The sequence below is a fragment of the Mycobacterium triplex genome (assembly GCF_000689255.1).
Lineage (GTDB): Bacteria > Actinomycetota > Actinomycetes > Mycobacteriales > Mycobacteriaceae > Mycobacterium > Mycobacterium triplex.
In genome coordinates this window covers 4,978,002-5,208,687 of record NZ_HG964446.1, presented here as the reverse complement: position 1 = coordinate 5,208,687, position 230,686 = coordinate 4,978,002, and the positions used below count along the sequence as shown (strand labels likewise).

The 230,686-nt window shown below is 64.9% G+C and carries 214 protein-coding genes, 3 pseudogenes and 1 riboswitch (2 of these 218 only partly in view); of the genes and pseudogenes, 136 read left to right on the top strand and 81 right to left on the bottom strand.

Annotated elements, in window-relative coordinates:
* Positions 1–365 carry the final stretch of a Bax inhibitor-1/YccA family protein gene (locus BN973_RS24040; RefSeq protein ID WP_036471213.1) on the top strand. 481 nt of this gene lie to the left of the window's left edge, so only the last 365 of its 846 coding nucleotides appear in the window; its start codon lies beyond the left edge, outside the window; its stop codon occupies positions 363–365.
* 243 nt (positions 366–608) lie between these two features.
* Here the strand turns inward: BN973_RS24040 and BN973_RS24035 are convergent, their stop codons facing one another.
* Together BN973_RS24035 and BN973_RS24030 are read right to left on the bottom strand one after the other, a co-directional pair.
* The gene (locus tag BN973_RS24035) at positions 609–1,826 is read right to left on the bottom strand and encodes an acetyl-CoA C-acetyltransferase (RefSeq protein WP_036472987.1); all 1,218 of its coding nucleotides are present in this window, start codon (positions 1,824–1,826) and stop codon (positions 609–611) included.
* A 90-nt stretch (positions 1,827–1,916) separates the two neighbouring features.
* The gene (locus BN973_RS24030) at positions 1,917–2,864 is read right to left on the bottom strand and encodes an SGNH/GDSL hydrolase family protein (protein ID WP_139830013.1); all 948 of its coding nucleotides are present in this window, start codon (positions 2,862–2,864) and stop codon (positions 1,917–1,919) included.
* 242 nt (positions 2,865–3,106) lie between these two features.
* Here BN973_RS24030 and BN973_RS24025 point away from each other — a divergent pair, with 242 nt between their 5' ends.
* From BN973_RS24025 to BN973_RS24010, 4 genes are all read left to right on the top strand, one after another.
* Entirely contained in the window at positions 3,107–4,174 is a 1,068-nt protein-coding gene (locus BN973_RS24025; protein ID WP_036471211.1) for an alpha/beta hydrolase, read from the top strand.
* 76 nt (positions 4,175–4,250) lie between these two features.
* On the top strand, positions 4,251–5,657 hold the full coding sequence (locus BN973_RS24020) for a cystathionine beta-synthase (RefSeq protein ID WP_036471210.1): 1,407 nt from the start codon (positions 4,251–4,253) through the stop codon (positions 5,655–5,657).
* A gap of 88 nt (positions 5,658–5,745) precedes the next feature.
* Entirely contained in the window at positions 5,746–6,426 is a 681-nt protein-coding gene (locus tag BN973_RS24015) for an RDD family protein (RefSeq protein WP_036471208.1), read from the top strand.
* 52 nt (positions 6,427–6,478) lie between these two features.
* Entirely contained in the window at positions 6,479–7,645 is a 1,167-nt protein-coding gene (locus BN973_RS24010; protein WP_036471206.1) for a cystathionine gamma-synthase, read from the top strand.
* A 12-nt stretch (positions 7,646–7,657) separates the two neighbouring features.
* On the opposite strand, the gene greA is transcribed toward BN973_RS24010, so the two are convergent.
* Together greA and BN973_RS24000 are read right to left on the bottom strand one after the other, a co-directional pair.
* Complete coding sequence (gene greA, locus BN973_RS24005) at positions 7,658–8,152, bottom strand: transcription elongation factor GreA (protein WP_036471205.1); 495 nt, start codon at positions 8,150–8,152, stop codon at positions 7,658–7,660.
* A 214-nt stretch (positions 8,153–8,366) separates the two neighbouring features.
* Complete coding sequence (locus BN973_RS24000) at positions 8,367–8,801, bottom strand: DUF4307 domain-containing protein (RefSeq protein ID WP_036471203.1); 435 nt, start codon at positions 8,799–8,801, stop codon at positions 8,367–8,369.
* A 123-nt stretch (positions 8,802–8,924) separates the two neighbouring features.
* On the opposite strand from BN973_RS24000, the gene mca reads away from it, so the two are divergent.
* From mca to BN973_RS23985, 3 genes are read left to right on the top strand one after another with little or no spacing between them, the layout of a single operon-like run.
* On the top strand, positions 8,925–9,797 hold the full coding sequence (mca, locus tag BN973_RS23995) for a mycothiol conjugate amidase Mca (RefSeq protein ID WP_036471202.1): 873 nt from the start codon (positions 8,925–8,927) through the stop codon (positions 9,795–9,797).
* A complete protein-coding gene (locus tag BN973_RS23990; protein ID WP_036471201.1) occupies positions 9,794–10,090 on the top strand; it encodes a hypothetical protein in 297 nt (98 codons plus the stop codon). Before mca ends, BN973_RS23990 begins: the two co-directional genes overlap by 4 nt.
* Positions 10,077–12,098: a thioredoxin domain-containing protein gene (locus BN973_RS23985; RefSeq protein WP_036471200.1), complete on the top strand. Its 2,022-nt coding sequence runs from the start codon at positions 10,077–10,079 to the stop codon at positions 12,096–12,098. Before BN973_RS23990 ends, BN973_RS23985 begins: the two co-directional genes overlap by 14 nt.
* Positions 12,099–12,174: 76 nt before the next feature.
* Here the strand turns inward: BN973_RS23985 and trhA are convergent, their stop codons facing one another.
* Positions 12,175–12,912 carry a PAQR family membrane homeostasis protein TrhA gene (gene trhA / locus BN973_RS23980; protein WP_036471198.1) on the bottom strand — a complete coding sequence of 246 codons (738 nt, stop codon included), beginning with the start codon at positions 12,910–12,912 and terminating at the stop codon, positions 12,175–12,177.
* A 152-nt stretch (positions 12,913–13,064) separates the two neighbouring features.
* On the opposite strand from trhA, the gene BN973_RS23975 reads away from it, so the two are divergent.
* The 5 genes from BN973_RS23975 (at position 13,065) to BN973_RS23955 (ending at position 18,218) form a co-directional block, all read left to right on the top strand.
* The gene (locus BN973_RS23975; protein WP_036472986.1) at positions 13,065–13,853 is read left to right on the top strand and encodes a (2Z,6E)-farnesyl diphosphate synthase; all 789 of its coding nucleotides are present in this window, start codon (positions 13,065–13,067) and stop codon (positions 13,851–13,853) included.
* A gap of 41 nt (positions 13,854–13,894) precedes the next feature.
* The gene (locus BN973_RS23970) at positions 13,895–15,265 is read left to right on the top strand and encodes a hypothetical protein (RefSeq protein WP_036471197.1); all 1,371 of its coding nucleotides are present in this window, start codon (positions 13,895–13,897) and stop codon (positions 15,263–15,265) included.
* A 164-nt stretch (positions 15,266–15,429) separates the two neighbouring features.
* Positions 15,430–16,518: a methyltransferase gene (locus BN973_RS23965; RefSeq protein WP_036471196.1), complete on the top strand. Its 1,089-nt coding sequence runs from the start codon at positions 15,430–15,432 to the stop codon at positions 16,516–16,518.
* 39 nt (positions 16,519–16,557) lie between these two features.
* Complete coding sequence (locus BN973_RS23960) at positions 16,558–17,646, top strand: methyltransferase (protein WP_036471195.1); 1,089 nt, start codon at positions 16,558–16,560, stop codon at positions 17,644–17,646.
* Positions 17,647–17,804: 158 nt separating this feature from the next.
* Entirely contained in the window at positions 17,805–18,218 is a 414-nt protein-coding gene (locus BN973_RS23955) for a hypothetical protein (protein WP_036471194.1), read from the top strand.
* Between the two features lie 83 nt (positions 18,219–18,301).
* On the opposite strand, the gene coaA is transcribed toward BN973_RS23955, so the two are convergent.
* Positions 18,302–19,240: a type I pantothenate kinase gene (gene coaA / locus BN973_RS23950; protein ID WP_036471193.1), complete on the bottom strand. Its 939-nt coding sequence runs from the start codon at positions 19,238–19,240 to the stop codon at positions 18,302–18,304.
* Positions 19,241–19,356: 116 nt separating this feature from the next.
* Here coaA and glyA point away from each other — a divergent pair, with 116 nt between their 5' ends.
* The 5 genes from glyA (at position 19,357) to BN973_RS23925 (ending at position 25,616) form a co-directional block, all read left to right on the top strand.
* Positions 19,357–20,637, top strand: coding sequence for a serine hydroxymethyltransferase (glyA, locus tag BN973_RS23945; RefSeq protein ID WP_036472985.1), 1,281 nt, complete (start codon positions 19,357–19,359; stop codon positions 20,635–20,637).
* A gap of 69 nt (positions 20,638–20,706) precedes the next feature.
* The gene (locus BN973_RS23940) at positions 20,707–21,534 is read left to right on the top strand and encodes an acyl-ACP desaturase (RefSeq protein WP_036471192.1); all 828 of its coding nucleotides are present in this window, start codon (positions 20,707–20,709) and stop codon (positions 21,532–21,534) included.
* A 222-nt stretch (positions 21,535–21,756) separates the two neighbouring features.
* Positions 21,757–23,058, top strand: a complete 1,302-nt coding sequence (locus BN973_RS23935; RefSeq protein ID WP_036471191.1) for a PhoH family protein — start codon at positions 21,757–21,759, stop codon at positions 23,056–23,058.
* An 89-nt stretch (positions 23,059–23,147) separates the two neighbouring features.
* A complete protein-coding gene (locus BN973_RS23930; protein ID WP_036471190.1) occupies positions 23,148–24,032 on the top strand; it encodes a polysaccharide deacetylase family protein in 885 nt (294 codons plus the stop codon).
* Between the two features lie 120 nt (positions 24,033–24,152).
* Complete coding sequence (locus tag BN973_RS23925; protein WP_051641635.1) at positions 24,153–25,616, top strand: adenylate/guanylate cyclase domain-containing protein; 1,464 nt, start codon at positions 24,153–24,155, stop codon at positions 25,614–25,616.
* Between the two features lie 5 nt (positions 25,617–25,621).
* Here BN973_RS23925 and BN973_RS23920 read toward each other — a convergent pair whose 3' ends face one another.
* Genes BN973_RS23920 through glpX form a run of 3 tightly spaced genes read right to left on the bottom strand, consistent with a single transcriptional unit; the run spans position 25,622 to position 29,190 of the window.
* Positions 25,622–26,647 carry a hypothetical protein gene (locus BN973_RS23920; protein ID WP_036471188.1) on the bottom strand — a complete coding sequence of 342 codons (1,026 nt, stop codon included), beginning with the start codon at positions 26,645–26,647 and terminating at the stop codon, positions 25,622–25,624.
* Positions 26,648–26,664: 17 nt separating this feature from the next.
* A complete protein-coding gene (locus BN973_RS23915) occupies positions 26,665–28,068 on the bottom strand; it encodes a class II fumarate hydratase (RefSeq protein WP_036471187.1) in 1,404 nt (467 codons plus the stop codon).
* Positions 28,069–28,104: 36 nt separating this feature from the next.
* The gene (gene glpX, locus BN973_RS23910; protein WP_139830010.1) at positions 28,105–29,190 is read right to left on the bottom strand and encodes a class II fructose-bisphosphatase; all 1,086 of its coding nucleotides are present in this window, start codon (positions 29,188–29,190) and stop codon (positions 28,105–28,107) included.
* Between the two features lie 79 nt (positions 29,191–29,269).
* Here glpX and BN973_RS23905 point away from each other — a divergent pair, with 79 nt between their 5' ends.
* Both BN973_RS23905 and BN973_RS23900 read left to right on the top strand, forming a co-directional pair.
* Positions 29,270–29,941, top strand: coding sequence for a DUF4245 domain-containing protein (locus tag BN973_RS23905; protein WP_036471186.1), 672 nt, complete (start codon positions 29,270–29,272; stop codon positions 29,939–29,941).
* Between the two features lie 10 nt (positions 29,942–29,951).
* Positions 29,952–30,749, top strand: a complete 798-nt coding sequence (locus tag BN973_RS23900; protein WP_036471184.1) for a dienelactone hydrolase family protein — start codon at positions 29,952–29,954, stop codon at positions 30,747–30,749.
* Here BN973_RS23900 and BN973_RS23895 read toward each other — a convergent pair.
* From BN973_RS23895 to BN973_RS23870, 6 genes are all read right to left on the bottom strand, one after another.
* Positions 30,730–31,869, bottom strand: a complete 1,140-nt coding sequence (locus tag BN973_RS23895; protein ID WP_036471183.1) for an AI-2E family transporter — start codon at positions 31,867–31,869, stop codon at positions 30,730–30,732. The genes BN973_RS23900 and BN973_RS23895 overlap by 20 nt on opposite strands.
* 225 nt (positions 31,870–32,094) lie before the next feature.
* Positions 32,095–33,333, bottom strand: a complete 1,239-nt coding sequence (locus BN973_RS23890; protein WP_036471181.1) for an HNH endonuclease signature motif containing protein — start codon at positions 33,331–33,333, stop codon at positions 32,095–32,097.
* A gap of 149 nt (positions 33,334–33,482) precedes the next feature.
* The gene (locus BN973_RS23885; RefSeq protein WP_036472980.1) at positions 33,483–34,589 is read right to left on the bottom strand and encodes a 3-beta-hydroxysteroid dehydrogenase; all 1,107 of its coding nucleotides are present in this window, start codon (positions 34,587–34,589) and stop codon (positions 33,483–33,485) included.
* A 61-nt stretch (positions 34,590–34,650) separates the two neighbouring features.
* A complete protein-coding gene (locus BN973_RS23880; RefSeq protein WP_036471180.1) occupies positions 34,651–34,896 on the bottom strand; it encodes an exodeoxyribonuclease VII small subunit in 246 nt (81 codons plus the stop codon).
* The gene (gene xseA / locus BN973_RS23875) at positions 34,886–36,136 is read right to left on the bottom strand and encodes an exodeoxyribonuclease VII large subunit (RefSeq protein WP_036471179.1); all 1,251 of its coding nucleotides are present in this window, start codon (positions 36,134–36,136) and stop codon (positions 34,886–34,888) included. The genes BN973_RS23880 and xseA overlap by 11 nt, the downstream gene beginning before the upstream one ends.
* Positions 36,133–36,732: a lipid droplet-associated protein gene (locus tag BN973_RS23870; protein WP_036471178.1), complete on the bottom strand. Its 600-nt coding sequence runs from the start codon at positions 36,730–36,732 to the stop codon at positions 36,133–36,135. The genes xseA and BN973_RS23870 overlap by 4 nt, the downstream gene beginning before the upstream one ends.
* An 89-nt stretch (positions 36,733–36,821) precedes the next feature.
* Here BN973_RS23870 and BN973_RS23865 point away from each other — a divergent pair, with 89 nt between their 5' ends.
* A complete protein-coding gene (locus tag BN973_RS23865; protein WP_036471177.1) occupies positions 36,822–37,820 on the top strand; it encodes a 4-hydroxy-3-methylbut-2-enyl diphosphate reductase in 999 nt (332 codons plus the stop codon).
* 22 nt (positions 37,821–37,842) lie between these two features.
* On the opposite strand, the gene BN973_RS32215 is transcribed toward BN973_RS23865, so the two are convergent.
* Complete coding sequence (locus tag BN973_RS32215) at positions 37,843–42,660, bottom strand: PPE domain-containing protein (RefSeq protein WP_036471176.1); 4,818 nt, start codon at positions 42,658–42,660, stop codon at positions 37,843–37,845.
* Between the two features lie 307 nt (positions 42,661–42,967).
* Complete coding sequence (locus BN973_RS23855) at positions 42,968–44,149, bottom strand: DUF6542 domain-containing protein (protein WP_036471175.1); 1,182 nt, start codon at positions 44,147–44,149, stop codon at positions 42,968–42,970.
* 134 nt (positions 44,150–44,283) lie between these two features.
* Between BN973_RS23855 and ychF the strand changes: the two genes are divergently transcribed.
* From ychF to BN973_RS23825, 7 genes are all read left to right on the top strand, one after another.
* The gene (gene ychF, locus BN973_RS23850; RefSeq protein ID WP_036471174.1) at positions 44,284–45,357 is read left to right on the top strand and encodes a redox-regulated ATPase YchF; all 1,074 of its coding nucleotides are present in this window, start codon (positions 44,284–44,286) and stop codon (positions 45,355–45,357) included.
* An 83-nt stretch (positions 45,358–45,440) separates the two neighbouring features.
* The gene (locus tag BN973_RS23845) at positions 45,441–45,839 is read left to right on the top strand and encodes a VOC family protein (protein WP_036471173.1); all 399 of its coding nucleotides are present in this window, start codon (positions 45,441–45,443) and stop codon (positions 45,837–45,839) included.
* A 221-nt stretch (positions 45,840–46,060) separates the two neighbouring features.
* Positions 46,061–46,417: a hypothetical protein gene (locus tag BN973_RS30750; protein ID WP_198048956.1), complete on the top strand. Its 357-nt coding sequence runs from the start codon at positions 46,061–46,063 to the stop codon at positions 46,415–46,417.
* Positions 46,417–46,968, top strand: a complete 552-nt coding sequence (locus tag BN973_RS23840; RefSeq protein WP_036472979.1) for a VOC family protein — start codon at positions 46,417–46,419, stop codon at positions 46,966–46,968. The genes BN973_RS30750 and BN973_RS23840 overlap by 1 nt, the downstream gene beginning before the upstream one ends.
* A 13-nt stretch (positions 46,969–46,981) precedes the next feature.
* The gene (locus tag BN973_RS23835; protein ID WP_036471172.1) at positions 46,982–47,491 is read left to right on the top strand and encodes a nitroreductase/quinone reductase family protein; all 510 of its coding nucleotides are present in this window, start codon (positions 46,982–46,984) and stop codon (positions 47,489–47,491) included.
* A 99-nt stretch (positions 47,492–47,590) separates the two neighbouring features.
* A complete protein-coding gene (locus BN973_RS23830; RefSeq protein ID WP_407067595.1) occupies positions 47,591–48,244 on the top strand; it encodes a peptidoglycan endopeptidase in 654 nt (217 codons plus the stop codon).
* A 346-nt stretch (positions 48,245–48,590) separates the two neighbouring features.
* Positions 48,591–48,914 (top strand): putative quinol monooxygenase, encoded by a 324-nt coding sequence (locus BN973_RS23825; protein WP_036471170.1) that lies wholly within the window; start codon positions 48,591–48,593, stop codon positions 48,912–48,914.
* Here the strand turns inward: BN973_RS23825 and BN973_RS23820 are convergent.
* Genes BN973_RS23820 through BN973_RS23810 form a run of 3 tightly spaced genes read right to left on the bottom strand, consistent with a single transcriptional unit; the run spans position 48,911 to position 50,771 of the window.
* A complete protein-coding gene (locus BN973_RS23820) occupies positions 48,911–49,591 on the bottom strand; it encodes a hypothetical protein (protein WP_036471169.1) in 681 nt (226 codons plus the stop codon). The two genes, BN973_RS23825 and BN973_RS23820, sit on opposite strands and share 4 nt — an antisense overlap.
* Before the next feature lie 3 nt (positions 49,592–49,594).
* Entirely contained in the window at positions 49,595–49,966 is a 372-nt protein-coding gene (locus tag BN973_RS23815) for a carboxymuconolactone decarboxylase family protein (RefSeq protein WP_036471168.1), read from the bottom strand.
* Entirely contained in the window at positions 49,959–50,771 is an 813-nt protein-coding gene (locus tag BN973_RS23810; RefSeq protein ID WP_036471167.1) for an SDR family oxidoreductase, read from the bottom strand. Before BN973_RS23810 ends, BN973_RS23815 begins: the two co-directional genes overlap by 8 nt.
* Before the next feature lie 21 nt (positions 50,772–50,792).
* Between BN973_RS23810 and BN973_RS31455 the strand changes: the two genes are divergently transcribed.
* Positions 50,793–50,951 carry a hypothetical protein gene (locus BN973_RS31455; RefSeq protein ID WP_169718238.1) on the top strand — a complete coding sequence of 53 codons (159 nt, stop codon included), beginning with the start codon at positions 50,793–50,795 and terminating at the stop codon, positions 50,949–50,951.
* A 66-nt stretch (positions 50,952–51,017) separates the two neighbouring features.
* Here BN973_RS31455 and BN973_RS23805 read toward each other — a convergent pair whose 3' ends face one another.
* On the bottom strand, positions 51,018–51,854 hold the full coding sequence (locus BN973_RS23805) for an adenylate/guanylate cyclase domain-containing protein (RefSeq protein WP_036471166.1): 837 nt from the start codon (positions 51,852–51,854) through the stop codon (positions 51,018–51,020).
* Between the two features lie 124 nt (positions 51,855–51,978).
* Here BN973_RS23805 and BN973_RS23800 point away from each other — a divergent pair, with 124 nt between their 5' ends.
* A complete protein-coding gene (locus BN973_RS23800) occupies positions 51,979–53,388 on the top strand; it encodes a glucose-6-phosphate dehydrogenase (protein WP_036471165.1) in 1,410 nt (469 codons plus the stop codon).
* A gap of 11 nt (positions 53,389–53,399) precedes the next feature.
* Positions 53,400–54,428: a phosphogluconate dehydrogenase (NAD(+)-dependent, decarboxylating) gene (gene gnd, locus BN973_RS23795; protein ID WP_036471164.1), complete on the top strand. Its 1,029-nt coding sequence runs from the start codon at positions 53,400–53,402 to the stop codon at positions 54,426–54,428.
* Here the strand turns inward: gnd and BN973_RS23790 are convergent.
* Positions 54,425–55,294, bottom strand: coding sequence for an alpha/beta fold hydrolase (locus tag BN973_RS23790; RefSeq protein WP_036471163.1), 870 nt, complete (start codon positions 55,292–55,294; stop codon positions 54,425–54,427). The two genes, gnd and BN973_RS23790, sit on opposite strands and share 4 nt — an antisense overlap.
* Positions 55,295–55,376: 82 nt before the next feature.
* Between BN973_RS23790 and BN973_RS23785 the strand changes: the two genes are divergently transcribed.
* The 3 genes from BN973_RS23785 (at position 55,377) to BN973_RS23775 (ending at position 58,090) form a co-directional block, all read left to right on the top strand.
* Positions 55,377–55,865 (top strand): VOC family protein, encoded by a 489-nt coding sequence (locus tag BN973_RS23785; protein WP_036471162.1) that lies wholly within the window; start codon positions 55,377–55,379, stop codon positions 55,863–55,865.
* A gap of 91 nt (positions 55,866–55,956) precedes the next feature.
* Positions 55,957–56,859 carry an alpha/beta fold hydrolase gene (locus tag BN973_RS23780; protein ID WP_036471161.1) on the top strand — a complete coding sequence of 301 codons (903 nt, stop codon included), beginning with the start codon at positions 55,957–55,959 and terminating at the stop codon, positions 56,857–56,859.
* Positions 56,860–56,863: 4 nt separating this feature from the next.
* The gene (locus BN973_RS23775; protein WP_036471160.1) at positions 56,864–58,090 is read left to right on the top strand and encodes a wax ester/triacylglycerol synthase domain-containing protein; all 1,227 of its coding nucleotides are present in this window, start codon (positions 56,864–56,866) and stop codon (positions 58,088–58,090) included.
* Between the two features lie 3 nt (positions 58,091–58,093).
* Here BN973_RS23775 and BN973_RS23770 read toward each other — a convergent pair.
* Positions 58,094–58,375, bottom strand: a pseudogene (locus BN973_RS23770) (MarR family transcriptional regulator); the annotation flags it as partial.
* Positions 58,376–58,629: 254 nt separating this feature from the next.
* Here BN973_RS23770 and BN973_RS23765 point away from each other — a divergent pair.
* Positions 58,630–59,142: a DoxX family protein gene (locus tag BN973_RS23765; protein WP_036471159.1), complete on the top strand. Its 513-nt coding sequence runs from the start codon at positions 58,630–58,632 to the stop codon at positions 59,140–59,142.
* On the opposite strand, the gene BN973_RS23760 is transcribed toward BN973_RS23765, so the two are convergent.
* The 3 genes from BN973_RS23760 to BN973_RS23750 all read right to left on the bottom strand — a co-directional run bounded on the left by BN973_RS23760 (position 59,139) and on the right by BN973_RS23750 (position 63,158).
* On the bottom strand, positions 59,139–60,164 hold the full coding sequence (locus BN973_RS23760; protein ID WP_051641465.1) for a GGDEF domain-containing protein: 1,026 nt from the start codon (positions 60,162–60,164) through the stop codon (positions 59,139–59,141). The two genes, BN973_RS23765 and BN973_RS23760, sit on opposite strands and share 4 nt — an antisense overlap.
* A 105-nt stretch (positions 60,165–60,269) precedes the next feature.
* On the bottom strand, positions 60,270–61,634 hold the full coding sequence (locus BN973_RS23755) for a flavin monoamine oxidase family protein (RefSeq protein ID WP_036471157.1): 1,365 nt from the start codon (positions 61,632–61,634) through the stop codon (positions 60,270–60,272).
* Positions 61,635–61,733: 99 nt separating this feature from the next.
* On the bottom strand, positions 61,734–63,158 hold the full coding sequence (locus BN973_RS23750; protein ID WP_139830330.1) for a short-chain fatty acyl-CoA regulator family protein: 1,425 nt from the start codon (positions 63,156–63,158) through the stop codon (positions 61,734–61,736).
* Between the two features lie 110 nt (positions 63,159–63,268).
* On the opposite strand from BN973_RS23750, the gene prpD reads away from it, so the two are divergent.
* Genes prpD through BN973_RS23735 form a run of 3 tightly spaced genes read left to right on the top strand, consistent with a single transcriptional unit; the run spans position 63,269 to position 66,793 of the window.
* Positions 63,269–64,774: a 2-methylcitrate dehydratase PrpD gene (gene prpD, locus BN973_RS23745; protein ID WP_036471154.1), complete on the top strand. Its 1,506-nt coding sequence runs from the start codon at positions 63,269–63,271 to the stop codon at positions 64,772–64,774.
* Positions 64,771–65,694, top strand: a complete 924-nt coding sequence (gene prpB, locus BN973_RS23740) for a methylisocitrate lyase (RefSeq protein WP_036471153.1) — start codon at positions 64,771–64,773, stop codon at positions 65,692–65,694. The genes prpD and prpB overlap by 4 nt, the downstream gene beginning before the upstream one ends.
* The gene (locus tag BN973_RS23735) at positions 65,675–66,793 is read left to right on the top strand and encodes a bifunctional 2-methylcitrate synthase/citrate synthase (RefSeq protein ID WP_036471152.1); all 1,119 of its coding nucleotides are present in this window, start codon (positions 65,675–65,677) and stop codon (positions 66,791–66,793) included. Before prpB ends, BN973_RS23735 begins: the two co-directional genes overlap by 20 nt.
* A 5-nt stretch (positions 66,794–66,798) precedes the next feature.
* Here BN973_RS23735 and BN973_RS23730 read toward each other — a convergent pair whose 3' ends face one another.
* The gene (locus tag BN973_RS23730; protein WP_036472976.1) at positions 66,799–67,020 is read right to left on the bottom strand and encodes a hypothetical protein; all 222 of its coding nucleotides are present in this window, start codon (positions 67,018–67,020) and stop codon (positions 66,799–66,801) included.
* A gap of 121 nt (positions 67,021–67,141) precedes the next feature.
* Here BN973_RS23730 and BN973_RS23725 point away from each other — a divergent pair, with 121 nt between their 5' ends.
* Positions 67,142–68,914 carry a DUF3556 domain-containing protein gene (locus tag BN973_RS23725; protein WP_051641464.1) on the top strand — a complete coding sequence of 591 codons (1,773 nt, stop codon included), beginning with the start codon at positions 67,142–67,144 and terminating at the stop codon, positions 68,912–68,914.
* A gap of 64 nt (positions 68,915–68,978) precedes the next feature.
* On the opposite strand, the gene metE is transcribed toward BN973_RS23725, so the two are convergent.
* From metE to BN973_RS23685, 8 genes are all read right to left on the bottom strand, one after another.
* A complete protein-coding gene (metE, locus tag BN973_RS23720) occupies positions 68,979–71,249 on the bottom strand; it encodes a 5-methyltetrahydropteroyltriglutamate--homocysteine S-methyltransferase (protein WP_036471151.1) in 2,271 nt (756 codons plus the stop codon).
* Positions 71,250–71,388: 139 nt separating this feature from the next.
* Positions 71,389–71,611, bottom strand: a riboswitch (cobalamin riboswitch).
* 30 nt (positions 71,612–71,641) lie between these two features.
* Positions 71,642–72,283, bottom strand: coding sequence for an SDR family oxidoreductase (locus tag BN973_RS23715; protein ID WP_036471150.1), 642 nt, complete (start codon positions 72,281–72,283; stop codon positions 71,642–71,644).
* A 93-nt stretch (positions 72,284–72,376) separates the two neighbouring features.
* Entirely contained in the window at positions 72,377–73,219 is an 843-nt protein-coding gene (locus BN973_RS23710) for an SDR family oxidoreductase (protein WP_036471149.1), read from the bottom strand.
* A gap of 96 nt (positions 73,220–73,315) precedes the next feature.
* A complete protein-coding gene (locus BN973_RS23705; protein ID WP_036471148.1) occupies positions 73,316–74,620 on the bottom strand; it encodes a TetR/AcrR family transcriptional regulator in 1,305 nt (434 codons plus the stop codon).
* A 154-nt stretch (positions 74,621–74,774) separates the two neighbouring features.
* Complete coding sequence (locus tag BN973_RS23700; protein ID WP_036471147.1) at positions 74,775–75,422, bottom strand: nitroreductase family protein; 648 nt, start codon at positions 75,420–75,422, stop codon at positions 74,775–74,777.
* Positions 75,422–76,516 carry an acyl-CoA dehydrogenase family protein gene (locus BN973_RS23695; RefSeq protein WP_036471146.1) on the bottom strand — a complete coding sequence of 365 codons (1,095 nt, stop codon included), beginning with the start codon at positions 76,514–76,516 and terminating at the stop codon, positions 75,422–75,424. Before BN973_RS23695 ends, BN973_RS23700 begins: the two co-directional genes overlap by 1 nt.
* Positions 76,513–77,667 (bottom strand): acyl-CoA dehydrogenase family protein, encoded by a 1,155-nt coding sequence (locus BN973_RS23690; RefSeq protein WP_036471145.1) that lies wholly within the window; start codon positions 77,665–77,667, stop codon positions 76,513–76,515. The genes BN973_RS23695 and BN973_RS23690 overlap by 4 nt, the downstream gene beginning before the upstream one ends.
* 38 nt (positions 77,668–77,705) lie before the next feature.
* The gene (locus tag BN973_RS23685; RefSeq protein WP_036472974.1) at positions 77,706–78,701 is read right to left on the bottom strand and encodes an SDR family NAD(P)-dependent oxidoreductase; all 996 of its coding nucleotides are present in this window, start codon (positions 78,699–78,701) and stop codon (positions 77,706–77,708) included.
* A gap of 117 nt (positions 78,702–78,818) precedes the next feature.
* On the opposite strand from BN973_RS23685, the gene BN973_RS23680 reads away from it, so the two are divergent.
* From BN973_RS23680 to BN973_RS23630, 11 genes are all read left to right on the top strand, one after another.
* Positions 78,819–80,465 (top strand): nitric oxide reductase activation protein NorD, encoded by a 1,647-nt coding sequence (locus tag BN973_RS23680; RefSeq protein WP_084163653.1) that lies wholly within the window; start codon positions 78,819–78,821, stop codon positions 80,463–80,465.
* A gap of 136 nt (positions 80,466–80,601) precedes the next feature.
* Positions 80,602–81,438, top strand: coding sequence for a CbbQ/NirQ/NorQ/GpvN family protein (locus BN973_RS23675; protein ID WP_036471143.1), 837 nt, complete (start codon positions 80,602–80,604; stop codon positions 81,436–81,438).
* A 94-nt stretch (positions 81,439–81,532) separates the two neighbouring features.
* Positions 81,533–82,651 (top strand): ABC transporter substrate-binding protein, encoded by a 1,119-nt coding sequence (locus BN973_RS23670; protein WP_036471142.1) that lies wholly within the window; start codon positions 81,533–81,535, stop codon positions 82,649–82,651.
* Positions 82,651–83,790, top strand: a complete 1,140-nt coding sequence (locus tag BN973_RS23665) for a spirocyclase AveC family protein (RefSeq protein ID WP_036471141.1) — start codon at positions 82,651–82,653, stop codon at positions 83,788–83,790. Before BN973_RS23670 ends, BN973_RS23665 begins: the two co-directional genes overlap by 1 nt.
* Positions 83,783–84,781 (top strand): SDR family oxidoreductase, encoded by a 999-nt coding sequence (locus BN973_RS23660; protein WP_036471140.1) that lies wholly within the window; start codon positions 83,783–83,785, stop codon positions 84,779–84,781. Before BN973_RS23665 ends, BN973_RS23660 begins: the two co-directional genes overlap by 8 nt.
* Before the next feature lie 2 nt (positions 84,782–84,783).
* A complete protein-coding gene (locus BN973_RS23655; protein WP_036471138.1) occupies positions 84,784–86,004 on the top strand; it encodes a cytochrome P450 in 1,221 nt (406 codons plus the stop codon).
* A 145-nt stretch (positions 86,005–86,149) separates the two neighbouring features.
* Positions 86,150–87,634: an aldehyde dehydrogenase family protein gene (locus tag BN973_RS23650; RefSeq protein ID WP_036471136.1), complete on the top strand. Its 1,485-nt coding sequence runs from the start codon at positions 86,150–86,152 to the stop codon at positions 87,632–87,634.
* Positions 87,635–87,648: 14 nt separating this feature from the next.
* A complete protein-coding gene (locus BN973_RS23645) occupies positions 87,649–87,951 on the top strand; it encodes a hypothetical protein (protein ID WP_036471134.1) in 303 nt (100 codons plus the stop codon).
* The gene (locus tag BN973_RS23640) at positions 87,951–88,607 is read left to right on the top strand and encodes a maleylpyruvate isomerase family mycothiol-dependent enzyme (RefSeq protein ID WP_036471132.1); all 657 of its coding nucleotides are present in this window, start codon (positions 87,951–87,953) and stop codon (positions 88,605–88,607) included. The genes BN973_RS23645 and BN973_RS23640 overlap by 1 nt, the downstream gene beginning before the upstream one ends.
* 58 nt (positions 88,608–88,665) lie before the next feature.
* Complete coding sequence (locus BN973_RS23635; protein WP_036471130.1) at positions 88,666–89,280, top strand: TetR/AcrR family transcriptional regulator; 615 nt, start codon at positions 88,666–88,668, stop codon at positions 89,278–89,280.
* Between the two features lie 201 nt (positions 89,281–89,481).
* The gene (locus BN973_RS23630; RefSeq protein ID WP_036471128.1) at positions 89,482–90,261 is read left to right on the top strand and encodes a hypothetical protein; all 780 of its coding nucleotides are present in this window, start codon (positions 89,482–89,484) and stop codon (positions 90,259–90,261) included.
* Between the two features lie 21 nt (positions 90,262–90,282).
* Here BN973_RS23630 and BN973_RS23625 read toward each other — a convergent pair whose 3' ends face one another.
* On the bottom strand, positions 90,283–90,924 hold the full coding sequence (locus tag BN973_RS23625) for a TetR/AcrR family transcriptional regulator (RefSeq protein ID WP_036471126.1): 642 nt from the start codon (positions 90,922–90,924) through the stop codon (positions 90,283–90,285).
* 140 nt (positions 90,925–91,064) lie between these two features.
* On the opposite strand from BN973_RS23625, the gene BN973_RS23620 reads away from it, so the two are divergent.
* The 4 genes from BN973_RS23620 to BN973_RS30110 all read left to right on the top strand — a co-directional run bounded on the left by BN973_RS23620 (position 91,065) and on the right by BN973_RS30110 (position 94,601).
* Complete coding sequence (locus tag BN973_RS23620) at positions 91,065–92,147, top strand: spirocyclase AveC family protein (protein WP_084163528.1); 1,083 nt, start codon at positions 91,065–91,067, stop codon at positions 92,145–92,147.
* Between the two features lie 83 nt (positions 92,148–92,230).
* Positions 92,231–92,995, top strand: a complete 765-nt coding sequence (locus BN973_RS23615) for a hypothetical protein (RefSeq protein WP_139830306.1) — start codon at positions 92,231–92,233, stop codon at positions 92,993–92,995.
* A gap of 25 nt (positions 92,996–93,020) precedes the next feature.
* Positions 93,021–93,788, top strand: coding sequence for a hypothetical protein (locus tag BN973_RS30115; RefSeq protein ID WP_051641462.1), 768 nt, complete (start codon positions 93,021–93,023; stop codon positions 93,786–93,788).
* 147 nt (positions 93,789–93,935) lie between these two features.
* Positions 93,936–94,601 carry a TetR/AcrR family transcriptional regulator gene (locus BN973_RS30110; protein WP_051641461.1) on the top strand — a complete coding sequence of 222 codons (666 nt, stop codon included), beginning with the start codon at positions 93,936–93,938 and terminating at the stop codon, positions 94,599–94,601.
* Positions 94,602–94,704: 103 nt separating this feature from the next.
* Here the strand turns inward: BN973_RS30110 and BN973_RS23600 are convergent, their stop codons facing one another.
* From BN973_RS23600 to BN973_RS23580, 5 genes are all read right to left on the bottom strand, one after another.
* Positions 94,705–95,820: a TIGR03857 family LLM class F420-dependent oxidoreductase gene (locus tag BN973_RS23600; protein WP_036471123.1), complete on the bottom strand. Its 1,116-nt coding sequence runs from the start codon at positions 95,818–95,820 to the stop codon at positions 94,705–94,707.
* On the bottom strand, positions 95,810–96,970 hold the full coding sequence (locus BN973_RS23595) for an LLM class flavin-dependent oxidoreductase (RefSeq protein WP_036471121.1): 1,161 nt from the start codon (positions 96,968–96,970) through the stop codon (positions 95,810–95,812). The genes BN973_RS23600 and BN973_RS23595 overlap by 11 nt, the downstream gene beginning before the upstream one ends.
* Positions 96,967–97,848 (bottom strand): phosphotransferase family protein, encoded by an 882-nt coding sequence (locus BN973_RS23590; protein ID WP_232232138.1) that lies wholly within the window; start codon positions 97,846–97,848, stop codon positions 96,967–96,969. Before BN973_RS23590 ends, BN973_RS23595 begins: the two co-directional genes overlap by 4 nt.
* Positions 97,849–98,170: 322 nt before the next feature.
* Positions 98,171–98,812 carry a TetR/AcrR family transcriptional regulator gene (locus BN973_RS23585; protein ID WP_036471120.1) on the bottom strand — a complete coding sequence of 214 codons (642 nt, stop codon included), beginning with the start codon at positions 98,810–98,812 and terminating at the stop codon, positions 98,171–98,173.
* Positions 98,813–99,009: 197 nt separating this feature from the next.
* The gene (locus tag BN973_RS23580; RefSeq protein WP_051641460.1) at positions 99,010–99,705 is read right to left on the bottom strand and encodes a DUF305 domain-containing protein; all 696 of its coding nucleotides are present in this window, start codon (positions 99,703–99,705) and stop codon (positions 99,010–99,012) included.
* A gap of 830 nt (positions 99,706–100,535) precedes the next feature.
* Between BN973_RS23580 and BN973_RS23575 the strand changes: the two genes are divergently transcribed.
* The 10 genes from BN973_RS23575 to BN973_RS23530 all read left to right on the top strand — a co-directional run bounded on the left by BN973_RS23575 (position 100,536) and on the right by BN973_RS23530 (position 111,851).
* A complete protein-coding gene (locus BN973_RS23575) occupies positions 100,536–101,333 on the top strand; it encodes an MlaE family ABC transporter permease (RefSeq protein ID WP_232232137.1) in 798 nt (265 codons plus the stop codon).
* The gene (locus tag BN973_RS23570; RefSeq protein WP_036471119.1) at positions 101,330–102,193 is read left to right on the top strand and encodes an ABC transporter permease; all 864 of its coding nucleotides are present in this window, start codon (positions 101,330–101,332) and stop codon (positions 102,191–102,193) included. The genes BN973_RS23575 and BN973_RS23570 overlap by 4 nt, the downstream gene beginning before the upstream one ends.
* A 5-nt stretch (positions 102,194–102,198) precedes the next feature.
* Positions 102,199–103,611: an MCE family protein gene (locus BN973_RS23565; protein WP_036471118.1), complete on the top strand. Its 1,413-nt coding sequence runs from the start codon at positions 102,199–102,201 to the stop codon at positions 103,609–103,611.
* A 33-nt stretch (positions 103,612–103,644) separates the two neighbouring features.
* Positions 103,645–104,673, top strand: coding sequence for an MCE family protein (locus BN973_RS23560; protein WP_051641459.1), 1,029 nt, complete (start codon positions 103,645–103,647; stop codon positions 104,671–104,673).
* A 26-nt stretch (positions 104,674–104,699) separates the two neighbouring features.
* Complete coding sequence (locus BN973_RS23555) at positions 104,700–106,097, top strand: MCE family protein (RefSeq protein ID WP_036472967.1); 1,398 nt, start codon at positions 104,700–104,702, stop codon at positions 106,095–106,097.
* Positions 106,094–107,488, top strand: coding sequence for an MCE family protein (locus BN973_RS23550; RefSeq protein WP_051641458.1), 1,395 nt, complete (start codon positions 106,094–106,096; stop codon positions 107,486–107,488). The genes BN973_RS23555 and BN973_RS23550 overlap by 4 nt, the downstream gene beginning before the upstream one ends.
* A gap of 50 nt (positions 107,489–107,538) precedes the next feature.
* Positions 107,539–108,645 carry an MCE family protein gene (locus BN973_RS23545; RefSeq protein ID WP_036472965.1) on the top strand — a complete coding sequence of 369 codons (1,107 nt, stop codon included), beginning with the start codon at positions 107,539–107,541 and terminating at the stop codon, positions 108,643–108,645.
* Between the two features lies 1 nt (position 108,646).
* The gene (locus tag BN973_RS23540; RefSeq protein ID WP_036471116.1) at positions 108,647–110,158 is read left to right on the top strand and encodes an MCE family protein; all 1,512 of its coding nucleotides are present in this window, start codon (positions 108,647–108,649) and stop codon (positions 110,156–110,158) included.
* A gap of 86 nt (positions 110,159–110,244) precedes the next feature.
* The gene (locus BN973_RS23535) at positions 110,245–110,856 is read left to right on the top strand and encodes a mammalian cell entry protein (RefSeq protein WP_330981746.1); all 612 of its coding nucleotides are present in this window, start codon (positions 110,245–110,247) and stop codon (positions 110,854–110,856) included.
* Between the two features lie 446 nt (positions 110,857–111,302).
* Positions 111,303–111,851 (top strand): hypothetical protein, encoded by a 549-nt coding sequence (locus tag BN973_RS23530; RefSeq protein ID WP_232232227.1) that lies wholly within the window; start codon positions 111,303–111,305, stop codon positions 111,849–111,851.
* 2 nt (positions 111,852–111,853) lie between these two features.
* Here the strand turns inward: BN973_RS23530 and BN973_RS23525 are convergent, their stop codons facing one another.
* A complete protein-coding gene (locus tag BN973_RS23525; protein ID WP_051641457.1) occupies positions 111,854–112,165 on the bottom strand; it encodes a hypothetical protein in 312 nt (103 codons plus the stop codon).
* A 238-nt stretch (positions 112,166–112,403) separates the two neighbouring features.
* On the bottom strand, positions 112,404–112,916 hold the full coding sequence (locus BN973_RS23520) for a CAP domain-containing protein (RefSeq protein WP_036471114.1): 513 nt from the start codon (positions 112,914–112,916) through the stop codon (positions 112,404–112,406).
* A 277-nt stretch (positions 112,917–113,193) separates the two neighbouring features.
* On the opposite strand from BN973_RS23520, the gene BN973_RS23515 reads away from it, so the two are divergent.
* Positions 113,194–113,619 carry a lipoprotein LpqH gene (locus BN973_RS23515; protein ID WP_051641456.1) on the top strand — a complete coding sequence of 142 codons (426 nt, stop codon included), beginning with the start codon at positions 113,194–113,196 and terminating at the stop codon, positions 113,617–113,619.
* 31 nt (positions 113,620–113,650) lie between these two features.
* On the opposite strand, the gene BN973_RS23510 is transcribed toward BN973_RS23515, so the two are convergent.
* Entirely contained in the window at positions 113,651–114,538 is an 888-nt protein-coding gene (locus BN973_RS23510; RefSeq protein ID WP_084163651.1) for an alpha/beta hydrolase-fold protein, read from the bottom strand.
* Positions 114,539–115,007: 469 nt separating this feature from the next.
* On the opposite strand from BN973_RS23510, the pseudogene BN973_RS31815 reads away from it, so the two are divergent.
* The 3 genes and pseudogenes from BN973_RS31815 to BN973_RS23500 all read left to right on the top strand — a co-directional run.
* Positions 115,008–115,139 (top strand): annotated as a pseudogene (locus BN973_RS31815) (hypothetical protein); the annotation flags it as partial.
* A 533-nt stretch (positions 115,140–115,672) separates the two neighbouring features.
* A complete protein-coding gene (locus BN973_RS23505) occupies positions 115,673–116,722 on the top strand; it encodes an LLM class flavin-dependent oxidoreductase (protein ID WP_036471112.1) in 1,050 nt (349 codons plus the stop codon).
* Positions 116,723–116,909: 187 nt separating this feature from the next.
* A complete protein-coding gene (locus tag BN973_RS23500; RefSeq protein ID WP_036471104.1) occupies positions 116,910–118,076 on the top strand; it encodes an LLM class flavin-dependent oxidoreductase in 1,167 nt (388 codons plus the stop codon).
* A gap of 7 nt (positions 118,077–118,083) precedes the next feature.
* Here BN973_RS23500 and BN973_RS23495 read toward each other — a convergent pair whose 3' ends face one another.
* Positions 118,084–118,839: an enoyl-CoA hydratase gene (locus BN973_RS23495; RefSeq protein ID WP_036471103.1), complete on the bottom strand. Its 756-nt coding sequence runs from the start codon at positions 118,837–118,839 to the stop codon at positions 118,084–118,086.
* A gap of 264 nt (positions 118,840–119,103) precedes the next feature.
* Between BN973_RS23495 and BN973_RS23490 the strand changes: the two genes are divergently transcribed.
* The 5 genes from BN973_RS23490 to BN973_RS23470 all read left to right on the top strand — a co-directional run bounded on the left by BN973_RS23490 (position 119,104) and on the right by BN973_RS23470 (position 124,206).
* Positions 119,104–119,727, top strand: coding sequence for a cytochrome c oxidase subunit 3 family protein (locus BN973_RS23490; protein WP_036471102.1), 624 nt, complete (start codon positions 119,104–119,106; stop codon positions 119,725–119,727).
* A gap of 2 nt (positions 119,728–119,729) precedes the next feature.
* On the top strand, positions 119,730–120,005 hold the full coding sequence (locus BN973_RS23485) for a cytochrome C oxidase subunit IV family protein (RefSeq protein ID WP_051641455.1): 276 nt from the start codon (positions 119,730–119,732) through the stop codon (positions 120,003–120,005).
* Between the two features lie 162 nt (positions 120,006–120,167).
* Complete coding sequence (locus tag BN973_RS23480; RefSeq protein ID WP_232232136.1) at positions 120,168–120,746, top strand: TetR/AcrR family transcriptional regulator; 579 nt, start codon at positions 120,168–120,170, stop codon at positions 120,744–120,746.
* A 300-nt stretch (positions 120,747–121,046) separates the two neighbouring features.
* On the top strand, positions 121,047–123,002 hold the full coding sequence (locus tag BN973_RS23475; protein WP_036471100.1) for a flavin-containing monooxygenase: 1,956 nt from the start codon (positions 121,047–121,049) through the stop codon (positions 123,000–123,002).
* A gap of 31 nt (positions 123,003–123,033) precedes the next feature.
* Entirely contained in the window at positions 123,034–124,206 is a 1,173-nt protein-coding gene (locus BN973_RS23470) for an acyl-CoA dehydrogenase family protein (RefSeq protein WP_051641453.1), read from the top strand.
* Here the strand turns inward: BN973_RS23470 and BN973_RS23465 are convergent.
* From BN973_RS23465 to BN973_RS23445, 5 genes are all read right to left on the bottom strand, one after another.
* Positions 124,200–125,342 carry a CaiB/BaiF CoA transferase family protein gene (locus tag BN973_RS23465; protein ID WP_036471097.1) on the bottom strand — a complete coding sequence of 381 codons (1,143 nt, stop codon included), beginning with the start codon at positions 125,340–125,342 and terminating at the stop codon, positions 124,200–124,202. The two genes, BN973_RS23470 and BN973_RS23465, sit on opposite strands and share 7 nt — an antisense overlap.
* On the bottom strand, positions 125,339–126,904 hold the full coding sequence (locus BN973_RS23460) for an aldehyde dehydrogenase family protein (RefSeq protein WP_051641452.1): 1,566 nt from the start codon (positions 126,902–126,904) through the stop codon (positions 125,339–125,341). The genes BN973_RS23465 and BN973_RS23460 overlap by 4 nt, the downstream gene beginning before the upstream one ends.
* Position 126,905: 1 nt before the next feature.
* A complete protein-coding gene (locus BN973_RS23455; RefSeq protein ID WP_036471096.1) occupies positions 126,906–127,100 on the bottom strand; it encodes a ferredoxin in 195 nt (64 codons plus the stop codon).
* Positions 127,101–127,119: 19 nt separating this feature from the next.
* Entirely contained in the window at positions 127,120–128,358 is a 1,239-nt protein-coding gene (locus BN973_RS23450; RefSeq protein ID WP_036471095.1) for a cytochrome P450, read from the bottom strand.
* Between the two features lie 164 nt (positions 128,359–128,522).
* Positions 128,523–129,686 carry an acyl-CoA dehydrogenase family protein gene (locus BN973_RS23445; protein WP_036471094.1) on the bottom strand — a complete coding sequence of 388 codons (1,164 nt, stop codon included), beginning with the start codon at positions 129,684–129,686 and terminating at the stop codon, positions 128,523–128,525.
* A gap of 273 nt (positions 129,687–129,959) precedes the next feature.
* On the opposite strand from BN973_RS23445, the gene BN973_RS23440 reads away from it, so the two are divergent.
* From BN973_RS23440 to BN973_RS23430, 3 genes are read left to right on the top strand one after another with little or no spacing between them, the layout of a single operon-like run.
* Positions 129,960–131,453, top strand: coding sequence for a carotenoid oxygenase family protein (locus tag BN973_RS23440; protein ID WP_036471093.1), 1,494 nt, complete (start codon positions 129,960–129,962; stop codon positions 131,451–131,453).
* On the top strand, positions 131,454–132,593 hold the full coding sequence (locus tag BN973_RS23435; protein WP_036471092.1) for an acyl-CoA dehydrogenase family protein: 1,140 nt from the start codon (positions 131,454–131,456) through the stop codon (positions 132,591–132,593).
* Between the two features lie 12 nt (positions 132,594–132,605).
* Positions 132,606–133,175, top strand: a complete 570-nt coding sequence (locus BN973_RS23430) for a TetR/AcrR family transcriptional regulator (protein ID WP_036471090.1) — start codon at positions 132,606–132,608, stop codon at positions 133,173–133,175.
* Here the strand turns inward: BN973_RS23430 and BN973_RS23425 are convergent.
* Positions 133,165–133,968, bottom strand: coding sequence for an alpha/beta fold hydrolase (locus BN973_RS23425; protein WP_036471089.1), 804 nt, complete (start codon positions 133,966–133,968; stop codon positions 133,165–133,167). The two genes, BN973_RS23430 and BN973_RS23425, sit on opposite strands and share 11 nt — an antisense overlap.
* An 80-nt stretch (positions 133,969–134,048) precedes the next feature.
* On the opposite strand from BN973_RS23425, the gene BN973_RS23420 reads away from it, so the two are divergent.
* Positions 134,049–134,846 (top strand): enoyl-CoA hydratase/isomerase family protein, encoded by a 798-nt coding sequence (locus BN973_RS23420; RefSeq protein ID WP_036471088.1) that lies wholly within the window; start codon positions 134,049–134,051, stop codon positions 134,844–134,846.
* A gap of 223 nt (positions 134,847–135,069) precedes the next feature.
* On the top strand, positions 135,070–135,468 hold the full coding sequence (locus BN973_RS23415; protein WP_051641451.1) for a DUF732 domain-containing protein: 399 nt from the start codon (positions 135,070–135,072) through the stop codon (positions 135,466–135,468).
* 17 nt (positions 135,469–135,485) lie between these two features.
* On the opposite strand, the gene BN973_RS23410 is transcribed toward BN973_RS23415, so the two are convergent.
* The gene (locus BN973_RS23410) at positions 135,486–136,283 is read right to left on the bottom strand and encodes an SDR family NAD(P)-dependent oxidoreductase (protein ID WP_036471087.1); all 798 of its coding nucleotides are present in this window, start codon (positions 136,281–136,283) and stop codon (positions 135,486–135,488) included.
* 98 nt (positions 136,284–136,381) lie between these two features.
* On the opposite strand from BN973_RS23410, the gene fabG reads away from it, so the two are divergent.
* The 11 genes from fabG to BN973_RS23355 are packed head-to-tail and all read left to right on the top strand — an operon-like array spanning position 136,382 to position 146,922.
* Positions 136,382–137,116, top strand: a complete 735-nt coding sequence (gene fabG, locus BN973_RS23405) for a 3-oxoacyl-ACP reductase FabG (RefSeq protein ID WP_036471086.1) — start codon at positions 136,382–136,384, stop codon at positions 137,114–137,116.
* A complete protein-coding gene (locus BN973_RS23400) occupies positions 137,113–137,880 on the top strand; it encodes an enoyl-CoA hydratase/isomerase family protein (protein WP_036471085.1) in 768 nt (255 codons plus the stop codon). The genes fabG and BN973_RS23400 overlap by 4 nt, the downstream gene beginning before the upstream one ends.
* Complete coding sequence (locus BN973_RS23395) at positions 137,880–138,683, top strand: enoyl-CoA hydratase/isomerase family protein (RefSeq protein ID WP_036471082.1); 804 nt, start codon at positions 137,880–137,882, stop codon at positions 138,681–138,683. Before BN973_RS23400 ends, BN973_RS23395 begins: the two co-directional genes overlap by 1 nt.
* Complete coding sequence (locus BN973_RS23390) at positions 138,680–139,465, top strand: enoyl-CoA hydratase/isomerase family protein (RefSeq protein ID WP_036471081.1); 786 nt, start codon at positions 138,680–138,682, stop codon at positions 139,463–139,465. The genes BN973_RS23395 and BN973_RS23390 overlap by 4 nt, the downstream gene beginning before the upstream one ends.
* Positions 139,462–141,111 carry a class I adenylate-forming enzyme family protein gene (locus BN973_RS23385; RefSeq protein ID WP_036471080.1) on the top strand — a complete coding sequence of 550 codons (1,650 nt, stop codon included), beginning with the start codon at positions 139,462–139,464 and terminating at the stop codon, positions 141,109–141,111. Before BN973_RS23390 ends, BN973_RS23385 begins: the two co-directional genes overlap by 4 nt.
* Entirely contained in the window at positions 141,108–142,379 is a 1,272-nt protein-coding gene (locus tag BN973_RS23380) for an aromatic ring-hydroxylating oxygenase subunit alpha (RefSeq protein ID WP_036471079.1), read from the top strand. The genes BN973_RS23385 and BN973_RS23380 overlap by 4 nt, the downstream gene beginning before the upstream one ends.
* Positions 142,376–142,909: an aromatic-ring-hydroxylating dioxygenase subunit beta gene (locus BN973_RS23375; protein ID WP_036471078.1), complete on the top strand. Its 534-nt coding sequence runs from the start codon at positions 142,376–142,378 to the stop codon at positions 142,907–142,909. The genes BN973_RS23380 and BN973_RS23375 overlap by 4 nt, the downstream gene beginning before the upstream one ends.
* Positions 142,910–142,915: 6 nt before the next feature.
* Positions 142,916–143,170 carry a hypothetical protein gene (locus BN973_RS23370; RefSeq protein ID WP_036471077.1) on the top strand — a complete coding sequence of 85 codons (255 nt, stop codon included), beginning with the start codon at positions 142,916–142,918 and terminating at the stop codon, positions 143,168–143,170.
* Positions 143,167–144,375, top strand: a complete 1,209-nt coding sequence (locus BN973_RS23365) for an acetyl-CoA C-acetyltransferase (RefSeq protein ID WP_036471074.1) — start codon at positions 143,167–143,169, stop codon at positions 144,373–144,375. Before BN973_RS23370 ends, BN973_RS23365 begins: the two co-directional genes overlap by 4 nt.
* Positions 144,375–145,736 (top strand): OB-fold domain-containing protein, encoded by a 1,362-nt coding sequence (locus BN973_RS23360; protein WP_036471073.1) that lies wholly within the window; start codon positions 144,375–144,377, stop codon positions 145,734–145,736. Before BN973_RS23365 ends, BN973_RS23360 begins: the two co-directional genes overlap by 1 nt.
* Positions 145,726–146,922 (top strand): acetyl-CoA acetyltransferase, encoded by a 1,197-nt coding sequence (locus BN973_RS23355; protein ID WP_036471072.1) that lies wholly within the window; start codon positions 145,726–145,728, stop codon positions 146,920–146,922. The genes BN973_RS23360 and BN973_RS23355 overlap by 11 nt, the downstream gene beginning before the upstream one ends.
* A 78-nt stretch (positions 146,923–147,000) precedes the next feature.
* Here the strand turns inward: BN973_RS23355 and BN973_RS23350 are convergent, their stop codons facing one another.
* Positions 147,001–147,564, bottom strand: coding sequence for a TetR/AcrR family transcriptional regulator (locus BN973_RS23350; RefSeq protein ID WP_036471071.1), 564 nt, complete (start codon positions 147,562–147,564; stop codon positions 147,001–147,003).
* Between the two features lie 259 nt (positions 147,565–147,823).
* On the opposite strand from BN973_RS23350, the gene BN973_RS23345 reads away from it, so the two are divergent.
* From BN973_RS23345 to BN973_RS23300, 10 genes are read left to right on the top strand one after another with little or no spacing between them, the layout of a single operon-like run.
* Complete coding sequence (locus tag BN973_RS23345) at positions 147,824–148,687, top strand: SDR family oxidoreductase (protein ID WP_036471070.1); 864 nt, start codon at positions 147,824–147,826, stop codon at positions 148,685–148,687.
* A 30-nt stretch (positions 148,688–148,717) separates the two neighbouring features.
* The gene (locus tag BN973_RS23340; protein WP_036471069.1) at positions 148,718–150,397 is read left to right on the top strand and encodes a class I adenylate-forming enzyme family protein; all 1,680 of its coding nucleotides are present in this window, start codon (positions 148,718–148,720) and stop codon (positions 150,395–150,397) included.
* Positions 150,398–150,455: 58 nt separating this feature from the next.
* Positions 150,456–151,082: a TetR/AcrR family transcriptional regulator gene (locus tag BN973_RS30105; RefSeq protein ID WP_084163524.1), complete on the top strand. Its 627-nt coding sequence runs from the start codon at positions 150,456–150,458 to the stop codon at positions 151,080–151,082.
* Between the two features lie 44 nt (positions 151,083–151,126).
* The gene (locus BN973_RS23330) at positions 151,127–152,284 is read left to right on the top strand and encodes an LLM class flavin-dependent oxidoreductase (protein WP_169718239.1); all 1,158 of its coding nucleotides are present in this window, start codon (positions 151,127–151,129) and stop codon (positions 152,282–152,284) included.
* A 1-nt stretch (position 152,285) separates the two neighbouring features.
* Positions 152,286–152,672 carry a DUF4286 family protein gene (locus BN973_RS30100; protein ID WP_051641449.1) on the top strand — a complete coding sequence of 129 codons (387 nt, stop codon included), beginning with the start codon at positions 152,286–152,288 and terminating at the stop codon, positions 152,670–152,672.
* The gene (locus BN973_RS23320; protein WP_036471067.1) at positions 152,669–153,829 is read left to right on the top strand and encodes a sulfotransferase family protein; all 1,161 of its coding nucleotides are present in this window, start codon (positions 152,669–152,671) and stop codon (positions 153,827–153,829) included. The genes BN973_RS30100 and BN973_RS23320 overlap by 4 nt, the downstream gene beginning before the upstream one ends.
* A 14-nt stretch (positions 153,830–153,843) precedes the next feature.
* Positions 153,844–155,028 carry a DUF1214 domain-containing protein gene (locus tag BN973_RS23315; RefSeq protein WP_036471066.1) on the top strand — a complete coding sequence of 395 codons (1,185 nt, stop codon included), beginning with the start codon at positions 153,844–153,846 and terminating at the stop codon, positions 155,026–155,028.
* Positions 155,025–156,626, top strand: coding sequence for a PEP-utilizing enzyme (locus BN973_RS23310; RefSeq protein ID WP_051641448.1), 1,602 nt, complete (start codon positions 155,025–155,027; stop codon positions 156,624–156,626). The genes BN973_RS23315 and BN973_RS23310 overlap by 4 nt, the downstream gene beginning before the upstream one ends.
* A 20-nt stretch (positions 156,627–156,646) precedes the next feature.
* A complete protein-coding gene (locus BN973_RS30095) occupies positions 156,647–157,528 on the top strand; it encodes an SDR family NAD(P)-dependent oxidoreductase (RefSeq protein ID WP_169718240.1) in 882 nt (293 codons plus the stop codon).
* Positions 157,529–157,555: 27 nt separating this feature from the next.
* Entirely contained in the window at positions 157,556–158,587 is a 1,032-nt protein-coding gene (locus BN973_RS23300; protein ID WP_036471065.1) for a hypothetical protein, read from the top strand.
* A 6-nt stretch (positions 158,588–158,593) separates the two neighbouring features.
* Here BN973_RS23300 and BN973_RS30090 read toward each other — a convergent pair whose 3' ends face one another.
* A complete protein-coding gene (locus tag BN973_RS30090; RefSeq protein ID WP_169718241.1) occupies positions 158,594–159,610 on the bottom strand; it encodes an NAD(P)H-binding protein in 1,017 nt (338 codons plus the stop codon).
* A gap of 91 nt (positions 159,611–159,701) precedes the next feature.
* The gene (locus tag BN973_RS23290) at positions 159,702–160,463 is read right to left on the bottom strand and encodes a hypothetical protein (RefSeq protein WP_036471064.1); all 762 of its coding nucleotides are present in this window, start codon (positions 160,461–160,463) and stop codon (positions 159,702–159,704) included.
* 122 nt (positions 160,464–160,585) lie between these two features.
* On the opposite strand from BN973_RS23290, the gene BN973_RS23285 reads away from it, so the two are divergent.
* Genes BN973_RS23285 through BN973_RS23260 form a run of 6 tightly spaced genes read left to right on the top strand, consistent with a single transcriptional unit; the run spans position 160,586 to position 166,188 of the window.
* Complete coding sequence (locus tag BN973_RS23285) at positions 160,586–160,990, top strand: SCP2 sterol-binding domain-containing protein (protein ID WP_036471063.1); 405 nt, start codon at positions 160,586–160,588, stop codon at positions 160,988–160,990.
* Positions 160,991–160,994: 4 nt separating this feature from the next.
* Entirely contained in the window at positions 160,995–162,533 is a 1,539-nt protein-coding gene (locus tag BN973_RS23280; RefSeq protein WP_084163520.1) for an acyl-CoA synthetase, read from the top strand.
* Entirely contained in the window at positions 162,530–163,795 is a 1,266-nt protein-coding gene (locus BN973_RS23275; protein ID WP_036471062.1) for a cytochrome P450, read from the top strand. Before BN973_RS23280 ends, BN973_RS23275 begins: the two co-directional genes overlap by 4 nt.
* 7 nt (positions 163,796–163,802) lie before the next feature.
* Entirely contained in the window at positions 163,803–164,594 is a 792-nt protein-coding gene (locus tag BN973_RS23270; RefSeq protein ID WP_036471061.1) for a coniferyl-alcohol dehydrogenase, read from the top strand.
* Positions 164,595–164,611: 17 nt separating this feature from the next.
* Complete coding sequence (locus tag BN973_RS23265; RefSeq protein ID WP_036471060.1) at positions 164,612–165,997, top strand: aldehyde dehydrogenase family protein; 1,386 nt, start codon at positions 164,612–164,614, stop codon at positions 165,995–165,997.
* On the top strand, positions 165,997–166,188 hold the full coding sequence (locus BN973_RS23260) for a ferredoxin (protein WP_036471059.1): 192 nt from the start codon (positions 165,997–165,999) through the stop codon (positions 166,186–166,188). Before BN973_RS23265 ends, BN973_RS23260 begins: the two co-directional genes overlap by 1 nt.
* Positions 166,189–166,210: 22 nt before the next feature.
* Here the strand turns inward: BN973_RS23260 and BN973_RS23255 are convergent, their stop codons facing one another.
* Complete coding sequence (locus BN973_RS23255) at positions 166,211–167,923, bottom strand: phytoene desaturase family protein (protein ID WP_036471058.1); 1,713 nt, start codon at positions 167,921–167,923, stop codon at positions 166,211–166,213.
* Positions 167,924–168,243: 320 nt separating this feature from the next.
* Between BN973_RS23255 and BN973_RS23250 the strand changes: the two genes are divergently transcribed.
* From BN973_RS23250 to BN973_RS23220, 7 genes are all read left to right on the top strand, one after another.
* Positions 168,244–169,383: an epoxide hydrolase family protein gene (locus tag BN973_RS23250; RefSeq protein WP_036471057.1), complete on the top strand. Its 1,140-nt coding sequence runs from the start codon at positions 168,244–168,246 to the stop codon at positions 169,381–169,383.
* Between the two features lie 146 nt (positions 169,384–169,529).
* A complete protein-coding gene (locus BN973_RS23245) occupies positions 169,530–171,158 on the top strand; it encodes a pyruvate, phosphate dikinase (protein WP_036471056.1) in 1,629 nt (542 codons plus the stop codon).
* Positions 171,151–171,756, top strand: a complete 606-nt coding sequence (locus tag BN973_RS23240) for a hypothetical protein (RefSeq protein WP_036471055.1) — start codon at positions 171,151–171,153, stop codon at positions 171,754–171,756. Before BN973_RS23245 ends, BN973_RS23240 begins: the two co-directional genes overlap by 8 nt.
* A gap of 71 nt (positions 171,757–171,827) precedes the next feature.
* Positions 171,828–172,982, top strand: coding sequence for an acyl-CoA dehydrogenase family protein (locus BN973_RS23235; protein WP_414098257.1), 1,155 nt, complete (start codon positions 171,828–171,830; stop codon positions 172,980–172,982).
* A 485-nt stretch (positions 172,983–173,467) separates the two neighbouring features.
* Positions 173,468–174,358 carry a hypothetical protein gene (locus BN973_RS23230; protein WP_036471053.1) on the top strand — a complete coding sequence of 297 codons (891 nt, stop codon included), beginning with the start codon at positions 173,468–173,470 and terminating at the stop codon, positions 174,356–174,358.
* Positions 174,359–174,369: 11 nt separating this feature from the next.
* Positions 174,370–176,001 carry a PEP-utilizing enzyme gene (locus tag BN973_RS23225; RefSeq protein WP_232232135.1) on the top strand — a complete coding sequence of 544 codons (1,632 nt, stop codon included), beginning with the start codon at positions 174,370–174,372 and terminating at the stop codon, positions 175,999–176,001.
* Positions 176,002–176,207: 206 nt separating this feature from the next.
* The gene (locus BN973_RS23220) at positions 176,208–179,078 is read left to right on the top strand and encodes an MMPL/RND family transporter (RefSeq protein WP_036471052.1); all 2,871 of its coding nucleotides are present in this window, start codon (positions 176,208–176,210) and stop codon (positions 179,076–179,078) included.
* A 67-nt stretch (positions 179,079–179,145) separates the two neighbouring features.
* Here the strand turns inward: BN973_RS23220 and BN973_RS30085 are convergent, their stop codons facing one another.
* Positions 179,146–179,694 carry a TetR/AcrR family transcriptional regulator gene (locus tag BN973_RS30085; protein ID WP_051641445.1) on the bottom strand — a complete coding sequence of 183 codons (549 nt, stop codon included), beginning with the start codon at positions 179,692–179,694 and terminating at the stop codon, positions 179,146–179,148.
* Between the two features lie 168 nt (positions 179,695–179,862).
* On the opposite strand from BN973_RS30085, the gene BN973_RS23210 reads away from it, so the two are divergent.
* Genes BN973_RS23210 through BN973_RS23185 form a run of 6 tightly spaced genes read left to right on the top strand, consistent with a single transcriptional unit; the run spans position 179,863 to position 186,329 of the window.
* On the top strand, positions 179,863–180,966 hold the full coding sequence (locus BN973_RS23210) for a TIGR03857 family LLM class F420-dependent oxidoreductase (protein WP_036471051.1): 1,104 nt from the start codon (positions 179,863–179,865) through the stop codon (positions 180,964–180,966).
* Positions 180,963–182,207, top strand: a complete 1,245-nt coding sequence (locus BN973_RS23205) for a cytochrome P450 (protein ID WP_036471050.1) — start codon at positions 180,963–180,965, stop codon at positions 182,205–182,207. The genes BN973_RS23210 and BN973_RS23205 overlap by 4 nt, the downstream gene beginning before the upstream one ends.
* Positions 182,204–183,178: a hypothetical protein gene (locus BN973_RS23200; protein WP_139830309.1), complete on the top strand. Its 975-nt coding sequence runs from the start codon at positions 182,204–182,206 to the stop codon at positions 183,176–183,178. Before BN973_RS23205 ends, BN973_RS23200 begins: the two co-directional genes overlap by 4 nt.
* A gap of 7 nt (positions 183,179–183,185) precedes the next feature.
* A complete protein-coding gene (locus BN973_RS23195; RefSeq protein ID WP_051641444.1) occupies positions 183,186–184,793 on the top strand; it encodes a PEP-utilizing enzyme in 1,608 nt (535 codons plus the stop codon).
* 25 nt (positions 184,794–184,818) lie between these two features.
* Positions 184,819–185,613, top strand: a complete 795-nt coding sequence (locus BN973_RS30080; RefSeq protein WP_051641443.1) for a hypothetical protein — start codon at positions 184,819–184,821, stop codon at positions 185,611–185,613.
* On the top strand, positions 185,610–186,329 hold the full coding sequence (locus BN973_RS23185; protein WP_139830310.1) for a hypothetical protein: 720 nt from the start codon (positions 185,610–185,612) through the stop codon (positions 186,327–186,329). The genes BN973_RS30080 and BN973_RS23185 overlap by 4 nt, the downstream gene beginning before the upstream one ends.
* A gap of 72 nt (positions 186,330–186,401) precedes the next feature.
* Here BN973_RS23185 and BN973_RS23180 read toward each other — a convergent pair whose 3' ends face one another.
* Positions 186,402–187,040 (bottom strand): TetR/AcrR family transcriptional regulator, encoded by a 639-nt coding sequence (locus BN973_RS23180; protein ID WP_036471048.1) that lies wholly within the window; start codon positions 187,038–187,040, stop codon positions 186,402–186,404.
* 219 nt (positions 187,041–187,259) lie between these two features.
* On the opposite strand from BN973_RS23180, the gene BN973_RS23175 reads away from it, so the two are divergent.
* The 5 genes from BN973_RS23175 to BN973_RS23155 all read left to right on the top strand — a co-directional run bounded on the left by BN973_RS23175 (position 187,260) and on the right by BN973_RS23155 (position 191,039).
* Positions 187,260–188,294 (top strand): hypothetical protein, encoded by a 1,035-nt coding sequence (locus tag BN973_RS23175; protein ID WP_407067597.1) that lies wholly within the window; start codon positions 187,260–187,262, stop codon positions 188,292–188,294.
* Between the two features lie 102 nt (positions 188,295–188,396).
* A complete protein-coding gene (locus BN973_RS23170; RefSeq protein WP_036471046.1) occupies positions 188,397–189,125 on the top strand; it encodes a hypothetical protein in 729 nt (242 codons plus the stop codon).
* Positions 189,122–189,721 (top strand): cytochrome c oxidase subunit 3, encoded by a 600-nt coding sequence (locus BN973_RS23165; protein WP_051641441.1) that lies wholly within the window; start codon positions 189,122–189,124, stop codon positions 189,719–189,721. Before BN973_RS23170 ends, BN973_RS23165 begins: the two co-directional genes overlap by 4 nt.
* 4 nt (positions 189,722–189,725) lie before the next feature.
* Positions 189,726–190,004: a cytochrome C oxidase subunit IV family protein gene (locus tag BN973_RS23160; protein ID WP_036471045.1), complete on the top strand. Its 279-nt coding sequence runs from the start codon at positions 189,726–189,728 to the stop codon at positions 190,002–190,004.
* A gap of 48 nt (positions 190,005–190,052) precedes the next feature.
* On the top strand, positions 190,053–191,039 hold the full coding sequence (locus BN973_RS23155; protein WP_085200762.1) for a DUF7065 domain-containing protein: 987 nt from the start codon (positions 190,053–190,055) through the stop codon (positions 191,037–191,039).
* Here BN973_RS23155 and BN973_RS23150 read toward each other — a convergent pair.
* A complete protein-coding gene (locus BN973_RS23150; protein ID WP_051641440.1) occupies positions 191,033–191,623 on the bottom strand; it encodes a TetR/AcrR family transcriptional regulator in 591 nt (196 codons plus the stop codon). The two genes, BN973_RS23155 and BN973_RS23150, sit on opposite strands and share 7 nt — an antisense overlap.
* Positions 191,624–191,736: 113 nt before the next feature.
* On the opposite strand from BN973_RS23150, the gene BN973_RS23145 reads away from it, so the two are divergent.
* Both BN973_RS23145 and BN973_RS23140 read left to right on the top strand, forming a co-directional pair.
* Positions 191,737–192,891 (top strand): LLM class flavin-dependent oxidoreductase, encoded by a 1,155-nt coding sequence (locus BN973_RS23145; protein WP_036471043.1) that lies wholly within the window; start codon positions 191,737–191,739, stop codon positions 192,889–192,891.
* Positions 192,892–193,042: 151 nt separating this feature from the next.
* Positions 193,043–194,710: a PEP-utilizing enzyme gene (locus BN973_RS23140; protein WP_036471042.1), complete on the top strand. Its 1,668-nt coding sequence runs from the start codon at positions 193,043–193,045 to the stop codon at positions 194,708–194,710.
* Between the two features lie 5 nt (positions 194,711–194,715).
* Here BN973_RS23140 and BN973_RS30075 read toward each other — a convergent pair whose 3' ends face one another.
* On the bottom strand, positions 194,716–195,321 hold the full coding sequence (locus tag BN973_RS30075) for an acyl-CoA-like ligand-binding transcription factor (RefSeq protein WP_169718242.1): 606 nt from the start codon (positions 195,319–195,321) through the stop codon (positions 194,716–194,718).
* A gap of 62 nt (positions 195,322–195,383) precedes the next feature.
* On the opposite strand from BN973_RS30075, the gene BN973_RS23130 reads away from it, so the two are divergent.
* Positions 195,384–196,709 (top strand): DUF1214 domain-containing protein, encoded by a 1,326-nt coding sequence (locus tag BN973_RS23130; RefSeq protein ID WP_036471041.1) that lies wholly within the window; start codon positions 195,384–195,386, stop codon positions 196,707–196,709.
* 32 nt (positions 196,710–196,741) lie between these two features.
* On the top strand, positions 196,742–198,022 hold the full coding sequence (locus tag BN973_RS23125; protein WP_036471040.1) for a sulfotransferase family protein: 1,281 nt from the start codon (positions 196,742–196,744) through the stop codon (positions 198,020–198,022).
* A 71-nt stretch (positions 198,023–198,093) separates the two neighbouring features.
* Here BN973_RS23125 and BN973_RS23120 read toward each other — a convergent pair whose 3' ends face one another.
* The 6 genes and pseudogenes from BN973_RS23120 to BN973_RS23095 all read right to left on the bottom strand — a co-directional run bounded on the left by BN973_RS23120 (position 198,094) and on the right by BN973_RS23095 (position 203,005).
* Entirely contained in the window at positions 198,094–198,960 is an 867-nt protein-coding gene (locus tag BN973_RS23120) for an LLM class F420-dependent oxidoreductase (protein WP_051641438.1), read from the bottom strand.
* Positions 198,961–198,998: 38 nt separating this feature from the next.
* Positions 198,999–200,027 (bottom strand): acyl-CoA dehydrogenase family protein, encoded by a 1,029-nt coding sequence (locus tag BN973_RS23115; RefSeq protein WP_414098598.1) that lies wholly within the window; start codon positions 200,025–200,027, stop codon positions 198,999–199,001.
* Positions 200,028–200,089: 62 nt separating this feature from the next.
* A pseudogene (locus tag BN973_RS23110) lies at positions 200,090–200,821 on the bottom strand (SDR family NAD(P)-dependent oxidoreductase); the annotation flags it as partial.
* 24 nt (positions 200,822–200,845) lie between these two features.
* The gene (locus BN973_RS23105) at positions 200,846–202,039 is read right to left on the bottom strand and encodes a thiolase family protein (protein ID WP_036471037.1); all 1,194 of its coding nucleotides are present in this window, start codon (positions 202,037–202,039) and stop codon (positions 200,846–200,848) included.
* A gap of 26 nt (positions 202,040–202,065) precedes the next feature.
* Positions 202,066–202,479, bottom strand: a complete 414-nt coding sequence (locus tag BN973_RS23100) for a nuclear transport factor 2 family protein (protein WP_036471036.1) — start codon at positions 202,477–202,479, stop codon at positions 202,066–202,068.
* A 52-nt stretch (positions 202,480–202,531) separates the two neighbouring features.
* Positions 202,532–203,005: a PaaI family thioesterase gene (locus tag BN973_RS23095; RefSeq protein ID WP_085200765.1), complete on the bottom strand. Its 474-nt coding sequence runs from the start codon at positions 203,003–203,005 to the stop codon at positions 202,532–202,534.
* Positions 203,006–203,198: 193 nt separating this feature from the next.
* On the opposite strand from BN973_RS23095, the gene BN973_RS23090 reads away from it, so the two are divergent.
* The 4 genes from BN973_RS23090 to BN973_RS23075 all read left to right on the top strand — a co-directional run bounded on the left by BN973_RS23090 (position 203,199) and on the right by BN973_RS23075 (position 207,849).
* Positions 203,199–204,029, top strand: coding sequence for a mycofactocin-coupled SDR family oxidoreductase (locus tag BN973_RS23090; RefSeq protein ID WP_036471034.1), 831 nt, complete (start codon positions 203,199–203,201; stop codon positions 204,027–204,029).
* 89 nt (positions 204,030–204,118) lie between these two features.
* Positions 204,119–205,246 (top strand): spirocyclase AveC family protein, encoded by a 1,128-nt coding sequence (locus BN973_RS23085; RefSeq protein WP_169718243.1) that lies wholly within the window; start codon positions 204,119–204,121, stop codon positions 205,244–205,246.
* Positions 205,247–205,368: 122 nt separating this feature from the next.
* A complete protein-coding gene (locus BN973_RS23080) occupies positions 205,369–207,009 on the top strand; it encodes a nitric oxide reductase activation protein NorD (RefSeq protein ID WP_139830311.1) in 1,641 nt (546 codons plus the stop codon).
* Positions 207,010–207,057: 48 nt separating this feature from the next.
* Entirely contained in the window at positions 207,058–207,849 is a 792-nt protein-coding gene (locus BN973_RS23075; RefSeq protein WP_036471032.1) for a CbbQ/NirQ/NorQ/GpvN family protein, read from the top strand.
* 13 nt (positions 207,850–207,862) lie between these two features.
* Here the strand turns inward: BN973_RS23075 and BN973_RS23070 are convergent, their stop codons facing one another.
* The 4 genes from BN973_RS23070 to BN973_RS30070 all read right to left on the bottom strand — a co-directional run bounded on the left by BN973_RS23070 (position 207,863) and on the right by BN973_RS30070 (position 210,952).
* Positions 207,863–208,606, bottom strand: coding sequence for a hypothetical protein (locus tag BN973_RS23070; protein ID WP_036471031.1), 744 nt, complete (start codon positions 208,604–208,606; stop codon positions 207,863–207,865).
* Positions 208,607–208,681: 75 nt separating this feature from the next.
* A complete protein-coding gene (locus BN973_RS23065; protein WP_036471030.1) occupies positions 208,682–209,407 on the bottom strand; it encodes a hypothetical protein in 726 nt (241 codons plus the stop codon).
* Positions 209,404–210,150 carry a hypothetical protein gene (locus BN973_RS23060; RefSeq protein ID WP_051641436.1) on the bottom strand — a complete coding sequence of 249 codons (747 nt, stop codon included), beginning with the start codon at positions 210,148–210,150 and terminating at the stop codon, positions 209,404–209,406. The genes BN973_RS23065 and BN973_RS23060 overlap by 4 nt, the downstream gene beginning before the upstream one ends.
* A gap of 190 nt (positions 210,151–210,340) precedes the next feature.
* The gene (locus BN973_RS30070; RefSeq protein ID WP_051641435.1) at positions 210,341–210,952 is read right to left on the bottom strand and encodes a TetR/AcrR family transcriptional regulator; all 612 of its coding nucleotides are present in this window, start codon (positions 210,950–210,952) and stop codon (positions 210,341–210,343) included.
* A 201-nt stretch (positions 210,953–211,153) separates the two neighbouring features.
* On the opposite strand from BN973_RS30070, the gene BN973_RS23050 reads away from it, so the two are divergent.
* A complete protein-coding gene (locus tag BN973_RS23050) occupies positions 211,154–212,467 on the top strand; it encodes a protoporphyrinogen/coproporphyrinogen oxidase (RefSeq protein WP_169718244.1) in 1,314 nt (437 codons plus the stop codon).
* 83 nt (positions 212,468–212,550) lie between these two features.
* Complete coding sequence (locus BN973_RS23045; protein ID WP_051641434.1) at positions 212,551–214,194, top strand: PEP-utilizing enzyme; 1,644 nt, start codon at positions 212,551–212,553, stop codon at positions 214,192–214,194.
* On the opposite strand, the gene BN973_RS23040 is transcribed toward BN973_RS23045, so the two are convergent.
* Positions 214,185–214,805, bottom strand: coding sequence for a TetR/AcrR family transcriptional regulator (locus BN973_RS23040; protein WP_051641433.1), 621 nt, complete (start codon positions 214,803–214,805; stop codon positions 214,185–214,187). The two genes, BN973_RS23045 and BN973_RS23040, sit on opposite strands and share 10 nt — an antisense overlap.
* On the opposite strand from BN973_RS23040, the gene BN973_RS23035 reads away from it, so the two are divergent.
* A complete protein-coding gene (locus BN973_RS23035; protein WP_139830312.1) occupies positions 214,760–216,241 on the top strand; it encodes an NAD(P)/FAD-dependent oxidoreductase in 1,482 nt (493 codons plus the stop codon). The two genes, BN973_RS23040 and BN973_RS23035, sit on opposite strands and share 46 nt — an antisense overlap.
* Entirely contained in the window at positions 216,238–217,353 is a 1,116-nt protein-coding gene (locus BN973_RS23030; RefSeq protein WP_051641432.1) for a spirocyclase AveC family protein, read from the top strand. The genes BN973_RS23035 and BN973_RS23030 overlap by 4 nt, the downstream gene beginning before the upstream one ends.
* A 64-nt stretch (positions 217,354–217,417) precedes the next feature.
* Here BN973_RS23030 and BN973_RS23025 read toward each other — a convergent pair whose 3' ends face one another.
* The 3 genes from BN973_RS23025 to BN973_RS23015 are packed head-to-tail and all read right to left on the bottom strand — an operon-like array spanning position 217,418 to position 221,292.
* Positions 217,418–218,557 (bottom strand): acyl-CoA dehydrogenase family protein, encoded by a 1,140-nt coding sequence (locus BN973_RS23025; protein WP_036471027.1) that lies wholly within the window; start codon positions 218,555–218,557, stop codon positions 217,418–217,420.
* Entirely contained in the window at positions 218,554–219,717 is a 1,164-nt protein-coding gene (locus BN973_RS23020; RefSeq protein ID WP_036471026.1) for an acyl-CoA dehydrogenase family protein, read from the bottom strand. Before BN973_RS23020 ends, BN973_RS23025 begins: the two co-directional genes overlap by 4 nt.
* The gene (locus BN973_RS23015) at positions 219,718–221,292 is read right to left on the bottom strand and encodes an AMP-binding protein (protein WP_036471025.1); all 1,575 of its coding nucleotides are present in this window, start codon (positions 221,290–221,292) and stop codon (positions 219,718–219,720) included. It lies immediately after the preceding gene.
* Between the two features lie 390 nt (positions 221,293–221,682).
* Here BN973_RS23015 and BN973_RS23010 point away from each other — a divergent pair, with 390 nt between their 5' ends.
* Positions 221,683–222,846 carry a cytochrome P450 gene (locus BN973_RS23010; RefSeq protein WP_036471024.1) on the top strand — a complete coding sequence of 388 codons (1,164 nt, stop codon included), beginning with the start codon at positions 221,683–221,685 and terminating at the stop codon, positions 222,844–222,846.
* Here the strand turns inward: BN973_RS23010 and BN973_RS23005 are convergent, their stop codons facing one another.
* The 7 genes from BN973_RS23005 to BN973_RS22975 form a co-directional block, all read right to left on the bottom strand.
* Positions 222,847–224,223 carry a protoporphyrinogen/coproporphyrinogen oxidase gene (locus BN973_RS23005; protein ID WP_169718245.1) on the bottom strand — a complete coding sequence of 459 codons (1,377 nt, stop codon included), beginning with the start codon at positions 224,221–224,223 and terminating at the stop codon, positions 222,847–222,849.
* A 38-nt stretch (positions 224,224–224,261) separates the two neighbouring features.
* Entirely contained in the window at positions 224,262–225,032 is a 771-nt protein-coding gene (locus BN973_RS23000) for a hypothetical protein (RefSeq protein WP_139830313.1), read from the bottom strand.
* A gap of 40 nt (positions 225,033–225,072) precedes the next feature.
* Entirely contained in the window at positions 225,073–226,644 is a 1,572-nt protein-coding gene (locus BN973_RS22995; RefSeq protein ID WP_036471021.1) for a phytoene desaturase family protein, read from the bottom strand.
* Between the two features lie 104 nt (positions 226,645–226,748).
* Positions 226,749–227,573 (bottom strand): hypothetical protein, encoded by an 825-nt coding sequence (locus BN973_RS22990; RefSeq protein WP_139830314.1) that lies wholly within the window; start codon positions 227,571–227,573, stop codon positions 226,749–226,751.
* Between the two features lie 24 nt (positions 227,574–227,597).
* Positions 227,598–228,440, bottom strand: coding sequence for a hypothetical protein (locus BN973_RS22985; RefSeq protein WP_139830315.1), 843 nt, complete (start codon positions 228,438–228,440; stop codon positions 227,598–227,600).
* 7 nt (positions 228,441–228,447) lie between these two features.
* Positions 228,448–229,830: a protoporphyrinogen/coproporphyrinogen oxidase gene (locus BN973_RS22980; protein WP_036471018.1), complete on the bottom strand. Its 1,383-nt coding sequence runs from the start codon at positions 229,828–229,830 to the stop codon at positions 228,448–228,450.
* A protein-coding gene (locus BN973_RS22975; protein ID WP_036471017.1) for a spirocyclase AveC family protein crosses the window boundary here: on the bottom strand, positions 229,827–230,686 show its 3' portion. Its footprint extends 250 nt past the window's final position; the window shows 860 of its 1,110 coding nt (coding positions 251–1,110); its start codon lies beyond the right edge, outside the window; its stop codon occupies positions 229,827–229,829. Before BN973_RS22975 ends, BN973_RS22980 begins: the two co-directional genes overlap by 4 nt.

Genomic DNA, 230,686 nt, shown 5'->3' with positions numbered 1-230,686 from the left:
GCATGCTCGTCGTCTACAAGACCGGCGCCATCCGGGTCACTCCCAAGTTCACCCGCTGGGTGGTCGGCGCGATGTTCGGTGCGCTGGCCCTGATGATCGGCAACCTGGTGCTCGGCATGTTCGGTGTCGGCGGCGGAGCGGGTCTGGGCCTGCGCAGCGGCGGACCGCTGGCGATCCTGTTTTCGCTGGTCGTGATCGGTATCGCCGCGTTCAGCTTCCTGATCGACTTCGACGCGGCCGACCAGATGATTCGCGCGGGAGCGCCCGAGAAGGCGGCGTGGGGCATTGCGCTCGGCCTGACCGTGACGCTGGTCTGGCTGTACCTCGAGATCCTGCGTCTGCTCAGTTATCTGCAGAACGATTAGTTTTCACGGGAAGAGCCGGCACACCCATGGGCGTGCCGGCTCTTGTCTGCGCTGGAGCGGTCTCGGCCGGTGCGAGTGTGCAGCTGCGACGCCCTGGCCGCACATTCGCAGCCCCGCGCCCCGGCCACGTCGAGCGTGCGTCTGCGGTTTTGCGTGTGCGGCTGCGGCGGCCCCGCCCGGCGTGTCGCCGCCCGGGGCGCACACGCGAAGCCCGGGGCGCACACGCAACGCTGACTCAAACAGCTAGCTGAGCCGCTCGATCACCATCGCCATGCCCTGGCCACCGCCGACGCACATGGTTTCCAGGCCGAACGTCTTGTCGTGGGTCTGCAGGTTGTTGATCAGCGTGGCCGCGATGCGGGCGCCGGTCATGCCGAACGGGTGGCCCAGCGCGATCGCGCCGCCGGAGACGTTCAGCTTGTCCTCGTCCATGCCCAGCTCGCGGGCCGAGCCCAGCACCTGGACCGCGAAGGCCTCGTTGATCTCGTAGAGGTCGATGTCGTTGATCGACATGCCGGCCCGAGCCAGCGCCTGCTTGGACGCCTCGATCGGGCCCAGCCCCATGATCTCCGGCGAGAGTCCGCTGACGCCGGTGGACACGATGCGGGCCAGCGGCGTCAGACCCAGCTCCTTGGCCTTGGTGTCGCTCATGATCACCAACGCCGCCGCGCCGTCGTTCAGCGGGCAGGCGTTGCCCGCGGTCACCGTGCCGTTGGGCCGGAACACCGGCTTGAGCTCGCTGATCTTCTCGTACGTGGTGCCGGGGCGCGGGCCGTCGTCGGTGCTTACCGTGGTGCCGTCGGGCAGCGTCACCGGCGAGATCTCACGCTCGAAGAACCCGCTCTTGATCGCTTCCTCGGCGCGGTTCTGGCTGCGCACGCCCCAGTGGTCCTGGTCTTCGCGGCTGATGCCGGTCAACAGTGCGACGTTCTCGGCCGTCTGCCCCATCGCGATGTAGACGTCGGGCATCGTGTCGTCCGAGCGCGGGTCGTGCCATTCGTCGGCGCCACCGGCCGCGGCAGCCGAACGCTCCTGCGCCTCGCCGAACAGCGGGTTCTTGGTGTCCGGCCATGAGTCGGCGCTGCCCTTGGCGAAGCGGGACACGGTTTCCACACCCGCCGAGATGAACACGTCGCCCTCGCCGGCCTTGATCGCGTGGAAGGCCATCCGGGACGTCTGCAGCGACGACGAGCAGTACCGGTTGACGGTGGTGCCGGGCAGGAAGTCGTAGCCCAGTTCGACGGCGACGACGCGCGCCAGGTTGAACCCGGACTCACCGCCGGGCTGGCCGCAGCCCAGGATCAGGTCATCGATCTGATGCGGGTTGAGGGCGGGGACCTTGTCGAGTGCGGCGCGCACCATCTGGGCGGCCAGGTCGTCGGGCCGCATGTTGACCAGCGACCCCTTCATGGCGCGCCCGATCGGCGAGCGGGCGGCAGAGACGATGACGGCTTCGGGCATGACGGTTCCCTCCAAGATGTTCGCTCGCGTGAAGTACGGGTGGCACATCCACCCCGACGGGCTAAGGCAAATCTAGACGGGGCCGATTGGTCAGTTCGACGACGGGGCGGCCTCGCTGTGCGCTGGGCGCCGCCACAGCCGCGACATGGCGCTGAGCGGGGTGTGGCCGCCGCTGACCATGGGTGTCTCGGCGCGCGCGGCCAGGTTCAGCACCGGGCCCTCGATCTCTTCGCCCAGCGCATCGCAGAGCGCCACCAGTAGCTGCGCGGCGGCCAAGGCGTACGCGGTCGGCGAGGGGTGGAAGCCGTCGGCGGAGAACATCAGCTCGGGAGTGGCGCGGAATTGGGGAGCCAGCAGGTTCGCCAGCGGTACCGGCACGCCGCCGGCGGACCGCACCGCCGCGGACTGCGCGCGGGCGAGCTGTCGGGTCCGCGCGTGTGCCAGCGACCGCAGCGGCTGGGGGATCGCGGAGATCACGCCCAGATCCGGGCAGGTACCGACCACCACCACCGCGCCCCGCGAACGCAGCTTGCGCACCGTGCGGCCCAGCCGTCGCGCGGACTGGCTGATCCCGTTCAGGGCGGTCACGTCGTTGGCGCCGATCATCATCACGGCCGCGTCCGGCGGTGACCCGGCCACGAACATCGCGTCGACCTGCCCGCAGACGCCCTTCGAGGTGGCGCCGACAATTGCCTTGGTGCTCAACCGAATACGCTTGCCGGTCTGCTCGGCGAGGCCGCGCGCGATCAACACACCCGGCACTTCTTCGGCGCTCGCGCAGCCGTATCCGGTGGCGGTCGAGTCGCCGAAGATCATCAGGTGCAGATCCGCGGACATGCCGCGCTGCCAGCGTTCCACCGGGCCGCCGCCGGGTGAGTACACGCCGTCGGCGCGGGGCGGGATGTCCCAGGCCCTGGGGATGACGGTGCGCGCGTGCGTCGCCTGGCCGACGAGCAAGTTCCGCGCCCCCAGATAGGCAGTACCTGTCGAGGCGACTGCGCCCGCCGTGGCCAGGGCGATTGTCGAAAGACGTGGCACCCTAACGGTCACGGGATCAGTTTAGATCGACTGTCGTGTTTGCGCGGACGCCCGGCAAACAATGCGGTCACGTTGTGAATCAGATGTGGTATCAAATCAGACTCTTCAAACGTTCCTTTAAGAAATGCCTGCGAAGCTAAGTTTAACGGGTTGGCTGAACGACTCGGCGCACGAATTGAACTGGGCGCTCGGCCTGCTCGTCACATGCTGTATCGCACTACAAAGGCGTAGGAGTGTCGAGCATGACCGCACCTAGCACGGTTTCCGGTGCACCACGGAATGCCGCCCACCTTCGTGACCTGCTGAAGTCACGCAGGGCCGCGGCGCGTAAATTCGCGATCAGCGACGGCGCACCGGTCGAGGTCCTCGAATCCGGCCCCAGTGTCCAGGGACGAGTAGCCACACTGGCTTCTCGTGTCACCATCCGGCCCATTTTGGCGGCCGGCAGCTACGCGCCCACCCTGCCCTGGCCCTGGGGCCTGATCGACCTCGCGGCCAAAGCGTTGCTGCCGGTGTCGGCCACCGTGCGAAACACCGTGAAGTTGCCGAATGCGTCGGCGCAGTTGGTCCGCGCACCGGGCGTGTTGCCCGCCGACGGCACCCGGCGAGTGGTGCTCTACTTCCACGGCGGTGCCTTCTTGACCTGCGGAGCAAACTCTCATGGCCGGGTGGTCGAAGCCATCTCGAAATTTGCTGACTCACCCGTGCTGGTGGTCAATTACCGGCTGTTGCCCAAGCACTCGGTCGGCATGGCGGTGCAGGACTGTCACGACGCCTACCGGTGGTTGCGGCGGCGCGGGTACGAACCGGAGCAGATCGTGCTCGCCGGCGACTCCGCGGGCGGGTATCTCGCGCTGACGCTCGCGCAACGACTGCAGGAGGAGGGCGAGGAGCCGGCGGCGCTGGTGGCGATCTCGCCACTGCTGCAGCTAGCAAAGGAATACAAGCAAACGCACCCCAACATCAAGACCGATGCGATGTTCGGCGCAAAGGCGTTCGATGCGCTCGTCGAATTGGTTGCTAGCGCGGCGCAGAAGAACGTCGTCGACGGCAAGGCCGAGGAGATCTACGAACCCCTCGAGCACATCAAGCCCGGCCTGCCACGCACGCTGATCCACGTCTCCGGATCCGAGGTGTTGCTGCACGACGCGCGGTTAGCGGCGAGCAGGCTGGCCGCCGTCGGGGTGCCGGCCGAAGTCCGGGTCTGGCCGGGCCAAGTTCACGACTTCCAGCTGGCGGCGCCGCTGGTGCCCGAGGCGGTCCGTTCGCTGCGCCAAATCGGGGAGTACATCCGCGAAGCCACCGGCTAGCCGCCCGGCCGGCCTGTGACCCGTCCGCACCGAGAGTGGATGTGCGCGGCCAGAAATCGCCTGAGACGATGAACGCATGCGAATTGCGCAGCACATCAGTGACATCATCGGCGGCACGCCACTGGTTCGCCTGAACTCCGTCATCCCCGCCGGTGCTGGCACGGTCGCGGCAAAGGTCGAATACCTCAACCCGGGCGGTAGCTCCAAGGACCGCATCGCGGTGAAGATGATCGACGCCGCCGAGGCCGCCGGGCTGCTCAAGCCGGGCGGCACGATCGTCGAACCCACTTCGGGCAACACCGGCGTCGGCTTGGCGCTGGTTGCCCAGCACCGCGGCTACAAGTGCGTGTTCGTCTGCCCCGACAAGGTCAGCGAGGACAAGCGCAACGTGCTGATCGCCTACGGCGCGGAGGTGGTGGTGTGCCCGACGGCGGTGCCGCCGGAACACCCGGACAGCTACTACAGCGTCTCCGACCGGCTGGTCGACGAGATCGACGGTGCCTGGAAGCCCGATCAGTACGCCAACCCGCAGGGCCCGGCCAGCCACTACGCGACCACCGGTCCCGAGATCTGGGCCGACACCGACGGCAAGGTCACCCACTTCGTCGCCGGCATCGGCACCGGCGGGACGATCACCGGCGCGGGCCGCTACCTCAAGGAGGTATCGGGCGGTCGACCGGAAGGACCCGTGCGCATCGTCGGTGCGGACCCCGAAGGGTCGGTGTACTCGGGGGGCACCGGCCGGCCCTATCTGGTCGAAGGGGTCGGTGAGGATTTCTGGCCCGCGGCCTACGACCCGACGGTGCCCGACCAGATCATCGCGGTCTCCGACTCCGACTCGTTCGACATGACTCGCCGGCTGGCCCGTGAAGAAGCCATGCTGGTCGGCGGCTCGTGCGGGATGGCCGTGGTGGCCGCGGCGAAGGTGGCCGAGGAAGCCGGGCCGGACGCACTGGTCGTCGTGTTGCTTCCCGACGGCGGCCGCGGCTACATGTCGAAGATCTTCAACGACGCGTGGATGTCGTCGTACGGCTTCCTGCGCACCCGCCTCGACGGCTCGACGGAGCAGCCCACGGTCGGTGACGTGCTGCGCGGCAAGTCGGGCGCGCTGCCCGACCTGGTCCACACCCACCCGACCGAGACGGTGCGCGACGCCATCGGCATCCTGCGCGAGTACGGGGTGTCCCAGATGCCCGTGGTCGGCGCCGAACCGCCGGTGATGGCCGGTGAGGTCGCCGGCAGTGTCTCCGAGCGCGAACTGCTGTCGGCGGTTTTCGAGGGCCGCGCCAAATTGGCCGACGCCGTCTCGGAGCACATGAGCCCGCCGCTGCCGATCATCGGTGCCGGCGAGCTGGTCGGTTCGGCCGGTAAGGCGCTGCGCGACTGGGACGCGCTGATGGTCGTCGAGGAAGGCAAACCCGTCGGCGTGATCACCCGATACGACCTGTTGGGCTTTCTGTCGGACGGGCCTCGCCGGCGTTGACGACGCGTGTCTGGCGCCTCCGCGACGCGCGGCTTCTCAGGTACTGTAATGCGGCTAGTTCAGCTAACCCGCAGTGGAAGGTTGCACCATGACCGATCAGCCGCCGCCCTCCTCGCCGCCTGAACAACCCGGCGGCTTCGGACCGGCCTCCGGCGGGTATGAACCCGCTCCTTCCGCGGCCGGCGGCTCGGTCCCGCCCCCGCCTCCGCCACCCGGCGGAAGTTACCCGCCGCCCCCTCCGCCGTCGGCCGGTGGATACGCGCCGCCGCCGCCCGGACCAGCGGTCCGTGCGCTGCCGACCGACTCCTACACGCCGTGGATCACCCGGGTGCTGGCGCTGATCATCGACTACCTGCCGTACGCGATCGTGCAGGGCATCGGCACCGGGATCATGTACGCCACCCAACAGTCGTCCTGCGTCACCGACATCACGCAGTACGACGTCAGCCAGTACTGCGTGAGCCAGCCCTCGATGATCGGCCAGCTGGCGCAATGGCTGGCGACGCTGGCGGGCTTGGCGTACTGGCTCTGGAACCGGGGCTACCGCCAGGGCACCACCGGCTCGAGCGTGGGCAAGACGGTGATGAAAATCAAGGTGGTCAGCGAGACCACCGGCCAGCCGATCGGCTTCGGGTTGTCCGTCGTGCGCGACCTCGCCCACTTCGTCGACGCGGTCATCTGCTTCATCGGTTTCCTGTTTCCGCTGTGGGACGCCAAACGGCAGACGATCGCTGACAAGATCCTGACGACGGTGGTACTGCCGATCTGACGGCCTGAGTGCGCCCGACGTGATCGCGCGCCGCTGGATAGGCTGATGGGCGATGAGCGAAAACCGCGGCGGACACGACGGAATCGACGGGCTGGCCACCAAGGCCATCCATGCCGGCTACCACCCGGATCCCGCGACCGGGGCGGTCAACGCACCGATCTACGCGAGCAGCACGTTCGCCCAGGACGGCGTCGGCGGTCTGCGCGGCGGATTCGAATACGCCCGCACCGGCAACCCGACCCGGGCCGCGCTGGAGGCCGCACTGGCGGCCGTCGAGGGCGGCGCTTATGGGCGGGCGTTCAGCTCCGGGATGGCCGCAACCGACTGTGCCCTGCGCGCCATGCTGCGGCCCGGCGACCATCTGGTCATCCCAAACGACGCCTACGGCGGCACATTCCGGTTGATCGACAAGGTCTTCACGCACTGGAACGTCGGGTATACGCCGGCGGCGCTTTCCGACCTCGACGCCGTGAAGGCCGCGATCACGCCGCAGACCCGGCTGATCTGGGTGGAAACACCGACCAATCCGCTGCTTTCGGTCGCCGACATCGCGGCCATTGCCGAGCTCGGCCAGCAGCATTCGGCAAAAGTGTTGGTGGATAGCACTTTTGCCTCGCCGGCGCTGCAGCAGGCGTTGACGTTGGGCGCCGACGTCGTGCTGCACTCGACGACCAAGTACATCGGCGGCCACTCCGACGTGGTGGGCGGCGTATTGGTCACCAACGACAAAGCGCTCGACGACGCCTTCGCGTTTCTGCAGAACGGCGCGGGCGCGGTGCCGGGCCCGTTCGACGCCTACCTGACCATGCGCGGCCTGAAGACGTTGGTGCTGCGGATGCAGCGGCACAGCGAAAACGCTTTGGCGGTCGCGGAATTCCTCGCCCGGCAGCCGTCGGTGAGCACGGTGCTCTATCCGGGTCTGCCGACCCATCCCGGCCACCAGGTCGCCGCGCGACAGATGTCAGGTTTCGGCGGCATGGTGTCGGTGCGCATGCGCGGGGGCCGAGCAGCCGCCGAAAAGCTGTGTGCGGGAACCAAAGTGTTCATCCTGGCCGAATCGCTGGGTGGGGTGGAGTCCCTGATCGAGCACCCCAGCGCGATGACGCACGCCTCAACGGCCGGTTCTCAATTGGAAGTCCCCGACGACCTGGTTCGGCTGTCGGTGGGCATCGAGGACGTCGGCGACCTGCTGGCCGACCTCGAACAAGCCCTGGGCTAGTTCGCGGCGGAACTAGTCGTGGTACGGCTCCGCACTGACCAGCGTGACCTCGACGGTGTTGCCGTTGGGCACGGTGTAGGTGCGCGTCTCGCCGACCTTCGCGTCGATCAGGGCGCCACCCAGCGGTGAGTTCGGCGAATACACCTCGAGCTTGCCGTCCTTGACGCCCTCCTGGCGGGTGGCGATCAGGAACGTCTCGGTGTCGGACTTGTCGCCGTCGTAGTAGACCTTGACCACCGAACCGGGCAGCGCGATGCCGGACTGCTTGGGCGCCTCGCCGACCTTGGCGTTGTTGAGCAGGTCCTGCAGCTGGCGGATGCGCGCCTCCTGCTGGCCCTGCTCTTCACGGGCGGCGTGGTAGCCGCCGTTCTCCCGGAGGTCGCCTTCCTCGCGGCGATCGTTGATTTCCGCGGCGATGACGGGACGATTCGCGATGAGCTGATCGAGCTCAGCCTTCAGCCGGTCATGTGATTCCTGGGTCAGCCAGGTCACCTGAGTGTCGGTCATCTCGTCGTGCTCCTCGTCGTGTTTCTCCGCGTAACCGCGTGAGTGTGTGAAATGCGTTGCAGGGAGTGTCTGGGTCCCGCCCCTTGCTGCCGTGCCGTCGTGCTCACGGCCGCTAATGCAGCAATACACGGTCCCAGGAGGAACCGTGCATTCATCCATGTTACCACTGTGGAAACAGCCGATGACGTCATTTGAGCTTCACCTTTGTCACCCGTCAGGCCGTGCGCAGGTAGCCGGGCACGTCGGTGCCGCACCCGTAAATGTCTGCCATCGCCGGCGGCGCCGACGACTTCACGGTGGTCGTGACCTGCACCGTTGCCTGGGTCGACGGCGCGACCAGTAGCTCGCGCCGACCCGTCTCGCTGCCGTCCTTGGCGCGGACCCGCACGATGCAGTCCACCGGCCGCGACGGATCGGATCGCGTCACGCTGATCGTGACCGTCGCGGTCTCGTTGTCGACCACCTGATAGCCGGCCAGCGAACCCGAGACGGCACTGGTGCCCAGCCTCTGGTAGCCGACGATCGCGACGCCGATACCCGCCGCGAGGACCAGCACACCCAGCGCGAGGGCCACCCGGCGTCGCGAGACGCCGGACAGCCGCGAGCGCCCGTAACGGGCCTCGGGGCGAGGAATGGAAGTCTGGGTCATCGCTGTTTCACGTGTGGGCCTAGGTGCTGCCGGAGGACGGCCGACAGCATGCAACATGGGGAAACTGGAATTATAGGGTCCTTATAGGCTCGAGGGGAGACCAGCGGACCGACAAGGGGACACGTGAGCGAACTGCGGTTGATGGCGGTGCACGCCCACCCCGACGACGAATCCAGCAAGGGTGCGGCCACACTCGCCCGGTATGCCGACGAGGGTCACCGCGTGCTGGTCGTGACGTTGACCGGCGGCGAGCGCGGCGACATCCTCAACCCGGCGATGGACCTGCCCGACGTGCAAGAGCACATCACCGAGATTCGCCGTGACGAGATGGCCAAGGCGGCCGAAATCCTGGGCGTCGAGCACACCTGGCTCGGTTTCGTCGATTCCGGTCTGCCCAAAGGCGATCCGCCGCCGCCGCTGCCCGAGGGCTGCTTCGCGCTGGTGCCGCTGGAGGAGTCCGTCGAGGCGCTGGTGCGCGTAATCCGCGAGTTCCGCCCGCACGTGATCACCACATACGACGAGAACGGCGGCTACCCGCATCCGGATCACATTGCCTGCCACCGGGTTTCGGTGGGCGCCTACGAAGCGGCCGGCGACTACGCCCGCTTCCCGGATGCCGGTGAGCCCTGGACGGTGTCCAAGCTGTACTACGTCCACGGCTTCCTGCGGCAGCGAATGCAGCTGCTGCACGACGAAGCCGTCAAGCACGGTCACGAGCCACCGTTCCAAAAGTGGCTTGAGCACTGGAAACCCGAACACGATCCGTTCGAATCGCGGGTAACCACGCGGGTGGAGTGTTCGGAATATTTCAGCCAGCGCGACGACGCGCTGCGCGCACACGCCACGCAGATCGACCCCAAGGCCGAATTCTTCGCCGCCCCGATCGCCTGGCAGCAGCGGCTATGGCCGACTGAGGAGTTCGAGTTGGCGCGCTCCCGCGTCCCGGTCAGCCTGCCCGAGGACGACCTGTTCACCGGAATCGAGAACCACGCGTGAGCCGCCTTTTACTCACGGTGATCGCCGACGGGCCTCCGCACAACACCGGGCCCGATTTCGGCAAGGCCAGTCCGATCGGGCTGCTGGTCGTCGTGTTGCTGTTGATCGCCACCCTGTTTCTGCTGCGGTCGATGAACCGGCAACTGAAGAAGGTGCCCGAGTCGTTCGACCCCAAGCACCCCGAACCCGATCAGGCCGCCGACGAGGGCACAGATGCGGTCGGCCCGCCCCACGACGAGGCGCCCGGTCCGGGAGGCGGATCGGTGTCAGGACCCGGCGATGAGCCCGGCTGAATCGTCGTCCACCAACACCCTCGGGCTGGCCACCAGCCCTTATTTGCGTCAACACGCCGACAACCCGGTGCACTGGCAGCAGTGGACACCGGAGGCGATCCAGGACGCGGCCGAACGCGATGTGCCGATCCTGCTTTCGATCGGCTACGCCGCCTGTCACTGGTGTCATGTGATGGCCCATGAATCGTTCTCCGACGACGAGGTGGCGGCCGCGATGAACGCGAACTTCGTCTGCGTCAAGGTCGACCGCGAGGAACGGCCGGACATCGACGCGGTCTACATGAACGCCACCATCGCGCTGACCGGTCACGGCGGCTGGCCGATGACGTGTTTTCTGACTCCGGACGGTCGTCCCTTCTTCTGCGGCACCTACTACCCGAAAGACGGATTCCTGCAGCTCCTTTCGGCTGTCACCGAAACCTGGCGACAACGCCGTGCCGAGGTCGAGGAGGCGTCGGATCACATCGCCGGCGAGCTGCGCAAGATGGCCTGGTCTTTCGGGGGACTGCCGGATGGTGGCTTCGACATCGACCCGGCACTGTGTGACCACGCGGTGGCCGACGTGCTCGGCGACCAGGACTTGACGCATGGCGGGTTCGGCGGCGCGCCCAAGTTCCCGCCGTCGGCGGTGCTCGAAGCGCTGCTGCGCAACTACGAGCGCACCGGGTCGCCGGCGGCGCTGGAGGCCGTCGAGCGCACTGGCGCCGCGATGGCCCGCGGTGGCATCTACGACCAACTCGCCGGCGGATTTGCCCGTTACAGCGTCGACAAGGCTTGGGTGGTACCGCATTTCGAGAAGATGCTGTACGACAATGCGCTGCTGCTGCGTGCCTACGCGCACTGGACTAGGCGCACGGGAGACCCGCTGGCCCGCCGGGTCACCGCGCAGACAGCACAATTCATGCTCGACGAGCTGGCCGACGGCGACATGTTCGCTTCGTCGCTGGATGCCGACGCCGACGGCCGCGAGGGCTCGACCTACGTCTGGACACGTGAGCAGTTGACCGAGGTACTCGGCCCCGACGACGGCCCTTGGGCCGCTGAGGTTTTCGCTGTCAGCCGGGACGGGACCTTCGAACACGGGACGTCGGTGTTGCAGTTGCCCGCCGACCCCGAAGACCCGCCACGGCTGGCGCGCGTGCGGACCGCGCTGTTGGCCGCCCGGCGCACCCGCACCCAGCCGGGACGCGACGACAAGGTGATCACGTCGTGGAACGGGCTGTCGATCACCGCGCTGGCCGAGGCCAGCGTGGCGCTGGACGAACCCGAATTGGCCCGCGCGGCGCGGCGCTGCGCGTCGGCGCTGCTGGACACCCACGTCGTCGGCGGCCGGCTGCGGCGGGCCAGCCTGGGTGGGGTCGTCGGCGAGAGCGCCGCCATTCTGGAGGACCACGCGGCGCTGGCCACCGGGCTGCTGGCGCTCTACCAGCTGACCGTCGAAGACGTCTGGCTGACGGCGGCGTGCGAGCTGCTCGACACCGCGCTGGCGCATTTCGCCGACCCGCAGCGCCCCGGCCGTTGGTATGACACGGCCGACGATGCCGAGCAGCTGATGTTGCGCCCGTCCGACCCGCTGGACGGGGCCACCCCGTCGGGCGCGTCGACGATCACCGAAGCGCTGCTGACCGCGGCGCATCTGGTCGGCAGCGTCAGGGCGCCGCGCTATTTGCAAGCGGCGACGCAGGCGCTGGCCGCGCATTCGGTGCTGCTGGCCAAGGCCCCGCGGTCGGCCGGGCATTGGATTTCGGTGGCCGAGGCCGCGATCCGCGGCCCGCTGCAGATCGCGATCGCCTGTCACTCGCCGCGCTCATCGCTGCTGGCCGACGCCCGCCGGCTCGCGCCGGGCGGGGCGATCGTGATCGGCGGCAAGATGGATTCCTCGGCACTGCTGGTCGGCCGGGATCGGGTGCGGGGCGACGACGCCGCCTACGTGTGCCGCGGACGGTTGTGCGATCTGCCGGTGACTCGGTCGAACGATCTGGCCGCAGCCCTGGGCGTGCCGTCATAACGCCGCGAAACTGTATTCCACTACCGGTTTCGCGAGTAGTCCCGTCGCTGGTGGCAGTCTCGAGGGCCTGGTCTGGTCAGAACACCACGAACCACATCGCGATGTAGTGGCAGATCGCCGCCACCGCGGTGCAGGCGTGGAAGAACTCGTGATAGCCGAACGTCGACGGCCACGGGTCGGGCCAGCGCAGCGCGTACAGAATGCCGCCGATGCTGTACAACGCGCCGCCGACGAACAGCAGCACCATCGCGGCCACCCCGGCGTTGTGCAGGATCTCGCCGGTGTACCAGACCGCAACCCACCCCAGCAGAATGTAGAGCGGCACGCCGACCCAGCGGGGCGCGGACGGCCACAGCATCTTCAGCAGGATCCCCGCCGCCGCGCCGCCCCAGACGATCGCGAGCACCACGTGGCCGTCCGCCGGTGACAAAGCCAGCAGGGCGAACGGCGTGTAGCTGCCGGCGATGAACACGAAGATCATCGAGTGGTCGGCCCGCTTCATCCACTTCACGGCGGCCGCCGACTTCCAGTGCACGCGGTGATAGGTGGCGCTGACGGTGAACATGATGATGGTGGCGAAGGTGTAGAGCAGGGTGGCCAGCCCGGCCCGGGTGGAGCCCACCGCCCACGACACCGCGACCAGCGAGGCGCCCGCGAAGACGGCGGTGCCCGCGGAATAGACGTGGATCCAGCCGCGGAACCGCGGCTTGGTCAGTACCCGGGTGACGCCGTCGACGAGATGTTGCGCTGCGTTGGCCGCGATTCCCGGCGATTCGGGTTCCGGGTCGGCGGCGGTGGTGGTCGGCCCGCTCATGTCTCCTGCTGCCTTGGTCGGTGGCGGTCAAAGTGCCAGTGCCTGACACCAAACACTAGCTCGCAGCGGCCGGGTGCCGTGGTTTCGGCGCTGGTGAAATCCGGCGAAATCCATCCCGGAATTGGTTGCCGCCCACAGTAGTGTGGATCTTCGTGGAGATTATCCCGCCGCGGCTCAAAGACCCGTTGTACCGCGTCTACGAGCTGCGGCTGAGGCAGGGCCTGGCCGCCTCGAAATCCCAACTTCCGCGGCACATCGCCGTGCTGTGCGACGGGAACCGGCGGTGGGCCCGCGACGCGGGTTACGACGACGTCAGCTACGGCTACCGGATGGGCGCGGCCAAGATCGCCGAGATGCTGCGGTGGTGCCAGGAAGCCGGCGTCGAAATGACCACCGTCTACCTGCTGTCCACCGAAAACCTGCAACGCGACCCCGACGAGCTGGCCGGGCTGATCGAGATCATCACCGATGTCGTCGAGGAGATCTGCGCACCCGCCAATCGATGGAGCGTGCGCACGGTCGGGGACCTGGAACTGCTGGGCGACGAGCCGGCCCGCCGGCTGCGTGGCGCGGTCGAGTCCACACCCAGCGTCGCGCCGTTTCACGTCAACGTCGCCGTCGGCTACGGCGGCCGCCAGGAGATCGTCGGCGCGGTGCGCGCGCTGTTGAGCAAGGAACTCGCCAACGGCGTCACCGGCGAGGAACTCGTCGAAGCGGTGACCGTCGACGCCATCTCCGAGAACCTCTACACCTCCGGGCAGCCCGACCCGGACCTGGTGATCCGCACCTCGGGCGAGCAGCGGCTGTCGGGGTTTTTGCTGTGGCAGAGCGCCTACTCGGAGATGTGGTTCTGCGAAACGCACTGGCCCGCATTCCGCCACGTCGACTTCCTGCGCGCGCTGCGCGACTACACCCGGCGGGATCGCCGCCACGGCAAATAGCGGTCCGAAGCGTCAGGTCGCCGCCATGCCACACTGGGTAGATGGCTGCGCTGTCGGCGGTGGTGTTCACGCTGAGCGCCTGGCTGGGCCTGTATCTGGCGGCCCGCGATCCGCGCAAACCCGTCCTCGCACTGGCGGCGATCGGGCTGTGCGGCTTTGCGCTGGTCGTCGGGCTGGATGCGATTCGGACCGCCGATCCCTCCCACGCCCAGTTGCTGAGCCGAGTCGAGATCTACCTGACGGCCATCCCCGGCGTGGCGTGGTTCGCGGTGCTCGTCGAGCTGTCCCGGCCCAGCGACGGCTGGCGGTCGCGCAGCCGTGAACTGCTGCTGATCGCCGGAGTCGCCGCGCTGACCCTGTTCGGGGCGATGCTGGCCGGCAGCGTCGGCGGGCCGCTGCGGGCAGGCCACTGGCTGATGTTCGCGGTGATCTCGGTGTCCACCTTGGGCGCGATGGCGGTCGCGTTGCGCCGCCCCCGGCGCCCGCGGCCGGCCGTGGGACTCGCCATCACCGCGACCCTGTTCTTCGCGCTGGGCAATGCCATCCTGATCATTCCGCTGGGCCTGGTGCCCAGCTGGCTTGCGTTGGCGTCGACGAGTTGCGATGTCCTCGGGCTCGGGCTCGCCGTCGCCCTGTGGGACGCGTTCGACGAGGGGCAGGCGCTGCGCGCCGACATGCTCCGCTCGTTCGCCGGTTCGGTGGCGGTGGCGGTGCTGTTCGGCGGCCAGGCGCTGATCGGTCTGGCGCTGACCCGCGACGACCCCGGCGCGCAGACCACCCTGACCGTGCTGCTGTTCACCAGCCTGGCGATCGCGATCACCGTGCAGGTGCTCGCCGATCCGCTGGCCGGAGTGCTCGACCGGCTGGCGTTCTCGAAATCTCCCGCGCTGCGGGCAGATCGGGCCGCGCTGCGGCACACCGGAGCGGCGCTGCCGCTGCGGCAAGAGCACCCGCTCGCCGACGTCGACGACGTCACCTTCGTCAGGCTCACCCGGCGCGCCCTGGGCCACTACGGCGACCTGAGCAAGCTGGTCGCGAGTCCGCTGACGGCGTTGCCGGTGATCGACGAGCGGCTGGCCGCCCGGGGCGCACCCGATCATCCCGTCGAGCGAGCTAACGAGCTCAAAGCCGTTCTTGCCGATGGGATTTCACGGTTGAAACCGCGTGACGGCGGCGATTTCGGAACCACCGAAGAGTGGCGCTACTACAACTCGCTGTACTTCCCGTACGTGGTCGGGGTACGCGCCTACGCGCAGAACGCCACCGCCGCGGGCCTGGATCCGATCGCGCGGCAGGCCTGGCAGTGGTTCGTCACGGAGGCCCCCCAGCGTTCGCTGCACAACTGGCAAAACGCCGCGGCCCGGCTGATCGCCGCCGATCTGCGCGGGCGCGTCGCGGTCCCCAGCGATTAGCCGGCGCCGCAGCGTCCTGCCATATCTGTACAGCCTTCGGCGTAATTCGGCTGACAACGCCGGTTGTAATGGCGACGTCACCCATCTTCGGGTGGACTGGCAACGAATACGGTATGTGCGGCCGACCGGTCCGCACACATGATCCGAGTCTGCCAGGGGGACTTATGTTTTCGCCGACCCATCCGCCCGCCCAATTCGCTCGCGCTCTCGAGTTCGTGCGACACCACCTCGGCCAGGTGCACCAGCGCATGGTTCCCCCGCAAGCCGCGATGATGGAAATGATCACGAATGCTTGGGCTGCGCAGGCGATTACGGCTGCCGCCGATCTCGGCATTGCCGATGCGTTGGCCAAGCAGCCGATGAACGCGGACGAGTTGGCCGAAGCCCTCGACGCGGATGCCGACACCGTCAGTCGTCTGCTGCGGGCGTTGATCTCGCGAGGGATCTTCCGTCGTCGCCGCGACGGCCGCTACGACCTGACCCCGCTGGCGGACACGCTGCGCAGTGACAGCAACGGGTCGCTGCGCGCGTTCGCCCGGTTCGTGGGATCTCCCCAGGATCGGGAGCATTGGAGCCACGTCACGGACTCGATCCGCACCGGCCGGGCCGTGGTCCCCGAACTGCGCGGCAAGCCTTGCTTCGAATACCTGGCCGAAGTGCCGGAACTCGACGCGATTTTCAACGACGCCATGACCGACCTCTCCGAACTCGAAATCCCGCCCGTCATCGCGAGCTACGACTTCAGCCGGTTCGGAACGATCGTCGACATCGCGGGTGGACACGGCCGGCTGCTGGCCGCCGTGTTGAATGCGACGCCGCAAGCCCGGGGGATCCTGTTCGACCAACCCCACGTGGTTTCGGGCGCCTCGGCATTACTCGAGGAACAGGGCGTGGCGGACCGGGTCAAGCTGGTCGAAGGCTCTTTCTTCGAGTCCGTGGCCGACGGCGGTGACGCCTACCTTCTCAAACACATCATCCACGACTGGCCCGATGACGAGGCCGTGCAGATTCTGCGCAACATCCGCAACGCCGCCGGGGTCGGAAAGCACGTGTTGATCGTGGAATTCGTCATTCCCCGGCACGACCGCGAATTCCCGGGCCACTGGATGGATTTGGAGATGCACGTCGCTGCCGGCGCCCGCGAGCGCACCGCCGGCCAATACGGCCGGTTACTGAGCCGCGCGGGCTTCCGGCTGACCCGGGTGGTCGAAACGGCCTCGCCCATCAGCGTGGTCGAAGCGGTCGCTGTTTAGGTGCGCGGCGACACTAACCTCAATTTACAAGGAGCAGTTATGTTTTCACCAAAAATTCCGGATAACCAAATCTCTCGGGTCATCGGGATCGTTCGGCATCACCTCGGTCAGCTGCATCAGCGTATGGTTCCGCCGTCCATCGCGATGTTCGAATTGATCTCGAATGCTTGGTCGGCGCAAGCGATTACCGCCGCCGCCGATCTCGGCATCGCCGACGCGCTGGCCAAGAAACCGTTGTCCGCCACGGAGTTGGCCGAGGCCGTCGACGCGGAGGCCGACGCCGTCGGCCGCCTGATGCGGGCCTTGGTCGGCTGCGGCGTGTTCCGTCAACTGCGTGACGGGCGCTACGCCCTCAACCCGATCGGGGCGACGCTGCGCACCGATAGCGAGGTCTCATTGCGCAGCGCGGCTCGATTTGTCGGTGCACCGCAGCATCGGGAGCACTGGAGCCACCTCACCACCGCTATCCGCACCGATCGGGCGGTGGTTGCGGAACTGCGTGGGAAACCGATTTTCGAGTACCTGGCCGAAGAAAAGGACTACGACGAGGTTTTCAACGAAGCCATGACGAGTGCGTCGACGCTGGCAATCGGGCCGGTCGTCGCGGGCTACGATTTCAGTCGTTTCGCCACGATCGTCGACGTCGCCGGCGGGCATGGTCGATTGTTGGCCGCGATCCTGAAGGCCACGCCGCAGGCCCGCGGGATTCTGTTCGACCAGCCCCACGTCGTCGCGGACGCACCGACCCTGCTCAAGCAGCATCGGGTGGCCGACCGGGTCCGGGTGGCCGAGGGGTCGTTCTTCGAGGAAATCACCTCAGGCGGCGACGCTTACGTCCTCAAACACATCGTGCACGACTGGTCCGACGACAAGGCGCTGCAGATCCTGCGCAACGTGCGCAAGGCGGCCGGAGCCGGAAAGCATGTGCTGCTCGTCGAACAAGTGCTTCCCGAGCACGATCGCGATTTCGTGGGCAACCTGCTCGACCTGGAAGTGCTCGTCGAATTCGACGGCCGCGAGCGCACCGCCGCGGGATACGCCGAATTGCTGGACCGCGCCGGATTCCGGATGACGCGGGTGGTGGATACGGCATCGCCGTACAGCGTCGTCGAGGCGGTCGCCGTGTGAGGATTCGACATCGGCCGCCGGTTGCGGGAATACGTGAACGAAATCCCTGGTCATTAATGCCGTGGCAGGACTTGGCAGCGCCACGCGTCGAGATGGCAGTGCTCCGGCGGCACGCTGAAACCAGTTCGACACAAACCGCCGTCACGAGGAGAAATGACATGTCCGCTGTTACCGGCTTGCCGACCAGGCCCCTGTACGACGCGACCGACTCGTTATTGCGTTTCGCCATGCGTGCAGATGCGACACTGACGGGGCTGTGCGGCCTGGCCGTCGCCTTCGTCGCCGACCCGCTCGCGTCGCTGACCGGGCTGAGTTCCGACCTGCAATACGCCCTGGGCGCCTTTTTCGTGCTCTACGGGTTGGCGGTCTACAGCCTGACGGGGCTGCCGGACTTGCGCAGTGTCGGCATCGGTGTCGTCGTGGCCAACATCGTCTTGACGCTGTGCGCCCTGGTGGCCGTCGAGGCGGTGTCGATGACCGCGATCGGAGTGGCCGTGACGCTGGCCACCGGCGTCCTCACCGCCGCCTTTGCCTGGCTGCAATACCTGGGAGTGCGTCGATTGCCCGCGTAGCACTCCCTTCCGCCGATGCGGGGCGCCGCGGGGCCACCTCAGTGCTCCGGCGAGCGCCCCGCCTCGGCCTTATTGCGGGTGCGTCACAGCTTGCGCAGCCGCAACCGGTTGATGGAGTGGTCGGCGTCCTTGCGCAGCACCAGGGTGGCGCGGGGACGGGTAGGCAGAATGTTCTCCACCAGATTCGGCCGGTTGATCGAGCGCCAGATCTCGCGCGCGGCGGCGACCGCCTTGGTGTCGTTGAGGGCCGAGTAGTGGTGGAAGTGCGATGCCGGATCGGCGAAGGCGGTGCTGCGCATCGCCAGGAACCGTGACACGTACCACTGCTCGATGTCTTCGATCCGGGCGTCCACATACAGCGAGAAGTCGAACAGGTCCGACACCATCAGGGTCGGACCGGTTTGCAAGACGTTGAGCCCCTCCAGGATCAGGATGTCCGGATGGCGGACCACGTGTTTGGCCCCGGCGATGATGTCGTAGCGCAGGTGTGAGTACACCGGCGCACACGCGTAGTCGGACCCCGATTTGACCGACGTGACGAACCGCATCAGCGCCCGGCGGTTGTAGCTCTCCGGAAAGCCTTTCCGGTGCATCAGGTTTCGCCGGTCCAGCTCGGCGTTGGGATAGAGGAAGCCGTCGGTGGTTACCAGGTCCACCCGTGGGTGGTGATCCCAGCGCGCCAGCAACGCCTGCAGCACACGGGCCGTGGTCGACTTTCCCACCGCCACGCTGCCGGCCACACCGATGATGAACGGCACCGGCCGGTCCGGATTCTGCTGCGGTTCACCGAGGAATTCCGCAGTGGCAGCGAACAATCGCTGCCGTGCCGCGACCTGAAGGTGGATGAGCCGGGCCAGCGGCAGGTACACCTCTTCGACCTCGAGTAGGTCGATCTGCTCGCCGAGACCACGCAGACCGACAAGCTCCTCTTCAGTGAGGGCCAGCGGCGTCGACATGCGCAACGCGCGCCACTGCTTTCGGTCGAACTCCACATAAGGGCTCGGCTCGCTCAGCCGGGGCATAGTGCCAGTGTGGCAGGGACGATCGCACGCCAGACGGCTGGGCTGGGTAAAGGCACCGCTGGAATAGACTGGCGGCCGTGACTGCCGCACCTGATGCCCGCGTGACCGCCTCCGTGATGTCTGCCCCGCTCGCCGAAGTCGACCCGGATATCGCCGAGCTGCTCGGCAAGGAGCTCGGCCGCCAGCGCGACACGCTCGAGATGATCGCGTCGGAGAACTTCGTGCCCCGCTCGGTGCTGCAGGCCCAGGGCAGCGTGCTCACCAACAAGTACGCCGAGGGGCTGCCCGGCCGGCGCTATTACGGCGGTTGCGAGCACGTCGACGTCGTGGAGAACATCGCCCGTGATCGCGCCAAGGCGCTGTTCGGCGCCGACTTCGCCAACGTGCAACCGCACTCCGGCGCCCAGGCCAACGCCGCGGTGCTGCACGCCCTGATGTCACCGGGGGAGCGGCTGCTGGGTCTGGACCTGGCCAACGGCGGGCATTTGACGCACGGCATGAAGCTGAACTTCTCCGGCAAGCTCTACGAGAACGGCTTCTACGGCGTCGACCCGGTGACGCATCTGGTCGACATGGACGCGGTGCGCGCCCAGGCACTCGAATTCCGGCCGAAGGTGATCATCGCCGGCTGGTCGGCCTACCCGCGCATTCTGGACTTCGCGGCGTTCGCGTCGATCGCCGACGAAATCGACGCCAAGCTCTGGGTCGACATGGCCCACTTCGCGGGCCTGGTCGCGGTGGGTCTGCACCCGTCTCCGGTGCCGCACGCCGACGTCGTGTCGACCACCATTCACAAGACGCTCGGTGGTGGCCGCTCCGGAATGATCATCGGTAAGCAGGAGTACGCGAAAGCCATCAACTCGGCGGTGTTCCCCGGTCAGCAGGGCGGCCCGCTGATGCACGTGATCGCGGGCAAGGCCGTCGCGCTGAAGATCGCCGGCACCCCCGAATTCGCCGAGCGCCAGCAGCGCACGCTGTCCGGTGCCCGGATCCTCGCCGACCGGCTGCTGGCCGCCGACGTCGCCAAGGCCGGCGTTTCGGTGGTCAGCGGCGGCACCGACGTCCACCTGGTGCTGGTCGACCTGCGCAACTCCCCGCTCGACGGCCAGGCCGCCGAGGACCTACTGCACGAGGTCGGCATCACGGTCAACCGCAACGCCGTGCCCAACGACCCGCGGCCGCCGATGGTCACGTCGGGTCTGCGAATCGGGACGCCCGCGCTGGCGACCCGGGGCTTCGGCGACGCCGAGTTCACCGAGGTTGCCGACGTCATCGCCACGGCGCTGGCGGCCGGTACCTCCGCCGACGTTGCCGCCCTGCGTGACCGGGTCACCCGGCTGGCCAGGGAATTCCCGCTGTACGACGGGCTCGAGGACTGGGCACTGGTCGGCCGTTAGGTCACGTAATGGCCGCGACACCCGCGATTGATTTCATAACACCTGTGTCTGCGGGTTACAGTTACTTTCATGGCAACGAAACCTGTCGCTAATGCGCTGACCCTGGAACTCGAGCCGGTCGTTGAGGCGGAGATGGACCGTCACCTGTCCACCGATGACATTTGGTTTGCTCACGACTACGTGCCGTTCGACCGGGGCGAGAACTTCGCCTTCCTCGGTGGACGCGACTGGGACCCGTCCAGCATGACGCTGCCGCGGGCTTTCACGGACGCCTGCGAGATCCTGCTGCTGCTCAAGGACGACCTGGCCGCTCATCACCGCGAGCTCGTCGAACACTTCATTCTCGAGGACTGGTGGGGCCGCTGGCTGGGCCGCTGGACCGCCGAGGAGCACCTGCACGCCATCGCGTTGCGCGAATACCTGGTGGTGACCCGCGAGGTCGACCCCACCGCCAACGAAGAGGCCCGCATCGAGTACCTGATGCAGGGCTACCGCGCCGACCACTACACCCAGGTGGAAACCCTGGTGTACATGGCGTTGACCGAGCGCACCCATGCCGTGTTCTGCCGCAACCTGGCCGCCCAGCTCGAGGAGCCGATCTTGGCTGGGCTCATCGACCGGATCGCCCGCGACGAGGTGCGCCACGAACTGTTGTTCTCCAATCTCGTCGCGCACTGCCTGAAGGTCACCCGCGAGGAGACCATCGGCGCGATCGCCAAGCGCGCGGCCGAACTGCAGGTCGTCGGCGCCGACATTCGCGCGTACCAGGACAAGGTGCAAAACGTCGCCGCCGCCGGGATTTTCGGACCCGCCGAGCTCCGACAGGCCATCGCCGACCGCATCACCGCCTGGGGCGTCGCCGACGAGCCCGAACTGCGACAGTTCGTCAGCGGCTAGACATCTGCTCGGTCAGCGTCACACCCCGGCGTCGGCGCGTCTGCGCTGCTGCGAAGCGGCGACGAGAGTAGCGTCGTTCTCGATGGTCAGCGTCTTGCTCAGCTGCCAGGGCGGCACCTCCCGTCAGATCAACGGAAGGACCGGCCCCGGTCCTGGTGTCGCAGTTCCCGCCGACATGCCTGTGCGGGTCCGCGCGGGCTCATCCCGCTCGAGGAGCGCTACGTGACCGAAATCCGGACCTACGTGATCGACACTTCCGTGCTGCTGTCCGACCCGTGGGCATGTAGTCGGTTCGCCGAACACGAGGTGGTGGTTCCGCTGGTGGTGATCAGCGAACTGGAGGCTAAACGCCACCACCACGAGCTGGGATGGTTCGCCCGACAGTCGTTGCGCTTGTTCGACGATCTGCGGCTGGAGCACGGGCGCCTGGATCAGCCCATTCCCGTTGGGACACAAGGCGGTACGCTGCACGTCGAGCTCAATCACACCGACCCGGCGGTGCTGCCGGCCGGCTTCCGAACCGACAGCAACGATTCCCGGATCCTGAGCTGCGCGGCCAACCTCGCCGCCGAAGGCAAGCGGGTTACGTTGGTCAGCAAGGACATTCCGCTGCGCGTCAAGGCCGCCGCGGTAGGCCTGGCCGCCGACGAGTACCACGCGCAGGACGTCGTCGCCTCCGGCTGGTCGGGGATGCAGGAGATCGAGACCGCTTCCGAGGACATCGACGCGCTGTTCGCCGACGGCGAGATAGATCTGGTCGAGGCGCGAGATTTGCCGTGCCACACCGGAATTCGGCTGCTGGGCGGAAGCTCGCACGCGCTGGGCCGGGTCAACGCGGACAAGCGCGTGCAACTGGTTCGCGGCGACCGCGAGGTGTTCGGGCTGCGGGGGCGCTCCGCCGAGCAGCGCGTGGCGCTCGACCTGCTGCTCGACGAGTCGGTGGGCATCGTGTCGCTGGGCGGCAAGGCCGGCACCGGCAAGTCGGCGCTGGCGCTGTGCGCCGGTCTCGAGGCGGTGCTGGAACGGCGGACCCAGCGCAAAGTCGTGGTGTTCCGCCCGCTGTACGCCGTCGGCGGCCAGGAGCTGGGCTATCTGCCCGGCAGCGAGAGCGAGAAGATGGGCCCCTGGGCGCAGGCGGTCTTCGACACCTTGGAAGGGCTGGCCAGCCCGGCCGTGCTGGAGGAAGTGCTGTCGCGCGGCATGCTCGAAGTGCTGCCGCTGACCCACATCCGCGGGCGCTCGCTGCACGACTCGTTCGTGATCGTCGACGAGGCGCAATCGCTGGAGCGCAACGTGCTGCTGACCGTGCTGTCCCGGCTGGGCACCGGGTCCCGGGTGGTGCTCACTCACGACATCGCTCAGCGCGACAACCTGCGGGTGGGCCGCCATGACGGCGTCGCGGCCGTGATCGAGAAGCTCAAGGGTCACCCGCTGTTCGCCCACATCACGCTGCTGCGCAGCGAGCGGTCGCCGATCGCCGCGCTGGTCACCGAGATGCTCGAGGAAATCGCCGGCCCGCACTGATTGCCTTTGGCCGCGAAACTGTATTCCACGACGCGTGCACTCACGAAATGCGTCGCTAGCTGCAGTCTCGCGGTGGGTAGGCTTTTACAGTGCGCAAACGACCCGACACCCAGGCCTGGCGCTACTGGCGGACCGTGTTCGGTGTCGTGGCCGCCGGTGCGGTGCTGGTGATCGGCGGCCTGACCGGTCACGTGACGCGCGCCGACAGCATGAGCTGCTCGGTGGTCAAATGTGTCGCGCTGACGTTCGACGACGGGCCGAGCCCGTTCGACGAGCGGCTGCTGCAAATCTTGAAGGACTGTGGCATCCCAGACGCCAAGGTCACCTTCTTCCTGATCGGCAACAAGGTGGCCGCCAACCCGGCCGGGGCCAGGCGGATCGCCGACGCCGGTATGGAAATCGGCAGTCACACCTGGGAACACCCCAACATGACGACGCTGCCGCCCGAGGACGTCGCCGGACAATTCACCAAGGCCAACGACGCGATCAATGCCGCGACCGGGCGGACCCCGACGCTGTACCGTCCCGCCGGCGGGCTGTCCACCCCCGACGTGCGCCAGACGGCCGCCCACTATGGACTGGCCGAAATCCTCTGGGATGTAATACCTTTCGATTGGGCGAACGACTCGAACACCGCGGCGACGCGGTACATGCTGATGACGTATATCAAGCCCGGCTCGGTGGTGTTGTTCCACGACACCTACTCGAGCACGGTTGACCTGGTGTACCAGTTCATACCGGTGCTCAAGGCCAACGGCTACCGCCTGGTGACGGTCAGCGAACTGCTGGGCCCGCGGGCACCGGGCAGCAGCTACGGTAGCCGCGAAAACGGGCCACCGGCCAACCAACTCCATGACATCCCGCCCGCGGACATTCCGACGCTGCCCAATACGCCCTCGCCCAAGCCGATGCCGAACTTTCCGATCACCGACATCCCGGGCCAGAACTCGGGTGGGCCAAATAACGGTGCCTAGCGCCCGCGCGGCTACCTTTAGAGGGTGATCAACGCGGACTGGCTGCGAGGTCGGGGTGCGCGAGAATCGCGTGACCCGGCGGCGACATCCGAGCCGCCGCAGCGCAAGTCAGCGCGGCGGCTGTCCATCGAGTACGCGGTCGACCTTGCCCTGTCCTACATCATCGCCGTCGTCGACGCCGCCGCCATCCTGATCCCGCTGCGGGGTCACACGTTCCTGAACACCGACGTCGATTTCGCGGAGAAGAACACACCGACGATCGTGGTGCTGGTCGTGCTGGGGATCATCGGTGTGGCGGTGGCAGGCATGGTCAGCCTCGCCCCCACGCTGCGCTGGTACGCCGCCGGCGCAGAACCCACCGCGGCCCAGCGGGAAACCGCGATGAAACTCGCCGGTCGCCAAACGGCGATCCTGATGGTCGCCTGGGGGCTGGCCGGCACGATCTTGCTGCTGGTCAATCTCGGCGGCGGCGCCGCGCTGCTGTTGCCGATGGTGCTCGGCGTGGTGCTGGGCGGACCGGCCGCCGCGGGCACGGGAATGCTGCTCGCGCAACGCACCCTGCGCCCCATCATGGGTGCGGCGACCCGGGGGCTCGAGCCCCGGTTGGCGGTGCCCGGGGTGTTCGCGCGCCTGGTCATGCTCTGGTTTCTGGTCAGCGCGCTGCCGATCGGCGTGGTCGCGACGTTGGTGGTGCTGCGCTCAAATGACTGGCTGATTCAGAAGTCCGCCGACGTCGACGTGCCCATCCTGGTGGTGTCGCTGGCCGCGCTGCTGCTCGGGCTGCCCACGATGATCCTGACGTCGCGCTCGATTTCGGACCCGATCGGCGAAGTTGTCGACGCGATGGCTCAGGTCCAACGCGGCAACATCGACACCACTGTCGGCGCCTACGAGCGATCCCAAATCGGGCGTCTGCAAACGGGATTCAACCGCATGGTGGCCGGCCTCGCCGAGCGCGACCGGCTGCGCGACCTGTTCGGGCGTTACGTCGGCGCCGACGTCGCGCAGCGCGCGATCGAAGAGGGCGCGTCGCTGTCGGGAGATGTGGTCGAGGCGGCGGTCTTGTTCATCGATCTGGTGGGTTCGACTCAGCTGGCGGAAAGCCGTCCGCCGCAAGAGGTCGCCGACGTGCTCAACGACTTCTTCCGCATCGTCGTCGACGCCGTCGACGAACACCACGGCCTGATCAACAAGTTCGCGGGCGATGCTGCGCTGGCGATCTTCGGAGCTCCGTTGCGCACGGGCGAGCCGTCCTCGGCGGCGCTGGCGACGGCGCGCACGCTGGGCACCCAACTGCGCCGACTCCCCGTCGATTTCGGTATCGGGGTGTCGGCGGGCCGGGTCTTCGCCGGCAACATCGGCGCCGAAAACCGCTATGAATACACGGTAATCGGTGATGCGGTCAACGAAGCCGCCCGCCTGGCGGATCTCGCCAAGACTGCGGATCGGCGCATCCTATGCTCGGCGGCGGCCATCGACCGGGCCGACGAGACCGAACGCGGTCATTGGGCGGAGTGCTATTCCACCGTGTTGCGCGGCCGCTCGGAGGCCACCCATGTGTCGGCGCCCGCGGGCCCGGCCTGACCGGATTACTTCGAAACCTTCAGCGATCCGATCACCTGGTTGAGCAGTCCCGCCGAGGCCGCATCGCCGATGGGCGTGGCGCCCAGGAAGATGGTGACCGGCTTGGTGTCGACCGCGATGATGACCACGGCGTCGCCCTTGACGTTGCGGGCGGGGTCGGCGATCGTGACGTCGGCGTCCACCCGCGCGGCCTTGATGCCCTCGACCGTGATCGACGACTTCTTGATCGGGCCCAGCGTCGGTGAGGCGTTCGAGTAGCCGGGGCCTTCGGCCACGCAATTCATCAGCTTCGCTGCCTGCGCGCTGACGTCCATGCTGGGGACGAAGTTGGTGACGGCGACCTCGGCCTGCATCACCCATTGACTGGCGCCCGGCACCTCCTGCGCTAGCCCCACTGCGCCAATGAGATTCGGAGTTTGGTCATCGGAGAACGGCACCCATCCGGGTGCCGCGTTGGCCGGAAACGACAGCTTGCCCGCCTTGATCGGGGCGCCGCCCGCGGGTTTGTCGCCACCGGACACGTTGGGTGTGCAATCGGTTGCGGTCTGTCCGGAACCACCCGGCTGCGACGTCGGCGCGGCTGTCGAAGACGACGGACCAGAGGGGTTGGCCCTGGGGGACTTGGGTTCGTTGTTCAGGCTGACGATCAGGATCACCACCAGCGCGATGACACCCAGCACCGCGATGCCCGCGACGATCAGCCACGGCATGTTCGACCGCGGCCCGTTCGGCGGCGGTCCCGGCGGGTAGGAGCCGGGCGGCCAGCCGGGGGCATACGGCGGCCCGGCCTGACCGAACGGCTGACCGGGGTACGAAGGATCCATCCCGCCCTGAGGATTGGTGAACGGACCGGTCGGCGGGTAGGGGTACGCACCACTTTGGGGCCCCGAGTAGGGGCCGCCCGGCGGGTACGGGGGCGGGCCGCCCTGCTGCGGGCCGGTCGGTGGTGGTCCACCCCAATAGGGGCCCTGCCCATACGGATTCGCACCGTACGGATCCTGACCGTAGGGACCGCCCGGAGGAACCGTCATTGCAGAACCACCCCCACCTAATTCGCCGGTTTGACCTTCGCCATCGCCAGCACGTCGAGCCGGCGGTCCAGTTCCTCGATCGACAACTTGTCCCCGATCAGGCCGCGGTCGATCACGGTCTGACGGATCGTCTTGCGCTCCTTCAGTGCTTGCTTGGCCACCGCGGCGGCTTCCTCGTAGCCGATGGCCGAGTTCAAGGGTGTCACGATCGACGGCGACGACTCGGCCAGCTCGCGCAGATGCTCTTCGTTGGCCTTGAGGCCGACGATGCAGCGCTCGGCGAACAGCTTCGAGACGTTGGTCAGCAGCTTGAACGACTCCAAGATGTTGCGGGCCATCATCGGGATGTAGACGTTGAGTTCGAAGGCGCCCGACAAGCCACCGACCGCGACGGCGGCATCGTTGCCGATCACCTGCGCGGCGACCTGCGTAACCGCTTCGGGCAGAACAGGATTGACCTTGCCCGGCATGATCGAGCTACCCGGCTGCAGGTCCGGCAGCGCGATCTCGGCCAAACCGGTCAGCGGCCCGGATCCCATCCAGCGGATATCGTTGGCGATCTTGGTCAACGACACGGCGATGGTGCGCAGCGCACCGGACGCCTCCACCAAGCCGTCGCGCGCGGCCTGAGCCTCGAAAGAGTTTGCCGCGGTGCGTAATTCGGACAGCCCCGTCGAAGCTACCAGCGCCTCGACCACCTTGGCGCCGAAGTCGTCGGGAGCGTTGAGCCCGGTGCCCACCGCGGTTCCGCCGATGGCCAGCTCGCCCAGCCGCGGCAGCGTGGCCCGCACCCGCTCGATGCCGGCCTCGATCTGGCGGGCGTATCCGCTGAATTCCTGGCCGAGGGTGACCGGAACCGCGTCCATCAGGTGGGTACGGCCCGACTTGACCACGGTGTGCCACTCGCCGGCCTTGGCCGCCAGCGCGTCGTGCAGGATCTCGAGCGCCGGGATCAGATGGCGCACTGCGGCTTCGGTGGCCGCGATGTGGGTCGCGGTCGGGAAGGTGTCGTTGGACGACTGTGACATGTTGACGTCGTCGTTGGGGTGCACCGTGACACCGCCCTTGGCCGCGATGGAGGCGATCACCTCGTTGGTGTTCATGTTGGAGCTGGTGCCCGAGCCGGTCTGGAAGACGTCGATCGGGAACTGGTCGTCGTGTTTGCCGTCGGCGATCTCGGCCGCGGCCGCGATGATCGCGTCGGCCTTCTCCGGTGCCAGCAGTCCGAGGTCGCGGTTTACCTGGGCGCAGGCGCCCTTCAGCAATCCCAACGCGCGGATCTGGGTGCGCTCGAGGCCCCGGCCAGAAATCGGAAAGTTCTCCACCGCGCGCTGGGTTTGCGCTCGCCACAACGCTTTTGCGGGCACACGTACCTCGCCCATGGTGTCGTGCTCGATGCGATATTCAGCGCTTTCGGCCATCAATCAGTTCCTCTTCGTCGGGGTGTGCTGTCGCGGTTACGGCAGGGGATAGGCAGCGGTGCTGTCGCCGGTGAAGTCGATCGCGGAGTATTCGTTGAGCTTGGAAAGCCGGTGGTAGGCCTCGATCATGCGGACGGTGCCCGACTTCGAGCGCATCACGATCGACTGGGTGGTGCACCCGCCGGGGTAGTAGCGGACGCCCTTGAGCAGATCGCCGTCGGTGACGCCGGTGGCGCAGAAGAAGACGTTCTCGCCGGACACCAGGTCTTCGGTGGTCAGGATCTGGTCCAGGTCGTAGCCGGCGTCGAGCGCCTTGCGGCGTTCGGCGTCGTCGCGCGGCGCCAGCTGCGCCTGGATGGCCCCGCCCATGCAGCGGATCGCCGCCGCGGCGATGATCCCCTCCGGGGTGCCGCCGATGCCGGCCAGCATGTCGGTGCCCGACTGGGGCCGGCAGGCCGAGATCGCGCCGGCGACGTCGCCGTCGGTGATCAGCCGGATGCGGGCACCGGTGGCGCGGGCGTCCTCGATGAGCTGACTGTGCCGCGGCCGGTCCAAGATGCACACCGTCATGTCCCGCACCGACAGGTCCTTGACCTTGGCGACGGCGCGGATGTTGTCGGCGATCGGCGCGGTGATGTCCAGCACGTGCGCGGCTTCGGGACCGACGGCGATCTTGTTCATGTAGAACACCGCCGACGGGTCGAACATCGCGCCGCGGTCGGCCACCGCCAGCACCGAGATGGCATTCGGCATGCCCTTGCTCATCAGGGTGGTGCCATCCACCGGGTCGACGGCGAAGTCGCAGTCCGGGCCGTCGCCGTTGCCGACCTCCTCGCCGTTGTAGAGCATCGGCGCCTCATCTTTTTCGCCCTCGCCGATGACGACGACCCCGCGCATGGAGACCGAGCTGACCAGTTCACGTATCGCGTCGACGGCCGCGCCGTCACCGCCCTCCTTGTCGCCGCGGCCCACCCAGCGGCCGGCGGCCATCGCGCCGGCCTCGGTCACCCGGACCAGTTCCAAGGCCAGGTTGCGGTCGGGCGCCTCGCGGCGTGCCCGTACCTGCGGGTCGGAGCCCGCAGTCGCGGTCGAAGACGAACCGGATCCGCCCGATGCTGTCATGTTGGTGATTCTCCCAGAAGCAGATCGGTCCGCTGGAGCTGGGCTGCGGCTGGTGACGGCAAACTGGGATACTCGTGGGGTGACCGAGGAGCAGCCCAGCGCCGACCAGGCCGGTGAACCGGTGCCCGCGGCCAGGCCGGCCAAACCGCGGTTGCTGCAGGACGGTCGCGACATGTTCTGGTCGCTGGTGCCGCTGGTGGTCGGATGCATCCTGCTGGCCGGCATGGTCGGGATGTGTTCGTTTGAGCCGACCGGGGCGAACAAGGGCGCGATTCCGTCCTACGACGCGGCGACGGCCCTGCGCGCGGATGCGCAGACGCTGGGCTTTCCGATCCGGTTGCCGCAGTTGCCCGAGGGCTGGCAGCCCAACTCCGGCAGTCGTGGCGGTATCGAGAACGGGCGGATGTCCGACGGTCAGCGGCTGCGCGCGGCCACGTCGACGGTCGGGTACATCGGCCCCACGGGGATGTATCTGAGCCTGACGCAGACCAACGCCGACGAGGACAAACTGGTCGCCTCGATCCACCCGTCGGCGTATCCGACCGGAACGGTCGACGTCGCGGGAACGAGCTGGATCGTCTATCGCGGGTCCGGTGACCGCGGCGCCGATGCCGAGCCGGTCTGGACCACCAAGCTGGCCAGCCCGGGCGGGGCCACCCAGATCGCGATCACGGGTGCCGGAACCACCGATCAGTTCCGTACGCTGGCAGCCGCGACGCAGTCACAGGCGCCGCTGCCGACCAGCCGATAGGAGCGATCGCGTGACAGCACCCCAAGCCGACCTCTCCGGATGGGTGGCGGCACCGTTCAGCGGTGGCGGCTACACCCACGACGTCTACCGCAAGGGCACCGGTCCCGGGGTCATGGTGATTCCCGAGATTCCGGGAGCCCATCCCGGTGTGCTGGGCCTGGGTAATCACCTGGTGGACAACGGTTTCACGGTCGCCATCCCGTCGCTGTTCGGGGCGCCGGGCAAGGCCAAGACGGTCGGTTACACGACGGCGGTCACCGCACGGGCTTGTGTGGCAAAGGAATTCGCGGCCTTTGCGACGAACAAGCAGCGGCCGGTGTCGTTGTTCTTGCGGGCGTTGGCCCGTGACCTCAAGGCGTCGACGGGAGCCAAGGGCGTCGGCGTGATCGGTCAATGTTTCACCGGCGGTTTCGCGCTGGCCGCCGCGGTCGACGACAGCGTGCTGGCGCCGGTGCTCAGCCAGCCGTCGGTGCCGTTGCCGCTCGGCGTGACTCGTCGCAGGGACACCGGGCTCAGCGAATCCGAACTGGCCACCATCGCCGAGCGTGCCGCCAACGACGGCTTGTGCGCCATGGGCTTGCGATTCAGCGAGGACTGGATGTCCCCGCGCGACCGCTTCACCGCGCTCAAGCAGCGCCTCGGCGACGCGTTCGAGGTGATCGAGATCGATTCGCGCCCGGGCAACCAACACGGCTTCGGCAAGGCGGCGCACTCGGTGCTCACCGACGAGGTCCGGGAAGTCGACGGCCAGCCCGCCTACGAGGCCCGCAAGCGAGTCGTCGAATTCCTCACGCAGCGCCTGACTTAGCCGTCTTCCGCCACGGCAGCCAGTTGCGGCGCGCGGGCCTGTCGTCGTCCGGTATCACCAGCTCGACGCCCCGGTAGACCGCCAGGTAGACGTCGATCGTCGTGACGATCAGGATCATCAGCACCGGCCCGATGACGATGCCCCACGGGCCGAACATGGCGATACCGGCGAACACCGCCAGCAGCATCAGCGCTGAATTCAGCCGGGCGTCGCGCGGCACCAGGATCGGCCGCAAGAAGTTGTCGATGTTGGTGACCACCAGCAGATGCCACAAGATTACGAACGCACCACCGAAGATGTTGCCGTAGAAGATCATTCCGATGCCGAACGGAATCGTCACGATGCCTCCGCCCAGCGGGATGATGGACAGCGCGGTGAGCACGATCGCGAAAATGAAGAAGCCGTGGTGGAATCCGGCGATGTAGATAGACCCCGCACCCGCGACCCCTTGGCAGAGCGCGATGACGAACTGGCCAAACACGGTGCCGCGCACCATCGCAGCGGTCTTCTTCAGGTACAGATCCGTGACTTCCTCGCCCAGCGGGTTGAGCTGCCCGATCAACGTCCGCAGCCTCTCACGGTGCACCAGCAACGCGAGAAAGACATAGAGAAAGATGATCCCGTAGGTGATGGCACCGAAGACGCCTCCCGCCGCGCCCTGAAGGGCTTGCAGCAGCCACTGACCGGCGTGCTGTCCTCCACTGACCGCCGCCTTGCGCAGCTGCTCGGCGCTGATTGTCATGTGCAGGAAGGGAACTCGGCCCAACAGGTCGTTGACGAGGTGCAGCGCCTTGTTGCCGAGCTCACTGGGGTCGGTGGTCTTGACCCACCCGGAGACGCTGCTGACCATGCGGGAGATCTGGACGACGGCCAAGACGATGAACAAGCCGACCGGCACGATGACCATCGTCAGTGCCGACAACAGGGTGAAGGTCGCCGAGAGGCCGGTGCCGAAACGCTTGTTGAACCAATTGAACAGTGGCGTGAACATATACGCACCGACCGCGGCGACCACGATCAGCACGAAGTAGTCGCGCAGGAAGTAAGCGCCAAACGCCAGCGCAATCAGCGTGAGTACCGCGAGGGCACGTTTCTGGGTGAGCGTGAATTCGGTGTTCATAACGCCCTCCGGGTCGCCGTTGAGCTGAACCTTAGCCCAGCCGGCGATTTTGGTGCAGAGTGCGCGCTATCGCGGATTGGTTGGCTGCCCGCTTGGCGGCGGCTGTGGCCACCGGCGCCGGGCTTGCATCTGCGGGTAGATCTCCCGACTTGGCTCGGCGGCGGTGTGGGTTGTGAACGTCGCAGGCGAAATCGTCTATGCCCCAATAGGTTTGAGCACTGCGGCTCAGTTGGTTGGTGGTGGTTGTGGTTGGAAGGGTTGGTACCACCACCAGTGGGCGCGTTCGCCGGTGGGTCCGGGGCAGGGTGGCACATCGGGTGGGGGACGTTTTGGTGGGCGGGCGAGTGATCCCGGGCGCAGCTGTTCGCCGGTGCTGTCGGTGATGGTGAGGTGGTCGGCGGGTCCGGTGATGGTGATGCCGCCGCGGTGGTGCAGGCGGTGATGATACGGGCAGAGCAGGACCAGGTTGGCCAGTTCGGTGGGGCCGCCGTCTTCCCAGTGCACGATGTGGTGGGCGTGTAGGCCGCGGGTGGCCCCGCAGCCGGGCACCGCGCAGGTGCGGTCGCGGTGTTGCAGGGCGCGGCGCAGCCGCCGGCTGATCAGCCGGGTGGTGCGCCCGGCGCCGATAGGCTCACCGGCGCGTTCGAACCACACCTCACCGGTGGCATCACAGGTCAGGTAGTGGCGTTCGGCGTCGGACAGCAGCGGGCCCAGATGCAGCGCCGCGGCCCGCTGGGCCACATCCAGGTGCACCACCACGGTGGTGTGCTGGCCGTGCGGGCGGCGGGTGGCCTCGGCATCCCACCCGGTCTGCACCAGGCGCAGAAACGCCTCCACGGTCCCCGGGAATGGGGGCACCAAATCACCGGCGCTGGTGGCGTGGTCCTGTTTGTATTCGGTGATCAGGGCGTCGCGGTGCGAGGCCAGCGCCGCCTCGAACTTCGCCGCATCGGGGTGGGGCAGGGTGATCCGCCAGCAGGTGGACTCCTCGGTGGCGGTTTTGCTGATCGAGGCGGGCGGGGCCGGCCGGGCCGGCTCGGGGTGGGGTCGTGGTTCGAGTTTGACCGCGGTGCGCAGCTGGCTGACGGTGGCCACCGAGGCCAGTGCCGCGTAGTGCTCATCGGATCCCTGCCCCGCCCCGCCCGCGATCACCCCGATCTGATCCAGCGACAGCCGACCCTCGGCCATCCCCGCAGCGCAGCGCGGAAACTCGTCGAGCCGGTGGGCCACGGTGGCGATGGTGTGGGCGTGGGCCGGCGACGACCCGGTCTTCCAGGCCACCAACGCCGCCACCGACCGCGCACCGGTCATCCCCCACAACCCGTCGTGGTCGATCTCCGCGGTGATCTGCACAATGCGGGCATCAATCGCGTTGCGTTGACCGGTCAACTCCGCCAACTCGCCAAACAACACCTCCAGCCGCTCCTTAGGGCTCACCACCACGCAAGACGACCCGATCGACATAACCCGATCCTCACAGCCGGCTACGACAAACCACAGCCCACAACCCCGCCGTAGGCGGCGCCCGGCGTCGTTATCCACAGTCACGAGTTTGTCCACAGACGCTGCCGACCATCGGACCGGATCGCCGGTGACTCGTCGGTTCCGGAGCGCTACCGCTTGGCGGCGCTTTTGGCCGCCTCGGCCTGCCGCTTCATCTGGGCGAACATGTCCACGTAGTAGGGCAGGCACTCGGTCAGCGCCTTCTCGGTGGTAAACAGCGGCTGGTAGCCGAGGTCGCGCGACGCCTTGGCGACCGAGAAGAAGTTGTCCAAATACAACCGCTCGACGGCCAGAGGCTCCAGTAGCGGCCCGGGAATCCCGAACCGGAAGTGCATGCGCTGCCAGCCGGTCATGGCCGCCCGGACGATGGGGCCGTTCACCCGAATTCGCGGCCAGGGCTGCCCGCATGCCTCCACCACCGGCCGGGCGAACTCGAACATGTTGATCGGCTCGTCGTCGTTGATGAAGTACGCCTGACCGGGCGCGGTGCCGCCGGGCACCAGATGCTGGGCGGCCAGGATGAAGCCGTGAATCAGGTTGTGCACGTAGGAGTTATCCAGCCGGGCCGACTTGCGACCGATCAGCACCTTGACGTGACCGGCGATCACGCTCTCGAACAGTTTGCGGAACATCGTCTGGTCGCCGCGGCCCCAAATGCCGCTGGGGCGAATCGCGCACGTCAGCATGCCGTCAACGTCGTTCTGGGACAACACGAATCGCTCGGCGACGACCTTGGTCTCCGTGTAGAGATCGTTGAATCGGGTGGTGTAGGGCAGGGTTTCGTCGCCGCCGGCGATATTCTGGCCACCCATCACCACGCTGTTGGATGACGTGTAGACGAATCGCTGCACGCCCGCCGCGCGGCCGGCTTCTACCAGGTTCTCGGTCCCGCCGACATTGATCCCAAAGCTGCGCTGACGGTATTCGTCGGTGACCGACGCGCCGCCCATCAGTTCGATGATCGCCGCGGTGTGGAAAACCGTGTCGATCCCGTCCACCGCCTGCGCGCAGATCGCCTTGTCGGTGATGTCGCCCTGCAACACCTCCAGCTGCGAGTGCGGGGCCAGCGGCGACGGGGCGCGGTCGAAGGAACGCACCGAGTATCCGCGGTCGAGCAAGGTGGTCACCAGGTTGGCGCCGACAAATCCGGAGCCGCCGGTGACCAGGACGCGGCCGAGTTCGGTCGTCAGTGCTGCATCACCCATGCCGGACAGAATAACTGAAACACGTTCCAGTTTTGTGCAAACTGCGGAATTCGTTTTGCATAGAAGGTTCGATTCAAGCCTCGTCGCCCTGCCCGGTGGCCAACGCATCCTCCACTCGCTTGCGGGCGCCAGCTAAGTGCTCTTCGCATCGTTTTGCCAGCTGCTCGCCTCTTTCCCAAAGTTTCAGCGATGCATCGAGATCCAGTCCGCCCTGCTCCAACAGGCGCACGACTTCGATCAGCTCGTCCCGGCAGGATTCATAGCCAAGTTGACTAATGGGCGTAGCCGATTCGCCTCCGCAGTCGTTTTCAGTGACCATCGGTCAGCCCTTCACTCACCGCCGCTACGGCGCCGTCGGAAACCCGCACCCGCAGCCGGGTGCCGGCCGGTGCCTCGTCCACCGAACGCAGGACGTGAGGCGCTCCGGCGGCGGGAACCGTTTGTACCACCGCGTACCCGCGGGCCAACGTCGCCGCGGGGCCCAGCGTAGCCAGCCGTGCGGACAGGTGACCGACACGTTCGGATTCCGCGGCCACCAGCCGGGTGATGTCGCGGCGCACCGCCGAGCGGGCGCGGTGGATCTCCTCGCCGCGTGCCGTCAGCGCGGTCAGCGGCTCGGCCAGCACCGGGCGGCTGCGCAACTGCGTCAGTGCGCGCTGTTCGCGAGATACCCAGTTGCGCAATGCCTGCGCGCTGCGCCGGCGCAGGTCGGCGATTCCGCGCTGCTCGGCGGCGGTGTCGGGAACAACCCGCTTGGCCGCATCGGTCGGGGTGGCCGCCCGCAGATCGGCGACCAGATCGCACAGCGGGTTGTCGGGTTCATGGCCGATCGCGCTGATCACCGGTGTGCGACAGGCCGCGATTGCGCGGCACAGCGTCTCGTCGGAAAACGGCAACAGGTCCTCGACGCTGCCGCCGCCGCGGGCCAGCACGATCACGTCGACGGCCTGGTCTCGATCGAGTTCACGCAGCGCCTCGACGATTTGGGCGACCGCGTTGGGTCCCTGCACGGCGGTGTTGCGAACGGCGAACCGCACCGCGGGCCACCGGGTGCCGGCGACCGTCGTCACATCGCGCTCGGCTGCACTGGCCCGGCCGGTGATCAGCCCAATCATGTTCGGCAGGAAGGGAATTGGCCGTTTCAGACGCGGGTCGAACAGGCCTTCGGCGTCCAGCAGTCGGCGCAGCCGGTCGATCCGGGCCAGTAGTTCGCCCACACCGACAGCGCGAATCTCGGACAGCCGCAACGAGAATGTGCCGCGCCCGGTGTAGAACGACGGCTTGCCGCAGACCACCACCTGCGTGCCCTCGGCCAATTTCACCGGTGCGTTGAGCACGAGGTCGCGCGGACACGTAACGGTCAGCGACATGTCGGCGGCCGGGTCGCGCAACACCATGAACACGGTCTTGGAGTCGGCCCGGATGTTGATCTGGGCCAATTGCCCTTCGACCCATACGGTTCCGAGCTTGTCGATCCAGCCCGCCACCCGGATCGCGACGGCGCGAACCGGGAAGGGGTTCTCGGCCGAGTTCGCCTCCGAATTCGCCGCTCGGGTCACTTCGCGGACGCGCGGGTGATCCTGTTGGCCAGCAACGTCTGAAACGGCGCCCGGGCCTTGGTGGCCTGCTCGTAGGCCAGCAGGGCTTCGAGCTCGTCGACGTTCAGCGACTGGACCCGGGAGCGCAGCTGAGCCAGTGTCAGTGTCGGGTAGTCGAGTTCGGCCGCCACGGACGGCTCCGGAACGGTCGATCCGGTCGCCGACTTCTTCGATTGCCCGGCGGGCTTGACCAGCGCGCTGGCATCCTCGTGCGCGTCGGCCACGGAGTACAGCGCGAAGCGGCCCTCGGCCCGGCGATCGCCCCCCGCGCCGTCCGGCAATTCGGCGAAACCCCCGTCGATCGCGACTTCGGTGTCCTCGTCGAACGTTGCCCATTCCGGCTTTTCGTCTTTGGGCGGAAAGATGGATTCCAGGGTGGAATCGCCCTTGATCACCAGCTCCGCGAGATTCTGCTGGAACCGCATCACGATGTGAGCGACCTCACTGGCCAACGTCATTGGGTACATCAGGATGGTCTTCGGCAGTCTGATGGTCTCTTCGACGGCGACTGTCGCCGCGCCGACCAATAGCCGAACTCCGTACGGTGCAGAAGCCATGCGTCCAAGATTGCCCTAAGCAACGGCTAACTCCAAGCCCGGCGCCGCGAGCTGGCGAGCCCGTGTCGGCGGAACGTACCCTGGAGCCCATGCCGCCGACCATCGACATGGGGATTCCCGGCGCATCCAGCTCGGTAGCCAGCGATCCGGCCCGTAAGCGGGTGCTGCTGGCCGAGCCTCGTGGCTACTGCGCGGGCGTGGATCGGGCCGTCGAAACGGTCGAGCGCGCGCTGCAAAAGCACGGCGCCCCGGTGTACGTGCGCCACGAGATCGTGCACAACCGGCACGTCGTCGACACCCTGGAAAAGGCCGGCGCGGTGTTCGTCGAGGAGACCGATCAGGTCCCCGAGGGCGCCATCGTGGTGTTCTCCGCGCACGGCGTCGCGCCGACGGTGCACGCCGCGGCCGCCGAACGCAACCTGCACACCATCGACGCCACCTGCCCGTTGGTCACCAAGGTGCACAACGAGGCCCGGCGCTTCGCGCGCAACGATTACGACATTCTGCTGATCGGTCACGAGGGGCACGAGGAGGTCATCGGTACCGCCGGGGAGGCACCCGACCATGTGCAGCTGGTCGACGGCGTCGCTTCGGTGGACGACGTGACGGTCCGCGACGAGGACAAGGTGGTGTGGCTTTCGCAGACCACACTGTCGGTCGACGAGACGATGGAGATCGTCGAGCGGCTGCGCCAGCGCTTCCCGAAGCTGCAGGATCCGCCCAGCGACGACATTTGCTACGCGACCCAGAACCGCCAGGTCGCCGTCAAGGCCATGGCACCGGAGTGTGAGCTGGTGATCGTCGTCGGGTCGCGCAACTCGTCGAACTCGGTGCGGCTGGTCGAGGTGGCGAAGGGCGGCGGCGCCGCGGCGGCGTACCTGGTCGACTGGGCCGACGACATCGACCCGGCGTGGTTGGACGGCGTCACGACCGTCGGCGTCACCTCCGGCGCGTCGGTTCCCGAGGTGCTGGTGCGCGGGGTGCTGGAGCGGCTGGCCGAATGCGGTTTCGACGTGGTGCAACCGGTGACGACGGCGCAGGAGACGCTGGTGTTCGCGCTGCCCCGGGAGATCCGTTCGGCGCCGTGATCGTCGGTCGTGTGCGGCGCGGTTAGTCGACGCTGGACAGCAGTGCGTCTGCGGGGGAGAACAGGGCGTTGTTGAGGGCGTCAAAGTCGAATTGCGGTTGGATTCCGGCGTTTCCGGCCAGGCCCGGTGAGCCCACCAGGCCGCCCGTTGCCGACAGTGCGGGTGTCGTCCCTGGACCCGGGGTGCCGCCGATCGGGGAGCTCAGGGTCACGGTGGCGGGACCGAAGATGCCGTTGGCGTTGGCGGCGCCGCCCGGGTAGACGATGACGGTGTCGCCAGGGCCGATGATCAACGAGCCGGGGTCCTCGATCAGGACCGAGGCCTCGGCTTCGACGATGAGGGTGCCGCCGGTATCGACGGTCAGGGTGCCGCCGGCGCCGCCGGTGTTGAGGGTGACGAGGCCGTCGGCGTCGATCGTTAAGGCGCCGCCGGTGTTCACGGTCAGGCTGCCACCGGTGTCGACGGTGACGGTGGTGTTGGCGCCGAACTCGACGGTGCTGCCGGCGTCGACGGTCAGGGTGCTGCCGGTGTCGATGGTCGCCGTGCCGCCGGGGGCGACGGTGAGCGTACCGCCACCCGTGACGTCGACGGTGCCTCCGAGGTTGACGCCGAGGCTGGACGCGGTGAGGGTGCCGCTGTTGGTCAGAGTGCCGCCGTCGACCGTCAGGCTGCCGGCGGGGTCGATGGCGATCGCGGCGCCGGTGTGCACCGTGAGGGTGCCGCCGTCGACGGTGACGATGCTGGCGTGATCGGCGGCGATTGCGGCGCCGGTGTGCACGGTGACGGTGCCGCCGTGCACGGTCAGGGTGCTGGCGTCCAGGCCGATACTGCCGTGGATGGCCAGGGTGCCGCTGTCGAGGGTGAGGGTGGAGGTGCTGTTGACGGTCAGACCGCCGCCTGACTCGATCGTGATGGTGCCGCCGTGCAGGGTCAGCGCGCTGGCGTGCCCGGCCGCGATGACGGCATTGGTGTGCACGGTCAGGGTGCCGCCGTCGACGGTGAGGCTGCTGGCGTCGAGCCCGATAATGCCGCCGCTGTCCAGGGTGATCGAGCCGCCGGAGTGCACGGTCAGGGTGCCGCCGTCCAACAGGCTGACCGAGCCGTGGCTGCCGACGGTCACCGACCCGGAGTCGATCGTCAGGACGCCCCCGTTACTGACGTTGAGGGTGCCGCCGAGTTGGACGACGGATCCGTTGTCGAGGGTGAGGGCGCCGCTGTTGATGGTCAGAGTGCCGCCGCTGTGGACGCTGAGGGTGCCGGTATTGACGTCGAGGGTGCCGGTGACGGTGAGCGTGCCGCCGTCGTCGACGGTCAGGGTGCCGCCGGTGTCGACGGTGAGAGCGCCGCCGACATCGACGGTGCCGCCGACGTCGAGGGTGCCGCCGGTGTCGACGGTGAGGCTACCGCCGAGGTCGATGGTCAGGGTGCCGCCGTTGTCGATGGTGAGGCTACCGCCGCTGACATCGAAAGTGCCGCCGGTGTCGACGGTGAGGTTACCGCCGAGGTCGATGGCCACGGTGCCGCCGGCATTGACGTCGACGGTGCCGTTGACGGACAGGCCGCCGTGGACGTCGACCTGTCCGGCGTTGGTGACGGTGAGGCTGCCCTCGACGTTGAGCGTGCCGTCGGGGTTGACGATCAGGGAGCCGCCGTCGAAAAGTTGACCGTCGGCCCCGACGGTGAGGTTGCTGCCGGTGCCGTCGATGCTCAGGGTGCCGCCGGTTTGGACGGACAGGGTGCCGTTGACGTCGACCGAGCCGTCGGTGCTGATGCTCAGGGTGCCGCCGGCATTGACGGTGAGGGTGTTGTCGCCGGTATCGACGGTGACGGTGCCGTCGCTGACGGTGAGCAAGCCACCGTTGTTGACGTTCACCGCGCCGTTGGCGACGCCATTGTCGACGGTGAGGGTGCCGCCGGTATCGATGGTGAGGGTGCCGCCGGCATTGACGTCGACCGTGCCGCCGTTGACGGAGACGGTGCCGCCGTCGACCCAGACTGTGCCGGCGTCGATCGACATGCCGCCGTCGAGGTTGAGGGTGCCGCCGGTGTCGACGGTGAGCAAGCCGTTGGTGTTGACGTCGAGGGTGCCCCCGGTGTTGACGGCGAAGGTGCCGCCGGCGACGTCGACCTGACCGGTGTTGTCGATGGTGAGGCTGCCGTCCGCGTCGATGGTCAGGAAGCCGCCGTCGAGGATGTCGAGGTCGCCGCCGGTGACGGTGGCGCTGCCGTCGGTGCCGATGTTGATCTGGCCGTAGACGTCGAGGTTGCCGTCGACAATCAGCGTGCTGCCGCTGTCGACGATGTCGACCGTGCCGCCATTGCTGTAGACGGTCATGGTGCCGTGGACGGTGACGGTGCCGCCATTGCCGACATCGATCCCGTTGTAGGCGTTGAGGACGCCGCCGGGGTCGACGGTGAGGGACCCCGCCTGGATGTTGATGTTGCCGCCGGGATCGAGGGCGCCGGCGGCTTCGAGGTCGACGGTGCCGCCGCTGTGGACGGTGAGGCCGCCGCCGTTGGCGACATTGATCTGGCCGTCCACGTGGAGGTTGGCGTCGATAATCAGCGTGCTGCCGCTGTGGATGATGTCGACCGTGCCGCCCTGGCTGTAGATGGTCATGTCGCCGTCGACGGTGAGCGTGCCGTCAAGGATGCTGAGACCGCCGCGGACACCGAGAGTGCCGCCCGGGTGAACGGTGAGGGATCCGCCCTTGATGTACAGGATGCCGTCGTCCAAGACTTCGAGCTGGCCGTCGACGGTGAGGATGCCGCCGTCGAAGACTTGCACCCCGCCATTGGTTTCGATGTTGAGGACGCCGCCGTGTTCGATGATGACGGTGCCGTGGATGTCGATTTCGGAGCTGGGGTTGACGAAGACGGTGCCGCCGTCGGCGATGTGGAGGTCGCCGTTGACGGTGAGGGTGGTGTTGAAGTCAGCGACGGTCAGGGTGCCGCTGACATCGAGGCGGCCGGCGGTGTCGATGGTGACGGAGACGCCGTTGGTCACGTCGAAGATGCCGCTGACGCTGACGGTGCCGCTGTCGATGTGGAGGGAGCCGCTACTGACGTCGAGGGTGCCGCCAACGGTGACGGTGCCGCCATCGACGGTCAGGGTGCCGCCGTCGACATTGAGGGTGCCGTCGACGGTGACGATGCTGCTGTCGAGGGTGACGGTGCCGCCGTTGACGTCGAGGGTGCCGTCGACGCTGACGAGGCTGCTGTCGAAGGTGACGGTGCCGCCGTCGACGCTGAGGGTGCCGTCGACGGTGACGGCGCTGCTGTCGACGGTGAGGCTACCGCCGGTATTGACCTCGACGGTGCCGCCGGCGTCGACGGTCAGGGTCGCGCTGCCGACGTTCATGTTGCCGTCGACGGTGAGGGTGCCACCGTCGACGGTGACGCTGCCGTTGACCACGTTGACGGTGCCGTCGATGGTGAAGGTGCCGCCGTTGGCAGCCAGCGTCGAGTTGTTGACGCTCATGCTGCCGTCGACGGTCAGGGTGCCACCGTTGAGGGTGAGTGTGGCGTTGTCGACCGTGACGGTGCCGTCGATGGTGACGGTGCCGCTGTCGACGGTCAGGGTCGCGCTGCCGACGTTCATGCTGCCGTCGACGGTGAGGGTGCCACCGTCGACGGTGACGATGCCGCCATTGAGGACGTTGGCGGTGGCGGAGGAGTTGACGGTGAGGGTGCCGCCGTCCAAGACGTTGACGCTGCCACCGTCGAAGACCCAAGCGGTGGCGGAGGAGTTGATGGTGAGGTCGCCGCCGCTTAAGACGTCAATGATGCCGCCATTGGCGGTGAGGCTGCCGCCATTCACCGAGACGGTGCCGCCGTTGATGACGAGGCCGCCGCCGTTGGCGAGATAGACCCCACCGCTGGGGCTGATGGTGAGAACGCCGCCGCTGTTGATGGTGATGAGACCGCTGTTGAAGGCATAAACGGTGCCGCCGTTGACGGTGACGGTGCCACCGCTGTTGATGGTGAGGGTGCCGTAAACGGTGACGGTGCCGGAGTTGACAGTGAACTCGCCGTTGACGATCAGGCTGCCGTTGACGGTGACGGTGCCGCCGTCGACGATCAGGCTGCCGCCGTTGTCGACGACGACGGAGCCGCCGAGGTCGACGCTGAGGGTTTGGCCGGGGCCGATGGTGAGGGTTTCGCCGGCGCCGATGGGCAGGGACTGGCCGGGGCCGACGGTGATGTCGGCGTCGAGGAGGTTGGCGTTGAGTTGGGTCAGGGAGTCCGCTTGGGCGCCGGTGGTCTCGGCGGTGGCTTGGGCGACGGCGTCGGCTTGGGCGAGTTCACCGGTGTCGTTGGTGGTGGGTGGGGGCTCGTCGAAGGTGGTCAGGGTGGCCGCGGCCTCCGAGTCGGTGGCGTAGGCGTACATGGCGGTGGCGTCTTGAATCCACATCTCCATGTATTCGGCTTCGGTGGCCGCGATCGCTGCGGTGTTTTGGCCGAAGAAGTTGGTCGCGGTCAGCACCATGAACTCGGCGCGGTTGGCGGCGATCAGTTCGGGGGGCACGGTCATGGTGTAGGCCGCTTCGTAGGCGGTGGCCGCGGCGGCGGCCTGGGCGGCAGTCTCTTCGGCTTGCGTGGCGCTGGCCTGCAGCCATTCCACGTAGCCTCCGGCGGCGGCGGCCATGTTCATCGAGGAGGGGCCCAGCCACGCCTGTCCGGTGAGACCCGCGATTTGGGCCGAGTAGTTGCTGGCGGCGGATTCCAGTTCGATGGCCAGTGCTTCCCAGGTCGCCGCGTTGGCCAGCATGGGGCCCGGTCCGGGGCCGGCGTATATCAGGCCGGAGTTGATTTCCGGGGGCAGCAACCCAAAGTCCATGGCGCCACTCGTATTCGCTCGACGGTAACGATTTGCGACGAGATTCTATTCAATATCTGACGCGCGTCTAATGGGACCGTGTGAATGGTGCGTAACTGCGGAATTAACGCCAGGACTCTGCAGTGACCACCACGTTGTTTTCTATGAAATTTGTTTGCGTTTAACGTGAATCCCAAGGGCTGCTTGACGCCTCTTCGGGGTGGCCTTTGCGGCGCAAGCTGGCACGCTGAACTACTACAGGCAAGAAATTTCTAAGCGCACAATGCAATTGGCGAACTTCGGCGTCGGCAAATTGCTCGCGCAAGCCCTAGGCGTCGTACTCCCAGGAGTCGGCCGGGGGCCTCTCCGGGGGCCGGCCGTTCGCCCGTGGCCGGCCGCGGCGCTGCTCGTCTGACGGGCCCGATCCCCGATAGCGGACCTGCGAGATCGGATGGTGCGTCGAGTCATTGCCTTTCGACCCGTTGGCCCGACGTCGCCGAGGCTCCGCGGACGGCTGATAGGACTCGTACGGCTCGTAGGGCTGGTACCGGTCGAATTGCCGCGCCGCCCCGGGCCGCTCGTACCTGTCGTAGTCGTCGAAGCGGCCGGCGCGCGGCGCCGAGCGCTCGTAGGGATCGGGGCGGCTGCGCGGGTCTCGACGCCCTTCCCGTTGCGGCTGGCTCCGCCGGTCCGGGTCGGTCTGCGGCCTCGGGCGGCGCGACCGGCGCGGCGGGTCGGCGGGGTCGTAGTCGCGCGGCGGGGATTGGCGCCGCCGGCGTGGCCGCTCCGCAGCGGGGTCGTACTGCTCCTCCGGCGACGGGCGGGCGTGCCGGGACCGGCTTCGGCCGGAACTCGTCGCGGGCCGGCTGCCGCGCGACGTTCGGCTGCTTCTGGCCGAGGCCCTCGAGGGGCTGCGCTGTGAATCGGTGGACTCTTGTTCGTCGGCGTCGTGGTCGTCGGACGATGCGACGCCGAGCAGCGCGTTCAGTTTCGCGCTGACGGCGCGCAGGAACGGCGACTTCTCCGCAACGCCGGGGCTGGCGGTCGCGGTGTCCTCGGTGGCCGGCTCCGGTCGGTGCGGTGCCCCGAAATACCACCTGACCAGGCCGATCATCAGCACACCGCCGGCGGCGCCCAGCATCAGCGGGAAACGCTCGATGAGCGGATAGCCGCAGTTGATCAGCAGGTCTTTGAGGCTGGCGATCTTGCCGCCGTGGAACAGCCAATAGGCGCCCGGTACCGCGCAGAAAAGGATCAGCGGCGGCTGGATGACGGCGGTGAACAGCCCTTCCTGACGGACGGCCAGCACCGCCGCCACGCAGCCCGCTATATAAAGGCCGGCGAAGATGCCGGTCAGCTCCTTATGGCCGAGTCCGGAGTCGATGCCGTACCCGATTGCGGTCGCGGTCACGGCGAGAAGCAGGGCTATCCACGACGGCACACCCGGAATGCCGGGGTGAATCGAGCGATGGGCAGCTCCTACTGCCGAGGTTCCCCGCTGCGTTGACACATGTAGACCGTACCGGCAATGGGCCAAAACCCCCGTAAATACCTTGTTAGGGATGCCGGGCGTGCCACCGGTTCACCGCGGAGACGGTCCGCGACGCCCTGGGTCCCGGCGCGGAGCCCTAGACTTGGTTCCCCGTGAGCCTGAGCTTGGGAATCGTGGGCCTGCCGAACGTGGGCAAATCGACCCTGTTTAATGCGCTGACCCGGAACAACGTGGTCGCGGCCAACTATCCGTTCGCGACGATCGAACCGAACGAGGGCGTCGTCGCGCTGCCCGATCCGCGCCTGGACAAGCTGGCCGAGATGTTCGATTCCGAGAAGATCGCGCCGGCGCCTGTGACATTCGTCGACATCGCCGGAATCGTGAAGGGCGCCTCCGAGGGAGCCGGGCTCGGCAACAAATTCCTGGCCAACATCCGCGAGTGCGACGCGATCTGCCAGGTGGTGCGGGTGTTCGCCGACGACGACGTCGTGCACGTCGACGGCAAGGTCGACCCGGGCTCCGACATCGAGGTGATCGAGACCGAGCTGATCCTCGCCGACCTGCAGACACTGGAGAAGGCCGTCCCGCGGCTGGAAAAGGAAGCCCGCAACAACAAGGAGCGCAAGCCCGTGCACGAGGCGGCCGTCGCCGCCGAGGCGATACTGAACTCGGGCAAGACACTATTCGCGGCCGGTGTCGACCCATCACCGCTGCGCGAGCTGAACCTGATGACCACCAAGCCGTTTCTGTATGTGTTCAACTCCGACGAGTCCGTGCTCACCGACGAGGCCCGCAAGGCCGAACTGCGCGCGATGGTCGCGCCCGCCGACGCGGTGTTCCTCGACGCGAAAATCGAATCCGAACTAACCGAACTCGACGACGAGTCGGCCGCCGAGTTGCTCGAGTCCATCGGGCAGACCGAACGTGGCCTAGATGCGTTGGCGCGGGCGGGTTTTCATACTCTGAAGTTGCAGACCTATCTGACGGCGGGCCCAAAAGAGGCGCGCGCGTGGGTGATTCGACAGGGTGACACTGCGCCCAAGGCCGCCGGGGTGATCCACACCGATTTCGAGAAGGGTTTCATCAAGGCCGAAATCGTGTCCTACGACGACTTGATCGACGCCGGGTCGATGGTGGCGGCCAAGGCGGCCGGCAAGGTCCGGATGGAAGGTAAGGACTACGTGATGGCCGACGGCGACGTGGTCGAGTTCCGGTTCAACGTCTAGATCGAGTTGTCGGTGGGACTGTCTAGTATTCGCGGACGAAGGCGCTGTGGGCACAGCGCGATACGGCCGCGAATGGAGACCCTGTGAAATTTGTATCGACTCGCCTCATCACCGCAGATGTCGGCCGTTTGGTCGCCTTCTATGAAACGGTCACCGAAGTCGCCGCCGTCTGGAGCAACGAACTGTTCGCGGAGATCCCAACGCCGGTTGGCGTGCTTGCCATTGGCAGCGACAAGACCGTCCCGTTGTTCGGAGAAGGATCCGCGGAGCCGGCAGCCAACCGAAGCGCGATCATCGAGTTCCTCGTCGGCGATGTGGACGCCGAATACGAACGTCTCCGCGGCAGCGTCGGCGACGTGGTCACCACACCGACGACCATGCCATGGGGTAATCGCGCGCTGCTGTTTCGCGACCCGGACGGCAACTTGGTAAACCTGTTCACCCCTGTCACCGACCAGGCGCGCGCCAAATTCAGGTTATGAAGATTTCACACCGAGACGGCAGACGTAGAGTTTCGAGGCACCCGGCCGACGTCCAAATAGCTTACAACATCGAAACTTTCGTGCTGGGGCGACGGCGGGGATCTGCAGATCACGGGCTTGTACCCGATGGTCGAATCGGTCGACTCCGTCGGCGACCCCGACGCTCGTCGCCTCGAGAATCGGAAGTAGACGTAGTCGGCCCCGCCGACCATTCTTAAGGGATGGCGACGGTAAAGCACGAGTGGGCTCGGCTGTTCGTTGGTAGCGGACTGGCGCTGTCCGCGTTGGTTCTGGCCGGAGGTGTCGCCCGGGCGACCCCGGCGCCCGCGCCCACCAACCACTGGTGCCCTGGTCAGCAATGGGATCCGGCGTGGGGCACCGACTACCACTGGGACTGGAATCAGTGCCACGACTGGCAAGGTCCGGCTCCGGCGGGTTGGGGGCCCTGGGGGCCGCCCCCGCCGTGGGCGCCGCCGCAGCCACCTCCGCCGTCATGGGCCCCGCAGGCTCACCTGATGTGGAACCCGACTAGGGGTGCATGGGGATTCTTCAACAACGGGATCTGGACGCCGGTCTGATGCGGTGGCGTGGTGTCAGTCACGTCGAGTTCGCGGTTCTGGACTATGACGAGTCCATCGCGTTCTACGACGCGTTGTTCGGCTGGCTCGGCTACAGCAGCTTTTCGTCGCTGAACATGGAGTATCAGTCGATCTACTACATGACGCGTAACGCCAACCCGCACAGCTACATCGGCATTCAGCCGGCTCGTTCTGGAGACAAGCTCACGCACGGCGATCAGGCGGTCGGTATCAACCACATCGCGCTGTGGGCTCGCAACCGAAGGGAGGTCGATCGCTTCCATAACGATTTCTTGATCGGGCACGACGTCCCAGTCACCGACGAACCGAAGGAGTACCCGCAGTATTGGCCCGGCTATTACGCGGTGTTCTTCGACGACCCGATCAATGGTATTCATTGGGAGCTGGCGTGGATACCGAAAGTACCTACACCCCACCAAATTTGGTCTTTTTCACGCGCTGTGAGTGTCTTCGGCAAAAGTAGGTCGGATCTGGCGAACACGGTGCCAGGGGTCATGCGGCAGGCGAGGCGAACCCTCCCGCGCCGGTAAGTAGGGTCGTAGCATGCCGCTGCACTACGTCGACCCGACCGAGGAGTACGGACGCTGGTATCGGGCCCTGGAACGCTTCGGGCGCTCGCGTGCGGCTGGCTTCATGGCGCGACATCTCTTCTGGCACATCGACCCCTGGCTGCACCGCGCCACGGGCGGGCGCTACCCGTCCATCCTCGGCGGGCTGTCGTCGGCCCCGTTGATCAGCACGGGCGCAAAGTCGGGCCTGCCGCGAGAGCATCAGCTCGCCTACGTCCACGATGGGCCCGACGCGATCCTGGTCGCCTCTTATCTGGGCCAGCCCAAGAATCCGCAGTGGTACCACAACCTGAAGGCGCATCCGCAGTGCCGGTTCGGCGACGAGGATTTCGTAGCCGTGGAGGTCACCGATCCCGACGACTACGAGCGCCTGTACGCGCTGGCCGAGCATGTCTGCGTCAACTACCGCGACTATCGCGTCAAGGCGGCCGCGATCGGCCGGCGGATCCCGGTGTTTCGCCTCAGACCCGCTTCGGCGGGATAACGCCAGGCCAAAACGGATTCAGCCCTTTCGTTTCGGGGAATATGCAATGTCGTGACTTATTTGCTGTAGGTGCGGTCCAGGCCATTAATTAATTGACACGTGACGCGCGCCACAAATTTTGGATTGCTAACTACCTTGTTGCTAGTGTCCCTCCGCATGATTGTTCTTGCATCGTTGATATCGCTGATCAATCAGGTATCCGGGACGCCCTATATTGCGGGTGGAGATTCTCCCGCGGGTACCGATTGCTCGGGACTCGTCTCGTGGGTTGTAAATGCTGCAACCGACAGGCCGGTTTATGGAAACCGCTTTAATACCGGGAATGAAGAAGCCGCGCTATTGGCGCGGGGCTTTCAGTATGGAACGGCCCCCAACGCGTTGGTTGTCGGCTGGAACGGTGGCCACACGGCAGTGACCCTGCCCGACGGCACCCCGGTGTCCAGCGGGGAACGCGGCGGCGTGCACATCGGTGGCGCCGGCGCTTACCAGCCCGGATTCACCCACCACATGTTCTTGCCGATGCCTGCGGACGGGGACGGCGCTCCAACGGGGCTGCCGGGCCTACCGCCTCCGCCTCCAGACGCACCGCCCCCGCCGCCCGTTTTGGTGGGAGCCGTCGCGCCCGAAATGCCGGCGCCACCGGCGCCGGAAATGCCGCCGGCGCCCGAAATGCCCGCACCCCCGGCGCCCGAAATGCCGGCCCCGCCGGCGCCGGAATTGCCGCCGCCCGGCGATCCCGGAATTCCGAATTGATAAATAATCGGGTGGCGCGCGTGTCATCTAATTCCGCGAAAGAACTGCGGGGTGGATCACACTGATCGCGTTGCGTGCTTGGCATCAGTGAAGTAGTCGATAAAACCACATCGTTGTGGGCCACGTCACAACTTCCTGAGTGTCGGCGTGAATTCGGTTAGCGCTGGACAAAAGCAAAGTCCGCCTAGACGTCAATCACGACATCTAGGCGGACTTTGCTGTTGGAGCAAAACCGACCCGAAATGCCACATCGGTCACACCCCACACCCCGCGGCCCGTATATCCTGGCGCTGCCCATCGGAGGATGGGCAGCCAAGCGCATCGGGAGCTGCGAGCGGGGACCGCAATGATCTTCATCGTCGTCAAGTTCGAAACCAAGCCCGACTGGGCCGACCGCTGGCCGGACCTGGTTGCCCCGTTTACCGCGGCGACTCGCGCCGAAGCGGGCAACTTGTGGTTCGAGTGGTCGCGCAGCCTGGAGAACCCGGCGGAGTACGTCTTGGTGGAGGCGTTTCGCGACGGTGACGCCGGCGGGGTCCACGTCAACAGCGACCACTTCAAGCGCGCCATGCAGGAATTTCCGCAGGCACTGAAGTCGACGCCCAAGATCATCAGTCAGACGATCGACGCGACCGGCTGGTCGGAGATGGGGGAGATGTCGGTCGACTAGCCGACAGCGACCTCGATTTCGTTGCCCAGCCGATATCCCGGCGCCAGCGGCAGCGTGTCGCCACTCCAAAATGACCCCGGGTCAAAGTAGTTCGAGTACTTCTCGGTGCTGAGCAATCCCATCTCCTCGTACGTGATTGCCACCGTCTCCGCGCAGTACGCCGTTTCCAGTCCGACCCGCTGCCGCTGTTTGCGTCGTTGCGTCGACTCTCGAATCTTCTTATCTACGAAGGGAATTCCCTTCGTCCAGTCGTAGACCGTCGGGATCCGGCCACGAAACCATCGGGCGGTCAACCGGGCGGTAGTGGGAAACGCGGTGCCATCCATCCGCGCGATCACCCGCAGCAGCTGGTCCTCTTGTTCGCGGGTGGGATGCGGCGTCAGCTGACGCAGCCAGCAGCGCTGGTGGTAGCGCTCGCTCCACTGCAGCACGGCCTGGTGCATATCGTTGAGCTGCACACCGCGATGGTTGGTGCCGGTCCATAGGTCGATGAGCTTGTCGCCGAGTTCGGCATGCCAGATCAGCGGTGGCAGGTCGTCGATGGCCACGGTCATGCCGACATGGTTCACCGGACTGTTGGTCAAGGTCTGGATGGCACGGTCGGGTCCCGAGCCGCCGCGGAACAACCACAGGTCGCCGGTCCGGGTCTCGTTCAGCGCTTCCTGCAGGCTGAGCATGGCTTAGGAGTTCGCCAGCACTTCGCGCGCGACGGCGCGTGCACTGGCGGCCGCCGGAAAACCCGCGTAGCCGGTCATGTGGTAGATCACCTCGGAAATCTCCTCGATGGTCAGCCCGTTGCGCAGCGCGATGGGGAAATGCGCCTTCAGTTCGTCCGAAGCCCGCAGCGCGATCAGCGCACCCAGGGTGACCAGGCTGCGTGAGCGGCGGTCCAATCCGGGCCGCGTCCAAAGCGATCCGAAGACATGATCGAGGCCCAACTCGAGGAGTTCACCGGCTACGCCGTCGTCGCGCAGGCTGGTGGCGCCGTCCGGGATCAGGCCGGGCAGCATGTCCCTGAACACTTCCAGTCCCTGAGCGCGCACATCAGTCATCGGTATCCGCCTTTCCTAAGGGTTTTCGGGAGATCTGGTAGTCGATATAGCCATCCCAGTCCTCGAGGCGACGGCGCAACTCGTCGACCACTTGAGGATGAGTGGGCACGAAGAATCGGTTGTGCAGGATCGCATCGGCGACCAGTTCCCCGACGGTCGCCGGGTCCAGCAACTCGAATTGCTCGCCGGGAATCCGCAGGGGCGCGCCGTCGCCGAACGTCGGTACGTCGGCCGCGATATTCGTCAGCACCGGCCCGGGGCATAGCAAGGTGACGCCAATGTTCTTGGGTCGCAGGTAAATCGCCAAGGCCTCGCTCATTTGCACGATAGCGGCTTTACTCGCCGCATACGGCATCCGATCGTAGGAGTAGGTGAAGAGCCCGGCAAAGGACGCGGTGTTGACCAGATGCCCGCTGCCCTGATCGAGCAGCAGCGGCAGGAATGCAGCGTTGCTGCGGACCACCGACATCAGGTTGATGTCGAGAATGCGTTGCCACTCCGCGACGGGAATGTCTTGTGGCAGGCCGTTTGTCAGGACGCCGACGTTGTTGACCACGATGTCGGCTCGGCCGAATCGCTGTAGTGCCACGTCCCGAATGCCTTCGAACGCTTGGGGATCCGAGACGTCTGCGCGATGCGGCAGCACCGCCGCACCCGCCTCGTGGGCGAGAACCTGGATACCGTCGTCGTCGAGGTCGACCGCCACGATGCGGGCGCCCCGGTCCGCCAAGGTGCGGGCGATGGCGCGGCCGATGCCGCTGGCCGCCCCGGTGATGACGGCGACCTTGTCGCGAAGGGTGTCCATGGCGGTAATAGCGTGTCAAGTATGCGCAGCATTTGGAAGTGGATCGGCCTGGCCGGCGTCGCCGGTGTCGTGGCCGGGGGTGCGCTGGTCGTGCGTGATCAACGCAAACGCCGCGCCTACACCGCCGACGAGATCCGCGCCCGGCTGCACCAGCGGCTCGCCGAGTCCGATGCGCCATGACGCGCTGTCGTCGATCCCGCGACACTTAACCGGTTGCGACGACACGCCGCGGCGGGTCGCCATGGGTTAAGTCTCGAGAACGCCGGCGACACCCGCCGACACCGAGAACAAGCGATAACTGCCCGAGAAGCCCTTCAGCTCCACGTCGCGGCCTTCGTCGAACCGGATGTCGTCACAGTCGCGCAGCGCGTCGCGCACCGGCTCGCTCACCAGGATCTGCCCACCGACGGCCTGGGCCGCTACCCGCGCCGCCATCGCGACATTGCGCCCGAACAGATCGTCGCCGCGACGCACCGAGCGGCCCATGTGAATGCCGATCCGGACCCGAATCTCCTCGTGCCGCTTGCGTTTTGCGTCCCGGCGCAGTTCGGACTGAAGATCGATGCCGCACCGCACCGCCTGCTCGGCGCGGGCGAAGGCGATCATGAAGCCGTCGCCCTGGCTCTTGACCACGTGGCCGGACCGGCGCTTCACCAGCCCGGACACCAGCTTGTCGTGCGAGCTGATCAGCCGGACCCAGGCGCGGTCGCCGATCCGCTCGTTCAGCGCGGTGGACTCCTCGATGTCGGAGAACAGGATCACCACCCGGCCGTCCGGCGTGACCCGCGCGAGATCGGGCCGCTCGACCTCGGCCCAGTCGGCGAGGTCTTCGATGCTGCTGCGCACCGCCGCGCCGAAGCCCTCCTTGCGCATCACGTTGGCGGTGTTCCACGCCGTCTTGAGGGCCTCCCGGCCGCCGGAAATCAGCCAATTGCGGGTGTCGGCACGTTGCCTTAACTCCTCGGCCTCCTCGCGGCTACGAACCAGCAACCTGCCCATCACGCCGAGTGCGCAGGCTTCGATCACGGCAACGCCGGCCAGGACGTAGACCGCGATATGCAGTGCATCACCCACGTCTCGCATCCTTGCAAAGCGCGCGACGGCTTCCGGTTGTCGGCCCTATCAGCAGTGTCTAGGGTTGAGTGCGATCGCCCCCGGGTAGTGCAGCTCGAGTGAACCGGTCCGGTGACTTTTGGGAGGTTCGGTCTTGGCCGACGACGGTGGTGATTCGTCCAACCTGCTGGTGATCTTCGGAATTACCGGTGATCTGGCCCGCAAGATGACGTTTCGCGCGCTGTATCGGCTCGAGCGCCGCAATCTGCTGGACTGCCCGATCCTGGGCGTGGCGAGCGACGAAATCAGCGTCAAGAAGTTGATCGAGCGGGCGCGTACCGCCATCAACGATGCCGGGGAGAAGATCGACGACGAGGTGTTCGATCGGCTGGCCAATCGGTTGGACTACATCCACGGCGACGTCACCGACCGCGATCTCTATCACCGGCTCGCCGAGCTGATCGGTTCGGACTACCGCCCGCTGTACTACCTCGAGATGCCGCCCGCGCTGTTCGCGCCGATCGTCGAGGGCCTCGCGCGCGAGGGCCTGGTGGAGCGGGCTCGCGTCGCGGTGGAAAAGCCGTTCGGCCATGACCTGAAGTCCGCCTGCGAACTCAACGATCGGCTGCACGCGGTGCTGGACGAAGACCAGATCCTGCGGGTGGACCACTTCCTGGGCAAGCAGCCCGTGGTGGAACTCGAATGCCTGCGCTTCGCGAACCAGGCGCTGGCCGCAGTGTGGGACCGCCAGAGTGTGTCGGAGATTCACATCACGATGGCCGAGAACTTCGGCGTCGAGGACCGGGGCAGGTTCTACGACAAGGTCGGCACCCTGCGCGACGTGGTGCAGAACCATCTGCTGCAGGTGCTTGCCATGGTCGCGATGGAACCGCCGGTCGGCGGCAGCGCCGACGACCTCAACGACAAGAAATCCGAGGTGTTCCGCGCGATGCCGGCGCTGGACCCCGAGCATTGTGTGCGCGGTCAGTACCACGGCTACACCGACGTCGACGGGGTGGCGAAGGATTCGCAGACCGAAACGTTCATCGCGCTGCGCACCGAGATCGACAACTGGCGCTGGTCTGGAGTGCCCATCTTCTTGCGGGCCGGTAAGGAACTGCCTGAGAAGGTCACCGAGGTGCGGCTGTTTCTGCGCCGCGTTCCTCAGCTGGCCTTCCTGCCGCACCGCAAGACGGCCGAGCCCAACCAGATCGTGCTGCGCATCGACCCCGAGCCGGGCATGCGAATTCAGTTGTCCGCCCAAGTCGATGACGAATGGCACGACGTCCACCTGGACTCGCTGTTCGCCACGGACCTGGGCGAAGCGGAGGGCCCGTATGAGCTGCTGCTGCACGCCGCGCTGACCGGCGATCGCCAGCTTTTCGCGCGGGAAGACAGCATCGAGCAGACGTGGCGCATCGTCCAGCCGCTGCTGGACAAGCCGAGCGAGATTCACCCCTACGAGCCCGGGTCTTGGGGGCCCGAGGCCGCGCAGTCGCTCGTCCGCGGTCACCGCCATTGGCAAGACCCGTGGTTCCCTCCGAAAACGAAGTCGGGACAGTAAGGAGACCGGAAGTGCAGCTGGGAATGATCGGCCTGGGCCGAATGGGTGCCAACATCATCCGTCGAGTCGTCGACGGCGGACACGAGGGCGTGGTGTACGACCACGACAAGGAAGTCGTCAAGACCCTGGCCAGTGAGAAGGGAATGACCGGGGCGTTCTCGGTTGCGGAGCTGGCCGAGAAGATGACCGCGCCGCGGATCGTCTGGGTGATGGTGCCCGCGGGTGACATCACCACCTCGGTGATCGAGGAGCTGGCGAACACCCTCGAGTCCGGCGATATCGTGATCGACGGCGGCAACTCCTACTACCGCGACGACCTCAAGCACTCAAAGCTGCTGTCCGAGAAGGGGATTCACCTCATAGACTGCGGCACCAGCGGTGGGGTCTGGGGCCGGGAGCGTGGTTACTGCCTGATGATCGGTGGCGACGACTACGCCTTCGAGCACGCGGAGCCGCTGTTCAAGGTCATCGCGCCCGGGGTCGACGCCGCTCCGCGCACCCCCGGCCGCGACGGCGAGGTCGCCCAACCCGAGAAGGGCTACCTGCACTGCGGCCCGTCCGGGGCGGGTCACTTCGTCAAGATGGTGCACAACGGCATCGAGTACGGAATGATGGCCTCCCTCGCCGAGGGGCTCAACATTCTGCGCAATGCCGACATCGGCACCCGCGTCGAAAAGGGCGATGCCGAAACCGCGCCGCTGTCGAATCCCGAGTGCTACCAATACAACTTCGACATCGCCGATGTCGCGGAGGTGTGGCGCCGGGGCAGTGTCGTCGGCTCCTGGCTGCTGGACCTGACCGCGATCGCGCTGCACGAATCGCCCACCCTGTCCGAATTCTCCGGCCGGGTCTCCGACTCGGGGGAGGGCCGCTGGACTGCGATCGCGGCGATCGACGAAGGCGTGCCGGCACCGGTGCTCACGACCGCGTTGCAGTCCCGCTTCGCTTCGCGCAGCCTCGACGACTTCGCCAACAAGGCGCTCTCGGCGATGCGCAAGCAATTCGGCGGGCACGCGGAGAAGCCGGGAGTGGGCGGCTAACCGGTCAGCCGCTTGACGAATTGGACAACGACGTCGCTGAAGGCGTCGTTGTCGTCGCCGGCGGCGGTGTGTCCGGCGTCGGACAGCTCGACGAACTCCGCACGCGGGACCGTCGCCAGGAAGTGCTTGACGCCTTCGGGGCTGACGACGTCGGAGAGTTTGCCGCGGATCAACAGGACCGGGATCGTCAGATCCGCCGCGGCACGCTCGAAGTTGTCGGTGCGCAACTCCGGGTCATCGCCGGGGGCGGTCATGAACGCCGGATCCCAGTGCCAGTACCAGCGTCCGTCGCGCAGCCGGAGGTTCTTCTTCAGTCCGTCGGGGCTGCGCGGCTTTTCCCGATACGGCAAATAGGCGGAGACGGCGTCGGCGGCTTCTTCCAGCGAAGCGAAGCCGTGCAGGTTGGTCAGCATGAAATCCCGGATGCGGGCGCTGCCGGTCTTCTCGTACCGTGGCACCACGTCGACCAGCACCAAGCCGGTCACCTTCTCCGGGCCCGCTTTGTCGGCGACCAGGATGCCGGTCAACCCGCCCATGCTGGCCCCGATCAGCACGACGGGCCGGCCGATCGCGTCGAGGACATGCAAAACGTCGCCCATCAGCGTCTCGATCGCGTAGTCCGCGCCCGGCGCCCGGTCGCTGTCGCCGTGCCCGCGGCTGTCCAGCGCCACGACGTGGAAGCCCTCGTCGGCCAGGACCTGGCCGGTGTTCTTCCAGGAGAATCGGTTTTGGCCGCCGCCGTGCAACATCAGGATCGACGGTCGGCCCGCGATCGCGGCGTCACGGTTCCATTCGTCGGCGACCAGGCCGATACCGCCGACACCAGCGAATTTGACCGTCTGGGGGCTGCTGCTCACGGTGCTCATCGATCTGACGTTACATAGTCGCTCGATGAGTTCTCGCGGTCGCCGGGGTCTATCGGTGAAACCCGACAGATAGGAGACGCTCGTGCCATCGATCACGCCCTCGCTGTGGTTCGACCACAACATGGAAGAGGCGGTGACGTTCTACGCCTCGGTGTTCCCCAACTCGCGGATCGAGGACCTCAACCGGGCCACCGACGCGGGCCCCGGCGAGCCCGGCTCGGTGTTGTCGGGCACGTTCGTGTTGGACGGCAACCGGTTCATCGGCATCAACGGCGGTCCGCATTTCACGTTCAGCGAGGCGGTGTCCTTCACGATCGACTGCAAGGACCAGGACGAGGTGGACTACTACTGGGACCGGCTGACCGACGGCGGCGAGGAAGCGCCGTGCGGCTGGTGCAAGGACCGCTTCGGGCTGAGTTGGCAGGTGATCCCGCAGCGGCTCTACGAGCTGGTCAGCCATCCCGATCCGGCCTGCGCGACGGCCGCGACCCAGGCGATGTACGGCATGCGCAAAATCATCCTGGCCGACCTCGAGCGGGCGGCGGCGCAGGCGGCGAGTGAAAACCCTTGATGCAGTAAGGGTTCAGGGTTTCTTTCACTCCGGTGTTAGGTTGGTCCGTGCGGACGCGCCGAACAGGAGTGAACATGGCGGACTACCCGAGATGACCGAGCCGCGGTGGATCGACGTGCCGGGCCCTCCCGCCGACCTCAAGGCGCTGACCTGGGGCCCCGCAAGTGCCCCGATCGCCTTGTGTCTGCACGGCTTCCCCGACACGGCCTACGGCTGGCGCAAGCTGGCCCCGCTGCTCGCCGGGGCCGGCTGGCGTGTCGTCGCACCGTTCATGCGGGGATATGCGCCGTCGTCCATTCCGGACGACGGCAGCTATCACGTCGGCGCGATCATGGATGACGCGCTGCGGGTGCGCGAGGCCGCCGGGGGCACCGATCGCGACGTGCTGATCGGACACGACTGGGGCGCACTGGCGGGCACCGGCCTGGCCGCGATGCCCAACAGCCCGTTCACCAAGGCCGTGATCATGTCGGTGCCCGTCTCGGCTGCGTTCCGCGGTCAGGTGAGCGAGCGCGGACGGCTGGCGCGTCAGATTCCTCGTCAGCTGCTGCGCAGCTGGTACATGTTCTATTTCCAATTGCCTTTCCTGCCTGAGCGTTCCGCGTCGTGGGTGCTGCCGCGGTTGTGGCGGCGGTGGTCTCCGGGTTACCACGGTGCCGAGGAGGACCTGCGCCACGTCGACGCCGCGATCGGAACGCCGGAAAGCTGGCGGGCGGCGCTGGGGACCTACCGCGCCACGCTTCGCAACACCCGCCCGCCGCAGCGGTATGCCGAGCTGAACCAGCTGTGGACCGAGGCGCCGATCCTGCCGACGCTGTATCTGCACGGCCGCGACGACGGTTGCATGACTCCGGCTTTCGCCCACTGGACCGAAAAGGTGCTGCCCGCCGGCAGCGACGTGGCGATCATCGATCATGCCGGGCATTTCCTGCAGCTGGAACAACCCGAGAAAATCGCCGAGCGGGTGCTGGCGTTCATCGGCTCACCCGGCTGACGTCATGGCTGCGCGCCGCATGGCGGCCGTCGATGCGCAGTTCTACTGGATGTCGGCCAAAGTCCCCAACGACGAGTTCCTGCTGTACGCATTCGACGGCGAACCCGGCAATCCGGATCGCGCCATCGACGAGATCCTTCGCCGGGCTCGGGCGTGCCCCGAGTTGATGCTGCGGGTCGAGGATGGCTGCTCGCTGACCTATCCGCGCTGGGTCCCCTCGCCGGTGGCGCCCGGGCAGGTCGTCCGCCACGACGTGGCCGACCACGGCTGGCAGGCCTGCCTGGCGGCGGTGGCGGGCTTGGCCGACAGCCAGCTGGACCTTCGCCGCGTGCCCTGGCGGCTGCACGTGTTCACGCCGGTGCTCGGCATTCCCGGCGTCGACGGCCCGGGCGTCGTGGCGGTCTTGCAGGCACCGCACGCGCTGGCCGACGGCGCTCGCGGGGCGGCGCTGGCGGGCTGGCTGTTCGGGCGGGCCGCTCCGGTGCCCGCGGTGCGACGGGCGTCGCCGGGCTGCTTCGCGTGGCGGGCCGCCGAGGCCGCCTGGAAGCATCGCCAGTTGCTTCGCGACACCGCGCCGGGGGCCGGCACTCGGCCGCCGCTTTTGACCAATGCCCGCCCCGACGGTACGCGTTCGATCCGCACGCTGGTGCGACATCGCGCACAGCTACGCGGACCCAGCGTCACCGTCGCGGTGCTCGCCGCCGTGTCGACCGCGCTGTCCCGGCTGCTTGCCGACGGGACCGATGCGCTGGGTGCGGAAGTTCCGATGGTCAAACCCGGTGTGCCCCAAGCCAATAACCATTTCGGCAATATCGTGGTCGGGCTCTACCCGCGGCTCGAGCTGGACGCGCGGCTGGATCGGATCGCCGCCGACCTGGCCAACGGCCGGCGCCGATTCGAACATCCCGCGACACGTGCGGGGGACCGCGCGTTCGCCGCGGTGCCTGCCCCGCTACTACGTTGGGGCATCTCACAATTCGACTCCGAGGTGCGGTCCGCGCAGGTGCTGGGCAACACCGTGGTGTCCAGTGTCAACCGCGGGCCCGCCGATCTGCGGTTCGGGGAGGCGCCGGTGGTGCTGACGGCCGGCTATCCCGGGCTGTCGCCGTCGATGGGCCTGACGCACGGAGTGCACGGCATCGGCGAGACCATCGCGATCAGCGTCCATACGGCGGAGTCCGTGATCGCCGACGTCGACACCTACCTGGAGCTGCTCGATGCCGCGCTGTAGGACCTATTGCGCGTCACCGGATCTCGCCGCTTCCTCGCGGGTCAGCCCCGCGGCACCGATCAGCTCCTCGTGCCATTCGAACCACACGGTCTGATACGAGTCGATCGGCGGCCGGGTCAGCCAGGTGAAGTCCCCGGCCTTGACTTTGCCAAGTGCCGCAACAAGTTTCACTGAATAGGCGGTCAACCGCGGCACCTGGGCCGCGCCTCGAAGATCGGCAACTACCCGGGCGTGCACGTCGTCGAGGCGGACCAACACCGCTGCGTCGTAGTCGGCGTCGTCGTGCGCGCGCAGCGGGCTGACCCTCGCGCGAGGTCTGAGCCCACGCTGACCAACAGCGGTCGTACCGCAGGCCCACCACGGTGGTGATGCGGAAGCGAGTGGCGCCGGCAGGCCTGGTCGTCGCGTCACTTCGATGGCGTGGCCGTTGTTGCCCGGGATCTCCCGCGGATGAACCGCGTGGCCGTTAAGCAACACCACGGTGTGGTCCGCTCACCGTTGCTGTTACCCGATCAGCCCGATGATCTAGGTTTGCACGTATGACTCCCTACGACGTCGGATTACTGATCCTGCGGCTGGTGCTGGGCGTGACATTGGCCGCGCATGGCTACAACAAGTTCTTTGGCGGCGGCCGCATACCGGGTACCGCGCGCTGGTTCGAGAGCATCGGTATGAAGCCGGGCAAGTTCCACGCGACGGTGGCCGCCACCACCGAGATCGCCGCCGGGCTGGGGCTGGCGGCCGGGCTGCTCACGCCGATCCCGGCCGCGGGCTTTGTCGCGCTGATGCTGGTTGCGGCCTGGACCGTGCACCGCGCCAACGGCTTCTTCATCGTCAAGGAGGGCTGGGAGTACAACCTGGTCCTGGCGGTCAGCGCGGTCGCGGTGGCGGCCCTGGGCCCCGGCCGGCTCAGCCTGGACTGGGTGATTTTCGGGGTCAACAACCCGCTGATGGGCTGGAACGGACTGCTGATCGCGGTGGGACTCGGGCTCGCCGGCGGGCTTGGCCTGCTGCTGATCTTCTATCGTCCGCCGGCCAAGCAAGCCGGCTAGATGCCGAGGGCGCCCGGAATCTTCTTGCGCTTGGCGTCGTAGAGTTCGGCGTCGGCGGCGGCGTACAGCGCGGCGATGTCGGCGCTCGCACCGCTATGTGACGCGGTGCCGAGGCTGGTGTTCGGGGTGTAAAGGCGGACGTCGTCGACAAACCGCTGCGCACGGGCCGGCGTCGGGTGCGCGTCGTCGGCGATACACACCGCGAACTCGTCACCGCCCAGCCTGGCCAGAACGGCATTGGCGGGCGCTAGCTTTCGCCAGCACTCCGCGCGGCTGACCAGGTGTCGGTCGCCGGCGAGATGCCCCTGGGTGTCGTTGATCGTCTTGAAGTTGTCGATGTCGAGCACGATGACGGTGACCGTTGCCGAACGCGATCGGGCCAACAGGTCGGCGGTGGCGATCTCCCAGCCCGCGCGGTTGAGTAGGCGGGTCAGCGGGTCGGTGCACGCCGCATTGACCAGGGCCCGCATCAGCAGCCCGAACGACTCGGCGGCCCCGACGATCGCGACCGCGAAGATGAGGTAGTCGATGTACAACCTGGCCGTGTGCGAGATCGCAAGGGCGACGACCGACGCCAGGGTCAGGATCGCGACCAGGCTCGCACCACGGCGCGGCGGGTAGAACGCGCGCAGGTACATCGCCAGAAACATCGGCGCGATCAGGCACGCGAACTCGGCGGTGATCGCCACGTGGTAGGCCATCACGATGGGTGTGGCCACGATCGCCACGGCGGTGGCCGGTGCGGGTTTGTCGGGTCGCACGGCCAGCCAGACCAGGGCGGCGAGGCCAAGGACGATCGCCGCGATCCCGCCGCTGGGCTTGCCTGGCGTCAGCCCGCGGTGGATCGGGATCAAGCTGAACACCACGCCGTAGGTGAACAGGAAAGTGGTGGCGCCCAAATAGATTCGGAGCAACCGGACCTGTTGGCTGCCGTAGAAACCGCTGCCGGAATCGGCACTGAGCCGAAGCCGATACCGCCGCAGGGCTCGACGACGGAAAGGGCGTGCGACGCTAACACCCATTCCGTCAACTTTCCTGGTCAGGCCCCCGTGATGGCGACATTCGGCCCATTGTGGCACTGCCGTTTTGGCAGTGCACGTCCGGGATGACCAGGTGGGTGCGCGTGTCTAGGCGACGGTGGCGGTTTCGGCGGTGGCCACTTCGGCCGCGGCGCGCTCGCCGGACCGAATCGCTCCGTCGATCCACCCGCACATGATCGCCGAACTCTCGGTGCCGGCCCAATGGATGCGACCGCAGGGTTCACGCAAGGTGTAGCCGAATTCGGTCAGCACACCGGTGGGGGCGTGGCTGATCATGCCGCCGCCGGAGTAGCGCTCCGTACTCCAGTTCTGCAGGTGGAATTCGCGGTGTGCTTTGGCCTTATCGCCGAACCGATCGACGAGTTCGCCGATCAGAATCTCTTTCTGATCGGCGAACTCGAGCCCGGTCAATCGACGGGCCGCCGGTCCCTCGGTGATGATGCACATGATGCCCGTGTCCGCGGTGTCGGTGCAGGCGTCGATGGTCAGCGTCGCCGGGGATCCCGGCGAGGACGACTGGCCGGACAGTCCGTCGGCACGCCAAAACGGCTCGTCGTAGAAGACCGAGGTCTTGATCACCGCGCCACTGGGCATGCGCTGGTGCAGGAATGCGCGATCCACCGGCAGCGCCGGCTCGTACGCGATCGAGGTCGCGATCGCCAGTGGGATCGCGACAATGACCCGCCGCGCCCGCACCGTGAGATCGGCCGCGGTGATCGTCACGCCGTCGGCGTCTTGGGCGATCTGCCGCACCGGCTGCGAAAGATGAAGCGCGTCAGCGAGTTCGGCGACGATCGGACGGTAGATGGCGCCCATCCCGCCGACCGGGCGGGCATCCTGGGCTCCGCCCTTGCCGGAGATGACGAAGGTGGGCCCGCCGCCGGAGCCCATCTGCAGCAGCATCCACAGCAACGACGTCTCCGACCCCGCCGAGGTGTACGTGCCGCCCAACGCCATGTCCAGCATCTCCTGGGCCTGCTTGGATTTGGTGTTCTTGTGGATCCACTCACCGACGCTGATGCGGTCCCACTCCTGCGCCTTCTTGGCTTCCCACGGGGCTTCGAGCGGAATCCCCTTGCACATCTCTCCGGCGACGGTCAGGCCGTAACCCAGGTTTGCCACCGCCCAAGGGCTCATCGCCCACGGGATGGTGCCGCCGTAACGGTGTTTCTTGCCGTCGGCGATCATGATCGCGTCGCCGTCGTTGTGCTGCTTGTATTCCGGCACGCCGAACTCGTCCATCAACGCGTAGATGCGGTCCTGCCCCGGTCCGATCCACGCGCCGCCGCGGTCGACCCACGTTCCGTCCGGGTGAGTTTCGGTGAAGGTGCGACCGCCTACCCGGTCACGGGCTTCCAGCAAGGCCACCGAGTGCCCGGCCTGCTTTAGCCGCAAGGCCGCGGTCAAACCGGCGAAACCCGCCCCGACCACGCAATAATCGACGTCCGCCATGACCGGCTCCTCGGTTGCAGTTGGCTGCTGAGCAGCAAACTACACCGATCGCGAGATGCCAGCAGTCCGTTCGTGCGGAATTCATGTGCCACCGACCATTTAGGACGTGATTGCCGGCGGATAGGGCAGATCGGTGCTGGAGTGGGGGTCGACGCGCACCGGGCGGCCGAGATAGGGGAAGGCGCGTTGCGGACAGGCGGGCCGGTCACAGATCTTGCATCCGGCACCGATCGGCACTATCACCTCGGTGTCGGTCAGATCGATGCCGGCCGAGTAGATCAGCTTCTCGGCGTGTGCGACATCGCAGCCGAGCCCGATCGCGAAGCTCTTGTCCGGGCCGAGATAGCGGCTGGGCTCGCTCGTCGTGGTCCTGGCGAGCCAGAAATAGGTTCGCCCGTCGGGCATTTGAGCGATCTGAGTCAAGAACTGTCCGGGACGGGAGAAGGCATGGTGGACCACCCATAGGGGGCAGTTGCCGCCCACGCGTGAGAAGTGAAAAGCGGTGGCGGACTGGCGTTTAGAGATGTTTCCCGCGCTGTCGGTCCGGACGAAGATGAACGGGACGCCGCGCGCACTGGGGCGTTGCAGCGTCGACAACCGGTGGCAGACGGTTTCGAAGCCCACCTCGAAACGCCTTGCCAGCTGGTCGATGTCGTAGCGCATGTGCTCCGCGGCTGCGAGGAATCGCCGGTAGGGCAACAACAGCGCGCCGGCGAAGTAGTTGGCCAGCCCGATGCGCGCCACGCCTCGCGCGTCTTCGCTGAGCTGGTCGTCGCCGGCGATGAGGCCGTTGATCAACTCGGCCTGGGTGAGCAACGCGATCTGGGTCGCCAACTGAAAGGCGCGCTGCCCCGGATGAAGCCACCGAGCCAGATACAAGGTTTTCGACTCGGCGCGAAACAGGCGTTTGGAGTTGGGATTCAAGACGTCGCCATTGTCGATGACCACCGTGACACCGAGCTTTTCACGAACGAACTCGGCCAGTTGATTGTCGAGTCCGCCTGTCTGCAAACGGTTCTCGTCGAACAGCTGCTCGGCCGCGACGTCCAGATCCCCGATGTAGTTTTTGCGGTCGTAGAAGAAGTCCCGGACCTCCTCGAACGGCATCGGCTGCGGGGGACCCGCGGATATTTCGGCGCTGGCACGACTGTGCAGCGCTTCCAGGTCGGCCGTGGCGTCGTGCAGCCGGCGGTGCAGGCTGACCAGCGTCTGGCCGACCTCCGGCATGCGGGCGACGAGCTCCTCGATTTGCCCGGCCGTCGCGGGTCCTTCGGCGAAGATTTCGCGCAGGTCCGCCACTAGCCGGGCATCGGACTCGGGTGCGAAGTACTGGGTCGGTAAATCGAATCGCTCGGTGAGGGTCAGCAGCACCGGGACGGTGATCGGGCGCTGGTCATTTTCCAGCTGGTTGACGTAACTGGTCGAAAGGCCCAGGGCGCGCGCCAGCGCTACCTGAGTGAGCCCGTGCTCCTCACGTAGCCGCCTTAGCCGCGCACCGGCGAACGTCTTCGCCACCTGCAACAGGGTACGCCCACTGTCTTTCGCAAAATTCGCAAAATTGCCGCGATGAGGACACAAAATTACGCTTGTTTAGGGGATTTACCATGTTCCTTCGCCTGCGTACTGTGCGGTTTATGCGCATCCATGACGTTCGAGCCCGGCGCAGCGCCGACGACTTTCCCCGCAGCGAGCAGCTGGCCTGGGCGATTGCCGAGGTGGCCGCGGATCCGGTCGCCGTCGCTCCGCAGACCGCGGAGATGGTGTGCAACCGGATCATCGACAACGCGGCCGTCAGTGCCGCCTCGGTGATCAGGCGGCCGGTCACGGTAGCGCGGGAGCAGGCGCTGGCGCATCCGGTGCAGCGGGGGGCACGGGTCTTCGGCGTGCAGGGCAGCTATTCGACCGAGTGGGCGGCCTGGGCCAACGGTGTCGCGGTGCGTGAACTCGATTTCCACGACACGTTCTTGGCCGCGGACTACTCCCACCCCGGCGACAACATCCCGCCGCTCGTCGCCGTCGCCCAGCAGCTCGATGTGCGTGGCGCCGACCTGATCCGCGGTCTGGCCACCGCGTATGAGATCCAGATTGATCTGGTCAAGGGAATCTGCCTGCACGAGCACAAGATCGACCACGTCGCGCATCTGGGCCCGTCGGTGGCCGCGGGCATCGGAACGATGCTGCGACTGGACGTCGAGACGATCTACCACGCGGTCGGACAGGCGCTGCACCTCACGACGGCAACCCGTCAATCACGAAAAGGTCTGATCTCGAGCTGGAAGGCGTTCGCGCCCGCGTTCGCCGGCAAGATCGCCATCGAGGCGGTCGACCGCGCGATGCGCGGCGAGGGATCGCCGGCGCCGATCTGGGAGGGCGAGGACGGTGTCATCGCCTGGCTGCTGGGCGGTCCCGAACACACCTATCAGGTGCCGCTGCCCGAGCCCGGCGAACCCAAGCGCGCGATCTTGGACAGCTACACCAAGGAACACTCCGCGGAGTACCAGAGCCAGGCGCCGATCGACCTGGCGCGCCGGCTGCGCGAGCGTATCGGCGATCTCGAGCAGATCGCGACGATCGTGCTGCACACCAGCCACCACACCCATTACGTGATCGGCACCGGCTCGGGGGACCCGCAGAAGTTCGACCCGGACGCCTCACGCGAGACGCTGGATCACTCGCTGCCCTACATCTTCGCGGTCGCGCTGCAAGACGGCAGCTGGCACCACGAGCGCTCCTATGCTCCCGATCGGGCACACCGCCCCGACACCGTGGACCTATGGCACAAGATCTCCACCGTCGAGGATCCGGAGTGGACTCGCCGCTACCACTCGAACGACCCGGCCGAGAAGGCTTTTGGGGCGCGTGCGGAGGTGACGCTGAAGAACGGCGAGGTGATCTCCGACGAATTGGCGGTGGCCGACGCCCATCCGCTGGGCGCTCGGCCGTTCGCGCGCGAGCAGTACGTGGGCAAGTTCACCGCGCTCGCCGACGACGTCGTGGATCCCGCTGAACAGCAACGCTTCTTGTCCGCCGTCGACTCCCTGGCCGATCTGAAGGGCGGTGCGCTGGGGGCGCTGAATGTGCTGGTCGATCCGCGGGTGCTGGACAAGGCGCCGGGGATACCGTCGGGGATCTTCCGGTGATCGGCTCCTCGTCCAGCGCCGCCGACAAGCGGGTCGCATTCCGGTCCGGGCTGGATTCCGGTCGGCTGCAACGGTTTCCGGGCGCCTTCTCGCCGCTGGTGGCCAAGGCGGTGGCCGAGGCGGGCTTCGAGGGCGTCTATGTGTCGGGTGCGGCACTGGCCGCCGATCTCGGATTACCGGATATCGGGCTGACGACGCTGACCGAGGTCGCGGGCCGGGGCGCGCAGATCGCCGGCGTGACCGACCTGCCGACGCTGATCGACGCGGATACCGGCTTTGGCGAACCGATGAGTGCCGCGCGCACGGTGACCGTCCTCGAAGACGCCGGGCTGGCGGGCTGCCACCTCGAGGATCAGGTCAACCCCAAGCGCTGCGGTCACCTGGACGGCAAGGCCGTCGTGCCGGCCGCCGACATGGTAAAGCGGTTGCGCGCAGCGGTATCCGCACGGCGCGATCCCAACTTTGTCGTCTGCGCACGCACGGATGCCGCAGGCATCGAAGGTCTGCCCGCCGCGATCGAGCGCGCCCGTGCCTACGCCGACGCCGGAGCCGACATGATCTTCACCGAAGCGCTGACCGAAGCGGCGGAGTTCGACGCGTTCCGCGCCGCCGTCGACGTTCCACTTCTGGCCAACATGACCGAATTCGGCAAGTCGCCGCTGCTGAGCGCGGGTCAGCTGGCCGACATCGGCTACAACGTCGTCATCTACCCGGTCACCACGCTGCGGCTGGCGATGTTCGCGGTCGAAGCGGGCCTGCGCGAAATCGAGTCATCGGGAACGCAATTCGGTCTTCTGGATCGGATGCAGCATCGCAGCCGTCTCTACGAGCTGCTGCGCTATGAGGACTACAACGAATTCGACAACAACACTTACAATTTCACGCTTGAAGGGAACAGCCATGACCGCGCCGACCGCTGACATCAAGAAGGGCCTCGCCGGCGTCGTGGTGGACACCACCGCCATTTCGAAGGTGGTGCCGGAGACCAATTCGCTGACCTACCGCGGATATCCGGTCCAGGATCTGGCCGCCCACTGCAGTTTCGAGCAGGTCGCATTCCTGCTGTGGCGCGGTGAGCTGCCCACCGACGCGGAGCTGGCGCTGTTCAGCCAGCGCGAACGCGCCAGCCGCCGAGTCGACCGGTCGATGCTGTCGCTGTTGACAAAGCTTCCGGACAACTGCCATCCGATGGACGTAGTACGTACGGCGATCAGCTTTTTGGGCGCCGAGGACCCCGAGGAGGACGACGACTCGGCGAACCGGGCCAAGGCGCTGCGCATGCTCGCGGTGCTGCCGACCATCGTCGCGGTGGACATGCGCCGCCGTCGCGGGCTGGCGCCGATCCCACCACACAGTGGGCTGGGATACACCGAGAACTTTCTGCAGATGTGCTTCGGCGAGGTGCCCGAACCCGCAGTCGTGCAGGCATTCGACCAATCGATGATCCTTTACGCCGAGCACGGTTTCAACGCCTCCACGTTCGCGGCGCGGGTGGTGACCTCGACGCAGTCGGACATCTACAGCGCGGTCACCGGTGCCATCGGTGCGCTCAAGGGTGCGCTGCACGGCGGTGCCAACGAGGCCGTCATGCGCGACATGATCGAGATCGGCGACCCGGGCAATGCCCGGGAGTGGTTGCGCGGCAAGCTCGCCCGCAAAGAGAAGGTCATGGGATTCGGGCACCGGGTCTACAAAAACGGTGACTCCCGGGTGCCGACGATGAAGCAAGCGCTGAGCCGCGTCGCGGCGGCGCGCGACGGGCAGCGCTGGCTGGAGATGTACAGCATCCTGGAAGCCGAGATGTTCGACGCCACTGCAATTAAGCCCAATCTCGACTTCCCGACCGGCCCGGCCTACTACCTGATGGGATTCGACATCGCCTGCTTCACGCCGATCTTCGTGATGAGCAGGATCACGGGATGGACCGCTCACATCATGGAGCAGGCCGCGTCGAACTCTTTGATCCGCCCGCTGAGTGCGTACTCCGGTCGCGAGCAGCGGGCACTGGCCTTTAGGTAGGCCGGTTAGTCCGTCGGACCGCCGTATTGCCAAACCAGGCTGTGGTTGCCGGTCATGGTCGGGTTGCACCACATGGTGCGGCCGTTGGCGTCCTGGGTGGTGGAGTGCAACACCGTGCACGAATCACCCGGTGCCGGCGCCTGGCCGTAGGCGGTGCCGGCACCGACTGCGGCGGCAGTCACGCCCGCCATTGCCGTGGCCGATATCAGGAACCGAAGTCTGCTCATGATGGACATCTCCTCAGCGGGTGCCAAGAGATCACGCTAACCGGTGGAGAACTCGCGGGCAAAGGATGTCATCCGCGATCCACAACACGCTTCGCTAGCACAGGTTCTAGGGTGTGGAACCATGGGATTTCTCCAACCGGAACTGCCGCAGGTCGACATCGACGAGTGGAGCAAGCTGTCCCGCAGCGAGAAGATTCGCCCGATGGCCCGACATTGGGCCGAGGTCGGTTTCGGAACCCCGGTCGTTCTGCATCTGTTCTATGTCGGCAAGGTCCTGCTTTACATCCTGTTCGCTTGGCTGTTGGCGGTGCCGACCACTCGCGGGTTGGCGGTCACCAACGTGCTGTCGTGGTACGCCGAGCCGATCGTGTTCGAGAAGGTAGTGCTCTACACGATGCTCTTCGAGGTGGTCGGGCTGGGCTGCGGCTTCGGGCCGCTGAACAACCGGTTCAATCCGCCGATGGGGTCGATCCTGTACTGGCTACGCCCCGACACGATCCGCCTGCCCCCGTGGCCGCGCTTCGTCCCGGGCACCAAGGGCACCGCCCGAACCCTGGTGGACAACGCGCTGTACGGGCTGTTCTTGCTGGTGACCTTCCTGACGCTGTTCGCCGACGGCACCGGCCCGATGCCGGAGCTGGGCACGCAGGTCGGGTTGATTCGTCCGTGGCGGATCGTGCTGATCCTGGTGCTGCTCGGCGTACTGGGCTTGCGCGACAAGGTGATCTTTTTGGCCGCCCGCGGCGAGGTCTACGCGACGCTGGCGGCGACCTTCATGTTCGGCGGTGTCGACATGATCATCGCCGACAAGCTGGTCTTTCTAGTGATCTGGATAGGCGCCGCGACATCCAAACTGAACAAGCACTTTCCGTTCGTGATGTCGACCATGATGTCGAACAACCCAGTGTTCCGGCCCCGGTTCATCAAGCGGTTGTTCTTCGAGAAGTTCCCGGACGATCTGCGGCCCGGGCGATTGTCGCGGGTCTTCGCCCACGTGAGCACCTTCGTCGAAATGTGTGTGCCCATCGTGCTATTCGTCGCGCACGGCGGCTGGTGGACCGCGGTTCCGGCGGCGATCATGGTGATCTTCCACTTCGGCATCCTGTCGGCGATCCCGATGGGGGTTCCCTTGGAATGGAATGTGTTCATGATCTTCGGCGTGTTCGCGCTGTTCGTCGGCCACGCACATACCGGCCTGCCCGACCTGAAAAACCCTGTCCTGCTGGGGATTTTCATCGCGTTCATCGCCGGAATCGTGATCGCGGGCAACCTGTTTCCGCGCAAGATCTCGTTTCTGCCCGCCATGCGCTATTACGCCGGCAACTGGGATACCACGCTGTGGTGTATCAAGGCCTCGGCCGACAAGAAGATCAACCACAACATCGTCTCGATCGCCAGCATGCCGGCGGCCCAGCTGGAGAAGGTGTATGGCAAGGAGCGCGCGCAGATCCCGATGTATCTGGGATATGCGTTCCGCGCCATGAACACTCACGGCCGGGCGTTGTTCACGCTGGCGCATCGGGCGATGGCCGGTCAGAACGAAGACGACTACGTCATCACCGACGGCGAGCGGATCTGCAGCACCGCCGTCGGCTGGAATTTCGGCGACGGCCACATGCACAACGAGCAGCTGATCGCCGCGATGCAGCAGCGCTGCGGCTTCCTGCCCGGTGAAGTGCGCGTGGTGCTACTCGACGCCCAGCCGATCCACAAGCAGACCCAGTCCTACCGGCTGGTGGACGCCGCGACGGGCGAATTCGAGCGCGGCACAGTCAAAGTCGCGGACATGGTCACCCGGCAGCCCTGGGACGACCAGGTGCCGGTCCAGGTGCTGTCGGGTGCTGCCGCTTCCGAATCCGAAGAGCCCGCCGAGGAGCCGGAGCCGCGAGCGTGACGCCACGCCGGAATTTCGCGCGGAAAACCAGCGTGGCGTTACGCTCGCGAGCGAAACGCGAAGGCTAGACCCCCGCGCGGACTTCCCGCGCGGCAGCGACCATGTTCTGCAGCGACGCCGTCACCTCGTCGGTGTTGCGTGTCTTCAGCCCGCAGTCGGGGTTGACCCACAGCCGCTCCGCCGGCAGCGCCTGCAGCGCGGCCCGCAGCGATTCGGCCATCTCGCCGGTGCTGGGCACCCGCGGCGAGTGGATGTCGTACACGCCGGGGCCCACGCTGTTGGCGAAGCCGACCGCGTTGAGGTCGTCCAGCACCTCCATGTGTGAGCGGGCCGCCTCGATGGACGTGACGTCGGCGTCCAGGTCGGCGATCGCGCCGATCACCTCACCGAACTCCGAGTAGCACAGGTGCGTGTGGATCTGCGTCGAGTCGGCGACGCCGGAGGTGGCCAACCGGAAAGACCCGACCGCCCAACGCAAATAGTCGTCCTGATCGGCCCGACGCAGCGGCAGCAGCTCGCGCAGCGCGGGCTCGTCGACCTGGATGACCGCGATGCCGGCTTCCTGCAGATCCACCGTCTCGTCGCGGATCGCCAGCGCCACCTGGTTGGCGGTGTCGGCCAGCGGCTGGTCGTCGCGGACGAATGACCATGCCAGGATCGTCACCGGCCCGGTCAGCATGCCCTTGACGGGCTTGTCGGTCAGCGATTGCGCGTATTTCGCCCACTCCACCGTCATCGGCTGCCGGCGGATCACGTCACCGTAGAGCACCGGCGGCCGCACGCAGCGGCTGCCGTAGGACTGCACCCAGCCGTTCTTGGTCGCGAAGAAGCCGTCCAACTGCTCGGCAAAGTACTGCACCATGTCGTTGCGCTCGGGCTCGCCGTGCACCAGCACATCGAGGCCGAGCTGCTCCTGCAGCTTGATGACGTCGGCGATCTCCTGCTTCATCCGCTTCTCGTACTCGGCCTCGTCGATCTCACCGGCGACCAGCGCGGCGCGCGCCTTGCGGATCTCGACGGTCTGCGGGAACGAGCCGATCGTCGTCGTCGGCAGCGGCGGCAGGTGCAGCCGCTCGTCCTGGCTGGTCCGCCGTTGCGCGGCGGCACCGCGGTGCGAACCGGAGGCGACGATCGAGGCGATCCGCTCGCGCACCGCGTCATTGTGCAGCCGCGGGTCCTTCTTGCGCGACGCCACGGCGGCGTTGGAGGCCTCGATCTCGGCGGCGACCGCGTCACGGCCCTCGTGCAGGGCCCGCGACAGCGCCACCACCTCGGCGACCTTCTCCTGCCCGAACGCCAGCCAGCTGCGCAGCGCGTCATCGAGGCCGGTCTCCGGCTCCAGCGAGTACGGCACGTGCAGGGTGGAGCACGACGTCGAGACCGCGACGTTGGCGGCCAAACCCAGCAGCGTTGCCAGCTTGGCCAGCGCCGCCTGCAGGTCGGTGCGCCAGATGTTGCGCCCGTCCACGACTCCGGCCACCAGCGTCTTGGTGACCAGCTCGGGGACCGCGGCGATCGCGGTGTCGGCACCGTAGACCAGGTCGACGCCGATCGCCTCGACGGGCGTGCGGGCCAGCGCGCCCAACGATTCGCCGGGGTCACCGAAGTAGGTGGCGACGTAGATGGCGGGGCGGTTGCTCGCCTTGCCCAGTGCGTTGTAGACCGCCTCAGCCAGGGCGGGGGCGTCGGGGGAGATGTCGGTGACCAGCGCCGGCTCGTCGATCTGCACCCACTGCGCGCCGTTGTCGGCCAGCAGGCTCAGCAGCTCGGAGTAGATTCCCACGAGCTCCTGCAGGCGCTCGATCGGCGCGCCGGCGCCGTTGACGCCCTTGCTCAGCAACAGAAAAGTGATGGGCCCGACGACGACTGGGCGTGCCGGAATTCCTTGTCCGAGAGCCTCTTTCAGCTCGGAGAGCACCTTGTCGGGGTTCAGCGTGAACTTCGTCGCGGGCTCGATCTCGGGAACGATGTAGTGGTAGTTGGTGTCGAACCACTTGGTCATCTCCAGCGGCGCGACGTCCTTGTTGCCGCGGGCAGCGGCGAAGTAGCGGTCCAGGTCGTCGGGGATTTGCGCGGCCCGGGCCGGCAACGCGCCCAGCATGACCGCGGTGTCGAGCACCTGGTCGTAGTAGGAGAAGGTGTTCACCGGAACCGAGTCCAAACCGGCGTCGAGCAGGCCCTTCCACGTGTCGCGGCGCAAAGTGGCGGCGACACTTTCGAGTTCGGATCGGCTGGTACGGCCTTTCCAGTAGCTCTCGGTCGCGCGCTTGAGTTCGCGTTTCGGGCCGATGCGCGGGGAGCCGACGACAGTTGCGGTGAATGCTTGAGAGGTCACGATATTCGTCCTTCAATCGGCGTGGTGGTCACCGCCGGCGGACGTGCAGCCCATCCAACAGCGGTTAGTACCCAGGCACTAACCACTAACGGCTGCAGCCTAACGCCCATTCCACGAGGCGATGAGCCGCCGGACGCGGGTGCGCCCGGCACAGCCGGCAGGTCTCCGGACTCGCAGGCACGCACGGGGTGGTGCTCCTAGTGGCCGTCGCTTCCCAGTCGTGCTGACCAGTGCTTGCCAAAAACTCTGACGGCGGTCGTTCCTGCATACCGTTGCGGGACAGTCCCGGATTCTCACCGGGTTCCCTCTTACGAAGCGTTACTAACTTTGCCTCGCTCGATGCCGGCGCCGCGGGTGCGGCGCAAGCAGACCAGCTGCGACAAGCAGTTTAATCAGCCCGCCAGTGCTTCGGCGATCGGGATGTCTCCATTGTTGAATTCGATGGTCCGGCGGATCGTGGAATCGTCGGCCAGCGCGGCGGCCACGACCAGCGCGACGTCGGAGCGGGAGACGGAGCCCTTGCCCTCGTCCAGCACGATTTTGCCGGTCGCCTCGTCCAGGGTGAGCCGCCCGGGTCCCAACACCGTCCAGTCGAGTGCGCCGGCCCGCAGGTGGGCGTCCGTGGCGGCCTTGGCCTCCGCGTAGGCGAAGAACGGATCATCTTGCGGCACACCATGATCCGGACCGGCGCCGAAGTAGGACACCATTACGAACCGTTGGACACCCGCCTGGGCGGCGGCATCGATCACCCGGATCGCGGCGTCACGGTCGACGGCGTAGGTGCGCGCCGGGTTCCCGCCGCCCGCGCCGGCCGAGAACACGACCGCGTCGTGACCGGTCACCAGATCGGCCAGCGCGTTGGTGTCCAGCTGCTCGATGTCGCCCACCACCGGTTCGGCACCGGTGGCAGCGACCTCGTCGGAATGGTCGGGATTGCGGAAGACGGAGCTCACCCCGTCGCCACGCTCGGTCAGGATGCGGGCCAGCTGCAGTGCGACCTTGCCGTGCCCGCCGAAGATGACAATGCGTGCCATGCCACCGACGTTACTTAACCGCGAGACTGCAGCTGCCGACGCGACCGCCGAGTAGACCCGTCGGTGGTTGCAGTCTCGCGGAACGACAAACGGTTAGAGCTTGACCTTGCCCATGATGATGTCGATGATCGGCTTGCCCGGGGCGTAGGCGCCGGTCATCGACGCCATCGTGTGGCCCGAGTCCACCAGCATGGTGATCCCGCTGACGCCGCAGGCCGCCTCGCTGTTGAGGAACGCCATCACGTCGCCCATCTGCTCCGGGGTGTGCACCTTGGAGCCGGTCTCGTCGCGGTAGTCCTGGGCAAACGACAGCCACAGGTCCGCATTGGCCTGGGCCAGCGGGGTGTCGGTCGGGCCCGGGCAGATCGCGTTGATGCGAATCCCCTTTTTCGCCAGCGGATATCCCTGGGTGGCCACGTAGGTGTTGATCACCTTCTTGCTGGTGCCGTAGTGGTTGATGCCGTCGGCCTCGTGCGCCTGGCACCACGCCTCGGCCGCCGCGAAGTCCGGCGTGGCCAGGAACTCCAGCATCAGGTCCAGGTCGTTCTCCCAGCCCATGCCGGCCACCGAGGAGATGAAGCAGATCGCCGAGCCGTTGGGGAGCTGGTTCTTTTCCAGCAGGCGGTCGATCAAGTGGCGGTGGCCGATGAAGTTGATCTTCATCAGGTCGATCGTTCCGTCGGCGACGCCGGCGGCGGAGAACACGGCGTGGATGGGGCCCTTCACCTGCTCGAGCGCGGCGTCGATCGAGGCGGGGTCACGCAGGTCGACCTGCACGGACTGGGCGACCTTGTAGTCCACCGGCGCGTAGTCCATCACGATGACTTCGGCACCCAACTCGGCCGCTGACTTGGCCGCCGCGGCGCCCATGCCAGTCGCGCCACCAACAACGAGAGCGCGCTTGCCGTCGTAGCGCAACCGATCGACAATGGTCATGGAAATCCCCTTCTCGGATAATGCCAACGCGGTTCTAACTGCTCAACTGTATGGGTAACAGTTATTTGGTTCAATACCGGGGCGGTTAATTCGGACTTACTTGCCGCGCACGGCGGCGCCGCGCAACACGGTGTCACGGGTGTGCACCAGCGCGGGTCGCTTGCCGATTTCGCGCAGAATGTTCTCCGGTATCCACTGCAGGCCGATGACGCAGCGCGCCAGCATCGCGACCGAGGGAGCGTCGATGCGAATCTCGCCGGAGCGGATGCCTTCGGAGAGCAGCGATTTCATCTGCCGTAGCCGAGTGGGGTACGACCAGCCCGGGTTGGCAGTCGGTGGCGATTGCCGCATCCACGCCAGCTGAATCCGGAATTCGTCGGAGAAGCGGTCCAGCGCGTTGACGTTGACCCAGCTCAGTGCGTCCAGCTTCTCGATGGGCGTGGACTCCGAGCGCAGCACGGCGACCCACCCGGCCTCGACCTTCTGCCCGAACGACACCATGATCGAGTCGAGAAGTTCGTCCTTGGAGCCGATGACCCGATAGACGGTTCCGGTGCCCAGACCCGCCGCCGACGCGATGTCGCGGATGGTGGTGGCCTCGTAGCCTTTGCGGCCGAATTCGGTCCGGGCCACCGCACGGACATGGGCCGCCTTGTCGCTGGGATCGGCGTCGCTGTCGTCGGCCCACGATTCTATGACCGCGCTGGCGGCGGCAATGGCGTTGGACCGGTCCAATGCCGCGTCGGTGGGCGGCCGGGCCGCCAAGCCCTGCAAGATGATTCGGCACAACAGCTCGGCCACCTGGTTGGGTGCGGAGTTGTGCCGCATCACGTCGAGCCCGACCTGCAGCATGGTCTGCGAGATGCGGTCGGCCAGCGTGGGCAGATCGATGTCCGGCTTGATGTAGCCGCTCCACCTGCCGGCGCGCAGCGTCTGCACCATCGCCTCTTGCACCGCGACGGACTGCTGTCGGGTCAGGTTCATCAATTCGGGGTCCGCGCTCGGCCCCTCGTAGAAGGACATCTGCAGGGCGGCCCGATGGTGCACGGCGCAGTTGGCGACCGCCGATCCCAGCTCGATGATTCTCTCGTCAGCCGGTCGCGAATCGGCATCGTCCAGTCTTGCCTGCGCGTTTTCCCCGATCCGGTGCAGATCGTCCTGATAGCGGCGGATCAGCTCGATGAGGATCGCTTCTTTGGATTCGAAATGGTGATACAGGCTTCCGGGCAGAATTCCCGCGGCGTCCGCGATCTCCTGCAACGAGGTTCGCAATCCCGACGACGCGATCAAAGACGCGGCGGTCTGCAGGATCTCGGTGCGGCGTGTCCCGGAATCGTCGGCCTGGTCCAGACGATCGGTCGTCGCCCGCTTGGCCTTAGCCAAGGTTTCGGCCCTGGCCATGGCTAACCGTTCGCATGTCGACAGGACTGCGACCCGGCAAACCTACGCATTCGTCCTCCTGCCGAACCAAATCTTTGTTAAAGGCTATCAGATCGCCCGATCGGAAACCGGCCCAAATGCGCTGCTAACAGCGGTGACAACACATTCTAAGGCCCTAGAGCCCGGGACCGTCCCAACTGTCCACCGCGACCACGTCGTCGAGGGGGCGCCGCGGGGCGGGGGAGAAGGTGTGCCCGGACCGCAGCCGACCCACCGGCAGCAGGGCGCTCTGGACGAAGGTCGACGGGATCCCGAGCAGTTCGCACACCTCCTCTTCGTGGTGTAGGTGCAATGTCGTCACACAGGTGCCGTAGCCGCGGGTGTGCAAGGCCAGCTGAAAGTTCCATACCGCGGGGAAGATCGACCCGTACAGGGTGGCCAGGTGAAACGACTCGTCGCCGTCGATGCGCGGCAAGTAGGGCTCATAGCAAGGGATTACCAGCAGCGGCACCTTCGCCAGGTTCTCGACCAGCCACTCCGTCGACGACATCAGCCTGCTCTCCGGTGTGCCGCCCGGCAGCAGGTCGGCGAGCAGTTGACCGCCGACCCGCTTCAGATACGCGTCGCGGTAGAGCTCGGCGATCTTTTCCCGCTTGGCCGCATCGGCCACCACCAGCCAGCGCCACGCCTGTGCGTTCGAGCCGTTCGCGGCCTGCAGTCCGATGCGCAGGCATTCGCGAATGTCCTCGAGGTCCACCGGCATGTCCAAGTCGAGGGCCTTGCGCGCGGAACGGGTAGCGGTCAGCAGGTATTCGATGTCCATCAGTGACCCCTCGCGGCAAGGCGTGCGCCGAGTTGCGTGAGATACCGGTCAGGTCCGCCGAGCAGTGCACTCCAGCTCAGCAAACGCTTGAGGTAAAGATGCGCGTCGTGCTCCCAGGTGTAGCCGATCCCGCCGAACACCTGGATGGCCGTGTCGCCCACGGTGGCCAGTCGTCCGGCGAACGCCTTGGCCCGCAGCGCGGCGAGGTGCCGTTCGTCGGGCCCCGCCGCGTCGGCGGCCCACAGCGCGTGAATCACACCGCTGCGGGCCAGTTCGACCGTCTCGTACATATCGACGCACAGATGCTGGACTGCCTGAAACGATCCGATGACCTGACCGAATTGCTTTCTGACTTTTGCGTATTCGACGGCGAGGTCCATCACCGCCCGGGCGGCACCGAGTGCGTCGGCGGCAGTGGCGATCAGCAGGTCGTCGATCACCGCCGCAACATCGGCCGGTGCGGCCGTGGCCAGCCGCTGTGCGGGCGTGCCGTCGAGCTTGACGCGAAACTGTTTGCGGGTCTGGTCGATACCACGCTCGGGCACCGCGGTGAACCCCGGAGAGTCGGTTCGTATTGCGAAAAGTGCGGTGCCGTTTGACTCTTCGGCCAACACCAGCAGCACGCCGGCCGCCGCGGCATCCGACACGTCGCCGAGCTCGCCCCGCAGGACGTCGCCGTCGTCGACCGCGACATTCTCGAAATCCAGCAAGCCGACGGCGGCGATCGTCGTCCCGTCGGCGATTCCCGTCAAAATCGTCGCGGCACTATCGTTGTCGCAGAGCCGAGTCAACGCGCGCGGCGCGGCCACCGCGGTGGACAACCACGGTCCCGGATACAGGGCGGCGCCGAGCTCTTCGGCCACCACGCCGGCCTCGACCATCGTCATCCCGGCGCCACCGTGCTCCTCCGGGACCAGCAGTCCGGTGGCGCCGAGGTCGGCCAGGCCACGCCAGACCGCGTCGGCGTGGCCGTCCATGCCGGACGGATCGTCGAGTAGTTCGCGCACGTGACCCGAAATCGGTGCCTTGTCAGCAAGAAAACGCCGGGTGATGTCGCGCAACGCGACCTGCTCGTCGGTGAGTTCGAGGTTCATTTGCGCGGCAATCCGAGTACGCGTTGCGCGGTGATGTTCTTGTTGATCTGTGTTGTGCCGCCGGCGATGGTCAACGAGCGTGAGGTGAGGCGGTAATTCGCCCACCCGGCGTTGTCGCCACGGGTACCGAGTACGTCGAAGGCCAGCGCGGCCATGTCCTGTCCGATCTCACCCCACACGGTCTTGGCGAGGCTGGCCGATCCGAACGCGGTCATCTCCGATCCGCCGTGCAGCGTCGCGGAGATCGACCGTTGGCACAGCACCTCGAGATACTTGATGCGGACCGCGATCTCGCCGAGGCGCCGCAGTGTCACCGGGTCGTCGAGCGCGTCGCTGTGTGCGGCGATGTCGTCGACCAGTTCAACGAGTCGCACCTGCATTTCGGCGTACAGCCGTGCGGCTCCGGCCCGTTCGTGGCTGAGCGTGGTGGTGGCCACCTGCCAGCCGCCGTCGAGTGGTCCGAGCAACGCCTCGGCCGGCACGCGCACGTCGTGAAAGAACACCTCGGCGAAATCGGTGTCGCCGTTGAGCGTGACGAGCGGACGAACCTCGATGCCGGGCAGCTTCATGTCGACGATCAGGCACGAGATCCCCTGGTGCTTGGGGGCGTCGGGGTCGGTGCGCACATACAGCTGGCACCAGTGCGCCCGATGGCCGAGCGAGGTCCAGATCTTCTGGCCGTTGACGACGAAAGCGTCCCCGTCCCGTACCGCGCGGGTGCGCAGCGAGGCGAGATCGGATCCGGCTTCGGGCTCCGACATTCCCTGACACCAGATGTCGTCGGCGCGCATCATCCGGGGCAGCAGTGTCTTCTTCTGCTCTTCGGTGCCGTACTGCATGATCGCCGGCGCGATGTTGTTCATCCCAATCACGTTGAGCGGCATCGGAGCCCGCGCGCGGGTGGTCTCCTCGGTGTAGACCAGCTGCTCGAGCACCGTCGCTCCGCGGCCACCGTACTCGCGGGGCCAGGACACGGCGGCCCATCCCGCGTCGGACATCGTCGCGCTCCACGCGCGCAGCAATTCGAACGAAGCATCGTCGCGACCCGAGGGTCGCCGGGCGGCCACCAGCTCGTCGGTGAGGTTCGCGGACAGCCAGTCGCGCAGTTCGACGCGGAACTGTTCCACTTCCGCCGGATAGGAGAAGTCCACTGTCTCTTTACTCTGGTCCCTGGTCGTTTAGCCGGACTCTACGGTTGGGCAGATTCTTGGTCAACGATGCGCGGTTCGGGGAACTCGATTTCGGCGTTGCCCGGCATCGCGCTGACGCCGCGTCGCGCGCAGACTTCCAATACCTCGTCGACGATCGAGCCGGGCACCAGGAAACGCTCGGTGGCCGAGATCTGCTCGAGGTGTGCCTCGATGTCTTCGGCCGTGGGTTCGCTGTCGGTGTCGGCCAGCCAGCCTTCGCTCAGCCCGACGAACACCCGCGCATAGCGTCCGGCGGCGGCCGAATAGTTGCGGTGGGTGAACGTGCAGGCCCGGCTGGCGAGGAACGTCACCAACGGCACCACCAGCTCGGGCCGGATGGCCTGCATGAACCCGGACTCGGCGAGGAACTTCTCGTCGCCGACGGTCTCGGTGACCATGCGCGAGAAGCCGGTCGGCATAACGGAATTCGCGAGGATGCCGTGCGCTTCGCCTTCGATCGCGATCACGTTCGTCAACCCGACCAGGCCCGCCTTCGCCGCGGCGTAGTGCGCCTCCATCGGTTGACCGAAGATACCGGCCGACGACGAGATGAACACGAACCGGCCGCCGCCATTGCGCTTCATCACGCGATAGGCCGGTTGTGAAAGATAGAACGCGCCGTCGAGATGAACCCGCAGCATTCGGGTCCAGCCGTCGACCGAGAGATCCTCGAATGCCACGCTGCCGAAGATTCCGGCGTTGCTGACGACCGCGTCGACGCGCCCGAACGCACTCACCGCCGCATCGATGATCGCCCGGCCGCCTGCCGGGCTGTCCACCGAGTCGTGGGACGCGACCGCCCGGCCGCCCGCCGTCGTGATCTCGGCGACGACGTCGTCGGCGACGCCTCTGTCCGCGCCCTCGCCGCCCATCGAGGCGCCAAGGTCGTTGACCACCACCGCGGCACCGCGGCGGGCCAGGTCCAGTGCGTACAGCCGGCCGAGCCCCCGACCGGCGCCGGTGACCACAGCCACCTGGCCGGTGAAGTCAATCATGATGTGCTCCCGATTCATTGACTGCCGTGACGCCGGACTTTACGGTGGAACAGATATTTGGTCAACAAAGTCGGAGGTGGCGTGGGGGACGGTGTCGAGCGGTTGCAGGCCCTGGGCATGCTCGCCTCCGCGCTGGCGGGCCGGGCCGTTGCGGTCGCCGGGCTGTCACCCGGCGAGCCGGCATGGACCGACGGCCAGACGATCTTCGTCGACGCCGCCGCACCCGCCCGCGCGCAACTCGAGGCCATTGCCGTCCAGGCGTCGATGATCGCCGCCGGCAGCCTGGACCCCGAGGTCCTGCGGTCGCTGGTTCGGCGCCCCCGGCCGGCCAAGCGCTACCTCGCGGTCGAGGGGCACCGCGCACTGGTTGCCAATGCGCATTTGCTCCCAACGGTTTTGGCGTCGTTGGGCGATCGCGACATCGCCGGTCGCAGTGATTCGCCCGCCGCGTCGCTGAGCATTGCCGCGGGCCGCGCGCCGCTCGACGACCCGGCTCCCGGGTTCGGGGTGATCCGTGCGGCCAAGGTATTGGCCGCGTGCGCCCGCGTCACAAAACAAGACGACGGCGCCGGCCATGTCCCGCGCAGCCGTGGCCCACAGGAGCTGGAGGAGCTCGACGATGGCGAGGTCGACGACTCCGATGATCCGGACCTGTTCACCAGCCCGGTCGGTGGGGGCGGCTTCATCGGCAAGTGGCTGAAGAAGATGCTGTCCTCGGCGCGTAAGACCGGTGATGGCGGTGGACCGCCGGGGGCGGACGCCCCTACGCATCGCACCAACTCCGCCAAACGCGGTTTGCACGCCGTGTCGTCGCTGGCCTCGGCCGCGAGCGAGGAGGTCGACGACTCCGAAGCCACCGCGGACGGCGTGCGGTACCCGGAATGGGACGTCGCCCGAAAGAGCTACCGGCCGGCCTGGTGCACCGTGCGGGAGGTGGAGGCGGACATCAAGGCGTCTGCCACGCAGGCGATCGACGACGCGATCGGGGTGCGACGGCCGCTGTCGCGACTCGGCATGGGCCTGCACCGTCGACACCGCCAATCGCAGGGCGACGACATCGACATCGACGCCGCGGTCGAGGCCCGCGTCGAGGTGCGGGCCGGATCGGTGCCCGACGAGTCGGTCTACCTGGACAGCTTGCGACGCCGGCGCGACCTGTCGGTCTTGCTGCTTCTCGACGTGTCTGGGTCGGCGGCCGAGCCCGGCACGGTGGGGCGCACGGTGCACGAACAACAGCGCGCCGCGGTGGCCAATCTGACCGTCGCACTGAACGACCTCGGTGACCGGGTCTGTCTGTACGCCTATTACTCGCAGGGGCGCTCGGCGGTCACCATGGTGCCCGTCAAGCGGTTCGACGACCACCTCGACGCCCACGTCATCCGGCGGCTGAACAGCCTGGAACCCGGTGCTTACTCGCGCCTCGGCGCGGCCATCCGGCACGGCTCGGCGGTGCTGGAGGCGCGCGGCGGAACCTCACGGCGACTCCTTGTGGTGCTGTCCGACGGCCTTGCCTACGACCACGGGTACGAGCGGGCCTACGGCGCCGCGGATGCGCGGCGCGCGCTGACCGAGGCGCGCCGGCGGGGGACCGGCTGCGTGTGCCTGACCATCGGCGCGGGCACCGACGTGGCATCGCTGCGCCGGGTGTTCGGCAGCACCGCACACGCCACGATCGCGCGTCCCGATCAGCTCGCCGGGGTGATCGGACCGCTGTTCCGATCCGCGTTGCGCGCGGCGGAGGTGCGCCGCAGGGTGAGCGTCTGAACATCCCGATTCACGTTGATGCCATGTCCCCGAATGCGGTTCGTGTCCACACCGCGACACCAAAGCCGCTCGTCAACGCTCTTGAAACAAACATCTGTTCCGGATAGGCTCCAATAAAATCGGCAGAAGGGACGCTATGACCAACGAGTCCGGGATCGCCAGCCGCAACGGCGCGAATCCCGACGTCGGGGTACGGCCCTACTACCAGGCGGTCGGCGGCGAAGAGGCGATCTTCAAAGCCGCATACCGTCAGGGTCTGGCGCTCGTGTTGAAGGGGCCGACGGGCTGCGGCAAGACCCGCTTCGTCGAGGCGATGGCCCACGACCTGGGCCGGCCGCTGATCACGGTGTCCTGCCACGACGATCTCACCACGGCAGACCTGGTCGGGCGGTATCTGCTGCGGGGCGACGAGACGGTGTGGGTGGACGGCCCGCTGACTCGCGCCGTGCGCGAGGGCGCGATCTGCTACCTGGACGAGGTCGTGGAAGCCCGGCAGGACACCACCGTGGTGCTGCATCCGCTCGCCGACCACCGGCGGCAGCTGCCGATCGAGCGCCTCGGCATCACTCTGGACGCCGCGCCCGGCTTCGGCCTGGTGGTCTCCTACAACCCCGGCTATCAGAGCGTGCTCAAGGACCTCAAGGATTCGACCCGCCAGCGCATGGTCGCCATCGAATTCGGTTTCCCCGCAGCCGATGTCGAGGAGGGCATCGTCGCGCACGAAGCGGGTGTCGACGCCGCCACCGCGGCCGAGCTGGTGCGGTTCGGCCAGGCCATCCGCCGCCTGGAAACCGGTGGCCTGCGCGAGGTCGCGTCGACCCGCGTGCTGATCGCGGCGGGCCGGCTCGTCGCCGAGGGGCTGACCATGCCGGAGGCGGCGCGGGCCGCGATCGCCGGACCGCTCACCGACGATGTCGCGGTGGGCCGGGCCCTGGGCGAGATGGTCGAGGTCTACCTGGGCGGAGCCGGGTAGATGATTGACGCTGCCCACCGCCCCCGCTACGGTCTGAACAAATATTAGGTCAGCCATGGATCGTTGCGAGTGATCAGGTCACCCGGGAGGTCAGATGTCCTACGAAAGCACTGCCGAGCCGATCAAGGTCGGCTACTTGATGGACTTCACGCTGCCGCCCGGCTTTCCCGAAGATCTGTTCGCCTCCTTCACCCAGACTTTCGACCTCATCTTCGAAGAGGCCCTCGCCCAAGGCCTGATGGACCGTCCCGTGCAGATGATCTATCGCGAGGTGGAGGGTCTGCCCAAGGGCTCGGTCAAGGCGGTGATCGATGCGTACGGCGAACTCGTCGACGAGGGCTGCCTGGTGGTCTTCGGCCCGAACATCACCGACAACTGCGTGCCGTTGCGAGAGGCGATCGAGGAACGGTTCAAGGTGCCCGCGATCAGCGTCACCGGCACCGACGACTGGCTGGGCGAGTGGACCTTCGCCTTCCCGCAGGGATCGATGACCGACGAGCCGATCTTCCTGGCCGACCTGATCGCCAAACGCGGACTGGCCGAGATCGGCGTGCTGGTCGAGCAGAGCCTCATTGGTGAGAGCTACCTGAAGAATCTGCGAAGTGCGTGTCGGCGCAAGGGCATTCGCATCGTGGCGGAAGTGTCGATCGCCCAGACGGCACAGGACATCCACGCCGCGGTCCAGACGCTGCATGAGGCGAAGGCCGAGGCGATCGTCCACCTGGGCTTCGGATTCGGCATCGTCTTCATCAACCCGGCGCTCGAGGCGCTCGGCTGGGACCCGCCCCGCTTCACCACCACCGCATGGCAGAACGCCTGGGTCAACCCGATCATGTGGAACGCGTTCATGGGCTGGACCGGTGTCGACCAGTACGACGAGGCGAACCGGATCGGCCAGGACTTCCTCGACGCCTACGCGAAGAAGTACAACGGCAGCCGCCCCGAGTTCTGCGTGACCGTGGTGAACCGCGACGTCGCCGCGACGCTGGTGCGCGCGTTCACCGACGCACACCCGCTCAGCCCGCGCGGCGTCAAGGAGGCCCTCGAGCGGGTCAAGATGATGCCCGCCGCGTCCGGCGCACCCGGGACTCGAGTGTCGTTCGGCAAATGGACCCGCCGGGCCTGGATGGGCGCCGGCTATTTGGTGGCTCGAACCCTCGACGCCGACGGTATCAACTCGCACCTGGTGGATCGCTTCGGAGAGGAAGACTGATGTCCACAGAACAGTCCGCACCGTTGACTACACAAGACAAACCCGCCCCGGCGGGCGGCACAAAGCGCGGGTGGGGCGGCTGGATCGCCGGCGCGGCGCTGGCGGCGTTCGCGCTCTTCTTCATCGCGAATTGTCGTGTCGCCCTTGACCCGCGCGTCGCCAATCCGAACGTGCAGGGACGTCCCCGTCCGGTGAAGTTCTTCTTGGGGTTGGACTACATCACCTTCCTGCACATCTCCACCTGCATCATGCTGCTGGTGCTGCTGGTGGTGTTCATCCGGGGCTGGCGTCGCAATCCCGGCAGCCCGGTGATGCTGATGTTCCTGTGCACCACGCTGATCGTGTGGCAGGACCCGATCATGAACTGGTCGCCGTTCGCGGTGTACAACCCCGACCTCATCCACTGGCCGGAGTCCTGGCCGCTGGTATCGCTGTCGCCGACGGTCGAGCCGTTCGTCGTATTCGGGTACGTCACTTTCTATTTCGGGCCGTACTTCCCGGCGATCTGGATCCTGCGCAAGCTGCAGGCCAAGTACGGACCAACGAGTTTCGTGTCGCGACACCCATTGTGGAGCCTGGGCTTGTTGACGTGCGTGATCGGTTTCATCTTCGACGCGTGGCTGGAGATCCAGCTCGTCCACGCCGGCATGTACATCTACTCGCAGGTGATCCCGTGGGGATCGGTGTTCACCGGCACGACCTTTCAGTTCCCGCTGATCTGGGAATCGTTCTCGGTGACCTTCGTGATGGTGCCGGCGGCGATTCTCTGCTATCGCGATGACACCGGTAAATCGGTGGCAGAGAAGCTGGCGGCCAAGGCGAAGGTCTTCCCGAGCCGGCCGGTGCTGGGCACCTTCCTGGTGATGTTCGCCATCATCAACGTCTCCTACTTCGCCTACGGCGCGTGGTTCTGGGCCATCAAGGTCAGCCACGCGGCGACCTCGGTCGCCTGCCCATGGCCGTATCCGGAGGCGAAAGTGTATGACCCGCAAGGGTATTACGAGAAGGCCGGCGCGCAGGGGCCCTACTCCGTCGGCATCTGGTCGACCTGGGCGAGCGGCGAACCGAACGGTCGGCCCCACGTCGACCCGCCGCCCCCGGGTCAGGGCGCCTGCGCGACCCCGAGCCAGCATGGCTGAGCCGCGCGCGGTCGTCATCACCGGCGCGTCGCGCGGACTGGGGTTCGCCTCGGCCGTGCGCCTGTATCGCGAGGGGTGGCGCGTGGTCGCGGCCATGCGCACACCCGAGAAGGGACTTCCGCTGCTGCGGCAAGCGATCGGGGCCTCCGACGACGACGACCGGCTGATCGCGGTCGAGCTCGATCTGTTGGACATCGGGTCGATCTCCGCGGCGGCCAAGGCAATCGAAGAGGCCGTCGGCGCGCCGTTCGCCATCGTGCACAACGCCGGAATCTCCGCCGCCGGCATGGTGGAGGAGGCGGATACGACGTTGTGGCAGAACATGTTCACCACCAGCGTCATCGGCCCGGTGGAACTGACCAAGGCCCTGTTGCCGTCCATGCGGGCGGCGGGCCACGGCCGCATCGTGCTGGTCTCCAGCGCGAACGGGGTGCGCGGTCAGCCGGGCACCGCGCCGTATTCCGCGGCCAAGGGCGCGCTGGAACGGTGGGGCGAATCGATGGCCGGTGAGATCGCGCCGTTCGGTCTCGGCGTCAGCATCCTGGTGACCGGCATGTACGACACCGAGATCATCACCGACGCCGGTACGACCGACGACCGCAACTTCGAAGGGCCCTATGCCCGGATCCATCAGACGATGAACAGCCGCGGCCGGTTCGCGGTCAGCCTCGCTCGTCCACCCGAGCGGTTCACCGATGGGTTGGTCAAGGCGCTGGCGGACACCGGGGCGTTCCGGCGCCGGGGCGTGGGTTTGGATGCGTCGATGCTGTTGGCGTCCAGTCGGATTCTTCCGCCGACGGGGATGCATCACCTGTCGCGGATCGCGCTGGGCATACCGCGCTTCGGTGCGATGCGCGACGGCGCATGGCCGTTGACGGCTGGCCAAAAGGCGATGGTTTTCGCCGCCAAGATTCTTCCGCAGCCGGTGCTGCAGCGCTTGGCGTCGCTGGCGGCTAAGCGCCGCAACGGAAATAAGGGGACTGAGGGGTAACTATGGAACAGCTTTTCGACGACTTGGAGGACTTCGGTGCCTTCGACGATGCGATCTCCGGTGACGTGCGCGACCCGTACACCGAACTGGCGCGGCTGCGCCGCGAGGAACCGGTGCAGCGACTCGAGACCTCGGGCGCGCTTCCGCACGAGGAGTCGCTGCCGATGTTCATCGTGTATCGCCACGAGGACATCCAGCAGATGTTGCGCGACAACGAGACCTTTTCGTCCTCGGCCGTGATCGCCGCGTTCGGCCCGGTGCTGGGCGAGCGGGTAATGCTCGGCATGGACGAGCCCATCCACGGCCGGCTGCGGTCCCTGGTGTCAAAGGCGTTCTCGCAGAAGTCATTGGCGCGCTGGCAAGACGAGCTGGTCGGCCGGGTGGCGAACAGTCTGATCGACAAGTTCGCACCCAATGGCAAGGCTGATCTGGTCAAGGAATTCACCTTCGACTACCCGAGCCAGATCATCGCCGGCCTGCTGGGCTTGCCCGAAGAGGACTACCCGCAGTTCCAGCGGTGGTCGATTTCGCTGCTGAGCTGGCTGATGAACCCCGAACGCGGGCTGGCGGCTTCGGCCGCCCTGTGCGAATACTTCGCCCCGATACTCGAGGCCCGCCGGGCCGAGCCGAAGGACGATCTGATCAGCGCCCTGGCCGCGGCCGAGATCGACGGGGAAAAGCTCGCGGACGAAGAGATCTTCTCGTTTCTGCGGCTGCTGCTGCCCGCCGGCGTGGAGACGACCTACCGGGCGTTGGGCAGCCTGCTGCTGGCGTTGCTGTCGGACCCCGCGCAGTTGGATGCGATCCGCGCGGACCGCTCGCTGCTGCCGCAGGCGATCGAGGAGGGGGTGCGCTGGGAATCGCCGCTGCTGACCATCACCCGGGTGGCGACCCGCGACACCGAGCTCGGCGGCGTGGCGATCCCGGCCGGGGCGACGGTGATGCCGATGCTGGGTTCGGCGAACCGGCAGGAGGATCGCTACGACGACCCGAACACGTTCAACATCCACCGCCAGGCGAAGGCGAATCTGGGCTGGGGGTATGGCGTCCATGTTTGCCTGGGCATGCACCTGGCCCGCCTGGAGATGCGCACCGCGATCAACCTTTTGTTGGACCGGCTGCCCAATCTGCGGCTGGATCCCGACGGGAACGACCCGCACATCCGCGGGCAGGTGTTCCGGTCGCCGACCTCGGTGCCGGTGCTGTTCGACGCGCAGAAATAGGATGGTCATGGCGCCGAGGGAGCGTGCGGTAATCGCACGTCAGGGGCCTACCCGCAGGGAGCATGTTGCCAATCGGCTAGTTTCCAGTAAGGCTCTCCGCAGGGACGAGTCACAAGATCACGAGTCTGAAGAGAGCTGAACAAAAATGGCTGACACTGTAAAGGTCCGGTTCGAGCCGAAAATGATGATCGACGGGAAGCTCGTCGACGGCCAGGCCGGCACCTTCACCAACATCAACCCCGCGACCGAGGAATCGCTCGGTGAGGTTGCTGACGCCTCCAAGGAGGACATGCACCGGGCCATCGACGCCGCCCGGCGTGCCTTCGACGAGACCGACTGGTCGACCAACAAGGAGCTGCGCAAGCGCTGCCTGTTGCAGCTGCACGAGGCGATCGAGTCCGAGATCGACGAGCTGCGCGAGGAGCTCATCCTCGAGGTCGGCTCGCCGCGGGCCATCACGTTCGGCCCGCAGCTGGACGCTCCGCTGGAAGACGGGCTGAAGTACCCCGCGCGGCTGATCGACGAGTACGCCTGGGAGACCGACCTGGGCGACAAGGTGATCAGCCTGACCGGCACGCTCACCACCCGCAAGGTGTGGCGCGAGCCGGTCGGCGTGGTCGGCGCGATCGTGCCGTGGAACTTCCCGTTCGAGGTCACCCTCAACAAGCTCGGCCAGGCGCTGGGCACCGGCAATACGGTGGTGCTCAAGCCGGCACCCAACACCCCGTTCAACGCGAACCGGCTCGGTCGGCTGATCGCCGAAAAGACCGACATCCCAGCCGGTGTCGTCAACGTGGTCACCGCGTCGGATCACTTCGTGGGTGAAGAGCTGACCCTGTCGCCCAAGGTCGACCTGATTTCGTTCACCGGCTCGACGGTGGTCGGGAAACGGATCATGGAAAAGGGTGCGGCCACCATGAAGCGGCTGTTCCTGGAACTCGGCGGCAAATCGGCCACCATCGTGCTGGAGGACGCCGACTTCGCGACGGCTTGCATGGTAGGCATCGCGCCGTGCATGCACGCCGGTCAGGGTTGCGCCAACCCGACCCGGCTGCTCCTTCCCCGGTCCCGTTATGACGAGGGCGTGGAAATCCTCAAGAACATCTACGAGAACGTCACGTGCGGCGACCCGCAGGACCCCGCAACGCTGTGCGGCCCGGTGATCTCGCAACGGCAGTACGACCGGGTGACGGGCTACATCAAGAAGGGCGTCGAGGAAGGTGCCACCGCGCTGGTCGGCGGTCCGGACGCCCCGACCGGTTTCGACAAGGGATATTACGTTCGCCCAACGCTTTTCACCAATGTCGACAACAAGATGACCATCGCCCAGGAAGAGATCTTCGGGCCGGTGCTGTCGGTCATTCCGTTCGACGACGAAGAGGACGCGATCCGGATCGCCAACGACAGCGTGTACGGGTTGGCCGGCAACGTGTTTGCGGGTTCGCTCGAGCGCGCGCTGTCGGTGACACGGCGGATCAAGGCCGGCTTCATGGGCGTCAACGGTGGTGCCCCGTACGGGGCCGACACGCCGTTCGGTGGTTACAAGGAAAGCGGCGTGGGACGCCAGAACGGTGTCGCCGGCTTCGACCAGTACACCGAGATCAAGTCGGTCGCATACCCCGCGGTGTAAGCCCGGACAGCGCCATGGCCGCCACCTACGTCTTGGTGCATGGTGGCGGCCACGGCGGCTGGTGCTACCAGCCCGTTGCGCGGCTGTTGCGATCCCATGTCCACCAGGTTTACGCGCCGTCGTTGACCAACGAGGCCGAGCTCGCCCAGCTCCCGCAATCCCACCTCTGCACAACGATGTACATGCGCTGGCGCGACGTGGATGGACTGCGGCGCAAGGCCAATCGGCGGTTGTGGGACCTCGACACCGGCCACGACATGATGATCACCGAACCCGGCTGGGTCGCCGAAAAGCTGATGCTGCCAGCTACCCACTGATGCGAGCAGCCGACCGCGAGTACGTGTTCGCTGCCGTCGCCGACGAACGGCGGCGGATTGCAAGCCTGCTCGAGGGCTTGGATGCCGAGCAGTTGGCGACGCCCAGCCTGTGTGCGGGGTGGGATGTCAAAACGGTGGGTGCACACATCGTCAGCACGGTGGTCGACGAAACTTCGGCGTTCCTCCGCGTAGCCATCGGCCGCGGCAGCATGGCTCGTGCGATCGACGAATTGGCGCGCCGTCGCGCGCGGCTGCCATCCGCAGAGATCGCCGCCAGCCTGCACCGGTGCGCGGATCGGCCAACCAGCCCACCATTATTCGGGCCGCTGGATCCGCTCGCGGACATCCTGGTACACGGCGGCGATATCCGAATTCCGCTCGGCCTGCCTTTCGAGCCCGACCCGCAGCTGGCAGCGCTGGCGATGGAATTCCTGACCGGCCCCTGGCCGTTCGGTTTCGTTCCCGTTCGTCGGCTGAACGGGATCAGCCTGTGCGCCAACGATATTCACCGAACGTGGGGCAGCGGCGCCGAGATCCGTGGACCGGTGGCCGCGCTGATGACGGCGGTGTGCGGTCGCACCGCGCTACTGCACCTGCTCGACGGGCCAGGGGTGCCGCGACTGCGCCGGCGGATAGGTCTGTCGGCGCGCGCGTGAGAGATCGTTCTCGGCGCCGCGTCGCGCTATTCGGAACGCGGACGGTTACTATCGTGAAATGTCGCAAGCCGCTCGAGTAGCGCCGCATGGCAGTCGGAGTCGCCGGCGGGGCGCCGTACTCGAGCGCGCGCTGTACGAGGCGACGTTGGCCGAATTGGCCGAGGTCGGCTACGGCGGGCTGACGATGGAGGGGATCGCGGCGCGCGCCCGCACCGGCAAGGCGGCGTTGTATCGGCGCTGGGCGTCTAAGCGCGACTTGGTGCATGCTGCGCTGGTGTACGCGTTGCCGGCGGTGCCCGAGCCGCGCCCTGGCCGGTCTGCTCGCGAGGCCTTGCTCGCCCTGTTTATTTCCCAACGTGACCTCGTGGCCGGCAAGACGGCATTTCCCGGCCTGCAGACGGTTCAGCAGCTTCTTCACGAACCCGAGATGCGCTCCATCTTCGCCGATGCCGTCGTGGGCCCACGCCTGAAGGTCGTCGACTCGATCCTGCAAGCTGCCGTCGACGCGGGCGACATCGACCCGGGCACGCTTACCCCATTGACCGCTTTCATCGGACCGGCATTGATCAACCACCATTTCTTGCTGACTGGACAACCGCCAAACCGGCGGGAGCTGGGGCTCGTTGTCGACACCGTGATTCCGCCCCTGAACTCGAGGGTGCCGACGCCTTAACGGACACTGGCCCGGTCCCGTCCGTCGAACGCGTCGCCGCCCTACCGGTTCGTGTTCGAGGTGCGACGGGCTATTGACGAATCCATGCGAACGATCGTTATCATGCTTGAGTACGATCTCTTGTGAAACAGGGCACATCGCACGTCGCGTGTGACGCGGCAAGCCGGGCATGGCTGGTCGCATCGTTTGAGAGGGCAACTCATGACGTCATCTACGAGCTCGCCGCCGCACGCCACGGTGGATAATCGCGGCCACTTCTCCCTGGCGAGCCAGCGGGCGATCCTGTGGTGGGGTGTCGCTCTCGCCATCGTCTACGGCCTGGCGTTTGTGCTCCTGTTGCAGCAGGCCCCGCTGAAGAGCCCGCAGTGGTCCGCCGACGAGGTGGCGCAGTGGTACGTCGCCAACGGGACAAAGATCAAGTGGGGCGCTGTCATCTGCAGCTGGACCGGCTGTTTCATGATGCCGATCTGGGCCGTGTTCGCCGCGCAGATGGCCCGGGTGGAGCCGGGGCGCTGGAAGGTGTGGAGCGCGCTGACCCTGGCCAGCGGCACGTTGATGTCGATCTACCTGGCGCTGCCCCCGATGATGTGGGGAGTGGCGGCCTATACCGCGCCACGTAAGAATTCCGAGGTGACGACCCTGATGCACGAGTTGGCGTCCCTGACCATGACGACGACCGACCAGGCGTACATCTTCGCGTGGATCGCCGTTTCGGTGATCGCCTTGCGGCCGGCCACCCAGCAGGTCAAGAACAACCCCTTCCCGCGTTGGTGGGCCTACGGCTCGCTATGGATCACCTTCATGTTCGAGGCGGGTGCGTTCGCGTTCCTACCCCGTACGGGCCCCTTCGCCTGGAACGGCCTGCTGGTGTTCTGGTCGCCGTTCGTGCTGTTTACGGTGTGGATCATCATCCAGAGCAACCTTTGTTTCCGGGCCATCCGGGCCCAGCGGGAAGACCCAGCCGAGAACTACTTCGCCTGAACCCGACGCCGAACAGCCGAATCACGATGGACGGCCGGTGATGCCGTGGGTCACCATCATGGTCATCTCGTGGATCATCCTGTCTTGACTGGGCCGGCGAGCACCGGCGGGCACGATCCAGTCTTCGAGCAGCACGGCGCCGATGACCATGGCGGCCACCGAGGTGATCGTTGCGGGCGGGTCCAGGCGCGTCAGATGACGTTCGTCGGCGATCTCGAGGCCCACTTCCTGCACGGCCCGCAGGCCCTGGCGGATCCGGGTGCTGATCGCGACGGCGGACTCGTGCAAATCACTCTTGGGGTCCGGGCGAGCTTCCATGAGTTCCTGAAACAGCCTGCGGTCCCGGCGCACCAGCGCGAACAGGCCACTGACCAGGCTTTCGGCGAGGTCCTGGACTGACGACTCGGCCGAAAACTCGCGCCACGAGGCGATCCAGCCGTCGATGAACGCGGTGAACGGCTCCATGATGGTCATCTCGAACAGGTTTGCCTTGGAGCCGAAATGGCGAAACAGCGTCGGTTCGGCGATGCCGGCCAGCAGGCAGATCTCTTTCGTCGTCGTCGCTCGGTAGCCGTTCTCAGCGAAGAGCTGATGCGCGGCGGCTAGCGTTCGGGCCCGCGCACCGTCGCGCCAGCCTGGCCGGTCTTGCGAATCTGGCTGCATAGCAGAAGATTCTAAGCGAATCGACGCCGTTCGACAGTGCCGCACCCTGACCGGATGTAAGTGTCACTTGCATATTTGAGTTTTCGCGGCTCATAATGTAAGCGCCACTTTCAGGCTGTGGGAAGCCTGTCGTGCCGGCGATGAAGGGACCAGACGTGGCGACGATTCAGCGTGACGAGCTCCCGCCCGGGGGGCTACGTCTCGATCCGGAGGTTCGCCGGCCGCGCCCGGTGCTGTGGTGGTCGAGTGCGGGGGTCGTGCTGCTTTCCTTCCAGGTCTTCGTACTGGCCAAGTGGATATTCGGCTCGAGCTTCACGCCCACGGACCCCGGGCCCGATAAACTTCCGGCCTGGAAGGCGTTAGTGTTCAACGCGTTACAGATCGCTATACCGATCGCCGCGGTGGCACTGCTTTATTTGTGGGTGATCCGGCCATGGCGCAAGCACCGGTTCCTGACGACCGACGCGATGATCGCTCTGGCGGCATCGACGGTGTTCTTCTGGGACATGGTGATGAACTACACGTCGGTGACCCTGTTCTATAACTCGCATTTGATCAACCGGGGGGCCTGGGCTAACGGGTCCTGGCCGACATGGACCAGCCCGCACGCCAACAGGCTCCCTGAACCATTGCTGATCGTTCCGCCGGCCTACACCGCGCTGGTCTTCTCACAAGTGATCGTGATCCTGTGGCTCCTGCGCAAGATCAAGTCACGCTGGCCGGGCCTGGGCATCGTCGGCATCGTGGTCACGATCGTCGTCGGTTTGACGCTGAGCGACACCCTCGTCGAGGGTCTGGTGTTGCGCACCGGCGTATACGCCTACCCGGGCGGCATCCGCGCGATCACGCTGTTCGCCGGCCAGACATACCAGATTCCGCTGTCGGAAACGGTGCTGTTCGGCGGGTTTGCGCTCGGAGCCATCGCGTGTCTGAGCTATTTTCGCGACGACCGGGGCCAGACCGTCGTCGAGCGCGGAATCAGCACACTGAATTTGGGATTCAGGGGCAAGCAGGCGGTCAAGTTTTTCGCGATCTACGGCGCTATCCACCTCGGATTTGCGGTGCTCTACATGCTTCCGCAGCAGTGGTTCGCAACCCATTCGGATCCGTTCCCGCCGGGCTACCCGTCATACATGGTCAACGACATGTGCGCCGCCGGCGCCGACGGCCACACCTGCCCCGGGCCGGGCGTGCCGATGCCGAGACCCGTGCACAACCCGTGATGGCGCCCGCGGTGCCGACGTGAGAACTAATGCGCAACAACAAATTTCATAGCTACATAGCAGACGATCACAAGGAGGTACTCGTGGCGAAGCGCATCCAACTCGCTGCCGTGTGGGCAGGCCCAGTCTTTTTCGTCCTCTACCTGATCGCGTTCGCCGGCCTTGCCAGGTTCGTCCCTCCGCTCGCGCCGTCGTGGGACCCGGACACGATCGCACGGGTCTTCACCGACCATGCGATCTCGATTCGTATCGGCATGGTGTTGGGCCTGATCGCCACCACGCTGCTGTTCCCGTTCTTCGGCGTGATCTCCATCCAGATCGCACGCATCGAGAAGCGGATGCCGATCCTTGCCGTGATGCAGTTCGGTGGCGCGGTGCTGCTGGTTGTGTTTTTCCAGCTTTGCGGAATGCTGTGGATCACAGCCACTTTCCGCTCCGAGCTCGAACCTTCGACCATCCGGATGCTCAATGACTTGTCTTGGCTGACCTTCGTGATGGTGTTCCCCAGTTATGTATTGCAGCTGTCCTGCATTGCGTTGGCCTCCTTCATGGACCGCTCCGCTTTACCGTTGTGGCCACGTTGGGTGGGCTATCTGAACCTTTGGATTGCGTTGAGCGGCGCCGGCGGTGGCATTGCGGTGTTCTTCAAGCACGGTCCGTTCGCGTGGAACGGCCTCGTCGGCTTCTACATCCCAATCGTGGCGTTCACCATCTGGATTGCCGTGATGACCTATTACATGCATGTCGGTATCCGCAGGCAGTTCGACAGCGAGACGAAATCCGCGGAAACCCACGACAGCCCGCACGGTTCGGCGCCCGCAGCGCTTACCGCGGACATGAATCGTTGACCACCGCCCACGACAGGAGAATTTCATGCGCACCGACGGCTTTCACCCGCTGATCCTGAAGGTCTGCGCCTATACCGGGTTCGCTTTCGCGTTCCTGTGGCCTTTCGCGGCCAATGTGGTGGCCCACGGTCAGTACATATTGCCGCCTTCGGCGGCGGATCCGGCCGCAACCGTCGTATCGCAATACCTCGCGCACACGACGGGTATCCGGATCGCGACGGTGATCTTCATTTTCTCGAGCATCCTCTACACGACGTGGAGCGCGAGCATCATTCAGATGGTGCGCCTGCGCGAGCGCCGATGGCCAATACTGTTCAACGTCATGCTGATCTCGGTGGCCTGCGAGGTCGTCGTGGTGATGTTCATCGGATTTTTCTTCGGTGCCGCATCGTGGCGGCCTGGACAGACCAGTCCCGAAGTAACCCAGGCGCTCAACGATCTTGGCTGGCTGGGCGTGTTGTTCACCGGCGCCCCGTTCGCGCTGTTCCAGATCGCGCTGGCGGTGGGCATCCTGATGGATCGCAGTTCCCGGCCGACTTTCCCGAGATGGTCGGGATACTTGAACCTGTTCTCCAGCTTCTTCATGTGTGAGGCAAGCCTGCTGCTGTTCTTCAAAACCGGGCCGTTCTCGCAGAATGGGGTCCTGGTGTTCTATATCCCAATGATTGTGTTTTTTGCCTGGATCATTGTTTTCACCGTGCTGACGGTGCGGGCGATCAACGCTGAAGCCACCGCAGCAAAGCCGGCGTTTGACCCGGTTGAATACCGGACGGCCGGCGTTGCCGTCCATTGATTGGGTCCGGCACCGGTCCGCGCCCCCCACCCGAAGTCACGGACGGTGAAACCGTCGCCGCACTGGCGGAGTCGGTCGTGAAATTTGCGACACGCGACTCCCGGGATTCGGCGGGCCGGAAGTGCCGGTCGGTGCGAAAATGGCGGGGTGCCCAGCAAGCCTAAGGCCAACGGCCAGCCAGTGACGCGTGGCGAGGGAAGGCGTCTGCTGCTGGAATCGGCGCGCGCCTTGTTCGCCGAGCGTGGCTATGCGGGCACCAGCACACGAGAAATCGCACGCGCCGCCTCGGTGACGGAGCCGATGATTTTTCGGCACTTCGGGTCCAAGGCAAAGCTCTTCGAAGAGGCCGTGCTGGCCCCGTTCAACACCTTCGTTTCCGAGTATGTCGCGGACTGGGCTAGCCGACCTCGCGGGATGAAAAGTGCCTACGCCGAGACGTACGACTTCTATCGCGGTGTCTACGACGTGTTGTCGGCCAACCGGCGGCTGATCTACGAGATGGTCGGGGCCAGAGCGGTGGGCGGACCGTTAAGCGCCGAGACCGCGTGGGCGCCGCAACTCGGCAGGCTCCTCGAACAATTCGAGGCGATCATGAAAGACGAGATCGAGGACCGCGGGTTCCGTCATTTCGACCCTGCGGTCGTGACGCGCGTGATCTTTGGGATGGTGTTTTCGATCGCGGTGTTCGGAGACTGGATGTTTGAGGGCTCAACCCGCCCGCGTCCGAGCGTCGAGGCGTTCCTCGACGAGATGACCCGTCTGACCATTTACGGCGCCTACCCGGAAGGCGCCAAACCTACTGCGGCGCCATAGTCGTCGCGCAACCGTCAGCCGGCTAACCCCCGCCCATGGACATCCCGGGTCCGTACCGCGGCATGGGCCTCAGTTGCAATCTGAACCTCAACTGGCCACCCCGCTATCGACGTAGACCTATCCGGTCGCGTGTCCGCCACGCCTCGATCAACCCGGCGTTCTGCCCAGGCGTGCTGCCGTAGGTCGCGATCTCGTCCGCGCCGGCATCGCGAAAGCGCTGCAGCTGGGTGACGCAGTGGTCGACCGACCCGAGTGCGCAGGTCTCCTCCATCCATGCATCAGGGATCAACCGCGCCGGCTCCATCAGTTGAATCCGGTGATAGGTCAGGTCGGCCATCTCCTTGTTGCCTTGAAACTGGGTGTGCGCGCGTAGCTTCGCGACGGGCGCGGTATCCCAATCATTCGCGCGGACCAGCGCGTCACCGTACTCGGGGGCCTGCAGATAGGTGACTGCCCGCGCATGGGCAAGCGCTCTGGTTTCGTCATCGGAGAGCCCGGGCGCGGTGATCACGCACTGGCAGATCCGCACCGTTGCCGGATCTCGGTCGATACGCTCGCACGCCTGCCGAATTCGCGTCACCGCGGCCGCGGTCGCGGCCGGCGTGAGAACCGGCGGCAGCAGCACGCCGTCGAATGATCGGGCGATTGCGTTGGCGGCCTTGGGCAGCGCAAACGTGCCATACCAAACCTTCGGTTGCTCGCCCTCGTACACGTCGCCGAGTTTGATGCCGTCGTATCGTCCCGCTGGACCTTCGTAGGTCACGGCCTCGCCGGCCCAGAGCCGGCGAACGATGTCGACGTAATCGCACAGTCCCTCGAACCCCTGCGTCCGCAGTCCTTCGCTGCGCAAGTAACTGTGGTCGCCGCGACCTAGGCCCAGCACGAATCGGGGCCCGAAGCACGCGTGCATTGTGGCGCCAAAGGCAGCCATGTGCAACACATTACGACGTGCCGGCGATACCAATCCGGTCGCCAACTCGACGCGGGACGTGCGCGCGGCGACCGCGGCCAGTAGCACCGCGACCTCCTTGAGGTTCCACCGCTCCGAGATGAAGACGCGACGAAAACCCAAGCGGTCGGCTGATACTCCATCTTCGATGCCGTCGACCGGAGTGCGCGCGCCGGTTTCGTCACTCGGATCGGCAGGGCGTCGCGAAACCACCCGGCCCGAGATCAGGAATGCGCTCAGATCCTCGATGACAGGTGGGTTATCCGCCATGCGTGCCCGCCTTCTTCAGGCGGGCGCAGATGTCGATATTGCGCGTAAGGCCTGCCTGTGCATCGTCGGGATCGAGGAGCAGCGGCAGAATATCGCAGACGCTGACCCAGGTGGCTCCGGCATCGACATATTGTTCTACCTGTGCCGCAACTGATTCGGGAGTGCCATAGACGAACGATTTCGCGGCCATCTGATGCGTCGTGCGGCTGAGCAGGCCTTGAATCTCCGTGTCGGTCCAGGTCACCGGCAGTAGCTTCACCGCGTAGTGCCAATCTCGCGGCAGCGGTGGCTCGATGCCCTCGGCGTCCCAGGCGCTTTGGTCTAACCGTCCGAAAACACCTGCCATCCAACGCATCATCGGATTGTCGAGGGCACGCGCCAGAAGATCGGCATCGTCGTGCACCAAGGCCATAAACCAGATCCCGAATTCGAACTGCTCAGGATCGCGTCCCTTCCGCTCGAGTTCTGCCTTCATCGTGCGGACCGTCTGAGCCCAAGAGTCTGGCGTCGGCGCGACACAAGGCACGATGGCCGAAATCCCGTCGGCATAGGTTGTCGCAAGGTCGAACAACTTCGGCCCGCCGCCCAACGCCCACACGCTCGGGCGATGAGTGCGTGACTGCCCCAACCATGCCTGTTTGAAGGTCCAATGATTGCCGGGCAGATCAACAGGTTCGGTACTCGACCACAACGCGTTGAAGCACCTGAGTTGATCTTCGAGGCGGGCCAATCCCTCAGACCTCTTCCAGCCATATGGCACAACCTGTTTGGCTTCCCCGGCGCCGATCATCACTTTCGCTCTGCCGCCGGTCATGTTGGCGAGCGTCATCATCGTCTGGGTGAGTTCCGCAGGCCCCCGACGGATCGCATCGGTGCTGATCGTCACACCGATGCCGGGCACCGAGGCGGCCAGGTAACCGCTCATCGCAAACGCGTCGGAATACGAGTCCAGATCGGGGATGATCGTCGCCATCGGGCTGTTTTCCGGGCACCACAGCTGGCGCGGCCAGAAGTTGGTCATCTGGTCCCAGATCAGCAGTTCGTCGACCGCACCGCTCTGTGTCGCGGCTGCTGCTGCGGCCGCGAAATTGGCCGGCGGCGTGTGACGGTCACAGGAAAACGCCAAGGCGGTGGTGACGGATGTACTCATCGCAGCAGCTCCATTGATTCGAGGTCTCGCGCTTGTTGGGCGTAGGAGCGAACCATGCCCGCGAACAGCGCGTCGCCGCGCTCGGTTCGTTCCAACTGAACGGAAAATGGCACGCTGAGCATCAGTCCGTAAAAGACGCACCAGCGGTAGCTTTCCCACATGTCGTCGGACGAGAAGCCGGTGATCCCGCGTGACATCAGTCGATCGTGGTATCGCCTCAATAGTTCTCGCTCGTGGTGACGCCGATCCTCCAACGACAGGCAGCCGCCGAGGTACACACCAACGTCGACCAGTGGTGGACCTAAACGTGTTGCCTGCCAGTCAAACACCGCGACCGGAGCGTCCGGGTCGTCCGGGAAGAGAATGTTGTCCATGCGGTAATCACCGTGCAGGACCACGGTGGGGCCAGCGGTCATCTGTGCGGCCCAGCGGTTGGCGTACGGAACGACCTGCTCCACCAGCTCGACGTCGGCAGCATCTAGGCGACCACCGAAGCGCTCGAGGAATAGCGGCAGCGCCGGCTCCACGCCGGCGAAAAAGTTCTGGTTACGGCTGGGGTGGGCGAGCCAATTTTTTTCGCGCAAGGCCGGATCCGACCAGTGTGGCGCTTGCAGCTCGACGAGTGCATCCAATGCTCGGGCAGCTTGGTCGGCGGTGCCTCCGGCGATCATGTCACCGGGCGTCCCGACCGCGCTCAGGTCCTCAAGGAGAAGGCTGAACCGGCCGGTCGACGATTCGATGTCAGCCCAGCGCATCCTCGGCACCCGGATACCGACGGTCGGGGCAATCTCCCGGTAGAAGCGCACTTCGCCCTCGTAGATACCGAGCGTGACACCGATCGCCCGACTGCCGGCATCCCTGGACGGCAGCTTGACCATCAGAGTCGGCGGCGCTTCCGATCCAGCGCCCTCGTAGGTGAGGGTCAGCCGCGCAACCGATCCCAGCTGGCCAACACTCATCAACTCGCTGGTGAACGACGCGACGTGGCCGCCGCCGAGACAACCGGCTTGGTGCAGCGCATCGGTTAGCCACGAGGCGTTGATGTCGTCGACCGAATCGACGATCGTTGCGATAGGTGGCCGTAGGGTGTCGGCCCCCTGACCGGACTCCGTCACCGGACTTCTTCGTTATTGAATATATATTCGATTAAATTCATGCGGGCCATGAGAACCTCTCCTCGACGTTCGCTATTCTGGGCCTTCAGCGAGTGGGCTGTCTTGATTTCCGTCGTCTGGGCACGCGGGTGTCAATCGCATCGATCACCAGCTGCAGGCCGTCACGGAAATTTTGTCCGGCATCACCCGTGACCAGGGGACCGAAGAGCGAGACCACATTGGGGAATTCGTCGACGGGAAGAGCGGCCAAGCCTGGCCGCGCCGCGGAGTCCATCGCCGCCAGTTCGCGCTGCACCGATCCGACGATGAACGACGTGAGTGTCGCGAATGACGTGGTTACCTCACGATCGGACATGCCCGTTGCCCGCAGTAAGCCACACACCAGCTCGGCGCCTCGGTAGGCGGCCCGGGTGTCGAGACGTTGGTTGGCGATGATCGGGACGAGGGTCGGATGCGTGACCATGACTTCCCGAACCGAGCAAAACATCGTGACCAGCTGGTCCTGCCAACGCATGTCGGTGTTCGGTAGCTCGATCTCGGCCAGGTAGCGGTCGGCAAGCACCGCCAACAGCTGTTCCTTGGTGCGGACGTAGCCGTAGATCGTCATGACTCCCACGCCGCACCGCTCGGCGAGGCGACGCATCGTCACCGCGTCGATGCCGTCGGCGCCGGCTATCTCGGCGGCGGCATCGACCAAGGCCTCGAGGCTCACCTTCGGGACGGCCACATCAGCTTCTTCCGGACGCGCTGGGGGTGCGCATGGCTCCGAAGCGTACATGTACGGTAGCGACACGGGAAGACCTGACACAGTGGACGCCAAGTGTCTCATCGATATGCGAGTGGTAGCTGGGGCGCGCCATTTGGTGCTCGGCAGATCTGGATCGGCCGTGAAGCCACCGTGAATAGCGTTGCGTGCCACACGAATTAGGCCGCGAGGAGCTGCCGCATCTGACCGATGTCGGCCTGCCGTGCCTCGACAATCTGCTTGGCCAGACTGGTGGCGTCTACGTTCTTTCCGTTGGCGACTTCGCGATTCGCGAGGTCGATTGTTGCCTGGTACAGGCTAATCATCGAATTCAGCCAAAGCGTGTCGAACTCGGCACCCCGTACCGCCGCAAGCCCAGCCAGGGTCGCGTTACTGCTCGGCTCGCTCGGCGCGGCCGGTTGGCCACTGGCCCCGGTTGGGTTGTCCTGGCTTTCTTTCCATTGCGCCCGCAAGGCTTTCAAGACCTGCGTGTCGACCTGTAGGGCCGTGGAGGTCTTGGCAGCGAACGCGACAACATCGGGATTGTTGGAATGGTCGGAGACGAGCTGCGCCATGCTGATCCCTTGCTGCTCGTGCGCGATTGCGTCGTTCGCGAAAGCGACGTCAGCGGGGCCAAAGGCGGCGGGTTCGCCAGTGATTACTGGCTTGTCGTCGCTCCGGGTGGGCTGCGCGTGGTCGCCTGACGGCGAGCCGCTGCACGACGATAAGAGCAAAGCGACGCACCAGGCCGTGAGTGCGGCCGCGACGCGGATGGTGAGCGATGGCACCTCGTCAGCGTAGTGGACTTCCCGGTGTCTACTTTCGCGGCGGCGCCGCCGGTGGGCCCCCGATTGATCGAACGCGATGTCGGTCACTACCTGTGCTACGGGTCCGGCACCGCGGGGCCAACTGTTCGCACAACCGGATGCTCGCGCAGCCGGCCGGGGGCGCCCTCCCCAGATGGCTGCTAGACGGACGGCGAATAGTCGGCAACTGAGGCGCCGCTGGTCCTGGCCGCCGGGTCGCCGGGCCACGGCCGGCGGCGTCAGTGCGTTCCCCTGTGAGTTCCGTGTGTGTCGGTGAGCCACGAGATCACTTTTCCGACACGACATCTGAATGTATAGCGGCGCTAAACCCAGTGCCGGGAAGACCCTTGGGTCTACTGCCAACGACCAGCACGGACACCGTGTCGCTGGTCTCGCTGGCGGGGCCAGTAGCAGCTGAGACACTGCGCGCAACGGCTTCGTCCAGTCTTTAATTTCGATAAAATATTGGTAAAGCAACACTATATTTAGAGGCGGCTGCGCCCGGGCGGGCAGGCGTCCGGAATTCCCCGAAAAACGCGCCAATGTCTAAGCAACCCAGGCGAAGTCGACTGACGCCCGGCAGCGACGAAGGCCGTTGGCACGTGTTTTGAGACGACAAGGACAGAAAAGTATTGACTTGAGACTGGTTGCTGCATAATGTGGTCCCGCACACATCAGACTCAGAGTGTGGTCCGGCACGCATCACCTCGAACCTGGAACGTCGCACGAGGGAGATGGATACGGATGGGGGAGATTGACATCGCGCCAGGAGCGTCTTCCCATCCGGCGACCGCGCGGCGGGCCTGTGTGACGGCGACACAAAGCCCGCTTTCGTCCTGCCGCGCCGAGTTCGCGCCGGCCGGTCCGGACGGCACCGAGCAAACCAGGAGGGATTGTTAGTGGTCTCGAATGCCCCTCTGGTCGGGCTGGCCAAGAAGCCGCTGAACAAACCGGTTCGCGAAGTTGGCAGCTTTATCGCATTGACGATGGACACGTTGGTCCAGGCACTCCGGCCCCCGTTCTTCTGGCGCGAGGTCATCGAGCAGTGCTGGTTTATCGCCCGGGTCGCGACCTTCCCGGCGATCGCACAATCGATTGCCTTCAACGGTATGGTCGTGTTCCTCTTTGGCGTCGCGACCGTGTCGTTCGGTGCGGGCGACGTGATCGGCGCGGCCTCGGGGCTGGCGACGGTATCGCAGATCGGCCCGGTAACCACCGTGTTCGTGCTGAGTGGCGCCGCGGCCACGGCGATGTGCGCCGATTTGGGTTCCCGAACCATTCGCGAAGAGATCGACGCAATGCGGGTCCTGGGCATCGATCCGGTTCATCGACTGGTGGTGCCCCGGGTGACCGCCCTACTCATCGCCGGCAATCTGATCAATGCCGTCGTGGTCATCGCGGGGCTGAGCGCGGACTACATGTTCGCGGTTTACGCACTTAACGGCAACCCTGGGGCGTTTGCGTCGAGCCTCACGTTGCTCACCAACGGCCCTACCGTCGTGGTCAGCTTCGTCAAGGCCTCCGTTTTCGGGGTGCTCGCCGGATTGATCGCCTGTTATAAGGGAATGTCTGCCGGCGGCGGCCCGCAGGGTGTCGGAAACGCGGTCAACGAGACCGTGGTGTTCACGTTCATGGCGCTGCTGATCGCGAACATCATCATCAGCGTCGTCACCGCGACACAGACGTTGGCGACATGACCGCCGAGGCAAAGACCGTGGTGAGCGCCCGGTATCCGCGGCTGGCCCGCACCGCGCGGGAATGGGCCGGCGGCTGGACTCGCCTCGGTGAGCAAATGGAGTTCTACGTCAAAGCCCTCGTCGCCATTCGCAGCACCATTGTCAAATACAAATCGGAAACATTGCGTGTCGTTTCCGAGATGAGCTTGGGCGTAGGTGCGCTTGCCCTGATCGGCGGCGAGGTTGTGATCCTCGCCGTGTTGACCGGCAGCGCGGCGGCCATCGTCGGCATCTTCGGCTACATTCAGGCCAGCAGCATCGGCGTCGGCGCTATCGCGGGATTCTTCTCCGCGTATGCCAATGTGCGCCTGCAGCTTCCGCTCATTGTTGCCAACGGTCTCGCGGCCACGATCGGCGCGGGTGCGACCGCGCAACTTGGCGCGATGCGGATCAGCGAGGAGATCGACGCGCTGGAGGTCATCGGCATCCGTTCCATCCCCTACCTGGTGACCACCCGTGTGCTGGGTGGCCTGCTCGTGGTTCCGCCGTTGTACTGCATCACCTTTGTCGGATCGGTCTTTACGACTCGAAGCATCGTGCTGCTCACCTACCACCAGGGAGCCGGCGGCTTCGACCACTACTTCAATACCTTCCTGCTGCCCAGGGACGTCTTGGTGTCGGGGCTCGAGTGCACCGTTCAGGCGGTGATCGTCATGCTGATCCACACGTATTACGGCTACACCGCCTCGGGCGGGCCCGCCGGTGTCGGCGACGCGGTGGGGCGCGCGGTGCGGGCGTCCATCGGTGTGTCGATCACGCTTACCTTCGTGCTGTCCCTGGTTCTCTACGGGCAGTCCGGCGACTTCCACCTGTCGGGTTAACGGCGATGAAAAAGACACGTGTGGTGCATCCGGGTTGGTATGCGCTGATTCTGGTCGCGTTGGTGGTCGCGGCAATTCCGTTGTGCGTGATGGCCTTTAAGAGGGACTTCGTCGACTATGCCAACGTGACACTGGTGTCCGATCGGGCCGGTCTGGTGATGGACGTCAATGCGGTCGTCAAGTATCGCGGTGTGGAAGTCGGCCGGGTCGCATCGATCGACCCAAAAAATGGCGCGACTCTCGGGCTGGAGCTGAATCCCAGCCAGCTCAGGTACATTCCGGCCAACGTCGAAGCCCAGATCAGTTCGCCGACCGTCTTCGGCGCCAAATACGTCGACCTGCGCCCCCCGCCCGACCCGAGCCGCAAACGCCTCCAGTCGGGGGCCGTGCTGACCACTAACAAGGTGAGCATCGAATCGAACTCGGTCCTCAAGGATCTGGTAAGCGTGCTCAACCAGATCGATCCTGCCAAGATCAACGCGGTGGTATCGGCGTTGGCGGAAGGGTTTCGCGGTAAGGGCGAAGCCATCGGCCAGGCCATCACCGACTTCAATCAGGTGCTGATGGCGGTCAATCCCCGCAGCGAGTTGCTTCGGGCCGACTGGCGCGCGTTCGGCGGGTTCAGCGATACCTACGCGGGCGCGGCGCAGAGTCTGGTGACCGTGCTGGACGCCGGGGCCCAGGACAGCGCCGTCATCACCAGGCAATCTGAAGACCTTGACTTCGCACTGGTCACGCTCACCGGGCTCGGCAAGAGCGGTGGCAAACTGTTCGACGAGAACAACACGGCCAACCTCATCCATCTGATCAAGGAACTCGAGCCGACGACGCGGTTGTTGATGAAATACAACCCCGAACTCACCTGCACGTTCCTCGGCGCCAAGCTCGTCATGGATCGCGGCTACGCCGATGCCTTCACGTTCAACGGGCGGTCCTTCCTCGCCGATGCCGGCCTGCTCTTCGGCGACGATGCCTACAGATATCCGGAAAATCTTCCCGTCATCGACATCAAGGGCGGTCCCGGCGGAACGCCGAGCTGCGGTTCGTTGCCCGACGTCGAGAAGAACTTCCCGCAGCGATACCTGATCACCAACTCCGGGTTCGGGCCAGGCATCGACGTGCGCCCGAATCCGGGCATCGGATTCCCTGGGTATGCCGTCTATTCGCCCAGCACCCGGGGCACACCCCTGCCGCCGACCCTGAAGGACGAGGGCGGCCCGGCGCCGGGCCCCGTGCCCTATCCCGGGGCGCCCCCCTACGGTGCGCCGCGGTATGCGCCGGACGGCACACCCCTGTATCCGGGTCTGCCGCCGGCCCCGCCCGCCGGCCGGCCGCGAGACCCGGGCATGGGCAAACCGCCGGCTGGTTCCGAGCCATTCGTGCCGCCCTATCCAGGAACACCGGCCAAACCCCGCTAGCGCACCCCGACCCGCGTCCGAGAAAGGCGAACATTGCGCGAGAACTTCCGAGGCATACTGGTGCGGTTTGCCATCTATGCCACCGTATGTTCGTTGGGCATCGCTTTGCTGCTTGCCGTTTTCGGCCAATTCCGTTTTGAGGAGTCGAACAACTACAACGCGGTGTTCGCCAACATATCGGGGCTTCGCGAAAACAATTTCGTGCGGATCGCCGGCGTCGAGGTCGGTAAGGTCAAAGCAATTGCCGTGCAGCCCGATTCGACGGTGCGAGTTGAATTCTCCGCGGACAAGTCGGTGATGCTCACCGAGGGGAGCAGGGCGGTTGTCCGGTACGACGACCTCTTCGGGGGCAGATTCCTCGCGCTGGAGGAAGGTGCGGGGGGCGTCAAGAAACTCGAACCGGGGGGGACCATCCCGCTGAGCCGGACGCAGCCGGCGCTGGATCTGGACGCGTTGATCGGGGGCTTACGGCCCCTGTTCCGTTCCCTCGACCCCGATCAGGTGAATGCGCTCAGCGGTCAGTTGATTCAGGCATTGCAGGGCCAGGGGGCGACGATCGGATCGGTGCTGAGTCAGGCTGCGTCCGTCACCGGGACCCTGGCCGATCGCGACCGGCTATTCGGAGAGCTGATCGCGAACCTGAACACAGTGCTCGCGTCGGCCGGTGACCAGGACAAGCAGGTCGCCAAGGCGGTGGACTCGCTATCGACGCTCATCCAAACGCTCAGTGCTCGAAGGAACGACCTCGCGAACGGTTTGAAGGGCGCCGCGAGGCTCTTCAAGGCGGGTAACGACGTTTTGGAGGGGGCCCGCGCTCCACTCAAATCAGTGGTGGATGAGGGGGGCCGCGTCGCCGGAACCATCATGGCCGACAAGGACTTCGTCGACAACCTGATCAACACGTTGCCCGACGACTACCGGATCATCGGTCGGGAGGGCCTGTACGGCGACTTCTTCACGTTCTATCTCTGCGACGCGATATTGAAGGTGAACGGCAAGAACGGCCAGCCGACCTACATCACGCTGGCCAGTCAGCGTTCGGGGAGGTGCACACCGAAATGATCCGTGCATACCGGCGCCTGTTCGAGATGAAGCAGTTCTCTGAGCGCAACCCCTACAAAATCGGAATCATCGGTATGGCCGCCGTGGCGCTGGCGGTATTGATTTCGCTGAATTACGACAAGTTGACCTTCCTTACCGGCGACAAGGAATACTCGGCGTACTTCGCTGAGGCCGGCGGGTTGGAGACCAACAGCATCGTGGAAGTCTCGGGCGCCCGCGTCGGGCGGGTGTCGTGGGTCGGCCTGGACGGACCCAAGGTGTTGGTCAAGTTCCGCATTCCCGGCGACATACGCCTCGGCGACCGCACCGAGGCCGCGGTCAAATTGAAGACCCTGCTGGGTAGCAAGCTCGTCGAGCTCACCCCGCGAGGCGACCGTCCGCTCACCGGGCCGATACCGCTGGAGCGCACCACGCCGGCCTATCAACTGCCCGATGTGCTGGGCGACCTGTCGAAGACGGTCGCCAAGCTGAACACCGACCAGCTGTCGACCGCGCTCTCCGTGGTGGCCAACGAATTCAGTGGGACCCCACCGCAAGTCAAGGCTGCGGCCGAGGGAGTGGCCCGGTTCGCCCAGACGTTGGACGAGCGCGACAGAGAGCTTCGGAATCTGCTGAGCAACGCCGCAAAAGTGACCAAGGTCCTGGGCGAGCGCAGCGAGCAGATAGTCAACCTCGTCGGCGACACCAATTTGCTGCTGGCTCGGCTCAAAGCCGAGGACCGCTACCTGGACAGGGTCTTCAACGACAACAGCAACATCGTCCGGGTGTTGATGGGAATCATCGACGACAACCACGCGACATTGAAACCCACGCTGGAGAAACTCAACGGGGTGCTAGGGCTGCTCAACAACCGCAAGGCGCGCATCCAGGAGGCGCTCAAAGGTTTGAACAGCTTCGCGCTCGCGCTGGGCGAAGCCGTGGCTTCGGGCCCGTTCTTCAAGGCATACCTGGTGAACCTGTTGCCGGGCCAATTCGTCCAACCGTTCATCGATTCCGCCTTCTCCGACCTCGGGTTGGATCCCGCGACCATGCTGCCCTCGCAGCTCACTGATCCACAGACCGGACAGCCGGCCATGCCACCCTTGCCGATGCCGTACCCGCGGACCGGTCAGGGCGGCGACCCGCGCCTGAACATTCCCGACGCCATCACCGGCAACCCCGGTGACCTGCCGTGCAGCGTCCCGGGCCGACCGGGAGCCCCCGGCTGTTATCCGCTTCGGCCCGAACCCCCGGCGCCGGCGCCGGGCGGGCCGCCGCCGGGGCCGCCGGCACTGGGACCGGGGCCGGGCAACGCCTCGGTGGGCCCGGTCGAGCAGCCTGCGCCCGGCCAAATACCGCCGAACCAGGGGCCAGTGCTCGCGCCGTCTGAATCCTTCGGTCCTCGGCCGGGTCCCGCGCAACCGGGTCAGGGAGGTCAACAGTGAAATCCAGCAAGTCGCGAATCATCTTGGCCTCGGCGGTGGTGTTGGCGCTCATCGCCGGGGTGGCCACCTGGGCGTGGTGGCCGAGCGACCGCACCAATGTCGTCGGATACTTCGAAAACGCCAACGGCATCTTCGTCGGCGACGACGTCGTGATCCTCGGCGTCGCCGTCGGCAAGATCGAGAAGATCGAACCGCAGCCCGACCGCGTCAAGGTCTCGTTCTGGTACGACTCGAAGTACAAAGTGCCCGCCGACGCCAAAGCGGTGGTGCTGTCGCCGTCACTGGTGACAGTCCGGGCCCTTCAATTGACACCCGTCTACACGGGCGGCCCCGCGATGACCAACGGCACCGTGCTGCCGCTGGCTCGTACCGCCGTCCCGGTCGAGTGGGACGATCTGCGTGCGCAGCTCGAGAAGCTCACCGACGTCCTACAACCCACCCAACCCGGTGGGGTCAGCACGTTGGGCGAATTCATCGACACCGCGGCCAGCAACCTTCGCGGCCAGGGCGCCGACATCCGAGAGGCGATAATCCATCTGTCCCAGGCGGTTTCGGCGCTTGCCGACCACAGCGGCGATTTGTTCGGATCGTTCAAGAACCTGGCGGCACTGGTGCACGCGCTGCGTGACAGCGGCGGACTGCTTCGCCAACTCAACCAAAACCTGAACGCGGTGTCGGCGGCGTTGGCCGACAACGAGATTGGCGCGTACATGAAGGTGCTCAACGACAACCTCGACCCGATCATCGACTTCCTCAATGAGCATCGTGAGACGCTGGGCGTCACGTCGGACAAGCTGGCGGAGTTGACCGATGCATTGGTGCAGAGTCTCGACGACGTAAAGCAGGCGCTGCATGTGGGGCCCAACGTGTTTCAGAACGTTTTGAACATCTATCAGCCGTCACAACTCGCATTCACCGGCGCGCTGGCGTTGCAGAACTTTGCCAATCCGCTGCAGTTCTTGTGTTCGGCGGTGCAGGCGGCATCGAGGCTGGGCGCCGAGCAGTCGGCCAAGCTCTGCGTCCAATACATGGCTCCCATCATCAAGAACCGTCAGGTCAATTTCCTGCCGCTGGGCTTCAACCCATTCGTCGGGGAATCAGCGCGCCCCAACGAGGTCACCTACAGCGAGGACTGGTTGCGGCCGGACTACATTCCGCCGTCGGGGCCGCCGCCCACGGAGGCGTTCCGTAAGGTGCCGGATCCCGAGGGGCCGCTGCCGCCGGCGAATGAGATTTTCAACTTCTTCGGCAACGGGATGATCAACACGAACGCGCCCTATGTACCGGCCAAACCGGCAAACCCGCTTCCGGTCGATCCGGCCAGCGGCCTGCGTTCAATGATGTTGCCCAGCGTCGTGGAAAATATGGGCGACGTTGGAGGTGGGCAGTGAGGCCGGACACCTGGCGCCCCTGGCGCAGTTGTGGCGTGCTGCTCCTCGTCATGCTGGCCGTCGCCACGGCTTCGGGTTGTGGTGCGCTGCGGGGCTTCCGCGGCGCAAACTCGCTTCCGCTGCCCGGCAGGGCGGGGGAAGGGGAGGGGTCCTACACCATCCAGGCGCAGATGCCGGATGTGCAGAATCTCAAAGAGAACTCCCGAGTGGAGCTCAACAATGTGGTGATCGGCAACGTGGCCAAAGTCGAACGTCAGGGCTGGCATGCGCTGGTCACCATGAAGATCGAACCCAACGTCAAACTGCCAGCAAATGCGACGGCGACGATCGGTCAGACCAGCCTGCTCGGCACATTGCATATCGAACTCGCGCCGCCGCCCGGTGTCGCGCCGGAGGGCCGGTTGCATGACGGATCCGTGATTCCGTTGTCGTCAGCCAGCGGCTACCCGACCACCGAGCAGTCGTTGGGCGCGCTGTCGCTGGTGCTCAACGGTGGCGGCTTGGGCCAGCTGCAAGACATCACCCGGGCGTTGAGCACCGCGTTCACCGGTCGTGAACAAGATCTGAGAAACCTGATCGGACAGCTGGATAAGTTCACCGCTTACCTCGACGATCAAAAAAATGACATCATCCGCGCGTTGGACAGCTTCAACAACTTGGTCGGCCAGTTCGCCGAACACAAGCCGGTTCTCGATAGGGCGCTGAAGACCATTCCGGATGCGTTAGCTGTCCTGAATAACGAGAAGGACAAACTTGGCGAGGCCCTCGATCAATTCGGCGGCGCCAGCAATCCCGGTTCGGACGTCCTCGAACAATCCAGGGAAAACCTGATCAAGGAACTCGGCGATCTTGGCCCGGTGTTGAAATCGCTGGCCAACTCCGGCATCGCGCTGACCCGCAGCCTGGACTACCTCACGGTGCCGCTGTTCTCGAAACCGCCAGTGGCCAAATGGATCCGGGGTGATTACGGGAACTTGACGGCGATCATCGACTTGACGCTGAGCCGCATCGATTCGTCATTCTTCACCGGTACCCGATGGGAAGGTAACCTCACCGAACTCGAGTTGCAGTGGGGCCGCACCCTCGGGGTGATGCCCAGCCCCTACACCGCGCGCAACCCGCTCGTTGCGCCCTACCAGTTCAACCAGGGGCCGTAAAATGCGATTGAGTCGGCGAACGATTATCACCCTGGCGATTTTCTCCGTGATTTCCATCGCCTCGGCGGGGCTGGTTGGCCTGTATTACGCCCACTTGCCGGCGGTGTATTTGGGCATCGGCCGGTACACGGTGAAGGTGCAGTTGGAGCGGGCCGGGGAGCTGTATCGCGCCGGCAACGTCACCTACCGGGGTGTAGAGGTCGGCAAGGTATCCAAAGTGCAGCTGTCCGACTCCGGGGTCGAGGCGGTGCTGTCGCTGGACTCGGATGTCAAGATCCCCGCCGATCTGACCGCGAGCGTGCACAGCGCCTCGGCGATCGGTGAGCAGTACGTGGATCTGGTGCCGCGCAGCGGCAAGGGGCCGATGCTCAAAAACGGCGACGTGATCCCGCAGGATCGCACCACGATTCCGCCGAACATCAACTCGCTGCTGTTGGCGGCTACGCGCGGCCTGAACGCGATCCCGCGCGGCAATCTCAAGACGGTGGTCGACGAGTCCTATACCGCGGTGGGGGGACTCGGGCCGGAACTGTCCCGATTCATCGGCGGCGGCGCCACCTTGGCCACCGATGCCCGCAAGAACCTGGACGCGATCCTGACCCTGATCGACGAGCCGAAGCCGCTGCTGGACAGCCAGATCGATTCCGCGGATTCGATTCAGGGCTGGGCCGCGCACTTGGCTCACATCACCAAAGACATTCAGACCGCCGATCAAAATGGCAGCAACTTCTCGGGGTGGCTTCGCAAGATCGGACCGACATTCGACACGATCCGCGAGTTGATCGACCGGGTGGAGCCGACGCTTCCGGGTGCGGTATCCAACCTGGACAAAGTCGGCGATGTGGGGCTTACCTACCGCGACAACCTGGAGGCTTTGCTGGTCCAGCTGCCGCAGATTGTTGCTGACGCCCAGGCGATCCAGCTTCCCGACAAGGATCTCAAGAGTCCGTATCGGGGTCTGCAACTGGATTTCAACCTGAACCTGAACTGGCCGCCCGCGTGTACCACCGGGTTCTTCCCGGTGCAGCAGCAGCGTTCGGCGGTGTTCGAGGACACCCCGCCGCGGCCGCCCGGTTTGGTGTATTGCCGGATACCGCAGGATTCGCACTTCAACGCGGTGCGCGGCGCACGGAACTACCCATGTGAGACGCGGCCCGGCAAGCGGGCTGCGACGGTCAAACAGTGCGAAAGCGACGAGCCGTATATTCCGCTCAACGACGGCTACAACTGGAAGGGCGATCCGAACGCGACGTTGACCGGACAGGGTGTTCCACAGTTTGATCCGGGGGAGCCGATTCCCCCGGGATTCCCCGGGGGGCCGCCGGCTCCGCAGGGACCAGCGCCAGCGGCTTCGCTGGGGCAGGCGCCGCCGATCGCGGCAGCCGAATTTGATCCGGCCACCGGGGAGTATGTTGGTCCGGACGGGCAAAGGTACAAGCAGCCCACGCTGGCTGGGGGTGCCGGCAAGGAGCGAACATGGCAGCAAATGCTGACACACCCGACGGGGAATTGAACAAGGCAGCGGGGAAAGCACCCTCATCCGAATCGACGGAACCAACCGAAGACGGCTCACCAGCGTCCCCAACGGACAGCGAGTCGATGCCAGCCCCGGAACCTGACGAGATCGATGGCGACGTCGACGAGGCCGAGGACTACGACGCCGCGGTCGAGGATGACGCCAGTGACGACGACGCCGGTGCGGACGATGCGGCGCCGGCCAAGCGGCGCATGCCGCCGTTGCGGTTGGCCGCGATCGCCGGGGCGGCCATCATCGTCGCATTGGCGGCCACCGTCGGGTGGCTCGGCTTCCGCTCGTATCAGTCGCATCAGGCAGAAGCGCAGCGCCAGATGTTTCTTCAGATCGGACGGCAGTGCGCGCTGAACCTGACCACGATTGATTGGCAGCATGCCGACGGAGACGTCCAGCGAGTTCTGGACTCGGCAACGGGTCAGTTCTACGACCAATTCTCCAAGCGCAAGCAGCCTTTCATCGATGTGCTCAAGAAGGCGCAGTCCAAGTCGGTGGGAACAATCACCGAAGCGGGTGTGGAGTCGGAGTCGGGCGACAAAGCGCAGATCCTGGTCGCCGTGTCCATCAAGACGACGAATCTCGGCGTGGAAGATCCGGCGCCGCGGCAGTGGCGAATGCGAATCACGGTGGAAAAGTCCGGTAGCGAGACCAAGATCTCCAACGTCGCCTTTGTCCCATGACCAAGCCGAAATCCGAGAAACCAGAAGAGGGATCAGCCGCTGTGGGGGTTCAAACCGACGCGCAACGCAAGCAGGCCTCCGCGAAGGCGAAGGCGACCGAGCCGGTCGAAAGCGATCGCGAAAACACCGAGAACCCGGTAGACGCTGAGGATCTCGGCGAGGCCGACGTCATCAACCCGAAACGGGAAGACGGCGAGCAGAGTCCGGAAACCGTCAAACCGAGTGAGCCCAAACGCCGAATCGGGCGGCTGCGGGCACGTGCGCGCAGCGTCGTGGGACGACGCGGTCCGGAAGCTGCCGTCGATGCGGGCGACAAAGCGCAGTCCGTTAGCGCCGACGACGAATCCGCCCAACCGGCTGAGGAATCAGCCGACGACGCGGCGGACAATACTTTGGACGACCCAGACCTCTTGGAGGCCTTGGACAGTGCCGAGGTCGAGGCCGCATTGTCCGACGATGCTGACGTCGAAGAAACGGTCGACGAGGCCGAGTCGACAAAGCTCAAACGCCGCATCAGGTGGCCGCAAGTGGTGGTGTACGGGTTGCTTCCCGCTCTGGCGCTGGTTTTGGCCGGGGCCGCAGGCTTTTTGAAGTGGCAGGACTCGTCGGCGCGCGAGACGCAGCTTGCACGCATCGAATCACTGGCGGCCGCAAAGGATTCCACGATCGCGTTGCTGTCGTACAAGTCCGACACCGTGGAAAAGGACTTGGAAGGCGCCAAGAGTCGGATGACGGGTGCGTTCAAGGATTCCTACTCCCAGTTGATCAACGATGTGGTGATTCCCGGTGCGAAGAAGCAGCACATCTCAACAACGGCCACCGTGCCCGCTGCGGCATCGGTTTCGGCGACTCCCAATCACGCGGTGGCTTTGCTCTTCGTCAACCAGACGGCCGTCGTGGACAAGAGTCCGCCCACCGACTCCGTGTCGAGTGTGCGAGTGACCCTGGACAAGATCGATGGACGCTGGTTGATCGCCGGATTCGATCCGGTGTAGATCTACAAAGTCACGCGTGACGGCGCGATGTCCTGGCAAACTGTCGAGGGCTTGGCCGGGCTGTCACTGCCCTCCAGGATGTCCGCGCATCCCAGGCCCTTGACGACGTACGTCGCCCCGGGCCGGTAGGGGTAGTAGACCACCGCGGGCTGCGGGTCGTATCCCGAACCGCACTGCCCGGCCGACTCATCACCGACGACGGATAGGCACACGGTGGTCTCGGTATGGGCGTGCAGTGTGCACGCTCCGGCGTGCACCGTTGCCATCACTTGATTCACGCCCGAGTTGTTGACCACTTTCGGTCCCTCGAGCACGAACGAACATTGACCGCTTCCTCCGGGCGGGGACGCCGCCGAAGAGCCCGCGAAACACAGCCCCATAGGCCAAATCGCAAGGGACGCCACCAATGCGCCGAATGACCGAATCATCAGATCAGCGTAACGCAGAGCACGTTTTTTAACGACTGTGAAATTTCGAGGTCAAACAACACCGGGGCCAGATAAGCCCTTTCCTCATTCGGGGAGCTGCGCCCGGCTGATGGACCGCGTGCGCTTAGCCTGGCTGACCGTAGACAGCGACTAACACGCTGCGGTCCGGGCTGTTCACCGATCGCACGCCGATTTGGGTGTTGGCGCAATTGGACATGATCGCGAAGTAGTCGGGGCGGTAATACCAATTGCCCAGGATGTCAATGCCATTGATCGACACCGACGGCAGGATGGCCACCGTTTCGGCCACCGTGCCCCGGTAGCCCGCCGCCTGGGCGCGGGCCTGCACCGTCGATCCGTCCGAGCCGATGTCACCGTCCAGGGCCCGGTTGTTGAGGACATCCTCAGCGTGGCGCTGCGCCGCCAGCTCGAGCGCCGGGTTGTTCTTCAAGTCGGTCGTGCAGCCGGCCTGGCGTTTGATGCTGTAGACGCTTTGGGCGATCCCGTTGTTGAGCCGATTGTTGTCCGCGTTTGCTAACGGCGCGGGGGTGGCGATGCCCAGCGCAACGATAGCGGCACTAAACATGGCCAAGGGTCGCGGCGCCGCGGTGTGTCGAGCGAGATCGCTGACCGTCATAACTTGCGATCATTTCACAGTTGATGCGGCAAATCCACGGGTGGGACCGCCTTGTCTGCTGGCATCGAAACATGTTCCGCCACGTGCCCACTGCCGGATGTGGCGCCCGTTCGGGATCTGCCCCAATCTCTCATCGAACCATAATTGACGCGTGATTAAAATCTGTCCGAAATTCTGAACCTTGGCGTCCTAAAATGCTTGTGGCTACCCGCCGGGGGCCGATACACTTCAGGCACGATCCGCGAAGAGGGGGATTGCCGTGACGAATAGGGTTGCGTTGGTTGCTGCGGCCGCGTTGGTGGTCGGCGGCAGCGCAGGCTGCTCGTCGAAAGCGCTCGCCGAGCAAGCGCCGGGAACGCTGCCCCCTGGCGCCGCGCAGGTCACCATCGACGGCAACGAGCTCCCTAGGATCCAGTCCGTACAGTGCCCGCCGCCAGAGCGGCACCTGAGGACCATCATCGCGGGCAATGACGAGTCGGGCGCAACGGTGATGGTGTCCAACGCGGGGAAGCTCAACGTCGAATTTATCCGGATCCGCAATCTCAACGGCTTTTCCGGTGACTACAACCGTGGCCTGGCGGCCAGTGACGCCAGCATCGCACTGAACGACAACACGTACCAGATTGCCGGTACCGCAGTGGGTTACGGTCCTGACTCGCCCGAGCGTACGACGACGAGATTCACAATCAAGGTGTCGTGCTGACCCGCCAGCGCCCCTGGTGACGTTGCCGCGGCTACCTGATGTTCGAGGTCAGGTCGCTGGACATAGCGCCCAGCTGCTGGCTCCATGTGCCCCAGTCGTTACCGCCGCCTGCTCCCAAATCGAAGTGTCCATTGTGGCCGCCGGCAGCACGATAGCTGGCGTAGAAATCGCGGCAGGTGCTCTGCCAGATATCCGGGTACGCGCCCACTGCCCCGCCGTCGCTTGGACTCCCGGCTGCCGGGCTGTACACCCATAACCGGGTGTTCTGGTCCACCAGACGCATCACATGCACATTGGGCGAATGCCACTGCCACCGGCCAAACTGGGGAGCCCCCCACATGTTCACGGGGTCGACGCCGCCGTCAGTCTTCAGCACATTCGTGATAGCACCGTTGACCCCGGTCCGTTCGGGGGCGAGCACCCCGGACAACGATCCGCCATAGCGAAATCGGTCGGGGTGAAACGTAGCGAGCGCCAACGCGGCATACCCGCCTTGCGCGGCTCCAACGGCGCCGTGCCCGCCGGGAGCCAATCCTCTGTTGGCCGCTAGCCAGTCGGGCAGCTCACTGGACAGGAACGTATCCCACTGCTTGCTGCGGTCCTGGTCCCAATCGGTATACATGCTGTAGGCCCCGTCAGCTGGCGCAACCACTGAGATGCCTTTACCCGCAAGCGTATTCATCGCGTTTCCGGCCGTGACCCAGTTGCTCACACCCGGTGCGGCGTTGAACGCGTCCAGCAGGTAAACCGCATGCGGGCCGCCGCTCAAGAACGCCACCGGTATGTCGCGACCCATCGCCGCCGACGGCACCATAAGGGATTCGAAGTTCGGGGCTGCCTTGACAGTAGCGGTGGAACCGGCTGTCGTCGTGATGCTCCACAGCGCGACGGTGAGGATGACAGCGCTGACAACCCGCATCGACAAAGCTTTCACATCAACCCCATTCGTCTACCGCTACACCAAATACGGCAATGCAATTAGCATTTGCCAAACAGTCAACCACTGTTCGCTGCTGCGCGGCAAGATCCGTGCCTGACCGGCTGGCAAGGATGGTCCGACAATGTCATGTCGCGTCATGTCGCGTCATGTCGCGTCATGTCGCCTGGCCACCGGTGAGGCGGCGTCGGGAAATCTTGCCCGCCTGCGGTGCGGACCGGCGTGACGATATGCCACACGCCGGTGGGATTGTCGGTGACTGGCGAACGGTCATTTGCCCGGATGACCAGATCCGCCCGGTCGTCGTACGGCGCGACTCGGGAAGGGATAGCCCGCTGTCCGACCGCTACTACGCCGGCTCCACGCCTCAAAACGGCCCCCGAAGGGGCGAACGATCTTTCGCTGAGTGCGATCGAAGGCATAGACTCGAGTCCGTTAGGTTGAGGTGTCGGCGGAGCAGGAAGGTGATCACATGGATCAATACCCCGACTACGACGCGAGTGACGAGTTGGAATACGGCATCGCAGCGCTCGCGTGGCTTGCCAGGGGGGTCTACCCGCCGCCCTTCTACGGATCGAATTGACGGACGCATGAATCCGCAGCGCTCACGACGCTGCTAGTCCCGCCTTCAACGTCGGCGATCACCGCGTTGCGACCGGAATCGGCGCTGGTCAGCCACTGATTCACCGCCCAGAGCGCCACTGGCGGGGCGATGCGCCCACAATTGAACGGCGCTTCGAATTCTCATGATGTGCGGTGCGACTTCGAGATTGGCGCGCCGCCGGCCTTCCCGCTGGCCCCGCGGGACGCGATAGCAACATTTCGCACCACGGGTCACAGTTTTACGACTGGCCGCCATCTCCGTCGCGGCCGCGGCGCCCGCCGATCCCGGCGGCCGAGTCTGTGCGCGGCTGCCGAAATCAGGCCCGCCAAGTCCCAGTGAACACGCCGAGCCAGGCATCAGGACGCTCATCGGCTGCGGTCGACTCGGCGTTCGCCTTCGTCACATCGCCCCGGCGCGCAGGGTAGGGATTTGCCCGCCGAGGAGCTATGGTATAGCTGCGAACGATCGTTCGCGCCCGATTGGACAATGAGGTCGATCCGAGGAGCGCAATCATGACGCTATTCGCCCACAGTCGCGTCGGGGTATCGCTGCCGATGCTCAACCAGCCGTACGAGCGCTACCCCGAATTCGCCGCACTCGCCGAGGACGCGGGCTTCGATTCGGTCTGGGATTACGAGTTCTATCGAAACCCCTTTATTACGCACGCCCTTAACGCGCGGGCGACATCACGGATTCAGTTGGGCACCGGGATCGCGACTGCCGCGCCGCGCACGCCTTACGAGATGGCGAATGCCGCCGCGGATGTCGATGAACTGTCCGGCGGGCGAGCGCTGCTGGGTCTTGGTACCGGGGGCGCGGGCTGGATGGAGTGCTTCAACGGCACCGATATCGACCGGCCGCTCAAGCGGATTCGTGAATACGTCCATGTGGTGCGCCAACTTTGGCGACACTTCGAGACGGATGAACCGTTCGACTTTCAGGGCGAAATCTACCGCGCGTCCAGCCCGCCTCTTAACCCATGGGGCACCCGCAATCTGGTGCGGCCGCAGATACCGATTTATCTGGCGGGATTGAGGCCCCGGATGCTCCGATTGGCCGGCGAGGTGGCCGACGGTGTGTTCGGCTTCCTGCCCACACCGTCGTTTATCCAACAGCACGTTCTTCCCAATGTCGGTGCCGGTGCCGCGAAAGTCGGTCGAGATCCGTCGGACATCGACGTCACCGCGCTGGTGATCTGCAGCGTTTCGCGCGATCGCGATGAGGCGTTGCGGCGGGCTCGCATCAACGTCGGCAACTATGTCGCCTACCCGGTGAGTTCTGTGGTGGTCGAGTTCATGGGCCTGCAGGAGGAGCGCGATTACGTGTTGCGCCGGCTCCTCGAGGACGGGCCCGCGGCACTGGCCACCGCCGCATCCGATGCTTTGTTGCAGGCATTCTCGGTCGCCGGCACTCCCGACGAGGTGGCCGACCAACTCACCGCTTATGACGGCGTGCTGCCGCACATTGTCTTGCACACGCCGTACGTTCCGCCGATCGACCAGGAGTCGAGCGAGGATGCGTTTCGATCGATGGTGCAAGCGTTCGCGCGGGTCAATGCGTGATTCGGGCTGAGGGCGCTGCTCCGCCGGGCGAAAGGTGTTTGGAAACAGCCGGATCCGGTGGGGGATGAGCCGCGGGATAGGCAGTATCGCGGGGGCAGACGACCTCGATTCATTGGACGCAATCACCGGCCGCCCTCGCGACCGGGTGGTGCCGGGAAGTTGACGACCGATTCGAAAGGATGCGCGGATGCCCAAAAGTGTTGAAGTCGGCGTAAATTACTGGCCGAGTCGGTATCTGCCGCCGCAGGCCGGTGCCGAGTTCGCCAGACAACTGGAAGCCACCGGTGTCGTCGATTGGTTCCAGACCTGGGACCAGCTGGTGAGCTTCTTGCCGCAGGCGCTGTGGCGAGCTGACGTGACTCCGATGGCCCGGCTAAGCGCCGATTGCGATTCGTACTACAACGCCGGGATGGTGGCGGTGCTAGCCGCGAACGCAACCACTCGGCTGAACATCACCACAACGCTGGACGCCGTCCGCAACGGTCCGGCGGAACTCCTACAGCAGATGCTGACGTTGGCCTCGACCACCCCTGCGAATGTGGCGCTGCAATTTGCTGCTGGCGAGCTGAAGCAGTGTAAGCCATTCGGCTGGAAGCGATCTCAGGGTTTGGCGCGCATGGAAGACATCTTCGTGATCGTGCGCAAACTGCTGGCAGCCGATGGCCTCATTGACCACGACGGGAAACACTGGACCTATGAAGGGGCCTGGATCGGCGGCCATTTCCCGAAAGTTCCCAAACTCTGGGCGCTTGGTGGTGGCCCGCAGTTGATTGACATCGCTACGTCTCATGCCGACGGGTTCATCAGCATGGTCCCGAGCGCTTTCGCCAGCCCGGATCAATGGGGAGCACAAGTTGGCGAAATACGCGCGCAACTCGAGCGCAAGGGCCGTGACCCGCAGGCATTCACCTGTGGCTTCTGGCCATTTGTCTTGCTCTACCGCAACGACGATCAGCGGGAGCGTCTACTGAACAACCCGATCACCAAGTGGATGACGGCGGCATTCGGGCGGCTTCACCACGGCGCATGGAGAGCCGAAGGAATCGATCTCATCTTCCCGGAGGATTGGCACTACGCATTGCGGATGCTTCCGCATCAAATGAGCCGGGACGAGGTTGACGACGTGGTCGGCCGGGTGACGCCCGAAATGGTCGAGAAGTCCTGGCTGATGGGCACACCCGAGGAAGTTGCTGCGCAGTTGCGGCCGTGGGTGGATGCCGGCGCGGATTACATCGCGCCCAGCGATCTGGCGCCTTCGATCATGGAGCCCGAAGAACAGCCGGAGGTTCTTGCCGCGATGATCGAACTCTGCGCGCAGCTGCGGGCAAGCAGCGGAGCGGTCATTGGCAGCTAGTGTGCGATTATTTGCGGCGCGCCGCGGCGAGGCGCTCCGCAAAGCCCGGTGCCCGGATCGAGGTGGCCTGCGGGCCCAACTCGGTGTCAACGGCGGCCGCGTGCAGACCGCTGTCGTGGCTGCCCGGACTATAGGTCGCCCGCATGGTGGCCTTCGTGGCGATCACGACGTCTCGCGGCGCCGATGCCGGACCGGCAGCCAGCTCTCGAGCGGCCGCCACCGGGTCATCGGCTACCTCGAGCGCCAGACCGTGTCTGACTGACGCCTCGGCGTCAAGTCGTATTCCGAATAACAGTGCCGCGCGCGCGACCTGGGGCCCGACGGCGCGTTGCAACATCCACGTCATGCCGCCGCCGGGGTGGATGCCCAGCTTTTGGAAGCGGGCGTCAAACAGCGCTGCCGGCCCCGCAATCCGCACATCGCACGCCAGCGCCAAGTTGAGCCCGGCACCGACGGCCGGGCCATTGACGGCTGCAATGGTGGGCAGCGTGCACTCGGCCACAGCGATGAAGCCGTCGTAGAGGCGGCGCAACCCGTCCTCGGCAGCGGACCCGAGGGCGGACAGATCCGCGCCGGCGCAGAATGCCTTGCCTGCACCGGTGACCACGACCGCATGCACCTTCGGATCGCTTTGCGCGTCGCTGACCGCATGGCGTAGCCCGATGGAAATGTCATCGGTTACCGCGTTGCGCCGGTCGGGGTCGTTGACGGTGATCAAGGCGACACCGCTGTCGACGTCAACCAGCACGCTATCCACGTCCATCCGTTCCTTTCTAGGCCGCGCTCGCAGCTGAATGATGGGGGAGCGCACCGATCACTTTGACCTACTGCGGCAGCCAACGCCGCCGGATTGCGCGAGAACGATCACTCGTCGCTACGCTACGAGATCGGGTGGAACAAAATCAATTCAGCTGTTAGCGATCGTTCATGGCCCGGAGTTCGTTGACGAGCGGGCAGCTCGTTGCCTACTATTGAGACGCATTATCTCAAAGATGGGCTTGCTGCGCTGACGACGAAGGATGTGTACATGACCGACGTGATCGGGGTGACGCGTTCCGCCGACGACGCCAACGGTCACCGATCACCGACTGCCCAACGTCATGTGCCGGGCGAACCCGGCATTTGGGTGCTGCTGTTCGGCGACATGATGGTGTTCACCGTGTTGTTCACGGTGTACCTGCATCAGCGGGGTGCCCGGCCGGAGTTGTTCGCCGAGTCCCAGGGGGCGCTCAACCGCTCGCTGGGCGCGACGAACACCCTGGTGTTGCTCACCAGTTCGATCCTCGTGGTATTCGCGACGCACGCCCTGCGCCGTCCCGAACTGCGCCACCTCGCCCGACCGTTGACCCTGGCCGGGGTGCTAGTCGGTTCGTGCTTCGTTGCGATCAAGGCTTTTGAGTACCACGAAAAGGTGACGGCCGGAATCACGCCCAGCACCAACGAATTCTTCATGTACTACTTCGTGCTCACTGGCCTGCATCTCGCGCACGTGATCATCGGGCTGCTCGTGCTGACTGTCCTGTCGACCTTGGCCCGCAAACCGGAGCCGACCAAGACGCAAATGGCCTTCTTCGAGGGCGGCGCATGCTTTTGGCACATGGTCGATTTGTTGTGGATCGTCATTTTCCCGTTGATCTTCCTGGTGAGGTGAACATGAGCTCGGTGGTACGGACCAATGCCTCGCTGATCTGGTTTCTGCTGTGTGCGCTGACTGTCGTGTCATGGGCATTGGGCACCAACCACGGATTCGGCGCGGGACATCACCTGTCGGCGAGCCTGGCGATCTTCGCTGTCGCGATCTTCAAGATCCGCCTGGTCGGCTTGTACTTCATGGAGCTGAAGATGGCACCGCGCGTGTTGCGCGGCCTGTTCGAGGGCTACTGCGTGGGGCTGTTTGGGCTGCTAACAGCCATGTTCGTCTTCGCCTGATGCTCAGCTCGAGCTCGGCCTTCGGCATTGTGCGACATCTAACCTCTAAACTGGGCACAAATGTAAGGGAGCTCAGTGCCGAAAAATGTGAACGGTAGGACCAACGGCCGGCCGCGGGGCCGACCGCGCCTGACGATCGACCGTGACGCGGTCGCAGACGCGGTGGCGGAGCTGTTCCATGCGGGTGGCTACGAGGCGGTTTCCATCGTTGACACCGCCGAAAAATTGTCGGTTTCACGTGCGACGCTGTACCGAACTGTGCCGACCAAGCAGGATCTCCTGGGCATACTCTTCGAGCGCAGCACGCGCGAGATCACCGAGCGCGTCGAGGCGGCCATCCGTGACATTGCCGATCCCGCAGAGCGGCTCAGGGAGATGGTCCGGCTGCAGTCCGAAGCGGCGGTGCAAATGCGCAGCTACATGCCCGTCTTCTTCGACGGCGGTGACTTGCCCAATGATGTCGTCCAGCGCTGGCACAAATGGAGCCGGCAATTCGAAAAGCTGTGGGCTTCGGTGGTCGCCGCCAACATGGAGGCGGGCAATATCGACAAGGGGGATCTGGTCATCACCACGCGGTTGATCCTCGGGATGATCCTTTGGGTGTCGCGGTGGTACCGGCCCAAGGAAAAGATCACCGCAGAGGAGATCGCAGACCACGCCATTGGGCTGCTGCGGTTGGGATATGTGCCCCCGGAGAGTAAGCCCGCCGCGGCGCGGCGCCGACGCCCCGCGAGTCGCTAGCGCATTCGCCCCACGACCGTGTGCACGGTCGTTCTCCTTGGTGAGTGCCGCTATTTCTACCGCCGCGACGTCAATTGCCAGCTCAAAGCCGCGTGATCAGCAGTAACGCTGCCGAAGGCGAACGAACTTTCACGTTGTCATTTTCGGGGGCAGATGTTGCGCGGACCGCAATATCTGCCTTATATTGAGACGAGATAGTTCAAAAAGCGAGAATTGACGAGACGCCGCCGCCAGAGGTTTCGCCGTTGGGCGTTGACGGAGGCGTCTCGCGACTCAGAAGTCGGACGCGGAGGACCGTCTATGACCACTGCCGTGTCGGCGCCCTGGGAGAAGGATCCCAACTGGGTTGAGAGGCTTCGGGTAGCGCTTGAAGACGCCAATCTTCCTACGCTGCTGCTCGTCTTGCAGCATCTCACGGGCGACGGGAAGTGGACCAGCCCACCATTTCGGCCCCTGCGGGGAAAGCCATTGGACGACAACGACTCCGGCGGTCTTTCCCCCGAACTGCAGGCTGCGGTGCGGGCGTCGGCGCTAGATGCTGTGATCGCGTTCTATGAGGGCCGACTTGAGCCGGTCACCCCTTCCCCGGACGAGGTGACGCGGATGCTTGGCTGCGCGATGGTAGAAGAGGTGCCCGTCGAATACGGCGAACTCCTCTCGGAGGAAATGGGTTTCATATCACGGGACATCGAGATACCGGCTGAGTCAATCCCCGGCGACTTTCGAGTTGCGATCATCGGAGCGGGTTTGTCCGGGCTCTGCATGGCGTTGAAACTCGCGGCTGCCGGTGTCGATTTCGTGGTACTGGAAAAAGATGACGACCTGGGCGGGACATGGCTGGAAAATGTCTACCCGGGTTGCGGCGTGGACACACCCGGCCATCTCTACGCGTTCTCGTTTGCGCCAAACCCGGACATCACCACCTACTTCGCCAAGCGCGACGAGGTCCAAGCCTATATCCAGCGCGTCGCGGCCGAGGCCGATGTCAAGCGGCACATCCGGTTCAGCACGGAGGTGGTGCGTGCATACTTCGAAACCGCCAATGCGACATGGCAGATCGAGATCAAAACGCCTAATGGCGACGCGGAGACTGTCACGGCCAACGTGTTGGTCTCAGCGGTAGGCATGGTGAACAGGCCGTCGATTCCGCCGATCTCCGGGTTGGACAAGTTCCCCGGACCGGTGATGCACACCGCCGCGTGGGACACATCGGTCGACTTGACCGGCAAACGCGTCGCCGTGATCGGGAATGGTGCCAGCGCAATGCAAGTGGTGCCATCCATCGTCGACACTGCGAGTCACGTGACCGTCTTTCAGCGATCGAAGCAGTGGGCAATACCGCACCCCAACTACCATCGCGCGGTCAAAGAGTCTGTCCGGTTCCTGATGAACGAGGTCCCGTTCTACATTCAGTGGTATCGGCTGCGGTCGTTCTGGAACTTCAGTGATCGGCTGCACTCGGCATTACAGATAGATCCGGACTGGCCCCATCCTGAGCGCGCTGTCAACGAGGCCAACGATCGCCACCGGATATTTCTCACCAAGTACATCACCGAGCAACTCGGCGATCGGACCGATCTGGTGGACGCCTGCCTGCCGGACTATCCGCCCTACGGTAAGCGCCCGCTGATCGACAATCGCTGGTACCAGACGATGTGCCGGGACGACGTCACGCTGATCACCGATGCGGTGGAGCGGGTTGACGGCGAGAACGTGGTGACCCGGTCGGGCGTCGAGGTGCCGTCCGACGTGATCGTGTTGGCCACCGGCTTCAAGGTGCTGCAGTTCCTGTGGCCCATGGACATCATCGGAAATTCCGGCGAGACGCTGCGCGAGCAGTGGGGTGCCAACGATGCCCGGGCATACCTCGGGGTGACCGTCCCGGATTTTCCGAATTTCTTCATCGTCAACGGTCCGAACACCAACGCCGGTCACGGCGGAAGTGCGATCCACGCGACCGAATTTCAGGTCCGCTACATCATGCAGGCGATCCGTCATCTGATAGTCAGCCAGGCCGCCACCGTCGAGGTGGACCGCGGCGTGTTCGAACGCTACAACGAAGAGCTCGATGAAGCGTTGGCGCACTGCATCTGGTCGCACAAGGGGATGACGACCTATTACCGCAATGATGCCGGACGCATCGTCGTCACCGGCCCGTGGAAGTACATCGAATACTGGGACCGGATACGCGAGTTCGACGTGAATGACTATCACGAACTGAGCGCCTCCTCGGAGGCCGCCGAACTATTCGCGTAGATGGCCTGGCCGGCGACGAGGATGAAGGTCGATGACTGCTGACACCGGCACCATGTTCACCACCGGGCAAGAAGAGCAGGCGATCCGCGATGCGGTCGGCGGAATCGCCGGCTCCTTCGGGCCCGCCTACTACCAACAACAAGTCGACGATGGCGCCAACTGCGCGGAACTCTGGGATGCGTTGGGTGCCAACGGATATCTCGGGGTGCATCTGCCCGAGGAATACGGTGGCGGGGGACTGGGGCTGCGCGAGCTGGCGATCGTGGTCCAGGAAACCGCTCTTGCCGGCTGTCCGATGCAGGCGATGCTGTTCTCGGCAGGAGTCACCGGAACCATTTTGAATCGCAGCGCCACCGAAGAGCAGAAGGCGCGATGGCTGCCCGGGGTGGCCACCGGCGAAACGCGTTTGGCGTTCGCGATCACCGAGCCCGACGCCGGTGCCAACGCCCACCGGATCTCCACCGTGGCCAGCCGCAGGGGCGAGCACTACATCATCAACGGCCAGAAGGTGTTCATCACCGGTATGGAGTCGGCGCAGTGGGTGATGGTCGTGGCGCGCACCAGCGTCGACGAACGCACCGGGCGTGGACGTCTGTCGGTCTTCATGGTCGACGCCGACGCGCCAGGTCTGTCGTGGACGCCGATCCGAACGGTGATGAACCAGCCGGACAAAAGCCATCAAGTCTTTTTCGACGGCGTCCAGGTTCCGGCCGCGAACTTGGTCGGGTCCGAAAACAAGGGCCTGGCAGTCGCTTTCACCGGGCTCAACACCGAGCGAATTTTGACCAGTTCAATCTGCACCGGGATCGGACACTATGCCCTGCGGAAGGCCGTAGCGTACGCCAACCAGCGGCGGGTCTGGGACCAGCCAATCGGCGCGCATCAGGCCATTGCCCATCCGCTGGCCGCCGCGCACATCCACCTGCAGGCTGCGCAGTTGGTGGCCAACCGCGCCTGTGAGCTCTACGATTCCGGAGCCGACGTCGGCGAACTAGCCAACATGGCCAAATATCTGGGCGCCGCTGCCGGTTTGGAGGCGCTGGACGCGGCGGTGTCCGTGCACGGCGGCAACGGCGTGACTTACGAGTACCAGCTTGCGCCGTACTTCTGGCTCGTGCGCATGCTGAACATGGGACCCGTCTCGAAGGAGATGATCCTGAACTTCGTCGCCGAGCATTCTCTCGGGCTGCCCCGCTCCTATTGATCGCTGGATTGCGGCGCGACGGCGGCGTCGGTAATCATCCAATCGCGCAACACATCCGCCGTGTCCGCCCCGACCGGGGGAGGCGGCGTCGGATGTCGCGGGACCGTTCTGCTGAACCGGGGGGCGGGCGCCGGTTGAGTCACGCCGCCGACTTCGATGAAGGTCTCGCGCGCCGCCAGGTGCGGATGGTTGGCGGCCTCGGTCAGTGACAAGACGGGTGCCACGCACGCATCGGTGCCGTCGAACACCGCCGTCCACTCGTCCTGGGTTCGCGTCGCGAACGCTCGTGCGATGGCCTCCCGCGACTGCGGCCATGACGAGGGATCGTCGCGCTCGCCGAGGTCATCCGAAATCCCCAGCAGGTCGGTGAATTGGGCGTAGAACTTGGGCTCTAGGGCGCCGACCGCCATCCACCGGTCATCGGCGGTGCGGTAGGTGTCGTACCACGGCACGCCGGTGTCCAGAAAATTGTGTCCTCGTCGGTCGACCCACTGCCCGGAAGCCATGAGCCCATGCAGAAGCGCGGTCAGGGAGCTGGCGCCGTCGACGATCGCCGCGTCGACGATTTGACCGCGGCCCGACCGGCTCGCCTCCCATACCGCGGCAAGCACACCGATCACGAGAAAGGTTGATCCACCACCGAAGTCGCCGACCAAATTCACCGGCGGTACCGGCGCCTCCCCGGCGCGACCGATCGATGCCAGCGCCCCGGTAATGGCGATGTACCCGATGTCGTGGCCGGCGCTCGACGCGAGTGGGCCCGACTGGCCCCAGCCGGTCATGCGTCCGTACACCAGTCGCGGGTTGACGGTCCAGCAGTCGGCCGGGCCCAACCCGAGACGTTCCGTGACGCCTGGCCGGAATCCTTCCAGCAGCACGTCGGCCTTGGCCGCCAGTGCTAATACCGTGCGCACGCCTTCGGGCTCGCGCAGATCCACGACGATGGACCGGCGGTTGCGCCGCAACACATCCAGCTCGGGGGGAACCGAACTGGCGGCGGGTCCGGGACGCTCGACGCGCACGACGTCGGCGCCCAGATCGGCCAGCAGCATCGCCGCGTACGGGCCGGGGCCGATTCCGGCGAGTTCAATGACCTTGAGCCCATCGAGCGGGCCCGCGGTTGGGGCGTCCGTCACAACTTCGGTCGCCGGCCCAGCCGCCGACGCCAGTCGTGCATTTCGACCAGCCGAAGCACCGCGCCCGTAATCCGGGCCTTACGCGATGAGTAAGGGTACCAATGTGTTTCGGTGGGTAGGTGGACTTTCTCACTGACCACCGCCTGGGCCCGACAGTATTTCCGGATGCCATCGGCGCCGCCCATGCGGTGCCCGAGGCCGGATTGCTTCCAGCCGCCCATCGGCAGCGGAAATTGGAAGACATGGATCATGGCGTTGTTGATGTTGACACCGCCGGCTTCGATTCGGCGGCTTACTCGTTCGGCACGGTCCTTGTTGGCCGTCCACACGCTGGCTCCCAGGCCGTACGTGGTGTCGTTGGCCATCGCGATGGCCTCGTCTTCGCTCGACACTTTCATGATCGGCAGCAGGGGCCCGAAGGTCTCCTCGCGCATACAGGCCATTGTGTGGTCGACATCCACCAGCACGGTCGGCGCGTAGAACAGGCCACGCTCTGCGCGCTTTCCGCCGGTGAGGATCCGCGCCCCGCGGGCCACCGCATCGTTGACGTGGCGCTCGACGATCTCCATCTGGGCTTCGTTGGCCAGCGCGCCGATATCGGCGGAGAAGCTGCCGGCCGCGTCGTGGCCCTGGCGGAGCTTGTTCACCTGTTCGACGAGCCGAGTGGTGAATTCGTCGTATAGCGGTGCCTCGACGTAGATCCGTTCGACGGCGACGCAGGACTGGCCCGAGTTGAATAGTCCACCCCAAATCGCCCCGCGGATGGTCCGCTGCAGCGGTGCGTCGGACAGCACGATCATCGCGTCTTTGCCACCCAACTCGAGGCTGACCGGGATCAGTCGTTCGGCGCAGCGGATGCCGACTTGGCGGCCGGTCTTGGTGGATCCGGTGAACTGCACCATGTCGACGGTGTCCACGACGGCCCTGCCGGTTTCGCCTCGGCCGGTGACGCAGCCCAGCACCGGAGGCGCACCGATCTCGCTCCAGCCGCGCACGACCTCGGCCCAGCCCAACGGTGTTTCCTCCGACGGCTTGGTGAGCACGGCCGCACCGGCCATCAATGCCTGTGGCACGTCGAGCATCGGCATCCCCAGCGGATAATTCCAGGGGCAGATCACGCCCACGAGTTCGTAAGGGCGGTAACGGATCCGGAGCCCTTTCGTTGCCGACGCCGGACCGTGTGGGCGGCGAGTTTCGTCGGCCAGAAACTCCGCCCCGTGCTTGGTGTAGTAGTTGATGACCTCCATGCACACCAGCAACTCGATCTGAGCATCGCCCCAGGACTTCCCGGCCTCACGATGGACCAGGCCCAGAATGTGATCCTGGTTGTCGACGATCCAATCCAGCCAGCGCCGCAGATACACCGCACGGCCTTTGGGGCCCAGCGCCTCCCACGCCGGCTGCACCGCCCGGAGTTCGCCGGCCAACCGCGCCACTTCATCGGCCGGCACGTTCGGAACCACTCCGGCAATCGAGCCGTTAGCGGGGTTGCGTACCTCGACAATCGGGCTGTCCGCGGGCTTCTGGGGCTGACTTTTCGGTGGGGTCTTCGCGGTAGTCACGTCAGTCCTCTATTCGAATCGCGGCGACCGGACACATCATTGCGGCCTCCTCGACTGCCGTGCGCCGATCCTCGCCGGGGTGGGCATCGAGCACCGTCACCCAATCTTTGTCATCCTCGATTTCGAACACGTCGGGTGCGGCGATCGTGCATTCCCCGTGAAGTTCACAGCGGCCGGTGTCGACGATGACCTTCATTGCGCCTCAGTCCGGTTGCTCAGGCGGGAGTGATCGTGACGGGCAGCTCGTAGACGCCCCGCGAATAGGCGTCGCGGACGTAGCTGATCTCACCGGCGGGGGTGATGTCCTTGGTGCGCTGCAGCAGCTCCTCCATCAGGATCTTCATCTCCAGTCCCGCGACATGTTTGCCCAGGCATTGGTGCGGGCCGCGGCCGAAGCTGACGTGTGGATTTTTCTCGCGGGCCAGATCAAAGTTGTTGGGGTTGTCGAACGCGCGCTCGTCGAAATTGCCCGCGGCGAACAGCATCAGGACGACGTCGCCCTCTTTGATCTGTTGGCCGTGCAACTCGTGATCGGCGGTGGCGGTGCGGACCAGATGCGTGAATGGGGTTGCGATGCGCACGATTTCCTGGATCGCGGTGCCGGGAATGTCGTTGGAGTGTTCGCGGAGCCAGGCCATTTGCTGCGGGTTACGCATCAGCTCGTGCATGCCGTGGCTCAGCGCGGTGCGGGTGCTCTCGGCCGCGCCGGAGGCCAGCAACGCGACGTTGCCCATCAGCTCGTCCTCGGAAATGACGTCCGCACCGGCCTGGACCAGTTGGGTGATCACGTCGTCGCCGGGTTCGTTTCGCTTGATCTCGCCCAACTCCACCGCGTAGCCGAGCAGGGCGAAGATGGCCTGCATCACGTATTCGAACGACGGGGTGATGCGGGTATCGAATGGCGCGGCGAAGGTGTCGACCCAGGCGAAGAACTTCTCCCGGTCACCGCCGGGGACACCCAATACGTCGCCAAGAGCCTCCATCGGCATCGCATGGCCGATGTCGGTGACGAAATTGAAAGTGCCCTTTTCCAAGGCCGCGTCGACGATATTGACGGCGTACTCACGGAACTTGTCCTCGAGCTTCTTGACCATGCCGGGTGTGAACGCCTTGCTCATCACCCCGCGCTGGGTGCGGTGCTTGGGGCCGTCCATCGTCAGCATGGCCGGCTTGCCCCCGACCTTCGGGTCCAGCGGAGTCACCTTCCACATATTGACCCCGCCGCGGTCGGCGGCGTACAGCTCCGAATTACGGTCGACCGCCCAGATGTCGTCGTGCCGGCTGACGATCCAGGCGCGGTCGATGAGCATCGGATCGTCGAATTCGTGCAGGTAGCAGGGTGCCTCATCGCGCAGATACGCGTATTGCTCCAGCGGCAGCCCGAACGTCGTTGGGTCGCCGTTGGCGTAAGTGTCGGCGTCCAAAACGCGGATGTCGGGCTTTGCCGTCGTCATCGATCGACTCCTAAGCGAGAAAACAAAGAGGCGCGGGGACCGCGGGCCGATCCGCCCCCTACGGATTATGAGTTAAGCAGTCTCAATTATGGTTCGTGAGTGCGGAAAGTGTCAAGCGTCATAGTCGGTCCGTCACGTGTCGGGGGTCATATCTCAAGGCCAGGTCAGCGGGCCGGACGCAGGCCGAACGTGGACGAGATGATGTCGCGCTGTATCTCGTTGGTTCCCGCATAGATGGTGGGCGCAATGCTGAGTCGCAGGTGTCGCTGCATATCGAACTCGGTGCTGTAGCCGTAACCGCCCATCATCTGAACGCCTTCCAGCGCAACCTTTTTCGCTGTCTCGGTCACTTTGACCTTCGACATCGACGTCGCGCGAACCAATTCCTCGGGTGTGCCGATCTGGTGCTCGATGTGGTGCACCGTGGCGTAGGTGAGCGCCCGTGCGGATTCGATCTCGATAGCCAGATCGGCGATGCGATGCCGCAGCGCCTGGAAGGACCCGATCGGGGCACCGAACTGCTCGCGCTCGGTGACGTAGGCCAGCAGGTCGTCGAAGGCGCGCTGCGCCATGCCCAGGCCCTGTGCCGCACAGACCATTCGTTCGCCGTTCAGCCCGGCCATTACCTGCTTCCACGCATTGCCCTCCGTGCCCACCACCGCCGATTCGGGAACGAAGACATCGGTGAAGAACAGGTCATTCACCTCGCTTCCGCCCATTGTTGAGATCGGATGGATTCGCAGGCCTTCCGCGTCCGCCGGCACCGCCAACAGCGTCAGGCCATCGTGCGGCCGGACGCCACGCGAGGTACGCACGACGACCAGGATTGTGGTCGCGAATTGGGCATCGGAGCACCAGGTTTTCTGTCCACGCAGCCGCCAGCCGCCGTCGACCTTCTCGGCCTTGCAGCTGACCGCCGCCGCATCCGAGCCGGCGCCGGGTTCGGAAAGGCTGATCGACATCACTTCGCCCGCGCAGATCGCGCCGAGCGCGGCCTTCTTCTGGTCCTCGCTGGCAAACCGTTTATAGATGCCGGCGACGGTATGCGAGCTGCCGGCCCCGTGCACCGGTGCGAGCCCTCGCCACAATTGCTCGAACAAGATGACCTGCTCGGTGAGTCCACCGCCGCTGCCGCCGTATTCCTCGGGGATCGACACGCCCAGATAGCCCGTCTCCGCGAGCTTCTTGTACAGGCCCCCATGGTGTTGTTCGGTGCCGTTGTCGGTCAGCGCATCGCGCTGTTCGCGGGTGCCGCATTCTCTGCGACAAAATTCGCGGACGGCAACGGCGAAGTCCCGTTGCTCCTCGGTGAGTCCCACCGCGTCCATCTCAGCTCCTAAGTAGAACGACCGCTCGCATCTACGAGGGCTAGCATCACCCGCACATGCCAGCGGCTGCGGGTCGATGTGGTTGGAATGGTATGCGCGGGCTTTTGACTGGTCAACATCGGCGTCAGCAGGCACAGAAATGGGCGGGCCGGTACGGGTGCCGGGCCGGTGGTGTTCCCGGTCACGCAGCCTCCGGTCGACGTCACAGATAACGACCGTTTACGATATCTGAGCCGCACTGATACAGTCAGCCCGGGCTTGAGAAGGAGCGTTATGGGATATCCGCTGCCGCGAGAGACGGCACTGCGAGGTCCATTCACACCGATGCGGTTCGAGGCGACCGTCGAAGAGTGCATCGTCAGCCAGGGTGAGATCCCCAAGGACCTCGCCGGTGGTTACTACCGCGTGGGGCCCACCTGGAAGCGTCCGACCAAACAAGGCACCAACCCGTTGCTGAGTATGGACGGGATGGTCCAGGCGATCACGTTCGAGAACGGGCGTGCGGACTTCCGCAACCGCTGGATACGGACGCCGAAGTACCTGCTGGAGGAGAAACACCAGCGCGGCATGTTCGCCTGGACGGACGGTGGCTTCCACGATTGGCGCGACTTCGCCTACGGAGACGTCGAACGCGACCGTGACAACGCCTACACGCCGCAGGGCACGAACAACATCAACGTGTTCCCGTTCGCGGGCCACATGGTGGTGTCCGGAGAGCAGGGGGGCGCGCCGATCGCCGTGGACCCGATCACCTTGGAGACCAAGGGCATCGTGGCCTGGTCGCCGGCGCTGTCGCCGGGTCTGCACCAGCCGGTGGTGTTCGGCGATTGCTCCTTTGCCGCGCACCCGAAATGGGACCACGACACCGGCGTGCTTTATGGCTGGACCTACCGAGACGTCGCGCCGTTCGTCACCTTGCACACCGTCCATCCCGATGGCCGCGTCGACTCGCGCGAGGTGTGGGACGCACCGTATAACACTGTGGCCCATGATATTTGGCTTACTCCAGAATGGATTGTGATGCCATTCCAGCCGTTCACGGTGAGCAAGCAGCGCATCGCGAAGGGGCTTGGCATCTGGGGCTGGGAAACTGACCTGCCGATCACCCTGGCGCTTATCCCACGCGACGACTCCGAAGCCGAGATTCGATGGATCACGACCGGATTGCCCGCGCAGTACGTGATGCACACGATGCAGGCCAACGTCCGCGACGGAAAGTTGCTCTTGGACGCGCCGATCTTCAACCGGCCGCCGTTCCCGTTCGAGCAGGATTTCGCGGAAGGCGACGACGTCGCATTGTTCTTCTCGATCGCGTCCAGCAAGCTGGGCCGCTGGACGGTCGACCTGGCCACCGGTGACACGACTAGCGAACTGTTGTCGGACCGGCCTAGCGAGCTTCCCAAGGTCGACGAGCGGTTCTTCGGCAAAGGCTACCGGTGGGGCTATCAGGTCGGCGGCGTGGTCAAACGCAACGGCATGTCGATGAACAGCTTGGTCGTCACCGACATGGACACCTTGTCGGATCAGGTGTATCAGATTCGCGACGGAGAACCGGCCGCGGTGCTCGAGGCGAGCTTTGCGCCGCGTCACAAAGATTCGCCCGAAGGCGACGGCTATGTCATCGTCCCCGTCTCGTGGTGGGCCGAGAAGCGGGGTGAGTACCTGATTTTCGACACCGACGACATTACTCAGGGACCGATCTGCACGATCGAGCTGCCGTTTGCCTTCGGATGGACTCCGCATGGTCATTGGATGGATTTCCGGTAAGTGACGCTTCCGCAGACACGTTCGGTTTTCACCCAGGAGCAAGAGCAGTTCCGCGAACAGGTGCGCCGGTTCCTCCACGACGACGTGGTACCGGAATATCCGAGTTGGCTCGCGGAGGGGAAGCCGTCCCGGCGCTTTTGGCGAGCCGCTGCCGATGTCGGCATTTTGGGGATTGGCGTGCCCGAGCAGTTCGGCGGCATGGCCGGGTCGGACTATCGCCACAGTGCCGTCGTCACCGAGGAGATTCAGGCGCTGGGCTTGGCCATCGGAGGCCTCCGCGTGCAGACGGATATCTGTCTGCCTTATCTACTGCATCACGGCTCTGCCGAACAACGCGCCACCTGGTTGCCCCGCATGGCGTCCGGTGAGGTGGTGGTCGCTCTCGGGCTCTCCGAACCGGGAGCCGGTTCGGACCTCAAGGCGTTGTCGACGCGGGCCCGCCGCTGCGGGGATCACTACGTGGTGGACGGCGCCAAGACATTCATCTCCAACGGCATGGCCGCTGACCTGGTGATTCTTGCGGTCAAAACCGACCCCGACGCGGGTCGGCGCGGCATCAGCCTGCTGCTGGTGCAGACCTCGACACCCGGCTTTGCCCGCGGCCGCAAGCTGGACAAGCTGGGCCTGCGTGCGCAGGATCTGGCCGAGATCTCATTCACCGACATGCGGATCCCCGTCGAAAACCTGCTCGGCGTGGAAAACGAAGGGTTCACCTATCTGACGTCGAATCTGGCGCAAGAGCGCTTGTCGATTGCGGTGAATTCACAGGCCGCGGCCGCGGCCGCGCTGTCCTGGGCTACCGAGGATCATCGCCACGGCGCAAGCGCGGGCCAGGAGGTCAAATTCACGCTGGCCCACTGCGCGGCCGAGGTGGCGGCAGGTCAAGCGCTGATCGACCAGGCGCTGTCGCGTCACGTCGAGGGCCGGCTGAGCGGCAGCGACGCCGCAATCGCCAAGCTTTACTGCACCGAGTTGCAGGGCCGGGTGGTGGATCGCTGCCTGGCACTGTCTGACCCGTCCTCCGCGCTGCGTACTGACTCGCGGTTGGGCAACGCGTACCTCGACGGCCGGGTGAGCCGGATTTATGGCGGATCCAGCGAAATCATGAAGGTAATCATCGGGCAGAGTCTCGGCTTGTGAGAGGCTGCTGGGGTGACGCCTGACGAAAAGATCCTGGCTGCCGCCGAGAAGCTGTTCTTTGAGCGCAGTTTCGACGGTGTCGGCGTCGACGAGATCGGGAAAGTCGCCGGCACCACCGGGTCGGCAATCTATCGTCACTTTCCCAGCAAAGATGCGATCTTGGCTGCCCTTTTCGACAAGACCCTCGACACGATTCTGGTGCGTCTTGGGGAGCCCGACGAGGATCCCGTCGCCGAGCTGAACAAACTGGTGCGCGCATTTGTCGGATTGGCGAAAAGTCACGAGCGATTGGTGTCAATTTGGCTGCGCGATCAGCGCTCACTTGCCGAGCGCTATCGCCGGGAACACGACCGCAGGCACCGCCGCATCAATCAGCGGTGGATCGATTGCCTCAAACGGTGTTTTCCCGATCGTTCGACCGACGAGATCACCACTGCCACACGGGGTGTGCAGTTGCTCTTGCTGTCCGAGGCGCTGCGCCCGCCCGGGGGTCGACGTGCCAAGCAAGCCGAGGAGTTGCTGGCCCAGATGGCATTGGCATCGATCGGGGCCCTGGAGTTGGAAGCGGCCGCTAAGCGCTGAGGAACTCCAGCAGGGCGGATTCGAATACGTCGGGTGCCTCGAGCATCGGGTAATGCCCGCAGTCGGGGATTTCAACCAGGGCGGCGTTCTTCAGCTGTTGCCGTAGCCAGCGGGCCCCCTTCGCCGAGTGCACGGGGTCGTGGGTTCCGATGACCTGCAAGACCGGTTGCTCGACCCGCGGGACGTCGGCCAGCAGATCGGTCGTCAGCAACGATCGGTAACAGGCCACCGCGGCCCAGGAGGGCATCCGAAGTGAGCAGCGGACCAGCCAGTCGACCGTTCGCGGATCCGGCTCATGCGCGAATGCCGAGCCGATCGTGCGGTATCGGGCGCCCACCCGATTGGTGTGCTCGTCGGAGACCATGCCCGCTAGCAGCGGCTCGGGCGGCCCGCCGAAAGGAAAGTCCTGGCTTCGGCTGGCGCGGACCCCGTTTGACCCCACCAGTACCAACGCGGTGATCAATTCGGGTGCGGTCGCGGCGGCCCGAAAGGACACCTGCCCACCGAATGAGTGGCCGACGAGTGTGGCGGTACCGACGTCCAGTTGTTTGAGAGCGGTGACGAGATCAGTTGCAAGGCAGTCGATGTCGTAGCCACCTAGTGGATTGTCGGACAGTCCGTGACCGCGTTGGTCCACGCATAGGACCCGAAATCCGCGCTCGGTGAGCACACGCACCTGGCGGTCCCAGAGCTCGTGGTCGAGGCCGAAACCCGAAATCAGCACCACGGCAGGCCCATCGCCGAGGTCCTGAACGTGAATCCGTACCCCGTCGGCCGTTTCGACAAATGCCACTTTAGGTATCACCTTCGATCCTGTAGATTTACGCTCGTATTTATGAGCTTATCGATCTTAATAATACGCGGGAAGGCATCATGAGCACCAGCCTGGAAACATTGTCCGTAGCCTCCGCGACCGACGGCGTCTGCGAGATTTCGCTGGCTCGTCCAAAGTTGTTGAACCGGTTCGACAATCAGGCACAAGTTGAGTTGGCTGCGGTACTCGAAGATCTCGCTAAAGACGAGGACGTCCGCGCTATCGTGTTGGGCTCTACCGGGAAGGCCTTCTCCGCTGGTGGAGACTTTGCCTTGATGCAGGCGGCCCACGATCACGACGATGCGCGACGCGAAACCGTCGAAGCCGGGTTGCGGTTGGTGCGGTCGTTTACGGCACTGCCCCAGCCCATCGTTGCGGCGATGCAGGGCTCGGCGATTGGACTGGGCGCAACGGTGGCGCTGATGTGCGATGTCGTGGTCGCGGCGCGAAGCGCGAAGCTGGCCGATACCCATGTGAAAGTCGGCCTGGTTGCCGGCGACGGCGGATGTCTGGTGTGGCCGCAGGCGGCCGGGATGCTGCGAGCCCGGCGTTACCTGCTTACCGGTGACGCACTCGACGCAGAGACCGCCTACCAGTTCGGCATGGTGACCGACCTGGTCGACGAGCCCGCGGAGGCGTTGCCGTGCGCCCGCGAAATCGCAAGGCGCATTGCGGGTCTGGCTCCGCTGGCCGTCCGGGGGACCAAGCGTGCGTTGAATCATGTGACATCGCTGCGGGCCGCGGAAGTGGTCGAGCTGGCCTTCGAGCTTGAAGAGCGCACTCTAACGAGCGATGATCTGCTCGAGGGAATCGCTTCGTTCAAGGAAGGCCGCGCCGCCAACTTTGTTGGTCGGTGAGGCTGCGTTTGCGGCCGGTAGCACGCGACGGTGGCAACGGGCGTTCCTGATGGCGCCCAGCTTGGTCTTGACAATTGCCTGGGAATTTGTTGATCTCCTTGAAAATAAACACACCGGGGCGGGTCCGCTCCTCAGCGAGGGGTTGCAAATCGTGCGTTCACCCCGGCGGCAGCGAGGGGCCCGATGAGGGCGTGGGATGGCAGGACTGCAAAGGATGTCAGCGATGAAGTGTCGTACGTCGGTGGTCGCCTCGATCGCCGCCGCCATAGCCCTCGGCGGAATTCCGGTAGCGGTGACCCCGCGGGCGCACGCCAAGCCCGCGCCCGAGGTGGAGTACATGTACAACGTCGCGGTGCGACGCCACTACAACTTCCCGAACAACGACGCGATCGGCTACGGGTACGGAATCTGTAACAAGGTCACGACGGGTGAGGGCTATGCCCAGGTGATGGGTGATGTGAAAAACGACGTGACTCCCAACGACGAATTCGCGGCGAACTATCTCGTCTCGTATGCCGTCGATTTGCTGTGCCCCGCCCAGATCCCGCAGCTGAGGAACTCGGCGCAGGGGTATCGCCCACCGCCTGGCCAGGAATACTTCGGCAGTCCCGGCGCCGAATGAACGACGCGATGCCCCGGCTAGGGCATCGTGTAGCCGCCACTCACCGAGATGAGCTGCCCGGTCACCTGCCGGGCCGCCGTCGGTGAGCAGAACCACGCCGTGGCCCGGCCGATGTCCTCGGCGCTGGTGAGGCGGCGCAGCGGGGTTCCCTTGACCATGTAGTCGATTTGATCTTGATTGAAGACGTTGTCCTGGCCAACCGCCCACAGGCTCGCCTCGCCGACCGCTTCTGGACCTTCGGGGATCACGAGACCGGGGCAGATGACGTTGGACCTGATCTTATGGCGGCCATGCTCGCGTGCGACGGTCCTGGCCAGGGCCACCACCGCGGCCTTCGACGCGCCGTAGACACCCTGCCGGATCTGTCCGAACGCGGCGTCGCTGGCGATAAACGCGATCGCGCCGCCGCCGGCTTCCTTCATCGGGCCGATCGCGGCCTGGGTGGCGGCGATCGCGGTAAAGAGGTTGATTTCGATCGTGCGCTGCCACTTTTCCCGGTCGGTGTCGGTGGCGACGAATCCGGGTACGCTCCACCCCGCGTTGTTCACCAAGACGTCGATGCCGCCCCAGCTTTTCAGCGCAAGTCCGACCGCCTCGTCGGCTCCGCCGGGAGTTGTCAGATCGGCGATCGCGAGTTCGGCTTCCGCCGCGCCCTTGGCCAAGGCTTCGTCGCGAACCTGTTCGGCCTGCGGCTTGTCGATGTCGCTGATCACGATCCGGGCACCTTCTGTCGCGAACACGTGGACGATCCCGCGCCCGATGTTGGACGCGCCTCCGGTCACCACCACTCGTGCGTCAGCTAAGCCAAGGTCCATGGTCTACTCCCTGTCGTGGGCGGTTGTTGTGACCACCGCCATGGTAGTTTAACTTGGATTAGAAATAATATGAGCGAGTCGGATGAGGAGGGCCGTTCATGCCTGGGTCGCTGCTTGACCAGCGTGTTGCCGTCGTCACCGGCGCCGGCCAGGGAATCGGGCTTGAGATCGCCCGATCACTGCGTGACTATGGCGCACAAGTTGTACTCGCTGACATCGATGCCGAACTTGTCGACAAGGCGGCCAACGAAATCGGCGGCATCGGGGTCTGCTGCGACGTCACCTCCGAGGACCAGGTGCACAACCTCGTCGCCGAAGCCTCGAGCAAGTTCGGTCGTCTCGACGTGTTCGTCAACAACGCCGGAATCACCCGTGATGCATCACTGAAGAAGATGACCGTCGCCGACTTTGACGCCGTCATCGCGGTGCACCTGCGCGGTGCGTGGCTGGGTGTCCGCGAGGCGTCCGCCGTTATGCGGGAACAGAAGTCGGGCAGCATCATCAACATCTCCTCGCTGTCGGGCAAGTCGGGCAATCCCGGTCAGACCAACTACAGCGCCGCAAAGGCCGGCATCGTCGGACTGACCAAGGCCGCCGCCAAGGAAGTTGCGCACCACAATGTGCGGGTCAATGCGATTCAACCCGGGTTGATCCGCACCGCAATGACGGCCGCCATGCCCCCCGACGTGTTTGCCGAACGCGAGGCCGCCATCCCGATGAAACGGGCCGGCGAACCCGCGGAGGTTGCGGGTGCGGTCGTCTTTCTGGCGTCGGACCTGTCCAGCTACGTGACCGGTGCGGTGATCGAGGTCGGCGGGGGGCGAAACATATGACGCTCGTGCTACGTGACGTCGCCGATGGCGTCGGAGTGATCACGCTCAATCGACCCGAGCAGATGAACGCCCTGACAGTCGCGCTCAGTGCTGAATTGGAACAGGCGATCCTCGAGTTGGGCGGCGCTCCCGAGGTGAACGTCGTCGTCGTTCGGGGTGCAGGCGGAAACTTCTGCGCGGGAGGCGATTTCAACGAAGTGGAGCTGCTGCGGTCGCGCGGCCCGGATGCACTGCGCACACTGTTCACCGCGTTTCACGGTGCCTGTGCCGCAATCGCCCGCGTCGAGGTGCCGGTGGTCGCCGCGGTCGAAGGCGTCGCCATGGCCGGAGGCTTCGAACTGATGCAAGCCAGCGACATCGTGCTGGTCAGCGACGAAGCCAAGATTGCGGACAACCATGTCAAATTCGGCATGATCCCCGGCGGGGGCAGCACCCAGCGGCTGAGCCGCTTAGTGGGTCGTCAGGAGGCGATGGGGTTGCTGCTCTCCGGCGACCGGTTATCCGGCGTGGACGCCGTACGCCGCGGTCTGGCGTATCAGAGTTTTCCGCAGGCTCAATTCGGCCACGGCGTGCGGCGGTTCGTCTCGGATCTGGCGGGGCGTCGGCGAGAAGCCGTCATCTCCATCAAGCGACTGGTGTACACCGGAATTGATGCCCCGCTGGCCACCGGATTGGAAAACGAAATCGATGACGTCGTCGACCACATCTGCGGCAACGCGGGACTAAGCAGCGTGACCGCCTTTCGGCAGCGAGGAGCCGGCTGATGAGTGTTGTAGAAACCGGTGCGCCCGTCGCGCTTGACGTCGCGGCCGGCGTCGCTCGACTGCGCTTGAACCGCCCTGAGGCGTCCAACGGGATGAACGTCGAATTTCTCAAGGCGCTGCACGAGGCGGCGCTGACGTGCCATGCGGACCCCGCGGTGCGAGTCGTGCTGCTCACCGGCGAGGGCCGAAACTTCTGCGCCGGCGGTGATATCCACACCTTCGAGTCGAAGGGAGCCGGCCTCCCGGATTACCTGCGGGAGGCGACGGCGTGGCTGCAGTTGGCCACCGCCGCGCTGATCCAGCTGCGTGCGCCGGTGGTGGCCGCGGTCCAGGGGTTTGCCGCGGGCGGCGGCGGCCTGGGCTTGGTGTGTGCATCCGACATCGTCGTCGCGGCCCAATCGGCAAAGTTCTTCTCGGGGGCAGTCCGGGTCGGCATGGCACCCGACGGCGGCTCATCGGTGACACTGACCCAGCTGGTCGGTCTGCGTCAGGCCTTGCGGATCCTGCTGACCAACCCGACGCTCAGCGCAACCGAGGCGCAGCAGATCGGCCTGGTCACCGAGGTGGTCGACGATGCCGAACTATTCAGCCGCGCAGACCAAATCGCGGCCGAATTGGCGGCGTTGCCGCCCCGGGCGTTGTCGGCCACCAAGAGGCTGGTCTGGAGCGGGTTGGGCGCATCGGTAGAAGAGCGATTGGCCGAAGAGGCGCGCACCGTCTCCGAGTTGTCCGGAACCGCGGACGCCCTCGAAGGGCTAAGGGCCGTCATCGAACGTCGCAAACCGAACTTCACGGGGCAATGACCAACGGTTCTGTGCTCATCGACGATCGTGGCGCGGTGCGGATCGTCACGCTGAATCGCCCCGAAAAGCGAAACGCGATCGACATTCCGGTTCGGGTCGAGCTTGCCAATGCGATCGAAGGCGCCGGCGCGGACAACTCGATTCGGGCAATCGTGCTCACCGGTGCCGGCAGCGCGTTCTGCTCGGGCGGCGACATCACCTCGATGGAGCGTATGTCTGCAGAACGGGCGATGGAGCGAACACAATTGGCGCAGAGGGTTATTCGAGCGATCTGGAATGCAGGCAAGCCCGTTCTCGCTGCGGTGGAGGGCAGCGCCTACGGTGCGGGTGTGGCATTGGCCGCGGCATGCGACCGTATCGTGGCCGCCACCGACGCGCGTTTCGCGACGACGTTCACCAACGTCGGATTAGCCGGCGACATGGGTACATTCGCATCGCTGCCGGCCAGGGTCGGTGTTGCTCGGGCGCGCCAGATGTTGATGATGGCGGCTCCAATCGACGCGCGTACGGCGTTAGAGATCGGCCTCGTCGATGCGCTCGCCGAACCCGCCACGGCGCTGTCGGTAGCAATGGCCGACGCCGAGCGACTGGCCGCCGGCCCCACGCGGGCGTACGGAGTGATCAAGTCGCTGTTGGCCGCCGGATCCGCGCTCGGTCCCTTCGAGCTCCTCGAGCTCGAAGCCGAACACCAGGCTCAACTCTTCGACAGCGACGACTTCGCCGAAGGAATTGCGGCCTTTCGGGCAAAGCGACGCCCGCAATTCGGATCGGTACCGACATGACCGCGAAATTGACAACGCGTCTCGAGCGGTCCTACCTGAGTGCCGACACCAGCATCGAACTGGAGGACTACACGATCGGTGCGTTGCTCGCCGAGCGGGCCCATACGCATGCCGAGACCACCGCCCTGGTCGGCCCCGCTCACGACGACGGCACGGAAGTGCGCCTGACCTACCGCGTGCTCTTCGACGAAGCCAGACGGGTCGCCACCGCCCTGGCGCGGCTCACCCGGCCCGGCGACTATGTGGCACTGTGGGCACCGAACGTGGTCGAATGGCCGATCATTCAATACGGCGCGGCACTCGCCAATGTTGTTCTCGTCGCCTTGAATCCGGCACTTCGTCCCGCCGAACTCGGGTATGCGCTGCGACACTCCCGGGCCAAGGTGTTGATCCACGCCGAGCGCAGCCGCGACTACGACACCGCCGCCGCTGTGCGCGAGATCGATACTCATTCCCTCGGTGTTCGCGCCATCAGCTTGTCGGCCCGCGCCGAGTGGCGAGCCGACGAAATCGCCGCCGCCGCACTGCTTCGTGCGCCGACCGACCCCGAGCAGGCGGTGATGCTGCAGTACACCTCGGGAACCACCGGCACCCCCAAAGGCGTGCTGTTGCGCCACCGTTCGCTGGTCAATGTCGCCAAGCTGACCTTGGAGAGCGCCGGCATCCCCGAAGCCGCGGTAACCGTGAACGCACTGCCGATGTTCCACACGGCCGCCTGCGTGGTCGGCACCCTGGGCCCACTATGGATCGGCGGCACCGAGGTGCTGGTGGGTCGGTTCGCGCCGGCCGCGATGCTCGACACCATCCGCCGCGAGCGCGTCACGGTGCTGTTTTTCGTGCCGACGATGCTGTCGGCTCTCGTTGCGGCACAACGAGAGTCCGCCGATCCGGCGCCGCGACTGTCGACCTGCCTGGGCGGCGCATCGACCGTCCCCGCCGAGCTGATCGAGGCCGCCGAATCCACGTTCGGCGCCACGGTGGTCAACGTGTTCGGTCAGACCGAACTCTCGCCCGTGCTCACCGCGACGCGGCCCGACGACGACCGCTACGACCAACTGGCCACGGTGGGTCGGCCCCTTCCTCAGGTTGACTGCAAGGTCGTAGATCCCGTCACCGGCGCCGTGGTGCCGGTGGGGCAACCCGGGGAAATCTGCGCTCGTGGCTACCAGCAGATGATCGGGTACCTTCACGATCCTGTTGCCACCGCGGCGGCGGTGGATGCTGACGGGTTCGTGCACACTGGAGATCTCGGTGTGATGGACGAGCGCGGTTATCTGACCCACACGGGCCGGCTCAAGGAGCTCATCATTCGGGGTGGCGAGAACATCGCCCCTGCCGAGGTCGAAACATGTGTGGCCGGACACGAGTTGGTCGCCGAAGCCTGCGCGTTCGGTCTACCCGACGACCGGCTGGGCGAGATCGTTGCCGTGGCGATCGTTGCCCGCGGTCCACTGCCGGCGGACGCCGGCCAGCAATTGCGCGCCTATGTCCGCGAACATTTGACACCGCACAAGATTCCGCAGCGTTGGTTCGTCGCCGAAGACCTGCCCAAGACGCCGACCGGCAAGGTGCGCAAGTTCGCCCTACCCGACCTGATCGCGCACGGCCGCGTGTGCGAAATATTCCCAGAGGAGAACGACCAGTGACCTCACTCATCGAGCCGGCCGCCACGACCGGCAGCCGCTATGACCACTTGATCAAACGCGACAAGGTGCATGGTTCGCTGTACAGCGACCCGGGCATCTTCGCCGAAGAAATGCGCAAGATCTGGCACCGCACTTGGGTTTTCGTCGGCCACGAAAGCGAGGTGTCGCAGCCCAACGACTATGTGCGCAAGCGGCTGGGCCTGCAAGACGTGATCATGACGCGCGACCGTGACGGAGAGTTGCATCTGCTACTCAACCGTTGCGCACATCGGGGCAACCAGATCTGCGATGACGCCGGAGGCAATTCGTCGACCTTCCGCTGCCCGTATCACGGCTGGACGTTCCGCAACAACGGTGACCTCGTGGGATTCCCGTTCTTCAAGGGCTACGGCGAGCGCAAGTTGGATCTCACCCTGGGACGGGTTCCTCGCATGGACACCTACCACGGGTTCGTGTTCGGCAGCTTCGCGGCCGACGGCCCCGGGCTTGTCGAACATCTCGGCGCCGCCGCGGGTGAGATCGACCGGCTGGCCCGCTTGTCGCCTGAAGGAGCGGTCGAGCTCACCGCGGGATGGCTGCAGCACCAGACGCGAGCGAACTGGAAACTGTTGGCCGAGAACGAAACCGACGGGTATCACCCGCAGTTTGTGCATGGCTCGATCTTCGGTGTCACCGGCAGCCCCATCGGCGCCCTTTATAGCGATTCGTCGACGGCGGTAACCCGGGACCTGGGTCAGGGGCACAGCGAAAACGATCTGCGCCCGGAATTCCGGAAGTTCTCCGAGCCGATGCGCTGGTTCGGCACGACCGAGGCCAGGGTCCCCGATTATTGCGCGGCGATGCGTAAACGGTACGGCGAGGAAGCCGAGCGGATCATGATCGAGGGCGGTCCGCACGTGATGATCTTCCCGAACTTGTTCATCGCCGAAATCCAGGTCTTCAATATCCAACCGGTCGCCGTGGGCGAGTGCGTCCAATACTCGACGGCGGTCCAGCTGGCGGGTGCGCCCGAGCTGAACAAGCGCATGGTGTCGCAGTGCATGGGGTCGGTGGGGCCCGCCGGGATGCTGCTGGCCGACGACACCGAGATGTACGAACGCAACCAACTCGGCCTCGAATGCCTGACACCGGAATGGCTGGATGTTCGCCGCGGACTGAACCGGGAACGCGTCGACGAGAACGGTTTCACGATCGGTGGGGCCACCGATGAGACCGGCATGCGGGGCTTCTGGTCGCAGTACAAGACGCTGATGGAGGCCGAATCATGACCCTCACGGTGGGCGATGACCAGGGCACCCTAGGGCCGGTGCCCGACGGCTTCGACCGTTGGGACGTGGAGCAGTTTCTGTATCGCGAAGCCCGGTACGCCGACGAGTCCGACTACGACGCCTGGGAAGCGCTGTGGACCGAGGATGCGCTGTACTGGGTTCCGGTGGCGGCGACCACCGATCCGTTGCAGACGATGTCGGTGATCTTTGACAATCGCAGTCGTATCGCCACCCGGCTCAAGCAGGTTCGCACCGGCAAGCGATACGCACAGGCGCCACCGTCAAACCTCAGGCGGCTGCTGTCCAACATCGAATTCCTCGGTGGCCGAACCAATTCCAGCGGCGGTGTCGACCTCGAGGTGGCCGCGAATTTCATGGTGCTCGAGTCTCGCGCACGTGGCACCCACCTATGGGGCGGTCGGACCACCTATCGACTGCGCCGTCAAGACGGTGACTTGCGGCTGGCGTACAAGAAGGTTGTGTTGGTGGACAGCGACCGGCCGATTCCGACACTGGGCTTTCTCATCTGAGCTGTCATGACCATTGAATTCGGTGACGGCGATGCCGTGGACGTGCCTGGCGTGGGCCCGGTGATCAGCAATGAATTCGCGCAGGTTTCAGTTAATTTCGACACTTGCGGCAACTCTGCTCGCTTGCGGCTCGAGGATCTGCGCTCCGGTCGCGTCCGCTTCCTCGACGCGCTGGAACTCGAGACGCTCATCTGGCTGTCGGATGAGCGGCTGACCAGTCTGATCGATCCTTCCGACGGACGCTGGCGAGGTGACGCATGAGACGCGCGGCAATAGTCTGCCCGGTTCGAACCGCTGTAGGGACCTTCGGCGGCAGTTTGCGACCGCTGCGGGCCGAGGACCTCGCTGCCCATGTGATCACCGCATTGGTCGAGCGCAGTGCGGTGGACCCGGCAGCGATCGAAGACATTGTGTTCGCACAGTCCTACGCCAATTCCGAGGCGCCGTGTATTGGACGCTGGGCAGCGCTGCACGCCAACCTCCCGATCAGCGTGCCGGGACTGCAGATCGACCGGCGCTGTGGCGGAGGGCTGCAGGCCGTCGTCACCGCGGCGATGACGGTGCAGACGGGGGCGGCCGATGTGGTGCTGGCCGGCGGCGTCGAGTCGATGAGCAATATCGAGCACTACACCACCACCGCGCGGTGGGGCTCGCGATCCGGTAACCAGATGCTGTACGACCGGCTCGACCGTGGCCGCGAATTGTCGCAGCCGACTTGGCGATTCGGCCCAATCAGCGGCATGATCGAGACCGCAGAAAACCTGGCTGCTGATTACGGCATAGACCGTGAAGCCGCCGACAGCTTCGCGGCGCGCAGCCATCAGCGTGCCATTGCGGCGCAGCGCGGAGGCCGCTTCGACGCCGAGATCGTCGCCGTGCAGGTGCCGCAGCGCAAGGGCGAACCCCTGGAATTCGCCGACGACGAAGGCATTCGCCCCGACACCACTCCCGAGACGCTGGGGCGGCTGCGCCCCCTGATGAGCAACGGCACGGTGACGGCGGGAAACTCCAGTCAGCAAAACGACGCCGCCGCGGCGTGCCTGGTGGTCGCAGAAGACCGGCTCGACGACCTCAATCTGGAACCGATCGGCTTCCTCGAAGGCTGGGCGGCCGTCGGGTGCGAGCCATCGCGGATGGGCATCGGACCGGTTGGCGCGGTAGAGAAGCTCTTCCGCCGAACAGGATTCGACTTCGACGACATGGATCTGATCGAGATCAACGAGGCGTTCGCCGTGCAGGTGCTCGCGGTGCTCGCCGGCTGGGGCATCAAGCTCGACGATGTCGACGACCGGCTCAATGTCAATGGTTCGGGCATCTCGCTGGGCCATCCCATCGGAGCGACCGGCGTGCGGATCCTTGTCACGATGCTCCACGAGCTGCGCCGCAGGGGTGGCGGCCTGGCGCTCGAGACGATGTGCATCGGGGGTGGGCAGGGTATGGCCGCTGTCTTCCGTGGGGTCTCGTAGTGAAGGGGCTGGTCGGCTACGCCGGTTATCTGCCTCGCTACCGGCTGGCCGGTACCGATATCGGTGTGCGCCGGGGCGATCGGGTCGTTGCCGCGTTCGATGAGGACAGCACGACCATGGCGGTCGCGGCCGCGGCGAAATTACGCAAGGCGCACACCGCTAACGCGCTATATTTTGCCAGCAGCACACCGGCTTACGCGGACAAAACCAACGCCACCGCGATGCACGCCGCGCTCGGCCTACCGCTCGACGCCCTCGCCGTTGACCTGTGTGGATCCGGACGCAGCGGTTTCGCCGCCATCCTCGCCGCGGCGAGTACCGGAGGCATCGCGGCCAGTGCCGATATCCGGGTGGGGCGGCCGGGATCGGCTGACGAGAAGCTGGGCGGCGACGGCGCGGCGGCCCTGCTGTTCGGCGACGACGAAGCCGTCATCGCCGAGGTGCTCGCCGTGGCATCGCTGACGGCGGAGTTTCTCGACCGCTGGCGCGCGACGACCTCGGTCACCGGCGAGCAATGGGAGGAACGGTTCGGCGCCGAGCGTTACGCCGAACTCATCCGGGGCTGTGTCGAACGAGTCCTGGATACCGCCGGACTGGCTGGCGTCGACCACGTCGCACTCAGCTGCCCGAACAGTGGGGTTATCAAGCGCGCGACGACATTGGTGAAGGGAGACAAGTCAGTTGTCACCTCACCGATTGGCTTCTCCGGTGCCTGCGATGCGGCGCTGGCACTGTGCAGCGTCCTCGATACCGCCGAGGCCGGCGAAACGGTGCTCGTGCTGTCGGCCGTCGACGGTTGTGACGCAATGTTGTTGCGAACCACCGGTGCGCTGGTGGCGGCGCGCCAACCCCATCCGGTCAGCGTGCAGCGGGCGAACGGCCTGCCGGTCTCGTACCTGACCTACCTATCGTGGCGCGGGCTGGTCGAACTGGAGCCGCCGCGCCGTCCGGAGCCCGACCGGCCGTCGGGACCCGCCGCCGACCGTTCTGCATCCTGGAAGTACGGCCTCTGCGGCTCACGTTGCGACGCATGCGGTTTCATTCATCTTCCGCCGGTTCGCGTTTGTAAGCACTGTGGCGCTACCGATCAGATGAGCGGCGTACCCGTGGCGGGCTTGCGTGGCGTCGTCGCTACCTACACCGTCGATCATCTGGCGTATTCACCGTCGCCACCCGTCGTCCAGGCTGTCATCGACGTCGCCGGCGGCGGGCGATTCACCTGCGAGGTTGCCGATGCCGAACCGGACCGAATAGGCGTTGGCTCACCTGTCGAATTCAGCTTCCGTCGTTTGTTTACCGCGGGTGGCGTGCACAACTATTTCTGGAAGGCGCGACTTGACGGGAGAAGCCATGGCGAGTAGGGGGATAGCGGGCAAGGTAGCCGTCGTGGCAATGGGGTGCTCGCGGTTCGGCGAGCGTTGGGAAAGCTCCGCCGACGACTTGCTGGTGGAGGCGGTCGCCGAGTGCATGGCGTCGGCCCCGAATCTGGGCACCGAAGATATCGACGCCTACTGGCTCGGCACCCTCAGCTCGGGCATGTCGGGTCTAACCTTGAGCCGACCCCTGGGCATCGGGGACAAGCCGGTCACCCGAGTCGAAAACATGTGTGCCAGTGGGTCGGAGGCATTTCGCAATGCATGCTATGCGGTCGCGGCCGGTGCCTATGACGTCGTGATGGCGGTCGGCGTGGAGAAGCTGAAAGATTCTGGCTTCTCGGGGTTATTGCGCCAGGACCCGCCCGGCGACGGGACCGCGCCAGAACTGTCGATGACCGCACCGGCGGCGTTCTCCTTGCTCGACCCGGCCTACTGCGCGAAGTACGGCGTCCCCGCAGCAGAGATGCGCGACGCGATGACCCACGTGGCCTGGAAGAACCACGCCAACGGGGCCCGTAATCCTAAGGCGCAGTTCCGTTCTCCTGTGCCCAAGGACAAGATCGGCAATGCGCCGAAGGTCGCCGGACGGCTCGGTGTATTCGACTGCTCCGGGGTCTCAGACGGCGCCGCGTGCGCCATCGTCGTACCCGCCGAGCATGCGCTGCGCTACACCGACGCCCCGATGTACGTGCGAGCACTGTCGCTGGTCGCGGGCTCAGGTCGGGGTGCGACGGACTCGGACTACGACTACACCAGCTTCCCCGAGGTCGTCCGTTCGGCCCGGGATGCCTACCAACAGGCGGGTATCGACGACCCGCGTACCGCGTTCTCGTTGGCAGAGGTGCACGATTGCTTCACCCCGACCGAGATCGTGCTGATGGAGGACCTCGGCTTCGCCGATTCCGGCCAGTCCTGGAAAGACGTGCTGGCAGGCGATTTCGACGCCGACGGACGATTGCCGGTCAATCCGGACGGGGGCCTGAAGTCATTCGGGCACCCAGTGGGCGCCAGTGGACTGCGGATGCTTTACGAAGCTTGGCTGCAGTTCCGCGGCGAGGCCGGTCAACGACAGTTGCCCGATCCGCACACCGCGCTCACGCACAACCTGGGTGGGCGGCCGGGCGGTTGCGTATCCTTCGTGTCGGTCGTGAGTCGAGACCTCAGCGGGTAGTGATGATCGACGCCATGACGCAATTCACCGTCCGGGGCCTGCGGGTGCCGGAAGACGATGTGCGCAAAGGTAGTTGACTCACTCGCGTGGGACCGACGTAAAACGGCCGGCGTCGAGCGCATCGAGGAGTTGGCCCACGATCCACTCGAGAGCCGCTTTGTCGGGGGGCAGGGTCGCTTGCTCGTAGCCGACGAGTAGGTAGACCGCCCAGTCGGCGAACAGCTGTGCCTGCCGTTCGTCGTGCAGGATCTCGAGCGCCGACTCGCGCAGGATGCCGTGGCGCTCGTTGTCAACGTCGACTTGTACCGCATGCACGTCCGGGTCCGCGCTGCTCCACGAGCGGATCGCGGCCTCGGCGCCGTGGGGCAGATTCAACCCGACATCGATAATGCGGTCGATTCGTCGTCGCGGATCGGGCTCCGTTCGAATCCACTCCACCAGCCGGACCGTGTTGGCCTGCCGCCAGTGCTCCACCAGTTCCCGCGTGTAGGTCGGCCAGTTGTCGAAATAGTGGTAGAAGGAACCGGTGGTCACCCCGAGCCGGTTGCACACCTCGGCCAACTTCAGTCCGCCGTAACCGAGGTCGGACAGCAGCTGGATGCCCGTATCGAGGTAGGCCTCCCGCGAGACGCCGCTCACCATGTCCTGGACTCTAGTGGGTCGTCGAACAGCAGAATCCTCCCGGAAGGTACTCGGCTCGATCCGACCATCCCCTTGATGCGGGCCCCTCGTTGCCGTCGGGCGAAATCACGAGCGAAGCGCCGACGGCCCGTCCCGCGGAGCCAACCATCCTGACTGTTAGATCCAATGCCGACAATGGGACTCACACGGGCGTCGGCTAAAATTGAAAATCGCTTCAATAATGTGCACAGTCGCGCAATGCCCCATAGGAGGATCTGAGGTGCCCGGAGTCCAGGACAAAGTCGTGATCGTGACCGGAGCCGGTGGGGGATTGGGACGGTCTTACGCACGGTTCCTCGCCGACAACGGCGCTCTGGTCGTGGTCAACGACCTCGGCGGAGCCCGGGACGGTTCCGGATCCGGCACCAGCATGGCCGATGCCGTCGTCGAGGAAATCAAGAGTAGCGGTGGCCGGGCTGTCGCGGACTACTCCAGCGTGGCCACCCGGGAGGGCGCCGAGACGATTGTCGCGGCTGCCATCGAGCACTTCGGGGCCGTGCACGGTGTGGTCAACAACGCGGGGATCCTTCGTGACGGGGCGTTCCACAAGATGACCGACGACAACTGGGATGCGGTGATCAAGGTCCATCTCTACGGCGGCTACAACGTGACGCGCGCGGCGTGGCCGTACCTGCGTGAGCAGAAGTTCGGCCGCGTTGTGATGGCCGCCTCGACCAGCGGAATATATGGCAACTTCGGTCAGGCCAACTACGGAGCCGCCAAGCTTGGGTTGGTCGGGCTGATCAATACCCTGGCCATCGAGGGTGCCAAGTACGGGATTACCGCGAACGCGATCGCTCCGATGGCCGCCACCAGGATGACGGCGGATATCGCCCCGCAGGAGGTGCTGGACAAACTGGCGCCGGAGCACGTCGCACCGACCGTCGGATACCTGCTCTCGGAGGAGAATCGCGAGTCCGGCTCGGTGTTCGTCGTCGGCGGTGGGTTAGTGCAGCGGGTGGCGCAGTTCCAGAACGCCGGTGTCACGTTTGCGCAACCGCCGAGTCTGGAGGAGATCACCACGCGTTGGGCGGAGATCAGCGACATGTCTGGCGCGAAGCTGGGCACCAATCCGGTGGGATAGCAACGGCAACAACGTGGTTCGGGTAGCTAGGTGACCACGAGCATTGCGGCACGACGGGCATCGCTACGCGAGCGGTTTCCCGTGTGGCGGCCACGTACGCTCGCCGCATGGCTTGACGTCTGCGCAGATCAATACCCGGACCGTCCGCTGGTGCTGACCGACGACGTCTCGCTGAGCTATACCGATGTGGTCGACGAATCCCGGCGATTGGCTGACGGTCTCGCCGCACTCGGAGTTTGCCCGGGCGATCGGGTCGGCATGATCATGGCGAACTATCCCGAGTTCGTGACGGTGAAGTTCGCGATCGCGCGGCTCGGAGCAATCGCGGTTCCGTTCAACTTTCTCTACCGGCAGGACGAATTGCGTTACGTTCTCCGCGATTCCGGGTGCCGGGTGGTGATCACCATGACGGGCTTTCGCGGCCTCGACTATCAGACCATGCTGGACGCGATCGCGCCCGGCTGGGACGCGGTTGCCGACGGGCCGCCGACCGTGGTGCTGCTCGACACCGATGGCCGGGCGCGGCCCGGTTGTTTGACCGTCGCCGGCCTGGCCACCCTAGGGAACGAGAATGTGGGCGCTAGTGGCTCCTGTACCGCCGAACCGCACGATGCGGGTGACATGTTGTACACCTCAGGCACCACCGGCTCACCCAAGGGAGTGCTGGTCACCCATGACGCGGTACTGCGGACGGCGTATGCGTCCGCCCTCACCCGGGCCTACCAGGACGGCAGGCGAATACTGTTCTCGCTGCCTTGCTATCACATGTTCGGCTATATCGAAGGGCTGCTGTCGGTGACGTACGTCGGCGGCGCGATCATCCCGCAGACCGTCTTCACTGCCGAGAGTTGTTGCGCCGGAATCGAGCGCCATCACGCCGACGACATACTGTGCGTTCCCACCATGGCCGTCGCCATTATCGAGAGCTCGGCCCGCCAGCAATACGATCTCAGCTCGCTGACCGCGATGCTGTGCGGATCGGCTCCCGCGCCGACCTGGCTGTGGCAGCGGATCGAAGCAGATCTCGGTGTCGGCGAGATCGTCACGGGCTACGGAATGACCGAGACCGGGGGCGCGATGACGCTAACCCGCCCCGAAGACCCGCCACACCTGACCTCCGAAACGGTTGGAATGCCGAAGATCGCTGGCGCAGCGTCGGTTTCGGGAACTGACGCACTCGTCGTCTATAAGACTGCCGATCCCGACACCGGTGACCACCTACCAGACGGCGAGGAAGGAGAGTTGGTGTCGTCGGGGCCAACGGCGATGCTCGGGTACTGGAACCTACCGGATGAAACTGCGGCGACCTTGCGGCATGGGTGGGTTTTCTCCGGAGACCTCGGGCGGGTTCGTGCCGACGGCTATCTCGAGGTGACCGGCCGGAGCAAGGAGCTGTACAAAAGCGGCGGCGAGCTGGTGATGCCCAAGGAGATTGAGGATCTGCTTGCCGAGCACGACCAGATCAGCCAGGTCTTTGCCGTCGGGTTGGTCGACGACCGATGGGGTGAGATCGGTTGTGTCGTAGTGGTTCCCGTGCCGGGATCGACACTCACCGAAGATGTGGTGCTCGAAATCTGCCGCGCAAAGCTGGCGCGATTCAAAGTGCCCAAGCGGGTGGAGTTTTACCGCGCAGAGGATCTGCCGACCACGCCGACCGGTAAGGTTCAGAAGCACAAGCTAGTCCAACAGCTCACGTCTGGGCGTCGTTGACGCTGCGGTTTCTCCCCGGGTCCCAAAGGCCCCGCGCCGGTGTGGCTACCATTTCAGAATGGCTGCTCGCTCCCGACGATCCACCGCGCAGGTCCGCCAGCTATTGGTTGACGCCGCGGCCCGGGTCTTCACCGCGAAGGGATACGCCTCCGCGACAGCAGATGATATCGCCGCGGAGGCGGGTGTAGCGCGCTCGGCGATCTGGCGCCATTTCACCGATAAGGCAGACCTTTTCGGGGCCGCGGTGTTGCAGCCATTTGCGGAATTTCTGGAGAATTACACAACCGCCTACGACATCAAGAATCCGAAGTGGGGTGATTTCGAGATCACCCGGACGATCGTCGAGCTGTTCTATGACAGCTGCACCGCTCACCGCGAAGCCCTCGTCGGGGTTGCGGTCGCCGGGCACGAGCTCGATACCGCGAGTTTGGCCCGGCTGGAAGCGCAGTTCGACCGGTTCTTCGCGGAGATCATGCGGACCACCAGCCTCGAGGCACAACGACGGGGTTGGGTGCCACAGGTGGGTCTTGGCCTGACGATGCGGCTGCTGTTCGGCACGATCGCCTCGATCGTCGTCTTCGATCACCCCCTGGTCCCCAGCGGCGACGACAAGCCCACTCGCGATGAGGTGATCGACCACGTGACTCGGGTGTTCCTGTACGGCGCACGGCTCGCTAAGGACTGATAATCCCTTGACTAGGGACTCTTAGTCCCTTAATGTCGGTCGGCATGGGCTCTCCCCGTATCGCCGTTGCCTATCCGAACCATCGCTCCACTCCACTGGCCGGAATCCGGGACTTCGTTACAGCTCTCGACAGATCCGGTGTGGTGGACCAATTCTGGGTCTGGGATGAGTTGACCGGCTGGGCGCCACAGGGTTTCGGTGTTCCGGCCGGCGTAGAGGCGCCGGATGCGCACTCCACGCACGATCCCTTTATCGAGTGTGCGTTCGCGCTCGCGGCCAGCCCGCGGATCGGCGTCCGGATGACCACCGATGGAGTGCGATCGCGACCGGCCGAGCTGACCCGGACACTACTGTCGCTGGCTTCGGCGACCGAGGGCACGGTCACCTGCGCGATCGGCCTGGGTGAGGCCCGGCACATGAAGCCCTTCGGGCATCCGACCGGCCAGGCGCTGTCGCGATTGCAAGACATCCTGGTACTGGTGCGCACGCTCCTCGACACCGACGAGCCATTCAGCTACAGCGGTAAGAGGTGGAGCATCGACCATGGTTACCTGGGTACGTATCGTCCGGCCCGCCCGGAGATCTGGGGTCTCGGTGGTGGACCGAAGTTCACCGAGCTGTGCGCGAAGTACGCCGACGGCATCGAGGCTTCCTTCCCCAATGCGGTGGCCAACATCGATGTCTTCGCCGCCCGGGTATCCGCCATTCGCGCCCGGGTCGAAGCGGCCGGACGTGATCCCGGCGCGTTCGGCTTCGGTGTGTGGCTGCCGTGCGGTCTGCACGAGGACCCCGATGTCATCGCCGCCGCGCAGGAGAGTCCGCAGATCAAGTGGTACTCGGCCAGCTATGGGCGGATGAATCAGGACGAGTGGCGAAATGAGGGACTGCAGAGCGTTTTTCCGGCCGGCTGGCACTACTCCAACGACTACATGCCGTTCAAGATGACGGCGGCCGAGGCGGAGGCGGTCGTCCGCGACGTGCCGCGGGAGATGTGCGTGAAATCGGCGACCTGGGGAACACCCGAGGAAGCAGTCAAGGTCGGTCGCGAGTGGATCGCGGCCGGCGCCACGTTCGTCGGACTGCTCGACATCATGCCGCTGCACACCGGCGCCGAGGGATTCCCTTCGTCGGTTGCCCGGCTGCTGGAGGTGGCGGCCGGTCTCAAGGCGGACAACACCAACCATCCAACGGAGGAGAACTGAGATGCCGCACGCCATCATGCTCGCGTTCACCCAGCCGACGTCGGCTGAGACCGAGAATGCCTACAACGATTGGTATTCCAACAAGCACATCCATGATCTCGTGACGATTCCCGGTGTCATCGCGGCCACCAGGTACAAGATCGCCCAGGATGTCGAGACGCTGCCGGGCGTGGTCGGTCCCGAGCAGGGTTACCTGGCGATCTACGAGATCGAGGGCGAGACCGAGGCGGATCTCGAGAAGTTCGCCGCCGTGCTGCGTGAGTCGCTCGCCAACGGCACCGCCGACATCTCGCCGAACCTGGATATGGGCAAGCTCGGCGCGTCCCTGTGCCTGCCACTGACCGAGCGGCTGGAACGCGTCAGCACCTCAGGCGCCGCGACATCGTGAATGTCGCGCTGCCCCCGCTCGAGCGCGAACCGCTGATGGCGGCCGCATCGGCGGCGACCGGGCTCACCGACTGGGGCGACGATGTCGGTTTCATCGACAGCCTGGATATCTTGCTCGCGGACATGCGAACGACGGCCGAGCTCAACGAAATTGGTGTCGCAAGCCAGGTACAGGACATTCTGCGTCTGCTGATCAACCGGCTCGGTTTCACGCGTGACCTGCGGGAGCACCCCGAGATTCTGGACGAGGAGTTGGAGCCTCCTATCGTGATCCTGGGGTTGCCGCGCACCGGTACGTCGAAGCTCCAACGCACCATCGCGGCGGACCCCGGGATGCAGCGGCTGGAGGTGTGGCGATTGCTGAATCCCGCACCGATGCCAGGTGATCCGCAGACCCGGATGGCCATCGGGGAACAGTTTGAGGCGGCCTTGCGCCAGGTCCCGGAGTTCATGGCGCGACATCCGATGGAAGCCCACGAGCCCGACGAAGATCTGTGGCTGATGGAGCTGACCTTTGACGCGCCGGTGGCCTCGCACCGGTTGCACCTGCCGAATCATCGCAAGTGGATCGTCGACCGGCAGGATTCGGCATACGCCTATATGCGCACCGTGCTGCAGTACCTGCAATGGCAGGACGGCGGGGCACGCGGTCGGCCATGGGTTCTCAAGTCGCCCATGCATATTGGTCAGGTCGCGGTGCTGTATCGGCTTTTCCCCGGCGCCACGTTCGTGCAATGTCACCGCGACGTGTACACAGTGCTCGGGTCGTACTGCTCGTTGATCGAAGTGGCGCGGGGGATGAACTCCGACGTCGTGCACTTGGCGTCAATGGGCCCGGACTTCGGACGCTTCTGGGGCGATTACACCGCACGCAACCTGGCCGCCCGAGCGTCGATCCCTGGCCTTGACATCTATGACGTCGACTACGAGCAGATCCGAGACGACATCGATGGCGTTGTCGCCGAGATCTACCGCCGGGCAGGACGCCGCGTCACCGACGAAGCTCGCGCCGCCTTCTACGAGTACAACACCCGCCGGCCGGCGGGGCATTTCGGTGCCCACGACTACCGCCCGTCGCGTTGGGGCGTCACCACGGACTTGGTCGGGGAGTGTTTCGGCGCATATTTCGACGCTTTTCCCCGACTCGCTCCGAACTAGGAGGAACGCACCCGATGACGATCATGGACACAGAAGTTGTCGACGATCCGCGCGTGTCCGAAGCCGACCTGTGGCGGGCACTCAGCGACGCGATCGCCGAGATGACGGCCCACGTCCACGCCAACGACAGGATCGACACACCGCTGCTGCGCGCCGAAGGGATCCGCTACCTGACCCGACTGCTGCAGTCCGGGATCATGATGACGCTGGAGGGCTGGGACGCGCAGTACCCCTGGCTGGTCAAGTTCATCAGCCCCTACATGCAATACGGCATCCCGGCAACGGATTGCTGCTACCACTGGGCGGCAGTGCACGGCGACGGCGTCTACCGGATCCGCGGAAAGCGGGGAACCGCACGGCTGTTCGATGTGGAAACCCGCACCGGACACACCTCGCACCTGGCGGACTGGAAGCTGGTCGATCGCAGGAGTGATTTTCGTGTCGAAGACGATGGCACGATCGAGGTGGTGCTTGCGGCGTCGGAACAGCCGGGCAACTGGGTGCGGACGTGCGAAGGCCCCGGGTCCATCATCGTGCGCCAGTACTACTACGACTGGGATACCGAAGAGCCCGCGGAACTGGTGATCGAGCGCGACGGTGTGACATATCCGCCATCGACGCTACAGCCTGCCGACATGGCCGAGCGGTTGCAATTGCTGATCGACTGGGTCCGGACTGTGCCGACTGCGTGCAAGCTCGCCGTCGACGAATACTTTCAGGCGCCGCCGGATACGCTGAAGTTTGTCGAGATCGACTTCGCCTGGGCAGATCTGTTGTACGGCAAGGGAATCTATCGGTGCGGGCGAGACGAAGCCGTCATCATCGAAGTCGCACCGCCGAACGCCGAGTATTGGCAATACCAGCTGACGTCCCACTTCTGGGAAGCGTTGGACTGGAACCTGCGCCAGACATCGTTGAACGGTCATCAGGCGGTGCTCGACGACGACGGGGTATTCCGTGCCGTGATCGCCCATCAGGACCCTGGCTACGCGAACTGGCTTGACGCGGGCGGCCACAGCGTCGGGCTGATCACGGCGCGCTATTACAAGGCGGACACGACGCCGTTGCCGAGGATCCGCACCGTACCGCTGTCGGCATTGGCAGGGGAGTTGCCCGCGTCATCGGCTCGGGTCACACCCGAAGAGCGGCAAGACGCATTGCGCCGCCGTGCCAGGTCCGTATGGCGTAGACGGGTATGAAAGTAGCCGTAGATCCGCTGCATCAACCCGGCGGTCCGACGACCTACTGGACGACCATCAACGCCGAGGAGAATCTCGCCGGTGTCGTGACGCCGTTGAGTAGCAGCTTCTGGATGCGGCCGGTCACGGTGGGGACGCTGGGGGCATTCGGCACGCTGGGGGTATTGCCCGAGACGGCGGTGCGGCACAGCTCCGACAGCGATCGGCGCATCTGCACGGTCATTTACGGGCGCCTGGTCGCCAACGTCGACCTGCTGCGGTCCTTGGCCGATCGCACCCCGGGAACTTCGGGTGACTCGCTGGAGCAGCAGTTGTTCGCCAACGTCCGCGAGGGTATCCCGAGCAGAGCATCGTGGCGGCGCTATCCGGTCGTCGCCGTGAAGGCGCCGTGGGCCGCTGCGACTGTCGCGTCTCGATTGCGCCGCATGGCCGCCGAAAGCCATTGTTGGTGGCGGGAATCCATCGATGCGCTCGAAGGCGCCGACGCCGCGGACGCCCGTCGCCGGCTGGGGGAGGCCCAGGACCGGATGACGATGTATATGCGGCCGCACACCCTGGCCACCTTCGTGACGCAGGCCGCATTCAACCAACTCGAGAAGCTGTGTCACCGTGCCGGACTGGCAGGGCTGGAATTGCGGATCGCGGCCGGAGTCGGCTCGTTGGAAGAGGCCGAGATGGTCGCGATGCTGTGGGATGTGTCTCGCGGCGTCGCCGACCGGGAAAAGTTTCTGCGCCGCTATGGCTTTCACGGACCGGGAGAAGCCTCGCCTTCGAGTCCGGTGTGGCGGGACGGCCCCGACCAGTTGGCCGCCACCCTACGGTCTTACCGCGCGATGCCCGAGGAGCGTTCACCGCGGGCCAGCGCGGATCGGGTTGCCCGGGACAAGGCGGCGGCGGTGGGGGAGCTGCTGGCCGCGCAGCCATGGCCAAGGCGGGGGTTGACCCGCGTCATCTTGCGAGCGACGGATTACTACTTCCCGCTGCGGGAAATCGGCAAGGCCACGCTGCTGCACGCAATTGACGTGTGCCGGGCCAGTTCTCGGGTGATCGCGGCGGACATGGTACGCCGCGGCGAACTCGACGATCCAGCCGACATTGCGTTCATCACCGTTGAAGAACTGATCGGCGATCGGATTGCCGACTGGAGACAAGTCACCGCTGCACGCCGGCAGCGCCGTACCGAATACCAGGCGTTCGACCTTCCGCAAACCTGGGAAGGTGTACCAGAGCCGTTGCAGCACAACGAACACGGTCCCGATGTCGAAACCCTGACGGGTCTTGGTGCCAGCCATGGCATCGTCGAGGGAGTGGTGCGTCTTGTTCGCGATCCGGCCGATGCCGAACTCGAAGACGGTGAGATCTTGGTTTGCGAGACGTCCGACCCGTCCTGGTCGGCGCTATTCCTTGCGGCCGCAGCGGTCGTCGTCGATGTCGGCGGGCCGCTGAGCCACGGCGCGATCGTGGCTCGAGAGCTCGGCATTCCGGCCGTGATCAACACCCGGATGGCGATGCGCACGCTCCGCGATAAAGACAAGGTCCGGGTGGATGGGACGGCGGGCACGGTCACCGTATTGGGCCGTTGTGCCGAACGCGATTGACCCGAATCGAAGGAGGGACATTGCCAGTCGCACGCGACCGAATCGTGGCCGAACGACGACTGTGTGCCTTGGTGACCGGGGCATCATCGGGCATCGGACTGGATTTCGCCCGATTGCTCGCCGAGGAACACCATGACCTGGTGCTGCTGGCTCGCCGCACCGAGCCGATGCACCGGTTGGCCGAGGAGCTCCGTGCCGCCCATGGCACAACGGTTACCGTGATCGGTGCCGATCTGGCCGCCCCGGACGCGCCGGCGCGCCTAACAGATCGGCTCGGCGAGCTCGATATTGAGATCGACGTACTGGTGAACAACGCCGGTTACATGCTCGACGGGCACTTCCTGAAGTTCAGCTGGGCCGAGCACGATGCCTACGCGCGCGTGCTGGCGCTGGCACCGACCGAGCTGATTCACCGTCTGTTGCCCGGCATGCTGCGCCGTGGCTGGGGGCAAGTCATCACGATCGCCTCGGCAGCGGGTTTCATGCCAGCCACCCCGTTCAACACGCTCTACGGGCCGATCAAGAACTACCTGGTGGTGCTCACCCGCACATTGGCCATCGAATACGGTTCTGCCGGAATCACGTTCACGGTGTGTTGCCCCGGGCCCGTCAGCGATACCGGGATCATCGACACTCAACACGGGCGCGGGTGGTCCAGGCTCGGACCCCTGTTGTGCACACCGCGCCAGGTGACCGCGGCGGCATATCGGGCTGCCGAAAGCGGCCGCACCGTGGTCGCGGTCGGTATCTCCAGCCGCGGCATCGCCGCACTCGGCCACGTTCTGCCGGCCGGCATGTTCTCCCGCGCCATCGGCGCTGCGGTGATGTTGCTCAGCAAGGAGAAGAGAGTGACCTCCGCCGCTCAGCTCGCTTTGGATGCGGCAGCAACGGAACCCGCGTAAGACACGATACGGAGTAGGGACATCGCCATGGCTATCATCACCCCCGACAACCCCTTCGGCGTCGACCCGGCGCGCGATTTGCACCACCAACCCGCCCCCCGGAACGTGCCGCTGGCAAATGAGAATCTCCTGTTTCAGGGATACGACCCCGACAACCGGATCCTCTTCTACCACCACATGGGTCTGGTTGCCGACGACACCACACTGTGGCAGGGCGATTTCTGCCTGACGTTGGGTGATGGCAGGTTGCTGATGGCCAAGAACTTCGGTCGGTACGAGACGCCCAGCGGAATGGGCGATGGCACCTTGATATTCGAATGCATGGAACCGCTCAGGCAGTGGCGGATCACCTTCGACGGAGTGGCATATCTGACCACCCAGGACGAAAATCGCAACAGGTTTTGCGGCTTCGACCAGTACCCAGTTCCGACCAAGTTCGACATCGTCTGGGAAGGATGCGCTCCGATGTTCCAGTCGAAGCGCGCCGAGGACGGCAACCTCACCACCGGTTACGACGTGCGCTACGAGCAGGGCGGCCATTTTCGCGGATACCTGCGCTATTTCGACCGGGAGATCACCATTGGCGGCCCGGGCTACCGCGATCACAGCGTGGGCCCGCGCAACCTCGAGCTGTTTACCGGCCACGTCTGGACGGTGGCGACCTGGCCGGATGCCCGGCGGGTGATCGGCACCCTCAACATGGAGCAGGGTGACACCATCCGCTCGGCGACGCCCTATGTCGTCATCGACGGTGAATACCGAACGGCCGAATATGTCTCGGGCCCTTACTGGGGCCCGGGACGAAACGACTTCGATGACAAGACATTCGAGGTGGTATTCCGGTCGGATGGCGTCGAGCACGTCATCGGGGCGCAGACCCTTGATCAAGGTTACTATTGGACCTGCTTCGCGCCATCGCAGCTGTGCGCGGGCATGGATCCGACTCGGATGATCAGCGAAAAACACTGGATCACAAAGGAAGTCGCGGTGAAATACACCTGGGACGGCGAGGTGACCTACGGACTGCTTGAAATCAGCCGACGGCTCGGCGATCGCTGAATCCAGTCAGCACACCGCAAGACGGACGCCAAGATCGTCGGCGGCCCGCTGCGGCGGGGGAAGGAACTGTCCCGCATTGCGCAGCCCCGTACGCTTCCCGGGTCCGGTCAACAGTGCCTGCGCTACGGCGAACGCGCCGCGGCCGGTGATGTCGTACACATCGTCGACCGCCCCGGTGACGGTGTATCGGCCCGAGGTGCCCTCGGCCTCGGCCGTCACCAACGAACGCCCACCTCCGGCATGGGACGCGGCATGTCCCGGGCGCGACAACAGCGCGCGGGTGACCGCCAGGCTGCCCGGTATCCGCCACACTAAGCCGCCGACAGCCAGCGCGGGACCCATTGCAACGGGTTGAACATGACATTCGATGTGTGCCTCCGGATAAGCCCTCGCCAGGACCAGCGCGTCCGGCGTGCTGAACAGCGCACCGCGACCCGACGCGAATCGGTGAACTCGGCTGCCCGCCAATTCCCAACGGACACGGCCACTGTGGACAATCGGCGCACCGCCCGCCACCAGCTCGACCGTCGAACGCACGGTAGCCGGGGACGGCCGCATACCGACGATCTTCACCGCGCAGCGCAGTCGCCGTACTTTGTCAGGGCCGCCAACCAATTCCGCTGCGGCCCCGGCGGCGATATCGGTTGCCACACCAAGACCCAACGACGGCACGATCGCGACACCCGTTTGGATCGCACGGCTTTCGAATTCGTCGATGATGCGTTGCACCCAACGTGGTTCACCGGCGCAGTCGACGTAGCAACCGCCGGCGCGGAGGGCGGCGTCGAGTACCGGCGGCCCGTACTGGGTGTAGGGACCCGCGCACGAGACGACCACCCCCGCGCCGGCGAAAGCCGCGTCCAGTTCCGCGGGTGCAAGCGATGCCACCCGGTACTCGACACCCAGCCCGGCAAGCGCGGCCCGATTTCGCCCGACGGCGATCACGGGAATGCCTGCAGCTGAGGCTAATTGGATGACTCTGCGACCGGTGGCACCGGTCGCTCCGTAGACAGCAAGTGTCACAGAAAGGGCTCCTGGCTGCGGCGGTAATGCGATCCCTGACGGTATAGCGAGCGGCCACAGCCGTCAAGGGACTACCAGTCCCTTAGTCGGGTCAGGCGGGTGCGGGGATTCGCTGCTGCGTGTTCAACCGCATTCGTGCGACGGCGACAGTGACGCCAACCAGCATTACGAAGGCGGCGAGGCCCGCCAGGAGGTACTGCCAGCTCGCAAACGGACCGCCGTAGTAGCCGGCCGTCACGCCCCACCACAACACGACCATCGCCGCGAAACAGCCGTAGCTGATCGGGGACTGGGCGACCGCGGACTGGCGGCGCAGCAGCAACGCGGTGGTCGCCAGTGGCAGCAAGAACAACGTGACCGCCGGTGCCCCCTGATAGAGCGGGTCGCCCCAGAAGACCCGCGTGTACTCCCAGACGATCACGAATGCCGCGGCGCCGGCGACCACCAGCGCGGTCCACTGGGCCTGGCTGCCGCGTGGTAGGTATTCGGCACGCCCGACTCGGATCGCCTGGACAAAGAAAACGAGCTCGAGAATCAACGCGCTGAGCAGGCCGAGCCAGAACAGCTTGAGGAACCAATGACCGTACACGTGAAACCAGGTGTTGAAGCGGGCGACGACACCGAGATCGTGGGCGAACCAGAGGAATGTGCACGGCAGCGGAATCGAGATCCACCCCTCCCGCCGGGTCATGACGACCGCGGTGACCATCGCGATGTTCTGCAGCACCATGGCGAGACCGAAGCCGACCAAGATAGCGATCGTGTGACGGTCGATGGCATCGAGAATTGCCTGGGCTTGATACATGTCGAGCATGGTAGCGGCCTTGTCCGGGCCGCCCGGGGCCTTGACCATAAGTCGACTTATGGTAGTGTTCCTGTGACGGGGGTCATAGGTGACCGGCAAGAATCATCCATCCCACGGCAGCGGACTCGCCTCGGAATCTAATCGAAAGTAAATTAGGGAGAGCAAGAACAATGGGGTTCAAGGACTCGGCGGAGGTCAGGAAGTACATCGGCGGCATCTTCGAAACTGCCTTCGAAGACGAAGAGATCGGTCCCAAGCTAGTCGCCACGGGGCTCGTCGTGGCGTTCGACTTCACCGATCCCGAAGCCGTCGTCGTCATCGACATGGGAAACAAGTCGGTGCGTGAGGGGCTGGACGGTGGGCCGGCGCCGACAGCGACGATGTCCATGACGGCCGACACCGGCAACGGGTACTGGCAGGGCAAGGTCAACTTGCCGTTGGCCATGGCCAAGAAGAAGATCAAAGTCGACGGGAACGTGGCCAGCCTGCTCAAGCTGGCTCCGCTCGGCAAGAAGCTCTACCCCAGCTATATCGAGCGACTCAAGAACGACGGTCGCGACGACTTGCTCGTCTGAGCCTATGTTTCCCGGCATCCATGCGGTGTCTGCGCCCGACCGGCCGGCCGTGATCATGGCCGAATCGGGCCGGGTACTGACCTACCGAGAACTCGACGACAACTCAGCGCGGCTGGCGTCGGCGCTGTATGCCATGGGGCTGCGCAAGGGCGATGTCATCGCGATGGTTTCGGACAACGCACCCGAGGCGTTCGAGATTTATTGGGCGGCATTACGTTCCGGGTTGTACATCACCGCGGTGAACTGGCATTTGGCGGCGGACGAAGCGGCCTATATCGTCCAGGACAGCGGTGCTCGCGTCGTCATAGCCTCCCACGGGGTGCGGGAATTGGCCGAACGATTGCACGACCTGATTCCTGAAGTGCGGCAGTGGTATTCGTTCGGCGGCGACGTCGTCGGCTACCGCCCCTACGCCGAGCTGCTGGCCGGAGCGCAAGCACGGCTGGCCGACCAGCCACGCGGTGCGGAGATGTTGTACTCCTCGGGCACCACCGGGCGTCCTAAGGGCATCAAGCCGCATCTGCTACCGATCCAGGTCGACCAACCCGGGGACCCACTTGTCGGGTTGCTGGCGCATGTCTTCAAGATCTCCTACGACGACGTCTATCTCTCGCCGGCGCCGATCTACCACACCGCTCCGCTCAAGTGGTGTGGCGGCATTCAGGCGCTGGGCGGCACGGTCGTGCTAATGCGGCGCTTCGACGCTGAGCAGGCATTGGCCGCTATCCAGCGGTATCGAGTGACCGTCACCCAGATGGTTCCGACGATGTTCGTCCGAATGTTGCAGCTGCCGGCGGAGATCCGCGATGCCTACGATATCTCGTCGCTGCGCATGGCGGTGCATGCCGCCGCCCCCTGTCCGCCCGATGTCAAAGACGCCATGATCGACTGGTGGCGTCCGATCCTCGTCGAATATTACGGTGCGACAGAACAACACGGCACCACCGTTATCACCACCGCGGAATGGAAAGACAAGCGTGGGTCGGTCGGCAAGGCCGCGCTCGGTGTGTTGCACATCTGCGACGATGACGGCAACGAGCTGCCGCCGGGTGCGATCGGCACGGTCTACTTCGAACGCGACGTCGCGCCCTTCGAGTATCACAACGATCCCGAAAAGACGGCTTCTTCACGGCATCCGGACCATCCGAACTGGTGCACAGTCGGGGATATTGGCTATGTCGACGAGGACGGCTACTTGTTCCTGACCGATCGCAAGGCCTTCGTGATCATCTCCGGTGGAGTGAACATCTATCCGCAGGAAGTTGAGAACGTTCTGACGCTGCACCCGTTGGTCTTCGACGTCGCGGTGATCGGCGTGCCTGACCCGGAAATGGGCGAACAGGTCAAGGCGGTCGTTCAATTGCGGCCCGGGACAACAGGGTCCGCCGAATTGGCCGACGAGATCATTGGCTACGTCCGAGACCGTATCGCGCACTACAAGGCTCCGCGCACCGTCGACTTCATCGACGAGTTACCCCGGACCGCCACCGGAAAGCTCGTCAAGAGAAGCCTCAAAGCCCGCTATTTGGAGGCAAACGCATGACAACTGAGACAACCCCGAAGATCGAACGTCCGCCCTTTGACCCGGTGGACATCTCGGCCCAGGCTTTTTGGGCGCAAAGCTTCGACGAGCGGGAGAAGGCATTCAAGATCCTTCGCGACGAACGCCCCGTCAGCTGGCACCGACCGATCGAGGGCTCCATGATGGAGCCGGAGATCGATGGTGTCTGGGTGGTCACGCGCCACGAGGATGTCTGCTATGTGAGCAAGAATCCGGAGATCTTCTGCTCGGGACAAGGCATCACGTTCGAGGCCGTTCCCGAAGAGATGCTCGATGCCACGCAGTCTTTCCTGGGCATGGACGGAGCGAAACACTCCAGCCTGCGCCGGCTGGTCAGCTCGGTGTTCACGCCTCGACAGGTCGCCAAGATCAAGGACCAGATCGAGCATCAGGCTAAATCGATCGTCGATGATCTGGTGAAGACCAAGGACGGTGACTTCGTTCAGCAGGTCGCCAAGCGCCTGCCGATGTGGACGATCTACGAGATGCTGGGGCTGCCCGAGGAAGAGCGCGATGAGGCGGCACACCTAGCCGAGGGCATGGTGGCGTGGGCCGATCCCGATGTCGCGGCCGGCCGTGAGCCCGGCGAAGTGCTGACCGATTCCCTTGTCGGACTGCTCAATATCGGCATTGGTTTGGCCGAAGCACGGCGCGAACATCCGCAGAACGACCTGATGACCTCCCTGGTGCAAGCCGAGGTCGACGGGCGGCGCCTCACCGACGACGAGCTCGGCCCGTACTTCGTCCTACTTTCGGTGGCGGGCAACGACACCACCCGAACCACCACCACCTTCACCACGATTGCCCTGCAGCAGTTCCCCGAGCAAAAGGCGCTGCTGGAGAAGGACTTTGACGGACATATCAAGGTCGCGATCGAAGAATTCGTACGCTGGACAACTCCGGTGATGACGTTCCGCCGCACCGCAACTCAGGACACCGAGCTGCACGGCCAGCACATCCGCGAGGGTGACTGGGTGACGATGGTCTACTCCTCTGCCAACCGCGACGAACGGGTGTTCACCAACCCCTACGAGTTCGATATCACCCGATCACCGAACCCCCATGTCGCGTTCGGTGGTGGCGGCCCGCACTTCTGTATGGGCGCGTTCATGGGGAAGATGCAGCTGGAATCGATCTTCCGTGAGCTGATTTTCCGGGCACCGAACCTGCGGGTCGGCGAGCCCGAGTACCTGACCGGAAACTTCATCACCGCAGTCAAATCCCTGCCCTACACCCTCGACTAGGAGAATCATGGCCGACTTCAAGGGCAAACGGTACGTCGTCACCGGTGCGGCATCAGGCATCGGCCATGCGGTCGCCGAGCGCTTGCTGGCGGCGGGTGCCGAGGTGTACTGCCTGGACCGTAATCAACCGTCCGCCAAGGTGACTGGACACGTCGAGGTCGACCTGGCGAACCCGCACAGCATCGATACGGCGGTGGAGCAACTCGACGGTGAGTTCGACGGTCTGATCAACGTCGCCGGTATCCCCGGCACCGCACCCGCCGACTTGGTCCTTGCCGTCAACAGCCTCGCGGTGCGTCACCTGACCGAGTCGTTCTTCGAACGCCTGAGGGCGGGCGGCTCGGTGACCATCGTTTCGTCGACCGCAGGGTTCGGGTGGCCGCAGCGGCTGGATGCGATCCGCGACCTGCTGACCACCGATACCTTCGAAGAGGGCGCGGCCTGGTTCAAGGCGAACCCGCAGCAAGGCAACGCGTACAACTTCTCCAAGGAAGTCACCACCGTCTACACGATGATGATGGGTTTGGCCCTGGCCGAGATGGGATTCCGCATCAACGCGGTGCTGCCCGGGCCGGTGGAGACGCCGATCTTGGTCGACTTCGAGGAGTCGATGGGTAAGGACACCCTGGACGGGTTGAAGAATCTGCTGGGGCGTCACGCCGACCCAGACGACATCGCGGACGTGGTGCTGTTTTTGGCCTCCGACGATGCGCGTTGGGTCAACGGCCAGGCGCTTGCGGTCGACGGCGGTATCAGCGGGTCGGTGGCCAGTGGCGTAGTGCCGGCCCCCGAAATCTAAGGCGTCCAGGAGAATCTGTGACTATTCATGATCTGCAGACGACCGATAGGGCCGGCGTGCTTGCCGGGCTTCGTGACGTCTTCGCTACCGGCCGGACCCGCTCCTTGGAATGGCGCCTGGAACAACTGCGCGGAATCGTGCGATTCGTGCGCGAGCGTGAGCCGGAGATCGCCGCGGCGCTGGCCGAAGACCTGGGTCGCCCTCCGGCGGAGGCCTGGCTCGGTGACATCGCGTCGACCAAGGGCGAGGCTGTCCATGCGCTCAAGCACCTGAGGAAGTGGATGCGCAGGCGGCGTACATCATTGCCGTTGGCGCAGTTGCCCGGTCGTGCCTGGGTGCAGTACGACCCGTTGGGAGTGGTGCTTGTTATCGGGCCGTGGAATTATCCGCTGTATCTGAGCCTGGCGCCGCTGGTGGCCGCCGTGGCAGCCGGCAACTGCGCGGTGATCAAGCCGTCCGAGCTGGCACCCGCCACCTCGGCGCTTCTGGCGGACTTGCTTCCGGGGTATGTCGACCCGGAGGCCGTGCGCGTCGTCGAGGGCGATGCCGCCGTCACACAAGAGTTGCTTGCCGCAGGATTCGATCACGCTCTTTTCACCGGCGGCACCGAGATCGGTAAGAAGATCATGGCCGCGGCCGCACCCACCCTGACGCCGGTGACGCTCGAGCTGGGGGGCAAGAGTCCGGTGATTGTGGCTGCCGACGCCGACATCGATGTCGCCGCGCGGCGCATCGCCTGGGTGAAGCTGATGAATTCCGGCCAAACCTGCATCGCCCCCGACTATGTGTTGGCCGATCGTCGGATCGTCGACGACTTGGTCGGCAAGATTGTGGCGAATGTCCGCGACTTTCGCTCGGTTGAGGCCGATCCCGCATTGCGAATCGTCAACCGCCGTCAGTTCGACCGACTGGTTTCGCTGATCGAGAGCACCGCGGGCAAGGTCGTTGCCGGGGGTCATTCGGACGCCACCACGTTGCGGATAGCGCCTACCGTGATCGTCGATCCGTCGCCGTCGGACCCGGTGATGGCCGAGGAGATCTTTGGCCCGCTGTTGCCCGTTCTGGCAGTCGAATCACTGGACGATGCCGTTAATTTCGTCAATAGTCGCCCGAAGCCGTTGGCGCTCTATGTCTTTGCTTCCGGCGAACTCGGCCGCGATCTCATTGACCGCATTCCGTCCGGTGGCGCCGTGATCAATCACGTTGCCATGCATTGCTTGGTGCCTCAACTTCCGTTCGGTGGCGTCGGCGCGAGCGGGATGGGCGCCTATCACGGCAAGTGGGGCTTTGAGGCGCTCAGTCATCGTCGTGCGGTGTTGTCCAAGCCGTCCAAACCCGATCCGCGCCTGGTCTATCCGCCGTACAGCCAACGGGCCCTGAGCATCATGCGGCGGATGTTCTGATGAGGGTAGGAGTCGACACCACCAAGTGTTCGGGCATCGGACTGTGCGAGGTCGCGGCGCCGTCGGTATTTGAGATCGGCGACGATGGACAATCGCGGGTAATCGATCCCGAACCGCCCGAGGACCAACGGGCAGCGGTCGAACAGGCCGTGCGCGACTGCCCGACGGGCGCGCTGTCCATTCAGGACTGACTAAGCGCAATCGCTTTCGCTATCACTCCCGGCTAAGCTCGGCCGGGAATGGGTCGTTCTGACCGCTGGTGTATGGATCGGCGTCGACCTTTTTACGTCGCGTCACCAATTCCTTGAGCACGCCGAGTCGGCCGCCCTTGTCCTCGAGGTGGAAGTGCTTGAGCATGATGCGCGCGGCGTTTTGCCCTGGCATACCGCTGATTCCGGCGACCGGGTGCGTGCCCGAGCCGGTGAGGTAGAGCCCGTCGACGGGAGTCTTGTATCCGGCGAAGCCGGCCACCGGCTTGTTCGGGCCGAACCGCGTGATGGTCGGGTCGACATGGTAGACCGAGCCGTCGATCGCCCAGAACCGCTCCTCGATATCGGGAAGCATCAGCGGTCGCACGGCCACCTGCATATCCTCGACGCCCTTGTAGTAAATCTCGGCGTCCTTGAGGATGCTGTCGGTAATGGTTTTGCGGGCGACATCCCAGCCGTCCTCCGGGAAGGACGGAGTCAGACCGGTCCAGAACCACCACAGGTCCTTGCCCGGAGGCGACATCGACGGGTCGAAGGAGTTGGTCACCTGGGCCAGACCCGGGATGGCGTCGGGCACCTTGCCGAGCACGCAGGACCGCGCCGCATCCAGCGCCTGCTGGTAGGTGTGGTAGCAGTTGCACGCTTGGCGCAGATCGATGCCGTCGCCGCGCCACTTCTCGTGCTTGGACATGTCGATGCGGCCGGACAGCGCGACATTGACCTTCGCATCGGCAATGCCGCGCTTGCGGGTCGGAATGTGGTCGGCCGCGTTCTGCTTCTTGTGCTCCAGCACGCCGCGGGGCAACAGGCGGGTCAAGGTGGTCTTCGGGCTGCACGCGGTAAGAACCGCACGGCGGGCCCGGATTTCGGCGCCGCCTCTGATCCGCACGCCGGTGCAGCGGTTGTTGGCGACGATGAGTTCCTCGACCGGGGAGTTGGTGATCACGTCGCCATGGTTGTCCTTGATGACGCCGATCAGCGCCTTGGGCAGGGACCCGGTACCACCGTGGAACATCGCCACGCCGTACTTGCTCAGCACGCCCAGGTAGATCAGCGACCACCCGGACATGTCGGCGTCGAAGGGCATGAACGGCAGACTGGTCAGCAGAGGTGCGCGGATCATGTCGTGCTCGAAGCTCTCTTCGATGGCCTCGGCCTGCGAACTCGACATCCAGCGGCCGAGGGCCGCGAGCTGCTTACGGTTCTTCAGCACCGCGCGCGCCGACTTCAGGATGTTCTTGATTTCCGGCTCGCTGACACTGGTCTGCATCATCGGCAGGCCGATCTCGACAGCGGCGTCGATTACTTCGTACAGCTCGAGCAGCGCGCGGGCGTCCTTCTTCGAGAAGTACTCCAGCTCCGCGGCGGTCTTCCGGGGGTCACGCCACAGCCCCAGGGACGCGCCGTCGGCGGAGAGTTGGAAGTGCGCGGGATCGATGACCGTCTGGCGCAGGCCGTACCTACGCGACAAGCCCAAGTCCCGGTCGATGGTGGTGGTGCGGAACAGCGAAGCCTGGATCGATGCCTCGTTGATCGTGTACTCGGGCGCTTCGGGGGCAAAAGGATTCGTGGACGTCATCCCGCCGGCTGTTGCCGCAGCCTCGACGACGAGGACGTCCAGGCCCGCCTTGGCCAGATACGCGGCCGCAACCAGCCCGTTGTGACCCGATCCGACGACAACGACGTCGGCCTCACGCGGTGGGGGAGCGTCCTTCATGACCAGTCCTTCGATTTCTGGGAGCGAGCAGCGTCTGCCCCTCGATGAATCTAACTGCGATTAAAATCATATCGGACCGGATTCGCCGTGTCGATGAAGCCTGCGATTCGAACCAGCAGCTACCACCCGTCGCGCGCCGAGCGCGAAGTGCGACGGGCTGCTGTGACCGAGGACGGCAACGCTGCGCTAATGCCGCGAACGAAAGTTCTTGACCTTGGGCGTGAGAGATCTATTCTCGTTGCAGCAAAGAAATAAAAGACTCACTTAAGCGTCGAAATACTGTGAATGATCGTTCACTCCATGGAAGGGAGTCTGTCGGCATGGTCGAGATTCGCAACTTTCGCGTCGAGATTTCCAAGGCCGACATCGACGATCTGCGTACCCGTCTGGACCGGGCCCGGTGGCCGGACGCCGAAACAGTCTCCGACTGGTCCCAGGGCATCCCCGCGGCGTATGTGCGTGAGTTGGCCGACTACTGGGCGAAGGATTACGACATGGACCGGGTGGCCGACCGGCTCAATGCATATCCGCAGTTCCACGCGTCCATCGGTGACCTTGGTATCCACTTTCTGCACGTCCGTTCGCCGCATCCCGGCGCGCGGCCGTTGGTCCTGACGCACGGTTGGCCGGGCTCGGTGGTCGAATTTCTTGACGTGATCGGTCCGCTGACCGAGCCGGAGCGCTTTGGGGGGTCAGCCGATGACGCCTTTCACGTGGTCATTCCATCGCTGCCGGGGTATGGGTTCAGTGACAAGCCACCGACTCCCGGTACCGGGATCCAGCGAATCGCCGAGACGTGGAATGAGCTGATGGTCGCCTTGGGCTACCGTCAGTATTACGCCCAGGGCGGTGATTGGGGCGCCTTCGTGACCACGGCGATGGGGGTCAAGCCGCCGGCCGGATTGCTCGGGATTCACGTCAATATGGCGCTGGCCTCCCCGGAGGCGCTGGCCGGGCTCGGTGAGCTGACCCCCGACGAGCAGGCGGTCGGGGGACTGCCGGCCTACATGGAGCAGGAGGGCGCCTACGCGGTGCAGCAGGCAACCCGGCCGCAGACGCTGGGCTATGGGCTCGCCGACTCGCCGGTGGGTCAACTTGCCTGGATCACCGAGAAGTTCTACGCGTGGACCGACTGCGATGGGCACCCGGAAAATGCCGTCGCGCGAGACGTAATTTTGGACAACGTGATGATGTACTGGCTGACCAACAGTGCCGCGTCCTCGGCGCGCTTGTACTGGGAGAGCTTTTCGATGATCAGCTCATTTGACGAGGTCGCCGTGCCCTCCGCCTACAGCCGCTTCCCGAGGGAGATCGTCAACGTCAGCGAACGATGGCTTCGCACCAGGTTCACCGACCTCCGCTACTACCACGCGGTCGCCAACGGCGGTCACTTCGCCGCCTTGGAGCAGCCGGAGATCTTCGTCGACGAGGTCCGCTCCGGCATCCGTGCGCTCAGCTAGTCAAACGACGGATCCGATCCGCTCAGCACGCGGCGGTGGTCATAAGCTTTTCGCCATGGACGTAGTTGGGTATGCGCGGGATGGCCGGACATCGCAAAGCGGCGATCAATACTGCGAAAGCACCAAGTCGGCTAGAATCTAATCTCATGTCAAAAATCTCGAGTGAAGCACACCCCCTGGTCGTCAAGTTGGACGGTGGGGCATTGCTTCCTCGTATGATCTTGGGCAACAAGGGTTATGGCATCGCGGCGATGCGCAAGCAGGGGATGCCCGTGCCGCCGGCGTTTTGCATCACCACCGAAGTCTGTGCACGGTTCTTCGCCGATCCGGGGCGCTGTCTCGACGACATCTGGGATGACGTGCGTGCCGCGATGGGATGGCTCGCGGTCGAGACATCACGCACGTTCGGGCGCGGTCCGCGGCCATTGTTGGTCAGCGTGCGCAGCGGTGCGGCGCAATCGATGCCCGGCATGATGGACACCGTGCTCGATCTGGGCATCAACGACGCGGTCGAACACGCACTCGCGGCCAGCGGGTCGGCGGAATTCGCACGCGACACCCGGGAACGTTTCACGGCGATGTACCGGCGCATCGTGTTGGGTGGGGACGAAACCGTTGAGCTGCCCGCGGATCCCTGGGCGCAGTTGCGGGGGGCGATCGAGGCGGTTTTCGCGTCGTGGAACAGTCCGCGGGCGATGAGCTATCGTGCGCACCACGCACTGGACGACGATGCCGGTACCGCAGTCATTGTGCAGGCCATGGTCTTCGGTAACTTGTCGCGGGCGTCCGGCACGGGCGTGTTGTTCTCACGCAACCCCATCACCGGAGCCAACGAACCGTTCGGCGAATGGCTGGCGAATGGCCAGGGAGAGGATGTCGTATCGGGCACTGTGGACGTCCAACCCATTGCCGCTTTGCGTACCGAGCAACCAGGCGTCTACGAGCAGCTCATGACCGCGGCGTGGTCGCTCGAGCGTGCCGGTGCCGATGTCCAGGACATCGAATTCACCGTCGAGGAAGGCAGGCTGTGGCTGCTGCAGACGCGGACGGCGAAACGGTCAGCTCAGGCCGCGGTGCGCCTGGCATTGCAGTTGCGACGTGAGGGGCTGGTTGACGATGCGGAAGCCTTGCGTAGGGTGACTCCAGCGCATATTGAAACCTTGATCGCTCCCGCATTGCAGCCGGAAACCCGGCTTGCAGCAACACTTTTGGCTAAGGGCCTGCCGGCGTGTCCCGGAGTGGTGTCCGGTAAGGCGTACGCCGACGTCGATGATGCCGTTGATGCCGCCGAAGAAGGTGAGGACGTGATCTTGGTACGCGCGGCCACGAATCCCGATGACGTGCAGGGAATGCTGGCTGCCCGGGGTATCGTCACCGAGACCGGTGGAGCGACATCGCATGCCGCAGTGGTAAGCCGGGAGATCGGCCGACCGGCCGTGGTGGGCTGCGGTGCGGGTGTGGTGGCGGCCCTTGCCGGCAAGATGATCACCGTAGACGGTTACGAAGGCGAAGTACGCGAGGGCATCCTCGAACGCACTGCCTGGTCCGAAACGGACTCACCCGACCTGGCCGAGCTCGCCGAGATTGCCCGAACTGTCAGTCCGATCCGTGCCCACGCACGTGGCGACCACCCGGCCCTTGCCGACACGTCTCCGGCCGCGGTAGCCGCCGCGCTTGCCGCTGGTCACACGGACGTCATTTCACCTCATCCACTGATCACCATGTTGATCGCGCTACGCCTGAACGAGGATAGGAAGGGACTGGCGAATGTCTGAGTTGACTGTCTTGCAGGCCGTCCGGCTCAAGGGCCGGCTGAGCGAACAGGATCTCGTCGGCACGCTGGGCGAAGACCCCACCGCGGTAGCGGCGACGCTGACCCAACTTATCGCGGCCGGTCTCCTGGTTGAGGGCAAGACGCTTCGCGTCAGCCCCGAAGGACGTGAGCGGCTCAATGCCCTACTGGCAGAGGAGCGTTCGGGTATTGACCAGAACTCTCTAGCCAAGGCGTACGACGATTTCCGGACCGTCAACAACACATTCAAAGCGCTGGTGGCCGACTGGCAGATCAAAGATGGTCAACCTAACGCGCACGATGACGCCGAGTACGACACTGCGGTGCTCAACCGCCTTGGCGACGTGCATCAACAGGTCTCGCCGATCGTCGCCGCGGTCACCGCACTGCTGCCGCGGCTGGGTGCCTACGGCGAGAAACTGAACGCGGCCCTGGTCAAGGTCAAAGCCGGCGACACAACTTGGCTGGCCAGGCCGATCATCGATTCTTACCACACGGTGTGGTTCGAACTGCATGAGGAACTCATTGCTGCCTCGGGCCTGACGCGCGAAGAGGAAGCCAGAGCCGGGCACGCGGGATAGCCACCCGAACGCCCGACTCCACGGCCAGACGTTTAATCTAGAATAAAATCTCTGGTTGAGAGGTGATGGGTGTGAACTCTGCGTTGACCGATGAAGAGACCCTGCTGGTCGAGACGGTCCGCGCCTTCATCGATCGCGACGTCAAACCGACGGTACGCGATGTCGAACACGCCAACGAGTATCCCGAAAAGTGGATCGAGCAAATGAAGCAGATCGGGATCTACGGACTGGCGATCCCCGAGGAGTACGGCGGCCTGCCGGTGTCGATGCCCTGCTATGTCTTGGTGACCCAGGAATTGGCACGCGGCTGGATGAGCCTGGCCGGTGCGATGGGTGGGCACACGGTGGTGGCCAAGCTGCTGACGCTGTTCGGGACGGATGACCAGAAAAAGGCCTATCTCCCGTCGATGGCTTCCGGCGAGCTTCGCGCGACGATGGCGCTCACCGAACCCGGTGGTGGCTCGGACCTGCAGAACCTGGCGACCACCGCGGTTGCTGACGGTCAGGATCTGGTGATTACCGGTACGAAAACGTGGATCTCCAACGCACGCCGCTCGGGACTGATTGCCCTGCTCTGCAAGACCGATCCGAAGGCGACACCGAAGCACCGTGGCATCTCTATCGTTCTGGTCGAACATGGTCCGGGACTGACGGTTTCGCGGGATCTGCCCAAACTGGGCTACAAGGGCGTGGAGAGCTGCGAGCTGTCCTTCGACGGCTACCGTGTCAACGAATCTGCGATCCTCGGCGGCGCTCGCGGGAAGGGGTTTGCGCAGATGATGAAGGGCCTGGAGACAGGCCGCATCCAGGTTGCCTCCCGTGCGCTCGGCGTGGCGACCGCCGCGCTCGAGGATGCGCTTGCCTACGCGCAGCAGCGCGAGAGCTTCGGCAAGCCGATCTGGAAACATCAAGCGGTAGGCAACTATTTGGCGGACATGGCGACGAAGCTGACCGCCGCCCGGCAACTGACCCTCTATGCCGCCGAGCGCTATGACAGCGGTGATCGCTGCGACATGGAGGCCGGCATGGCCAAGCTCTTCGCGTCGGAGGTGGCGATGGAGATCGCGCTGGATGCGGTGCGGATCCACGGCGGGTACGGCTACTCCACGGAATTCGACGTCGAGCGCTACTTTCGGGATGCGCCGTTGATGATTGTGGGCGAGGGCACCAACGAAATCCAGCGCAATGTGATCGCCGGCCAACTCGTCGCCCGTGGTGGCATCTGAGCGGCCTGTTCGCCCGGCCTGCGATATTTTGGCATGCCGTGTCTCAGAACCTCATGAATGGACGGGCCCGGTGGATATCGTTTGAGGTGGTGGTGGCCGGTTCTACCCGCCAGCTTCCTGGTGTTCTTCAAGACTGGTCCCCTCGCCTGGAACAAAATCCTGGTGTGGTGGCTGCCGGAGTGTTGCCTCCTGTCGTGACTCGTGCCGAATTTCGTCTTCTTGCTGCGTGCGATCGACGACGAAGGTGGCGGCGATTCGCAGATCGCGCGACTGGAGCGCGTAGTGGCCCCACTGCGTGCGAGGCTCGACGCGCTTGCGCCCAGTTAGGAAGTGCCGCAAGGCCGCCGCGCGGGTCTGCCACGAACCCAGAAAACGGTACTGCGGCCGGTCGCATTCATGTTAGATTTTAACGGCAGTAAGAAAATGTATTGATCGGCCAGGTCGCGCCCCGGCGAGACCTTGTGACGAATAGGGGTAATGAGGCGATGACCGTCACTGATTTCGCCAGCGCGTGGGGACCATTGGCCGAGCCCATCCACTCCGATGCCGCGGGGCCGGCGGACCCGGTCTGGAAAGACAACGCCTACCTGTCATTCTGGGACACCGCCAATGAAGTGTTCGGTAGCTTCCACGTTTCGACGTCGCCAAATGGCACAGGTGCGCGGCGCGCTCGGTGCAGTGTCTCCGTCCGGGGCAAGGTGTTGGAGATCATCGAGGAACTGTCACCGGGCAGCTTCGCCAGCGCGTCGATCGATTTCGGGCTCAACGGCGTGATCACGGTGCGGCACCCACGGTTACGGGCCGAGTTGGTCAACACTCCGCTGTTCGTCGCGGCCGATTACGCGGTCGGCGGTGTAGTCCCCGAGCTGGTTCCGGGCAAGCCGCTGCAACATTTCCAGCAGGCCTGTGAGTTGACCGGCACGCTGGTACTTGACGAGGCCGAGTCGACCGTGCAGGCGTACGGCATGCGGGACCGCACCTGGGGCTTCCGCGACGAATCCGCCCAATGGATCGAATACGCGGGTCTGGTGGCAGTCCTCGGCGACACCTTCATCACCGTGATGAAGTTTCTCGGTGCCGACGGCACATTGCGGTCCGACGGATTTCTGATCGATGCAACCCGATCGCGCACGATCGCCGATATCACCTTTGGACGCAACGCCGCGGGGCAGTTTCGGCTGGCCCGCCTGCGCGATGTCGAGGGCGATACCCGACTGGTCACGTTCTCCTCGAGGCTGGCCGGATTTTTCGTGCCGATGGGCACGGACTCCGAGGGGCCGTCATTTGGGACATATGACGACTTCATGACGCTCGACAGCGAAAATGCGACCGGTGCAGGGTTTTTCGAGCAGGGCATCCTGCATCGAGTCTTCTGACCGCGTCGCCGGTGAGTAACCGACGGGTGGTTGCGCAGCAACTAGACAATCCCGAGATCGATCCCGCGCTGACCTGGACCACGGGCAACATCGCCGAGGCCCTCCCCGGTGTGTTCACCACTTTCGGCTACACCTTCATCGAAGAGCCGATGGAGATGGCATTCCGAAAGATGCTTTTCCGCCTCGGGGTGTACAGCGCCGGCCAGGTATACATGCCCGACCGCGCAGAGGATATGTCCTTCACCTTGTTTGACGGCCGAGGCGCGGCGAATATCAACAAATTTCGCGACCTAGCGAGGTTGATGCCGGGAACTTCGGCCTCCGCGGTTGAACAGCAACTGTTCGGTTACGTGCGGCCCGACACCGTCGACAACAATTCCCGCGGTCGCTACGCGGCGATCCTGGCCAAGGCGCCGCTGTTGGTTGCCACCATGCCCCGCAGCCACAACCGAATGGTCGCCGCACTGCGCTCGTGGCGACTCGATGCGCTAGCCCGCGTCGACGGGCTTGACCGAGCCGGATGTCTGGCGTTGCTCGCGGATGCGCGGCTGCGGTTCGAGAAGATCATGATTCTCCATTTTGTGGTGTCGTTGGTGAGCTCCGGGCTGGCCGAGCGGGTATCGGCGATATTGGGCAGGCTCGGTCTGGCCGAACTGGAAACCGCGGTGCTGTCCGGCGTCGGCACCGTCGAAAATCAGGTTGCCGCCGACCTATGGGCGCTGGCGCACGACCGGATTACGTTGCGCGGCTTCACTGATCGACATGGGTATCACGGACGCGATGAGGGACAGCTGGCCGGCGTGTCATGGCGTGAGGACCCGTCGCCGGTCTTGGCGCGGCTGGAGGATTACCGATCGATCGACGCTAGCGATCCCCGGGCACCGCACCGGCGCAGTGCCCAACAGCTAGCGACCCGCGAGCAAGCAAAGGCGCGGGTACGGGCGGCCGCGCCCGCGCTGCAGCGGCCCCTGTTGGACACGACGATCTGCGCCGCTGCGCGCTTTCTGGCGCTGCGTGAGCAGGGTAAGGCCGGCTATCTGATGACCTTCGACGTGGCGCGGGCCTGCACCCGACGACTGGGTGCGGACCTGGTCGCGAAGGGGTCCTTGGCACAAATCGATGACGTCTTCCACCTCAGCTATGAGGCTCTTTTCAGCACCGGCCGAAGCGACGAACTGTGCGAGATCGCGGTTCGGCGTGAGCAATTCGAAGCTCGGCAGTCGCGGCGGCTGCCCCAGGCTTGGGTGGGTCGGCCTCAGACGATTTCTGTGCACGACCTTCCTTGCGGCGGGGACGCGACTTCCCTGACGGGCGTCGCCGCGAGCCCCGGAGTAGTGACCGGCCGAGCGCGGGTGGTCCACGACCCGGCAACCACCGAATTGGATGAAGGCGACATCCTTGTCTGTGAGACCACCGATCCCAGCTGGGTCGCCTTATTCCTGGTCGCCGGGGCCGTGGTCACCGATTACGGGGGCTTACTCAGTCATGGCCCGATTGTGGCCCGTGAACTGGGCATCCCCTGCGTGTGCGGCACCGAAGTCGGAAGCCGGCGCATCCGCGACGGCCAGCTGATCCGCGTGGATGGCGACGCTGGGACAGTGGAAATCGTCGAGCCGGCCGTGCCGGCCCCGAAGAAGATCTGAGTTTGCTAGGGGCTTGGCGCAGCTCTAGACCGTGCGGGTGAACCTGTGGTAAAAACCAGCCACCGTGTTTTTAACCGTGCTTAAATCCGTTGGTCCGCCCCCACAGCTCAAGGCGATGTCGCGACAGCCCGGGGTACTGGGCAGTGACCGGGATCAGGGGACATCGATGGTGCCAAAGCTCGGACCGGCGGCCAGGTGACGCCGGTATGACCAACATGGATGCCCGGCGGCCTATGCTGCCGCGCCTGATCCGTTGGTGCGCGGTGCCGATCATCATCGGGTGGATCGCGCTGACCGTGATCGTGAACATGATCGCGCCGCAGCTGGAAGTGGTCGGGGAGCGGCACGCGGCACCGATGGCGCCGATGGATGCGCCGTCGATGAAAGCGATGATGCGCTTGGGCCACAACTTCCGGGAATTCGATTCCAACAGTACGGTCACGATCGTCCTGGAAGGCCAACAGGAACTGGGCGAGGCGGCGCATCGGTATTACGACAGCATCATCCATCGGCTCCGCCAAGATCCGCGGCACGTGCAGCATATTCAGGACTTCTGGAGTGATCGGCTAACGGCGGCGGGAGTACAAAGCGCCGATGCCAAGGGCGCTTACGTGATATTGAATCTGGCCGGTGAGCAAGGCACGACGTTGGCAAACGAATCCGTGGAAGCGGTCCGCGAAGTCGTGGCTTCCACGCCGTCGCCACCGGGGGTGAAGGCTTACGTCACCGGCTCGACGGCGCACAGCTATGACGAGTACATGATCGGTAACGCAAGCATGAACAAAATCACCGCGTTCACCCTTGCCGCGATCGCGATCATGTTGTTCCTGGTCTATCGCTCGATCGGAACCACACTGATTCAGCTCTTCATGACCCTGATCGAGTTGGCGGTCTCTCGGGGTGTCATCGCGGTAATGGGCAACTATGGGTTCATCGAGCTCGCGGTCTTCGCCACCGCACTTCTGACGATGTTGGCCATCGCTGCCGGAACCGACTACGGGATATTCCTGATCGGACGCTATCGCGAGGCGCGCGCGGCAGGCGAGGGTCGAGAGACCGCTTATTACACCACCTTTCACGGCGTTAGTCCCGTGGTGCTGGGTTCCGGTCTGACGATTGCCGGGGCGGCATATTGCCTTACCTTTACCCGGCTGCCGTGGTTCACCACGATGGGGATTCCGGTCGCGATCGGCATGCTCGTCGTCGTCGCCGCCGCGCTGACCCTGGGCCCGGCGGTTCTCGTCGTGGCCGGCCGATTCGGTCTGCTGGAACCCAAGAAGGTGCGTCAGGGTCGACTGTGGCGACGGGTCGGCACAGGCGTGGTGCGCTGGCCCGGGCCGATCCTGGTCGCCAGTACGGTGGCCGTTCTGATCGGCATGATCGCACTGCCCGGATATAAGACGCTGTACAGCGAGCGCTACTACCTGCCGGACAGCGCGCCGGGCAATCTCGGGTACGCGGCCGCACAGCGGCACTTTTCGGAGGGCCGGCTGAATCCCGATCTGCTGATGGTCGAGGCCGACCATGACATGCGCAACCCCGCCGACATGCTGGTGCTGGACAGGGTGGCCAAGAATGTCCTTCGCGTGCCGGGCATTGTGATGGTGCAAGACATCACCCGCCCGCTGGGTATCCCGATTGAGCACAGCTCGATACCGTTTCTCAACAGCATGCAAAGCCAGACGACCATGCAGAACATGTCGTTCTTGAAAGAACGAATGGCCGACATCCTGAAGATGGCCGACGAGCAGCAGGTCGCGATCGACTACATGCAGCGTTTGTATGACATCACCAAGCGGCTGGCCGGCACGACGCACGATACCGCGCGTGACACCGAGGATACGACGGCTATCACCGATGAATTGCGGGATCACATAGCGGATTTCGAAGATACGTGGCGACCGATCCGCAACTACCTGCATTGGGAGAAGCACTGCTTCGACATCCCGATCTGCTGGTCCACCCGATCGATATTCGAGGGCTTGGACGGGGTTGATCAGCTCACTGAGAAGCTGCATGAGCTGGCAAAGGACATCAAGCGCACCGACGCGCTCACTCACGAAACGGCCGAGCTGTTGCCGCCGATGCTGGCTAGCATGAAAACCACGCGGGAGCTTACCCTGGCGGCGCACAGCACCTTTCAAGCGATGCTCAACCAGATGGAGGCGATGAGCAACACGGGCATCGTGATGGGGCAAAGCTTTGACGCCGCGAAAAACGACGATTTCTTCTATCTGCCCCCCGAGGCCTTTGACAACGCGGAATTCCGGCGGGGCCTGAGGATGTTCCTGTCGCCCGACGGCAAGTCCGCCCGATTCTTCATCAACCATGCGGGCGATCCGGCTACCCCGGAAGGTATTTCGCGGGTCGACGCGGAGCGGACCGCAGCTCAGGAGGGCCTCAAGCAGTCCTCGTTGGCCAACGCAAAGGTGTATCTCGGTGGTACGGCCGCCACCTACAAGGACATGTACGACGGCAACATCTACGACCTGATGATCACGTCGGTGGCCTCGCTGACCCTGATCTTCATGATCATGCTCGTACTGACGCGAAGCCTGGTGGCCGCGATGGTCATCGTCGGAACCGCGGCCAGCTCGATCGCGGCGTCGATTGGTCTGTCTGTGCTCATTTGGCAAGATCTGTTCGGCATCAGGCTGCATTTCTCGGTGATGCTCTTCTCGGTCATCGTTCTGTTAGCCGTCGGCTCCGATTACAACCTGCTGTTGGTCCACCGAATCAGGCATGAGATCCACGCCGGGCTCAAGACGGGAACCATCCGGGCGATGGCCGGCACGGGTTCGGTGGTTACCTCGGCCGGCCTGGTGTTCGCGTTCACGATGGCGGCGATGCTCGGCAGCGACGATCGCATCGTTGCCCAAATGGGTGCCACCATCGCTTTGGGTCTGCTGCTGGACACGCTGATCGTGCGTACCTTGCTGATGCCTTCGCTCGCCACCTTGCTGGGCCGCTGGTTCTGGTGGCCGCAAGTTGTCCATCCGCGCGGCACCGACAACGTGCGGCGTCCGGCCCCGGTGACGGATCACGTGCCCGCGCTGCAGCTGTCGGCGCGGCGATGAATCGGTCGAACTCGCATATCTGTAAGGTGTGCAAGCGCTTTCCTGCGAGCGTGGGTCTGTTCTGAGTTCAACCCGGTCGAGATTTACCCGACCGCAGGCGCGCGCTGACGTCCTCGCGCAGCGAACGCATCATCATTTCCAGGCCCATATCGAAAGAGGCCGGAGGGTCAGTGCGGCCGGGCTGTTCGGGCCGCATCCGGTCCAGCAGGGTGTATCCGAGGATGTAGCTGGTCAGCGAGCGCAACACGTCCGCGCTGTGGGCACGCGAGAGGCCGGCCTTTCGCAGCGTTGTGATGAGCGCCTGCCGGAAGTCGTCGAGCCGCACCGTGTCGGCCTCGGCGATGATCAGCTCGACCACGCCGGGGTGCCGCGTCAAAGTGTCGTGGAAATCATGCATGGCAGCATCAATTTGTTTGTCCCAGGCCAGGTTTGGATCGAGATCGCTGGCAAGTGGCGCCAATGCGTGGCCCACCATCGCCGCGAGCAGATCGGCCTTGTCGTCGAAGTAGTGGTAGGGGGTCATCGCGCTGATCCCCATCCGCGCGGCGAGCTTGCGCAGGTTCAAGGCCGACAGTCCCTCGCTGTCTACCAGGTCGAGAGCGGCCTCGATCACCATCTCGCGACTAAGCGTTGGCTTCGGGCCACGACGGCGACGCGCGTCTGAGGTCATCGACTTTCCCTTTACAAGTGTAAGAAATGATTCTACGGTACAGACCTGAGTCAGGATCGCAGTCTCCGCTGCCGCGGGTGCAGCGTGGTTCGCTATCGGGTTGTCGAGGTGGATATGGCCAAGAGCGACAGTGTGCCGGGCGAAGTCGTCGACGACCTGAGCGCCTACGTGATTTCGGGTGCGGTGGGCGCGGTGCAGGGCGACGTCGACTACGAGTCCGATGTACGGACGCCCGCGCAGGGAATCCAGGACGCCGTCGAGGCCGAGCGGCTGGGGTTTCGGGCGGTTTTCCTGTCGGAACGGTGGGATATCAAGCAGGCCGATGTCATCTTGTCGGGCGCCGCGGCGCTGACGTCGCGCATCGAGGTGGGCACCGGGATGGTGTGCCCGCCGACGCGTCAGCCCTGGTTGATGGCGGCGTTCGCGGCAACGATGCAGGCGTGCTACGGCCCGCGCTTCACGCTGGGACTGGGCCGCGGCACCGATGCCATCTGGAACGACATGGGCCTGAAGATGCCGACATACTGCGAGATGGCCGACTACGTCGACATTCTGCGCAGGTTGTGGCGCGGCGAGACCGTCGACTACGACGGCCCCGTCGGGCGGTTCCCGGCGTTGGCGTTCTCCGAGATCGTGCCCGGGCCGCCCCCGCCGGTGTGGTTCGGCACGTTCGCTCGAGCCAAAGGTGCTGAACTACTGGCATCGTCGTTCGATGGTGTGCTGCTGCCGCCGGTGCTGACCCCGCAGGCCACGGCTAATGCCGTCAACCGCATCAAGGTGGCATGCGAACGAATCGGCAGGGATACCAGGGAGATTCGAATCTGTCAGGCGGTCATCACCGCGCCAGGACTCGACGACACCGAGACACGCTCGTTGGCGCACGGCCGTGCGGTGGGCTATCTGCAATACCCCGGCTACGGCGAGACGCTGGTCGAAGAGAACGGTTGGGACCCGGAAGTGATTCACAAGCTGCGCGCGCACCGGCAGCTGGCCGCCAACGAGAAGGTGGCCGACCGGTTGTTCCATCGCCACCAGCTGCTCGAGCCCGCGAAGCTCATACCCGATCAGTACATGATCGATACCTGCGCGATCGGTTCGGTGGACGAGTGTGTCACGTCGCTACAGCGGTTCCGGGACGCCGGTGCCGACGAGATCGCCACCTACGGAAGCACACCCGCGCAAAACGCCAAGCTGATCGAGGCCTGGAGGAACCGATGACCACACAAGGCGACCAATATGTGTTCAATCCGCTGGATCCCGAACTCGCCGTCGACCCGTTCCCGATCTTGGCTCGATTGCGCGCGATCGACCCGGTGTTCCACGCTGAGGCGCTCGGCTCATTCATTGTCACCGCGCACGACCCAGCCTGGGAAGTGTTGGCGCGCAGGGACGGTGATCTGCGCTGGGAGCAGTTCCAGCGGATGCGTCACGGCGACGGTGTGGTCAACGAACCCTATTTCACCATCATGGCCGACAGCGTCTTGATGAAGGCGGGGGAGGACCATACCCGGGTGCGCAGGACATTCCAGCGCAATTTCCGCCCGGGTCTGGTCGACAGCCTGAGACCGGCGATCATCGATCGTGCCCACGAACTGATCGATGCCTTCGTCGACCCGAGCGGTGGGCCAGGGCAGGTCGAGCTGATGGCCGCCTACGGCTCTCCCCTCCCGCTGTCGGCGATCAGCCAGCTGCTGCACGTCCCGCATGAGGACGAGGCAAGAATCCACGAGTGGATGCACGGATTCAAACTCGGCATCCAGATGCTGCCGCTGGATGCCAAGCAGTTGAAAGTCGCCAACGACTCAATGATCGCGCTGGACAACTACTTTCGTGGACTAGTCGCCAAGCGCCGGGCCGAACCCGAAGACGATTTGGTCAACAGCATGATTTCCGACACCGATGACGGCACGCTGACCGAGGACGAATTGATCGCCAACCTGTGGAGCATCTATGTCGGCGGTCACGACACCAGCGCACTGTCCATCTGCAACGCGATGGCGACACTGTTGCGCCACCCGGACCAGCTGGCCGCACTCCAATCGGATATGTCGTTGCTGCCCAACGCGGTTCAGGAGATCCTGCGTCACATTGGCACCGTGCATGGGACGCACCGGCTGCTGACCGAGGATATCGAACTCGGCGGTCACCACATCCCGGCCGATACGCCCATCATGGTGTACCTGTCGGCGGCCAACCACGACGAAAGCTGGTGCCCGCACGCCGAGTCGTTCGATGTCAAGCGGGATGTCCCGTCGGATCACCTGGCCTTCGGGCACGGCCCGCACAAGTGTCCGGGACAACACATGGCGCGCGCGGTGATCGGCATCGGCGTCGAGGCGCTACTCACCCGATTGCGCGGGCTGCGCATCGAGAAACTCGAATGGGAACGCGACGCGCTGCTATTCCGTGGCCCCGAGCAGCTGGTGCTGGCGTGGGATTCGAGCGAGGCGCGCGCATGAGCGCCTCGCTAACAGTGCCGCAAGGCCTCGAGCCGGAGCGAGAGTTCCCCGCGCAGAGCTACCCCGACAACATCCCGCTGTGGACCGAGAACTATTGCTTCGTCGCCTACGACCCGGCCAGCCAGGTGGGGTTGTGGACGCATCTCGGCCGTGCACCGTTCGATTCGACACTGTGGCGCGAGCTTTCGATCGTCTACCTGCCCAGCGGCGAGCGACTGGTCAACAAGGGATACGGTCGCAGCGAGACATCCCGTGGACCTGGTGGCGCGACCATGGCTTTCGAATGCGTCGAGCCGTTTCGGCGGTGGCGGATGAGCCGCGACGGCGCCTCGATCCGGACCACGGTGGACCGGCTGTATCACGGCATGGTTGCCGATCAGCGGCACGAACGGGTGGGATTCGACCTGACGTTGGACTGCTACGGCGGGGTCTGGGACTGGGGTGAGGTGGAGGATGCCCACAAATGGGGCAAACTGCACTACGAGCAGCTGGTCGGTGCCAAGGGCACGATCACCGTTGGCGGGCAGTGCATTCCGTTCGACGGTCAGGGTCTGCGTGACCACACCAGCGGTGCAAGGGATTTCACGATCTTCTCCAGCCATATCTGGTCCTGGGCGAACTTTCCCAGCGGTCGCGGTTTCATCCTGCTTCACTTGGTGGTCGACGGCCAGTATCTGACTCGTGCCGTTATCCAAAACAACGGCACGATCAACGCGGTCGACCTGCACAACTCTCCGGTGCTCAGCGACCGCTCCCAGCATGCCGATCCCTATGTGCTCGAGCTCGGCGAGCATCGGATCGCCGCGGAAATTCTGCACCCGTTCCCCAACGGATTCGACGGTCCCAACGATATCTGCATCGGCTACGACCCGGCTGTCACCGCGACCGCGAACTTCGAGAATCTCTCGCGGTTCGAGTGGGACGGTGAGATCGGCTACGGCCACACCGAGCGATCACTCAGGCTGAGGTGAGGCACGCGTGACAGATGCCTGGGATCCGCTGCACCAGCCGGGGCGCGACGAAACTCATTGGTCCACCGTGAATGTCGGCGAGGCATTGCCGGGCGTCGCAACGCCGCTGGGCTGGACGATCTGGTCGGACATCGGTGACCGGATGTGCCGGGACCTCTCCTATGCGATCGGCGTATTCGACGCCGCCGAGCGCAAGCAGCCGCCCCCTGGGCCCGACCGGATCATCACGACATTCTTCGGCCGGATTGCGATGCGGTCGGAGTGGCTCGCCGTCGTCGGAGACCGGATGCCCGGCACCACAGGCGAAGTCGCGATCGCCGGTATGCTCGGCGAGGCCCCGCCGAGCATGACCTTTGCCCCGACGATGCGGCGTTATCCCGTCATCGCCCATCGGCTGCCCCACGCCGCACTGGCGATGCCGCGCACGGTCCGGCGGTTGGCGCCGCAGATCGATGCCTGGTGGCGCACCGAGATCCCGAGACTGGCCGGCTGCGACCTGGCCGGAGCCGTCGCCATCTTCGACGGCGCGACACGCCGATTCTCCGAGACGATGACCGCGCACGGCATCGCGCTATTCGCGGCGATCACGCCGCTGATCAATGCGCTGACCACATTGGTGAAGCGGACCGGCGTCGGCGACGTGGGAGTCCTGTCCGGGACCGGCGGCGCGGAAATGGCGATGATTGACGACATTTGGAAAGCATCGCGCGGCGCGTTGACCCTTGAACAGGTGATCGCCAATCATGGATTCCACGGGCCGCTGGAGGGCGAGATCTCCAGCCGAGTGTGGCGTGAGGACCCCTCACCGCTGGCGGCGGTGATCGAACGCTACGCCGCGACCGACGAGAGTGCCGGCCCACTGGCTCGAGAGCGTGCATCCCGGGAACGCTTACCGGCAATGCAGGCCGACCTGCTGGCGGCGCTACCGGCGCCCGCGCGCCCCGCGGTTCGGCTGTTGCTCAACCACGCGGCGCGGACCATCCCACTGCGCGGGGTAGGCAAGGCATCGTTTCTTCAGGCACTCGACGTCGCGCGAGCCGCCGCACGTCGCGTCGGCGAACACCTCGCGATGACCGGTGTCCTGGCCGATGCCGGCGACGTGTTCTACCTCACCGTCGATGAAATCGTCGAAGGCCTACCCTTTGACGAGGGTGTCATGCGAGACCTCGTCGGCCGCCGTCGCGAGCGGCGGGCCGAATATCAGCGTCTGGAGCTGCCGTCGTGGTGGCGCGGCACCCCAGAACCGACGGCAATTCCGGAGACGGACAACAGTTCCGACGACGACATCCTGCTCACCGGGATAGCGGCCGGAAGCGGTGTGGTCGAAGGTCCCGTCAGGGTGGTGCACGATCCGGCGGTGATCGAGGTTGAGCCCGGCGAGATCCTCGTCGCGCCGACCACCGATCCCAGCTGGGCATCCATCATGTTCGTGTCATCGGCCCTGGTCGTCGATATCGGCAGCGTGCTCAGCCACGCCGCGGTCGTGGCCCGCGAGCTTGGGCTGCCCTGTGTCGTCAACACCCGCAACGGAACTCGCGTGCTGCGCGATGGCGACCTGGTACGGGTCGACGGCGTCGCCGGTACCGTGCAGCTGATCAAGCGGGCGCCGAGATAACCCACCTCAACGGAGAGGTCACCGAATGAACACAACGGCCCAGCGGCTCTGCGCCTGGAGCGGGTTCGCCTGCATTGCAATCTTTCTCGTCGGGTTCTGGGTGATCGCGGGATTCATCCCGCCGCCGGCCCCCAAACTCAGCGGCGAGCAGCTCGGGCAGCTGTTCACCGACAACGCCGTGCGGATCCGAATCGGCATGATCGTCTCACTATTCGCTTCGGCGTTGCTCGCATCCTGGAGCGCGGCAATCACCGTCCTCATGTTGAGAATGCGCGGCCGCGTGGGCGCGCTCGCCTACACCAATTTGGCCGTCGGGGCCCTGTTCGTGCTGGAGTTCATCTTCTCGCTGATCATCTGGCAGTCGATGACCTACCGCGTGCGGGACCCCGAGGTCCTGCTCGCGATGAACGACACCGCATGGTTCCTGTTCGTCTGCATCACTTCGACGCCAATGCTGCAAACCGTCGCGATCGGCACCGCGATCTTCCTCGACACCCGCGAGGGACGGCCCAGCCCAGTATTTCCCCGTTGGGCCGGCTATCTGAATTACTGGGTGGCGGTGCTGTTCACGCCCGGAACGATCGCCGTCTTCTTCAAGGATGGGCCGTTCGCGTGGAACGGCTTGTTCACCTGGTATCTGCCGTTGACGGTGTTCGCGATCTGGATGATCACCATGTCGGTGCTCATGCTGAAAGCCATCGCTGCGCAGGGCGCCGATCCACCATCATCGTCGGTTGGACGAGATCTCGCCGAAGAGGTGCGTCAGCTGCGCGCAGAGATCACCCGTCTGGCCAAGGAGCGCAACGGAGTAGCGCTGTGACGTATCGCAACCAAGTGGTGTGTGCTTGGTGCGGCCCGGTGATGACGCTGTTGTTCTTCCTCGGCCTGCTGCCGATCGGTCACTTCATCTGGCCGCCGGCGCCGTCGCTGAGCGCGCCGGAGATCGCCGCGTGGTTCGCCCACGACACAGTGGCCAAGCGACTCGGGTTGTTTATCGCGATGCTCGGAACAGGTTTGCTCGCACCGTTTTACGCGGTGATCTCCGCGCAGATGCGCCGCATTGAGGGCGCGCCGCGGACCCTGGTCTACGCACAGCTCGCCGCGGCGGCCTGCACCGTGCTCGAGATCATCCTGCCGCTGATGCTCTGGCAGGGTGTGGCCTATCGGCCGGAGCGCGATCCCGTTGTGACCCAGGCGTTCAACGATGTCGCGTGGCTGACGTTCATCGGCACCACGACCACTGTGCTGATTCAAAACGCGATCATCGGTGCGATCGTGCTCCAGGATCGCAACCCGATGCCGGTATTCCCGCGCTGGTACGCCTACCTCAACTTCTTCGCCGTTCTCGGCGTCTTTCCCGCTGGACTCGTGGTGTTCTTCAAAGAGGGACCGTTGGCGTGGAATGGGATCGTCGTCTGGGGCATCGGCGTGGCGATCTTCTTCATCTGGATCTGCGTCACGGCGTATTTGGTGATCGCCGAGGCACGCCGGGATTGTCGGCAGTCCTCGGTTCCGGAGGCGGCGCTCACCGCTTAGGGCACGTCGTCGCCGAGATGCTTGAGCCTGTCGGGACAATCTCGGTGAGGAAGCCCAAACATGCACCGGCGTTCAGCTTGGCGCGTACAGGGTGCCTCGCCACATGGTGACCAGCACGTCGACGGCAGCCTCCTCGTCGGCGAGGTTCGGTTCAACGCCCAGTCCGGCGATGTGGAGAACCCGTTCGGTGGCCCAGAACAGGGTCGCGGCGAGCGTTCTGCTGGGAACCTCCGACGTGATGAAGCCCGCGGCGCGTTCGCGGTCAATCTCGACAGCGCCGGCGGCGATGAAGCGCTCGGTGATCGCCAGCCACAATTCGCGCAATTCCGGTTCGGAGTGCCAATGGTGATTGGCCGCCTGTAACACCGAACGGTGGCGATGCCAGGCGTGCGTGACGGCTCGAATGCTGCGCTGCAGGGCGACGGTCGGGGAGTCTTCGGGGGAGCGGGCCAAAAACGGCTGCACGGTCTCGAAGATGTCGTTCATTGCCTGCTCGAGCAGGCCACTGAGCACCGAGAACTTCGAGGCGAAATAAAAATAGAACGTAGCTCTCGAGACCTGCGCTTCGGTGAGAATCTGGGCGACGCTGATGTCGTTGAAAGATTGCCGAGTCAGCAGGCGTGCGGTGGCCGCCAAGATGCTTTCCGCAGCGGATTTGTCGGTGTCCGCCACTCGTCGTCGACCGACCGCTCGTCGCGTCGATCCGGTCATCGCCGAAACCTTACCGGCGATCTACCCATCTGATCGTGTCCCACAAGAAGAATGTAAGCGTTTTTGATCGCAGGTATACACGTTGTCTGAACACCGTGTTAGTGTGAGCTGGTACACAGCTGCCGAGGGGGGTTTGCCGGTCGCTACTGGCGGGGGAAACGCACTTCAGCAGCGGTGCAAGACATTGCTAGCCAGAAAGGTCCGAATTCGATGAGTTTGATGCTGAGTAGTAGTAGCTGGTGGCCGCTGGTGGGTGAGGAGGGCTGGCCGCCGAACATCAAGCCGAGCCCCGGCGATTTCATCGCCAGCGCCCCGGCTCAGATCACCTTCTTTTTCGTGGCCGGCGCCGCCGCCGTCATCTTCGCGCTGCCATGGGCGATCAGGGCGGCGGTGCAGAGCAAGAACTACATCCCGGTGCTGGTCCTGTTCAGCGGTCTGCTGTGCAGCCAGTGTGAGCCCATGCTCGATATGCTGGGCCACTTGCACTGGGCCAAGAACCTGGTGCCGGCCTTCACGAACTTCGGCATCACCGTGCCCGCGCTGATCCCGCTGTGCTACGTGGCGTTCCTCGGCCTCGAGTCCTACTTCTGCTACTTCGTCATCCGCAACGGCGCACATGCCAAGCACTTCGTCATGCTGCTGGGACTGGGCATCTTCACCGATGCGCTGATGGAGACGATCGGCATCAACCTGCGGACCTACGAGTACTACGGCGTGCAGCCGTACTCGTTCCTGCACTTCCCGTACTGGTGGGGCTTCATCAACGGCGGCTCGTTCGTCACCATCGGCGCGATGCTGGCCTTCGCGGTGCCGCGCCTGAAGGGGGCGCACAAGCTGTGGCTGCTACTGGTTGCGCCGACCGGCATGATGATGAACTACTTCGGGATCGGCTGGATCCACCTGCTCGCGCACAACTCGACGCTGCCGGTCGCGGCGCGCTGGGTGGCCACCACCATCATGATGGCGATGATGGTCGGCTGGATGTTGGTCCTGCACAAGCTCGTCGGGCGGCCTGAGTCGCTGCCGGCGCCGAACTGGACGCTGTGGCGGATCTTCGCCTACGGAAAGCTGACGCCGAAGCGCTCGACGCGGATGGCGATGTGGCAGAAGATGTGTGAGGAAGGCGGCGTCAAATCCGGCGACGGAATCGCCACCAACCCCGAAGATCCGACTCAGGCCTTGATGGTCGGCCCGACCGTTGTCTTCGCCGACGGGCCAAGCGCTAAATCTCGCCGCCACAAAGCCTCGGTTTAAGCCGTTGCAGCCGTGGGCCGTTCGGATCACCTGGACGGCCCACGATGCACGGGTTAGTGGGGGATCGTTCAATTGAGCCTCCGGAGCTAGGGGAATTCTGTTATGACACAAGGTATTCAGAAGACGATGGCGCTGAGCGGCGTGCTGTTTGTGCTGCTGTTGTTCCCGGCCATGCTCATGATCGGCCTGCTGCCGCCGATCTCCCCGATGCGCGATGCCAGTGCGGTAGCCCAATTCTGGTCGACGAATACCGGCCTGAAACGGCTCGGGCTTGTCCTGATGCTGGCCGCTTGCGGTCTACAGGCGCCGTTCGGTGCGCTGATCGCGATCCGGATCAGGCAGATGGGGGGCGGACGGTATTCCGCGCTTGCCTACACCGAACTGATCGGGGCCGGCCTGTCGGTGGTCGCCATCCTGATGCCGCTCTTCGCATTCGCCGCGGCGTCCTACCGTCCTGAGCGCGATCCACAGATCACTCAGGCGCTCAACGACCTCGGATGGCTCCCGTTCATCATGAACTGGCCGCCCGCCGTGATCCAGGCGTTGGCCATCGGTTTCGCGATCCTCGGTGCCAAACATGAGGTTTGGCCCCGCTGGTTGGGCTACTTCAACATGTGGTGTGGGTTCATTTTCCTGGCCGGCGGTTTGGCGGTGCTGTTCAAGAACGGTGTGTTCGCGTGGAATGGCCTGCTGGCGTTCTGGCTGGCGGCGGTGGTATTCGGAAGCTGGTTCCTGGTCATGGCGTGGCAGCTGTGGGTGAGCGCCGCGGGCGATACCGTCGATTCTGCGGTACCTGAGGAAGCGCCGCTGCGGAGCCAATTGCAGCGATGATCTTGCTGCGACAATCGCGCGCGGAAGCTGCCGCGGATTCACCCCGGAAAATACCTGGCGAAGAAGGGATTTGGGTCTTCGTCCTCGGCGACATGACGGTGTTCGCGTTGTTCTTCGCGACGTTCATGTACTCCCGAGCCAAGAACCCTGCGTTGTTCGCGCGCGACCACGGCTCGTTGCATGTCGCGCTGGGTACCTTCAATACCGTTCTGCTGCTGTCGAGTTCGTTGTTGGTGGTGCTCGGGGTCCAGCGGGTCCTCGGCGGACGGCGAGACGGCGTGTGGCGGCTGTTCGCGGGCGCGTTGGGTTGCGGAGCCGGGTTTATCGGCGTGAAGGCCATCGAATGGACCCAACTGTTCGCCGCGCACAAGGGTGTGGGAAGCGGCGAGTACTTCTCCTACTACTTCATGTTCACCGGCATTCACCTGCTGCACGTGATCATCGGCATCGCCGTCCTGAGCCGGCTGATCGTTGTCGTCCGGCAGCCGGAGTTCTCCGCCAAGCAGGCCCGGCTGTGCGAGACCGGCGGAATCTTCTGGCACATGGTCGACCTGCTGTGGGTGGTCCTGTTCGCATTGTTCTATCTGGTGAGGTGACCCAATGACCTCCAAGACCGCTGCGCGTCGGGTGACCCTGGTGTGGGTGTTGTTGCTGGCGTTGACCTTCGGGTCGTTTCTGGTCGGCATTGAACAGGGTGCGGGATTCGCGTCGGTCGGCGCCGTGATCATCGTGGGTATCGCGCTGTTCAAGGTGCGGCTGATCGGCCTCCACTTCATGGATGTGCGCGTCGCCCCCCGCGCGCTGCGGGCGTTGTTCGAGGGTTACGTGTTGGTGGTCTTCGTGGTCCTGGTGGCACTCGACATCGTCGTCAAGCCGTAACGGCCGACACGCTACCGCCGCCGCAACGAGCGAGAAAGGATGAGTGTGATGGGCGAGATCACGCATGCGATTCGAATCGAGGCCGCCGACGAGCATTTCCATCCCCGCAGCGACCATCCGCATTGGAACGAGAGCAGCTGGTTCGGTGTGGTTCTGCCGGAGCGGCGGACCACGATCTACGTGTACTTCTTCCACCGGCCGAACATGAATTTGTCCGCCGGGGGAGTGAAGGTCTGGGATGCCTCCGGCAGCAGCGAGTACAACTGCCTTGGCTACGACTACAACCGCCATCTCGCGCTGCCCACGGGCGCGGACATGTTCGACTTCACGCTCGACAACGGACTGTCGGTGAAGATGCTGGAACCGTTCGGCCACTTCCGCATTCGCCATCGTGGCGCGCTGGACCTCGACCTCGAATGGCGCAGACTCACCGATCCGTATGCGTTCGGTCAGAACCAAGGCCTCGACGGCTGGACGACGGAGTCGGACGGCTTCACCAACGGCCACTATCAGCAATACGGGCGGATGACGGGCACGGTGACCGTCGGCGGCCAGACGATCGTGGTTGACCATCCGGCGATCCGCGACCGGTCCTGGGGTCCGCGCGACGCGACCGCCGCGCGACGGATGGAGCTGATGTGGTGTTGCGCCTCGGAGCGGAACTACTTCTCGGTTCTTTCGGTGAGCGCGCGCCAACCCGCCGAGGACCGGGTCCTCGGAGTCGATGACTCCGTCGCCTTCGGCTACTACTGCCGGGAAGGGGAGAGCGGACTTGTCACCGGCGGAACCTGCCGCGTCGTGGAACGCGGACCCGACCTCAGTGCCCGGCGCTCGGAGTTGCACGCCGTCGACGACCGGGGCCGCGCGCTCGACGCCAGTGGGACCCACCTGAACACGCTGGTCTGGTCGGTCTACGACCGCACCTACCAGCTGTGCGCGGGCATGGAGTGGACGTTCGACGGCATCACTGCGGGCGGCGAGAACTGGTCTTGCATGCCGACCGAGCAAGCTCGCTCACTGCTGCGGGCTCAGTGATCGCCCAGCGATCTCAGCAGAAAGGTCTCGAGAAGCATTCGTTCGTAGGGAGGATCGGGAGTAGGACGCAGAATGACCGACGTCAGCACGGTCTGCATCCACTCGTAGAGATCGTCGTCGGTGACGTCCCCACGGATCAGCCCGGCACGTCGCGCCTCACGCAGCCACGGCCGCCAGTCGGTGAGTCCCCGTTGCCGCACTGACGGTTGCCACAGTGCCTCGTGCAGGGTCAATGGCGATCCTTCGCCGAGCAACACGCCGAGTTCGGGGTCGTCGCGGATGGACTGTACGACCGCCGCGGTGCGGGCTACGAACGCCTCGACGAGCGTCATCTTGGACCAGTCATGCGCGAGGATGTCATCGGCGAGTTCGGCGATGCGCGCGGCGATCGCCGCCTCGATGAGTTCACGCCGTCCCGAGAAGTACTTGTAGACCGTCTGCCGCGATGTCTGTGCCGCACGGGCGATGTCCTCCATGGTGCTGGCGCGCAATCCGTCACGCAGGAAACGCCGGCGGGCCGCATCCAGAACCTGACCGCGGGCGACATCGCGCGCGGTGGGCGGTGACATCTTGGGGCTCGCCATAGCAGCAGGGTAACTGTTGACATCACCGAAAGTATGCAAGTACGTTTTCTGAGATACGTACTTACAAAGAGCTATTTTTGTAACTTCGGACGATGTCGCAGGCGGGAGCAGTCATGAGCGAGATACGAGCCGGGATCGGTATCTGGGCGTCCCGGCATCTTGACCCCAAGGTTGCGGGGCCGTACGCGGCGGCATTGCAGGCCACCGGGCAGATCGACTACGCCGTGATCTGGGATCAACTGACGAGCTGGTGGCCGAATAAGTTGTTCACGCCCGACAACACGCCGCTGGCCGCGGAGTTCCCCGATATCGATTCCCTGCAGGATCCGTTCGCCACGATGGCGTTTGCGCTCAGCGCCGTCGACCAGTTGGGCTTCGCAATCTGCACCGACGCGCTAAGGCGCGATGCGCCCGAATTGGCGCAAACCATGCTGACTTTGGCCTCGTCGACCGCGGGCTCCGCATTGCTGTCCCTGGGTGCCGGCGAAATGCGCAACATCGGTCCGTTCGGCCGCAAGCGCTCCCTGGGTCTCAAGCGGCTCAACGAGACCCTGCAGGTGTTGCGGCTGTTGTGGACCGCGCGCGAGCCCGTGGATTTCGACGGCGAGATCTTCAAGCTCAAGGACGCGTTTATTGGCAACGCCGGCAAGGATCGTCGGCCCGAGGTCATCGCGATGGGTGGCGGGCCGCGTTTGACGGAGATGGCGTTGAAGCACGCCGACGGCTTCGGCACCGGGGCACCTTTTGTCTACGCCGACCCGGTGCGCTATCGGGACTTGGTGCGAGGGCACCGGCAGACTCTGAAGGACTTGGGTCGCGCCGACGACACCTTCCATTTCGCACTGCACCACATCGCCTTCATCACCAAGGGCAAGGACGATTTCGAACAATACGTGGACAACCCATTGGTGAAGTGGTACGCGGCAACCGGCGGACGGATCAACCAACGCGACTGGGAGCCCGAGGGAATCGAACCGGTGATGCCGCTCGACTGGCACTATGCCTTCCACATGAAGCCCAACTCGATGACGTTCGACGAGCTGAAGGCGGTCACCGACCGGGTGACGCCCGAGATGGTGCGCAAGACGTTCTTCTACGGCACGCCAGACGATATCGCAAAGGAGATAAGGCCTTTCGTCGAAGCCGGCTCGACGATCAATTTGATCGCCGACTTTGGGCCCATTTTGGTCCCGGTTGAGCCCGAGGCCACCATCGAGGCCTCGGCGGAGATCTGCCGACTGATCAAGCAGGGCGGACCCAAGGATTAGGCGAGTGCTCGCTGCCTCGTGTCTGCGGGGTCGAGGCGGCCGGCGCTTGGCTGAATTTAATCGCGATTACAATCGATCGCGTGTGGCTGTCCGGTTATATCGTCGTCATGGTCAGCGCCTTGGCCGCTGATTCCTCGATCGCGGAGCGGTAGTGGTGCCGCGCCAGTCACAGCCCGCCACCGACCTCACGGCCGACGACTTGGCGGCCAGTCCGGTCCATTGTCCCGGGGCCAAGTTGCGCTGGACCACAGCCAATGTCGATGAGGGCCTGCCGGGCACGGTCACCCCGCTGACGTGGTCCATGTACTTCCCGCCGACCGAGGCCACGATGCGCGGTTGCTGGGTGGATCTGGGTGTGCTGCCGAATTCGGAGCGACCCATTCCCGAGGACGTCGATGCACGCTTTCTCTCTGTTGCGTACGGTCACGCCATTGCCAACCTCGACCTGATGGGCCGGATGGCCGCACGGGTGCCGGGTGGCTCGGCCGCGCTGATGGAGGCTCAGCTCTTCGGGTCGGTGCAGGGTGGCGGTGACCCTGAGCCCAAGGGCCTGCGCAAGATGCGCCGTTATCCCTTTGTCATCGCGAAGTTTCCGGTCGCGCTGCGCCGCGCGATGCGCGACCTTGAGCCGTGCGCCGAAGAGATCGCACGGTGGTGGCAGGCGACGGTCTTCGAACCCGAACGGCTGACCGGCGATTCGGCGGTGCACGTGTTGGTTGAGGCGCGTCGCCGGTTCGAGGCGATTCTGGTCATCCACATGGTGCTGTCCATGGCATGCCAGGGCGTGATGGGTCGCGTCGAGACGATGGCGATCAAGGCCGGGCTCGAGGGCTTACAGCACGAGCTCATCAAGAGCGACGAGGGAACCGACGAGTTCGATCTGGTCCGCGACCTATGGCGGTTGTCGGCGGAGTCGATTACCGTCGAGGATTTTCTGCGCCGCCACGGATATCACGGGCCGCGCGAGGGATTGGTGGAATCGACGGTATGGCGCGAGGATTCGGGCCCGGTTGTCGAGCTGGCCGCCACTTACCGTTCGCGCCAGGCGGCCGAGGATGTGGATCAGCTGGTGCGGCGGCGGCGCCGCGAACACGCGGCGGCCGTCCGGCGTTTGGAACAGGCTCTCGGGCCCATCCGGTCGATTCCGGCTCGGGCTGTCGTCCGATTCGCCGCGCATGCGCCGACGTGGCGCGAGACCGGCCGCGCCACCATGCTGCGGACGGTGGACGTCGCTCGGGCGGCGTCACGCATTATCGGCCGCGACCTGGCCGACGCAAGAGTGCTCGACGATCCCGCAGACGTGCGGTTCCTGACAATCGACGAAATCGCCCGCAATGACCGCGGCAGCTGGCCCGAGATCATCGGGGTGCGCCGGTCCCAGCACGCGCTATTCGACCGCATGGTGCTTCCGCATGTCTGGCGGGGCGTGCCCGATATCGAGATCGCCGCGCCGACCGCCGACACCGTGCCGGAAACGAGCGCGCGCGACACGGTGGAGGGCCTGGGGGTGAGTGCAGGCATCGCCGAGGGAATCGTGCGAGTCGTCCGTGATCTCGACGACGCGGATATCGACGAGGGAACCGTATTAGTTTGCCGGGCAACCGATCCCAGCTGGGCTTCGTTGTTCCCGCTCGCCGAGGCCGTGGTTACCGACGTGGGTAGCGCGATGAGTCACGCGGCCATCGTGTGCCGGGAGTTGGGGCTGCCCTGCGTGGCGGGCACCCGCAACGGGACCACCACGCTGCGTGACGGCATGCGGGTGCGGGTGGACGGCACCTCCGGCCGCGTCGAGATCCTCAAGGACGCCCCGACTTCGTAACGCCGCTAGCCGATATCTTCCAGGCCTGCACCCAGGGCGGTCAGCGCTTCCCGAAGATGGTCGCCGAGCTTGCGTTGCGCCCGAGCCCGGTGAGTGCTGACGGTGACTCGGTAGGCCCCGACCGCGGCCACCGCCATCAACTTGGCGACATCGTCCTCGTCGGCCGATGTGCCCCGGTGCCGGCATAGCGCTTCCACGACAACGTCTTCGGTCTGCGCGACGTACTGCAGGTAACGCGCCCGCAGAGCCGGCTCGTGCAACCAGAGCTCCATTCTTTGAATCGCAGTGTGCGCATCCGAGGCATCGAATCTCCCGATGAACTCGATCAGTGTTTCGCTGACCGCCGACCACTCGGCAACCCCGGCGGCGAGCCTGGCGTCGAGAACGTCTCCAAGGCCGGCGATCACGTCGGGCAGATCGTGAAACATGACGTCCTCTTTGGAACCGAAGTACCGATAGAACGTGCGCGTGGCGCAGCCGGCCGACCCGGCGATCGCCTCGACCGTCGTCGCCTCGAAGCCGTCGCGGACGAAAAGCTTGAGCGCGATGGCCACGATCTCCGCACGCGCATCCTCCCTGCGTCGTTCCATCAGGCGTACGGGCCGAGTCATGGCAGTCATACTACAACTGTCGCATATTGACTTTGTGTCATTCGCTGCCTAAGTTGCAATTCATGCGCGTGAACGCGAACGACTGTTTCTCCGATTCGGCGTTCTTCCTGTCGGCGATCAACCCAACCGCCACCGCCGACCAGCGAGAACTGGAAGCGTTGGCGCTGGAAGTGGTGAAGTCGCCAACGATCGTTAACGCAAAGGAGCAGGCCACCACGCGCTTCAAGATCATGGCCGGTTCGGAGATTCCCGCGGAAGCCCTGGAGGGGCTCGACGAAAAAATGGCGGAGTGGGCGTTTCACTACGTGATCCTTGCGCTGAACTCGGATTCCAACTACCCCAAGGTGCTAGGCCACGGATACGGCCCCCCGCACGAATGGTTCGGCATGAACGTGCCGGGCTGCCGCGGCCTGGGGACGGGGGAGAACCCGGACAATCACTACAGCTTCGTGCCCGTCGACGGGCATTCGCGATTTGCGTTGTACGGCAAGGTGTCCGACGCGCCGATCGCCGACTGCCCGATGTTCATCACCAGCAATCTGTCGCAGTCGATGAACGTGGCATGGCTGGACTGGCGCGACGTGGTGATCGCCGGCGACGGTACCTTCGTGATCACCATCGACCCCGAACCGGCCAACGGACGGCCCAACCACCTGCAAACCACGCTGGACGCCAAGTTCCTGTTCATCCGTGACGGGCGGCGCGATTGGGGACAGGTGCCCAACGCGTATCGGATCGAACGCCTGGATCCGCCCACCGCGGCGCCGCTCAGCGTCGAGCGGCTGACGGAGGTCGCCAAGCGGTTCATCATCGACGACGTCCCGACGAACTACTGGTTCAAACAGATGGTGGCCTTCTTGGAGCCCAATACGATCACCGAACCGGCCAACAGTTCCGAGGTGGGCGGCATGCAAACCCAGCAGCTGGTGCGCGGGCGGCTCAGCCTGGCCGACGACGAGGCCTTCGTGCTCACGCTGGATCCCGGCGGCTCGGATTACTGGGTGCTCACCCTCTACGACTGGTGGCTGATGAGCGGCAACTTCTGGAGTCGCACCAGCTGCCTCAACACCACCCAAAGTGTCGCCAACCCCGACGGCACCTACACCTACGTCTTTTCGATTCAGGACCCCGGCGTGCACAACTGGGTGGACACTCTGGGGTGGCACGAGACGCTGTTCCTGCAGCGTTGGCAGCTGCTGCCGCGGGCCGACGAGGGCGAGGGAGAACAACCGTGGGCCGGCGGAAATCCTTCGGCACGAGGCGAACTCGTGAAGCTCGCTGATCTGAAGGCCGCGTTGCCCGAGGGGACGAAGTGGATGTCGCCGAAGGAACGTGAACAGCAACTTGCCGACCGTCTGGCTTCGTTCCGCAAGCGTCACGTCGTCTGATCGACCAACGGCGATCGCGAAGGAGAGCAACGATGACGGAGATCGCGGCGACGGCGCAGCCCGACCACCGCGTGCAGTGGCAGCCGCCGCCGCGCCCGGACTGGGTGCGGGCCGTCAACGAGGAAGGCTCCTGCATGGACATCGGGGGCATCGTGCCCCTGGATGAGCGATCGCTGCTGGAAACGGCGATGCGCAACACCGGCCTCGATGACTTCGGCCCCGACGACTGGCGTGAACCGTTCCGCATTTACATCAAGGCGCTCGAGGACGAGGCCGCACTGAACCTCATGGGGCGGTTGCGGACTCGCTCGGACGTCTTGATCCTGCTCGAAGCCAAACTCCGTATCGAAGACACCTATAAGCGTCACCCCGAGATCGACGATGAGCAGATCATCGAGCCGATCATCATCGTCGGCCAGGGCCGCTCGGGAACCTCCCTGCTGCAGAACGTTCTGGCCGCGCATCCCGACAACGGCACCCTGATGCACTGGGAAATGATGTTCCCTTGCCCGCCACCGGAAGCGTCGACGTATCGCACCGATCCGCGGATCGAGAAGGCCAACAGGTTGGTCGACCAATGGAATCGGGTCACACCGACGATGCCCTCGATGCACGAGCTCGCCGGTGACATGCCGTTCGAAGACAGCGCAATGATGGCCATCAACTTCATGGCCCCGACCTGGCTGGATTGTTTCGGGCAGGTCCCGAGCTACGACGCCTACATCTTCGCGCAGGACACCGGGCCGGCGTTCCGCTGGCATCAGCGTGTGCTCAAGCTCTTGCAGTGGCATAACCCGCGCAAGCGCTGGGTGCTCAAAGACCCCATGCACCTGGATCGGATGCCGGACCTGCTCAAAATCTACCCGGACGCCAAATTTGTCTGGCCACATCGTGATCCAACTCGCGCTCTGGCGTCGTTGGTCAGCATCATCGGCACCATCCAGTGGAGCCGCAGCGACCACCCGTTCAACGGTGTGTCGCTGGAATACATGACAGACCCGAACATTTCGGCCGCCCGGTTCGCCGCGGTGATTGACCAGATCGAGACGGGCGTCATCCCGTCCAACCAGATCTACAACATGCTCTATCAGGATCTGGTCGGGGATGTGCTGGGCACGATCGAGGATATGTACCGCCACTTCGGTCTTGAACTGACCGACGAAGGACGAATGGCCATGGCCCGGTACATGATTGACAATCCGCGGGACAATCGTCCGCCGCACCGCTTCAACTTCGGTACGCCCGACGTGGTTGCTCGGGCACGTCAGGCCCTACAGAGTTACCAGGACTACTTCGGGATCCCGGTCGAGTGACCGGTTCGGGGGTTAGTCACTGAGCGCGTTGATCACCAACGCCGGCACGGGGTTGCGGTCCGGCGCGCCTGTCACTGCGGTGCTCCGAGACGTTCCATGGTTTGGTCTAGCGTCGCCTCGACGGCGTCGATATCGGTAAATAGGACACCGTCAATGATGCGGTCAACGCCGAGATCGGCAAACCTCGCGGCCATGCGGACGTCGCACGCGCCGTAGGGCGGGCTAATGCTGATCTCGATATCGTTTCGGCTGCGTTGGTGGCGGGCGAGCGCAGTGTCCAGTAGGCGGAGCTGCTCGCCGAGACTTTCGGGCGTCCAACCCATTCCGAACCAACCCTGCCCGTACGCCGCGACCCGGTTCAGGGCTGCCGCACCGTCGCCACCGATGTGAATTGCGGGATGCGGACTCTGCACCGGCTTGGGGTACATGCGCGCCCCCGACAGTGTGTAATTCTCGCCCGCGAAGTTGGACACCTCGTCAACCCACAGCGATCGGATGACCTGGAGGTAGTCGTCGGCGCGACTACCCCGGCCCGCCCAGGGGACGTCGAGCGCCTCGTACTCTTCGCGCAGCCAGCCCAGTCCGATGCCGAACTCGACTCGACCGCCACTGATAACATCGAGGTCCGCGACCTGCTTCGCGGTGTACACCGGATTACGTTGCGGCAGAATGCAAACACCCGTGCCCAACCGTAATGTGGTCGTGCGTGCCGCCATGAAGGTCAGCGCGATGAACGGATCGGCCATACCGATCGACGCGGGAATCGGCATCTGACCATCGGGCGTATAGGGATATCGGCTCTGGTGCTCGTCGAAGAGCACCACATGTTCGGAAACCCATAACGACTCGAATCCGCGCTGTTCGAGCGCCGGACCGAGGGCATCCACCAGTTCGGCAACGATCCCGAATCCGATCGGTGTGCAGATGCCAAACTTCATGAACGAGACCTTTCGTCGCCGTGTTGCCAGTGACCGGATTAACCGTGCTGCGGCATGGCCTCCGGAGCTACGGCCGATGCCAGTGTCTCGTGGGGATTCGAATAGGCGGAGGCCATCATGTGGAGGAAACGGGCATCGGCGAAGGCGTGCGAGATGGGGTATTCGCGCATGTAGCCGTATCCGCCATGCAGTTGCAGGGATTGGTCGGCCGCCTGGCCGCAGACCCTTGTCGTGGTGAGCCGAGCGGCCGCGGCGTCGGCGGCGTCGAGCGTGCCGGTGCTGCGCTCGTGCACGCAGGTATCGACGAATACCGTCAGGCCGGTCAGCTCGGCCGAGAGTTCGGCGAGGCGAAATCGCGTGTTTTCGAATTCCGCCAGCGGCCGGCCGAACACCTTCCTGGCGTTCACATAGTCGACCGCCAACTCCATCGCAGTGCGTGCGCTGGCCAGCGCCAGCACGGCGAACCACAAGTCGAGGTCGCGACGCAGCGCAGTCGGGGAGCCGACGACGGCAATCTCCTCCACCTCGCGCAGGCTCACATCGGCGAGTCCGGCGTCGCGTCCGGCCAGATTCCCGTCGATCGGGGTGATGGTGACTCCCTGTTGATCGAGTGGCACCAACGAAATGCCGTCGCTGCCGCGTTGGACCAGCAGCGCGTCGGCGATGCGCCCGGCGGCGACTCCGGCCAGGGTGGCCGGCGCGGCGACCGCGATCAGTCGGCCGCTACTCAGTCCCGGTAGCCATCGTTGTTGGTGCTCCGCAGTGGCGTGCTCGAGCAGGTATGGGATTGTGACGCCGGCCTGCAAGGCGCAGAGCAGAGCCAAGCCGGTCGCCCCGGCGGCCACCGCTTCCTCGATCAGGACGACCAGGAAGCCCAGGTCGTCGGTGCCACCGCCGCCGAACTCCTCGGGGACCGCGGCGCCGAGGAAGCCCGCGTCGCCGGCGGCGGCGACAATACGGCGCGGCGTTTCGCTGGCGCAGCGCCACGCATCGAGATTCGGCGCGATTTCGGTTGCAATGAACCGCTTTACGCTGTCCCGAAACGCCGCGTGATCTTCGTCGAAGATGCGGCGTCGCTTGGGAATTCCCGAAATCACCGCGGCGCCATGCGTATCGCACCGTCGAGGCGAATCGTCTCGCCGTTCAGCATTCCGTTGTCGATGATTGACAGCGCCAGACGGGCGAATTCGTCGGGCAGGCCGAGCCGGCTGGGGTGTGGCACGGTCTTCGCCAGCGACGCCCGCACGTCGTCGGACACCCTCGCCAAAAGCGGTGTGTCGAAGGTACCGGGTGCGATGGTGCAGACGCGGATCGCCTTGGACGCCAAATCTCTTGCGGCGACGATGGTCATGCCGACGATGCCGGCCTTGGACGATGCATACGGTATCTGTCCGATCTGGCCCTCGAACGCGGCCACCGACGCGGTCAGGATCACCACGCCGCGATCACCGTCCAGCGGCTCGTTGGTGGCCATCCGGGCGGCGGCCAGCCGCAGCACGTTGAACGATCCGATCAGATTGATGCCGATGACCTCGCTGTAGGTCTCCAGCGAGCCGGGTGTGCCGTCCTTGTTCACCACGCGCACGGGGCCCCCGCGCCCGGCGCAGTGCACCACCGCCCGAAGCGGCCCCGCCGCGGCGGCGGCGTCGATGGCGGCGGTGACATCCTCGGGGCTGCGGACATCGGCGGCGACGAATTGCACGGCGTCGCCCAGTTCTTTCGCGACCGTCTCGCCATTCGAGGACGGTAGGTCGGCGATGATCACCTTGGCGGCCCCCGATGCCACCAGGCGTTCGACGGTCGCACGTCCCAGCCCCGACGCGCCACCGGTCACGACTGCGGTGATTCCCTCAATCTGCATGCGCTGCTATCCCTTTCGCGGCTTTCAGAGCCGTTCGATAATGGTGGCGTTGGCCATTCCGCCGGCTTCGCACATGGTCTGCAAGCCGAAGCGACCGCCACTGGCCTCCAGGTTGTTCAGCATCGTGGTCAGCAGCCGGGCACCGGAGGCTCCCAGCGGATGGCCCAACGCGATGGCGCCACCACGGGGGTTGAGCCGGGCCGGATCGGCCCCGAAATGCTGCGCCCAGGCCATTGGGACCGGGGCGAACGCCTCGTTGACCTCGTAGTGGTCGATGTCGGCGAGCGAGAGATGCGATCGCCGAAGCACCCGTTCGGTCGCCGGGATCGGGCCGGTCAACATCGTGATCGGATCGTCGGCGGCAAGCCCGAACGCGTGAAAGCGCGCCCGTGCGGTCACGCCCAGCTCCTCGGCAATGTCGTCGCCCATGATCAGCACCGCGGCCGCACCATCGGCGAGCTGCGATGAATTGCCCGCGGTGATGTGCCAGTCGGTGATCTCGGGAAACCGCTCGGCCATCTCGGGGGAGTAGAACGATGACTTGAGCGCGCCTAGCCCCTCCACCGTGGTCGATGGCCGGACGGTCTCGTCGGAGCTGACCACCTGGCCGTCTGGAGTCGTGATGGGCACGATCTCGGCGGTGAAGTCGGCCGCCGCCGCGTTCGCGTGGGACCGTGCGGAAAACTCGTCGATGGATTCGCGGTCGAGTTTGAAGCGGGCCGCCACCAGCTCGGCCGAGATGCCTTGCGGCACCAGCCCGGGCGCATACCGTCCCGTCACCGAGGGCCCGTAGGGGTCCTGGCCGATCCGAGCGGTGAACATCGGGATGCGGCTCATCGACTCGACCCCGGCCGCCACCACGATGTCGCACGCGCCCGCGATAACGGCCTGCGCGGCGAAGTCGGCGGCCTGCTGGCTGGATCCACAGGCGCGGTGCACCGCCACCGACGGCACGCTTTCGGGCAGCCCCGCCGAGAGCCATGCCCAGCGCCCGACCGGACCCGACTGTTCGCCGACCTGACTGACGCAGCCGGCGATCACGTCGTCGACACGGGCGGGGTCAACGTCGTTGCGCGCCATCAGCTGGCCGATCACCTGACCCAGCAATTCGACCGGATGCACGCCGCTCAAGGCACCGCCGGGGCGTCCGTCCTTGGGTGGCTTGCCCTTGGCCATCGGCGATCGAACGGCATCGACAATGACTGCGCTACGTGACATTTGGTTCTCCTTGCTGGTCCGGTGGCCTACGCGGGTTGCGGCTGGGTGATGGCCGCGGAATCCCAGTAAAACGCCCGGATTTCCCGTACCAGACCGCAGGAGAACGACCACACCTCGAGAGCGGCGTTGGGGATGGCGTCCTCGGAGCCGGGGTTCTTCCACTCGAAGGTGATCCAGGCGACCACATGATCGCCATCGCCGATGGTTCGCAGCAGCTTGAGATTGGTCGCGCCGGCCTGATTACCGGCTTTTGCGATCCCGGTGAACAAGCCACGCAGCCGACGAATTCCCGCTATCCGGCCGCCGTGCGGGAGCGAGGGCGGCCACTCGATCGCCGCATCCTCGGCGAAGTGCGCGTCGATAGCAGCCGCTATCGCGTCCGGGTCCGCGCCACTGAGCGCGGCATAGAAATCAGCGACGATTTCGGCATTCTGCGACATCGGGAACCTCACTGTCCAGGTCGGAAAAGTATTTTAGAACCTTAGCGTCTCATTAAGTGTCCGGCAACGGCGGCCCCGACGAGCCGCCGGCGATCATCGTGCCTTGGCTCGTGGCACACCGGTTGCCGTTCCGGTCCTCCACGACCACCTCGACGAACTTGGTTCGCCGGCCACCGCCCAACACGCTGGCGCGAAAAGTCAACGGAGCCCGGGCGGGCAGATGAAACTGTATGTGTAAGGAGCCGGTCGCGGGCAACAGCCCCTTGTCGCTCTGACGCATGGTGAGCGCGCCCATGATCTGGTCGGCCGCAGCGGCCACGGTGCCACCGTTCACGGCGCCGTTGGGGTTGGGGGTCAGCGTCGAATGCTCCATCCGGAAAGTCGCCGAATCGGTGTTCAACTCGACGCATGCCAGTCCCAGGTCCCGGCAGTACGGCAGTGCATTTGCCCAGGCCAGCCAGTCCGCGGTGGCGTCCGATGCTGGGTGCAACCACGCCATGTCGGGCGCGATACCGTCGTGGGTCATCGTCGGCTCCAAATTCCTCGCGTTTCCTTTGCAATGTAAACGATCGTTTCTGCGGCGATGACGGTCGTCCGGGTGGGTGTGGCCATTGACACAAATACGCCGATCGGCAATTATGAGACGTTGAACCTTAAAAACGCGACCCGTCGGCAGAACGTCCGTTCGGGAGGGACAGGAAGACAGGGACAGCTACGTCATGGGACTCGCAGACAACAAGGTCGCCTTCATTTCCGGGGTGGCGCGGGGGCAGGGCCGTTCGCACGCGGTACGGCTCGCCGAGGAAGGCGCCGACATCATCGGCTTCGACATCTGCGCCAACGACGATGCGGTGGAATATCCGCTCGCGACCCGTGAAGATCTCGACGAGACGGGAAAACTGATCGAGAAGTTCGGCCGCAAGGCGCTGCTGTCGGTCGCCGACGTGCGCGATCACGAGGCGGTCAAGCGGGTCGTCGACGAGGGCGTGGCCGAGCTCGGGCGGTTGGACATCGTCTTGGCGAACGCGGGGGTCATGGCCATTACCGGGGAGCAGCGTCTGCTGCGCGAGTCGTTCCTGGCCGGGATCGACATCATGCTCACTGGTGTGTTCAACACGGTGATGCCCGCGATTCCACATTTGCGCGCCGGCGGGCGTGGCGGGTCGATCGTGATCACCAGCTCCACCGCGGGTTTGGTCGGCGGGCTTGGGGACGGCTCGCCGGGCGTGCTCGGGTACACCGCGTCCAAGCACGGCGTCGTCGGCCTGATGCGTGCCTGGGCCAATGTCCTTGCGCCAGAAAACATCCGGGTGAACACCATCCACCCGACGGGGGTCAACTCCCCGATGATCGCCAATGAAGCGTTCGGGCGCTATGTGCAGGAGTTCCCGACAATTGCGCAGAACCTGCAAAATCCGCTTCCGGTCCCCAACGGACTGCTTGAGCCCCAAGACGTGACGGACTCGATTATGCACTTGGTCTCGGACGCCGGCCGTTACATTACGGGCAGCACGTTCGTCATGGATGCCGGCTTCACCAATAACAAGTAACCATCGGACTCGCCCTTCGAACGGGGTCAGGAAAGGGGCCAACGATGACCCAGATGGCTGAAAGGCTTGAGCAGCCGAGGCAGGTAAACATGCCCCGGGCAGTCGATGCGGCGCCGCGCACATCGGCGCCGGTGAAGTGGTGGGCGGCCCTCGGCGCTGTCTACCTGGTGTTCATGGTGGCGGTGCTGACCAACTGGGTGCTCGGCCCGTTGTTCAAGACCGTGCCGGTGGGCCCGACTCCGGTGCCGACCTTCATGAAGGTCGCGGTCGTGTTCTTCGAGGTCATCTCGATTCCGGCCATATTGGCCTGCTTCTACTTCATGGTCGTCAAGCCGTTACGACGCGACGGCAAACTCAGCGTGGACGGGGCGCTGACCATCGCGTTCGCGACCGTGTGGTTCCAGGATCCGCTCTCTGCCTACAGCGGCACCTGGTTTACCTACAACGCCTGGGCGCTCAACTACGGCTCCTGGGTCAATAGCGTTCCCTTTGCGACCGGTAAGGCCGCCCCCGGGGCGATGTTGGTGGAGCCGATTCTGATTGTCCCCGGAGCCTATGTGTACTGCTTTGTGGTGGCGATGTTCGCCGGCAGCTGGGTGATGCGTACCGCGCGCAAGCGGTGGCCCAGTCTGAGCGCGGTCAACCTCGGCGTGATCTGTGTGATCGCGATGTTCGCCTTCGACATCGTGTTGGAAGGCGTCATGTTCATGCCGCTGGGGATCTGGGAGTACCCGGGCGGACACTTCAACATCTTCCCGAACACCTACCACAAGTTCCCGCTGACCGAGATGCTCACGGCCGGTTCGGCATTCGCGTCCGTCGCAATCTTGCGCTTCTTCAAGAACGACCGCGGTGAAACGCTCGCCGACCGTGGTCTCGAGTCGCTGAAGGTCTCGGATCGCCGCAAGAGCCTGCTGCGTGCGTTGGCAATGATCGGCTTTGTCAACATGTTGTTCTTCGGTCTCTACAACGTCGCCAATACGTGGACCGCGACGCGCATGGCCGACTGGCCGGCGGATCTGCAGAAGCGCTCATATCTGACTAATGGCCTGTGCGGCGAGGGTACCGACCAGATGTGCCCGGGCCCGGCCGTTCCTCAGTACCGCAACGACAATCAGGATCCCAACGGTGGATCGGCGCACCTGGGCCCCAACGGCAACCTGGTCGTACCCCCTAACACCACGCTGCCGAGCATGGTGCCTTTCGACCGCGGCTAGTTGTGCGAGGGCGCGACATTTCATCGATCACCAGATTTGCTGTTCTGGCATCGGCGATCGCCGCACGGCCGCTGACCGTCGAACCGACAGACGCCGCACCGACCCACACAGACGGGCGTACCGTGTTCGTCGCCGCGGACTTGGCTTCGGCCGACGCGTGTGATGCGGTCGTAGCGCAAGCGGCGCTGCTGGCCGTTGGCGCGCTACGCAAGGATCTGATGACCCGGCTGGCGCGGCAGCGCCCCGCCATAGCGCAGCGTTACCTCGCCCTGGAACTGGGACGTGTCGCCACGGAATTGGATCATGTATTGCCGGCCCGGACCATGAGCCGCATCAAATCGACTGATTTGCAGCCAGTCTCGGGCTCCAGCGACGAGTCCCTCGACCGCGCGCTCGGTCGCGAGCGCATCGCAGCGCCCCCGGCGTGGGTTGGCGTCTTACGGGCTTCCCGACTGCGGCGGGTGAGCGAGGAAGACCTGCGGGCCTCGCCGACCGACCGAGACCTACGGCGCCTCGGTCAGCTCGAAGAAGACCCCCAGCAAGACGATGATGCCACGGACGAGACCGACGAAAGCAAGATCGTCAATCTGTTGTCGGCACCGGGAATACCCAATCCGCTGGGGGATGCCATCCAGAAGCTCCTCGGAATGGGCCGCAGTGGTCAGGACAAGAACCAAGGGTCAGCCGAAATCCCAGTGGGCAAGCAGCGGTTCGGGCCCGTCGGACGAAACGCGAGGAAAAGTTCACTCGGCCGGCTCCTCTCGGCGGTACTTGAACCGGCTCCGGCCGTCGGCCGGCGTTACCCTGAGTGGGACTGTCATCGGGGTGCATACCGTTTCGATTGGTGTGCCGTCGCCGAATACGACCCGGCGGACATGGAACCGACACACGACAAAGAGGTTGGCAGTCCGCTCCTACAGCGTCCGCTCGCCCGAGTCGGAATCGAGCCACAACGCCATCGGCGCCAGGCCGAAGGCGATTCGCTGGATCTGTCGGCGCTGTTGGACTACGAAACCGACCGCCGGCACGGTGACAACCCGGACCCGTTCATCTACGAGAGCAGTCGGCTGACCAACCGCGATCTTTCGGTGCTTGTTCTGCTGGACTGTTCGGGTTCGACCGCGGAGGATTCCGGCGGCCGCGTGGTCTTCGAAGAGGAACGGCGACTCGCGGGCGACCTGACCGTGGCGCTGGAGCGCCTGGGCGATCGGGTGGGGACATACGGGTTCTACTCACGCGGCAAGGATGCGGTGCGATTTCTGCGGGTCAAGAGTTTCGACGCAAGGTTCGACACGGCCGCAAAGCGCCGTCTGCAGTCGGTGCAACCGTCTGGGTTCACTCGGATCGGCGCCGCGATCCGCCACGCGACGCATGTCCTCGAATCGCAAGCGTTGGCAAAGAATATGGTGTTGCTGGTGATCGGTGACGGACTGCCGTACGACGACGGCTACGAGGATCGCTACGCCCGCGCCGATGCGAGGCAAGCGATCAAGGAAGCGGTGCTGCAGGGTATCGGCGTTGCCGGAATCGGCATCCGGTCGTCGACCGAACCCGAGGTTCTCGAGGACGTGTGGTCGGACGCGTCGTTTAGGGTTATCGGACAATGCGGCGATATTCAGCGACACCTGCGCGGCCTGCTGCTCAATGCGCTGAGCGTGACGCGGAGCAACGGGCGGCGGCGCGAACTGCTTTCCGAAGAACACCATGGATACCTGCGATCGCTGCATGCGGCACGGCGCAGTGCGATGAATACCTATGCCTGAACCTGCGAGGTGAGGATGAGCGAATTGACAGTGGATCAAAGGGATTTGATGCGCGACGTTGAGCAGAGCAAGAACCCGTACATTCCCGTCGGTGATGAAGTCGACGTGTTCGCCGCGGCCTGGCGGTCGGGTCTTCCGGTCATGTTGAAGGGGCCCACGGGGTGCGGCAAGACCCGCCTCGTAGAGCACATGGCCGACCAGTTCGGGGTGCCCCTGTTCACCGTTTGTTGCCACGAGGACATGACGTCATCGGATCTGTTGGGACGCTTCCTGCTCCGCGATTCACGTACCGAGTGGGTAGACGGCCCGCTGACGCAAGCGGTGCGTCAAGGCGGCATCTGCTACCTCGACGAAGTCGTCGAAGCCCGGCAAGACGCGATCGTCGCGGTGCATTCGCTGGCTGATCACCGCCGCGAATTGAACATCGAGCGACTCGGCGGGCTCAAGCTGCAAGCGGCAGAGGGCTTTCAGCTCGTGGTGTCGTACAACCCCGGCTATCAGAGCGTCCTCAAGGACCTCAAGATGTCGACACGGCAGCGTCTGGTTGGCATCGATCTCGGGTTCCCACCACCGGAAATCGAGAAGAGGATCCTGCTGCAGGAGAGCGGACTGGACTCCGACGTGCTCGATGACATCATTCGCCTGGGTCAAGCAATTCGACGTCTCGACGACGCTGCCCTGCGTGAAACCGCCTCCACCCGTGCGCTCGTCGCGACCGCGACCCTTGTCCGCGCCGGTTTGCGCCCCCGTGCCGCGGCGGTCGCGGCGATCGCGAGTCCGCTCAGCGACGATGCCCAGACGTGCGAGCGGTTGACGGTGCTGATCGAGTCGTATCTCTGAGAGAACGCGCCGACTACCTGCCGGCCGCAATCGCGTCCAGGTTTTCCAGTGCAGGACTGGGATTCCGCGCGGCTCGCAGTACGGCTGCGCGCATCAAGTAGAACGTCACCAGGAACCAAGCGCCGAACAATGCGACCGGAATCCATAGTCCGAAGAGCCCATTCCACGACCAGGGCCCGGAGTGGAAGAAAAACAACAGCTGGTCGGGCATGATCAGCATGACCACCATGATGTTGAAGTAGCCGGCCCAGCGCGGGAACACCGGGTCGGGGCTCTTGTCGATGAAGGCCGCGATCGCGATAGCGACGGGCAGCGCCGCGAACATGGACACGCCTCCGATGAATTGCAGCCAGGCCATATCGTTGAAAACATAGGTCAATTCAGCCGCTCGCTCCGGACGGTAGGCGGCGACGAGCCACCAGATGGCCGGGTAGAACGACAACACCATGTTCCCGCAGCCACCTATGACGGCTCCGTAGGTGAGCACACCCGCGCCGCCTTCGATCTTGGACAGGAACTGCCCGACGGTGGCGGCGAAGAAGATGAAGACACCGGCCGACCACATCACCAGGACCATGCCGATGCGGATGCCATTGGTGTTGCCCTGAAAGATCTGCGCGACTTCCTCCGCGGTGCGCGATGGCGCAACTGGTGGCACGAAGCCCGCGACGGCGCCCCAGCCGGAAAAGATCAGGATCAGGTACGCCGGGCCGCACCAGGCGCCGAACAGTCGAAGTTTTGCTTGGATCGGGGTCATGCGGTCTCCTCGGCAAGCGCAGCGAGTATGAACGTACGTTCACGCTATCGCAAAAAGTCGCGCGGTAGAAGATATTCAGTGATATTGCGCGGCCGCATGAGTCCCAACGGTCGCCTGTTCCTGCAACCCGATCGCTCTGAATATCAGGACCGCCAGCACAACTATCCAGGCGAAAAACGTAACCACCGGTGACCAGAACGCCAGCAGGCCATTCCACGCGAAAGGGCCCGAACGGGTGAGGAACGCGATCGCGCCCGCCTCGAACATCAGCGCGGTCCACGCGGTGTAGTACCCAAACCACCGTGGAAAAGGAGTGTGCACAACAGTATTGGGTATCAGCGCGACGGCAGCGATAGCCACCCACATAAAAATGTAGTACTGATCGGTGGTGACGAAGGTCAACATTGCAAGTTCATGCATGATCGCGGTGATCTCGGGTGCCCGCGTCGGGGTGAATGCCGCGACGCCCCAATAAATCGGAGGGAGCATCAGCGGGATCGACATCAGGGTCCCGCCGGCGAGGGCGAGGGCGGCCCAGACCGGCTTCCCCTCTTCGTGCCGGGCAATTTGGACCGCGACCACCACCGCGATCGGAACCATGAATCCGCTCGTCCAGCTGCAGATGGTAGCGCCGATCTTGATCTGGGAGCTGTTGTGAACGTAGAACTGGGCGATCTGGTCTGCGGACCAGCGCGCGGTGGGCGGCGGCATCATGTGAAAGAGCAGCCACCACACCAACCCGTAGACCACGGTGAAGGTCAGGCCCCACCACATCAGAATTCGCTGGGTGCGCGTGCTCATGCGGGTGCGCCAGCCGTCGCCGATGCGGCGGGCCCGGCAGCCGACTCTTCGGCAAACGACCGTTCCTGCTCGTTGATCGCGCGCAACAGCACGGCCGTGATCAGGCACAGCCACACGGTGAACACCACGACCGGGATCCAGAACGCCAGCAAGCCGTTCCACGCGAGTGGGCCGCTTTTGAAGTAGGGAATCAACACGCCGGGCAGGTAGATGATCTGCGCCCACAAGTTGAACCATCCCAGCCAGCGTGGCAGTACGGGGTGTTCGGACTTGTCGCTGAGGATGGCGACGGTGATGGCCATGCCCTGCACGAAGATCGTGCAGACGGGCCCGATGAAAAGCATCCAGGCCATATCGTTGAAGCGGTGCGTGATTTCGATGTTTTCCATCGGCCGAAAAGCCGCGGCCTGCCACATCATCACCGGCACGATGAAGATGAGCACAAAAACGGAGCCCATACCGAGCTGGGTATAGGCCATTGGTGAGAACCGACCTTCGATGCGCTTGAGCTGCACGCTGATTGCGGCTGCCCACGGGCAGTAGATCGCACCGCCGAATCCGACGATGATCAGACCGGCGCGGATCCTGCCACCGTGTTCGGCGAACATGGTGGCGATCTGATGGGCGTCCATGCTCGGTGCCGGCGGAGGGATGAATCCCGCGAGAAAGAAGAAGCCGACTACCCAGGTGACGGCGCATGCCGGTCCGGCCCACGCGCAGATGCGCTGACTGCGAGCATTCATCGCTGACTCCTTCGTCGTAGGGTCAGACTACGAAGAAATGACACGACGCGTCAATAGAACAGTCGTGTCAGTTATGGACTAATCTAGCCCGCCTGTTGCCCGAACTCACTGAGACAGAGGGGTTTTGGTACAGCGGAAGCACGCGCCCGCAGTCTGGCGCGCTCGTCAGGTTCGCATCCGCCGCCGGCCGTTACTTGCGTCGAGTGGACCGCGGCGCGGCGGGCAGGCCGGCCTCGAGCATGCCAAAGGCCGCAGCGGCCAGGTGGGGTATGTCATCGCCGGTTTCGATCGCCGCATGCAGCACCGCGCGCAATGCCGACACCATCGCTGATGCGAGCACCTGTGTGCGTAGGTGAGTATCGGGGTTGTCCGGCAATCCGGCGGCGAAATAGGTTTTGAGGATCTCTTCCCATTCATGGGCGATTTCGAGGTACCGTCGGCGTGGAACCGGCTCGGTGAACCATAGTCGCATGATCGTTACCCGCAGGTCAGGCTCGAAATTCTCGAAGAATTGCCCTAGTTGCGCCGTGACCGCTTGGCGCGCGATCGTCCATCGATCATCCTTGCGCGGGGCGCTGTCCAGGGCATCGCGCAATCCGTCGATGACTTCGGAGACCGCGGGGAACAGTACGTCCTCTTTACTGCCGAAATAGCGGTTCAGCGTGCTGCGCGAACACATCGATTCGTGCGCGATTTCCTCCATGCCGACCGAGTCGTAGCCGCGTTGCACGAAAAGTTCTACGGCCGAACGCACAATCGTGGCGCGCAGTGCCGCTTTCTTTCGCTCCCGTAACGCGCTCATCGAGAGTCAGCATAAGCGCACCACACGCAACTGGCGGTCAGGCGCTTAGCAGGTGCACGCGCAGCATAGTCACGCCATGGGGTGGCGTCCCGTGGTAACTTGACTCGCGATAACGATCGTTTACACAATCGACTATGCGGACCAGCGGAGTTGAGTCATGAAATCTATTCGGGAATCCACCGAACCCCCGGCAGGCCGGTCGTGACCTCGGCCGTCGTCGTCGGCGCCGGGTTGTCCGGGCTGGCCGCTGCATACCGCTTGCAACAGGGCGGGGCCACGGTCACCGTGCTGGAATCGGCGAGCGGGCCGGGTGGACGCGTACAAACGGAGCGGCACGGAAACTACATCGTCGACACCGGCCCGGACGCACTGACCGCCGGGTACTCAAGCTATTTGAAACTGGTCGAGGACCTCGGGCTCGCGGATCGAGTGGTCGACACCAGCGCGGTCATCGGCCTGGTCCGACGGGGACGTGTGATCGACATCGATCCGGACAGGCCGCTGCGGTTGCCGTTCACATCCGCGTTGTCGGTGCCGGGCAAGCTGCGATTGGCGGCCGGATTGATCCGATTGCGCGGGGCGATCGGAGAGGTCGACTCTTACGATATGGGTCGATCGTCGGCGTTGGACGATCCGGATGTGTCGGCGCATGACTTTGCGGTCCGTCATTTCGGCCGTGAGGTGGCAGAGTATCTCATCGATCCGTTGATGCGCCTGACCACCGGGTCGGGTGCCCACGAGGCGTCCAGCGTGAATGTGCTTGGCGCATTGGGTGCTTGGTCCGGGGGCCTGCACAGTCTTCGCGGCGGCCTGGCGACGCTGACCAACGAGCTTGCGGCACGGGTCGACGTGCGCTACGGCGCGACCGTCACCCATGTCGACGAGACCGAGTCCGGCGTGACCGTGTCATACACCGATAGCTCCGGCAGCCATGACGTCAGCGCGGGAAGCTGCGTCATTGCCGCCATGTACCACCGCGCGGTCGAGATGTGGCCGACATTGTTGACGGCATCGCCGGCCTTCGGGGACAAGTTGCGCAATGTCAAGCTGATCAGTGTCTCGCTCGGCTACCGGGTTCCGACCAAGAGCAAGGCATACACGATCCTGGTTCCCACCGTCGAGCAACGCGAAGCGCTGTTGATCTTCCTGCAGCACAACAAGTCTCCCGATCGCGCGCCGCGCGGACACAGCCTGGTCACGATCTACACCGACACGGTCGTCACCGACCGGTTCCTCGACCGCACCGACGCTCAACTGACGACGTGGGCCGCCGGAATTGTCGAAGGGCTGTGCCCCGAACTCGCCGGTAACCGTGACCTGTCGGTGGTGACGCGTTGGCCGTCCGCGGGATACCTCGCGGATCCCGGGTTCTGGCAGCGCAACAGCGCGCTGCGTAAGTCGCTGTCCGATGACGGGCCGGTGCAGATCGCCGGTGATCTGTTCGGCGCCGGTTCCATGGAGTCCGCCGCGCGGTGGGGCGAGCATGCCGCGCGCCGCATCCTCGCGGGGAGCTGAGGCGGTCCATTGCTTGCCTACCATCGCGTTAATGAGCGCTCACGCCACAGCTATCAGGCCGACGAATCGATGAACAAGTGTTGATGGGCCGATCGGAACAACGCGTCGACGAGCTCACATGGCCGGATCCGCTGCACGAACAGAGCGGCCCCGCGACGTTTTGGAGCACGGTTAACCTGGCTGAAGCGATACCCGGTGTGCCGACGCCGATGTCTTGGTCGATCTTCTCGATCGGCAACGAGGTGTCGGTGCCCTATGCCTATCACCGGCTGGGAGTGCTGCCGCGACGTCTAACCGGGCGGGCGGACAGTGTCGACGACCGATTCGCTGCGATTTTCTACGGCCGCGCCGCCATGAACGTCACACACTTGCGTCAGATCGCCGATCTCACGCCGGGAACCTCTGGCGATGCAATGGAAGAACAGCTTCTCGGCTCGGTGCGCGAAGGGGTGCAAAGCCAGAACTCCTGGCGTCGCTTGCCCTTTGTGCTGGCGCGCTTTCCGGTAGAGGCCGCCCGGCTCCCGTTGCGGTTGAAACGGTTACACCGTGATCAACACCGATGGTGGACCGCTGCGACGCGGACGTCGAATCCAACTCCCAACCTGCGTCTGCTGACGCAGGCGGTCGACAGGTTCGATGCCGCGATGCGCATCCATATGATCGCGGTAGCCGTGACACAGGCACTGTTTGAACAGCTCACCCGGCTTGCTCGTGCGGCAGGAGACCCGGGTCTGGTGGCCCAGCTCGCGGCGGGATATGGCGGCTACGAGGAAGCTGGGATGGTTGCCGCGCTATGGAATGTGTCTCGCGGTGCGCTGTCGGTCGATGCGTTCGTCGCACGGTATGGTTTCCACGGCTCCGAGGAAGGCGAAATCTCTTCTGTCTCTTGGCGTGAGGACCCCAGTCTGGTGATTTCGATCGCCAATCGGTACACAGAGCATGGCGTCGAGGATCGCGCAACCGAGCAGGCGGATCGTCGTGAAGCGCGAATTGCGGCCGAGCAATTGTTGCTGGCGGATCTCTCAGGACCCCAACAGATTAAGGCTCGTGTCGTGTTGCGTTTGGCGCGGCGATATCTCCCGTTGCGGGAAGTGGGTAAGGCGGCGTTCTTGATGGGGCTTGACGTCGCGCGGTTCGCCGCCCGCCGTCATGGTGCGGAACTGGTCGCAAGGGGTGTGCTAGCGCAGCCCGACGATGTGTTTGCGTTTACCGTTTCCGAGGTGACGCGCGGCCTCCATGGTGTGGGGGTGAATGTGGGCGAGGTTGCTGAGCGACGGCGGGCCAAGCGGGCCGAGTACCAATCGATGACATTGCCGGATCGTTGGGTTGGCATGCCGCAACCACGCGTTGGTAATACGGGTCGCCCGGACGTGCGGGTCGGGGACACCATCGCCGGGGTGTCGGTCACGGGAGGTGTGGTCGAGGGGGCTGCCCGAGTGGCCACCAGTTTGGAAGTCGCCGAAGAACTCGAACCGGGAGAGATCTTGATTTGCGAGGTCACCGACCCGAGCTGGTGCGCGCTGTTTCCTCTGGTGGCCGGAATGGTCGTCGACATCGGCGGGCCGCTGAGCCATGCGGCAATCGTGGCCCGCGAGATGGGCATTCCTTGTGTGGTCAACACCGGGGACGCGGTCACCCGGATTTCGACCGGGATGCGTATCCGCCTGGACGCCACCAATGGTGTTGTGTTGGTTGTGGATACCCGGACGCCGATGGATTACGAATAGCCTTCGACCGCACGCACATAACGTGCTGCGCGTTTCGGTGTTACACCGGCCATGCGCAGCAGCATTTCCGCACAGACGAAATCGGCACGGTGGCCCAGTCGTCCATCCAGGATGCCTCGGATCACTTCGAACGCCGCCGCTATCGACATCGTCAGCGTCGTCTCGAGATCGTCGATGACAAAGCGCCCTTCGGCAACCCCTCGCTCGAGCAGCGCCCCCGCTTGTGGGCGGATGATTCGCTCAAACCGCGTCTCGGCCTGTTCGAGTTTGACCAGCAGGCGTGCGAGTGGGGGATCGTCGTACGCGATGCGGACGATGGCTCGGGTAGATGCGACAAGTGCCTCTGCGGGATCGTCGAACTCTGGTGATTCCTCGACCGATTGTGCGAGGCCGACGATCGCCTCGGCCACGACGGCTTCGACGATATCGTCCTTGGTTTTGAACTGGTTGTAGAAGGTGCCGAATGCGACGTCGGCACGCCGGGTGACGTCGCTTACCCGCAGGGCCTCTACTCCGAGCTCGGCGATGATCTCCTGGGCGGCCTTGATCAGGTCTGCTCGAGTTTGTGCTTGCCGTCGAGCGGTGCGGGAGAGCGCATTCGGTGCTGCCACCTTTACAGCCTAGAAGCGCAACCGGCGGTCCGGCAATGATTTCCCGATCATTATTGATTCAGCGATCATTTCTGCGTTACGTTGTGACGGTGGGAACAGATGCGAGGACAGCCGTGGTGGGCGGTGGTATCGCCGGGCTCGCCGCGGCCCGACGGATACAGCAGGCAGGCGGTACGCCTGTGGTGTTCGAGGCCGAGGATCGCGTCGGTGGGCGGATCAAGACGGTCCGGCGAGGCGGATTTGTTTACGACGTAGGGGCTTTCATCTATCTCGGCAGCTACGCCGAGGCCACGCAGGAAATGCGTGACGTCGGCCTCGGCCCGCAAATGCACAAATTCGACGCGTTCGGGGCGATGCCGCGAGGCGGCGAGTTGAACTTCCTCGACCTCGGCAAGCCGCTGAGCTTACTGAAAACGCCCTACCTGTCCGGCCGGGCCAAGCTAAAACTGGCCAAGCTGTTGTTCTTCCTGGCCAGGCATTGGAACGACCTGAACTACGCTGACGCTTCGGGTGTTGCGGCTATCGACACCGACACCGTCACCACCTACAGCCGGCGCGAACTCAGCGAGGAAATCCTCGATTATGTTGCCGCCGTCGTGGTTCGGGGACCGTGGCTGAGTGATCCCTGCTACGCGTCGGTGGGGCAGCTGTTGTGGACCATGAAGAATTTCTTCAAACCGTACTTCTACGGACTCGACGATGGCATGGATGCGCTGCCGCGGGCGATTGCGGCTCGACTCAATGACGTTCGGCTGGCGACACCGGTCACCAACGTTACCGACGCAGGGGATCACGTCGAAGTCACGTTCATCCGGGAAGGCCGAGAGGTCACCGAGGATTTCGCCAACGCCGTCGTGACGACTACGACGGATAGAGCGCTTGAAATCTATCCTCAGATATCAGGATTCGCCCGCGAGTATTACCAGAACACCGACTACATCTGCAGTGTCAACTGCCACATCGCGTTGGCGGAGCGGCCGTCGAATCCGGCCACGTACATCATGTGTTCACCGCGCGAACAACCCGACCTGTGTGGCGTGATCGTCGATCACCTGAAGGCCAACAATCGATGCCCCGACGGCACGGGGATGATCACGACGTTCTGCCGGCACGAGTGGTGCCTGGACAATCTGGACAGCCCCGACGAAAAGGTCATCGACGCCGTGTTGGGCTTCGTCAAGCCTTACTACGGCGACCTCAGTCCCAATGTCGTCGACTACGAGATCGGGCGCTGGCGCAACGTCGTCCCGATCATGCGCAAAGGCCGCTTCCAGGCGGTGGATCGCTTTATGCGCGAGACCGATCCAATCGCCCGGGTGCAACTGGCCGGCGATATCGGACCGATCCCCGGCGTCAACGGCGCGTTGGTTTCCGGTCAAGCGGCGGGGGACCGCATCGTTCATCAGCTCTGCGCAACCGGCAAGGTCTCGGCATGAGTGCGCCCGCAGTGGCCAGACACCGTCCGATTGCGGTCGGCGACCGATCGGTCCCGGCGGTCGCATGGTGGGCGGCCCTGGGCGCGGTGCTGCTCGCCTTTCAGGTGTTCGTTTTGGTCCGGTGGATCACGGGGCCGTATTTCACGCCGGTCGATCCCGGCCCGACTCCGGTTCCCGGGTGGATGAAGGCTGCGTTGACGTTCTGGCAGATCGTCTTGCCGATCGCCGGACTGGGGGTGCTGTATTGGTTCGTGGTGCGGCCGTGGTTGCGCGAACGGCGCATCGGACTGGACGGGCTGATGGTCATCGCGTTTCTGACGCTGTCCTTCCACGACCCGCTCAGCGCGTACGTCGGTCACTGGTACACCTACAACGCATGGCAAGTGAACATGGGATCTTGGCTCAACAGCTTGCCGGGAGCCTTGGCACCCGGGACACCCGACCATCAGGTCGCCTATCCGCTTCTGATCGTGCCGGGCGCCTATGTCGTGGTTTTTCTGTTGGTGACGATGATGGGTGCCGCGATCATGCGCCGGGCACAGGCGCGCTGGCCGGGAATTCCCCGGGTCGGTTTGGCTGCGATCTGTTTTGCGGTCATGGTGCCGTTCGACTTGGTCTTCGAGGGAGTCGTCTTTATGCCGATGGGCTCTTGGGAGTACCCGGGCGGGCACATCAAGATCTTCGCCGACACCTATCACGCGTATCCGCTCAACGAGGCGTTGACTACCGGCGCAATATTCACGATGTTCGCCTGCATCAAGTACTTCACCAACGACCGTGGGCAGTCGCTGGCCGAGCGGGGCGCCGAGCAACTCGGGGGCGGGCCGATAAAGGTCACGGTAGTAAGGGTGTTGGCGATGACCGGGCTGGTGACGCTGGCGATGACGATCGGATACACGTTGCCCAACACCTGGTTCGGCGCGCACTCGAGCGCGTGGAATAGCGATATACAAAAGCGGTCGTATCTGACGTACACGTGCGGCGAGGGTCCCGGAATCGCGTGCCCGGCGCCCGATGTTCCCTTGCTCCGCAACGATAATGGGAATCAGGGCGCGAACGGCCGCACGTTCGGCCAGAACTACCCACCGCAGGTCGCCTACGACCGCGGCTAGTGACGCACACCGGCGACCGTTGGCTCCGATGGGCAAGGTATGGGGTCGGGCGCTACGGCCAGAGCTAGCGCAGACCGAGTGACCCGCTGATGATCTCGCGCTGAATCTCGTTGGTACCGGCGTAGATCGGCAGAACCAGTGAATGCCGCACATGGCTCTCCATGTCGTATTCGGTCGCATAACCGTAGCCACCCATCATCTGCATGCCCTCGAGCGCGATGCGTTTGGCGACTTCGGACGTCTTGACCTTGGCCATCGACGTCATACGTGTGGTGACTGGATCGGCGCCACGCTCCAAACGCTGAGCGACCTCGTAGGTGAGCAGGCGGGCACACTCCAGATCAGTCGCCAGATCCGCAATCCGATGGCGCAGCGCTTGAAACGTTCCGATGACTTGGCCGAATTGCTTGCGCTCCTTGACGTATGCGATGGCATCGTCAAGCGCCCGTTGGCCGATCCCCAGCCCGACCGCGGCGCCGAGCAGGCGCTCGCCGTCGAGACCGGCCATGATTTGTGGGAAGCCCCGGCCCACCTCGCCCACGACGTTCTCCGCGGGAACAAAGCAATCGGTGAAGAAGACATCGTTGACTTCACGACCCCCCAGTGTGGAAATGCGGCGCGTCTCGATGCCGGGGGTATCACGCGGTACTTCAAAAATGGTCAAACCCGCATGCGGTTTCTCGCCGTGACTGGTTCGCGCGACCAATAAGATCCGGCCCGCCCGGTGTGCGTACGAGCACCACGTCTTCTGCCCGTTGAGCACATAGCCGTCAGCGACCGGCTCGGCCCGGCAGGCGATCGCGGCGACGTCTGATCCCGCACCCGGTTCGGAGATCGAAATCGACATGATCTCACCGCCTGCGATCGCCGACAGCGCCTCGCGCTTCTGCTGCTCCGACCCGAATCGCTTGTAGCACCCCGCAACCGTCGTCGTCGGGCCGAGCGCCTTGACCGGAGCAAGTCCGCGCCAGAGTTCCTCGAAGAGAATCGTCTGTTCGACGTAGGTGCCGCCGGAACCGCCGTATTCCTCGGGGATTGCCACGCCCAGCCAACCGAGTTGCGCGAGCTTCTGATAGAGGACCGACGATTGATCTTCTTCCTCGGCGTCGAGCAACGCCTCACGCTGTTCGCGGGTGGCGCATTCGCGCGTGCAGAAGTCGCGCACCGCCTGCTGAAAATCCTGCTGTTCGACGGAGAGCGTCATGCTTGTGGAAATCTGCGGTCGGGGAACAGGCCCGCGGCGACTCCGTTGCGCAGCACGGCCGGTGCGCCGCCGGCCACCACGTTGGTCACGCAGTCCCGATGAATGCGCTGGATGGGGAAATCGGTTGTCACGCCGTAGCCCCCGTGCAGTTCCATCGCCTTGAGGGTGATCTGCGGGCCGACCGTAGCCCCGAACAGCTTGGCTTGAGTCACTTCGGCGAGTTTCGGAAACCGGCCCTCGATCGCCGAGGACGCCGCCCGGTAGGCGAGCAGCCGCAGCGCCTCGATCTGGACCCACATGTCGGCCAGCGAGTGGTAGACGGCCTGAAAGTCGATGATCGGCTTGCCGAATGCCTCTCGCTGTTGGGTGTACTTGGCGGCCTCGTCATAGGCGGCCTGGCTGAATCCGAGCCAGAAGCCACAGTTGTGCAGGCGTTCGAGATTGAATGCCGTCATGAGCCGGGCGAACTGGCCAGGGCCGACGATCACGTTCTCGGCGGGCACTCTGACGTCGGTCAGCACCATGTCGCCGTGGTGGATTCCGCGATCTCCTATGTAGACCGGCCCGCGCTGGATCTCGACACCGGGCATCGAGTTGTCGACGACGATGGCGCCGATGCCTTTCGCCCCGGGCACGTCGTCGAAGCGGACGAAAGTCGCGTTGAGGTCATTGACATTCGAACCGGTCAGAAAGCTCTTGGTGCCGTTGAGGATGAAGTCGTCGCCATCGCGCACCGCGGAGGTGCTCAGATGCGTCAGTGCGGAGCCGGCCTGCGGTTCGGTGAGCGCGATGTTGCAGGCGCGTCGGCCGGCGACGATATCGTGCAGGTATTTCTCCCGCACCGCGTCGCTGCCCAGCAGGAACATCGAGGGTCCCGGGCCGCTGGTGCAGAACACCGGCTCGGGAGGCAGCCAGGATTGGGCGTAGCGGAACAGCGCCTCGACCACGATCAGGTACTCGACCGCCCCGCCGCCCTGCCCGCCGTATTCCTTGGGCATCGCGACCCCGAAAAGCCCTTCCGCGCCGACACGATCAAAGATTTCGCGATAGGGCGCGTCATCGGACTGGTCCCATTCGCGGGCCTGGTCGGCGAACGACCGGCCGAGCTTCTCCGCCCGAGCCTGCAAGTCCTGTTGCTCCGGTGTCAGAGTGAAGTCCATCTAGCGGCGCTCCTGTTTGGCGACGGTCAGATCCATTGCGTCGAAATCCCATGTCGCCGCGTTATTTCCGGCATCACGCAGCTTGTGCTTGAGCACCCGGCCGACACCGTTGCGGGGCAGCGCCTCAAGGAAGTCGACATAGCGCGGTATTGCGAAGTAGGGCAAGTTGTTCTTGAAGAAATCGAACAACTCGGCCGGCTCGACGGGGGAGCTGGTGACGATGCAGGCCTTGATGTCGTCCTCACCCAGGTCCGACGCCACGGCGACCACCGCGGACTCGACGATGGCCGGGTGGGCATCGATGGCCTGTTCGAGTTCAAAGCTGGAAATGTTCTCGCCGCGGCGGCGGAGACTGTCTTTCTTGCGATCGATGAACGCAAACGCCCCACTCGGTAGACGCCGGCCATTGTCACCGGTGTGGTACCACAAGCCCCGAAAGGCCTCGACTGTCGCGGCGGGATTGTCGAAGTAGCCGTTGAACATGGCGTACGGGGCCTTGGGGCGAAGACAGATTTCGCCCGTCGCCTCGCCCTCGAGGACGTAGCCTTCGTCATCGAGCAGGGCCACCTCGAGGTCGGGTGCCTCGATACCGCAGCCGTTCGGATCGCGCCGGTCCGATGACAGCGTTGTCAATGTCGCTGGCATGCATTCCGTTTGGCCGAAGATGTCGACCCAAGGGTCCACACCGAAACGGTCCCGGAACGTTGCCTGCGATTCGAGCGAAAGCGGCGCGCACATGATCCGGGTGACTTTGTGGTCGCGATCGGACGGCGACGGCTCGGTCGCCAGTATCGCGGCGCCCATCGCGCCGACGGCGATCATCAGCGTCGCGCCCACTTCCCTTGCGCGGGGGAAGTAGGCGCGCGCGCTGAATGTCCCCTGCAAGTAGGCGGGTATGCCGTAGATCAAGGGCAGTGTCACAGTGACCAGGCGTGCGCCGGCATGAAACAGGGGGAGGCCGGCGAACAGGATGTCGTCGCTGCCGACTTCGAGCGCGGCGCCGATGATTTCGCCGCTTCGGCAGTAATAGCCGTGGCTGGCGACACATCCTTTGGGGAGCCCGGTGGTGCCGGAGGTGTACAGGATGGACATGGTGTCGGACGCGCTCAACTCCACCGGGGGCGGAGTATCGCCATGGTCGAACAAACTCGCATACGGAATTTCGCCGTGCTCGGCTTCGTCGAGCATGATCACTGCCCGTAGGTCGGGCAATTGGCTGCGTACCGGAGCCAGTGCGTCGCGGCCGGCGGCGTCGGTGACCAAAAAGCCCGATCGAGACTGGCGCAGCTGGTGGAGCAGGAACTCGCCCTTCAGGTAGGCGTTCAGGGGCACTTGAGCCGCCCCGGTCTTCGCGGCGCCGTAGAACAATTCGAGCAATTCGATGCGGTTGGGCGCCAGCATCGCTATCTGCTCGCCCGGGCCAACGCCCAACCGAGCCAGTCCCGCCGCGAGCGCGTCCGACCGCTGATTCATCTCGGCGTAGGTGTAGACGTAGTCGTCCATCGCGCAGCACACGCGATCGGGCGTACCCAGTGCGCGCGCACGCAGGATGTTGCCAATAGCGTCACGAACCATCGCGGCAACCCCGTCTAATAACCGGCTTCGGACAGCGATGGCGGGTGTCGACTCGTTGTTCTTGCATGTCTTCCATTTTGAGGGTGCGTTAACGATCACTTACGCGTGTTCGTCGTAGTGCCCAGCGGTTTGGGCCTTGCTGCCTCTGCCGACGGCCCCGACGCGTGTACACTGCGACTATTTTGAGACAGTACGGCTATAAATTATGTCTGTCAACGATGCCGATGTGTCTTTCCGGCGGCGTCGATGCGGCGATCGCCGGAGCGTCCAGATTGTGATCTAGGTCACAAAATCTCTATTAGATGCGTGTGTGATACTCAAGTACAGCGACACTAACTCACCCTAAAATTTAACCCTGATTAATTGTGGTAATGAGTCGGAGGAGCTGTCATGGAGGTCGGCTGCCCGGCGCTACCCGCGCTGGAGACTTTGCCCTTTGCTCAGGACCGCGAGTCGGCCTGGCACATGCTCCTAGCGCCCGGAAAGGTCGCGGTGTCCGATGCCGGCGTGTACTTCATCAGCGGCGCCGATGTCGTCGAGGAGGCGGCCACTCATCCGGAGCTGTTTTCGTCATTTGGCGCTTTCGATCTGGTGGGCAGCCCATTTCCTATGGTGCCGATCGCTTTCGACCCGCCCGAGCACACCCGGTTTCGGCGGGTGCTGGACAAGTTCTTCGGCCCCCGCCGGATGGCCGAACGCGCAGCCGAGTTGCGCAAGCAGGTGGGCGAGCTGATCGATCAGATCGCGGCATCCGGCGGTAGCGCTGAGGTCATGAGTGCACTCGCGGTTCCGTTTCCCTCCCAGGTCTTCTTGACGCTGTTCGGTCTGCCACTCGCCGACCGGGACGTCCTGATCGGCTGGAAAGACGCGGTTTTGGCGTTCTCCGCCGCCGAGGGGTTGGAGCCGTCGCCGGAGACCTTGGCGCGAGGCGCCGAGCTCATGAACTATCTGAACGGGCATCTCGCCGATAGGCGCCGCACCGGGGCTGATGACCTGCTGGGCCAACTGCTTTCCGACCCGACCGAAGGCGCGCTGACCGACCAGGAAATCATCGGGCTGTGTTTCCTGTTCCTCATCGCGGGGCTGGATACCGTCACCGCGGCAACGGGATTCGCGCTCTACGAGCTGGCCCGAAATCCCGCGTTACGCTCGACGCTGGCCGATGAAGACGAAGCGATTACGCACTTCATCGAAGAGGTCTTGCGCATCAACCCCCCGGTTCCTTATGTCCCTCGGATGACCACCGCCGAGGTCACCGTCGCGGGTGTGACGATCCCGGCGGGATCACGGTGCTGGCTGGGGCTGGGGACCGCCAATCGCGACCCCGAACGCTATCCCGACGCCGACGTAATGCACCAGAGGCGGAACAATCACTTCACCTTCGGCCGGGGGCCGCACCGCTGCCTGGGCTCACACCTGGCCCGCCTGGAACTGCGTCTGATCATCGAGGAATGGAATCGGCGGATCCCGACGTGCTCGGTCTTGGCGGAGCCGACGGTCGGATGGCCGTGCGGGACGCTGCACTTCCAGGAACTGTGGTTGCAGATCGGTTGATCAGCTCGGCTCCCCGACCAGGATCGGCTGCGAGCGGGGCGCCAACACGGCGTTCATGATGCGATTCGCCGCTTCCTGACCGCTTACCAGTGCGCCGTTGAGACCGGAGATTCGGTCCAGGTCCGACGCGAACTGGACACGTGCAGTCCAGTCGAGGTGCTTCTGAAAATCCGCGATTCGCGCGAATCGGCCTTTGTCCATCACCGGGACGGATTCGGGCCAGCGCGCGACGGCGTGTTCCTCGAGGCTGTCGACGACATCGCCGTAGTAGCAGCGGGCCCGATCTATCGCGTACTCCAATACGTCCTCGTCGCTGAGATCTAGTGTGCGCTCTAAGTATTCGTGTGAGAGCAGCACGGTCAGCAGACCCTTGTCTTCGGGTGCCCGGCCGGGTGCCTTGGCGTGATCGGCGATCACCGCGATCGTATCGGGGTCCTCGTGCGGCGACACCATGTAATAGGTCGCCGGATCTTTCGGGCGTCGCGACAACCCGAGACAGACGCTGCCGAGTCGCCGGTAGCGGGTTGTCTCGTACAGCGCCCGGTGGTTGTCGTCCATTTGGGGAAACATCGTCAACGCATAGTGGGCCTGAGTGGCGATGACGCACGCGTCGAAGGTCTCGGTTCGTTGACTGCCGCCGCTCTCGGGCGTGAAAGTGACCTCTACGCCTGCTCCGATGTCGGCGACGTTGGCCACCGGGTGCCCCAGCCGGACCCGAAGCCGCCGGGCGAGTTCCTCGGGCAGTCCACTGACGCCGGGGCGGAGGTTGTACATCGTGCTGACGAGCATGTTGCGTATCGTCCACAGCAGCAACGCGATTGAGGTGTCGTCATCGTCGGCGACCCAGGTGCTGCTGACCAATGGTCTGCCCGCCCATTGCAGCAATTCGTCATTGAGTTCGCGGCGGAAATACTCGCGCACCGTTTCGGTATCCAACAGGGCGACCTGGTCGTAGCTGTGGTAACCGAGGCTGCCCCTGGCTTTGAGCATGGGGCGCAGCAACTTCAGGGCCTTGATCTTGCTGCGCGCCGACAATGCGCGGGTGGTCAATCCGGTGCGGAGCAGCTTGCCGTAGTCGAGCAGGTGCTTGTCACCCCGCTTCGGCATCGCACCCCATACCGGAACCTCGGTGAACAGCGGGCCGAGGCCGAGCTCGTAAATCAAGTCGATCGATTCGCGATAGGTGCCGAGGTAGAACGCGGCGCCCAGATCCATGATGTAGTCGCCGTTGCGGACCGTCCATACCCGACCGCCGACTCGGTCGCGTGATTCGAACACCGTGACGTCGAAGCCGCGCTGCTGGAGCCGATAGGCGGCGGTCAACCCCGCCAGCCCGGCACCGACGACCGCAACGGTTCCTCTGAGTTCGCCAGGCACGCGGCCTCTTTCCGTCCCTATCGCGAGCAGCGTTGCGGTCAGGTCAATTTCGGGCTTGCCAGCTCAGATCTGTCACCGGTGAGCCAGTCATTCATCTTGGCCTGTTCCTGTGTGCGTTCGTCATCGCCGATGGCACGCAGCAGCAGCACGACCATCAGGACGAACCAACTGAAGTAGACGCACAGTGGGACCCACCAGGCGAAGATCCCGTTCCAGGCCAGGGGGCCTGTCTTGAAGAAGGGGATGATTGCCGCGGGCACCCAGATCATCGCGACCCAGATGTTGAAATAGCCTGCCCAGCGCGGGAAGACCGGTTTGGCGCCTTTGTCGAGCAGAATCGCGACACCCAGCGACGCGACCTGGATGCAGGCCGAGGAGATGATCCCGAGGAACATCAACCAAGCCATGTCATTGAGCATCTGAACGGTTTCGGGGCTCCATTCGTGGAGGCGGTACAGCGCGGTCTGCCAGATCGCGAAAGGCAACAGGAACTCGACGCACAGCAGACCGCCGGACACCAGCTGCGACTCGGCAAGAACCGACCGCACTCCTTCCATCCGTCGCATCTGGGCGGCGATCACCGCACAAAACGGCACCAGCAGTGCGCACGAGAAAAGGCTGATCACCAGGCCCAGCCGGATCAGGTTGGTGTGGTCACTGAACTGAGCGATCAGGGCGGCACGGGATTTGGCGGGGCTCGGCGGAGGGATGAAGTGGCAGAGGAAGGTAAACGCCGACGCCCAAATCGCGATCATGACCGGACCGCACCATACGCACAGCCGTTGGGCTGTCAGGTTCATGTTAGGCATCGGTCGTTCTCCTAAATCGGGTCGAATTGCCTTGCTATGTCTATTCGTTGCGTAGTGCGTGCTGGGCTGCCAGCCGTCCCGGCCACCCGACTACCCCGCCGGTCGGATGGGTCCCGGCGCCGGTCTGGTACAGGGCCTTGATCGGGGTGTCGTAGCCGCCGAGGCCGTGCGCGGGGCGATTCTTGCCCAACCGGGTAACCAGCATGTCGACATGGAAGTACGCGCCGGCCGGTGCGGCAAAGCGGGTCTCCAGATCTTGCGGGGTCGACACGATCCGCCCGATCTCGGTCTCTAGACCGCCAAGGAAACGCAGCCCTGACTTCCAGATCTGTTCTGTGTAGGCGTCTTTATTGACGCCCCACCCGTTACTCGGATAGCCGGGCACATTCGAATGCAGGTAAAGCACGTCGCCCTCGGCGGATGCGATCGATCGATCCGGCGCCGACAGGATGGCCATGTAGACCGGCGGTGTGTCCACATTGACCCCGCGCTTCATCGCATACATCTGCTCGATGTGATCCTCGAGCGTTCCGGTCATGAAGGTGGTGGTGCGGATGTCTTCACCGTCCCGCTTGGCCCGGGCCGCTTCGGCTTTCGGGTAACCGATCCGGCCCGACGTCGCAACGTCGATCTTGAACGCGGCGGCGTTGACCGAATTCGCCGGGATCAGCGCGACCCTGTTGCGGTCTTCGCGGCTCAGCTGGTCCTGCGGGACGAGCTTGCCAAGGGTGACTTGTGCCGCCGCGTTCGAGACGACCCCGCGCCGGCTGCGGAGTTCGGTGCCGTCTTCGAGTAGGACGCCGGTCGCACGTCCGGCATCGACGAGGATTTGCTTGACGCCGTTGCCCAGCCGCACGACGCCACCGTGGCTTTCCAGCTTGCCTTTGAAGGCTTGGACCAGGTTTGTCATGCCGCCCCGAGGGCGCTGGACACCGAGGTGGCGGTGTACGCCGGCGAAACCCAGGAAGTAGGCGCCCGAGCCGATGGCGTCCGCGGGCCCCACCATCGAAGACCAGTAGGCCCACATCCCACGCATGGCGTCGGACTCAAAGGTTTCCGAGATCAGTTCGAAGACATTGAGCGCCAGCATGCTGCCGATGAAGCGGCGGGTGGCCCGATCGGGCCGGTGCCGCAACAGGTACTTGGCGAAATCGACCTTGCCCCAGGCGGACGGGTCCTGGACGGTGAGGATGTCGATCAGATCCATGATCCAGTCGATCGGTCCGCGAAGCTGCTCGTAGGTGCGGGCGTCCTTGGGGGAGAAGTACCGGATGTCCTCGAGCGCGCGGGCGAAATCGCACCACAGCAGCAGCGTGTCGCCGTCCTCGTTCATCCAGCCGTACGGGTGCGCGAGGGGAACCGTGTCATAGCCGAAGTCGGCCAGGCGCATCTCACGGGCCAGCGGTGTCTGGGCCATGAAAAGGTCATCCATCGCCCCGATGCTCAGCTTGTGCTCCGGCGCATCCTCCAGGTACGGGTAGCTTGCCGAAAGACCGCCGAGTACCGACAGCCGCTCGACGACACAGACGGAGCGGCCTTGCTCAGCAAGGGTCGCCGCCGCGCAGAGCCCGTTGTGCCCCGCCCCGACTACGATGTAATCGAACGTTTCCATGATGTGAATCCTAGGTGAGTCGGGTTGACGCCGTAAATACCAGGGAATTAGATGTGCTCATCGTCGGCGCCTCAAGATGTTCGAGTAACGATCGTTCCGATTTGTTACGCGCGCGAGAAGGCATGCATTCGGTCCTCGGTGGACGCATCGAAAGTTGGTGGGGGTAGCAGCCGCCACTGACCGGTTCCGATCCGGATGAGACCGTCGATCGCGATGACCCCGAGCGCCATGCTGAGTGCTGCCGCCGCCATTCGCACACCGCTGGGCATGTCGGTGTTGGTGATCGCGAAGTGCGGCATCGCCAGCACCCAAGATGCCATGTACGTCGCGAACGGCACCAGCACCAGCAACAACTGCCGCGCACCGGTGAACAACCACGACAAGCGGACGACCACCACCGCGCCGAACAGTGATCCCAGGCTGTTGATCACCAGCCAACTGACCGGGAAGCCACCGATCGCGAAGGGTTGGTCCCCGTAGTACACGTACAACTTGGCGCCCAGCATCGGTAACTCGAGTAAGACGTTGAGCACACCGAAAATCGCGATCCCGGACCACATCGCGCGGCGGCTGGCGCCGCGCTTGAACGCCAGCGCCATCACATAGGACAGCCCGCCGAAGAAGACGATGTACGCCAGCACCACCCACACCGGCACACCCCTGCCGAAGGCGGTGTAGCCGAGCACCCCGTCCAGCGGGAAGAAGCAATGGCCCAGCACGTCGACCGTCGCCTCATTGAATGAGCAGACGTAGCCACCGACCAACATCAGCAGGAAGGCCGGTGACCCGGAGCGCTTCCAGTCGACCAGGGCGGCGATCACAAAGCCCGCCACGACCACGGCGAGGATCCCGGTGATGATCGCTTGCGCGGTCGTCGGGGTGGTCATCTCCCACGGGGGTTGGGCAATCGCAACTATCGAGGTCCTCATGGCCAGCACTCCTGTTCTCCCGGGCTATGCATTGACGGCGCTGCGCTCGAAGTCGGTTCCCGGCGAACGCTCGGTCGGGTTCGGCGCCACCGGAACCGGGGGCAGCAGTCGTAATTGCCCGGTGCCGAGGCGGATCAAGGTGTCGATTGCGAGCAGGCCCAGTGTCGTGCTCACGGCCGCGGCGAGCATCCGCACGCCGTGGCTTGCATCCGTGCCGAGTACCAGGAAGAGCGGCATGCCCACCGCCCACGACGACATGAACGTCACGAACGGGACCGCGAGCAGAAGCAGTCGGCGACTGCCGGTGAAAAACCACGAGAGCCGGGTGATGACGACCGCACCCAGCAGTGACCCGAACGCGTTGAACACCAGCTGGCTCAGCGGGAAGCCACCCACCAGGAACGGCTGATCGCCGTAGTAGACATAGAGTTTCGACTGCAGCAGCGGGATTTCCATCGCGAGATTGAGTGCCCCCCAGATTCCGATGCTGATCCGCAACGTCCGGCGGGTGACCCCGTTTTTGAAGGCCGCCGACAGCACATGGGTGAGACCGCCATAGAACACCACGTACGCCAGGATCACCCAGATCGGGATCGACCGGTTGAACACGGTGTGGCCTATCCATCCGTCGGCCGGAAAGAAGCAATGACATAGGAAGTCGATCAGCGGCTCGTTGAATGAGCAGATGTACCCGCCCGCCAGTAACAACAGAAAGGCCGGCTGCTTCGTGCGATACCAGCTGACCAGCGCGGCGATGACGAATCCTGCTACCACAACGGCAAGCACGGTCGTAATGATCGCTTGAGGTGTGGCGGGAGTCGTTATTTCCCAAGGGGGTTGGTCCATCGCCAGCGTTGCGCTGGTCATTGCGGGCTCATAGTCTCGGGCTACCGATGAGCCGCGACCGACCGGCGCCGCCGGTGACTCTGTCGGAGAACAGAGCCGAGACACGAGCGGCCGCTTCCTTACCGCTGACCAGCCCTCCGTTGAGACCGGGGATGCGGTCCAGGTCGCTGGCGAACTGCACACGTGACCCGCGGTCGATCTTCTTGCGGAAGTCGGCTATTCGTTTGAAGCGACCTTTGTCGAGGACCGGAACGGATTCGGGCCAGCGGAACAGCGCGTGCTGCTCGAGGTCGCCGGGGAGCTTGCCGTAGTAGTACTTGACCCGCTCCAGTGCGTGGTCGACCAAGTAGTCGTCGTCGCGATCGTCGGTGCGGTTGAGGTAGGCGGGTGACAGCAGCACCGAGATGAGGCCCTTGCCGCGCGGCGCCCGGCCCGGCGCCTTGTTGTGGTCGGCGATCACCGCGATGGTGTCGGGATCGTCGTAGGGCGAGACCATCGAGAAGGTCCCCGGGTCGTTTGGTCGCGCCGAAAACCCAAGTGAGACATTGCCTAACCGGTGGTATCGCGCGGTTTCGTACAGATTGCGGTGGTTTTCGTCCATCTGCGGATACATGCCCAGCGCGGGTTGGGCCGTCGTCGCGATGACGGCGGTGTCAAAGGTCTGGGTCTGTTCGCCCGATGACGGTGTCGTGTAGGTGACTTCGACGGCCGTACCGTTGTCGGTGACGTTGCTGACCGTGTGCTCGAGCTTCGTGTCGACCAGCGTCGCCAACTTCACCGGCAGTCCGGCCACCCCGGATGTCAGGTTGAACACCGATTTGACCAGCATGTTGCGCACCGTCCAGTGCAGCAGGGCCACCGAGGTGTCGTGGTCTTCGTGCACCCAGGTGCCGCTGACCAACGGGGCGGAAATGTAGCGGGCGAGTTCGTCGTTGAGCACCCGCTGGCTGTAGTCGTACACGGTTTCGTTGTCGATCTCGGCTAGCTCGTCATAGGTGTCGTAGCCGAGGCTGGCCCGGTGCTTGAAGACATCTGCGAACAGCCGCAGGGCCTTGATCTTGGCGGGCCAGGAAATGACCTGCGTGCGTAGGCTTGCCCGGATGGGTCGTGCGAGATCGAGATAGTGCTGCCTGCCCTGCCGTGGCATGCCGAAAATCACCGGCGTTTCTACGAACTCGTTGGTCAGGCCGACCTCGTGGATCATCGCGACCGCTTCCTGGTAGGTCCCGAGGTATACGGCGGTGCCTAGATCCATCACGAAATCGCCCTTGCGCACGGTCCAGATCCGCCCGCCCACCCGATCGCGGGTTTCGAATACCGTGACGCGGAAACCGGCCTTCATCAGTTCGTAGGCGGCCGCCATCCCAGCGATTCCGCCCCCGATCACGGCGGCCGTGCTGTGCTCTGTCATCGACGCCTTTCCGGTAAGAGCTCGGGGCGATCCGGTGCCGACTGACGCGAGATCGGCAGCTTAGGATCCGGGCAATTGAACGCGGTGGTCGGTCCACACACCCCGCCGTTGCGCCAGGTTCGTTCGATATGCGGTTGGGGCATCGGACCGGAATGCAACGCGTAGAACCAGTACGGAAAGTTGAACGCGATCAAGATCGCCAATTGTGCGGCGCCGGCGATCGCGCAGAACCTGGCGAAGGTCTTGGTGCCCTCGCGTTTGAACTTCAACTTGTCGATGCCGCGTTCGGGCCAGGACCGGCCACGGTCATCGCGGAAGAAGTGCAGGCAGCTCAGGATGATGAACGTCCCCGGCCAGCTCAGCGGCTCATACAGTGGGAACTGGTGATCGGTGCCGGCAAATAGCGTCAGCCACGGGATGGTAGACGAGTAGCTGATCAGCCCCGTCCTCGTCATGATCAACTCGACGATGAAGTCGCCGATGATCATCACGCCGTAGGTCTGCAAGATGAGTCGAAACACGCTGCGCGACGGGTCTTTCCGACGCTGATAGGTCATGTACCGGGATCCGGCATAGCCCGACATCGCGCACATCCAGAGGTACGCGGTGAAATACACCATCGGCACGGGGATCAGTTGCCCGTTGCCCGAGCTCCATCCCGGGATGTGCGACAGCCAGCTCCCGAAATTGACGAACGTGGTGGCGTATTGGAATTGGTAAGTGGTCCAATCGATCCACGGCTCCTGGAAAAACATCAGCCAGCCGGCGAGGAAGAACAGACCGTCAAAGCTGAAGCGGCCGGTGCGCAGCTTCGGCCCGATGACGAAGTGCCAAAGTATCCAGCCGGTGATGAAGA

What these genes read in the sequence shown, in the direction of transcription:
- BN973_RS23695 (WP_036471146.1), bottom strand. Translation starts at nt 76,516, where the DNA reads ATGAACCTCGAACTCACCGACGAGCAGGTCGCGTTGCGCGACATCACC.
- BN973_RS23670 (WP_036471142.1), top strand. Translation starts at nt 81,533, where the DNA reads ATGTCCTACGAAAGCACTGCCGAGCCGATCAAGGTCGGCTACTTGATG.
- BN973_RS23600 (WP_036471123.1), bottom strand. Translation starts at nt 95,820, where the DNA reads ATGGCGGATAACCCACCTGTCATCGAGGATCTGAGCGCATTCCTGATC.
- fabG (WP_036471086.1), top strand. Translation starts at nt 136,382, where the DNA reads ATGCCTGGGTCGCTGCTTGACCAGCGTGTTGCCGTCGTCACCGGCGCC.
- BN973_RS23410 (WP_036471087.1), bottom strand. Translation starts at nt 136,283, where the DNA reads ATGGACCTTGGCTTAGCTGACGCACGAGTGGTGGTGACCGGAGGCGCG.
- BN973_RS30115 (WP_051641462.1), top strand. Translation starts at nt 93,021, where the DNA reads ATGCGCACCGACGGCTTTCACCCGCTGATCCTGAAGGTCTGCGCCTAT.
- BN973_RS23545 (WP_036472965.1), top strand. Translation starts at nt 107,539, where the DNA reads ATGCTGGCCGTCGCCACGGCTTCGGGTTGTGGTGCGCTGCGGGGCTTC.
- BN973_RS23440 (WP_036471093.1), top strand. Translation starts at nt 129,960, where the DNA reads ATGGGATATCCGCTGCCGCGAGAGACGGCACTGCGAGGTCCATTCACA.
- BN973_RS23250 (WP_036471057.1), top strand. Translation starts at nt 168,244, where the DNA reads ATGGTCGAGATTCGCAACTTTCGCGTCGAGATTTCCAAGGCCGACATC.
- BN973_RS30075 (WP_169718242.1), bottom strand. Translation starts at nt 195,321, where the DNA reads ATGACTCGGCCCGTACGCCTGATGGAACGACGCAGGGAGGATGCGCGT.
- BN973_RS23880 (WP_036471180.1), bottom strand. Translation starts at nt 34,896, where the DNA reads ATGGTCACTGAAAACGACTGCGGAGGCGAATCGGCTACGCCCATTAGT.
- BN973_RS23275 (WP_036471062.1), top strand. Translation starts at nt 162,530, where the DNA reads ATGACAACTGAGACAACCCCGAAGATCGAACGTCCGCCCTTTGACCCG.
- prpD (WP_036471154.1), top strand. Translation starts at nt 63,269, where the DNA reads ATGCGCATCCATGACGTTCGAGCCCGGCGCAGCGCCGACGACTTTCCC.
- BN973_RS22985 (WP_139830315.1), bottom strand. Translation starts at nt 228,440, where the DNA reads ATGACCAGCGCAACGCTGGCGATGGACCAACCCCCTTGGGAAATAACG.
- BN973_RS23520 (WP_036471114.1), bottom strand. Translation starts at nt 112,916, where the DNA reads ATGACGGTCAGCGATCTCGCTCGACACACCGCGGCGCCGCGACCCTTG.
- BN973_RS23000 (WP_139830313.1), bottom strand. Translation starts at nt 225,032, where the DNA reads ATGCCTAACATGAACCTGACAGCCCAACGGCTGTGCGTATGGTGCGGT.
- BN973_RS24025 (WP_036471211.1), top strand. Translation starts at nt 3,107, where the DNA reads ATGACCGCACCTAGCACGGTTTCCGGTGCACCACGGAATGCCGCCCAC.
- BN973_RS23210 (WP_036471051.1), top strand. Translation starts at nt 179,863, where the DNA reads ATGGCCAAGAGCGACAGTGTGCCGGGCGAAGTCGTCGACGACCTGAGC.
- BN973_RS31455 (WP_169718238.1), top strand. Translation starts at nt 50,793, where the DNA reads ATGCGCAGCATTTGGAAGTGGATCGGCCTGGCCGGCGTCGCCGGTGTC.
- BN973_RS24000 (WP_036471203.1), bottom strand. Translation starts at nt 8,801, where the DNA reads ATGACCCAGACTTCCATTCCTCGCCCCGAGGCCCGTTACGGGCGCTCG.
- BN973_RS23500 (WP_036471104.1), top strand. Translation starts at nt 116,910, where the DNA reads ATGCCCAAAAGTGTTGAAGTCGGCGTAAATTACTGGCCGAGTCGGTAT.
- BN973_RS23815 (WP_036471168.1), bottom strand. Translation starts at nt 49,966, where the DNA reads ATGACTGATGTGCGCGCTCAGGGACTGGAAGTGTTCAGGGACATGCTG.
- BN973_RS24020 (WP_036471210.1), top strand. Translation starts at nt 4,251, where the DNA reads ATGCGAATTGCGCAGCACATCAGTGACATCATCGGCGGCACGCCACTG.
- BN973_RS23065 (WP_036471030.1), bottom strand. Translation starts at nt 209,407, where the DNA reads ATGAGCACGCGCACCCAGCGAATTCTGATGTGGTGGGGCCTGACCTTC.
- BN973_RS23685 (WP_036472974.1), bottom strand. Translation starts at nt 78,701, where the DNA reads ATGATTGACTTCACCGGCCAGGTGGCTGTGGTCACCGGCGCCGGTCGG.
- BN973_RS23820 (WP_036471169.1), bottom strand. Translation starts at nt 49,591, where the DNA reads ATGCTCAGCCTGCAGGAAGCGCTGAACGAGACCCGGACCGGCGACCTG.
- BN973_RS23620 (WP_084163528.1), top strand. Translation starts at nt 91,065, where the DNA reads ATGAAGGGACCAGACGTGGCGACGATTCAGCGTGACGAGCTCCCGCCC.
- BN973_RS30105 (WP_084163524.1), top strand. Translation starts at nt 150,456, where the DNA reads ATGGCTGCTCGCTCCCGACGATCCACCGCGCAGGTCCGCCAGCTATTG.
- BN973_RS23735 (WP_036471152.1), top strand. Translation starts at nt 65,675, where the DNA reads ATGACCGCGCCGACCGCTGACATCAAGAAGGGCCTCGCCGGCGTCGTG.
- BN973_RS24035 (WP_036472987.1), bottom strand. Translation starts at nt 1,826, where the DNA reads ATGCCCGAAGCCGTCATCGTCTCTGCCGCCCGCTCGCCGATCGGGCGC.
- BN973_RS23370 (WP_036471077.1), top strand. Translation starts at nt 142,916, where the DNA reads ATGACCATTGAATTCGGTGACGGCGATGCCGTGGACGTGCCTGGCGTG.
- BN973_RS23170 (WP_036471046.1), top strand. Translation starts at nt 188,397, where the DNA reads ATGACACAAGGTATTCAGAAGACGATGGCGCTGAGCGGCGTGCTGTTT.
- BN973_RS23775 (WP_036471160.1), top strand. Translation starts at nt 56,864, where the DNA reads ATGGCTGCGCGCCGCATGGCGGCCGTCGATGCGCAGTTCTACTGGATG.
- BN973_RS23960 (WP_036471195.1), top strand. Translation starts at nt 16,558, where the DNA reads ATGTTTTCACCAAAAATTCCGGATAACCAAATCTCTCGGGTCATCGGG.
- BN973_RS23675 (WP_036471143.1), top strand. Translation starts at nt 80,602, where the DNA reads ATGACCAACGAGTCCGGGATCGCCAGCCGCAACGGCGCGAATCCCGAC.
- BN973_RS23090 (WP_036471034.1), top strand. Translation starts at nt 203,199, where the DNA reads ATGGGACTCGCAGACAACAAGGTCGCCTTCATTTCCGGGGTGGCGCGG.
- BN973_RS23700 (WP_036471147.1), bottom strand. Translation starts at nt 75,422, where the DNA reads ATGGACATCGAATACCTGCTGACCGCTACCCGTTCCGCGCGCAAGGCC.
- BN973_RS23805 (WP_036471166.1), bottom strand. Translation starts at nt 51,854, where the DNA reads ATGCGAGACGTGGGTGATGCACTGCATATCGCGGTCTACGTCCTGGCC.
- BN973_RS23260 (WP_036471059.1), top strand. Translation starts at nt 165,997, where the DNA reads ATGAGGGTAGGAGTCGACACCACCAAGTGTTCGGGCATCGGACTGTGC.
- BN973_RS23725 (WP_051641464.1), top strand. Translation starts at nt 67,142, where the DNA reads ATGGGATTTCTCCAACCGGAACTGCCGCAGGTCGACATCGACGAGTGG.
- BN973_RS23105 (WP_036471037.1), bottom strand. Translation starts at nt 202,039, where the DNA reads ATGTCACGTAGCGCAGTCATTGTCGATGCCGTTCGATCGCCGATGGCC.
- BN973_RS23710 (WP_036471149.1), bottom strand. Translation starts at nt 73,219, where the DNA reads ATGACCATTGTCGATCGGTTGCGCTACGACGGCAAGCGCGCTCTCGTT.
- BN973_RS23200 (WP_139830309.1), top strand. Translation starts at nt 182,204, where the DNA reads ATGAGCGCCTCGCTAACAGTGCCGCAAGGCCTCGAGCCGGAGCGAGAG.
- BN973_RS23915 (WP_036471187.1), bottom strand. Translation starts at nt 28,068, where the DNA reads ATGGCCGAAAGCGCTGAATATCGCATCGAGCACGACACCATGGGCGAG.
- BN973_RS23120 (WP_051641438.1), bottom strand. Translation starts at nt 198,960, where the DNA reads ATGAAGTTTGGCATCTGCACACCGATCGGATTCGGGATCGTTGCCGAA.
- BN973_RS23020 (WP_036471026.1), bottom strand. Translation starts at nt 219,717, where the DNA reads ATGGACTTCACTCTGACACCGGAGCAACAGGACTTGCAGGCTCGGGCG.
- BN973_RS23645 (WP_036471134.1), top strand. Translation starts at nt 87,649, where the DNA reads ATGGCCGCCACCTACGTCTTGGTGCATGGTGGCGGCCACGGCGGCTGG.
- BN973_RS23495 (WP_036471103.1), bottom strand. Translation starts at nt 118,839, where the DNA reads ATGGACGTGGATAGCGTGCTGGTTGACGTCGACAGCGGTGTCGCCTTG.
- BN973_RS23285 (WP_036471063.1), top strand. Translation starts at nt 160,586, where the DNA reads ATGGGGTTCAAGGACTCGGCGGAGGTCAGGAAGTACATCGGCGGCATC.
- BN973_RS23540 (WP_036471116.1), top strand. Translation starts at nt 108,647, where the DNA reads ATGCGATTGAGTCGGCGAACGATTATCACCCTGGCGATTTTCTCCGTG.
- BN973_RS23565 (WP_036471118.1), top strand. Translation starts at nt 102,199, where the DNA reads ATGAAAAAGACACGTGTGGTGCATCCGGGTTGGTATGCGCTGATTCTG.
- BN973_RS23375 (WP_036471078.1), top strand. Translation starts at nt 142,376, where the DNA reads ATGACCCTCACGGTGGGCGATGACCAGGGCACCCTAGGGCCGGTGCCC.
- greA (WP_036471205.1), bottom strand. Translation starts at nt 8,152, where the DNA reads ATGACCGACACTCAGGTGACCTGGCTGACCCAGGAATCACATGACCGG.
- BN973_RS23890 (WP_036471181.1), bottom strand. Translation starts at nt 33,333, where the DNA reads ATGTCGATCGGGTCGTCTTGCGTGGTGGTGAGCCCTAAGGAGCGGCTG.
- BN973_RS23060 (WP_051641436.1), bottom strand. Translation starts at nt 210,150, where the DNA reads ATGAATGCTCGCAGTCAGCGCATCTGCGCGTGGGCCGGACCGGCATGC.
- BN973_RS23455 (WP_036471096.1), bottom strand. Translation starts at nt 127,100, where the DNA reads ATGAAGGTCATCGTCGACACCGGCCGCTGTGAACTTCACGGGGAATGC.
- BN973_RS23825 (WP_036471170.1), top strand. Translation starts at nt 48,591, where the DNA reads ATGATCTTCATCGTCGTCAAGTTCGAAACCAAGCCCGACTGGGCCGAC.
- BN973_RS23255 (WP_036471058.1), bottom strand. Translation starts at nt 167,923, where the DNA reads ATGAAGGACGCTCCCCCACCGCGTGAGGCCGACGTCGTTGTCGTCGGA.
- BN973_RS23075 (WP_036471032.1), top strand. Translation starts at nt 207,058, where the DNA reads ATGCGCGACGTTGAGCAGAGCAAGAACCCGTACATTCCCGTCGGTGAT.
- BN973_RS30750 (WP_198048956.1), top strand. Translation starts at nt 46,061, where the DNA reads ATGGCGACGGTAAAGCACGAGTGGGCTCGGCTGTTCGTTGGTAGCGGA.
- BN973_RS23555 (WP_036472967.1), top strand. Translation starts at nt 104,700, where the DNA reads ATGAAGCAGTTCTCTGAGCGCAACCCCTACAAAATCGGAATCATCGGT.
- BN973_RS23490 (WP_036471102.1), top strand. Translation starts at nt 119,104, where the DNA reads ATGACCGACGTGATCGGGGTGACGCGTTCCGCCGACGACGCCAACGGT.
- BN973_RS23395 (WP_036471082.1), top strand. Translation starts at nt 137,880, where the DNA reads ATGAGTGTTGTAGAAACCGGTGCGCCCGTCGCGCTTGACGTCGCGGCC.
- BN973_RS24010 (WP_036471206.1), top strand. Translation starts at nt 6,479, where the DNA reads ATGAGCGAAAACCGCGGCGGACACGACGGAATCGACGGGCTGGCCACC.
- BN973_RS23590 (WP_232232138.1), bottom strand. Translation starts at nt 97,848, where the DNA reads ATGGTCAAGCTGCCGTCCAGGGATGCCGGCAGTCGGGCGATCGGTGTC.
- BN973_RS23180 (WP_036471048.1), bottom strand. Translation starts at nt 187,040, where the DNA reads ATGACCGGATCGACGCGACGAGCGGTCGGTCGACGACGAGTGGCGGAC.
- BN973_RS23965 (WP_036471196.1), top strand. Translation starts at nt 15,430, where the DNA reads ATGTTTTCGCCGACCCATCCGCCCGCCCAATTCGCTCGCGCTCTCGAG.
- BN973_RS23535 (WP_330981746.1), top strand. Translation starts at nt 110,245, where the DNA reads ATGCCAGCCCCGGAACCTGACGAGATCGATGGCGACGTCGACGAGGCC.
- BN973_RS23160 (WP_036471045.1), top strand. Translation starts at nt 189,726, where the DNA reads ATGACCTCCAAGACCGCTGCGCGTCGGGTGACCCTGGTGTGGGTGTTG.
- BN973_RS23510 (WP_084163651.1), bottom strand. Translation starts at nt 114,538, where the DNA reads ATGCGGGTTGTCAGCGCTGTCATCCTCACCGTCGCGCTGTGGAGCATC.
- BN973_RS23570 (WP_036471119.1), top strand. Translation starts at nt 101,330, where the DNA reads ATGACCGCCGAGGCAAAGACCGTGGTGAGCGCCCGGTATCCGCGGCTG.
- BN973_RS22995 (WP_036471021.1), bottom strand. Translation starts at nt 226,644, where the DNA reads ATGGAAACGTTCGATTACATCGTAGTCGGGGCGGGGCACAACGGGCTC.
- BN973_RS23810 (WP_036471167.1), bottom strand. Translation starts at nt 50,771, where the DNA reads ATGGACACCCTTCGCGACAAGGTCGCCGTCATCACCGGGGCGGCCAGC.
- BN973_RS23205 (WP_036471050.1), top strand. Translation starts at nt 180,963, where the DNA reads ATGACCACACAAGGCGACCAATATGTGTTCAATCCGCTGGATCCCGAA.
- BN973_RS23350 (WP_036471071.1), bottom strand. Translation starts at nt 147,564, where the DNA reads ATGGTGAGCGGCGTCTCGCGGGAGGCCTACCTCGATACGGGCATCCAG.
- BN973_RS23045 (WP_051641434.1), top strand. Translation starts at nt 212,551, where the DNA reads ATGGGCCGATCGGAACAACGCGTCGACGAGCTCACATGGCCGGATCCG.
- BN973_RS23765 (WP_036471159.1), top strand. Translation starts at nt 58,630, where the DNA reads ATGACTCCCTACGACGTCGGATTACTGATCCTGCGGCTGGTGCTGGGC.
- BN973_RS23955 (WP_036471194.1), top strand. Translation starts at nt 17,805, where the DNA reads ATGTCCGCTGTTACCGGCTTGCCGACCAGGCCCCTGTACGACGCGACC.
- BN973_RS23300 (WP_036471065.1), top strand. Translation starts at nt 157,556, where the DNA reads ATGGCTATCATCACCCCCGACAACCCCTTCGGCGTCGACCCGGCGCGC.
- BN973_RS30100 (WP_051641449.1), top strand. Translation starts at nt 152,286, where the DNA reads ATGCCGCACGCCATCATGCTCGCGTTCACCCAGCCGACGTCGGCTGAG.
- BN973_RS23485 (WP_051641455.1), top strand. Translation starts at nt 119,730, where the DNA reads ATGAGCTCGGTGGTACGGACCAATGCCTCGCTGATCTGGTTTCTGCTG.
- BN973_RS23280 (WP_084163520.1), top strand. Translation starts at nt 160,995, where the DNA reads ATGTTTCCCGGCATCCATGCGGTGTCTGCGCCCGACCGGCCGGCCGTG.
- BN973_RS23715 (WP_036471150.1), bottom strand. Translation starts at nt 72,283, where the DNA reads ATGGCACGCATTGTCATCTTCGGCGGGCACGGCAAGGTCGCACTGCAG.
- BN973_RS23070 (WP_036471031.1), bottom strand. Translation starts at nt 208,606, where the DNA reads ATGACCCCGATCCAAGCAAAACTTCGACTGTTCGGCGCCTGGTGCGGC.
- BN973_RS23355 (WP_036471072.1), top strand. Translation starts at nt 145,726, where the DNA reads ATGGCGAGTAGGGGGATAGCGGGCAAGGTAGCCGTCGTGGCAATGGGG.
- BN973_RS24015 (WP_036471208.1), top strand. Translation starts at nt 5,746, where the DNA reads ATGACCGATCAGCCGCCGCCCTCCTCGCCGCCTGAACAACCCGGCGGC.
- coaA (WP_036471193.1), bottom strand. Translation starts at nt 19,240, where the DNA reads ATGCCCCGGCTGAGCGAGCCGAGCCCTTATGTGGAGTTCGACCGAAAG.
- BN973_RS23095 (WP_085200765.1), bottom strand. Translation starts at nt 203,005, where the DNA reads ATGACCCACGACGGTATCGCGCCCGACATGGCGTGGTTGCACCCAGCA.
- BN973_RS23760 (WP_051641465.1), bottom strand. Translation starts at nt 60,164, where the DNA reads ATGGGTGTTAGCGTCGCACGCCCTTTCCGTCGTCGAGCCCTGCGGCGG.
- BN973_RS30085 (WP_051641445.1), bottom strand. Translation starts at nt 179,694, where the DNA reads ATGGTGATCGAGGCCGCTCTCGACCTGGTAGACAGCGAGGGACTGTCG.
- BN973_RS23470 (WP_051641453.1), top strand. Translation starts at nt 123,034, where the DNA reads ATGACTGCTGACACCGGCACCATGTTCACCACCGGGCAAGAAGAGCAG.
- trhA (WP_036471198.1), bottom strand. Translation starts at nt 12,912, where the DNA reads ATGAGCGGGCCGACCACCACCGCCGCCGACCCGGAACCCGAATCGCCG.
- BN973_RS23660 (WP_036471140.1), top strand. Translation starts at nt 83,783, where the DNA reads ATGGCTGAGCCGCGCGCGGTCGTCATCACCGGCGCGTCGCGCGGACTG.
- BN973_RS32215 (WP_036471176.1), bottom strand. Translation starts at nt 42,660, where the DNA reads ATGGACTTTGGGTTGCTGCCCCCGGAAATCAACTCCGGCCTGATATAC.
- BN973_RS23680 (WP_084163653.1), top strand. Translation starts at nt 78,819, where the DNA reads ATGCTCGCCTCCGCGCTGGCGGGCCGGGCCGTTGCGGTCGCCGGGCTG.
- BN973_RS23390 (WP_036471081.1), top strand. Translation starts at nt 138,680, where the DNA reads ATGACCAACGGTTCTGTGCTCATCGACGATCGTGGCGCGGTGCGGATC.
- BN973_RS23755 (WP_036471157.1), bottom strand. Translation starts at nt 61,634, where the DNA reads ATGGCGGACGTCGATTATTGCGTGGTCGGGGCGGGTTTCGCCGGTTTG.
- BN973_RS23790 (WP_036471163.1), bottom strand. Translation starts at nt 55,294, where the DNA reads ATGAGCACCGTGAGCAGCAGCCCCCAGACGGTCAAATTCGCTGGTGTC.
- BN973_RS23835 (WP_036471172.1), top strand. Translation starts at nt 46,982, where the DNA reads ATGCCGCTGCACTACGTCGACCCGACCGAGGAGTACGGACGCTGGTAT.
- BN973_RS23240 (WP_036471055.1), top strand. Translation starts at nt 171,151, where the DNA reads ATGTCTGAGTTGACTGTCTTGCAGGCCGTCCGGCTCAAGGGCCGGCTG.
- BN973_RS23290 (WP_036471064.1), bottom strand. Translation starts at nt 160,463, where the DNA reads ATGGTCAAGGCCCCGGGCGGCCCGGACAAGGCCGCTACCATGCTCGAC.
- BN973_RS23870 (WP_036471178.1), bottom strand. Translation starts at nt 36,732, where the DNA reads ATGGCTTCTGCACCGTACGGAGTTCGGCTATTGGTCGGCGCGGCGACA.
- BN973_RS23220 (WP_036471052.1), top strand. Translation starts at nt 176,208, where the DNA reads ATGACCAACATGGATGCCCGGCGGCCTATGCTGCCGCGCCTGATCCGT.
- BN973_RS23630 (WP_036471128.1), top strand. Translation starts at nt 89,482, where the DNA reads ATGACGTCATCTACGAGCTCGCCGCCGCACGCCACGGTGGATAATCGC.
- BN973_RS23130 (WP_036471041.1), top strand. Translation starts at nt 195,384, where the DNA reads ATGCGCGTGAACGCGAACGACTGTTTCTCCGATTCGGCGTTCTTCCTG.
- BN973_RS23895 (WP_036471183.1), bottom strand. Translation starts at nt 31,869, where the DNA reads ATGAACACCGAATTCACGCTCACCCAGAAACGTGCCCTCGCGGTACTC.
- BN973_RS23165 (WP_051641441.1), top strand. Translation starts at nt 189,122, where the DNA reads ATGATCTTGCTGCGACAATCGCGCGCGGAAGCTGCCGCGGATTCACCC.
- BN973_RS23635 (WP_036471130.1), top strand. Translation starts at nt 88,666, where the DNA reads ATGTCGCAAGCCGCTCGAGTAGCGCCGCATGGCAGTCGGAGTCGCCGG.
- BN973_RS23365 (WP_036471074.1), top strand. Translation starts at nt 143,167, where the DNA reads ATGAGACGCGCGGCAATAGTCTGCCCGGTTCGAACCGCTGTAGGGACC.
- BN973_RS23625 (WP_036471126.1), bottom strand. Translation starts at nt 90,924, where the DNA reads ATGCAGCCAGATTCGCAAGACCGGCCAGGCTGGCGCGACGGTGCGCGG.
- glyA (WP_036472985.1), top strand. Translation starts at nt 19,357, where the DNA reads ATGTCTGCCCCGCTCGCCGAAGTCGACCCGGATATCGCCGAGCTGCTC.
- BN973_RS23385 (WP_036471080.1), top strand. Translation starts at nt 139,462, where the DNA reads ATGACCGCGAAATTGACAACGCGTCTCGAGCGGTCCTACCTGAGTGCC.
- BN973_RS23310 (WP_051641448.1), top strand. Translation starts at nt 155,025, where the DNA reads ATGAAAGTAGCCGTAGATCCGCTGCATCAACCCGGCGGTCCGACGACC.
- BN973_RS23730 (WP_036472976.1), bottom strand. Translation starts at nt 67,020, where the DNA reads ATGAGCAGACTTCGGTTCCTGATATCGGCCACGGCAATGGCGGGCGTG.
- BN973_RS23665 (WP_036471141.1), top strand. Translation starts at nt 82,651, where the DNA reads ATGTCCACAGAACAGTCCGCACCGTTGACTACACAAGACAAACCCGCC.
- BN973_RS23315 (WP_036471066.1), top strand. Translation starts at nt 153,844, where the DNA reads ATGACGATCATGGACACAGAAGTTGTCGACGATCCGCGCGTGTCCGAA.
- glpX (WP_139830010.1), bottom strand. Translation starts at nt 29,190, where the DNA reads ATGACAGCATCGGGCGGATCCGGTTCGTCTTCGACCGCGACTGCGGGC.
- BN973_RS23150 (WP_051641440.1), bottom strand. Translation starts at nt 191,623, where the DNA reads ATGGCGAGCCCCAAGATGTCACCGCCCACCGCGCGCGATGTCGCCCGC.
- BN973_RS23330 (WP_169718239.1), top strand. Translation starts at nt 151,127, where the DNA reads ATGGGCTCTCCCCGTATCGCCGTTGCCTATCCGAACCATCGCTCCACT.
- BN973_RS23595 (WP_036471121.1), bottom strand. Translation starts at nt 96,970, where the DNA reads ATGAGTACATCCGTCACCACCGCCTTGGCGTTTTCCTGTGACCGTCAC.
- BN973_RS23970 (WP_036471197.1), top strand. Translation starts at nt 13,895, where the DNA reads ATGGCTGCGCTGTCGGCGGTGGTGTTCACGCTGAGCGCCTGGCTGGGC.
- BN973_RS22990 (WP_139830314.1), bottom strand. Translation starts at nt 227,573, where the DNA reads ATGAGGACCTCGATAGTTGCGATTGCCCAACCCCCGTGGGAGATGACC.
- BN973_RS23010 (WP_036471024.1), top strand. Translation starts at nt 221,683, where the DNA reads ATGGAGGTCGGCTGCCCGGCGCTACCCGCGCTGGAGACTTTGCCCTTT.
- BN973_RS23705 (WP_036471148.1), bottom strand. Translation starts at nt 74,620, where the DNA reads ATGGCCAGGGCCGAAACCTTGGCTAAGGCCAAGCGGGCGACGACCGAT.
- BN973_RS23175 (WP_407067597.1), top strand. Translation starts at nt 187,260, where the DNA reads ATGCTGAGTAGTAGTAGCTGGTGGCCGCTGGTGGGTGAGGAGGGCTGG.
- BN973_RS23155 (WP_085200762.1), top strand. Translation starts at nt 190,053, where the DNA reads ATGGGCGAGATCACGCATGCGATTCGAATCGAGGCCGCCGACGAGCAT.
- BN973_RS23030 (WP_051641432.1), top strand. Translation starts at nt 216,238, where the DNA reads ATGAGTGCGCCCGCAGTGGCCAGACACCGTCCGATTGCGGTCGGCGAC.
- BN973_RS23650 (WP_036471136.1), top strand. Translation starts at nt 86,150, where the DNA reads ATGGCTGACACTGTAAAGGTCCGGTTCGAGCCGAAAATGATGATCGAC.
- BN973_RS30080 (WP_051641443.1), top strand. Translation starts at nt 184,819, where the DNA reads ATGAACACAACGGCCCAGCGGCTCTGCGCCTGGAGCGGGTTCGCCTGC.
- BN973_RS23865 (WP_036471177.1), top strand. Translation starts at nt 36,822, where the DNA reads ATGCCGCCGACCATCGACATGGGGATTCCCGGCGCATCCAGCTCGGTA.
- BN973_RS23780 (WP_036471161.1), top strand. Translation starts at nt 55,957, where the DNA reads ATGACCGAGCCGCGGTGGATCGACGTGCCGGGCCCTCCCGCCGACCTC.
- BN973_RS30070 (WP_051641435.1), bottom strand. Translation starts at nt 210,952, where the DNA reads ATGAGCGCGTTACGGGAGCGAAAGAAAGCGGCACTGCGCGCCACGATT.
- BN973_RS23840 (WP_036472979.1), top strand. Translation starts at nt 46,417, where the DNA reads ATGCGGTGGCGTGGTGTCAGTCACGTCGAGTTCGCGGTTCTGGACTAT.
- BN973_RS23025 (WP_036471027.1), bottom strand. Translation starts at nt 218,557, where the DNA reads ATGACGCTCTCCGTCGAACAGCAGGATTTTCAGCAGGCGGTGCGCGAC.
- BN973_RS23100 (WP_036471036.1), bottom strand. Translation starts at nt 202,479, where the DNA reads ATGTCGCAGAATGCCGAAATCGTCGCTGATTTCTATGCCGCGCTCAGT.
- BN973_RS23015 (WP_036471025.1), bottom strand. Translation starts at nt 221,292, where the DNA reads ATGGTTCGTGACGCTATTGGCAACATCCTGCGTGCGCGCGCACTGGGT.
- BN973_RS23085 (WP_169718243.1), top strand. Translation starts at nt 204,119, where the DNA reads ATGCCCCGGGCAGTCGATGCGGCGCCGCGCACATCGGCGCCGGTGAAG.
- BN973_RS23940 (WP_036471192.1), top strand. Translation starts at nt 20,707, where the DNA reads ATGGCAACGAAACCTGTCGCTAATGCGCTGACCCTGGAACTCGAGCCG.
- BN973_RS22980 (WP_036471018.1), bottom strand. Translation starts at nt 229,830, where the DNA reads ATGACAGAGCACAGCACGGCCGCCGTGATCGGGGGCGGAATCGCTGGG.
- BN973_RS23415 (WP_051641451.1), top strand. Translation starts at nt 135,070, where the DNA reads ATGAAGTGTCGTACGTCGGTGGTCGCCTCGATCGCCGCCGCCATAGCC.
- BN973_RS23985 (WP_036471200.1), top strand. Translation starts at nt 10,077, where the DNA reads ATGAGCCCGGCTGAATCGTCGTCCACCAACACCCTCGGGCTGGCCACC.
- BN973_RS23655 (WP_036471138.1), top strand. Translation starts at nt 84,784, where the DNA reads ATGGAACAGCTTTTCGACGACTTGGAGGACTTCGGTGCCTTCGACGAT.
- BN973_RS23475 (WP_036471100.1), top strand. Translation starts at nt 121,047, where the DNA reads ATGACCACTGCCGTGTCGGCGCCCTGGGAGAAGGATCCCAACTGGGTT.
- BN973_RS23400 (WP_036471085.1), top strand. Translation starts at nt 137,113, where the DNA reads ATGACGCTCGTGCTACGTGACGTCGCCGATGGCGTCGGAGTGATCACG.
- BN973_RS23230 (WP_036471053.1), top strand. Translation starts at nt 173,468, where the DNA reads ATGACCGTCACTGATTTCGCCAGCGCGTGGGGACCATTGGCCGAGCCC.
- BN973_RS23450 (WP_036471095.1), bottom strand. Translation starts at nt 128,358, where the DNA reads ATGACGACGGCAAAGCCCGACATCCGCGTTTTGGACGCCGACACTTAC.
- BN973_RS23270 (WP_036471061.1), top strand. Translation starts at nt 163,803, where the DNA reads ATGGCCGACTTCAAGGGCAAACGGTACGTCGTCACCGGTGCGGCATCA.
- BN973_RS23420 (WP_036471088.1), top strand. Translation starts at nt 134,049, where the DNA reads ATGAGCACCAGCCTGGAAACATTGTCCGTAGCCTCCGCGACCGACGGC.
- BN973_RS23505 (WP_036471112.1), top strand. Translation starts at nt 115,673, where the DNA reads ATGACGCTATTCGCCCACAGTCGCGTCGGGGTATCGCTGCCGATGCTC.
- BN973_RS23145 (WP_036471043.1), top strand. Translation starts at nt 191,737, where the DNA reads ATGAGCGAGATACGAGCCGGGATCGGTATCTGGGCGTCCCGGCATCTT.
- BN973_RS23445 (WP_036471094.1), bottom strand. Translation starts at nt 129,686, where the DNA reads ATGGACGCGGTGGGACTCACCGAGGAGCAACGGGACTTCGCCGTTGCC.
- BN973_RS23640 (WP_036471132.1), top strand. Translation starts at nt 87,951, where the DNA reads ATGCGAGCAGCCGACCGCGAGTACGTGTTCGCTGCCGTCGCCGACGAA.
- BN973_RS23245 (WP_036471056.1), top strand. Translation starts at nt 169,530, where the DNA reads ATGTCAAAAATCTCGAGTGAAGCACACCCCCTGGTCGTCAAGTTGGAC.
- BN973_RS23125 (WP_036471040.1), top strand. Translation starts at nt 196,742, where the DNA reads ATGACGGAGATCGCGGCGACGGCGCAGCCCGACCACCGCGTGCAGTGG.
- BN973_RS23920 (WP_036471188.1), bottom strand. Translation starts at nt 26,647, where the DNA reads ATGACGGTTCCTCCGGGCGGTCCCTACGGTCAGGATCCGTACGGTGCG.